Source organism: Candidatus Binataceae bacterium, assembly GCA_035650475.1.
Lineage (GTDB): Bacteria > Desulfobacterota > Binatia > Binatales > Binataceae > JAKAVN01.
Genome location: DASRHP010000012.1, coordinates 629,279 through 855,237, shown reverse-complemented (window position 1 = coordinate 855,237; position 225,959 = coordinate 629,279). Strand labels below are relative to the sequence as shown.

At 67.2% G+C, this 225,959-nt stretch carries 228 protein-coding genes, 4 tRNA genes, 1 other RNA gene and 1 riboswitch (2 of these 234 running past the window's edge); of the genes, 109 read left to right on the top strand and 124 right to left on the bottom strand.

The genetic code is table 11. The features are described 5' to 3' along the window. The 5 genes from coaBC to VFB33_15540 form a co-directional block, all read right to left on the bottom strand. Positions 1-1,193: the 5' portion of a bifunctional phosphopantothenoylcysteine decarboxylase/phosphopantothenate--cysteine ligase CoaBC gene (gene coaBC / locus VFB33_15560; GenBank protein ID HZO83111.1), read on the bottom strand. It extends 40 nt beyond the left edge of the window; the window shows 1,193 of its 1,233 coding nt (coding positions 1-1,193); its start codon is at positions 1,191-1,193; its stop codon lies beyond the left edge, outside the window. Positions 1,194-1,270: 77 nt separating this feature from the next. Continuing rightward, complete coding sequence (locus tag VFB33_15555) at positions 1,271-1,987, bottom strand: class I SAM-dependent methyltransferase (GenBank protein HZO83110.1); 717 nt, start codon at positions 1,985-1,987, stop codon at positions 1,271-1,273. A gap of 40 nt (positions 1,988-2,027) precedes the next feature. Then, positions 2,028-3,131 (bottom strand): inositol-3-phosphate synthase, encoded by a 1,104-nt coding sequence (locus VFB33_15550; GenBank protein HZO83109.1) that lies wholly within the window; start codon positions 3,129-3,131, stop codon positions 2,028-2,030. Positions 3,132-3,347: 216 nt separating this feature from the next. Then, positions 3,348-3,683, bottom strand: a complete 336-nt coding sequence (locus VFB33_15545) for a 4Fe-4S dicluster domain-containing protein (GenBank protein ID HZO83108.1) — start codon at positions 3,681-3,683, stop codon at positions 3,348-3,350. Between the two features lie 108 nt (positions 3,684-3,791). Beyond that, positions 3,792-4,847, bottom strand: coding sequence for an Mrp/NBP35 family ATP-binding protein (locus VFB33_15540; protein ID HZO83107.1), 1,056 nt, complete (start codon positions 4,845-4,847; stop codon positions 3,792-3,794). Between the two features lie 171 nt (positions 4,848-5,018). Between VFB33_15540 and VFB33_15535 the strand changes: the two genes are divergently transcribed. Then, positions 5,019-5,549, top strand: a complete 531-nt coding sequence (locus VFB33_15535; GenBank protein ID HZO83106.1) for a VOC family protein — start codon at positions 5,019-5,021, stop codon at positions 5,547-5,549. 72 nt (positions 5,550-5,621) lie between these two features. On the opposite strand, the gene VFB33_15530 is transcribed toward VFB33_15535, so the two are convergent. The 3 genes from VFB33_15530 to VFB33_15520 form a co-directional block, all read right to left on the bottom strand. Further along, positions 5,622-6,701: a TIGR03617 family F420-dependent LLM class oxidoreductase gene (locus VFB33_15530; GenBank protein ID HZO83105.1), complete on the bottom strand. Its 1,080-nt coding sequence runs from the start codon at positions 6,699-6,701 to the stop codon at positions 5,622-5,624. Positions 6,702-6,721: 20 nt separating this feature from the next. Continuing rightward, positions 6,722-7,969 carry a serine hydroxymethyltransferase gene (gene glyA, locus VFB33_15525; GenBank protein HZO83104.1) on the bottom strand — a complete coding sequence of 416 codons (1,248 nt, stop codon included), beginning with the start codon at positions 7,967-7,969 and terminating at the stop codon, positions 6,722-6,724. A gap of 71 nt (positions 7,970-8,040) precedes the next feature. Beyond that, positions 8,041-9,405: a hypothetical protein gene (locus tag VFB33_15520; GenBank protein HZO83103.1), complete on the bottom strand. Its 1,365-nt coding sequence runs from the start codon at positions 9,403-9,405 to the stop codon at positions 8,041-8,043. 112 nt (positions 9,406-9,517) lie between these two features. On the opposite strand from VFB33_15520, the gene VFB33_15515 reads away from it, so the two are divergent. Further along, positions 9,518-10,282 (top strand): hypothetical protein, encoded by a 765-nt coding sequence (locus tag VFB33_15515; GenBank protein HZO83102.1) that lies wholly within the window; start codon positions 9,518-9,520, stop codon positions 10,280-10,282. Between the two features lie 67 nt (positions 10,283-10,349). Here the strand turns inward: VFB33_15515 and VFB33_15510 are convergent, their stop codons facing one another. After that, on the bottom strand, positions 10,350-10,667 hold the full coding sequence (locus VFB33_15510) for a hypothetical protein (GenBank protein ID HZO83101.1): 318 nt from the start codon (positions 10,665-10,667) through the stop codon (positions 10,350-10,352). A 160-nt stretch (positions 10,668-10,827) separates the two neighbouring features. Between VFB33_15510 and VFB33_15505 the strand changes: the two genes are divergently transcribed. From VFB33_15505 to VFB33_15490, 4 genes are all read left to right on the top strand, one after another. Further along, on the top strand, positions 10,828-11,613 hold the full coding sequence (locus VFB33_15505; GenBank protein HZO83100.1) for an undecaprenyl-diphosphate phosphatase: 786 nt from the start codon (positions 10,828-10,830) through the stop codon (positions 11,611-11,613). A gap of 167 nt (positions 11,614-11,780) precedes the next feature. Continuing rightward, entirely contained in the window at positions 11,781-12,686 is a 906-nt protein-coding gene (locus tag VFB33_15500) for a DMT family transporter (protein HZO83099.1), read from the top strand. Positions 12,687-12,890: 204 nt separating this feature from the next. Beyond that, positions 12,891-13,094 carry a CDGSH iron-sulfur domain-containing protein gene (locus tag VFB33_15495; GenBank protein ID HZO83098.1) on the top strand — a complete coding sequence of 68 codons (204 nt, stop codon included), beginning with the start codon at positions 12,891-12,893 and terminating at the stop codon, positions 13,092-13,094. A gap of 43 nt (positions 13,095-13,137) precedes the next feature. Beyond that, positions 13,138-15,018 carry a glycosyltransferase family 39 protein gene (locus tag VFB33_15490; protein ID HZO83097.1) on the top strand — a complete coding sequence of 627 codons (1,881 nt, stop codon included), beginning with the start codon at positions 13,138-13,140 and terminating at the stop codon, positions 15,016-15,018. Between the two features lie 64 nt (positions 15,019-15,082). On the opposite strand, the gene VFB33_15485 is transcribed toward VFB33_15490, so the two are convergent. Continuing rightward, complete coding sequence (locus VFB33_15485) at positions 15,083-15,880, bottom strand: Sir2 family NAD-dependent protein deacetylase (GenBank protein HZO83096.1); 798 nt, start codon at positions 15,878-15,880, stop codon at positions 15,083-15,085. Positions 15,881-15,918: 38 nt separating this feature from the next. Further along, a complete protein-coding gene (locus VFB33_15480; GenBank protein HZO83095.1) occupies positions 15,919-16,899 on the bottom strand; it encodes a redoxin family protein in 981 nt (326 codons plus the stop codon). 146 nt (positions 16,900-17,045) lie between these two features. Between VFB33_15480 and VFB33_15475 the strand changes: the two genes are divergently transcribed. After that, positions 17,046-17,489 carry a GNAT family N-acetyltransferase gene (locus tag VFB33_15475; GenBank protein ID HZO83094.1) on the top strand — a complete coding sequence of 148 codons (444 nt, stop codon included), beginning with the start codon at positions 17,046-17,048 and terminating at the stop codon, positions 17,487-17,489. A gap of 17 nt (positions 17,490-17,506) precedes the next feature. Here the strand turns inward: VFB33_15475 and pobA are convergent, their stop codons facing one another. The 3 genes from pobA to VFB33_15460 form a co-directional block, all read right to left on the bottom strand. Beyond that, the gene (gene pobA, locus VFB33_15470; GenBank protein ID HZO83093.1) at positions 17,507-18,700 is read right to left on the bottom strand and encodes a 4-hydroxybenzoate 3-monooxygenase; all 1,194 of its coding nucleotides are present in this window, start codon (positions 18,698-18,700) and stop codon (positions 17,507-17,509) included. A gap of 253 nt (positions 18,701-18,953) precedes the next feature. Further along, on the bottom strand, positions 18,954-19,790 hold the full coding sequence (locus VFB33_15465; protein ID HZO83092.1) for an alpha/beta hydrolase: 837 nt from the start codon (positions 19,788-19,790) through the stop codon (positions 18,954-18,956). Then, positions 19,787-20,623, bottom strand: a complete 837-nt coding sequence (locus VFB33_15460; GenBank protein HZO83091.1) for an alpha/beta hydrolase — start codon at positions 20,621-20,623, stop codon at positions 19,787-19,789. Before VFB33_15460 ends, VFB33_15465 begins: the two co-directional genes overlap by 4 nt. Before the next feature lie 126 nt (positions 20,624-20,749). On the opposite strand from VFB33_15460, the gene VFB33_15455 reads away from it, so the two are divergent. After that, positions 20,750-21,307, top strand: coding sequence for a tetratricopeptide repeat protein (locus tag VFB33_15455; protein ID HZO83090.1), 558 nt, complete (start codon positions 20,750-20,752; stop codon positions 21,305-21,307). A gap of 2 nt (positions 21,308-21,309) precedes the next feature. Here VFB33_15455 and VFB33_15450 read toward each other — a convergent pair whose 3' ends face one another. The 7 genes from VFB33_15450 to VFB33_15420 all read right to left on the bottom strand — a co-directional run bounded on the left by VFB33_15450 (position 21,310) and on the right by VFB33_15420 (position 26,750). Further along, a complete protein-coding gene (locus tag VFB33_15450; GenBank protein HZO83089.1) occupies positions 21,310-21,660 on the bottom strand; it encodes a hypothetical protein in 351 nt (116 codons plus the stop codon). A 25-nt stretch (positions 21,661-21,685) separates the two neighbouring features. Beyond that, positions 21,686-22,189, bottom strand: coding sequence for a zf-HC2 domain-containing protein (locus VFB33_15445; protein ID HZO83088.1), 504 nt, complete (start codon positions 22,187-22,189; stop codon positions 21,686-21,688). A 67-nt stretch (positions 22,190-22,256) separates the two neighbouring features. Then, entirely contained in the window at positions 22,257-22,856 is a 600-nt protein-coding gene (locus tag VFB33_15440; GenBank protein HZO83087.1) for an RNA polymerase sigma factor, read from the bottom strand. 121 nt (positions 22,857-22,977) lie between these two features. Continuing rightward, complete coding sequence (locus tag VFB33_15435; GenBank protein HZO83086.1) at positions 22,978-23,625, bottom strand: nucleotidyltransferase family protein; 648 nt, start codon at positions 23,623-23,625, stop codon at positions 22,978-22,980. Positions 23,626-23,643: 18 nt separating this feature from the next. Then, positions 23,644-24,804 carry an XdhC family protein gene (locus tag VFB33_15430; protein ID HZO83085.1) on the bottom strand — a complete coding sequence of 387 codons (1,161 nt, stop codon included), beginning with the start codon at positions 24,802-24,804 and terminating at the stop codon, positions 23,644-23,646. A 390-nt stretch (positions 24,805-25,194) separates the two neighbouring features. Then, positions 25,195-25,638, bottom strand: a complete 444-nt coding sequence (locus VFB33_15425) for a hypothetical protein (GenBank protein ID HZO83084.1) — start codon at positions 25,636-25,638, stop codon at positions 25,195-25,197. 107 nt (positions 25,639-25,745) lie between these two features. Further along, positions 25,746-26,750 (bottom strand): hypothetical protein, encoded by a 1,005-nt coding sequence (locus VFB33_15420; GenBank protein HZO83083.1) that lies wholly within the window; start codon positions 26,748-26,750, stop codon positions 25,746-25,748. A gap of 393 nt (positions 26,751-27,143) precedes the next feature. Between VFB33_15420 and VFB33_15415 the strand changes: the two genes are divergently transcribed. From VFB33_15415 to VFB33_15405, 3 genes are read left to right on the top strand one after another with little or no spacing between them, the layout of a single operon-like run. Next, positions 27,144-27,758, top strand: coding sequence for a DUF1326 domain-containing protein (locus tag VFB33_15415; GenBank protein ID HZO83082.1), 615 nt, complete (start codon positions 27,144-27,146; stop codon positions 27,756-27,758). Between the two features lie 44 nt (positions 27,759-27,802). Continuing rightward, entirely contained in the window at positions 27,803-28,657 is an 855-nt protein-coding gene (locus VFB33_15410; GenBank protein HZO83081.1) for a DUF2182 domain-containing protein, read from the top strand. Positions 28,658-28,674: 17 nt separating this feature from the next. Further along, positions 28,675-29,226 (top strand): DUF488 domain-containing protein, encoded by a 552-nt coding sequence (locus tag VFB33_15405; protein ID HZO83080.1) that lies wholly within the window; start codon positions 28,675-28,677, stop codon positions 29,224-29,226. 87 nt (positions 29,227-29,313) lie between these two features. Here the strand turns inward: VFB33_15405 and VFB33_15400 are convergent, their stop codons facing one another. From VFB33_15400 to VFB33_15370, 7 genes are read right to left on the bottom strand one after another with little or no spacing between them, the layout of a single operon-like run. Next, a complete protein-coding gene (locus VFB33_15400) occupies positions 29,314-30,225 on the bottom strand; it encodes a hypothetical protein (GenBank protein ID HZO83079.1) in 912 nt (303 codons plus the stop codon). A gap of 29 nt (positions 30,226-30,254) precedes the next feature. Then, positions 30,255-30,566, bottom strand: coding sequence for a hypothetical protein (locus tag VFB33_15395; protein ID HZO83078.1), 312 nt, complete (start codon positions 30,564-30,566; stop codon positions 30,255-30,257). 58 nt (positions 30,567-30,624) lie between these two features. Next, a complete protein-coding gene (locus VFB33_15390) occupies positions 30,625-31,101 on the bottom strand; it encodes an HIT family protein (protein HZO83077.1) in 477 nt (158 codons plus the stop codon). Then, positions 31,094-31,582 carry a dCMP deaminase family protein gene (locus VFB33_15385; GenBank protein ID HZO83076.1) on the bottom strand — a complete coding sequence of 163 codons (489 nt, stop codon included), beginning with the start codon at positions 31,580-31,582 and terminating at the stop codon, positions 31,094-31,096. Before VFB33_15385 ends, VFB33_15390 begins: the two co-directional genes overlap by 8 nt. Beyond that, entirely contained in the window at positions 31,582-32,676 is a 1,095-nt protein-coding gene (locus VFB33_15380; protein ID HZO83075.1) for a site-2 protease family protein, read from the bottom strand. Before VFB33_15380 ends, VFB33_15385 begins: the two co-directional genes overlap by 1 nt. Next, positions 32,669-33,532, bottom strand: coding sequence for an SAM-dependent chlorinase/fluorinase (locus tag VFB33_15375; GenBank protein HZO83074.1), 864 nt, complete (start codon positions 33,530-33,532; stop codon positions 32,669-32,671). Before VFB33_15375 ends, VFB33_15380 begins: the two co-directional genes overlap by 8 nt. Positions 33,533-33,534: 2 nt before the next feature. Beyond that, a complete protein-coding gene (locus VFB33_15370) occupies positions 33,535-34,500 on the bottom strand; it encodes a hypothetical protein (protein HZO83073.1) in 966 nt (321 codons plus the stop codon). Between the two features lie 134 nt (positions 34,501-34,634). Between VFB33_15370 and VFB33_15365 the strand changes: the two genes are divergently transcribed. Further along, on the top strand, positions 34,635-35,252 hold the full coding sequence (locus tag VFB33_15365) for a DUF882 domain-containing protein (GenBank protein HZO83072.1): 618 nt from the start codon (positions 34,635-34,637) through the stop codon (positions 35,250-35,252). A 52-nt stretch (positions 35,253-35,304) separates the two neighbouring features. After that, positions 35,305-35,379: transfer RNA gene (locus tag VFB33_15360), tRNA-Gly, on the top strand. Positions 35,380-35,528: 149 nt separating this feature from the next. On the opposite strand, the gene VFB33_15355 is transcribed toward VFB33_15360, so the two are convergent. Then, positions 35,529-35,762 (bottom strand): hypothetical protein, encoded by a 234-nt coding sequence (locus VFB33_15355; protein ID HZO83071.1) that lies wholly within the window; start codon positions 35,760-35,762, stop codon positions 35,529-35,531. A 322-nt stretch (positions 35,763-36,084) separates the two neighbouring features. On the opposite strand from VFB33_15355, the gene VFB33_15350 reads away from it, so the two are divergent. The 3 genes from VFB33_15350 to VFB33_15340 all read left to right on the top strand — a co-directional run bounded on the left by VFB33_15350 (position 36,085) and on the right by VFB33_15340 (position 38,001). Then, positions 36,085-36,876 carry an SDR family NAD(P)-dependent oxidoreductase gene (locus VFB33_15350; protein HZO83070.1) on the top strand — a complete coding sequence of 264 codons (792 nt, stop codon included), beginning with the start codon at positions 36,085-36,087 and terminating at the stop codon, positions 36,874-36,876. Between the two features lie 144 nt (positions 36,877-37,020). Then, positions 37,021-37,941, top strand: coding sequence for an alpha/beta fold hydrolase (locus VFB33_15345; GenBank protein ID HZO83069.1), 921 nt, complete (start codon positions 37,021-37,023; stop codon positions 37,939-37,941). Continuing rightward, positions 37,932-38,001, top strand: a tRNA-Gly gene (locus tag VFB33_15340). The genes VFB33_15345 and VFB33_15340 overlap by 10 nt, the downstream gene beginning before the upstream one ends. 35 nt (positions 38,002-38,036) lie before the next feature. Here VFB33_15340 and VFB33_15335 read toward each other — a convergent pair. Continuing rightward, on the bottom strand, positions 38,037-38,309 hold the full coding sequence (locus tag VFB33_15335) for a hypothetical protein (protein ID HZO83068.1): 273 nt from the start codon (positions 38,307-38,309) through the stop codon (positions 38,037-38,039). 392 nt (positions 38,310-38,701) lie between these two features. Here VFB33_15335 and VFB33_15330 point away from each other — a divergent pair, with 392 nt between their 5' ends. Beyond that, entirely contained in the window at positions 38,702-39,430 is a 729-nt protein-coding gene (locus VFB33_15330; protein HZO83067.1) for a tetratricopeptide repeat protein, read from the top strand. A 28-nt stretch (positions 39,431-39,458) separates the two neighbouring features. Here VFB33_15330 and VFB33_15325 read toward each other — a convergent pair whose 3' ends face one another. From VFB33_15325 to VFB33_15310, 4 genes are all read right to left on the bottom strand, one after another. Then, complete coding sequence (locus VFB33_15325; protein ID HZO83066.1) at positions 39,459-39,908, bottom strand: hypothetical protein; 450 nt, start codon at positions 39,906-39,908, stop codon at positions 39,459-39,461. Between the two features lie 156 nt (positions 39,909-40,064). Further along, positions 40,065-41,375: an LLM class flavin-dependent oxidoreductase gene (locus tag VFB33_15320; protein ID HZO83065.1), complete on the bottom strand. Its 1,311-nt coding sequence runs from the start codon at positions 41,373-41,375 to the stop codon at positions 40,065-40,067. Positions 41,376-41,558: 183 nt separating this feature from the next. Beyond that, positions 41,559-42,857: an LLM class flavin-dependent oxidoreductase gene (locus VFB33_15315; GenBank protein ID HZO83064.1), complete on the bottom strand. Its 1,299-nt coding sequence runs from the start codon at positions 42,855-42,857 to the stop codon at positions 41,559-41,561. Between the two features lie 36 nt (positions 42,858-42,893). Beyond that, positions 42,894-43,688, bottom strand: coding sequence for an alpha/beta hydrolase (locus VFB33_15310; protein HZO83063.1), 795 nt, complete (start codon positions 43,686-43,688; stop codon positions 42,894-42,896). Positions 43,689-43,955: 267 nt separating this feature from the next. Here VFB33_15310 and VFB33_15305 point away from each other — a divergent pair, with 267 nt between their 5' ends. From VFB33_15305 to VFB33_15275, 7 genes are all read left to right on the top strand, one after another. Beyond that, positions 43,956-44,600, top strand: coding sequence for a protein-L-isoaspartate(D-aspartate) O-methyltransferase (locus tag VFB33_15305; protein ID HZO83062.1), 645 nt, complete (start codon positions 43,956-43,958; stop codon positions 44,598-44,600). 70 nt (positions 44,601-44,670) lie between these two features. Beyond that, positions 44,671-45,453, top strand: a complete 783-nt coding sequence (locus VFB33_15300) for a M23 family metallopeptidase (GenBank protein ID HZO83061.1) — start codon at positions 44,671-44,673, stop codon at positions 45,451-45,453. Between the two features lie 393 nt (positions 45,454-45,846). After that, positions 45,847-46,944 (top strand): hypothetical protein, encoded by a 1,098-nt coding sequence (locus VFB33_15295; GenBank protein HZO83060.1) that lies wholly within the window; start codon positions 45,847-45,849, stop codon positions 46,942-46,944. A 368-nt stretch (positions 46,945-47,312) separates the two neighbouring features. Then, positions 47,313-48,065 carry a FecR family protein gene (locus VFB33_15290; protein HZO83059.1) on the top strand — a complete coding sequence of 251 codons (753 nt, stop codon included), beginning with the start codon at positions 47,313-47,315 and terminating at the stop codon, positions 48,063-48,065. A 98-nt stretch (positions 48,066-48,163) separates the two neighbouring features. Continuing rightward, positions 48,164-48,895: a hypothetical protein gene (locus tag VFB33_15285; GenBank protein ID HZO83058.1), complete on the top strand. Its 732-nt coding sequence runs from the start codon at positions 48,164-48,166 to the stop codon at positions 48,893-48,895. 122 nt (positions 48,896-49,017) lie between these two features. Beyond that, positions 49,018-49,539: an adenine phosphoribosyltransferase gene (locus VFB33_15280; protein HZO83057.1), complete on the top strand. Its 522-nt coding sequence runs from the start codon at positions 49,018-49,020 to the stop codon at positions 49,537-49,539. A gap of 104 nt (positions 49,540-49,643) precedes the next feature. After that, positions 49,644-50,549, top strand: a complete 906-nt coding sequence (locus VFB33_15275) for a cation diffusion facilitator family transporter (GenBank protein ID HZO83056.1) — start codon at positions 49,644-49,646, stop codon at positions 50,547-50,549. 28 nt (positions 50,550-50,577) lie between these two features. Here the strand turns inward: VFB33_15275 and VFB33_15270 are convergent, their stop codons facing one another. The 6 genes from VFB33_15270 to alr form a co-directional block, all read right to left on the bottom strand. Further along, entirely contained in the window at positions 50,578-51,252 is a 675-nt protein-coding gene (locus VFB33_15270) for a histidine phosphatase family protein (GenBank protein HZO83055.1), read from the bottom strand. Then, positions 51,245-52,567, bottom strand: a complete 1,323-nt coding sequence (locus VFB33_15265; protein HZO83054.1) for a DUF1015 domain-containing protein — start codon at positions 52,565-52,567, stop codon at positions 51,245-51,247. Before VFB33_15265 ends, VFB33_15270 begins: the two co-directional genes overlap by 8 nt. Before the next feature lie 55 nt (positions 52,568-52,622). Then, a complete protein-coding gene (locus tag VFB33_15260; protein HZO83053.1) occupies positions 52,623-53,258 on the bottom strand; it encodes an L-threonylcarbamoyladenylate synthase in 636 nt (211 codons plus the stop codon). A 43-nt stretch (positions 53,259-53,301) separates the two neighbouring features. Beyond that, positions 53,302-54,618, bottom strand: a complete 1,317-nt coding sequence (purD, locus tag VFB33_15255) for a phosphoribosylamine--glycine ligase (GenBank protein HZO83052.1) — start codon at positions 54,616-54,618, stop codon at positions 53,302-53,304. A gap of 85 nt (positions 54,619-54,703) precedes the next feature. After that, positions 54,704-56,269 carry a bifunctional phosphoribosylaminoimidazolecarboxamide formyltransferase/IMP cyclohydrolase gene (purH, locus tag VFB33_15250; protein ID HZO83051.1) on the bottom strand — a complete coding sequence of 522 codons (1,566 nt, stop codon included), beginning with the start codon at positions 56,267-56,269 and terminating at the stop codon, positions 54,704-54,706. A 1-nt stretch (position 56,270) separates the two neighbouring features. Beyond that, positions 56,271-57,416: an alanine racemase gene (alr, locus tag VFB33_15245; GenBank protein ID HZO83050.1), complete on the bottom strand. Its 1,146-nt coding sequence runs from the start codon at positions 57,414-57,416 to the stop codon at positions 56,271-56,273. Between the two features lie 99 nt (positions 57,417-57,515). Further along, positions 57,516-57,612: riboswitch (TPP riboswitch) on the top strand. A gap of 68 nt (positions 57,613-57,680) precedes the next feature. Between alr and thiS the strand changes: the two genes are divergently transcribed. From thiS to VFB33_15230, 3 genes are read left to right on the top strand one after another with little or no spacing between them, the layout of a single operon-like run. Further along, positions 57,681-57,902, top strand: coding sequence for a sulfur carrier protein ThiS (gene thiS, locus VFB33_15240; protein ID HZO83049.1), 222 nt, complete (start codon positions 57,681-57,683; stop codon positions 57,900-57,902). Positions 57,903-57,951: 49 nt separating this feature from the next. Next, positions 57,952-58,728, top strand: a complete 777-nt coding sequence (locus VFB33_15235) for a thiazole synthase (protein HZO83048.1) — start codon at positions 57,952-57,954, stop codon at positions 58,726-58,728. 21 nt (positions 58,729-58,749) lie between these two features. After that, complete coding sequence (locus VFB33_15230; protein HZO83047.1) at positions 58,750-59,427, top strand: thiamine phosphate synthase; 678 nt, start codon at positions 58,750-58,752, stop codon at positions 59,425-59,427. 23 nt (positions 59,428-59,450) lie between these two features. Here the strand turns inward: VFB33_15230 and VFB33_15225 are convergent, their stop codons facing one another. From VFB33_15225 to pgeF, 4 genes are all read right to left on the bottom strand, one after another. Continuing rightward, entirely contained in the window at positions 59,451-60,092 is a 642-nt protein-coding gene (locus VFB33_15225; protein HZO83046.1) for an isochorismatase family protein, read from the bottom strand. 47 nt (positions 60,093-60,139) lie between these two features. Then, the gene (locus tag VFB33_15220; protein ID HZO83045.1) at positions 60,140-60,568 is read right to left on the bottom strand and encodes an archease; all 429 of its coding nucleotides are present in this window, start codon (positions 60,566-60,568) and stop codon (positions 60,140-60,142) included. A 3-nt stretch (positions 60,569-60,571) separates the two neighbouring features. Continuing rightward, a complete protein-coding gene (locus VFB33_15215) occupies positions 60,572-62,326 on the bottom strand; it encodes an acyl-CoA dehydrogenase family protein (protein ID HZO83044.1) in 1,755 nt (584 codons plus the stop codon). A gap of 130 nt (positions 62,327-62,456) precedes the next feature. After that, positions 62,457-63,257, bottom strand: a complete 801-nt coding sequence (gene pgeF / locus VFB33_15210) for a peptidoglycan editing factor PgeF (GenBank protein HZO83043.1) — start codon at positions 63,255-63,257, stop codon at positions 62,457-62,459. Positions 63,258-63,342: 85 nt separating this feature from the next. On the opposite strand from pgeF, the gene VFB33_15205 reads away from it, so the two are divergent. From VFB33_15205 to VFB33_15190, 4 genes are all read left to right on the top strand, one after another. Continuing rightward, positions 63,343-63,564: a hypothetical protein gene (locus VFB33_15205; protein HZO83042.1), complete on the top strand. Its 222-nt coding sequence runs from the start codon at positions 63,343-63,345 to the stop codon at positions 63,562-63,564. Between the two features lie 64 nt (positions 63,565-63,628). Next, positions 63,629-66,586 carry an excinuclease ABC subunit UvrA gene (uvrA, locus tag VFB33_15200; GenBank protein ID HZO83041.1) on the top strand — a complete coding sequence of 986 codons (2,958 nt, stop codon included), beginning with the start codon at positions 63,629-63,631 and terminating at the stop codon, positions 66,584-66,586. A gap of 365 nt (positions 66,587-66,951) precedes the next feature. Next, positions 66,952-67,524, top strand: a complete 573-nt coding sequence (locus tag VFB33_15195) for a hypothetical protein (protein HZO83040.1) — start codon at positions 66,952-66,954, stop codon at positions 67,522-67,524. Then, positions 67,521-68,432 carry an RluA family pseudouridine synthase gene (locus VFB33_15190; protein ID HZO83039.1) on the top strand — a complete coding sequence of 304 codons (912 nt, stop codon included), beginning with the start codon at positions 67,521-67,523 and terminating at the stop codon, positions 68,430-68,432. The genes VFB33_15195 and VFB33_15190 overlap by 4 nt, the downstream gene beginning before the upstream one ends. Before the next feature lie 7 nt (positions 68,433-68,439). Here VFB33_15190 and VFB33_15185 read toward each other — a convergent pair whose 3' ends face one another. Together VFB33_15185 and VFB33_15180 are read right to left on the bottom strand one after the other, a co-directional pair. Continuing rightward, positions 68,440-68,847, bottom strand: a complete 408-nt coding sequence (locus VFB33_15185; protein ID HZO83038.1) for a nuclear transport factor 2 family protein — start codon at positions 68,845-68,847, stop codon at positions 68,440-68,442. Between the two features lie 52 nt (positions 68,848-68,899). Beyond that, entirely contained in the window at positions 68,900-70,111 is a 1,212-nt protein-coding gene (locus VFB33_15180) for a CoA transferase (GenBank protein HZO83037.1), read from the bottom strand. Positions 70,112-70,252: 141 nt separating this feature from the next. On the opposite strand from VFB33_15180, the gene VFB33_15175 reads away from it, so the two are divergent. The 7 genes from VFB33_15175 (at position 70,253) to VFB33_15145 (ending at position 74,680) form a co-directional block, all read left to right on the top strand. After that, entirely contained in the window at positions 70,253-70,975 is a 723-nt protein-coding gene (locus VFB33_15175; protein HZO83036.1) for a ComF family protein, read from the top strand. A gap of 80 nt (positions 70,976-71,055) precedes the next feature. Then, complete coding sequence (locus tag VFB33_15170) at positions 71,056-71,556, top strand: class I SAM-dependent methyltransferase (protein ID HZO83035.1); 501 nt, start codon at positions 71,056-71,058, stop codon at positions 71,554-71,556. A gap of 3 nt (positions 71,557-71,559) precedes the next feature. Then, positions 71,560-72,597, top strand: coding sequence for a phosphoribosylformylglycinamidine cyclo-ligase (purM, locus tag VFB33_15165; GenBank protein HZO83034.1), 1,038 nt, complete (start codon positions 71,560-71,562; stop codon positions 72,595-72,597). Positions 72,598-72,630: 33 nt separating this feature from the next. Next, positions 72,631-73,329 (top strand): phosphoribosylglycinamide formyltransferase, encoded by a 699-nt coding sequence (gene purN / locus VFB33_15160; protein HZO83033.1) that lies wholly within the window; start codon positions 72,631-72,633, stop codon positions 73,327-73,329. Positions 73,330-73,361: 32 nt separating this feature from the next. Further along, a complete protein-coding gene (locus VFB33_15155; GenBank protein ID HZO83032.1) occupies positions 73,362-74,045 on the top strand; it encodes a TIGR04283 family arsenosugar biosynthesis glycosyltransferase in 684 nt (227 codons plus the stop codon). A gap of 72 nt (positions 74,046-74,117) precedes the next feature. Further along, the gene (grxC, locus tag VFB33_15150; protein HZO83031.1) at positions 74,118-74,381 is read left to right on the top strand and encodes a glutaredoxin 3; all 264 of its coding nucleotides are present in this window, start codon (positions 74,118-74,120) and stop codon (positions 74,379-74,381) included. Next, on the top strand, positions 74,378-74,680 hold the full coding sequence (locus VFB33_15145) for a hypothetical protein (protein ID HZO83030.1): 303 nt from the start codon (positions 74,378-74,380) through the stop codon (positions 74,678-74,680). The genes grxC and VFB33_15145 overlap by 4 nt, the downstream gene beginning before the upstream one ends. Here VFB33_15145 and VFB33_15140 read toward each other — a convergent pair. Together VFB33_15140 and glpK are read right to left on the bottom strand one after the other, a co-directional pair. After that, on the bottom strand, positions 74,677-75,315 hold the full coding sequence (locus VFB33_15140; protein HZO83029.1) for a GNAT family N-acetyltransferase: 639 nt from the start codon (positions 75,313-75,315) through the stop codon (positions 74,677-74,679). The genes VFB33_15145 and VFB33_15140 overlap by 4 nt on opposite strands. 55 nt (positions 75,316-75,370) lie before the next feature. Next, positions 75,371-76,855: a glycerol kinase GlpK gene (gene glpK / locus VFB33_15135; protein ID HZO83028.1), complete on the bottom strand. Its 1,485-nt coding sequence runs from the start codon at positions 76,853-76,855 to the stop codon at positions 75,371-75,373. Positions 76,856-77,005: 150 nt separating this feature from the next. Here glpK and VFB33_15130 point away from each other — a divergent pair, with 150 nt between their 5' ends. The 5 genes from VFB33_15130 to VFB33_15110 all read left to right on the top strand — a co-directional run bounded on the left by VFB33_15130 (position 77,006) and on the right by VFB33_15110 (position 82,590). Further along, a complete protein-coding gene (locus VFB33_15130; protein ID HZO83027.1) occupies positions 77,006-78,376 on the top strand; it encodes a glutamate--cysteine ligase in 1,371 nt (456 codons plus the stop codon). Further along, the gene (gene gspC / locus VFB33_15125) at positions 78,376-79,284 is read left to right on the top strand and encodes a type II secretion system protein GspC (GenBank protein HZO83026.1); all 909 of its coding nucleotides are present in this window, start codon (positions 78,376-78,378) and stop codon (positions 79,282-79,284) included. The genes VFB33_15130 and gspC overlap by 1 nt, the downstream gene beginning before the upstream one ends. A gap of 2 nt (positions 79,285-79,286) precedes the next feature. Then, positions 79,287-80,324, top strand: a complete 1,038-nt coding sequence (locus VFB33_15120; GenBank protein HZO83025.1) for a GNAT family N-acetyltransferase — start codon at positions 79,287-79,289, stop codon at positions 80,322-80,324. A gap of 68 nt (positions 80,325-80,392) precedes the next feature. Next, positions 80,393-81,604, top strand: coding sequence for a D-alanyl-D-alanine carboxypeptidase family protein (locus VFB33_15115; protein ID HZO83024.1), 1,212 nt, complete (start codon positions 80,393-80,395; stop codon positions 81,602-81,604). A gap of 71 nt (positions 81,605-81,675) precedes the next feature. Beyond that, the gene (locus VFB33_15110) at positions 81,676-82,590 is read left to right on the top strand and encodes a DUF2333 family protein (GenBank protein ID HZO83023.1); all 915 of its coding nucleotides are present in this window, start codon (positions 81,676-81,678) and stop codon (positions 82,588-82,590) included. A gap of 25 nt (positions 82,591-82,615) precedes the next feature. On the opposite strand, the gene VFB33_15105 is transcribed toward VFB33_15110, so the two are convergent. From VFB33_15105 to VFB33_15085, 5 genes are all read right to left on the bottom strand, one after another. Then, positions 82,616-83,686, bottom strand: a complete 1,071-nt coding sequence (locus tag VFB33_15105; protein HZO83022.1) for an LLM class flavin-dependent oxidoreductase — start codon at positions 83,684-83,686, stop codon at positions 82,616-82,618. 71 nt (positions 83,687-83,757) lie between these two features. After that, positions 83,758-85,230, bottom strand: a complete 1,473-nt coding sequence (gene hpaB / locus VFB33_15100) for a 4-hydroxyphenylacetate 3-monooxygenase, oxygenase component (GenBank protein ID HZO83021.1) — start codon at positions 85,228-85,230, stop codon at positions 83,758-83,760. Positions 85,231-85,298: 68 nt separating this feature from the next. Continuing rightward, positions 85,299-86,135 (bottom strand): class III extradiol dioxygenase family protein, encoded by an 837-nt coding sequence (locus VFB33_15095; GenBank protein HZO83020.1) that lies wholly within the window; start codon positions 86,133-86,135, stop codon positions 85,299-85,301. Between the two features lie 11 nt (positions 86,136-86,146). Further along, positions 86,147-86,491, bottom strand: coding sequence for a hypothetical protein (locus tag VFB33_15090; protein HZO83019.1), 345 nt, complete (start codon positions 86,489-86,491; stop codon positions 86,147-86,149). Continuing rightward, complete coding sequence (locus tag VFB33_15085; protein ID HZO83018.1) at positions 86,492-87,385, bottom strand: helix-turn-helix domain-containing protein; 894 nt, start codon at positions 87,383-87,385, stop codon at positions 86,492-86,494. It lies immediately after the preceding gene. Positions 87,386-87,626: 241 nt separating this feature from the next. On the opposite strand from VFB33_15085, the gene VFB33_15080 reads away from it, so the two are divergent. Then, the gene (locus tag VFB33_15080; protein ID HZO83017.1) at positions 87,627-88,682 is read left to right on the top strand and encodes a tRNA-dihydrouridine synthase; all 1,056 of its coding nucleotides are present in this window, start codon (positions 87,627-87,629) and stop codon (positions 88,680-88,682) included. 15 nt (positions 88,683-88,697) lie between these two features. Here VFB33_15080 and sppA read toward each other — a convergent pair whose 3' ends face one another. Then, positions 88,698-90,497: a signal peptide peptidase SppA gene (sppA, locus tag VFB33_15075; GenBank protein ID HZO83016.1), complete on the bottom strand. Its 1,800-nt coding sequence runs from the start codon at positions 90,495-90,497 to the stop codon at positions 88,698-88,700. A gap of 53 nt (positions 90,498-90,550) precedes the next feature. Between sppA and VFB33_15070 the strand changes: the two genes are divergently transcribed. After that, a complete protein-coding gene (locus VFB33_15070) occupies positions 90,551-91,888 on the top strand; it encodes a hypothetical protein (protein HZO83015.1) in 1,338 nt (445 codons plus the stop codon). A gap of 17 nt (positions 91,889-91,905) precedes the next feature. Here VFB33_15070 and VFB33_15065 read toward each other — a convergent pair whose 3' ends face one another. After that, positions 91,906-94,074, bottom strand: coding sequence for an acetate--CoA ligase family protein (locus VFB33_15065; protein ID HZO83014.1), 2,169 nt, complete (start codon positions 94,072-94,074; stop codon positions 91,906-91,908). A 100-nt stretch (positions 94,075-94,174) separates the two neighbouring features. On the opposite strand from VFB33_15065, the gene VFB33_15060 reads away from it, so the two are divergent. Next, positions 94,175-95,248, top strand: coding sequence for a D-glycerate dehydrogenase (locus tag VFB33_15060; GenBank protein ID HZO83013.1), 1,074 nt, complete (start codon positions 94,175-94,177; stop codon positions 95,246-95,248). 86 nt (positions 95,249-95,334) lie between these two features. Here VFB33_15060 and VFB33_15055 read toward each other — a convergent pair whose 3' ends face one another. From VFB33_15055 to rpmE, 11 genes are all read right to left on the bottom strand, one after another. After that, positions 95,335-96,309, bottom strand: a complete 975-nt coding sequence (locus VFB33_15055; protein HZO83012.1) for a Tad domain-containing protein — start codon at positions 96,307-96,309, stop codon at positions 95,335-95,337. Between the two features lie 588 nt (positions 96,310-96,897). Continuing rightward, positions 96,898-98,028, bottom strand: coding sequence for a pilus assembly protein TadG-related protein (locus tag VFB33_15050; protein HZO83011.1), 1,131 nt, complete (start codon positions 98,026-98,028; stop codon positions 96,898-96,900). A 251-nt stretch (positions 98,029-98,279) separates the two neighbouring features. Continuing rightward, positions 98,280-98,813: a hypothetical protein gene (locus tag VFB33_15045; protein HZO83010.1), complete on the bottom strand. Its 534-nt coding sequence runs from the start codon at positions 98,811-98,813 to the stop codon at positions 98,280-98,282. A 44-nt stretch (positions 98,814-98,857) separates the two neighbouring features. Beyond that, on the bottom strand, positions 98,858-99,907 hold the full coding sequence (locus VFB33_15040; GenBank protein HZO83009.1) for a pilus assembly protein TadG-related protein: 1,050 nt from the start codon (positions 99,905-99,907) through the stop codon (positions 98,858-98,860). A 242-nt stretch (positions 99,908-100,149) separates the two neighbouring features. Continuing rightward, a complete protein-coding gene (locus VFB33_15035) occupies positions 100,150-100,884 on the bottom strand; it encodes a HisA/HisF-related TIM barrel protein (protein HZO83008.1) in 735 nt (244 codons plus the stop codon). Positions 100,885-100,891: 7 nt separating this feature from the next. Beyond that, entirely contained in the window at positions 100,892-101,566 is a 675-nt protein-coding gene (gene hisB, locus VFB33_15030) for an imidazoleglycerol-phosphate dehydratase HisB (protein HZO83007.1), read from the bottom strand. 71 nt (positions 101,567-101,637) lie between these two features. After that, complete coding sequence (gene hisD / locus VFB33_15025) at positions 101,638-102,963, bottom strand: histidinol dehydrogenase (GenBank protein ID HZO83006.1); 1,326 nt, start codon at positions 102,961-102,963, stop codon at positions 101,638-101,640. Continuing rightward, a complete protein-coding gene (gene murA, locus VFB33_15020) occupies positions 102,960-104,228 on the bottom strand; it encodes a UDP-N-acetylglucosamine 1-carboxyvinyltransferase (protein HZO83005.1) in 1,269 nt (422 codons plus the stop codon). The genes hisD and murA overlap by 4 nt, the downstream gene beginning before the upstream one ends. 54 nt (positions 104,229-104,282) lie before the next feature. Further along, positions 104,283-105,161 carry a peptide chain release factor N(5)-glutamine methyltransferase gene (gene prmC / locus VFB33_15015; protein HZO83004.1) on the bottom strand — a complete coding sequence of 293 codons (879 nt, stop codon included), beginning with the start codon at positions 105,159-105,161 and terminating at the stop codon, positions 104,283-104,285. 40 nt (positions 105,162-105,201) lie between these two features. Further along, positions 105,202-106,263: a peptide chain release factor 1 gene (gene prfA, locus VFB33_15010; GenBank protein HZO83003.1), complete on the bottom strand. Its 1,062-nt coding sequence runs from the start codon at positions 106,261-106,263 to the stop codon at positions 105,202-105,204. A gap of 134 nt (positions 106,264-106,397) precedes the next feature. Continuing rightward, positions 106,398-106,598, bottom strand: coding sequence for a 50S ribosomal protein L31 (gene rpmE / locus VFB33_15005; GenBank protein ID HZO83002.1), 201 nt, complete (start codon positions 106,596-106,598; stop codon positions 106,398-106,400). Between the two features lie 216 nt (positions 106,599-106,814). On the opposite strand from rpmE, the gene VFB33_15000 reads away from it, so the two are divergent. The 4 genes from VFB33_15000 (at position 106,815) to VFB33_14985 (ending at position 111,083) form a co-directional block, all read left to right on the top strand. Beyond that, a complete protein-coding gene (locus VFB33_15000) occupies positions 106,815-107,552 on the top strand; it encodes a hypothetical protein (GenBank protein HZO83001.1) in 738 nt (245 codons plus the stop codon). Between the two features lie 36 nt (positions 107,553-107,588). Further along, on the top strand, positions 107,589-108,773 hold the full coding sequence (locus VFB33_14995; protein ID HZO83000.1) for a dihydrodipicolinate synthase family protein: 1,185 nt from the start codon (positions 107,589-107,591) through the stop codon (positions 108,771-108,773). Then, positions 108,766-110,451, top strand: coding sequence for a PfkB family carbohydrate kinase (locus VFB33_14990; protein HZO82999.1), 1,686 nt, complete (start codon positions 108,766-108,768; stop codon positions 110,449-110,451). The genes VFB33_14995 and VFB33_14990 overlap by 8 nt, the downstream gene beginning before the upstream one ends. Before the next feature lie 152 nt (positions 110,452-110,603). Then, positions 110,604-111,083, top strand: coding sequence for a universal stress protein (locus VFB33_14985; GenBank protein HZO82998.1), 480 nt, complete (start codon positions 110,604-110,606; stop codon positions 111,081-111,083). Positions 111,084-111,118: 35 nt separating this feature from the next. On the opposite strand, the gene VFB33_14980 is transcribed toward VFB33_14985, so the two are convergent. Then, positions 111,119-112,126, bottom strand: a complete 1,008-nt coding sequence (locus tag VFB33_14980; protein ID HZO82997.1) for a hypothetical protein — start codon at positions 112,124-112,126, stop codon at positions 111,119-111,121. Between the two features lie 112 nt (positions 112,127-112,238). Here VFB33_14980 and VFB33_14975 point away from each other — a divergent pair, with 112 nt between their 5' ends. Continuing rightward, positions 112,239-114,938, top strand: a complete 2,700-nt coding sequence (locus VFB33_14975; protein ID HZO82996.1) for a cation-translocating P-type ATPase — start codon at positions 112,239-112,241, stop codon at positions 114,936-114,938. 28 nt (positions 114,939-114,966) lie between these two features. Continuing rightward, entirely contained in the window at positions 114,967-115,791 is an 825-nt protein-coding gene (locus tag VFB33_14970) for a TIGR03619 family F420-dependent LLM class oxidoreductase (GenBank protein ID HZO82995.1), read from the top strand. Positions 115,792-115,887: 96 nt separating this feature from the next. On the opposite strand, the gene VFB33_14965 is transcribed toward VFB33_14970, so the two are convergent. Continuing rightward, on the bottom strand, positions 115,888-117,126 hold the full coding sequence (locus VFB33_14965) for a CoA transferase (protein ID HZO82994.1): 1,239 nt from the start codon (positions 117,124-117,126) through the stop codon (positions 115,888-115,890). Positions 117,127-117,350: 224 nt separating this feature from the next. Between VFB33_14965 and VFB33_14960 the strand changes: the two genes are divergently transcribed. Genes VFB33_14960 through VFB33_14945 form a run of 4 tightly spaced genes read left to right on the top strand, consistent with a single transcriptional unit; the run spans position 117,351 to position 121,418 of the window. After that, on the top strand, positions 117,351-118,685 hold the full coding sequence (locus tag VFB33_14960; protein HZO82993.1) for an FHA domain-containing protein: 1,335 nt from the start codon (positions 117,351-117,353) through the stop codon (positions 118,683-118,685). Continuing rightward, complete coding sequence (locus VFB33_14955) at positions 118,678-119,055, top strand: zinc ribbon domain-containing protein (GenBank protein ID HZO82992.1); 378 nt, start codon at positions 118,678-118,680, stop codon at positions 119,053-119,055. The genes VFB33_14960 and VFB33_14955 overlap by 8 nt, the downstream gene beginning before the upstream one ends. 19 nt (positions 119,056-119,074) lie before the next feature. Continuing rightward, the gene (locus tag VFB33_14950; GenBank protein HZO82991.1) at positions 119,075-120,691 is read left to right on the top strand and encodes a serine/threonine-protein kinase; all 1,617 of its coding nucleotides are present in this window, start codon (positions 119,075-119,077) and stop codon (positions 120,689-120,691) included. 58 nt (positions 120,692-120,749) lie between these two features. After that, entirely contained in the window at positions 120,750-121,418 is a 669-nt protein-coding gene (locus VFB33_14945; protein ID HZO82990.1) for a PHP-associated domain-containing protein, read from the top strand. Between the two features lie 7 nt (positions 121,419-121,425). Here the strand turns inward: VFB33_14945 and VFB33_14940 are convergent, their stop codons facing one another. The 8 genes from VFB33_14940 to VFB33_14905 all read right to left on the bottom strand — a co-directional run bounded on the left by VFB33_14940 (position 121,426) and on the right by VFB33_14905 (position 131,399). Continuing rightward, entirely contained in the window at positions 121,426-123,483 is a 2,058-nt protein-coding gene (locus VFB33_14940; GenBank protein ID HZO82989.1) for a chloride channel protein, read from the bottom strand. Between the two features lie 22 nt (positions 123,484-123,505). Next, positions 123,506-124,375 carry an alpha/beta hydrolase gene (locus VFB33_14935; GenBank protein HZO82988.1) on the bottom strand — a complete coding sequence of 290 codons (870 nt, stop codon included), beginning with the start codon at positions 124,373-124,375 and terminating at the stop codon, positions 123,506-123,508. A 100-nt stretch (positions 124,376-124,475) separates the two neighbouring features. After that, positions 124,476-125,798: an aspartate aminotransferase family protein gene (locus VFB33_14930; GenBank protein HZO82987.1), complete on the bottom strand. Its 1,323-nt coding sequence runs from the start codon at positions 125,796-125,798 to the stop codon at positions 124,476-124,478. 28 nt (positions 125,799-125,826) lie between these two features. Beyond that, positions 125,827-127,032, bottom strand: coding sequence for a CaiB/BaiF CoA-transferase family protein (locus tag VFB33_14925; protein ID HZO82986.1), 1,206 nt, complete (start codon positions 127,030-127,032; stop codon positions 125,827-125,829). Between the two features lie 166 nt (positions 127,033-127,198). Next, the gene (locus VFB33_14920; GenBank protein HZO82985.1) at positions 127,199-128,035 is read right to left on the bottom strand and encodes a helical backbone metal receptor; all 837 of its coding nucleotides are present in this window, start codon (positions 128,033-128,035) and stop codon (positions 127,199-127,201) included. A 5-nt stretch (positions 128,036-128,040) separates the two neighbouring features. Further along, positions 128,041-128,310 carry a hypothetical protein gene (locus VFB33_14915; GenBank protein ID HZO82984.1) on the bottom strand — a complete coding sequence of 90 codons (270 nt, stop codon included), beginning with the start codon at positions 128,308-128,310 and terminating at the stop codon, positions 128,041-128,043. A 74-nt stretch (positions 128,311-128,384) separates the two neighbouring features. Then, the gene (locus VFB33_14910) at positions 128,385-129,644 is read right to left on the bottom strand and encodes an FAD-dependent monooxygenase (GenBank protein ID HZO82983.1); all 1,260 of its coding nucleotides are present in this window, start codon (positions 129,642-129,644) and stop codon (positions 128,385-128,387) included. A 144-nt stretch (positions 129,645-129,788) separates the two neighbouring features. After that, entirely contained in the window at positions 129,789-131,399 is a 1,611-nt protein-coding gene (locus VFB33_14905) for a DegQ family serine endoprotease (protein ID HZO82982.1), read from the bottom strand. Between the two features lie 308 nt (positions 131,400-131,707). Between VFB33_14905 and VFB33_14900 the strand changes: the two genes are divergently transcribed. Beyond that, positions 131,708-132,250, top strand: a complete 543-nt coding sequence (locus tag VFB33_14900; GenBank protein HZO82981.1) for a sterol desaturase family protein — start codon at positions 131,708-131,710, stop codon at positions 132,248-132,250. Between the two features lie 28 nt (positions 132,251-132,278). Here VFB33_14900 and VFB33_14895 read toward each other — a convergent pair whose 3' ends face one another. Both VFB33_14895 and VFB33_14890 read right to left on the bottom strand, forming a co-directional pair. Then, positions 132,279-134,450: an Ig domain-containing protein gene (locus tag VFB33_14895; protein HZO82980.1), complete on the bottom strand. Its 2,172-nt coding sequence runs from the start codon at positions 134,448-134,450 to the stop codon at positions 132,279-132,281. A 362-nt stretch (positions 134,451-134,812) separates the two neighbouring features. Further along, the gene (locus tag VFB33_14890) at positions 134,813-135,961 is read right to left on the bottom strand and encodes an acyl-CoA dehydrogenase family protein (GenBank protein ID HZO82979.1); all 1,149 of its coding nucleotides are present in this window, start codon (positions 135,959-135,961) and stop codon (positions 134,813-134,815) included. A gap of 796 nt (positions 135,962-136,757) precedes the next feature. Between VFB33_14890 and nadA the strand changes: the two genes are divergently transcribed. The 6 genes from nadA (at position 136,758) to VFB33_14860 (ending at position 142,650) form a co-directional block, all read left to right on the top strand. Beyond that, entirely contained in the window at positions 136,758-137,780 is a 1,023-nt protein-coding gene (nadA, locus tag VFB33_14885) for a quinolinate synthase NadA (protein ID HZO82978.1), read from the top strand. Between the two features lie 182 nt (positions 137,781-137,962). Next, the gene (locus VFB33_14880; protein HZO82977.1) at positions 137,963-138,631 is read left to right on the top strand and encodes an NUDIX domain-containing protein; all 669 of its coding nucleotides are present in this window, start codon (positions 137,963-137,965) and stop codon (positions 138,629-138,631) included. Between the two features lie 18 nt (positions 138,632-138,649). After that, positions 138,650-139,072: a CYCXC family (seleno)protein gene (locus VFB33_14875; protein HZO82976.1), complete on the top strand. Its 423-nt coding sequence runs from the start codon at positions 138,650-138,652 to the stop codon at positions 139,070-139,072. Between the two features lie 3 nt (positions 139,073-139,075). After that, positions 139,076-139,687, top strand: coding sequence for a DedA family protein (locus VFB33_14870; protein ID HZO82975.1), 612 nt, complete (start codon positions 139,076-139,078; stop codon positions 139,685-139,687). A 75-nt stretch (positions 139,688-139,762) separates the two neighbouring features. Next, the gene (locus tag VFB33_14865) at positions 139,763-141,223 is read left to right on the top strand and encodes an ATP-binding protein (GenBank protein ID HZO82974.1); all 1,461 of its coding nucleotides are present in this window, start codon (positions 139,763-139,765) and stop codon (positions 141,221-141,223) included. Continuing rightward, a complete protein-coding gene (locus VFB33_14860; protein ID HZO82973.1) occupies positions 141,220-142,650 on the top strand; it encodes a sigma-54 dependent transcriptional regulator in 1,431 nt (476 codons plus the stop codon). Before VFB33_14865 ends, VFB33_14860 begins: the two co-directional genes overlap by 4 nt. 24 nt (positions 142,651-142,674) lie before the next feature. Here VFB33_14860 and VFB33_14855 read toward each other — a convergent pair whose 3' ends face one another. Next, entirely contained in the window at positions 142,675-143,010 is a 336-nt protein-coding gene (locus tag VFB33_14855) for a gamma-glutamylcyclotransferase family protein (GenBank protein ID HZO82972.1), read from the bottom strand. 78 nt (positions 143,011-143,088) lie between these two features. On the opposite strand from VFB33_14855, the gene VFB33_14850 reads away from it, so the two are divergent. The 3 genes from VFB33_14850 to VFB33_14840 are packed head-to-tail and all read left to right on the top strand — an operon-like array spanning position 143,089 to position 145,793. Beyond that, positions 143,089-143,844 (top strand): ABC transporter permease, encoded by a 756-nt coding sequence (locus VFB33_14850; protein HZO82971.1) that lies wholly within the window; start codon positions 143,089-143,091, stop codon positions 143,842-143,844. Then, positions 143,844-144,596: an ABC transporter ATP-binding protein gene (locus VFB33_14845; GenBank protein ID HZO82970.1), complete on the top strand. Its 753-nt coding sequence runs from the start codon at positions 143,844-143,846 to the stop codon at positions 144,594-144,596. The genes VFB33_14850 and VFB33_14845 overlap by 1 nt, the downstream gene beginning before the upstream one ends. Positions 144,597-144,614: 18 nt before the next feature. Then, entirely contained in the window at positions 144,615-145,793 is a 1,179-nt protein-coding gene (locus VFB33_14840) for an MlaD family protein (GenBank protein HZO82969.1), read from the top strand. 49 nt (positions 145,794-145,842) lie between these two features. On the opposite strand, the gene VFB33_14835 is transcribed toward VFB33_14840, so the two are convergent. Next, positions 145,843-146,526: a hypothetical protein gene (locus tag VFB33_14835; protein ID HZO82968.1), complete on the bottom strand. Its 684-nt coding sequence runs from the start codon at positions 146,524-146,526 to the stop codon at positions 145,843-145,845. Positions 146,527-146,832: 306 nt separating this feature from the next. On the opposite strand from VFB33_14835, the gene frdA reads away from it, so the two are divergent. The 5 genes from frdA to VFB33_14810 are packed head-to-tail and all read left to right on the top strand — an operon-like array spanning position 146,833 to position 150,640. Next, positions 146,833-148,605, top strand: a complete 1,773-nt coding sequence (gene frdA / locus VFB33_14830; protein ID HZO82967.1) for a fumarate reductase (quinol) flavoprotein subunit — start codon at positions 146,833-146,835, stop codon at positions 148,603-148,605. Beyond that, positions 148,583-149,323 (top strand): succinate dehydrogenase/fumarate reductase iron-sulfur subunit, encoded by a 741-nt coding sequence (locus tag VFB33_14825; protein ID HZO82966.1) that lies wholly within the window; start codon positions 148,583-148,585, stop codon positions 149,321-149,323. Before frdA ends, VFB33_14825 begins: the two co-directional genes overlap by 23 nt. Positions 149,324-149,327: 4 nt before the next feature. Further along, positions 149,328-149,735 carry a hypothetical protein gene (locus VFB33_14820; protein ID HZO82965.1) on the top strand — a complete coding sequence of 136 codons (408 nt, stop codon included), beginning with the start codon at positions 149,328-149,330 and terminating at the stop codon, positions 149,733-149,735. Then, on the top strand, positions 149,736-150,086 hold the full coding sequence (gene frdD / locus VFB33_14815) for a fumarate reductase subunit FrdD (protein HZO82964.1): 351 nt from the start codon (positions 149,736-149,738) through the stop codon (positions 150,084-150,086). A 38-nt stretch (positions 150,087-150,124) separates the two neighbouring features. After that, positions 150,125-150,640 (top strand): hypothetical protein, encoded by a 516-nt coding sequence (locus tag VFB33_14810; protein ID HZO82963.1) that lies wholly within the window; start codon positions 150,125-150,127, stop codon positions 150,638-150,640. Positions 150,641-150,665: 25 nt separating this feature from the next. On the opposite strand, the gene VFB33_14805 is transcribed toward VFB33_14810, so the two are convergent. Beyond that, the gene (locus VFB33_14805) at positions 150,666-151,508 is read right to left on the bottom strand and encodes an enoyl-CoA hydratase/isomerase family protein (protein HZO82962.1); all 843 of its coding nucleotides are present in this window, start codon (positions 151,506-151,508) and stop codon (positions 150,666-150,668) included. A gap of 109 nt (positions 151,509-151,617) precedes the next feature. On the opposite strand from VFB33_14805, the gene VFB33_14800 reads away from it, so the two are divergent. Continuing rightward, complete coding sequence (locus VFB33_14800) at positions 151,618-151,884, top strand: hypothetical protein (protein ID HZO82961.1); 267 nt, start codon at positions 151,618-151,620, stop codon at positions 151,882-151,884. Between the two features lie 66 nt (positions 151,885-151,950). Here VFB33_14800 and clpA read toward each other — a convergent pair whose 3' ends face one another. Next, on the bottom strand, positions 151,951-154,299 hold the full coding sequence (gene clpA, locus VFB33_14795) for an ATP-dependent Clp protease ATP-binding subunit ClpA (protein ID HZO82960.1): 2,349 nt from the start codon (positions 154,297-154,299) through the stop codon (positions 151,951-151,953). An 88-nt stretch (positions 154,300-154,387) separates the two neighbouring features. Next, a complete protein-coding gene (gene clpS, locus VFB33_14790; GenBank protein ID HZO82959.1) occupies positions 154,388-154,771 on the bottom strand; it encodes an ATP-dependent Clp protease adapter ClpS in 384 nt (127 codons plus the stop codon). A gap of 132 nt (positions 154,772-154,903) precedes the next feature. Between clpS and VFB33_14785 the strand changes: the two genes are divergently transcribed. Next, complete coding sequence (locus VFB33_14785; protein HZO82958.1) at positions 154,904-156,094, top strand: GNAT family N-acetyltransferase; 1,191 nt, start codon at positions 154,904-154,906, stop codon at positions 156,092-156,094. A gap of 12 nt (positions 156,095-156,106) precedes the next feature. On the opposite strand, the gene VFB33_14780 is transcribed toward VFB33_14785, so the two are convergent. Next, a complete protein-coding gene (locus VFB33_14780) occupies positions 156,107-157,315 on the bottom strand; it encodes a DNA recombination protein RmuC (protein ID HZO82957.1) in 1,209 nt (402 codons plus the stop codon). Positions 157,316-157,514: 199 nt separating this feature from the next. Here VFB33_14780 and VFB33_14775 point away from each other — a divergent pair, with 199 nt between their 5' ends. Beyond that, positions 157,515-158,774, top strand: coding sequence for an ArsA-related P-loop ATPase (locus VFB33_14775; GenBank protein ID HZO82956.1), 1,260 nt, complete (start codon positions 157,515-157,517; stop codon positions 158,772-158,774). Here the strand turns inward: VFB33_14775 and rnpB are convergent. The 5 genes from rnpB to VFB33_14750 form a co-directional block, all read right to left on the bottom strand. Then, an RNA gene (gene rnpB, locus VFB33_14770) (RNase P RNA component class A) lies at positions 158,764-159,101 on the bottom strand. The two genes, VFB33_14775 and rnpB, sit on opposite strands and share 11 nt — an antisense overlap. Before the next feature lie 155 nt (positions 159,102-159,256). Next, the gene (locus VFB33_14765; protein HZO82955.1) at positions 159,257-159,961 is read right to left on the bottom strand and encodes a C4-type zinc ribbon domain-containing protein; all 705 of its coding nucleotides are present in this window, start codon (positions 159,959-159,961) and stop codon (positions 159,257-159,259) included. Positions 159,962-160,072: 111 nt separating this feature from the next. Next, positions 160,073-160,148, bottom strand: a tRNA-Ile gene (locus VFB33_14760). Between the two features lie 130 nt (positions 160,149-160,278). Then, entirely contained in the window at positions 160,279-162,036 is a 1,758-nt protein-coding gene (gene dnaG, locus VFB33_14755) for a DNA primase (protein ID HZO82954.1), read from the bottom strand. Then, positions 162,036-162,737, bottom strand: coding sequence for a glycerophosphodiester phosphodiesterase family protein (locus VFB33_14750; protein HZO82953.1), 702 nt, complete (start codon positions 162,735-162,737; stop codon positions 162,036-162,038). The genes dnaG and VFB33_14750 overlap by 1 nt, the downstream gene beginning before the upstream one ends. Before the next feature lie 155 nt (positions 162,738-162,892). Between VFB33_14750 and VFB33_14745 the strand changes: the two genes are divergently transcribed. The 4 genes from VFB33_14745 to VFB33_14730 all read left to right on the top strand — a co-directional run bounded on the left by VFB33_14745 (position 162,893) and on the right by VFB33_14730 (position 165,709). Beyond that, on the top strand, positions 162,893-163,822 hold the full coding sequence (locus VFB33_14745) for a 50S ribosomal protein L11 methyltransferase (protein HZO82952.1): 930 nt from the start codon (positions 162,893-162,895) through the stop codon (positions 163,820-163,822). Further along, positions 163,819-164,559 carry an RsmE family RNA methyltransferase gene (locus VFB33_14740; protein HZO82951.1) on the top strand — a complete coding sequence of 247 codons (741 nt, stop codon included), beginning with the start codon at positions 163,819-163,821 and terminating at the stop codon, positions 164,557-164,559. The genes VFB33_14745 and VFB33_14740 overlap by 4 nt, the downstream gene beginning before the upstream one ends. 3 nt (positions 164,560-164,562) lie before the next feature. Further along, entirely contained in the window at positions 164,563-165,522 is a 960-nt protein-coding gene (gene gshB, locus VFB33_14735) for a glutathione synthase (protein HZO82950.1), read from the top strand. A gap of 111 nt (positions 165,523-165,633) precedes the next feature. Next, positions 165,634-165,709: transfer RNA gene (locus tag VFB33_14730), tRNA-Phe, on the top strand. Positions 165,710-165,809: 100 nt separating this feature from the next. Here VFB33_14730 and VFB33_14725 read toward each other — a convergent pair. Continuing rightward, positions 165,810-166,301 (bottom strand): hypothetical protein, encoded by a 492-nt coding sequence (locus VFB33_14725; protein HZO82949.1) that lies wholly within the window; start codon positions 166,299-166,301, stop codon positions 165,810-165,812. 189 nt (positions 166,302-166,490) lie between these two features. On the opposite strand from VFB33_14725, the gene VFB33_14720 reads away from it, so the two are divergent. From VFB33_14720 to VFB33_14710, 3 genes are all read left to right on the top strand, one after another. Continuing rightward, on the top strand, positions 166,491-167,717 hold the full coding sequence (locus VFB33_14720; protein ID HZO82948.1) for a CoA transferase: 1,227 nt from the start codon (positions 166,491-166,493) through the stop codon (positions 167,715-167,717). A gap of 290 nt (positions 167,718-168,007) precedes the next feature. Beyond that, a complete protein-coding gene (locus VFB33_14715) occupies positions 168,008-168,427 on the top strand; it encodes a hypothetical protein (GenBank protein ID HZO82947.1) in 420 nt (139 codons plus the stop codon). Between the two features lie 20 nt (positions 168,428-168,447). Next, entirely contained in the window at positions 168,448-168,918 is a 471-nt protein-coding gene (locus tag VFB33_14710; GenBank protein ID HZO82946.1) for a hypothetical protein, read from the top strand. Positions 168,919-168,992: 74 nt separating this feature from the next. Here the strand turns inward: VFB33_14710 and ruvB are convergent, their stop codons facing one another. From ruvB to VFB33_14690, 4 genes are read right to left on the bottom strand one after another with little or no spacing between them, the layout of a single operon-like run. Further along, a complete protein-coding gene (ruvB, locus tag VFB33_14705) occupies positions 168,993-170,039 on the bottom strand; it encodes a Holliday junction branch migration DNA helicase RuvB (GenBank protein ID HZO82945.1) in 1,047 nt (348 codons plus the stop codon). After that, positions 170,029-170,661 (bottom strand): Holliday junction branch migration protein RuvA, encoded by a 633-nt coding sequence (gene ruvA, locus VFB33_14700; protein ID HZO82944.1) that lies wholly within the window; start codon positions 170,659-170,661, stop codon positions 170,029-170,031. The genes ruvB and ruvA overlap by 11 nt, the downstream gene beginning before the upstream one ends. Beyond that, positions 170,658-171,200 carry a crossover junction endodeoxyribonuclease RuvC gene (gene ruvC, locus VFB33_14695; protein HZO82943.1) on the bottom strand — a complete coding sequence of 181 codons (543 nt, stop codon included), beginning with the start codon at positions 171,198-171,200 and terminating at the stop codon, positions 170,658-170,660. The genes ruvA and ruvC overlap by 4 nt, the downstream gene beginning before the upstream one ends. A 49-nt stretch (positions 171,201-171,249) precedes the next feature. Beyond that, entirely contained in the window at positions 171,250-172,002 is a 753-nt protein-coding gene (locus tag VFB33_14690; GenBank protein HZO82942.1) for a YebC/PmpR family DNA-binding transcriptional regulator, read from the bottom strand. A 211-nt stretch (positions 172,003-172,213) separates the two neighbouring features. Here VFB33_14690 and VFB33_14685 point away from each other — a divergent pair, with 211 nt between their 5' ends. Next, positions 172,214-172,792: a hypothetical protein gene (locus tag VFB33_14685; protein HZO82941.1), complete on the top strand. Its 579-nt coding sequence runs from the start codon at positions 172,214-172,216 to the stop codon at positions 172,790-172,792. A gap of 105 nt (positions 172,793-172,897) precedes the next feature. Further along, a complete protein-coding gene (locus VFB33_14680; protein ID HZO82940.1) occupies positions 172,898-173,983 on the top strand; it encodes a zinc-binding dehydrogenase in 1,086 nt (361 codons plus the stop codon). Between the two features lie 72 nt (positions 173,984-174,055). On the opposite strand, the gene VFB33_14675 is transcribed toward VFB33_14680, so the two are convergent. Beyond that, positions 174,056-174,766 (bottom strand): hypothetical protein, encoded by a 711-nt coding sequence (locus VFB33_14675; protein ID HZO82939.1) that lies wholly within the window; start codon positions 174,764-174,766, stop codon positions 174,056-174,058. Positions 174,767-174,921: 155 nt separating this feature from the next. After that, entirely contained in the window at positions 174,922-177,984 is a 3,063-nt protein-coding gene (locus tag VFB33_14670; protein HZO82938.1) for a phospholipid carrier-dependent glycosyltransferase, read from the bottom strand. Positions 177,985-178,143: 159 nt separating this feature from the next. Here VFB33_14670 and VFB33_14665 point away from each other — a divergent pair, with 159 nt between their 5' ends. The 3 genes from VFB33_14665 to rpsT are packed head-to-tail and all read left to right on the top strand — an operon-like array spanning position 178,144 to position 179,994. Further along, positions 178,144-178,806 (top strand): alpha/beta fold hydrolase, encoded by a 663-nt coding sequence (locus VFB33_14665; protein HZO82937.1) that lies wholly within the window; start codon positions 178,144-178,146, stop codon positions 178,804-178,806. Positions 178,807-178,830: 24 nt separating this feature from the next. Then, positions 178,831-179,643 carry a nucleoside triphosphate pyrophosphohydrolase gene (mazG, locus tag VFB33_14660; protein HZO82936.1) on the top strand — a complete coding sequence of 271 codons (813 nt, stop codon included), beginning with the start codon at positions 178,831-178,833 and terminating at the stop codon, positions 179,641-179,643. 60 nt (positions 179,644-179,703) lie between these two features. After that, entirely contained in the window at positions 179,704-179,994 is a 291-nt protein-coding gene (gene rpsT / locus VFB33_14655; protein ID HZO82935.1) for a 30S ribosomal protein S20, read from the top strand. Between the two features lie 151 nt (positions 179,995-180,145). On the opposite strand, the gene VFB33_14650 is transcribed toward rpsT, so the two are convergent. The 20 genes from VFB33_14650 to VFB33_14555 form a co-directional block, all read right to left on the bottom strand. Then, positions 180,146-181,222, bottom strand: a complete 1,077-nt coding sequence (locus VFB33_14650; GenBank protein ID HZO82934.1) for a hypothetical protein — start codon at positions 181,220-181,222, stop codon at positions 180,146-180,148. 47 nt (positions 181,223-181,269) lie between these two features. Further along, complete coding sequence (locus VFB33_14645; protein HZO82933.1) at positions 181,270-181,830, bottom strand: LptE family protein; 561 nt, start codon at positions 181,828-181,830, stop codon at positions 181,270-181,272. A gap of 16 nt (positions 181,831-181,846) precedes the next feature. Then, the gene (gene nusB, locus VFB33_14640) at positions 181,847-182,293 is read right to left on the bottom strand and encodes a transcription antitermination factor NusB (GenBank protein ID HZO82932.1); all 447 of its coding nucleotides are present in this window, start codon (positions 182,291-182,293) and stop codon (positions 181,847-181,849) included. Between the two features lie 95 nt (positions 182,294-182,388). Continuing rightward, positions 182,389-183,606 carry a GTP cyclohydrolase II gene (gene ribA / locus VFB33_14635; protein HZO82931.1) on the bottom strand — a complete coding sequence of 406 codons (1,218 nt, stop codon included), beginning with the start codon at positions 183,604-183,606 and terminating at the stop codon, positions 182,389-182,391. A gap of 24 nt (positions 183,607-183,630) precedes the next feature. After that, complete coding sequence (gene ribD, locus VFB33_14630) at positions 183,631-184,779, bottom strand: bifunctional diaminohydroxyphosphoribosylaminopyrimidine deaminase/5-amino-6-(5-phosphoribosylamino)uracil reductase RibD (GenBank protein ID HZO82930.1); 1,149 nt, start codon at positions 184,777-184,779, stop codon at positions 183,631-183,633. Between the two features lie 6 nt (positions 184,780-184,785). After that, complete coding sequence (nrdR, locus tag VFB33_14625) at positions 184,786-185,304, bottom strand: transcriptional regulator NrdR (protein HZO82929.1); 519 nt, start codon at positions 185,302-185,304, stop codon at positions 184,786-184,788. A gap of 264 nt (positions 185,305-185,568) precedes the next feature. Next, positions 185,569-185,808: an acyl carrier protein gene (gene acpP, locus VFB33_14620; GenBank protein HZO82928.1), complete on the bottom strand. Its 240-nt coding sequence runs from the start codon at positions 185,806-185,808 to the stop codon at positions 185,569-185,571. Positions 185,809-186,106: 298 nt separating this feature from the next. Continuing rightward, positions 186,107-187,054 (bottom strand): ACP S-malonyltransferase, encoded by a 948-nt coding sequence (fabD, locus tag VFB33_14615; protein ID HZO82927.1) that lies wholly within the window; start codon positions 187,052-187,054, stop codon positions 186,107-186,109. 34 nt (positions 187,055-187,088) lie between these two features. Beyond that, positions 187,089-188,456, bottom strand: a complete 1,368-nt coding sequence (gene plsX, locus VFB33_14610) for a phosphate acyltransferase PlsX (protein ID HZO82926.1) — start codon at positions 188,454-188,456, stop codon at positions 187,089-187,091. A gap of 18 nt (positions 188,457-188,474) precedes the next feature. Continuing rightward, a complete protein-coding gene (gene rpmF / locus VFB33_14605) occupies positions 188,475-188,654 on the bottom strand; it encodes a 50S ribosomal protein L32 (GenBank protein HZO82925.1) in 180 nt (59 codons plus the stop codon). 40 nt (positions 188,655-188,694) lie between these two features. Continuing rightward, complete coding sequence (locus tag VFB33_14600) at positions 188,695-189,231, bottom strand: DUF177 domain-containing protein (GenBank protein HZO82924.1); 537 nt, start codon at positions 189,229-189,231, stop codon at positions 188,695-188,697. A 78-nt stretch (positions 189,232-189,309) separates the two neighbouring features. Next, a complete protein-coding gene (gene nth, locus VFB33_14595; protein ID HZO82923.1) occupies positions 189,310-190,041 on the bottom strand; it encodes an endonuclease III in 732 nt (243 codons plus the stop codon). Positions 190,042-190,053: 12 nt separating this feature from the next. Beyond that, the gene (locus VFB33_14590) at positions 190,054-191,697 is read right to left on the bottom strand and encodes a glycerol-3-phosphate dehydrogenase/oxidase (protein ID HZO82922.1); all 1,644 of its coding nucleotides are present in this window, start codon (positions 191,695-191,697) and stop codon (positions 190,054-190,056) included. A 120-nt stretch (positions 191,698-191,817) separates the two neighbouring features. Then, complete coding sequence (locus VFB33_14585; protein HZO82921.1) at positions 191,818-192,423, bottom strand: sulfite oxidase-like oxidoreductase; 606 nt, start codon at positions 192,421-192,423, stop codon at positions 191,818-191,820. Positions 192,424-192,469: 46 nt separating this feature from the next. Continuing rightward, a complete protein-coding gene (locus tag VFB33_14580) occupies positions 192,470-193,504 on the bottom strand; it encodes an isocitrate/isopropylmalate dehydrogenase family protein (GenBank protein ID HZO82920.1) in 1,035 nt (344 codons plus the stop codon). Positions 193,505-193,549: 45 nt separating this feature from the next. Beyond that, positions 193,550-194,896 carry a DUF4147 domain-containing protein gene (locus tag VFB33_14575; protein ID HZO82919.1) on the bottom strand — a complete coding sequence of 449 codons (1,347 nt, stop codon included), beginning with the start codon at positions 194,894-194,896 and terminating at the stop codon, positions 193,550-193,552. Positions 194,897-194,900: 4 nt separating this feature from the next. Then, positions 194,901-195,608 (bottom strand): ribose-5-phosphate isomerase RpiA, encoded by a 708-nt coding sequence (gene rpiA, locus VFB33_14570; GenBank protein ID HZO82918.1) that lies wholly within the window; start codon positions 195,606-195,608, stop codon positions 194,901-194,903. 42 nt (positions 195,609-195,650) lie between these two features. Beyond that, positions 195,651-196,292, bottom strand: coding sequence for a GTP cyclohydrolase I FolE (gene folE, locus VFB33_14565; GenBank protein ID HZO82917.1), 642 nt, complete (start codon positions 196,290-196,292; stop codon positions 195,651-195,653). Then, complete coding sequence (locus VFB33_14560; GenBank protein HZO82916.1) at positions 196,267-197,184, bottom strand: methylenetetrahydrofolate reductase; 918 nt, start codon at positions 197,182-197,184, stop codon at positions 196,267-196,269. Before VFB33_14560 ends, folE begins: the two co-directional genes overlap by 26 nt. Before the next feature lie 132 nt (positions 197,185-197,316). Next, positions 197,317-198,351 (bottom strand): homoserine kinase, encoded by a 1,035-nt coding sequence (locus VFB33_14555; GenBank protein ID HZO82915.1) that lies wholly within the window; start codon positions 198,349-198,351, stop codon positions 197,317-197,319. Positions 198,352-198,524: 173 nt separating this feature from the next. Between VFB33_14555 and bcp the strand changes: the two genes are divergently transcribed. Next, positions 198,525-199,043 (top strand): thioredoxin-dependent thiol peroxidase, encoded by a 519-nt coding sequence (bcp, locus tag VFB33_14550; GenBank protein HZO82914.1) that lies wholly within the window; start codon positions 198,525-198,527, stop codon positions 199,041-199,043. 37 nt (positions 199,044-199,080) lie between these two features. Here bcp and VFB33_14545 read toward each other — a convergent pair whose 3' ends face one another. Continuing rightward, a complete protein-coding gene (locus VFB33_14545) occupies positions 199,081-200,034 on the bottom strand; it encodes a prolyl oligopeptidase family serine peptidase (protein HZO82913.1) in 954 nt (317 codons plus the stop codon). A gap of 142 nt (positions 200,035-200,176) precedes the next feature. On the opposite strand from VFB33_14545, the gene hisI reads away from it, so the two are divergent. From hisI to VFB33_14525, 4 genes are all read left to right on the top strand, one after another. After that, positions 200,177-200,605 carry a phosphoribosyl-AMP cyclohydrolase gene (gene hisI / locus VFB33_14540; protein ID HZO82912.1) on the top strand — a complete coding sequence of 143 codons (429 nt, stop codon included), beginning with the start codon at positions 200,177-200,179 and terminating at the stop codon, positions 200,603-200,605. A 68-nt stretch (positions 200,606-200,673) separates the two neighbouring features. Beyond that, complete coding sequence (gene hisG / locus VFB33_14535; GenBank protein ID HZO82911.1) at positions 200,674-201,576, top strand: ATP phosphoribosyltransferase; 903 nt, start codon at positions 200,674-200,676, stop codon at positions 201,574-201,576. A 148-nt stretch (positions 201,577-201,724) separates the two neighbouring features. Next, positions 201,725-202,036 (top strand): hypothetical protein, encoded by a 312-nt coding sequence (locus VFB33_14530; GenBank protein ID HZO82910.1) that lies wholly within the window; start codon positions 201,725-201,727, stop codon positions 202,034-202,036. 135 nt (positions 202,037-202,171) lie between these two features. Next, positions 202,172-203,572: an LLM class flavin-dependent oxidoreductase gene (locus tag VFB33_14525; GenBank protein HZO82909.1), complete on the top strand. Its 1,401-nt coding sequence runs from the start codon at positions 202,172-202,174 to the stop codon at positions 203,570-203,572. A 10-nt stretch (positions 203,573-203,582) separates the two neighbouring features. Here VFB33_14525 and VFB33_14520 read toward each other — a convergent pair whose 3' ends face one another. From VFB33_14520 to VFB33_14505, 4 genes are all read right to left on the bottom strand, one after another. Beyond that, positions 203,583-204,053, bottom strand: coding sequence for a cupin domain-containing protein (locus VFB33_14520; GenBank protein HZO82908.1), 471 nt, complete (start codon positions 204,051-204,053; stop codon positions 203,583-203,585). Positions 204,054-204,109: 56 nt separating this feature from the next. Beyond that, on the bottom strand, positions 204,110-204,523 hold the full coding sequence (locus VFB33_14515) for a PaaI family thioesterase (GenBank protein ID HZO82907.1): 414 nt from the start codon (positions 204,521-204,523) through the stop codon (positions 204,110-204,112). Positions 204,524-204,666: 143 nt separating this feature from the next. Continuing rightward, positions 204,667-205,446 (bottom strand): enoyl-CoA hydratase-related protein, encoded by a 780-nt coding sequence (locus tag VFB33_14510; GenBank protein HZO82906.1) that lies wholly within the window; start codon positions 205,444-205,446, stop codon positions 204,667-204,669. Between the two features lie 68 nt (positions 205,447-205,514). Continuing rightward, positions 205,515-205,757 (bottom strand): hypothetical protein, encoded by a 243-nt coding sequence (locus VFB33_14505; GenBank protein HZO82905.1) that lies wholly within the window; start codon positions 205,755-205,757, stop codon positions 205,515-205,517. A gap of 495 nt (positions 205,758-206,252) precedes the next feature. On the opposite strand from VFB33_14505, the gene VFB33_14500 reads away from it, so the two are divergent. From VFB33_14500 to gspN, 11 genes are all read left to right on the top strand, one after another. Continuing rightward, positions 206,253-206,678, top strand: coding sequence for a hypothetical protein (locus VFB33_14500; protein HZO82904.1), 426 nt, complete (start codon positions 206,253-206,255; stop codon positions 206,676-206,678). A gap of 141 nt (positions 206,679-206,819) precedes the next feature. After that, a complete protein-coding gene (gspE, locus tag VFB33_14495) occupies positions 206,820-208,541 on the top strand; it encodes a type II secretion system ATPase GspE (protein ID HZO82903.1) in 1,722 nt (573 codons plus the stop codon). 30 nt (positions 208,542-208,571) lie between these two features. After that, the gene (gene gspF, locus VFB33_14490) at positions 208,572-209,792 is read left to right on the top strand and encodes a type II secretion system inner membrane protein GspF (protein ID HZO82902.1); all 1,221 of its coding nucleotides are present in this window, start codon (positions 208,572-208,574) and stop codon (positions 209,790-209,792) included. A gap of 23 nt (positions 209,793-209,815) precedes the next feature. Continuing rightward, positions 209,816-210,253, top strand: a complete 438-nt coding sequence (gene gspG, locus VFB33_14485) for a type II secretion system major pseudopilin GspG (GenBank protein HZO82901.1) — start codon at positions 209,816-209,818, stop codon at positions 210,251-210,253. 35 nt (positions 210,254-210,288) lie between these two features. Continuing rightward, entirely contained in the window at positions 210,289-210,885 is a 597-nt protein-coding gene (locus VFB33_14480) for a prepilin-type N-terminal cleavage/methylation domain-containing protein (protein HZO82900.1), read from the top strand. A 27-nt stretch (positions 210,886-210,912) separates the two neighbouring features. After that, positions 210,913-211,566 (top strand): type II secretion system minor pseudopilin GspI, encoded by a 654-nt coding sequence (gene gspI, locus VFB33_14475; GenBank protein HZO82899.1) that lies wholly within the window; start codon positions 210,913-210,915, stop codon positions 211,564-211,566. Continuing rightward, complete coding sequence (locus VFB33_14470) at positions 211,563-212,258, top strand: prepilin-type N-terminal cleavage/methylation domain-containing protein (protein ID HZO82898.1); 696 nt, start codon at positions 211,563-211,565, stop codon at positions 212,256-212,258. The genes gspI and VFB33_14470 overlap by 4 nt, the downstream gene beginning before the upstream one ends. Positions 212,259-212,284: 26 nt before the next feature. Next, positions 212,285-213,205 (top strand): type II secretion system minor pseudopilin GspK, encoded by a 921-nt coding sequence (gene gspK / locus VFB33_14465; protein ID HZO82897.1) that lies wholly within the window; start codon positions 212,285-212,287, stop codon positions 213,203-213,205. Between the two features lie 19 nt (positions 213,206-213,224). Next, positions 213,225-214,676: a type II secretion system protein GspL gene (gspL, locus tag VFB33_14460; GenBank protein ID HZO82896.1), complete on the top strand. Its 1,452-nt coding sequence runs from the start codon at positions 213,225-213,227 to the stop codon at positions 214,674-214,676. A gap of 3 nt (positions 214,677-214,679) precedes the next feature. Continuing rightward, complete coding sequence (gene gspM / locus VFB33_14455; GenBank protein ID HZO82895.1) at positions 214,680-215,342, top strand: type II secretion system protein GspM; 663 nt, start codon at positions 214,680-214,682, stop codon at positions 215,340-215,342. After that, positions 215,335-216,198: a type II secretion system protein GspN gene (gene gspN / locus VFB33_14450; GenBank protein HZO82894.1), complete on the top strand. Its 864-nt coding sequence runs from the start codon at positions 215,335-215,337 to the stop codon at positions 216,196-216,198. Before gspM ends, gspN begins: the two co-directional genes overlap by 8 nt. Positions 216,199-216,234: 36 nt before the next feature. Here the strand turns inward: gspN and VFB33_14445 are convergent, their stop codons facing one another. Then, complete coding sequence (locus VFB33_14445) at positions 216,235-217,005, bottom strand: alpha/beta hydrolase (protein ID HZO82893.1); 771 nt, start codon at positions 217,003-217,005, stop codon at positions 216,235-216,237. A 131-nt stretch (positions 217,006-217,136) separates the two neighbouring features. Here VFB33_14445 and VFB33_14440 point away from each other — a divergent pair, with 131 nt between their 5' ends. From VFB33_14440 to VFB33_14420, 5 genes are all read left to right on the top strand, one after another. Continuing rightward, positions 217,137-218,144, top strand: a complete 1,008-nt coding sequence (locus VFB33_14440) for an LLM class flavin-dependent oxidoreductase (GenBank protein HZO82892.1) — start codon at positions 217,137-217,139, stop codon at positions 218,142-218,144. Positions 218,145-218,206: 62 nt separating this feature from the next. Next, the gene (locus VFB33_14435) at positions 218,207-218,719 is read left to right on the top strand and encodes a hypothetical protein (GenBank protein ID HZO82891.1); all 513 of its coding nucleotides are present in this window, start codon (positions 218,207-218,209) and stop codon (positions 218,717-218,719) included. Positions 218,720-218,743: 24 nt separating this feature from the next. Beyond that, positions 218,744-219,268 carry a universal stress protein gene (locus tag VFB33_14430; GenBank protein ID HZO82890.1) on the top strand — a complete coding sequence of 175 codons (525 nt, stop codon included), beginning with the start codon at positions 218,744-218,746 and terminating at the stop codon, positions 219,266-219,268. A 30-nt stretch (positions 219,269-219,298) separates the two neighbouring features. Further along, on the top strand, positions 219,299-220,168 hold the full coding sequence (locus VFB33_14425) for a multicopper oxidase domain-containing protein (GenBank protein ID HZO82889.1): 870 nt from the start codon (positions 219,299-219,301) through the stop codon (positions 220,166-220,168). A 140-nt stretch (positions 220,169-220,308) separates the two neighbouring features. Next, positions 220,309-221,610, top strand: a complete 1,302-nt coding sequence (locus tag VFB33_14420; protein HZO82888.1) for an LLM class flavin-dependent oxidoreductase — start codon at positions 220,309-220,311, stop codon at positions 221,608-221,610. A 77-nt stretch (positions 221,611-221,687) separates the two neighbouring features. Here VFB33_14420 and VFB33_14415 read toward each other — a convergent pair whose 3' ends face one another. Further along, positions 221,688-222,449 carry an enoyl-CoA hydratase-related protein gene (locus VFB33_14415; GenBank protein ID HZO82887.1) on the bottom strand — a complete coding sequence of 254 codons (762 nt, stop codon included), beginning with the start codon at positions 222,447-222,449 and terminating at the stop codon, positions 221,688-221,690. Positions 222,450-222,490: 41 nt separating this feature from the next. Then, positions 222,491-224,113 (bottom strand): FAD-binding oxidoreductase, encoded by a 1,623-nt coding sequence (locus tag VFB33_14410; GenBank protein HZO82886.1) that lies wholly within the window; start codon positions 224,111-224,113, stop codon positions 222,491-222,493. Positions 224,114-224,270: 157 nt separating this feature from the next. Here VFB33_14410 and VFB33_14405 point away from each other — a divergent pair, with 157 nt between their 5' ends. Then, positions 224,271-225,164, top strand: a complete 894-nt coding sequence (locus tag VFB33_14405; GenBank protein HZO82885.1) for a haloalkane dehalogenase — start codon at positions 224,271-224,273, stop codon at positions 225,162-225,164. A 52-nt stretch (positions 225,165-225,216) separates the two neighbouring features. Then, on the top strand, positions 225,217-225,959 hold the 5' portion of the coding sequence (locus VFB33_14400; protein HZO82884.1) for an enoyl-CoA hydratase-related protein. Its footprint extends 55 nt past the window's final position; the window shows 743 of its 798 coding nt (coding positions 1-743); its start codon is at positions 225,217-225,219; its stop codon lies off the right edge, out of view.

The window sequence follows — 225,959 nt, the reverse complement described above, 5'->3', positions numbered from 1 at the left end:
GCGCGCAGCGCGACGAGGCGGTCGAGGATTACGTCGGCGACCTCGTCCTTGCTGAGCTTGGGATGGCTGACCGGGCGGCCGTCCTCGCCGATCAGCGTCACGATATTGGTGTCGACGGCGAAGCCCGCGTCCTTGAGCGAGACGTCGTTGGCGACGATCAGGTCGAGCTTCTTGCGGCGCAGCTTGTCGAGCGCGTTGCGCTCAAGCTCCTCGGTTTCGGCGGCGAAGCCGATCACGATGCGCGAGCCCTTGCGCGCGGCCAGCCGCGGCATCTCGTCGGCGATCGCCGCCAGCTCGAGCGTCATCCCGCGCGCGTTCTTCTTGATCTTCTGCGCCGCTGGCCGCGCCGGGCGAAAGTCCGCCACCGCCGCCGCCATCACCAGCGCCGAGCACCACGGAAAATTGCGCGAGGTCGCGCTGAGCATCTCCGCCGCGCCGACCGTGTCGATTCGCTCGACGCCGTGCGGCGTCGCCAGCGGCGACGGCCCCGCGATTATCCGCACCTGCGCGCCGCGCCGCCACGCGGCGCGCGCGATCGCGAAGCCCATCTTGCCGGTCGAGCGGTTGGAGATGAAGCGCACGGGATCGATCATCTCCTGCGTCGGCCCCGCGGTCACCAGCAGGCGCTCGGAAGCGAGGTCGTGCGGGGAGAGCATCCGCTCGACCTCCTCGACGATCACCGCGGGCTCGACCAGCCTTCCCCTGCCCTCGTAACCGCAGGCGAGCTCGCCCGAGGCCGGTTCGACCACCGTTACGCCGCGCGCGCGCAGCCGCGCAAGGTTCTCGGCCACCGTCGGATGGGCGTACATGTGGACGTTCATCGCGGGTGCGAAGGCCACGGGCGAGTGCGCGGCGAGCAGCACGGTGGTCAGGATATCGTCCGCGATACCGACCGCGGCCTTGGCGATCACATCCGCGCTGGCGGGCGCGATCACGATCGCGTCGGCGCTGTCGGCGAGCCGGATATGGCCGATCTCGGACTCCTGGGTGAGGTTGAAGGTCTCGGTCGCGACCGGATTGCCGCTCAGGGTCTGGAGGGTGAGCGGGGTGATGAACTCGGCCGCGTTGCGCGACATCATGACGCGCACCCGCGCTCCGCGCCCCACCAGCAACCGCACCAGCTCGGCGGCCTTGTAGGCGGCGATTCCGCCGCATACGCCGAGCACGATCGTCTTGTCCTTCAGCACGCCCATCGTGGCGCAATTCTACGGCGTAAGCGGGATACGGAGAAAGAGCGGCGCGCTGGGCGCGCCGTCGGTGCCGGACGCTCTCAGGCGCGTCGGGCCTCGGGCCGGAAGCCAAAATAGACGGCGAAGCGCCAGTGCTTGAAGGCGCAATCGACCTCCCTGAAGCCGGCCGCACGCATCCAGTCGAGCTGGGCGTCGAGCGGCGCGCATCGGTCGTAGCGCATTCGCTCGACCGCGCGCTCGTACTCGCGCCGGTCAACGCCGGAGGCCAGAACCGCCTTGTCCCACAGCCGGCGGTAGCGCGCCTCGGCCACGGGCGTCGGGCCGAGCACCTGGTCGGCGTTGACGAACAGGCCCCCCGGCTGCAGAGCGTCGAAGACGCGCGCGAACAGCCTGCGCTTGGCGTCGTCGGCCAGATGATGAATCGACAACGCAGAGATGACGATGTCCCACGGGCCGCCGAGACTGCCCTCGGCATAGTCGCGGACCGCGAAGCTCACGTTGTGGGGCGTGGACGCGAATCTCTGGCGCGCCTCGGCCAGCATCGCCTCCGCGGCGTCGACCAGATGGAGTTTCGCGCCGGCCAGCCGCTCCGCCACCATCGCGGAGAACAACCCTGTGCCCGCGCCGAGGTCGAGCAGGGCCGGCGGACTCGCCGCCCCGGCCGCCCATTCGCCGATAATATCCAGGGCACTCGCGTAGAACGCATCGAAGCACGGGACCAGCTTGCGCCGGACCGCGTCGTAACTGGCGGCGCCAGCGTCGAAGAGCCGCGCGATGATGCTGGCGGAGTCGCTCATCTAAAATGTCGCCGGCGGCGGCCGGCGCGACGACCGCCGGCTAGCGCTCGATTTCGCCGCTGATGAACTTCTCGACCCGCTCGCGCGCGATGTCGTCGGGCATCTGGCGCGGCGGATGTTTCATCGTGTAGGCGGCGATCGAGTACAGCGGCCCGCCAACCTTGCGGTCGCGCGCCAGCTTGAGGCAGCGGATGCCGTCAATCACAACACCACCCGAGTTGGGCGAATCCTGCACCGACATCCTGAGCTCGAGCTCGATCGGGATTCCCGCAAAGCCCTCGCCCTCGATGCGCAGGAAGCAGATCTTGTTGTCGCGCTGCCAGGCGACGAAGTCGGAAGGGCCGATATGGACGTCGGTGTCGGGCATTCGCTCGGGCAGCACGCTCTGCACGGCTTCGGTCTTGGACTTGCGCTTGGAGCCCAGGCGCGAGCGGTCGAGCATGTTGAGGAAGTCGGTGTTGCCGCCGGTGTTGAGCTGGTAGGTGTGGCGCACCTTGATCCCGCGGTCGGCGAACAGTTTCATGATCGCGCGATGGAGGATGGTCGAGCCGAGCTGCGATTTGACGTCGTCGCCGATCACCGGGATCTTGCGCTCGGCGAACTCGGCCGCCCACCGGTCGTCGGACACAATGAAGACCGGCATGCAGTTGAGCAGGCTGACCCCGGTGGCCAGGCAGGCGCGCGCGTAGCGCTCGACCGCGCGCTGGCTGCCCACCGGCAGGTAGCACAGCATCACTTCCGCCCCGCTCTCGCGCAGGCGGCGCTCGATATCCACCGGCGGCTGTTTTGCCGGCACAAAGCTCATCTCGGGCGGGTACTGCGCCATGTGTTCGGCGATGCCGTCGTGAATCTCGCCCATCTCGACGCTGACGCCGTACTTGGGCAGATCGCGCCAGATGGTGACGGTGTTGTTGGGCGGCGCGAAGCAGGCGTCCTCGAGCGGGCGGCCGACCTTGCGCGCGTCGATGTCGAAGGCGCAGGCGACCTCGATGTCGCCCGGCTTATAGCCGCCGAGGTCGTAGTGCATCAGGCCCACCGGATTACAGCGGGCCTCTTCCTGGGCGTGCCGGTAGAACTCGATTCCCTGGAGGAGGGAGGATGCGCAGTTGCCTACCCCGACGATTGCTACACGAATCTTCGCCATGTCCCTCTTCTCATCAACTCACCACCACCTCATCGGCTATAAGCCCGGCCCCGGATGCTAGCGTATCAGGGGGCGCCCCAAGCATAAGTGGAAGTGATAACCGCTGTCTTTTATAGCAGCGCGAACGCAAAGTAAATTGCCCGCCCACGCGCTTTCCACAGGCGCCCCGACGCGCTCGAGTCCCGGCGCCCTTGCGGCCGATGGGGCAGCGTCGGCTCAGCCCTTTCCGAAGCGCGACGGAAACGGCTCGACAAACACCAGCTCCGGGTGGAGCCGGCGCGCGCGCTCGATAAGCACTGCTTCTTCCTCGGGGATGTCGGGATCCGGGACACAACAGTCGACCGGACACACCACCGCGCACTGCTCGCGATCGTGAAAGCCGACGCACTCCGTGCACTTGTCGGGCACGATGTAAAAGATGTCCTCGCGCAGGGGCGGATGCTCGACACCGTCGAGCTCCCACGGCTGGCCGCCCTCATAGATTGCGGTGTTGGGACATTCGCGGGCGCAGGCGCCGCAGTTGATGCACTCCTCGGTGATCAGCGTTGACACGTATCAGTCCAGAACGAGCCTCGGGCCGGTCGCTGGCGCGTGAAGCCTCCGGCATTCGCCGGCCAGCCTATCGGCCTGCATTTTCTCCCGCAAGTAGAAGCGCGCGGCCTAGTCCTTGGGCATTGCCGCGAGCACGCGGCGCGCCAGCTCCATGACGGCGAGGCTTGCCGGATGCTCTGGGTGGCTCATGACGATCGGCATCCCCGCATCGCCCGCCGCGCGCACTTCGGGCTGGATCGGAATTTGGGCAAGCACCTCGGTGCCCTCGGCGGCGGCCAGCTTCGCTCCCCCGCCCTCGCCGAACAGCGGGTCGCGCTCTCCGCAATCGGGGCAGACGAAGTAGCTCATGTTTTCGACCACGCCGAGGATCGGACAATGTAGCTGACGCATCATCCGGGCCGCCCGTGTGGCGTCGGCCAGCGCCACGTCCTGCGGCGTGGTGACCAGCACCGCGCCGTCGAGCGCGACGAGCTGCGCGAGCGTGAGCTGGGCGTCGCCGGTGCCCGGCGGCAGATCGACGATCAGAAAATCCTGGGTACCCCACAGCGTGTCCTTGAGAAACTGGCGAATCGCGCCCATCACCATCGGCCCGCGCCAGATGACCGGCGACTTTTCGGTCAGGAAAAACCCGATCGAGATGAGTTTCACCCCGTAGCGCTCGACGGGATAGAAATGCTGCCCGCCCGCCGCGCGCGGACGCTCGTCGCCGACCCCGAACATCATCGGCACCGACGGCCCGTAGATGTCGGCGTCGAGCAGGCCGACCGTCATCCCCAGCCGCCGCAGCGCCAGCGCGAGGTTGGCCGCCACCGTCGATTTGCCGACGCCGCCCTTGCCGCTGAGCACGGCGACCACGTAGCGCGTGCCGTCTAAGCGCACCCGCCCGGTCTTCTCGCCCAGCTCGGCTTCGAGCCGGCGCACGCGCAGCTCGATCCGGCCCACGCCCAGCTGGTGCGTCAGCGCCTGATGGATCGCACTCGCCAGCTCGCGCATCACCTCCTCGCGCTCGCTGGGCTGGCGCACGATCACGGCGAAGCCGCCGCCGCTCTCCAGCGGCTGGATACCCTCGATGATTCCCAGCGAGACGACGTCGGTCGCGTAGCCCGGATAGTTGACCCCGCGCAGCGCGTCGAGCATCGCCTCGATGCTTATTTCTCTAGCCACGCGACGATTATTCCAGAGCGAAGCCGCCGCGCGAAGCCTCCATTTGCGGCCGGCGCACGTCCTCGTTCCTCTCGCCTCCGCTGCGCGCTTGGGGTAGCATTCGCCATCGCTGATAAGCGATATAAGTCTGCCGCCCGCGCCACACGCGCCGGCAGCCAAAGGGAGCGGACCATGAGACACAAAGGCTTTTCGCACATCGGAGTCTCCACGCTCGACCTCGACCGCACGCGGGAGTTTTACGAAGGCGTGCTGGGCTTCAAGGCCGTGCGTTGCGACATCATCAACATTAAGGAAGGCGGCCACATTCGTCACATCTTCTTCGACACCGGCCGCGACCAGCTAATCGCCTTCATGGAGGCGCGCGGGGTGCCGGGGATTCCGGCCGAGTACGACGCGGGAATAAATCGCGGCCTCGGCGTGCCGAGCGCCTTCTATCATTTCGCCTTCGAGGTCGGCACCGAGGCGGCGCTGCGCGAGAAGCGCGCGGAACTCGCGGCCAAGGGCGTGCAGGTGACCGATGTGGTCGATCACGAATGGGCCAAATCGATTTACTTCAAGGACCCTAACGGGATGCAGCTCGAGTACTGCACCTACACCCGCGAGTTCAACGAGGACGACGCCCGGATGCAGCCGCGCTTCGAGATCTCGGTGCGCGACCTCGGCCTGGCAGACGGCCTCGAGATCAAGCCCGTCCGCGCCTAGCTGCTCGACGTGTTCGGCTGGGCGGGCCGCCTGCCCGCCCACCGGAAAGGCTGCCTTCCCTGATTTTGCGTGCTACGGGCGGCGCAGTTCCTGGATCACCTCGCGCACCAGGCCGCGATCGTGCTCGTTGCGGATGGGGATCTCGAAGCTGAGCCGGTTGATTCCCGCAAAGCGCTTCTTCATCACAGAGGCGATATCGCGATAGGTGCCGACGGCGGCGAACGCGTGCACCATTTCCTCGCTCACCAGCGCGGGCATCTCGCGCCAGCGCTGTTGGACGGACAAGCGATGGAGCTGCTCGGCGGTGTCGGCCCATCCGTCGAGCTCGAAGCTTGAGCGGTACGAACGCGTCGAGCCGTAGAACGCGATTGTCTCTTTCATCTTCCGCACCGCGCGCGCGAGCGAATCCTGGTCGGGCGCGGTGCAGAGAAACCCGCCGCCCGAGATCTGGAAATTGTCCCATTCGCCCGCGGGCCGTCCCGATTTCGCAAATCCCTTGCGCAGGTTGGGAAAGGCGATCTCGTCGATATAGCGCCGCGTGACGATTCCATGCAGGCGTACGCCGTCGCACACCTCGCCCGCCACTTGCAGCATCCGCTCCTGCACCGCCGCGATCAGGACCGGGATATGCGGATGCTTGAGCGGGGGCGGCGAGAAGTTGGGGGTCATCAGCGACAGATTGTAATGCTCGCTGCGGAACTCGAACGGCGCACCGGTCTGCCAGGTGTTCCAGCACGCGCGCATCGCGCCGACGTAGTCCTTCATCCGCTGCGCCGGCTTGCTAAACGGCATCCCGAAGCGCCGCGTGATATGCCCTTTGACCTGCGAGCCCAGCCCGAGGACCAGCCGTCCCCCGCTCATCCGCTGGAGGTCCCACGCAATATAGGCGGTTGCCACCGGGCTCTTGGTGAAGGCGAGCGCGATTGCGGTGCCGAGCTCGACCTTCGACGGCTCCTGCGCCGCAACCGCGAGCGCGAGGAACGGGTCGTGCTGGGTTTCGACCGCGACGACGGCATCGTAGCCGAGCGCATCGGCTTCGCGCACCTGCTCGCGCAGCGTGCTCCAGGTCGGTTCAGGCGTGCCCCCGGCGCCCATCTCGGGCGTGTACGGCGCGCCAAGGTTCAACATGCGCTCGATTTTGATCTGGGCCACGGCTCTCCAGTTACGCGCCGTCACCCTACCGCGATGCCGGGGGCGGGAAAGGCGCGGCACATCTCGACCACCTCGCCCTTGATCCGCGCCAGTGCCGCTTCGTCATCGACGTGAGCGACGGCGTCGTCGATCCAGCGCGCGATCTGCTGCATCTCGCCCTCCTTCATCCCGCGCGAGGTCACGGCCGGCGTGCCCAAGCGCACGCCGCTGGGACTGAACGGCTTGCGCGGATCGTAGGGCACCGTGTTGTAGTTGCACACGATGCCCGCGCGGTCGAGCGCTTGGGCCGCCTTCTTGCCGATCACGCTCTTGTTGGTCAGGTCGATCAGGATGAGATGGTTGTCGGTGCCGCCGGAGACCAGATTGAAGCCGCGCGCGAGCAGCTCCTCCGCCATCGCCCGGGCGTTGCGCACGATCTGATGGCCGTACTCCTTGAAGGCCGGGGTGGCCGCCTCCCTGAGCGCGACTCCGATCGCGGCGGTCGTATGGTTGTGCGGGCCGCCCTGCAAGCCGGGGAAGACCGCCTTGTCGATCTTTTCGGCGACCGCGTCGCGGCAGAGGATCATCGCGCCGCGCGGGCCGCGCAGCGTCTTGTGCGTCGTTGTGCTGACGACGTCGGCGTGGGGGACGGCGTCGGGATGCGCGCCGGCCACGATCAGCCCCGCGATATGCGAGATGTCGGCGAGCAGATAGGCGCCGACCTCGCGCGCGATCTCGCCGAAGGTTTTGAAGTCAAACTGGCGCGGGTAGGCCGTGGCGCCGCATACGATCAGCTTCGGGCGCTCCTTCTTCGCCAGGTCGCGCACGGCGTCGTAGTCGATACGCTGGGTCTCGCGATCGACAACATAATGCACCGGACGCCAGAAGGTGCCGGTGGCGCTGACGTTCCATCCGTGGGTCAGATGGCCGCCGTGCGGCAGCGCGAGTCCCATCAACGTGTCGCCCGGCTTGAGCAGCGCGAAGTACACGGCCAGATTGGCGGGCGAGCCCGAGTACGGCTGCACGTTGGCGTGCTCGGCGCCGAACAGGGCGCGGGCGCGCTCGGCGACGATCGTCTCGATCCGGTCGATGTAGCGCTGGCCCTCGTAGTAGCGCTTGCCGGGATAGCCTTCGGAATACTTGTTGGTCAGGATCGAGCCGGTCGCCTCGAGCACCGCGCGCGAGACGTAGTTCTCCGAGGGGATGAGCCGCACCGATTCGAGCTCGTAGCGCTCCTCGGCGCGGATCAATTCGTAAATTTCGGGATCGGTCTGCCGCAGCGCGTCCATCATTGTTTCACCCGTTTACCCATGGGGACCGAAGCGCGCGCCCGCGGCGGCGCGCGCGGGGTTCGTATCCGCTACTGGAGATCCGGCGGCGTGACGTGCGCGATCCACGCGCGATAGTTGCCTTTGTAGCCGACCGCTCGCTGGCGCTCGCGCACCCGGCGCATTACTTCCGCGATCTGCTCCGGGGCAAGCGGCGGCCGCCGGCCGACCGCGCCCGCGATGCGCTTGCCCTGCGCGTGCGCCTCGACCCGCGCGCCCTCAGCGAGCGCCGGCCGTTCGCCGTTGAGTCCAAGGTAGCTCTCGGCAACGTAGGTGGCGACGAACGTGCCGCTCTCCAATGAGTCCTTGATATTGCCCTTGCCGGTTAGCACATTGCCGGCGGCATATACGGCGGTCGCGCCGTCGCTTATCAATCCGATTTTGGCGTCGAGGTAGGCGTACACTTCGCCCTTGCTCGGGATCCCCGGGATAGGCTCGGGGATGCTGCCGATCGAGCTCACGGTCATTACCGCGCGCTCGGGCGACTGGGTGTCGGGCAGCGTACGCACCTGGCCGTCGGCGACCTCGGTGCGGCTCATCTGCACGCCGACCATCCGATCACCCTCGACGATAATCCCGGTCGGCACGCTCAGCGGTTGGAACTCGAAGAGGTACTTGCGCTGCGCCTTCTCGAGGATTTTTGCGCGCGCGCCGCGCAGCGCCTCGGCCCGCTTGGGCGGCGCGTCGGGCGGGATGTCCGACAGCGGCATGTCGAGGACTCGCCGGCGATAAAACAGTTTGCACGGTGCCGCACCGAGGTCCGCGTAGCTGAGCCCGTGCGATTTGAGCACCGGCTCCAGCCCCTCGCGCTCCAGACGCAGCATGTCCTCCTCGATGCCGCGCGCGCGCAGCGCCGCGAGCGTGGTCTCGATTTGCAGCACCTTGACGACGTCGATCGAAGCGAGCCCGCCGCCGACCACGATCGCGCCGGGCGTGATCTCGTAGCGCGGGCCGTTGTAGCCGCGCTCGGGGTAGTGGTTGAACCAGTAGATGAGGCGGTTTTGATAAACTAGGCCGCGATCGATGAAGTGGTCGGCGCCCTCGACCGGGAAGGGACGATCGCGCCACGCGCCGTGCGCGAGCACGACCGCGCTCAGGCCCCACCCGTCGCGCAGCTCCTCGAACGAGAGGTCGCGGCCGAGCCGGGTCAGGGGCACGAACTCGACGTTGGGATGGTCGAGGCGGCGGTTGATCTCCTCGTACTCGTCCTTGCGCTGCTGCACGTGCCATCGCGGCAGCCCGTCCTCGATCTTGCCGTAGGGCCGCGGGTTTTGCTCGATGACGACGACCAGCACTCCACGCTCGGCCATGATGCGCGCGATCTCGGCCCCCGCAGTCGCCGCGCCGACGACCGCCACGACGTGGCGCCGCTCTGCCTGTGTAGTGACTTCAGCCATGGGGCGTGAATCTTAGCTTTGAACCGCGGGGCGATTGAAGAGTTTTGGGGGGCACCGCCGCGCCTTCGAGCGTCGCCATCGAATTTCTAACACACCGATGCGTCGCGCACGAATGGCGCACGCCCCGTCGCTTGCGCGCACGCCCAGCGCATGGTTGTCTGGACGTGGCCTCGTGCCGGTTAGCGTGATGGTGGTGAATCGTTCGGCTGCTGCCAAGTGGGCGCTGTGGGTGATGGTGTGTCTGGTGTCGCTGCTCGCCGGATGCGCCGTCGGATGGTGGGGGTACAGCGAGCACTGGAGCGCGGCCGACGCCGCGCTCGGCGAGGAGCACGAGGTCAACTTCCCCGCCCACGACACCTTCCTGCTGACCCAGGACGCGCTGCGCGGTGACGGTATCCTGTTCGAGGTCGAGCCCAATAATTCGCTTGCCACCCTGTGGCGCAACGCCGACACCAAGGTCGGCTTCATGGAAGGGATGCTCGGCGTCCAGCCGCGCTACCGCTACGAGGTCCAGGTGGTCCCCGAGGGCAGCCATAAAAGCAAAGTCGTGGTCAACGTCCGTACCGAGGGGATTCCAGACAGCGAGCTGGCCGACTACAAGGCGAGCAAACGCTTCGCGCTCTTCGGCGAGATCGATGAGCTGGCACGCAAGTACCCACCGCCCTCGGGAACACCGTCGTCGGGCGGGGTCAATTTCACCCTGCTGCCTAACGAGGACCTCAAGGCCTTGGCCAAGCGCGTCACCGGCAACGAGGATAACTGGCGGCAGATCGCCAAGGACAACGGGCTCAACTCGCCGACTGACGTAACACCGTTTCAGAGCGTTTGGGTAAGTAATAGCTTGCTAAAGAATACGTCAGCGAGCGGCTCGCCCTGATTCCAATGCGGTGCGGACGCGGCGGCGCGAAGGGGTGAGGGGCGAAAGGATGAGCGGCGGGGATGGCTCAATCGCTGGCTACGACCGAATCGCTCTCGTCGTACTCGGGGCAAAGCCCGGTCGGGCTCACGGCGGCCACTACGGTCAGGAATTGCTCGAAGGTCATCTGCAGATTGACGAAGCCGCCTTGGCAGAAAACCCATCCGTAGTAATCGAGGATCTCGTCGGGAATCATCAGCGGCAGCCGCGGCAGGCTCGAGACGATCGGGAAGCGGCGCGGCTCGATGTGCGGAGATTCCATGCCGTCGCTCTGATGGATAGCTCCATCGACAACGATGCTCGACTCGCGTAGAGGGACCACCTTGTTCTTGGCGCCGCGAACCATCGAAGATGGCACTCCTGATTTGCTACCCAGCCCCACGGTGCATATCGTATGCGGCTTTTGAGCTTTTGCCAAGCTTGCCCCACCGCATCAGCGCCACCCGCGGGGGGCCCTTTGGAGCCAAGGCCAGCCGCTGCTTGATGGTCTAAACACGTGAAAAATAATGATTTCTAATGCTCATGCAATAATCCTGGGCGCGATCCAAGGGCTGGCCGAGTTCCTCCCCATCTCCAGCTCCGCCCATCTCGTTCTGTTGCCTTGGCTGATGCGATGGGACGATCCGGGACTGGCCTTCGACGTGGCGCTCCATCTCGGGACGCTGGTCGCGCTGTTAATCTACTACCGGCGGGAGTGGTTCGCGATGGCCGAGTCGATGATTGGCGGCAACCTTGCCGAGCGGCGCCTCCTGATGCTCCTCATCGTCGCCTCGGTCCCGGGGGCGATCATCGGCCTTGCTTTCGAAAAGCAGGCCGAGACGATTTTCCGCTCTCCCGTGCTGATCGCGGTCGCGATGTCCGTGCTTGCGGTGCTCCTTTGGCTGTTCGACAAAGTTATGCCCCAGAAGCGAACGATGGGCGAAATGAGTTTCTGGGACGCGGTCGCGATCGGGCTCAGCCAGGCGCTCGCTATTGTGCCCGGCGTGTCGCGCTCGGGAGCGACGATCACGATGGCGCGGCTGATCCGGATCGAGCGGCAGGACTCGGCCAACTTCTCTTTCCTGATGGCGACGCCGATTATCGCCGGCGCAGGGCTGGTCGAGGCGCGCAAGCTGGTCCGCGAGGGGCTGAACTGGTCGCTCGGCCTGGGCTTCATCTCGGCCGCGATCTTCGGCCTCTTCGCGATCGATTTCCTCGTGCGTTACGTGCGCACGCGCAACTACGTTCCCTTCGCGATCTATCGGCTGATCCTGGCCGCGCTCGTTGTCGCAGTCTTCGTAGGCCGCCGCTGACGTTTCACCGCGTACGCAAGTCGCGGCGTGACCCGAATCGCAGGACCGCCTGAGCCGTGGAAGAGCCCCGCGCGATAGCCGACGACCGGCGCTCGCAAGCGCAACCTTCGACACCCGCTCGACCCGCGGCGCCGCCACCCCCGCGCGCGCGCACCGTGGGACTGACGATGGCGGCGCTGACAACCGTCATCGCTGCCGTGCAGCCGGTCCTGATGCGCTACGGGGCGGTGCGGCTCGATCCCTTGTTGTACGCAGCCGGATGCACGACGGTCGCCGCGATGTGCGTCCTGCCGATGCTCTATCTGCGCGGCGAGCTCGGCGCGTTGGTCGATCGGCGCTACCGGATGCGCCTGCTGGGGCTGTCGACCTCGGGGACGGTCGTTACGACGCTGACGCTGGTCTTCGGGCTCGGCCGAATTGACGCGATTCCTGGCACGCTGCTGCTACAGAGCGAGCCGGTCTATTCGCTGCTGCTCGCGACCCTGTTCGCCGGCGAGCGCCCTTCCGTCCGCCAGATCGCCGCCACTGTTATCGTGCTGTGCGGGATCGGTTCGGTGCTCGGCGCCGGCGGTGCCTACTCGCCCGCGTGGGCCGCGATGCTGGTGGTGGCGACGCCGCTGTTCTGGCAGACCGCGCATGTCCTGTCACTGGCGGTGATGCCGCCGCTGTCGCCCCTGTGTATCACCGGCGCTCGCTACGGTTACGCGGCGGGCGTGCTCTTGTTGATACTGGCTGCGCTCCATCCTGCTGCGGTCGCCGAGCTGCGCGAGCCGACGGTGCTGGCGACGATCGTCGCAACCGGCGCGATCGTTTACTTCCTCGGCTCGCTGACCTGGTACGCCGCGATAAGCCGCTTGTCGCTGACTTGGACTACCGCCCTGGTCATCCCTGGCGTGCCGCTGCTCTCGACCCTGTTCGCGATCGTCTTTCTGGGCGAGCGAGCGACCGAGCGCGAGCTCGCCGGCATCTTCGTCTCGATCGTGGGCATCCTGATGCTCGTGCTGGGCGCCGACGGCGTGCGCCGCCTTGCCGCCGCGGAGAAGGCCGAAGCGCTGCACCATCCGATCGCCTGAGCGGCCCCATTCTCAGTGGGGCGCGTATCCCAAAGACAGGCGTCGCTGCGCGCGCTCGCCGGAGCGCGCCCTTTTCGCTTTCCACGGCACGGCATTCGGCGCGCGGCGCGCCGGCGCGTTTGACTATCAATTTGGGGTGGTCTTAAGTGGCTGCGAACCCCGGCGCGCTCGAGTATCACGCGCCAGCAAACCAAGGAAACCGCCATGGCCAGACTGGTCGAACACGAACGCAACGCTCCCTACGAGATCCCCGAGGGCACCGAGCTGCCGGTATGGATCTGCGGCTGCGGGCTCTCCAAGAACAAGCCCTTCTGCGACGGTTCGCACAAGCGCACCCGCGACGAGGAGGGCTCGGCGCTATACGCCTACGACGACAAGGGGCGGATCAAGATCGAAAAGCAGTACTGAGACGCCGAACCCGTCGCGCGGCCTCGGCCAGCGGGGTCGCGCGATGCTTTCCCGCCCGCTTACCGCTATGCTGGGCGGGATGGACGACGCACGCTCCGGCGCGGCCCGCTCCGACCTCGCCTCCCAGGATGTAGCGACGTCCGCTGAGCCGCCCGCGCGAGCTCCGCATGGCGTCGCATGGCTGGTCGGGATCGCCGAGCCGCCGCTCGCCGTGGTCGTCTTGCTGGCGCTCGGCGCGATCCTCTTCCTCCTCAATCTCGGCGGCTACCCGCTATACACCAAGGGCGAGCCGCGCGAGGCCGTAATCATCTCGAATATGGTGCGCGGCGGCGGCGTGATCCTGCCGCTGCGCGCGGGCGTCGAAATCCCCTCTAAGCCGCCGCTGATGCATTGGATGGGGGCGCTGTTCTCGCTGCTCGCGGGCGGAATCAGCGAATGGACGGTGCGGATGCCCTCGGCGTTGCTGGCGATCGCCGGGATGCTCGCCTGCTTCTTCTACGTCCGCCGGCTCTTTGACAGCCGTGTCGCAATGCTCGCGGCGTTAATCCTCGGCACCACCGTGCAGTATCTCCAGGCCGGCGACGGCGCGCGCGTCGATATGACGCTCGCGTTCTTCATGGAGGTCGCCTTCTTCGAGTTCATCATGCTCGCCGAGGGCCTCACGGAGCGGCGGATGCTGCTCTATGCCGCGCTGGCGCTGGCCGTGCTGGCGAAGGGGCCCGTGGGCGTCGTCCTGCCGGGGCTGGTCGCGCTGGTATGGATGGCGGCGACGGGGCGATGGGAGGTGATCGGGCGGATGCGGCTGGTGCGGGGCGCGGCGCTGGTCGCCATCGTCGCCGGCGGATGGTACGTCGCGGCGACGATGGTGGGCGGGATGGCGTTCGTGCACAAGCAGATCCTGGCCGAGAACCTCTTTCGCTTCCTCCATACCGGCGGCGTCCGCGAGGGCCACGCCCATCCCTTCTATTACATCGAGGGCGCGCTGCTAGCGGGCTTCATGCCCTGGACCCCGCTGTTGCTGGTGCTGCTGGTGCAGGCCACGCGCAGTCCAAGGCCGATCGACCAGCGCCTGACCTACCTTCTGGTGTGGTTCGCGGTGGTCCTGGCTTTCTACAATTTGCCCGCGAGCAAGCGCGGCATCTACCTGCTCCCGCTCTATCCCGCGCTCGCCACGCTGCTCGCCGTGTACCTCGAAGAGGTCGCCCGCGCGCCCGAATTTTCCGCGATTTGGGTCCGCCGGCTGCGCCAGATCGCGGCCGTGTCGTTCATCGTCGCCGGCGGCTGCGCGCTCGCAGGCCTGGCGTTGGTGGCCTTTTCACCGCACGACCTCGGCGCGATCCTCAAGCCGTTCGGCATCACCGACTACGACTTTGTACCTCAGCTCGAGCTCGCTGCCGCCGCACATCCCTTTCTAGCGATGGGCCTTGGCGTGGCGCTGATCATCGTCGGGCTCTACGCCGCGCGCGACGAGGACAGCATCGAGCGGCTGTGCATCGCGATGGTCGGCGCAGTTGCCTGCCTTGCGTCGATTGCCAACCTGTACGTCGAACCGGCGCTGGCCAACGCGCTCACGCTCAAGCCGTTCACGCAAGAGGCGATGCGCATCGTTGGCCATCACAGCGTCGGCTACATGGGCGCGCTCAACTACGACGTCGCGTTTTACAGCGAGCGCAACATGCCGGTGGTTTCGGTCTGGCGCGGCGCGCGTCCGGACTTCCTGATTGCCTGGCGCGAGGACTTCATGCGCCTGCCGGAGTCGATGCGCGCGCAGTTCCGCGCGCTGCTCCTGAGCCACCCCACCGAGCTCGACGGTTCGGGCGGGATGGTGCTGCTGCGATGCGCGCCGGCAGGCCCGGGCGCGCCCGCGCCGCCGCCCGCCACCGCTCCGCCGGGCAAGCGGGAACCTCCGCAATTCAGCGTGTGAAGAGGTGGTGGTCGGCCGGCCACGAGCCTTCGAGTCTTGCTCCGCGCTGAGCAGCGCGGGCCCGCTAGGACAGGCGCGCGCGGCGCAGCGCCGAGATCGCCTTAACCAGGCGCGGCATCACGCTCGCCGCCCCGCCGCGCAGGCTGAGGTCGCAGATCTGGGTCACCTCCGACGCGTAGAGGTTGACCTCGATCATCCGCCCGCCACGCTCCTTGACCTCGATTGCGAAGCCGGCCGCAGGATAGACCGTCGCCGAGGTTCCGCCAAGAATGACGAGGTCGGCGCGCCCCGCATGCTCGGCGCACTCGCGCAGCACGTCGGGCGGGATCGGCTCGCCAAACGACACGGTGTCGCTCTTGAGCAGCCCCTTGCACTTGGGGCATGGCGGCGGCAGCACCTGGAGGCTGACTTCCTCGGCCGGAAAGCGGGCGCCGCACTCCAGGCATCGGATGAGCTTCCAGTTACCGTGGATCTCGGCGAGCGCCTTATGGCCGGCCTGGCGATGGAGGTCGTCAACGTTCTGGGTGATGAGGAAGCGCAGCACGCCCATCTGCTCGAGCTCGGCAAACGCGTAATGGCCGGGGTTGGGTTTGGCGACCCGCAAGGGCGCGAACAGCTCGTCGTCCTGGCGGCGCAGCCTGTCCTCCCATCCCTTCTTCGGATCGGCCAGGAAGATCTGAAAGCCGTTCATCGGCGGCTCGCCGTACTTGGTCCACAGCCCGCCTGGGCCGCGAAACGGCGGAATCCCGCTCTCCACCGACATCCCGGCGCCGGTCAGCGCGATCGGATAGCGCGCCGCCAGCACCATCTCGGCCGCCCGCGCTATCTGCGCCTCGCTCGCCCGTTCGCTCTCCTGCGCCATCGCACTTGCACCTCCCGACATCGCCGCGCGGCGGCCGCCTACTCGGTCGCGCACGAAACGAACGTGAACGCGTAGGCGCCGAGCCCCGGCTCGCGCGCGCGCAGCGTCAACGCTCCCGCGCTCACCGATTCGTTGGCCACGAGGTTGTACATCCGCGGCCGATCGACTGTTATCAGCAGCATGCCGCTGTCCGGGCGCGCGTCCTCGCCGGGGCGCTGGTCGGCATCAAGCTTAAGCTCGACCCTTACCGGCCCCTGCGCCGGCGGCGCCATCACGAGGTTCACGTCCTTGCCGGTGTAGCGCAACGCGAGCGAGGCGCCCGCCGCGCCGGCGCCGGCGCTCTCCGCCCCGACGATCCATCGCCCGCCCAGGTAGGCGATTCCCTCGGCGTGATGGCCGGGGTCGGCGTAGTCGTGCGCACGATCGTGCACGACGCCGCCCGGATTGCCGAACTGGCCGCGCGCGTAGCCGAGGTAGAGTTCAGGTGTGACGCGATAGCAAAGCGCTCCCGGACGGTCGGTGTCCCGCACCGGCGCCATCAGCGGCGGCGCGCTGAACCGTGGATTGAGCTCGGCGAGCGCGCGTTGGATCGCGCGTTCGCTGTCATGGTAGGCGCCCTCGCCGAAATGGTAGTAGCGGATCCGCCCGTGCGCGTCGACCAGGTACTTGGCCGGCCAGCACCGGTTGGAAAATGCGCGCCAGATCGCGTAGCCGTTGTCGAGCACGACCGGGTACTCGATCCCGAAGCGCGCGACCGCCTCGCGCACGTTGCCGTGCTCGCGCGCGAAGGTGAACTCGGGCGCATGCACGCCGACCACAACCAGGCCCGCCTCGCGGTAGCGCCGATCCCATCCGACCACGTACGGCAGGGAGCGGATGCAATTGACGCAGGTGTAATCCCAGAAATCGATCAGTACCACCGCCCGCCCGCGCTGCTCGCCGAGCCTAAGCGGCCCGCCTTGCAGCCATTCGCCGCCGTCAAGCTCGGGTGCGAAGATCGTCTCGTTAATCTGCGGCATCGTTCCTGCGGGTGCGGCTCCTCGGCGGAGCCTAGCACAACGCTGCCGCCGCCGTTCAACGCCGACGCCGTCGACAACCTGACCTTGGGAGTTGCCGGCTTCGACGGTTTGACCCTCGCGGGCGGCGCGCGCTAGTGGGAGGAGCGATGGCCGAGCGAGGCGCGTTGCAGGTGATCGAAGTCGGCGCCGATCGCGCGCGGATGGAGCGGGCGTGGGCGATCCGTCGGCGAGTTTTTATCGAGGAGCAGCACGTCCCCGCCGAAATCGAGCTCGACACCGACGACGCGCGCGCACTCCACGTGCTCGCGCTGGAGAGCGGACGGGCGGTGGGATGCGCCCGGATGGTCGCGCACGCGGGCTACGTCAAAATCGGCCGGATGGCGGTGCTGCGGGAGCGTCGCGGCGCGGGTGTCGGGCGCGCGATGCTGGAGTTCCTGGTCGCTTGCGCGCGCAAGCGCGGCTTTTCCCGTGCAGTGCTCGACGCGCAGCTCCACGCCGAAGGGTTCTACCTAAAGCTCGGCTTCGAGCCGATCGGGGAGGTGTTCGAGGAGGCGGGCATCATGCACCGCCGGATGGAACGCGCGCTGTAGGGCGGCGGCGCGCCCGCCTAATCCATTTCCATCGGCAGGCCGACGTAGTTCTCGGCGAGCGATTGGGAGGCTGCGCGCGAGCCGGTCACGTAGTCGAGCTCGGCGAGCTGCCGGCGCTCGTCGAAAGCGTTCTCCTCGCCGAAGCGATGCAGCATCGCGGTCATCCACCACGAGAAGCGCTGGACCTTCCATACCCGGCGCAGGCAGACCGCCGAGTAGCGCTCGAGCGGCTCGCGCGCACCGGTCCTGTAGAACTCGGCGAGCGCGCGCGCCAGCACGCGCACGTCGGCGACGGCGAGGTTGAGCCCTTTGGCGCCGGTGGGCGGCACGATATGCGCCGCGTCGCCGGCCAGGAACAGCCGCCCGTAGCGCATCGGCTCAGCGACGAAGCTGTGCATCGGCGTGATCCCCTTCTGGACGATCGGTCCGCGCTTGAGCCGAAAGCCGTCTGTCGTCTCGAAGCGGCGCTCGAGCTCGTCCCAGATGCGCTCGTCGGGCCAGTTGCCGATGTCCTCTTCGGGCGCGACCTGGAGATACAGGCGCGTAAGCTGGGGCGAGCGCATGCTGTGCAGGGCGAAGCCGCGCTCGTGGCGCGAGTAGATTAGTTCGTCGGACGACGGCTCTACCTGGGCCAGAATTCCCAGCCATCCGAACGGATAGACCCGCTCGTACTCGGTCAGCACGCCGGCCGGAATTGACGGCCGGCATACGCCGTGGAAGCCGTCGCACCCGGCGACGAAATCGCACTTGAGCTCGTACGGCTCGCCATCCTTGCGAAAGCCGATCGTCGGCTCGGAGCTGGTGAAGCCGTGCGGGCTTACGTCTTCGGCTTCGAAGAAGATCCGGCCGCCCGCCGCCAGCCGCGCGTTGGTCAGATCCTCGACCACCTTGTTCTGGCCATAGATTGTGATCGTCTTGCCGCCGGTGAGACCGTGGAGGTCGATGCGATGGCCGCGATGGGCGAAGCGCAGCTCGAGCCCGCGATGGACCAGGCCCTCGCGCAGCAAGCGCTCGCCGACGCCGCTCTCGACCAGCAGGTCAACCGTGCCCTGTTCGAGCACGCCGGCGCGCACGCGCTCCTGAACATACTCGCGGCTGCGGTCCTCGATTACAACTGACTCGATGCCGTCGCGATTGAGCAGATGCGAGAGCATCAGGCCCGCGGGACCCGCGCCCACGATTCCGACTTGCGTGCGTATGGTTTTGGCCATCGGCGTGCCGGTCCGGGGCGCGCGCTCATCCGCAGGGCGGCGGCCGTGCCCGGTTCCGATCGGAATTTACGCCAGCGCCGGGAACCCGCGCCAGCGTGCTGATGCTTCAACGCCGGTCCCGTCGAGCGGCCCGCCAGCCAAAGACCATGGATTCGCGGAGATTCCTCGCTTCGGCGGCCTGCACTCAAAATGACAAAATGTCGCCCCGCGGTCATCCCGGGCGAAGCGATGGCTTCCCCTGCGTGAACATCACTCACCCCTGCGCTTCGACTTCGGCGACGAACTCGGCGATCGCGCGGGCGATCGCGGCGGGCCGCTCGAGGATCACGTGATGGTGCGTGGCCGGGATCGTCAGCAGGCGCGCGAGCGGATTGGACGCCGCCGCCAGCCGCGCCGCGTCGACATGCATGATCCGGCTGTGCTCGGCGCGGATGAGCAGCAGCGGATCGCGCACGCGCGCGATCGCCGCCCGCACGTCAATCCCGTCGCTGCCGACGAAGCTCTCGCGGTCAAACTTCATCGTCCATCGCCCCTCCGCCGCCTGCCCAAGGCTCTTTTCCGCAATCGCGGCCAGCGTCGCCGGCGCGACGTCGCCCTCGTCGGGCATCAGGCGAAACCGTGCGCGCGCGGTTTCGAAATCGGGATAGGTTACCACCGGCAGCCCCTTGAGCCGGCGCAGGTAATGGTTGCGCCGCTCGGTGGACGTCACCGCGACATCGATCGCAACGATTGCGCGGGCCAGCCCCGGATATTCGGCGCCGAAGGCGAGCGCGCTGAGCCCGCCCATGCTGTGGCCGGCGACGAACGGACGCGGCGGCGCGTACTCGGCGATGAAGCGCGCGAGGTCGTGCGCATAATCGAGCGGCGAGTAGGCCGGCGGACGCACCCATTCGCTGTCGCCGTGGCCGCGCTGGTCGAGCGCGAGCAGCCGTAGATCCGCCTCGCCCATCGCGTCGGCCACCGGCTGCCACCACCATGCGTTGGCGCTGTTGCCGTGCAGCAGGACGAGCGTGCGTAGCGCGCCGGGATTCCATTCCAGGAAGTGCAGGCGCGGTGTCCCGCCGGTAAAGCGGCTGAGCGGCTCACTCATCGCGCGCCGGCCGCGAGGACCTCGGCGAGAAATGGACCCATGGCGGCGGCCAGCCCCTTGGGATTGTCGATCGGCACGTGATGGTTGGAATTCTCGACCATCACGACGCGCCCGCGCGCCATCCGCTCCGCCATCTTCTGCATGAACTCGGGCGTCAGCAGCGGGCTTCCGGCCGGCTTGATCAGCAGCGCCGGGCATCGGATGCGCGCGAGGTCAGCCATCTTCAGTTGGATCGGTTCGCGAACGAGCGTGCGGCGGTCCATCTTGTGCACCCACTTGCCGTCCTCACGCTGGCGGAAGCTGAGGGCGGCGACGTGGCGCAGGGCTTCGGGCGACGCCAGCGTCTCGGCCGGTAACGTGCGGAAGGCGGCGATCGCCGCCTGCAGCGAATCGTATACCGGCGCCGGACGCGCTGCGATCGCGCGCAGCTGCTCGACCGCGTACTCGGGATAAACAGGCGTGGAGTCGATCGCGACCATCGCGCGCAGCCGCTCGCTATGCTCGACCGCGTACACCAGCACGCTGTGCCCGCCCATCGAATGGCCAACCAGCACGGGCGCGCCCAGGCCCCAGTCCGTTATCACGGCATCGAGGTCGTCCGCGTAATGACGCGAGCCGTAGGCCCAATCCGCGGCCCATCGGCTGTCGCCGTGGCCACGCTGGTCAAGCGCGAGCACATGGAAGCGGTCGGTCAGCGCCGGTGCCACGAAGTCCCACCACCGGGCGTGCGCGGAGCCGCCATGCACCAGCAACATCGGCGGCTTTCCCTCGCCGCCATAATCGACGCAGTTGAGCTCGATTCCACCGGTGCCGTTGAATTTGCGATTCTCCATCCGCGCGATCGAACCCTTCTTTGCGCAGTGCCGCGCGCCGCTCGCTTATGGCGTCGGGCCTGCGGCTTTGCAACGCACTATTCCTCATGCCACGATCCAAGGGTGACACGGGGACGGCGTTTTTCGATGCGTACCGGGGCGAGGCTGGGACTGTTGGGAGTGCTCGCGCTGCTCGTGATCGGCGCGCCGCGCGCGACGTACGCCGACGAGGCCAGCGCGGCCAAGGCCCGCTCGCTGGTGGACGCGGCTATCAACATGACCGACAGCCAGCAGGCGGTCAAACTGCTCTGGCAGGCGACCGATATCGATCCCACGCTGGAAGACCCCTACGTTTACCTGGGGCTGTACTACAACTCGCGCTCGCAGTTCGACCAGGTCGTCTCGGTTTACAAGAAGCTCATCAAGTACGAACCCAACTCGATCAGCGCCTATCTCAATATTGGCGAGGCCTACATGTCGTTCACGCCGCCCAAGGCCGCCGACGCCCTGCCCTACTACCGCAAGGCCTACCAGCTCGACCCGACCTCGGCTTTCGCCGCGCTCAGGATCGGCGAGATCCTCGCCCAGCAGGGCAATCGCGGCGAGGCGCTCCAATACCTGAAGAAAGCCGCCGCCGACAGCTCCAAGAGCCCGGCCGCGGCAGCCGAGGCGCGCAAGATTCTGGGCGAAATCGGCGCCCTCTAGGCTCAGGGCCGCGGGCCCGGCGCAGCGCCGTGCCCCGGCAGTCCGAAGCGCTCGGGTGGCGGTTTGAACTCGCGGTCGAATTTCTGTTGCTGCTCGGGGGTGAGCAAGGCGCGGATCTGACTGTAGGCCTGGCGCAGCTGCTCGCGGCGCTCACGCTCGAACTGCTGGCGCAGGCCGAGGATTTTGGACCGCGTATCCTCGATGATCTGCAAAACCTGCTCGCGCTGGGAGAAGGTCAGGTTCAGCTCACGCTGCATCCGCACAATCACCGGCTCGTGCGGGACACGGAGCAGCCGGTAGCGATAGGCGAGGCTGCTGGCGGCAAAGCCAATCACCAACGCGGCGATCGCCACCAGCGCAATCAGCCAGCCTTTGCCCTTATCCGACAAGGTCGTTGGGGATCTCGGGCATCGGCTGCCCTAGGAGCGGGTTGTTGGCGGAGGTGGTCACTTCCTGCGTGGCACCCAGCGCGTCTTCGAGCGACTGCGGCGGCGCTGTCACCGAAACCCAGGCGAGCAGAACCGCCGCCGCCACCGCCGACAGCGCGCTGGCGATCGCACCCCAGCTTTGCACCGCACCGCGCGGCTCCATCTGGTAGACCGCCGCACGGCGAATAATCTCCGCAGCGCGTACGGCGTCGGCGCGCGGCGCGCGCCGCGTGTCCATTGGCCGGTCGCCCGCGTCTGCCGACGCTGTCCCCTGCTCAGGCGCTCCGGCACCGGCGCGCGGATGGAGCATTGGAGCGGTCAGCGCGAAGGCGCGGAATCCCCGGTCGCACTTCGCGCACTCCTTGAGGTGCGCTACCAGGGCGGCGCGCTGTTCGGCGTCGAGCGTGCCGCGCCAGAAGTCAACGAATTGCGGTCGTGCCTCGAAGCAGTTCATCTTGTACGGTCGCTCCCGCGCGAGGGCGTCGCAGGGGATGCTGAAATATAAACAAGCGCTTCACTTTCTATTTTTGCTCCGCCTGCCGCGTCGGTACCAGATGCGCCGCCTGCCGGCGCAGCGCCTGGCGCGCGCGAAAGGCCCGAATCTTCACCTTGGCCTCGCTCCATCCAACGATCTCGGCGATCTCGCTGACGCTCATCTCCTCGCCGTTCTGGAGCGTCAACACCAGTCGGTCCTCGGGCTTGAGCGTGGCCAGCAGCCGCTCGGCGAGCTGCTTTGCCTCGCGCCGCTCCTCGGCCGCCTCGACGATCTCCTCGGGCGTGGCGGTGTTGACGAGCCCGATCCAGCTCATCTCGGGCGCCGTGAAGTCACTCACCAACTCCTCGGGACGGCGCCTGCGCCGGCGCAACTCGTCATAGCACAGGTTGACGACGATCGCGCGCAGCCAGGCACCGAACGGAATCTCGGCGCGATAGCCCTTGAGCCCGGCGTAGGCGTGGATGAAGGCCTCCTGCGCGATGTCGCGTACGAGCTCGGAGTCGGCAAAGAAGCGCTGGCAGAGCCGTTCGACGCGTCCGCGATGGCGCCCGGCAAGCTCGCTGAAGGCCGCGGCCTCGCCGTCGAGCGCGCGGGTTACCAGGTCCTGGTCTGACGGCTCGGCCACGCTACGCGCGAATCGCCTGAAGGCAAGCACGCCACGCATCACATCGATGAAATACGACGGCGCCGCCAGTCGGTTACATCTGCAAATCCGCCGATTTTCGCCGTAAAATCAAAGGGCTGCCCTATCCTCGGACAAGCCCCGCAGGCGGACGGCCCAGCCCCGCCCGTTCCAGTTCCTCGGGCGTATCGAGGTCCATCACGACGCCCGGGTCATCAACCTCGACGTAGGCGACGCGCTGCGGGTCAGCAGCCACCACGACGCGCGCGCCCTGGTCTTCGGGTGCGGCCTCCAACTCGGCAAAGAGCTCGCGCGCGAAGAGCACCGGATGGCCGCGGCGGCCGCAGTAGCGCGCGATCACGATTGGCCTTCGCGATTGCCGATGCTCCTCGATCACGGCTTTGAAGGTCGCCGGGCGGACCATCGGATGGTCCGCCAGGTGGATCAGCGCGCCGGCGGCGTCGCGTCCGATCGCTCGCAGCCCGGCCTTGATCGACGAGAGCTGGCCGCGCTGATACTCGGTATTTTCGGCCACCGCGATTCGCGAGTCGGCCGGAACGGCACGGCGCACGGCGTCGGCATGCGCGCCGACCACGACCACCAGCCGCCCGACCGCTTCGAGCATCGCCTGCGCGATCGTCGCAAGGAAGGTCCGCCCGCCGACTTCGAGCAGCGGCTTGGGATAACCCATCCGGCGCGACTCGCCGGCCGCGAGCAGGATTCCGTCGAAGCGTGGAGCGCCCGAGCGCCCGGCGGTGGATTGATGGGACACGCGATCGCCCGCGGCGCGCTAGGCCGAGCGCCGGCGCAGCCGCCCGAGCTTGGCTCCGAGATTGAACGGATCGCGTGTGCCGGTGCGCCGCTCACGGATTATCTCGGCGATGATAGCGACCGCTATCTCGGCCGGCGTCTCCGCGCCGATATCGACCCCGAGCGGGGCGTGCACCTCGTCGAGCGCGGCGGCGTCCACGCCCTCCTCGCCGATACGCTCGAGCGTCGCGCGCACGCGCCGGCGCGAGCCGATCATCCCGATGAACGCGCCGTTGGCGCGCCTGAGCGCGGTGCGCACAACCTCCTCGTCAAAGGCATGCCCGCGCGTGATCGAAACGAGGTAGCAATGGCGGTCGAGCTTGAGCGACTCGATCGCGGCGCCGAACGGACGCACGATAATCTCGTCGGCGTTGGGAAAGCGCTCGCGGTTGGCGAAGGCGGCGCGGTCGTCGATCACGGTGACGTGAAACCCGAGCATCGAGCCGAGCTGCGCGAGCGGCTGCGCGATATGTCCGGCGCCGGCGATAATCAGGCGTTGTGCACCGCTTATCGGATCAAGAAACAGGCGCGGCGCGCCGCTTGACTCGATTCGCGTTGCCGGATGAAGCAGGCCATCGGCGCCGACTTCGAGCAGCGCCGGCACCGCGTCGGCCGTGCGTTCCCTGAGCTGGTCGCTGGCCGCCATGCCCAGGCCGGCGAAGCCCTCGGCGGAAGGCGCGCGGCGCGATACGTCAACGACCGTGCGGTCGCCCGCTTTCACGCCGGCGCGCTTGCCGGGATCGACGACCGTGAGCAGCGCGGCGGGGCGGTTATGGGCTGCGGCGTCGGCAAGGCGCCGCGCAATCTCCATCTCCGACGGAGGCCGCCACAGATCGATAAAGACGTCCATGATCCCGCCGCAGGTGCCGATCTGCTGCTGGTCGAAGTCGCCAGTCAGATCGACCTCGGTAAGGCGCCCGTCGCCGCCCTCGTCCAGCAACAACCGGGCCTTGCGATAGACCTCCGCCTCGCCGCAACCGCCGCCGATCGTGCCGAACTGACCGTCATCGCGCACGATCATCTTGGCGCCGACCTCGCGTGGCGTTGAGCCGCGCACGTTAACCACGGTGGCCAGCGCGAACGGCTTGTCGCGCTCGAGCGTGCGCTGCGCTTCAGCCCAGATTTCTTCAGCCCCGGCCATGCCTGCTCCTGTCAAAAGGCGACTTAGATCTTTCGAAAGGGAACGTGAGAATCAAACGACGACCTTGGAATTCTTACTCTCCTTCCCCTTCAGGAGAAGGGGAAGGGCTGGGTGTATTCTGGATCGAACGCAGGGGTGGTTTCCACCGCAGCCGGCCTCGCCGACGCCCCGGCCGCGCGGCCGCTACGGCTGGCTTGGCCAAGTCAGGTAGAGGCTCAGGTTGGCGAGCAGTGCGACGTCACCGGCATCCCATCGCGTACGCGGCCACCATCAGCGAATCGCTGTCCACAGCGAATCCGACGGCGAGCATCAGCGGCACCGGCAACTCAAGCGCTGCGAGCACGAAGACCAGCGTCCGATGCTCGCGCCGGCTTCATTCGGCCCGCTCCGTCATGGAGGTAGTTGCGCGGCGAGGTTGAAGAATTCCTGAAGGCTCTGATTGAAGCGGTAGAACTTGTCCTCGCGTAGTTGGTCGGAGGACTCCAGCCACATCTCGTCGCCGATGAGCGCGAGGGAGTTCAGCGTACGGCGCAGCTCCGGGCGCCCCCCGCGTGTGATCTCGTCGAGCATCCGGCGCCAGATCGCGGCGCGCGCGCATACGACGAAGTCGGCGTCGAACTCCGCAATGGCCCCATTGTTGAGCTCGCGCGCGGCGGTCAGCGCGTAGCCCTCGAAGACCAGGCCCACGTTGCGCTCCACGCCGCCGCCTCCCTCATCGGGCAAAACGCGCACCACCAAGCGCGTCTCGACGTAACCGATGCGCCGAAACAATTCGCCCCGGGTCTCCATCAGGCGGCCCAGGGCGAGAAACCACTCGGCGTCGGGAAAGCGCATCACGCGACGAGCTTGGCGAAGTCGGTCGGCAGCAGGCAGCGGGGCCGGCGATCGAGCCCCGCCGAGTCGCAGCGCTGGAGGTACTCGCCGACGATCCGGCGCCACAGCTACCCCTGCATCTCCATCCCCTTGTCGAAATGCTCGAGCCCACCGCCCATCAGCACCGCCATCGGCTCCACCGACTCGGGCTCGCTGAAAATTTCGAGCAGGATGCGCTCGGCGTCGTCGAGCTCGGCGTGGATCTCCGCGGCCAACTCGGGGCGCGCCTTGAGCTGGGCGCGCAGATGCATCGTGCCGTAGCCGACGTGGCGCGATTCGTCCTGCATGCAGCGGCGGAAGATCTCCTGGTCCACGCGGCTCGGCGCAATGAACTCGCCCTGGCGGAAAATCGTCAGCACGAAGCCCTCGCCGAGCAGATGGAGCCGGCCGGTTTGGGCGGAGAAGCTCGGCGCGTCGAAAATCTTTTTCAGCCCGAGCTCGCTGTACGCGCTCGCCTTGCCCAGCCCGCCGCCGTTGGCCAGCGCGCGCTTGCGAAAGACCTCCATGTGGCGCGCCTCGTCCATCGCCTGCGTGGCGAGAAACATCTTGACCTCGAAGAAGTCCTGGTTGATGCGGCTCATCCAGCGCGTCGGGGCGTCGGCGGCGATAAACTCGACCTCGGTGAGGAAGGTGCACAGCTGGCACATCGCGCGTTCGAGGTCGTCGGGCAGCGGCCGCAGTTCGTTCCACGGGATGTCGCGCGCGGAGCTCCACTGGCGCGCGACCGCCTCCTCGTAAAGCTCGGCGACGTTGTCGGCCCAGCACTCGTCCTTGCTGTTGATCGTGAAGCCCAGCGACGGCACGTTGTCCGGCACCACTGCGCCGCGCGGCGCCATCGACAGGTGCGCCCCACCTTGCTCGGGCACCACGCCGTAGCTGCCGACCTCGATGTCCTTCAGACGCAGGCCGAGCGCCGACGGTTGGGCGCGCACGCCCCACTGGCCGGTTTCCTTCATCCAGCCCAGGTCCGGCGTCCCGGTCCCGAACAGCTTCTTGAGATACGGCGACGGCTCGACCTTGATCCGCGCCTCGGTGCCGATTCGCGCTTCGTCCTTGATCGCGACCGCAGGCATGTTCGCCTCCCCGTAATTGTTCCCCGAGCGCCGACGGCTGGGCGCCGCTCCGATTCCCGCAAAATCTACGCCGGGAGTCAACTCGTGGTGGCGCGAAGCGCATGATTTGGGCATCGCGCCTCGTTTAGTCGAACACCCCCGCGCCGAGTCCAGGGGGCTCCCCCACTGAACTCATATCGGGCCATGGCCGCTGACCCGGTGGGGCAAGGTTCCGTGGCCGCCTATGATTTGGTGACGGATTGCCGCGCCGCTCTCAATCCGCGCCCGTTCCCCGCTTGCGAGGCTTTTCGTGTATAGTTCGGACGGCTGCGCGCAACCCCCGTGCGCCGCAGCACCGAACTCAGACCGGCTGCGCACCGCCCGCTGGGGCGCGCCGCCTTGGAGCAACGAGCGATGGCCAACGAGAGCTGGAATATCGAGGGCGAGTATTTCGAGTCCTGCAACTGCGAGCTGCTCTGCCCCTGCCTTTTGACCCGCGCCCAGGCGCGTCCCACCGAGGGCCATTGCGACGTGGTCCTCGCCTTCCACATCGACCGGGGCGCCTACGGCAAGACCAACCTTTCCGGGCTGCGCGCGGTGCAGGCGCTCACCACGCCCGACGTGATGTCCAAGGGCGGGGGCACGATGGCGGTGTACGTCGATAGCCGCGCCAACCCCGAGCAGCGCGCCGCGCTCGAGGCGATCTTCACCGGCCAGGCCGGTGGGCCGCCGGGCCTGATGGCTCCGATGGTCGCGCATCGCCTACCCACCAAAACCGCGCAGATCGAGTTCAGCGCCGAGGGCAATACGCGCAAGCTCGCGATTGCCGGCGTCACCGAAGTGACGGTCGAGGGCGTGGTTGGACGCGACGGCAAGCAGGCGGTGTGGCTCGACAACGTGACCCATCCGTTCTCGGGCCGGCTGGCCGCGGCGCGCGGCACTCACAGCCGCTACAAGGATCACTCGTTGAACTTCGAGAACTCGGGGCGTAACGGCCATTTCTCGCCGATCCGTTGGTCGAATTCGTAGCGCGGCGCGCGCGGCGACCCGCCGCGGCGACCTTCGGTAGTACGATGGCTTCCGCAGTTTCCAAGCCTCAGGGTCGAGCGTTGGCTTCGGCGCTCAAGTTTTCCGACCAGCTTGCGATATGGGGCGGGCTTGCAGCGCTGAGCGCGCTCGCGTGGCTCTATCTCATCTTGATGCCGATGAACATGAGCGCGCGCGCAGGCGCCATGGACGCGATGCCTGCCATGTCAGGTATGGCTGGGATGTCGGGGATGGCGGGAATGGCCGGGATGCAGATGGCGCCCGCGGCCAATCCATGGTCGCCAGCCGCGCTGTGGCTGACTTTTCTGATGTGGTCGGTGATGATGGTCGCGATGATGATGCCGAGCGCATCGCCGATGCTGACCACTTACGCGCGAATCGCCGAGAGCCGCGGCGGGCCGGCGCGTTTGCGCGTCTGGCTGTTCGCGGCCGGCTATATCGCTGTATGGACCGGCTTCAGCGCCGCCGCGGCGTTTGCGCAGGCCGCGATGGACCACGCGGCGATGCTGGGCGGAGCGATGCGCGTCGCACCGCTTGTCGGCGGGCTCATCCTTGGGCTTGCCGGCGCCTACCAGCTCTCGCCGCTCAAGCGCCGATGCCTGCGCCAGTGCCAGTCGCCGATCGGTTTCCTGATGACGCACTGGCGCGACGACAGTGGCGGAGCGTTCCGGATGGGGCTCAGTCACGGCGCGTTCTGCGTCGGATGCTGCTGGATGCTGATGGCGGTGTTGTTCGTCGCCGGCGTGATGAACCTGGTGTGGGTGGCGGCGCTCGCCGCCTTCGTGCTGATCGAGCGCGTCACGCGCTGGGGCGAAGCGATCGCGACCGCCTCGGGCTTCGCGCTTATCGCCTCGGGCCTCGCGCTGGCGGCGCTCAGCTGAGCGCGCGGAACGCGCCATTGGCGGCCGCCGCGCCAGCCCTCTACACCGTCGGCCACTCGACCCATCCAATCGAGCGCTTCCTCGATCTGCTCGGCGAGCACCGGATCGCGCTGCTCGCCGACATCCGATCGTTTCCCAGTTCGCGCCGCTGGCCGCAATTCAACCAGGAGGCGTTGGCCGCCGCGATGGAGCGCGCGGGGGTGGAATATCGATGGCTCAAGCGGCTCGGCGGACGCCGCCATGGCCGGCGCGACGATTCGCCGCATACAGCATGGAGGCTGATTGCGTTCCGCTCCTACGCCGACTACTGCGACAGCGAGGAGTTCGCGGCGGGGATCGCGGAGCTGATCGAAATCGCCGCGCGTTCGCGCACGGCGATCATGTGCTCGGAGGGGCTGTGGTGGCGATGCCATCGGCGAATCGTCTCTGACCAGATGACGGTGCGCGGGTGGCAGGTCGAGCATATCCTGCCCAACGGCCGCCTGGCGCCCCATCGGCTGCCCGAGTTCGCCTCGGTGGTCGGGGGCCGGATCATTTACGACGGCGGCCAGCGGCGCCTGCTCAAATAAGGGTAGGCGCGCCGATGCATTCCTGATGGGCGGCGCGCGCGAGGAATTCCGCGTTCTAAGGTTGAGGCATCTGCCGCGTGAGCCAGTTCACGCCGCCGAGGCCGGGATGCTTGGCATCGCCGCCGCCGCGGCGCATCCCTGCTGCCACGCCCGCTTGAGCGTGGCATAAACTTCGAACGGGTCGGCGCGGCGCGGTAGTACGGAGAGCGCGGTCCTGTCGCGCAGCTTGATCCTGACGTCGAGATAGCGCTCGCCCTTGCCGCGCTGGGCGAGCACCAGCGCCACGGCTGCGATCTCTGGATAACGCCGCGCCTGTTGTCTGAGTCCCTTGACCACCACGATGTCGGCGGCGGCGATCGTCAACCGGCGAATCGACGAGTTCCAGATCGCGAAATGGATCAGCAGAATCACGGCGATCGTGCCAACGCAGAGCGTCTCGATCATTTCGTGGCCACCCAGCCAGTAGGCAAACCACGCGAGCCCGCCCAGCAAAGCCAACGCTGTGCCGCCGGCGACCACCAGACGGACGGGCATACGGTAGATGAATTCCAGCGGCAGCGGCTTGGACGGCCATCGACTGGCGAGCACGTCGGCGACGAACTGAAGCAGCGCGCCCGCCTCCTCGAGGTCGTAGCGGAGGCTCACGCGCGCACGCCCTTGCGCGTCGAGCAGATCGACCCGCTGCATCGCTGGTATCTGCTCGATGCCGGCGACTTCGGACCACGCGATCTCGCCCGGGCTCGCGTAGCGCACGCCACGCTCGTCAATTACGACCGGCGCGCTTCGTCCGCCGCACATAAGCTGCACTTCGCGCACGAACACCCAGACCAGAAACAGGGCGAGAGTCGCGCCAATTGCGTAGCCGAGGCGGGTTCGTATCCACGGTTCGAGCTGGAAGGCGAGCGCGATTGCGCCGATGAACAACAGGCTGGCGCCGGCGTTGGCCAACTGGTCGCGCCGTGAGCGCGGATTGACCCGAAACTGCTGACTCTCCGCCATCGCTCGATGCCCCGCGAAAGCGTGTTACCTCACTGGGTGCCCGCGTTGCGAGTCAGATAGTTGAGGATGGTCTTGCGCTCGTCCGTGGTGAGCGGCGGCACACCAGCCCTACGCATCAGGTCCTGCATCGCGTCGACCTTAACCGCCCACATCGCCGCCGTCATCTCGTGTGGATTGTACGCTCTGTGACATTCGCCGCATCTTTTAACATATAATTTCGCGACTTGACTGTCAGCTTCTGGTAGTTTGCCGCTTTGGCATGCAGTTAGTAAAGAAGCCGCACTTAACAGCAAGCTGAGTATGAGCGCCCGATAATTTGATGTGATTGTTGAGAGTGGCATCGACTCCGCGCCGCCCAGCCCCGCCGCCGCTGCCGGATCCTTCCCGGCTTGCCCCCCGCTACTCGGACGTCCGCGCCGCAGCGAGACAGCGGCGCAGTTCAGCTTCCAGCGCGCGGATCAGCTCTCGGCGGTCGGCGTCGTCAAGCACAACCTTGCGCTCAGACTCCGGCCGTACCCATACCGGCGCCGCGCGCAGCGCGTCGCTCTGGTAGCGCGGAAAGACATGCCAGTGGACGTGCGGTTCGAGATTCCCGAGGCATTCGTAGTTGAGCTTGAGCGGCCGCGTGACCGAGTAAATCGCGTTTCCCACCGCGAGGATCTCGTCGAACAGCGCGCGCGCCTGCGCCGGTTCCATCAGGTGGATCTCATTGACGTGCCGCTTGGCAAGGACCACGCAGTAGCCGCGGTAGAACTGCGCGTCGCCCAGGATTACGAACGACTGCGGCAGCTCGGCGATAAGGTCGGTAAATCCACCCGCGCGGCATCGCTCGATGAGTGCGCAGATACCACACGGACGCGCGCCGCGGTCAGGCATGGCCGTCCTCGGGCCCGGCGTCCTCGGCGACGACCTTGATCAACTTGATCGCGGCGTAGCGCAAAAGCTCGCCCACCGTATGCATCTTGTACTCGCGACCGTAGTAGACGGTGCGGATGCCCGTATTGATGAGGACCTTCAGGCAATGCACGCAGGGCGTGTGGGTGACGTAGATGTCGGCGTCGCGGATGGCCGCGCCATTGCGTGCCGCCTGGGTGATCGCGTTTATCTCCGCGTGAATGGTGCGCCAGCAGTTCTGCTCGATCTCGCCGTCGGGCGTGCGCGACTCGTAAATCTGGCAGCCCAGCTCCGTGCAATGCGGCATCCCTGCCGGCGCGCCGTTGTAGCCGGTGGCGAGAATGCTGCGGTCGCGCACGATCACCGCGCCGACCTTGGCACGCAGGCAGGTCGAGCGTTCGGCGACCTGCCGGGTGATAGTCATGAAGTACTGGTCCCAGCTCGGCCGCTTCGTCTCGCCCATCAGAGTCCTTTCAACCGCACCCCGGCCGGCAGCGCCGGCGGTGCTGGCCGGTAGCTCACGGTGTAGTACTTCTCATTCGACGGCTGCTCGGGCGCGGCGGGCTCGCTGTACCACGCCGGCACCGGGCTGAAGGTCAGGATAAAGAGCGCGACCGTCGCCCACGCCATCGCGCGCCGCCTGGGATCCAGCGGAGTGTCGGCATCCACCGTCGCCGGGTGTCCCAGGCCAAGGATCATCAGGATCACCACCCAGAACAGCCATCCGCCCCAGTAGGTCGAACCCAGCACCAGCGGCACCACCACCATCAGCACGCACACGATGATGAACGTGCGTGAGATCGCGCGATGCCAGCGCCCGAAGAGCGCGTACACCACGTGCCCCCCGTCGAGCTGGCCCACCGGCAGCAGGTTGAGTGTCGTCACCAGAAGTCCGATCCATCCGGCGAACGCGATCGGATGGAGATTGACGTTGACCGAGTTGGGATCGACGCCGAGCACCGCGTACGACAGCCCATAGAACAGCAGCGAGTTGCCGAGCTGGAGCCCGCCCGCCTGCGTGGTCAGCGGCTGAATTTCGGAAAGCCGCAGCCCGATGATCACCGCCGGGATCGCCACCACCACGCCCGCCCACGGCCCGGCCGCACCGATGTCGAACATCACGCGCCGCGTGCGCGCCGGCGAGCGCATCCGGATGAACGCGCCGAAGGTACCGATGAAGAAGTACGACGGGAACGGCGCCGGGATGAAGTACGGCGCGCTTACGTCCACCTTGTGATGGCGCGCGAGCACGTAGTGGCCCATCTCATGCGCGAGCAGAATCGCCATCAGCGGAATCGAAAATGACAGCCCCGCCGCGAGATTGCCGAAGGTCGCAAGCGGATGGGCAAGCGAGACCACGGCGCCGGCCATGTCGGCCCCCGCCATGGTGGTCGTCAACAGGGTCAGCACGAACAGCACCGCGTGGCTTGCGGTCACTGCGCTGCCGGCGCGCGTGCGCACCGGCTCGGCCGTCTCGGGTTCATAGACCGGGGCTGGGGAGACGCGTGGGATCTCGGTCAGGATTCGTGCGTCGTCGCGTGCGATGAGATCATCCATGGGCTTTGGGGCGAACCGGCCGGATGGTCACCACCGCGCCCGGCCCGGCGGCGAAGCGGCGCGCCGCACTGCCGTCGCGCACGGCAATTTCCAGCAGTCCGAAACTTCCGAAAGTTGCGAGCGGGACACCTTTGCGGACGGCGCCGTAGGTCTCGCGTATCTCAAGCGGGCCGCCCGCACCGATCCTAACCGAAAGCCGCATAGCGGAAAAGCGCGCCTTGAAGCGCGCCAGCGCGTCGCGCCCGATATTGCTTATCAGGTTGCCGAAGCCGTCAACGTAGATCACCTCGCCGCGCAGCTCGCGCAGCCCCTCGCGCGGCTCGGCGAGCTCCAGCCGCACCAGCCCCTCGCGCATCGGCGGCCCCAACGCGCCCAGCCTGACCCCGCGCCACAGATGCGCCGCGGCGGGCGCAAAGATGTCGCGTCCGTGGAAGGTCGAGCTGACCTCGGCCAGCCGATAGCGCGGCGCGCGTAATTCCACCACGCGCAGCGGACCGGCCTCCTCGACCGCCAGCGACAGCACGCCGTTGTCGGGTCCAACGAAGCGCGCGCCCGCACGAGTCTCAATCGCGACCGCCGCACGCGCCGTGCCGACGCCGGGATCGACGACGGCAACGAAAATCGTGCGCGGCGCGAAAAAGCGCCAGCTCTCGCGCAGCATCAGCGCGCCGCCCATCACGGACTGCGGATCAACCCCGTGCGTGATGTCGATGACGGGCGCGGCAGGCGCGATCGCGCCGATCACACCCTTCATCACGCCGACGTAATGGTCGCGATAGCCGAAGTCGGTCAGCAGTGCGATCGGCGGCCTGCCACTGGAGGTTCGGCGGCCGGCGCGGCCCGTCGTGCGCGCCACGGTCAGCCCCGCTGTCGTCCGCGCCGCGCGAGCTCCTCGCGCACCGCCGCCGCGAGCAGCGGAAACATGATCTCGTGATGGCCGGTGAGCATGATCCCGCGTCCGCCGCCGCCTTGCGTGGGGCGCTCGACCACGTTGAGCCGCGGCCGATACTGGCGGATGAAGTCCATGTCGGCGGCGCAGAAGCCGCTGACCCGCCGTCCGAGGTTGCGCGCGAGGTTGAGCGCCTTGAGGAAAACCTCGGGCATGATCACCGCCGAGCCGACGTTGAGCACCACGCCGCGGCTGAGCGTGGCGACCACCGCGGCGAGGCGATGGAAATCGGCCATCGTGGCGCGCCCGATCGCGCCGCCGTCGGCCTGCGGATGCATGTGCACGATGTCGGCGCCGAGCGCGACGTGCACGGTCGCCGGCGCGCCCGCGCGCCAGGCGGCGGCGAAGATGCTCGCGTTGCGGTAGCGCAGGCGCGCCCGGACGATCTCGCGTCCGACCACCTCGCCGAGGCCCCTGCCCTCCTCGGCCGCGAGGCGCGCCGCGCGATTGAGAAACTCGCCCGTCTCCGCCGCCATCCCGAAGCTGCCCGCCTCCAGCCCGGCGCCGACGTTCTCCGACGTGCGGCCCGCGTAGGCGAGCTCGAAATCGTGGATGATCGCGGCGCCGTTAGTCGCGAGTGCACTCAGCACCCCGTCGCGCAGCATCGCGCAGATGAGCGGGCTCAATCCGACTTTGAGCGGATGTGCCCCCGACAGCATCAGCACCGTGCGCCCCGCGCGGCGCGCCGCCGCGATCCGCCGCGCCAACTCGCGCAGGTCGGCGGCGGCGAGAACCTCGGGCAGCGAGTCGAGGAAGCCGGCGACCGTCGCGCCGGCACGCGTGGGGCGCGCAAACTGCGCGCGCCCGACGATGCGCGAGAGCGAGGCGAGCGGGCGGGTGTGCGCGCGGGTCGGGTCGATAGGCCGCAGTTTCATCGCGCCGTAAGCGCGGGGGTATTGCGCACCCCGCCGGTGGAAGGTAGTAAACTACCGCATCGCCTCGGCGGGCTCCAACCTCGCGCCACTGCGGCCGGGCGAGATCCGATTTTGTTCGGGGGGATTGGACTCGAATGAGTGAGGTGCCGCACCGCGATCCGCTCGCACCGGGACTCACGCTGAAATCCGCGCTCGAATCTTCGAAGCAGGCCGTCAGCCGGCGGCGCTTCATCCGGACCGCCGCTATCGCGGGCGCGACCGCCGCGCTGGCGCCGGCAAGCGCGCTCGCCGCGCTGAGCGCGCCGCGCACGCCGCGCAGGCTGCGCCTGTTCAACCTGCACACGGGCGAGCGGCTCGACGCGGTGTACTACGAAAGTGGCCGCTACGTCGGCCAGGCGCTCGACGCGATCAACTACATCCTGCGCGACTTTCGCCAGAACGCGATCAAGCCGATCCATCCGGGGCTGCTCGATCTCGTCGTCGCGATCCGGCGCCGTCTCGGCACCGAGGGCGAGATCGCGGTAATCTCCGGCTATCGCACGCCACAGACCAACGCGATGCTGGCGGCGCACAGCCGCGGCGTCGCCCGCCACAGCCTGCACGTGGACGCGATGGCGCTGGACTTCCGGGTGCCCGAGCGTACGCTCGAAGAGGTGCATCGGGCGGCGGTGGCAATGCGCGGCGGTGGCGTTGGTTACTACCCGCGCTCGGATTTCGTCCACGTCGACGTTGGCCGCGTGCGCTACTGGTAGCGGCGCTCGGCGATTTGACACTGACGGACGCCGACCCTAGACTTCAGGGCGGGCGGGCGTAATTCAGCGGTAGAATGCCAGCTTCCCAAGCTGGACGTCGCCGGTTCGACCCCGGTCGCCCGCTCCATTCTCTCCCAAGAGCTTGGTTGATTTTTAGGAAGACGATGCTACCGGCCGGTGCCGGTGTTGGTGCCGGTCTATACTCTATTCGGACAACGCCCCCATCGTCCGGCGCCCCTGCGGCCGAGTTCAATCGGAGAGGAGGCGGAGGTTTCATCAAGAGGCATGCGGGACCGACGGCCGGTACGCGTAGCTCAGCGTCCAACAAGTGATCGCCGCGTACGAAGCCGTCACCGACGCGAGCATGTAGCTGATGAAACCGGTGATCGAGAAGAGCGCCGAAGTGGCCGCGCGGCTCTCGTGGAATTCCGCGGCCATCGGTTCGAAAAAGACGCCGAAACTGTGACTGACTCCGAAGACCACGTAGAAGCCGCGGCGACCATAAGCCACGCTCGTGGTGAATCGAATTTCGCAGGAATCGGATCCGAAATCATCTCACTAGCCTGCGCGCTGTAATACCTCGAACGCACGAATGTGAAAGAACACCACCAGGTTTGCAGAACTCCAGGCGTCGCCGTGAGCGGGGTCAGTTTGTGCGCAATTTCACATTGACTGTCATACGGGTGTTACAGCCGTATGCATGCAGACAACGAATGGAACCGGCGAATCGAGTTGGCGGGTTAGCTCCGCAATTCACATCGGTAATGGGGGCATATTTAAAGCATTAGACGCGGGCATTGGCTTCGAACTCTCCCGCGAGAGGTAAATGATCATGTATTTGCGAGGCAAGACTGCCTTTATTACCGGCGGTAGCCGAGGAATTGGGCGCGCGATTGCGCTCACCTATGCGCGTGAAGGCGCCGACATCGCGATCTGCGCGCGCAACGAAAGCGATTTGGCGGCTGTCGCGGACGAAGTGAAAACGCTCGGCCGACGATGCTGGTTCCAACGGTGCGATGTTGCTGTGAAGAAAGAAGCATTTGTCACTGCCGAGAGTGCACTCAAACAATTGGGCAAAATCGATATCCTCGTGAACAACGCCGGCGGAGGTGCCGTGCCTGACTACCGGACCTTCCTCGAGATGGACGACGAGTGCTGGTTTGACAACATCAACGTTCATCTAAATGCGGTCTGGTATTTCACCAAAGCATTGCTACCACACATGGTGGAACGCCAAAGCGGCCGCGTAATCAATATAGCGTCAGTCGGCGGACTCATGGGTATGCCAAAACTTGGAGCATATGCAGCCGCTAAGCACGGCGTGATTGGCTTTACGCGCACGCTGGCTCTGGAAGTCGGACGATACGGCATTACGTGCAACGCGATTTGCCCCGGCGCGACGCGTTCAGGATGGACAATAAGCCCCGCGGGAATAGGGAAGCTCGCGGAAAAGAGCGGGATGGACATCGAGGCGTTTGCGCAACGCTCTGTCTCGGGCAGCGCGCTTCGAAGACTTATCGAGCCGGAAGAAATCGCCGAAATGGCAGGGTACCTGGCAAGCGAGGGCGCCAGGAGTATCACGGGGCAAGCGATCGCAGTCTGCGGAGGCCTGAGCATGCACTAATGCAGAGGCCGCACCTACAGCGATAAAACATGCAGAAGTGCAGTCGGACGATCCAGGCGAGTTTGCCGAGGCCTGTGCCCGCCGCTGTCAGGTTCCCGTGTCTTCGCGCCTCGTCTGAGTAATAGCGATAGGAGGGCTTCTGTTATGATTCCTGAGGCGCCGGAAAGCCCCTCGGCCTCAGTATCGAGGATTGAGTCTCTGGCGATACGCGAACTCACGCCATGCGGCGCCGGCTCTATGGTCTGGCGAGTCTGGGGAAGCGGCAGGCCGCTCATACTCCTTCATGGGGCCAGCGGCTCATGGACCCACTGGATTCGAAACATCGTGCCGCTCGCTAGAAGTTTCCGCGTGATCGCCCCCGACATGCCCGGATTCGGGGATTCGGATACGCCGCCTGAACCACACACGGCGGACGTGCTCGCTGATTTGCTGGCTTGCGGGCTCAACACCCTCGTGCCACCGCCAATGGAATTCGATATGGCCGGCTTCTCATTTGGTGGGATTATCGCGGGGCTCGTCGCTGCGCGGTTGGAATATCGTGTCCGCACGCTGGTTCTGCTTGGAGCGGGCGGGTTGGGGCTTGGCAGTGCACCGCCTCTACAGCTGCTGCAACCACGGCCGGACATGACGCGCGCCGATCTCGAGCGAGTGCATGGTGAGAACTTGCGCATTTTGATGATCGCTGATCCACGGAAGGTTGACGAGCTTGCTGTTTTCTTGCAGATAGAGAACATCCGCCGGGCGCGTTTTAAATCCGGAACTATTCCAGCCTCGGGTATCTTGCTGCACGCCCTGCCGGCAATTCGAGCGCGCATCGCAGGTATCTCGGGAAGTTACGACGCGATTATGGGTCCGCGGCTGGACGCTTATCGGCGAGTGCTGGCTTCGGCTCAACCCGATCTCGACTTGCGCGTGGTTGCTGGAGCGGGTCATTGGGTAACCTACGAAGCGGCTGAAGAGGTTACCGCCCTTTTGCAGGACATATTAGCGAATCCCCGATTACCGAATATGTCGCTCTGCTCCAGAAGCTGCCCACGGGCCTTACCACGAGTCCGGCGGGCGTAATTCAGCGTTAGAATGCCAGCTTCCCAAGCGTCGCCGGTTCGACCCCGGTCGTCTGCTCCAAAAATTCCGCCTCGGCTCGGCGACGCTCGACGGCGCTACCCACGGAACATTCGCAGCGCGAGCTTGGCGAGCAACACCGCCGCCGACGGCCACATCGTCACTGCCACCAGCGAGGCAATACATATCCACGCCGGAGTGACGCGGCTCGGCGCATCGCGCAGGCCGCCACGTATGGCGCGCAGGCGGGGTGTCCCGAGTGCGGCGCGGGCGCGACGCGGCGTGCCGCGATGGGCGGCAATACGGCCGTGCGCGATCGGCACAACCTTGGCGCTGAGTCCTCGGTTCGTCGCTCCTCGGCTCGTCGCCACCGCCGCCTGCTCCTCCGAGCCTCCGGCTGGAGACTCCCAGACTATAGGCTTAATTGCCGCGCGCCGATAGACGTGAAACACGCCCGCGCGGCTGATTTATTGACCGGGCAGACGACGCCCGGCGAGCGCGAACACGTCGCGCAGGAAGGCAAGCCGGTCGGCCGACCGAAGCTCGGCCAGCCTGTCGGGCGGGCGCGATTTGTTTGCAGATCGAGGGGGCTTTCGCAACTCGCCGGGCGCATCGGCGGAATACTTGCCCCAATTGGGGCGCGCGCGGGTCAATCCGCGCATACCGCTTGCTTCAACTCGTGAGACTTGCGACGATCCTTGTGAATGGCGCGTAAATTGCTCACCTGACCGTCCAGTCCCGTCGGCTGGTCAGGAGAAAAACCGTGAAACGCACCCCGCTTTTAGTTGCTGCGGCGGTGATGGTGGTTGTTGCGGTGGGTATCGGAATCGAAGTTCCGACGGTCGCCTCGGCGGCCGCGATCTCGCAAGAGATTTGCGATCCCAACGCGGACTTTTTTCTGGGCGAAGAGGACTACCCCGAGGCCGCCCGGCTTCATCGCGAGCTGCTCGTCAAGCGTCCCGACGACGCGCTTGTCCACTATCATCTCGGTTACGCCTACGGGATGCTCGGCGATCGTGCTGGAGAGCTGCGCGAGTATCGCGAGGCGCTGGCCCTCGGCCTGACGAACTGGGACCTGTTTCTTAACCTCGGGCTTGCCGAACTCGATCATGGCGATCTGAACGCCGCGCGCGACGCACTCCAGATGGCCGTGCTGGCCGGTCCCGGCCATCCCGAAGCGCACTTCAACCTGGGCCTGGTGTACGAACGGCAGGGGATGTTGGCTAGGGCTCAGCAGCAGATCCTCGCCTCGCTGGTGCTCGATCCCTCGCAGCTCGACGCGCGCAACATGCTCGCGGTGATCGCGGCGCGCCGCGGTGACTACGCCGACGCAGCGGCGCAATGGCGGGCGCTGATTCACGACGCGCCCGACTATCAGCCGGCGCACGCGAACCTCGCGCTGCTCGAGAAGAACTCAGCTCCGATCGCGATCGTTACGCCGCAGGCGCAGCGCAACGTCGCCTTCGTCTTCACGACCCACCCGCCGCGCTGAGCGCGACGAGCGGCCGGCGCGCGGCGCGCTACTGTTGGATCGCGTAGCCGCTCTCGGCGCAGCTCGACGACCCGAGATTGGTAGTGATCAACTCGAGCCGCGGGACTGACGCTGAGCTGTCTATCACAAACGCAAACTTCGGCGAGCCCGACGAGCTGAACTGTATGACGCCGGTCCCGTCGGGATTTACCGTGTAGGTGCCAGAGGCGCTCCCGGTCGAGGTCTTAGGGCCGGCGCCTCCCTTGTTGCTGTTGAAAACCGTAAAGTTGGCGGTCACGTTTCCGCTGCCGTTGAAGTCAAACACTCCGACGATCACAGCGATGTTCGGACACGTTCCAAACTTGTTGAACTGGAAAGCGTATGTTCCGTTGAGGGTCGCGTCGCCGAAGGTCACAGCCGACGCGAGAGCTGGGCGCAAAAGCAAGCCAGCGCAAAGTATTGCCGCCGCCACCATCGAGTTTTTTGCTAATCGTTGCACTTACGCTTTTCTCCTAGCTCTAAGGCCTATTCAGGTGAAGATAAGCGGTTTTTATAGCAAAATCAGCGGAACCAGAGCTAATCCTGCCCACCCTGAAAAAAAGGCGGCGAGGCGCCATGTGCCCCGCCGCCCCGATATCCAGTCGCAATTCGCAGCCTACGCCAATGCCGCCAGCGCTTCGGCGTGCGCCACCGGCTCGGGCTTTCCCGATGCAGGCAGCGGCGTCGAGCCCGGCTTGCGCTCGAAGGGATCCTTCAGGTCCAGCTTCTTTGCGTGCTCGCGCAGCGCTGGGATCACTTCCTGTGCGATGAGGCGCATGCTGGTGCGCCGCGCCTCGGTCGGGATCGGGCCGTCGTTCTGCCAGAAGGCGAAAATGCCCGGCCGCAGCACATCGAGGATGTGCTTGAGTTTGGGAATGACTGTTTTAGGGGTGCCGACGATGAGCTGGTTGGCTTTTTGCGCGCCTTCATAGCCGGCGTAGATCGACTTGCGCAGCGCCTCGACGTCCACCTCGCCCTCGAGCGACTGGAACAGCGCGGGTCCGTTGGGATTGTTGGGATCGCTGAACTGGCGCGCCATCCGCCGCGTCGCTTCCTTGGAGTTGTAGCCCGGCGGAAACATCCATTCGCCGCGCGCGAAATGGGTCAGGCCGCCAGCGTAAAGGTCAGCCTTGCCCAACTCCTGCGCCTTGGCCTCGGTCTCGGCGACGAAGACTTTCTGGAGGTAACCGAAGTTCTCAGTGCCCGCCTGATAGCCCTCCTTTGCCGCGGCCTGCGTGTAGATGTTCCAGCACTCGACGGTCGGTTCGAGGTAGGTCGCCAGCGCCAGGTATGGGTAGCGATGCTTGGCGCACCAGAGCAGGGTCTCGGGGCTGACGAGGCCGGGAATCCAGATCGGCGGATGGGGTTTCTGAACCGGCAGCACCCACGGATTGACGAAGCGGTAGTGGAAGTGCTTGCCCTCCCATCGAAACGGCCCGGGACGCGTCCACGCCGCGATCACGAGATCGTGCGCTTCGTTGAAGTATTCGCGATTGTAGGCCGGGTTGGCATTGTTGGCGAGCTGCTCGCTGCCCGCCCCGCGCACCCATCCGGGCACCAGCCGTCCGCCCGAGACCATGTCGATCATCGCAAGCTCTTCGGCCAGGCGCAGCGGGTTATGCACGATGGGCAGCGGATTGCCGAGGAGCACGATGCGGACCTTCTTGGTGATGCGCGCGAGGATTGAGGCCTCCATGTCCATCACTGCGCCCATGCAGAAGGGGGTGCCGTGATGCTCGTTGAGCATCACGCCGTCGAAGCCCAACTCCTCCGCCATCACTTTGTCGTCGAGGTACTCGTTGAGGAGCTGCGCACCCTTTTGCGGATCGAAATGGCGGTTGGGCACGCCGAAGAAGCTCTGGATCTTGAGCACCTCGTCCTCGGGAACGTAAATGTACGGCCGCTCGGTGAAGTACATTATGTGCATCGCAAAACCTCCCTCCGGGAACCCTGCATCGCACCCGTTTGTAGTCGCGGTTACCGCATCTCCAACCTCGAACCTTCGCTAACACTCAATCCGCCCGCCGCCGGCCCAATGTCAACCCGTACGGGCGGGCGCACGAGGGGTTTGCGGCGGGCCGCAGGGCCCGCCGCAAACGTCGTCATACCCTTATGCGCTCAGCGCCTCCAGCGACCCGATGTAATCGGGCTTGCCAGTCGGGCCCAGCGGCACTGAACCAGGCTTGCGCTCGAACGGATCCTTCAGATCGAGTTCTCTGCCGATCTCGCGCAGCGCCGGGATAACCTCGGTGCCGAGCAGCTTCAGGCACGTCAACCGATCCTTGGCCGGGGCGGGACCGTCGAGCCAGAACGAGAAGATTCCCGGCCGCAGCACCTGCAAGACCTTCTTGAGCTTCGGAATCACGGTCTTGGGCGTGCCGGTTATCATCTGAAGGTTCTGTTTGGAACCCTCGTAGGCCGCGTAGATCGTCTTGCGCAGCTGGTCCAAGTCCTCGGTGTGGTCCTGCGAGACGAACGACAGCCCCGGGGTATTGGGGTTGGCGTATAGGCTCGCCAGACGGCGCGTCGCGGCCTTGGAGTTGTAGCCCGGCGGAAACATCCACTCTGGGCGCGCGAAGTGCGAAAAGCCGCCGCCGTAGAGGAAGTTGCGCCCCATTTCGTCGGCTTTCGCTTCGGTCTCATGGACGAAGATCGGCTGGAGATAGCCGAAATTCTCCGGCCCTGCCTGATAGCCCAGTTCGGCCGCGCGATCGGTGTACATCTTCCACAGTTCGACCGTCGGCTCGAGCATCGTCGCCAGCGCGACGTAGGGATAGCGATGCTCGGCGCACCAGCGCACGGTCTCCGGGCTGATGAGACCGGGGATCCAGATCGGCGGATGCGGCTTCTGGAGCGGCAGCACCCACGGGTTGACGAAGCGGTAATTGAAGTGTTTGCCCTCCCATCGGAAAGGACCCGGACGCGTCCACGCCGCGATCACGAGGTCGTGCGCCTCTTCGAAGTACTCGCGGTTGTAGGCCGGGTTGGCATTGTTGGCGAGCTGCTCGCTGCCCGCCCCACGCACCCATCCGGGCACCAGCCGTCCGCCCGAGATGAGATCGATCATCGCCAGCTCCTCGGCCAGGCGCACCGGATTGTGCACCACCGGCAGCGGGTTGCCCAGCAGCACGATCCTGACTTTCTTGGTGACCTTGGCGAGCACCGCCGCCTCCACGTCCATCACCGCACCCATGCAGAAGGGGGTGCCGTGATGCTCGTTGAGCATCACGCCGTCGAAGGTGCCGAGTTCGTCGGTGTAGATCTTCTCGTCGAGATACTGATTAAGGAGCTGTGCTCCCTTCTGGGGATCGAAAAATCTATTGGGTACGCCGAAGAAGCTGCGCAGCTTGAGCACCTCGTCCTCAGGGACGTGGTGATAGGCCCGTTCGGTAAACCACATTATGTGCATTTCAGTCTTGTCTCCGTGCTTGTCGGTCTCTGAGCCTCAGCTCAGAAAGCCCTCAACGTGTTTGAGAAATTGGGCTGGCTGCTCGACCGTCGGCCAGTGTCCGCACTTGTCAATGGTGACGAGTTTGGAGCCTTTGATCGCGCGCTGATAGGCCTCGCCCGCACTCAGCGGCACCACTGGGTCCTGCTTGCCCCACAGCAGCAGCGTCGGCAGACCCTCGATGCCTTCGAGCAGGTGGGGCAGGCTCGGATTGAACATGTAGGGCTCCCACGCCAGGCGCGCGCTTTCCGCGCGCGCGTCTTCCCACGCCTCGAACTGCTCGGGCGTCTGTTCTCCGCCGAACAACTTGGCGAACTCGGGCGCGGCGTGCGGATCGAACGCGCTGCGAGTCAGGTAGGTGCGCGCGGTAACCGTGAACATGTCCATGATCTCGCCCTGGGGCGGGCGGATGCCGGTCGGGGCGACCAGGATCATCTTGCGGAACTGCCTGGAGTCGCACGCCGCCATTTCAGCCGCCACCCAGCCGCCGAGCGAAAAGCCCATCACGTCAATCGGCGCCAGCCCCTGCTCGCGCAGGTAGCGCTGGTAGAAGCCGGCGAGGTCGCGGATGTTGCTGATCCACTCCGCCATCGCGGTCTTGCCGAAGCCGGGATGCATCGGGATTAGCAGCGTGCGCTCCTTGGCCAGCGCCGCGTTCCACGACATCCATCCCGCCCATCCCAGTTCGCCGTGCAGGATCAGCAGTGGCTTGCCCTTGCCGCCCTTGACGACGACCAGGTCGGTTTCCCCGACACGGACCTTCTCTTCGGTCCATTCCTTGGTGTCTGCCATTGAGCCTTCTCCGAAACGAGTATTCGTGGCGTCCCCGGGGCGCGCAATTGCCCCGCCGGTTCGCCCGGACCGGACAAGCTTTAGTACAGAGCCGCGCTGTTTACCACAGCAAATTTGAGCCGGCGCGCGCTTTTTCGGCGACCCGGCTTGCGAATCGGCGCGCACCGCAAAACCGCGGCCAACCCCGGTCCTCGTCCACGAACCCTTCGGCGGTCCCGAGACTGTGCCTGTAATAGCGCGTCAGCGGGAGTTATAATCAGGCCTGCGATGGACACTCTCGCCCAAGCCCGCGAGCGGATGGTGGTCGAACAGCTCGAGCGGCGTGGAATCCGTGATCCGCGCGTGCTGGCGGCGATGCGCACGGTCGAGCGCGACCGCTTCATCCCCGTCGAATACGCCGCCCAGGCCTACGCCGACGAACCGCTGCCGATAGGCGCTCAGCAAACCATCTCGCAACCCTACATGGTCGCCCTGATGTGCGAAGTGGCGGCGCTCAGCGGCGGCGAGCGCGTGCTCGAAGTCGGCAGCGGCTCGGGCTACGGCGCGGCGGTGCTGGCGCGGCTGGCGGCGGAGGTGTACTCGGTGGAGTGTATTGCGCCACTGCATGAGCAGGCGCGCGCGCGGCTTGCCGCGATGGGTGTAAGCAACGTCCGGCTGCGTTGTGGCGACGGTTCGGAGGGATGGCCCGAGATGGCGCCGTTCGACGTAATCATGGTCACGGCGGCGATGCCCGGAGTGGCGCGCCCGCTGCTCGAGCAGCTGACGCCCGTGGGACGGCTGGTAGCGCCGATCGGCGAAGACGATCTCCAAACCCTGGTGCGCATCAGCCGGCGCAATGGCGTTTGGCAAGAGGAATACTTCGGCGAGTGCCGGTTCGTGAAGATGACCGGCCGGCACGGTTTCAGCACCTGATCGACTCGCCGCGCCGGGCGCGGCTTCAAACCAAGCGGCGGCCGCAGGGCCGGCGGCGGAGTGGCGGAGGTTGGCGGCGGACGCAAACAATCGCCGGATTTTCGAAATCGCGCGCGCGACGATTCTGGCGATGGCGCTTGCCGCGGGCGCCGGATGCTCCGCGGCGACCTCGCGTCAGGCGCCACCGCCCGCATCGGCCTCAACCGCCGGCGCCTCGGCGGTCGAGCACGTCGTGCGCCGCGGCGAGACCGTCTATCACATCGCGCATATTTACGGCGTCAGCGTCGCCAGCCTGATGGCGGCCAACCATCTGCGCGACGCGCGCAACCTGCGCGCCGGCGAGACGCTGACCATTCCGGGCCGTTACAGCTACGCCTCGCTCGGCGCCGCCGACGACTCGCAGAGCGTGCTGTGGAACGTGCCGCGCGCCGCGCGCCAGTTCGCATGGCCGGTATGGTCGGGGACGGTTACTTCAGGCTTTGGGATGCGCCACGGAACAATGCATGACGGCATTGACATCGCGGCGCCGATTGGCACGCCGGTGCACGCGGCAGGCTCGGGCATAGTGATCTACGTCGGCCGCCTGCATGGTTACGGCAACACCGTGATCATCCGCCACACCGACAACTACGTCACGGTATATGCGCACGACGCGGCCAACCTCGTGAGCGAGGGTCAGCACGTCACCCGTGGACAGAAGATCGCGCGCATCGGCACCAGCGGCCGCACCACCGGACCCAACCTGCACTTCGAAGTGCGCTACAACAACCTCGCCTACAATCCGCTGAGTTATCTGCCTCCGCCCGGACCGTCGGCCATCACGACGAGCTTCGCGAGCAACGGGCCGTCCTGATCTGCCGGCGCGCAGTCGTCCACTATCCAGTCGGTCGCCCTGACTATCCGCTTACCGCTTGAAGCCGGCGTACAGGGCGAGCGGTCGTTGCAAGCGCGCAACGTCCGACGTGCGTGCGGGCTACGTGCACGCAACGGACAATAACGGAATCCATTGGCCGTTAGTGCTCCGATAAGCTTCTGACGGTCTTTTTTAGATCGAGGCTCACCACCTAGCTAGCTATGTTGAGCGTAATTCTCAGTTGGACGCATTTTTAACTTTTCTTTACCAATAGCCACCCTTGCTCCGCGCCCCGACCTGCGGCCCCGCAGTGGCATGAAACTGGCGCTAAACGGCCACCGCGGCGCCGCCTTTGGGTCCGCAAAGGAGGCTTGAGAGATGATGGCGCGGAGGATGGCGACTCTATTAGGCTCGGTCGCCCTGGGCCTGTGTTTGATGGGCACCAGCGGCTGCTTCTTTACCAGTATCGGCATGGACCAGCCCGCGGTGCGGGCGCAGAACGACTTCGGTCCGTCTGAGACCTTGCGCGTATGCGGCCTGCTCGACGACGGGATAACTCCTGCCGATGCGCAGGAGACGCTCGAGGATTATTGGAACCAGACCGAGGCGTCCAAGTACAACCTGTCGGTCAAACTGGTTTCCTACTCGAGCATGCCACGCTCGTTGAGTGACTTTTTCGAGTGGCAGATCGGGCGCAAGCTCATCGCCAAGCAGATCCCGCCCGGATGCGACCGCATGATGTACTTCGTGAATCGCAACGTGCTCGACACGCTGTGGTCGGTGCCCGAGGCCTACGGCGCGCCCGAGGTGCTGGGCGAGGTTGATGATTACACGATGACGCGCGGCTACGTAGTCGATCGGATCGCGAGTCTCAACCAGGTGTTGATGGGGCTGTGGCTGTCGCCGTCTAAGGTTGCGCGCCATGAGACTTTCCATTTCCTCGGATGCGGCCACGACCTGGTGATGGACGGCTGCTACAAACATATCGCCGAGGCGAAATGGTTGGAGAACAGGCTGAGCGAGGCCGGCTGTTATCAGAAGTCCGGCGTCGGCGAATTCTTCCCCGCTTTTTCCAAGGAAGGTGACGGCCCGATCTTGCTGACCCGCGCGCAGGCCAACGGCGTTCTCGGCCTCGAGAAGGATGCTTCGTTCCAGAGCTTCGTCAACTGCGCACGTTACGCCGGCTTCCCGGTCGATGATCACGGTGTGATGCAGCAGGCGTGGGCAGAGGATTGGATGGGCAAGGCGATCGAAGAGGCTCATCGCGAGGCTGCGCAGCCGGTGGTGGCGAGCGCCTCGCCGATCGGCACGACCGCGACGAACGGCGGCGTAACCACGGTTTCGTCCGAACAGCCCCCGCCGGCGCCCGCGGCGGCGCAAACGGCGACCGCGCCCGACAAGCAGGCGGTGCCGGGACCAACGGCTTCGCTCTCCACCATCGCGACCAAGGTGGCGGCGCTCGATCCGGCGGCTGTCAAGCCTCCGCTTTAACCACGAGCGACGCCCTCAACACTCGCTCGCCTGACAATTCCGCACGAGCAACGGCGCTCCGGCCACAAAAGTGGCCGGAGCGCGTCTTTCAGCCGCCGCACGGCACGTCGCATGCGCGGTTTGCCCGGCGCTTCGCCTCACGCACGGGCGACTCGGCCTGGAGCCCACTCACTGGGTTAGCAATTTGCCGACTTTGCACTGTTACAATCGCGAATGCAATAAATCAGCGAAAAGAAATGCGTTGCTCAGCATGGACTAATATTGCGTATTATCACCGCCAATCACTCCTCAGATTGCTTGCTTTGGTTAGCCACTGATCGCACCCTAGATGGTATTTCCGCTCGACGCGGGTACGAGGCGGTGTGGGGATGATGAAGAGGCTCTCCGCGGTAACGTTTGCCTTCGCGCTGGCACTCGCTGCGGCTTCCACCGCGCGAGCGCAGAACGCCGGCTCGATCACCAGTGTAAGCGGCAGCGCGACGTTTCAGCGCGGCGCGCGCACCGTGGCGGCGGCGCCGGGTCTTACGGTCGAACGCGGCGATCGCCTGGTCACTGGGGCTGGTGGCCGAATAACGCTCGCCCTCGCCGACGGCAGCCGGCTCGAAGTCGGTTCCTCCACTACCTTGGTTGTTGACCAGTATATTGCCGCGCCTGCGGGGGGCAGGATGCGCGCGTCGTTCGGCCTCCTCGGCGGCGTAGTGCGCTCGCTGGTAAGCGTGGTGGCAGGCACGCCGCCGAACTTCGAAGTTCACACGCCCAACGCGGTCGCCACCGTACGTGGCACGGAATACGACACCGCCTACTCGACGGGCCAACGGCCGGGCTTCGGCGACTGCAGGCAGTTCACCGACGTGAGCGTCTACAAGGGAACGGTCGCGGTCGCGAATGTCGCCGCGCCAGGCGCAGCGATCGACGTTGGCGCGGGCTACCATGCAACGGTCGCTTGCCAGAACGCGCCGATGGGGCCGGGTCCGCTCGGATTGGAGAGTGCCGTGCCCGGATTGCCGTCGCCGATGAGCGCGGTGCCGCCTCCTCCACCACCACCGCCGCCACCTCCGCCGCCGCCGCCACCACCGCCACCGCCACCGCCTCCCCCGCCTCCCCCGCCTCCTCCGGGCTAGCCGCGGCGGCTATGGAGCATCTGTTGCGACGGTCAAGTTTTCAAGGAGACAACAGCTTGATCTTGTCAGGCATAATGAAGCGCCGCCGGGTTCGGCTCGTGGCGGCAATCGCGACTCTATGGATCGCGGGCGCCGCCTCGTTGGCGCGCGCGCAACTCTCTGACCTCTATCCCGGCTTCTTGACGTTGGCGACACCGGGCCGGCTGGACGCGACGCTGTTCGGCGGCGGTTTCGGCAGCGAAAACTACGGGGTGATCCAGGAGGGCTTCCAACTCGAACAGAGCGTGACTCCGTACGTGGGAGTCTTCGGGCGCGCCACCGGCTATCAGCTCTTCGTCGGCGGCGACGCGTCGAGCCCGTTCAATCCCACCGCCGCGCACGCGCCGCGGCTCAACTTCGGCCGGCTTCAGGGCGGAATCGACTTCAAGCTCTATCCGGGAACGTCGCTCTTCCTGTCCGGCGGCCACGACGTCGCCGACAGCGACGGCTCGATAATCGAGGGCGACTTTTCGAGCTGGCTCCTGCCGCACACGACGCATCCGGTGAACTTCGCCTTCAGCTCGGTGCATGATTTCCAGAACGAAGTGACCTCGACCGCGGTCGATATCCAGGTCGCGGTGCTATCGACCGAGCGATGGCTTGCGATGGTCGGAGGAGGCGGCGCATTTTACGCCGGCGGCTTCATCGCGGGGGCGCAGGGTCAGGGCGGGCTCGACCTCGGGCTGTATTACCGGCCGTGGCAGATGGGCGTCGCGCTCCAAAGCGGCTATGGAAGTCCTCACGGCTACGGCCAGCTGAGCCTGTACAAGCAGCTGAGCTTCATCGAGTAGCAGGCGCACCATACAACCAGGCGGCGTGAGGGGGCGGTTGTGCTTTGCCCGCGGCGGGCGCGCCCTGTATCCTTGCGCGGGGCCGGGACGCCGCGCGCGTCCGCGGCAGACAATTGCCGATGATGGATCTGACAGAACTGCGCAGTCTCGTGCGCGACATCCCGGACTTTCCGCAGCCCGGAATCATGTTCCGCGACATCACGCCGCTCATCGGCGACGCGCGCGCTTTCGCCACGCTGGTCGATCGGATGGCGGAGCCATTCCTGGGCAAGGTGGACACCGTGCTCGGCATCGAGTCGCGCGGGTTCATTATCGGCGCGCCGGTCGCCTACAGGCTCGGGGTGGGGCTGACGATCGCGCGCAAGCCGGGCAAGTTGCCCTTTCATACGATCGGCGAGAGCTATCAGCTCGAATACGGCAGCGCGGCGCTCGAGATGCACGCCGACGGGCTCAGACGCGGCGCGCGGGTGTTGATCGTCGATGACCTGCTCGCCACCGGCGGCACCGCCGCCGCGGCGGTCCATCTGGCGCGCAAGCTCGAAGCGCAGCTGGTGGCGTGCGCCTTCGTCATCGAGCTCAACGCGCTCGGCGGGCGCGCGCGACTGGCGCCGGTCCAATGCTTCTCGCTGATCCAGTATGATTGACCCGTTCGCTGCCGCGCGGGCGGCGGAGCCGGCTTGAAGTTGAAGCGGCGGGCTCACCGCGCTCGGCTCGCGCAGCTCGAACCTTCGGGGGACGCGCAGACGGCATGCAACTGGCCGAGATGCATGACGCGGTCGCGGAAGATCGCAGGCGCCTGCTGACCGTGCTCGCCGTGACCGCGCTATACTGCGCGGCCGAGTTCGCCGGCGGCTTCTACGCCAACAGCCTGGCGCTGTTCTCCGACGCGGTTCACGTCCTGACCGATATCGGTGCCCTGTGCGTGGCCCTGGTCACGCTGTGGCTCTCGATGCGGCCGGCGAGCGGCGCCAAGACCTACGGTTACCTGCGCGCGGAAATTCTCGGCGCGCTCGCCAACGGGCTGTTCCTGTGGCTGCTCGTGGTCTTCATCTGGTTCGAAGCGATCGAGCGCCTGCGCAATCCGGAACCGGTGGGCGGGATGACGGTGATCCTGATCGCGCTTGCCGGCCTTGCGGTGAACAGCTTTTCGGCCTGGATGACGCGTGCGCGCGCCGCCGAACCCGGGCGGGCGGGGATGGCGATCAACGCGGTTTTCGTCCACGTCATCTCCGACCTGATCGGCACCTTCGGCGTGCTGGCGGCGGGCGCGCTGGTGCATTTCACCGGATGGCGCGAGGCGGACTCGCTGGTCGGGCTGTTTATCGGCGCGCTGGTGCTGTACAGCTCATGGGGCCTGGTGCGCGAGGGCGTGGATATCCTGATGGAATCGGTGCCGGCGCACATCGATCTCGAAGAGCTGCGCCGCGACCTGCTGGCGGTGCGCGACACCGAAGAGGTCCATGACCTTCACGTATGGTGCCTGGCGAGCCGCCAGTTCGCGCTCTCCGCGCACGCGGTGGTCACCCAGGGCGCCGACCACGACCGCGTGCTCTCCGACATGTCGGCGATGCTCGAGCACAAGTTCAACATCCGCCACATCACGGTGCAGCTCGAACGCAACAGCCGCCGCGCCGTCGAGCCGGAACATTTCTGACGCCCGACCTGTGGGCGCTGTGCGCGCGTTATTCGAGCTCGGCGAGGTGTGCGGTCTCGTCGAGGACCATTGGGCGCCAGCGGCCCGCGCGCAGGTCGTCCGCGCCGTTGCCTTCGTGTTCAAGAATATGGATCGAGCCGAGGTCGATAGACGGCTCAAGCGCGCCTGCCAGGCGCTGCACAACGGCGCGGATGACTCCGCGATGCGCCACCATCAGGGCCGCGGCGCCGGCGCCCTGTCCTGCGCGCCGCGCCGCTTCCCATAGCACAAGCATCCGCGTCGTTCCGCGCCCCACGCGCCCGGCAAAGGCATTGCGGCTCTCGCCGCCGGGATAGACGAAGTCGGCCGCCAGCCGACCGGCATTCCATTGCCGGTACTCGTCAGGGTATCGTTCGGCGATCTCGTCGGCGGTCAGCCCCTCGAACAGGCCGAAGTCAACCTCGACGAACTCGTCGATTACGATCGCCTGCGGGGCCTTGCCCGCGATAAGCCGCGCACCCTCGACCGCGCGCACCAGTGGGCTGGTGAACACAGGCGCGAAGCGGCGCGTGTGAAGGCGCCGCGCGAGCCAGCTGCGCGCCGCGCGCATCTGGCGGCGGCCGAGCTCCGAGAGCGCGACGTTGGTGCGGCCATAGTAGCGGACACTCGAGTTGCCGACGGTCTCGCCGTGGCGCACCAGCACCAGCCGCGCGCGCTCAGCCATCGCCGCCGTCTTCCTGCGCGCCAAGGTCGTCGTCGAGCGGGTTGAGCACGAGGCCGGTCAGCAGCTTGGGATAGAAGTAGGTCGATTTCTCCGGCATCACGGCGCCCGCCAGGCTGACCTCCTCGACGTCGGTGATCGACGGCGGATTCATCAGGAAGGCGCCCGCCGCGCGGCCCTGCACGACCTCGTCGAGCGCAGCACGCGCGTCGGTCGTGTAATCGACCAGCCCGCCGGCCTTGACCTGCTCGGGGGTGATGCCGAACAGCCGCTCCAGAACCAGCGTATGCAGCACACTCACGTCAAGCCGGCGCACGGGGGCGGGCGCCGCGGGCATCGCCTCGGCCATCGCCGCCGGCGATTTGAGCCGCAGCAGGCGCAACGCCAGCCGATCACCGCCGAGCGCGACCGCGAGCGTGCCGCGCCCGCCGGCGGAGCGCGCCGCGCGCATCGCGTCCGCGTCGGCAAAGCGTTCGATCGTAAAGAAGGCGGCCGCCGCTTCGTCGAATCGGGCCAGCGCTGCGGGATCGAGTCGGCGCACGACTCGATGGGTCGGCAGGATCAACAACCCCGGGTCGTCGCACGCGACCAGCGTCATCATCGTGTAGTCATACGGCCGGATCGGCACCGGATCGCCCTCGGCGGCGCGCAGCCGACGGCGATATTCGAGAGCAGTTTCGTAGCGATGGTGGCCGTCGGCGATGAAGATGCGCGGGCTGTCCAGCTCGCGCTGGATCATCGCGATCGCCTCGGCTTCTTCGATCGGGCGCAACTGGTTGCGAATTCCGAGATCGTCGGTGACCTCGAGCAGGGGCTCGCGGCCCAGCATGTCGGCGACCAGGTGCGCGATCTCGGGGTGGGCGCCGGAATAGAGGCCGAAGACCGAGCTCACGTTGGCTCTCAGCGCGGTCAGGAGATCGAGCCGATCCTGCCTCGCCTTGGGGAAGGTGCGCTCGTGCGGCAGGATGCGCCGGGCGCTGAACTCCTCCAGCCGCAGCCGCACGATAAGCCCGTCGCGGCGCATCCTGCGCCCCTCGACCTCGAAAAATTGCGAATACAGGTAAATCGCCGGGCGCGGCGCGCGCCGCAGCACGCCTTCGCGCAGCCACTCCCCCATCGTGCGCGCCGCCGAGGCGTAAGGGTCGGGGTCGCGGTTGAGCTCGAGGCGCACGATGTTGTAGCGGCTGCGCGCGTACAGCGCGTCCTGGCGCGCGCGGTCGATCAGGTCGTAGGGCGGCGCGACCACGTTGCTCAGCACGCCGCATCGCTCGACGTCGTAGAGCAGGCCGCGGAACGGTTCGATCCGGTTCGTCATCATTGCGGTTGAGAAATACGCATTTCCATTTCGATAGCCGGGGGAGCCGAACGCCGAGCTATTTGCGCGAGCCCCGGCCAAGGGCGGCGGTGATTTGTTCCTCGGTTATCGCGCCCGGACGAAACACCCGAATCCCGACAGCGTCGGCCACCACCACGCTGCTGGGCGCGCCGCCGGGAAGCCTTCCTCCGTCAAGATAGATTTTGACTTTCGCGCCGAGCGCGCAGCGCGCCTCATCCAGCTCCACGGCCGGCGGCGCGCCGGCGAGATTCGCGCTGGTCGCGGTCAGTGGGCGTCCGAGGCCGGCGGCCAGCGCGCGCGCTATCGGATGCGGCGAGACACGAACCCCCACTCCGCCCTCGGGGTTGACCAGCGCGGCGTCGATCCCTTCTCGCGCCGGCAGCACCAGCGTGAGCGGCCCGGGCCAGAACGCGTCGGCAAGGATTCGCGCCTGTGGCGGAACCTCGCGTGCGACGCCGAACGCCATCTCGGCGTCGGCGGCGATCAGCGCAACCGGTTTGCCGGGCTCGCGCTCCTTGATCGCGAACAGGCGCTGGAGCGCCGCGGGCGACAACGCGTCAACACCGAGCGCGTAGAAGGTTTCGGTCGGGTAAACCACGGCGGCGCCGGCGCGCAGCGCGGCGAGCGCCCGGCTGAGCGCGGGATCAATCGATGCAGGCCGCCTGTCTTGCACGCTGCGAGGCTCCACAGACTTCAGCTCCGGAAATCGCGGCGGTTCAAGCAATCCGTTCGAGCGCGCGCCGCCCGATATCGCGGCGCATCTGCTTGCCCTCGAACTCGACCATCGCGGCCGCCTCGTAGGCGGCGTCGACGGCCGTCCGCAGCCCGTCGGCCATCACGGTTACCGCCAGCACTCGACCGCCGTCGGTCGTCAGGCGCCCGTCGCGCATCGCGGTGCCCGCGTGGAACACCTTGACCCGCGTCTTCGCCAACGCCCATCGGACCTTCGCCTCCGAGGGCTCGGCACCGTTGATCCGCTCCAGCCCGCTTATCGCGAGGCCCTTGCGGTAGTTGCCCGGATAGCCGCCAGAGGCGAGCACGACACAGACCGCGCTGCGCGGCGAGAGCCGCACGTCGGCGTGGTCGAGCCGGCCTTGGGCGCAGGCGAGCAGGGTTTCGCCGAGGTCGCTCTCGAAGCGCATCATCAGCGGCTCGCACTCGGGGTCGCCGAAGCGGACGTTGAACTCGAGCACATTGAGCCGGTCGCCATCGACCATCAGGCCCACGAACAGCACGCCCCGGAACGGCGCGCCGCGCGCGCGCATTGCACCAAGCGTCGGCCCGACGACCTCCGCCATCACGCGCGCCTCGAGCGCCGCGTCGAAATGCGGCACCGGCGTGTACGCGCCCATCCCGCCCGTGTTGGGGCCGCGGTCGCCGTCGAAGATTGCCTTATGATCCTGCACCAGGCCGAGCGGGATGGCGCGCTCGCCATCGCACAGCGCGAAGTATGACAGCTCCTCGCCGCTTAAGCGCTCCTCGATCACAACGCGTGCGCCGGCCGCGCCGAAGCGCCGGCGTTCCATCGCGTCGTCGATCGCATCGAGTGCCGCTTCGGCGTCGTCGCATACCGTGACGCCCTTGCCCAGCGCCAGCCCGTCCGCCTTCACGACCATCGCGCCGCCGCGCGCCCGCACCCATCGCCGCGCCGCTTCGGCGTCGTCGAATATCGCGAAGTCGGCGGTCGGCACGTTTGCCTCGCGCATCACCGCCTTGGCGAACGCCTTGCTCGCCTCGAGCTGCGCGGCGGCTTTGGAGGGGCCGAAGATCGCCAGTCCCGCGCGTGCGAACTCGTCGGCGATGCCCGCCGCGAGCGGGTCTTCCGGTCCGACGATCGTCAGGTCGATCATCTCGCGCCGTGCAAAATCCACCAGCCCGGCAAGGTCGAGCGGATCGATCGCGACCGGCCGCGCGATCTGGTTGATTCCCGGATTGCCGCCGGTGCAGTAGATCTCGCGCACGCTCTGGCTCTGGTTGAGTCGCCAAACCAGCGCGTGCTCGCGCGCGCCCTTACCGATAACCAGTACTTTCATCCGATGGCGCCCGTGCGGCGCTGCGGCCTTTGCTTCATCTTTGCGCCGCCGCCTGCGGCGTCGATCTCATTGTGGCCTGCCGCGCTCAGTGTCGGAAGTGACGCACGCCGGTGAAAACCATCGCGAGCCCGTGGGCGTCGGCCGCTGCGATGACCTCGGCGTCGCGCACGGCGCCGCCGGGCTGGGCAATCGCTGTGGCACCGGCCTCGGCGGCGAGGGTCGGTCCGTCGGGGAACGGAAACAGCGCTTCGGAGACCAGCACCGAACCTTTAAGCGATACTTTAAGTCGCGCGGCCTTCTCGCGCGCCGCGTACAGCGGGTCGATCCGCGAAGTCGCGCCGCCGCCAACCGCGAGCGTGCGGTCCTCGGTGACGAAGGCGATCGCATTGGACTTGACGTGCTTGCATACCCGGATACCGAAGCGCATTGCGCGCAGCTCGGCGTCGGTCGGCGCGCGGCGGGTGACGACCTTGCCCTCGCGCGGATCTTCCAGGCTCAGGTCCGGCGTCTGCACCAAAAGCCCCCCGAGCACGCGCTTGATGTCGGGCTCGTCGCGGCGGACGGCCTCGGGATGGAAGCGCATCACGCGCCGGTTCTTTTTCTTGCGCAGGAAGTCGAGCACCCCGGGCTCGTAATCGGGGCCGATGAGGACTTCGGTGAAGAGCTCGTCCACCGCGCGCGCAAACGGCGGGTCCCATCGACGGTTGGCAATTACGATTCCGCCAAAGGGCGAGTCGGGATCGGTCGCGAAGGCCTTTTCCCACGCCTCAAGCAACGTCGGTGCGACGCCCACCCCGCACGGTGTGTTGTGCTTGAGGATCGCAACCACCGCGTCGCGGTAGTCGGCGAAGTCGAGCATCAGATTTATCGCCGAGCTGATGTCGAAGACATTGTTGAAGGACAGTTCGCGGCCATGGATCTGCTCGGCGATCTCGAGGAAGCGGCCGTACAGCGCGCCCGTCTGATGCGGGTTTTCGCCATAGCGCAGCCTCTGCTCACGCGGCAGCGAGAGGCTGAAGGTTTCGCCGAGCGCGCGGCGTTCGCCCTCCTCGAGCGCGCCAAGGTAGTTCGAGATCGCGCAGTCATAGGCGGTTACGCGGGCGAACGCCTTGCGCGCCAGGCGCCATCGCGTTTCGCGCCCGAGCCTCCCGCCGCTCGCCCTAAGCTCAGCGGTCAGCGCCGGATAGTCCGCGGGATCGACCACCACCGCCACGTCGTTCCAGTTCTTGGCCGCCGCGCGCACCAGCGTGGGGCCGCCGATGTCGATGTTTTCGATTGCGTCGTCCAGACTTACGCCGGCGCGCTCGACCGTGCGCTCAAACGGATAGAAGTTCACCACCACGAGATCGATCGGCTCGATCCCGTACTCGCGCATCTGGCGCTGATGGGCCGGGTCGGCGCGGCGGGCTAGAATTCCGCCGTGGATCTTCGGATGAAGCGTCTTGACCCGTCCGTCGAGCATTTCGGGCGATCCGGTGAAATCTTCGACGCCCCGCACCTTGACGCCGGCCGCCTCGAGCGCCGCGCGCGTCCCGCCGGTCGACACAATCTCCGCGCCGCACGCCGCCAGCGCATGCGCCAGTTCGTCCAATCCCGCCTTGTCCGAGACGCCCAGCAGCGCCCGGGTGATCTTGACTGCGCCGGTTTCCATCTCAAGCCGTTCGATTATCCCGACTGCAATAGACGCGCGGCACCCGTTTGCCCACCGTGCACAGCATCTCGTAGGAAATCGTTTGCGCCAGCCGCGCGATATCATTGACGCTGATCATAGCCTCGCCCGCGCCGCCCCACAGGATCACCTCGTCGCCGGGCGCGGCGCCCGGAACGTCGGTCAGATCGACCATCGTCAGGTCCATGCACACCGCTCCGACCACCGGCGCACGCCGGCCGCGGATGAGCACCTCGCCGCCGTGTTGAAGGCCGCGCCGGTAGCCGTCAGCGTAACCGACGGCGAGTACGCCTATCACGCTGGGGCGGCGGGTGACATAGGTGTGGCCGTAGCTCACGCCGACGCCGGCGGGAACGCGCTTGAGCTGAATCACGCGTGTCTTGAAGGTCATCACCGGACGCAGTTCGACCTGCTCGCGCACCGCGGGCACCGGTGGCAGGCCGTAAATCGCGAGTCCGGGACGCAGCAGGCTGTAGTGCGCGTCGCGGCGCAGCACCGAGGCGGCAGAATTGGCGACGTGGGCCACCGACGGGGTGATTCCCACCGTCCGCAGTCGCTCCACCGCGGCGTTAAAGACGCCCAGCTGCGCGTCCGTGACCGTGCTCGACGGATCGCCCGCGTTGACCAGCAGCGTGCATATACCTTCGACCTTCAACGAGGGCGCACGGCCGAGCTCGACGATTGCATCGTCGAGCTGGTCGGGCAGGATGCCGAGCCGGGTCGCTCCGCTGTCGATCTTGAGATGAATCGGGAAGCCGATTCGGCCTTGGATTTCGGCGGCCCGCGCCATCGGCGCAATCATCGCGGCGTCAAAGACAAAGGGCGTCGCATCGAGGGCGACGATTTCCTCCGCTTCCGAGGCCAGAAACCCGCCGAGCAGATAGATGCGCTCGCGGACGCCCCCCTCGCGCAGCTCGCGTGCCTCGGACAGGCGCGCGACCCCGAAGTGGCCGCAACCCTCGGCGCGCAGCGCGCGCGTCACCTCGACCGCGCCGTGGCCGTAGGCGTCGGCTTTGACCACCACCATCACTTGGGCGCCGTTGGCCACCGCCTTGATCGCCCGGTAATTCGCGCACAGCGCGCCGAGGTCGATCTCGGCCACCGTCGGCGGCTCCTTCACGATTTCCATGCCGTGCCTGAATCCGTCCCTTCGGGCTACTTATCCGGACGCGATGATGATACCGAGGAGCCCCCTTTTTTGACACTCCCCACTCCAAGTGATATGCACAGAAATGGCTGGGGGTGTGCGCGGACGGCGCACTGAGAGAAAACCCCTCGAACCTGATCCGGGTAATGCCGGCGTAGGGAAGCCGCGCAGCGCTCCTGCCTCGACGGCGGGACGATCGCGGTCCCGCCCAAAGCCGCTTCCCGGCTCGGGGAAGCGGCTTTTTTAATGCCCGAGATCGTATCCTCCTTCACCATCCAGCTAAACGGCGAGGACTACCTGGTGGACGGCGATGCCCGCCTCGCCGCACTGCTCGAGCGGCTGAAGATGCGTCGCGGGCGGATCGCCGTCGAGATCAATCTGGCGATCGTGCCGCGCGCCGAGTACGACGCGGTAACGCTGAAGCCCGGTGACCGGGTCGAAATCGTGAATTTCGTTGGAGGCGGGTGACGCGCCGGTTGGCGTGCGTGCGGCGGAGCGTCGCGCCCGTGATTCGATTATGCAACAGGACTCTTTCGAACTGGCCGGTCGAGTCTTCACTTCCCGGCTGATCGTCGGTACCGGCAAATATCGCGACTTCGCCGAGACGCGCGCGGCCGTCGAGGCCAGCGGCGCCGAGATCGTCACGGTCGCCGTACGCCGGGTCAATATCACCGACCGCAAGAGCGAGAACCTGCTCGACTATATCGACCCCAGACGCTACCAGATCCTGCCCAACACGGCCGGGTGCTACACGGTCGAGGAGGCCGTGCGAACCTGCCGCCTGGCGCGCGAGACCGGCGTCGGCGATATGGTCAAGCTCGAAGTAATCGGCGACCAGAAGACGCTCTTTCCCGACGTCGCGGCCACGATCGAAGCCGCCAGGATCCTGGTCAAGGAGGGTTTCAAGGTCCTGCCGTATATCACCGACGATCCGGTTGCCTGCCTCAAGCTCGCCGAGATCGGATGCGCAGCGGTCATGCCGCTGGCGGCGCCGATCGGCTCCGGGATGGGCATCCGCAATCCCTACAATCTGCGCATCATTATCGAGCAGGCCAAGGTGCCGGTGATCGTCGATGCGGGTGTGGGCACGGCGTCGCACGCGGCGGAGGCCATGGAGCTCGGCTGCGACGGGTTGCTCGTCAACTCGGCGATCGCGGGGGCGAAGGAGCCGATTGCGATGGCGCGCGCGATGAAGCTGGCGGTCGAGGCGGGGCGGATGGCGTATCGCGCCGGGCGCATCGAGTCCAAGCTGTATGCCACGGCGTCCAGCCCGCTGACCGGCATGCTCCGCTAGAACAACGCTTCCGGGTCGAGCTTGAGCCACACGCCGTCCGCAAGCGTCGATTTTCAACTTTACCTGATAACCGACCGCAAGCTGGTCGCACCGCGGCCCCTGGCCGAAGTATGCGAGGCCGTGCTCGCCGCGCTCGCGCGCTCGCCCGAGCGCATGGGCGTCGCGCTTCAACTTCGCGAAAAGGACCTCGACGGTCGCGCGCTGTACGAACTGGCGGTCGTGTTGCGCGCGATCTGCACGCGCCACGGCGCGCGCCTGCTGGTCAATGATCGACTCGACGTTGCCTTGGCTGCCGACGCCGACGGCGTCCATCTGTCGGGCGGCTCGTTCACAGTGGCGGACGCGCGCCGGCTGCTCGGGCCGTCGCGGCTGGTGGGGGTGTCAACGCACAGCGCCGCGGAGGCTGCGGCCGCCGCGGCGACGGGTGCGGACTTCGCCGTGTTCGGCCCAGTATGGCGACCGCTGTCGAAGGCGGCCTACGGCCCGGCACGCGGCGGCAAGGAGCTCGCCGCCGCGTGCCGCGCCGCGGCCGGGATGCCGGTCTTCGCGCTCGGCGGCGTGACCGCCGAGCGCGTGGTCGAGCTGGATGCGCCTGTCGGCGTCGCCGTCATCGGCGCCATCTTGGGCGCCGATGACCCGCCAGCCGCCGCGCGGGCGCTGGCCGCCGCGCTGCGTGCTGCCGGCCTTGCGCCGCGCTAGCCCCTGCCGGCTGGACAAGCGGCTCACGCCGGCGGCCCGAGCCGCGCGGCCAGCTCATCCAACGTCAGCAGCTCGACGCCCGCCGCGCGCCACTGCTCGCGGCATCGCGCACCCTCAGCGCCGATGTCCGCGATCGCGTCGGTCACAGCGTGGATCTTCGGACCCAGTTCGAGCAGGCCGCGAATCGCGTCGTTCACGCACACCTCGGCGTAAACCCCGTACACGACGACGTCAGTGTAATCGCGCAGGATTCGCGCGAGCACCGAGCGGGCGTGGCGATTTCCGGCGAAGACGTCGAAGCGCTGCTTTTCGATTACCAGCTCGCCGCGATGCGCCAGCGCCGCGTCCAGCTCGGCGCCGCTCAACTCGCGATTCTCCAGATAGTATGGATTGCGCGGCGCGGTCGCCGCGATTTTCTGCTGGCCGGACGTGCCGTCCATGCAGTGATCGTCGAACTCCCCGCCGTTGCGCTTGAGCTCGGGGTCGCCGGGGAAGTGACGATCGACCGAAGCGACGATCCGACACCCGCGCTCCCGCGCGATCGCAGTGAGGCGCTCGAGCGCCGGAATTATCCGGTCGGCACCCTTGACGTAAAGCCGGCCGCCGGGCTCGAGAAAGTCGCGCTGCGTGTCGACGTCGTAGAATAGCGTCGTTCTGGGGTTCATGGCGATTTCTCTCCGATGCGAATTAACGTCGCCGAGGGCACGCCCGCTCATACGTCGAAGATCACGCGGGCGCGCCAACCTTCCGTATCGCTCTTCGCCACGCTCAGCTGATGGTAGGTGACCGCTTTGATCTCGCCGAGCAGGGTATGGCGCCGGCGGTCAAAGCGCTCCCCGGTCAGGGTAAGCACCACGCGCTCTCCGTCCTCGGTCGCGGCGGCGTCGCGCCAGATGAAGCCGTCGGACAGAAAAAGATTGAGCGCCCCTGCGAGCAGGTCATGCAGGAGCGCGGCGTCTTCGACGCCGCGCGCTGCAACCTCGCGCCGCTCGACCGGCTCGATTCCCTCTTCTTCGACCATCAGCCGCGCCATCGCAAGCGCTGCGCGCGCGAACAGCTCGGCGCGCGTCGGCGCTTCGACCTCGACGCCGGTATCGCCCGTATGCTCGATCTCGCGCAGCCAGCTCGGTCGGTCCGCCATCTTTCAAGCCATTAATGCCGCGGCGTCGTCGAGCGTAACCTCGCTGTCACCGAGCAGCAGCGCGGTCGCCCGCTCCTCCCACGCCTCGCTTGGCGGCGCGAGCGGATCTTGTGGGCTTAATCGATGCTCGACAACCATCCGTGAGAGCAGCAACCGCCGTCCGTTATTGAGCTTCGCCGCCTCCCACGCCATCAGGACGGCGCTGCCCACATTGTACAACGCGCCTGCCGCCATTCGCGCGAGCTTTTCGTTCTGCCCATTGGATGCTTCGGCGGCAAACGCGACCGCGCGGGCGACCAATTCAGCCAGCCGCGTGCGGTATTGCCGCGGCAAACGCGGCGCGTCGTCCAGGCGCGCACGCAGCGCCTCGCCCAACGTCTCGTGCGCGCGCATGCGGGCCGCCGCCCGCCCAATCGCGTCGAGCGCGTTGATGTTGCTGGTGCCCTCCCACAGCACGCCAATCTGGGCGTCGCGCACCAAGCGCGCGTTGACCCAGTCCTCGATGTAGCCGTTGCCGCCGCGCACCTCCATCGCGCCGGTCGCCACGCGGAGGTTGTCGCGGCAGGCGCGGAACTTGTACAGCGGAGTCAGAATCCGCAAAAGATGCGCGGCGCCCTCCTCGCCCCGATTCGCGCGCCCCATCACGTCCGCCGTCCACGCGTACATCGAGAGCGCTTGTTCGGTCGGGACCATCAGCTTGAGCAACTGGCGGCGCATCAGCGGCATCTCGATGAGCGCGCGGCCGAAGGCCGTGCGCTTGCGCGCGACGCATAGCGCCTCGTTGAGGCACCGCCGCATCATCGCCGCCGCGCGCACGCCGTGCGACAGACGCGAGAGGTTGACCTGGTCGAGCATCTGCTTGAAGCCGTTGCGCAGTTCGCCGACCTGCCATGCGAAGGCGCCCTCCAGCCGGATTTCGCCGCTCGCCATCGAGCGCGTGCCGAGCTTATCCTTCAGACGCACCACGCGGTAGCGGTTGCGCCTGCCGTCGGCGAGCCGGCGCGGCATCGCGAACAGCCCCAACCCGCGCGTGCCGGCGGGCGCCCCCTCGGGCCGCGCGAGGATAAGCGCCAGGTCGGCGTCGGCGTGCGAGCAGAACCACTTCTCGCCGTACAGCCGCCACTCGCCGTTCTCGACGCGCGCGACGCTTTCGAGCGCGCCGACGTCAGAGCCGCCCGACTTCTCGGTCATGAACTGCGTGCCCTTCCACATCGTGGCCGGGTCTTGCGAGAGCAGGCGCGGCAGCAGCTCGCGCTTGAGCTGGTCGCTGCCGTAGCGCGCGATTACGTAATTGCTGGTGTCAGAAACGCTGACCGGGCACATCAGGCCGAACTCGGCCTGCACGAAGAGGTACTGGAAACCGTACTTGGCGATCGGCGGCATCGGCTCCGGCCATCCGAGCACGCCGGCGCGATGGCTCATCGCGTGGAGGCCCAGTTCGACGAACGCGATGCGCTCCATCTCGTGGTACGCCGGATGATACTCTATCCATTCCTCGTCGCGTCCAAAGCGGTCGCGCGGATGAAGCACGGGGGGATGCTTGTCGGCGAGGTCGGCGAGCTCGTCGAGACGGCCGCCCGCGAGCTCTCCGAGCCGATCGTAGTGCGGCTCGAGATGCACCTGCAGCGCGGGTTCCATGTAAACCCCGAGCAGATCGCGAAAGGCGCGATCGGCGCGATAGAAATTTGTTCCGCGGCAGTCGGGAGCGACCAGGTCAGATCCGGTCTTTTGCCGGACGCTGGTGGGCGACGCTTCCATCAACGCTTCTCCAAGATTCGGCGGCGCGGACGTAGCGCCGCGAGACCTTTTCAGTCTAGCGCAATCCGGCGCGCGCTGCCGCAGCCAAGGCGCCTGGCGCCGCACACCCCAATCAACGGAGGCGAAAATTTCAGCCCATGACGCGCGCGATGAAACTCAACTGGAGGCCGGTGGGCGCGCCGCCGGCGGCGCGCCGCGAGAAATAACGTTCGGAGTTGCACCGCGTGCACGGACCGATCTTTTGCACCGCCTCGCGCGCAAGCCCCGCCTCTACGAGCTGGTCGGCGATAATTCCGCGTAGATCGAGATAAACCTTGTCCGTCCGGGTGCCTGCGCGGGTATGGCCGCCGGCGCCGTGGATGCGGCGGACAAACTGCTCGGCCAGCGCCGCATCGACCTCGTAACAGCACGGGCCGATCGAGGGGCCGAGCGCCGCGCGAATCCGCGCCGGCCGCGCCCTCTGGCGCACCATCGCGCGCACGCCCGCCGCCGCAACTCCGGCCAGCGCTCCGCGCCATCCCGCGTGCAGCGCGCCAAGCACGCCGCGCTCGGCGTCGACCAGCAGCACCGGCACACAGTCCGCAGTAAAGATGCATAGCGCCAGGCCGGCAGCGGTCGTGATGAGGCCGTCGCCCGGCGGGCGCGGATCGCCCGTGTGATGCGGATGTACGACGTGTACCGTTTTGCCGTGGACCTGGTTGAGCTGGGCGAACCGCGTCCCGCGCGGCATCAGCATCCGCGCCCGCTGCCAGTTGAGATCGACCAGGCGCGCGTTATCGCCAACCCAGTACGAAAGGTTAAGCGTGGCGTACGGTCCGCGGCTGACTCCTCCCTCCCGCCCAAGGAAGCCGTGCGAAAGCCCGGGGTCGTCCCATGCGCGAAGGACCGAAGGGGCGGGCGGGAGCGCGATACGGCGGCGGAGGACAGCCACTTTTGAGAAGGACGCGGACGTGGTTGTCCGCTGCCGCAAGCTTAACCTATAATTCTTACCTTTGGAATTCGCGGGGACTCGCCGTATGAATGGCTACCAATATCTCCTCGAACGCAACCGCCTGATGTTCAAGCTCGAAGAAGATCTCGCGCGCCTGCAAGACCTGCCCGAGGCCACGCGCAAGGCCGAGACCGCGCGCCTTCAGGCGGCTTTCGACGTCAAGCTTGCCGAGCTCTACGCCAAGGTCGCGGGCGAATTTCCCGGCGAGCGGCGCAAAAGGGCGCGCCCGCTGAGCGATCCGCGCTAGCGTGACGCCGCGGCGGCGGCACCACGGTTCCTCCAACGGCCGTCCCTGCGGGGACAAGGGCGGCGTGGAGCGCTCGATCAGCATCCGCGGGGCGCGCACCCATAACCTCAAGGGCGTCTCGCTCGAACTTCCGCATAACCGGCTGACCGTCGTTACCGGCGTCTCGGGCTCGGGCAAATCGAGCCTGGTCTTCGACACGCTGTACGCCGAGGGCCAGCGGCGCTACGTGCAGAGCCTGTCCACCTACGCGCGGCTGTTCCTGGAACGGATGGACCGGCCGGACGTCGATGCGATTTCGGAGATTCCGCCGGCGCTGGCCTTACGCCAGAAGAACGCGATCAAGAACGCGCGCTCCACCGTCGGCACCGTCACCGAGATCAGCGACTATCTCCGGCTGCTGTTTGCGACCGTCGGCCGCACCATTTGCCCACGCTGCGGCGAGGAGGTCGCGCGCGACACCGTCGAGAGCTCGGCGGCGCGCGTGCTCGCCGAGCCGGGAGCGCATCTCTTCCTCGCCCCATTCGAGCCGGGCTCGCGCTCGATCACCGCCGCCTGCGATTTCCTCGCCCAGAACGGATATCATCGCCTGTTCGCCGACGGCGAGGTGATCGAAACCGCCATGCTGCTCGCGCGCGCATCAGAGGACGGCGCAGCCCGGCCGAACGCGACCGCCAACGGCGCGGCTGCTCCCGCCGGGCCTTTGATGGTTGTAATCGACCGCGTCGCCAACGATGCGGTGGGCGCCGAAGCGCGCGTGCGCGAGGCGCTGGAGAAGGCGTTCTATCTCGGAGGCGGGCGGGCGCGCGCGCTCGGCGTAATGCGCGAGGACGGACGGATACGCGTCACCGGCGGCGTCGAGTTCGATCGCCGCTTCAACTGCTCGCGCTGCGGCACGTTGTTTCCCGAACCAACGCCGGCGCTCTTTTCGGCCAACAGCCCGCTCGGCGCCTGTCCCCAATGCGAGGGCTTCGGCCGCACCGTCGAGCTCGACCTTGAGAAGGTTATCCCCGATCCCGGTCTCTCGCTGCGTCAGGGGCTGATCGCGCCGTGGCGTACGCCGGCCTACCGCGAAATGAAGAACTGGATGCTGAAGTGCGCCCGCCGCGCCCATATCCGCACCGCAGTTGCCTTTCGCGAGATGACCGACGCCGAGCGGACATGGCTGCTCGAGGGCGAGCCACGCGAGGAAGGCGAAGAGCGTGACTGGGAGCGATGGCCGGGCGTGCGCGGCTTCTTCCGCTGGCTCGAAGGGCGGCGTTACAAGACGCATGTCCGAATCCTGCTCGCGCGCTATCGCCGCTTCGTGCCCTGCCCCGCCTGCGACGGCAGCAAGCTCAGGCCCGAGGCGCTCAATGTGCGCGTCGCGCGAATGACGATCGCCGAAGTCGGTCGGCTCGCCGTGCGCGAGCTCGCGCGATGGCTGGAAGCGCTCGCACGTCGGCGCGACGTGCAGGAACGCGCGGGCGCTGTACTGCGCGAGCTGCGCGGGCGCGTCGGCTATCTTGAGGAAGTGGGGCTCGGCTATCTGACCCTCGAACGCCAGGCCCGTACGCTCTCCGGCGGCGAGGCCCAGCGGATCCATCTGGCGGGCGCGCTCGGCAGCCTGCTCACCGGCACGCTATACGCGCTCGACGAGCCGACCGTGGGCCTGCACGCGAGCGACGTGCGCCGCCTGCTCGGCGTGCTGCGCCATCTGCGCGACCTCGGCAACACGGTGACGGTGGTCGAACACGACCCCGCGATGATCGCGGGCGCCGATTTTGTGGTCGAGCTCGGCCCGGGCGGCGGACGCGAGGGCGGCCGCCTGATGCGCGCCGGACCGCCCGCACGGGTGCGCGCGGGCAAGGCGCCGGCCGAGATGCCGGGGCGGGTGATGCTGATGCGGGCGCTGGCGCGCGAGCGTCGTTTCTCGCGCCGCGACCCCGCCCTTCACATCGTCGGCGCGCGCGAGCACAACCTCAAGGACATCGACGTGCGGATTCCGCTGGGCCGGATGGTGTGCGTCACCGGGGTCTCGGGCTCCGGTAAATCGACCCTGGTTGAGGACGTGCTCTACAACAACTACCTGCGCTCGCGCGGCGAGCTGGTGAGCGAGGTCGGCGCGTGCGACCGCATCGAGGGGTTGGAACTGGTCGGCGAGATGGTCCACATGGGGCAGGAGCTGCCGGCGCGCTCGCTGCGCTCGAATCCGGCGACTTACCTGAAGATCTACGACGACATCCGCAAGCTGTTCGCGCAGAGTCCCGACGCGCGCCGCCTTGGTATCCAGCCCGGCCACTTCTCGTTCAACGTCGACGGCGGCCGGTGCGAAAAGTGCCACGGCACCGGCACCGTGACGATCGAGATGCACTTCATGGCCGACCTCGAAGTGCAGTGCGATGCCTGCGACGGCCGCCGCTTCAAAAGCCATATCCTCGCCATCCGCTACCAGGGCAAGAACATCAACGAGGTCCTCACTCTGACCGTTGACGAGGCGCGCATCTTCTTTGCGCGCACTCCCGCAATCACGCGCCGGCTCGAAGCGCTGAGCGCGGTCGGCTTGGGCTATCTGTGCCTTGGCCAGACGACCTCGACGCTCTCGGGCGGCGAGGCGCAGCGGCTCAAGCTGTCGCGCTTCTTGCTGGTCGAGCTCGAGCCTGCGCCGGCGACGCCCGGCGGCAGGGCGGCTGGGCGCGTGTTTTTGCTCGACGAGCCGACCACCGGCCTCAGCTCAGCTGACATTCGCCAGCTTCTGCGCGTGCTCGGCCGGCTGGTCGCCGAGGGCAACACGCTGATCGTGATCGAGCACAATTTGGAATTCATCGCGCACGCGGACTACGTGATCGACCTCGGCCCGGGCGGTGGCGAGGACGGCGGACGTCTGGTGGCGGCGGGTTCGCCGCTCAAGCTGGCGGCGACGGCGCGCTCGCTGACCGGGCGCGAATTGCGCCGCCTGTTCGGATTGCCGGCCAACGTGTCGCGCGCCGCGATGCGCTCGGCAAAGCTACGTGCAAGCGCCGGCCAAGATGCCGCGGGGCCATGACGCGCATTCGCGCGCGATGGGCGCAGGGGTTGTGATGGAGCGGGGCCGAAAGATATTCCGATGGCGTCGCGGCGCAACGCGGCTTGGTCTGAGCGACGTGATCGTCGTACTCATCGTACTCGCGATTCTGCTGTGGGCGTCATGGAAGCAGTTTCCAGCCTACAGGCGGCCGCCCGCGCCAGCGCCGGAGGTAGCTCCTGCGCCACTGCCGGCCCCGGGTCAGGGTTCGGGTATCGCGCCGTCACCGCTTCCGCTTGCGCCGCGATGAGCGAGCGATTTCGCAAGCGGTGAATTCGTCTGCTAGAATTTTTACAGGTCAGCCCCGGCGGGGGTGGGCTCGTCGGGCATCGCGTTGAGCAGGGACTATGGATCTCGAACGCCCGTCCGCCAAGCGACTCAAAGATTTCTTTCTCGCCCTCACCCGCACCAGTTTCGGCCAGCTCGGGCTGGGCGATCAGCAAATCGTCGATTACGTAGCCTCGATGCTTACCGAATTCAGCGCTTCCGAGCGATGGCTGACGATACGGGACGCGCGCGGACGGCGCGTGACCAGCGTGGTCGAGATGCTGGCAGCGCAAATGGGCGCTCCGCACACCCGCCGGCGCATGGTAGGCGAACGCGAATTGCGCAAGTACGTGGGCGACTACACGCTGTTCATGTCCGGCCTGTTCCGCGCCTTCGTCGAGCGCGGCGGTTATCTCGACTATTACCTCGAAGAGGGCAAGCGCTCCTACCAGGCGGTTTCCGAATTCGACGTGCAACTCTACCGGCCAGGCTTTCTGATCTTCGAGGAGCTCAGCCGCGGGTTCGAGAACTACTCGGGCGCGCTCGACTACATGCGCAAATGTTTCTTCGCGCCCGCGCCCAAGCAGGATCCGTTCGCCGGCTTCCGCGAGAAAATTGAAGGCTGGGTGCGGCTGCGCCTGACTCCCAATTGAGCGCCCAGGACGCGCGCGAACGGCTCGATCAGTACTTGGTGCGGCGCGGCTTTGCGCGCTCGCGCCGCGCCGCGCGCCAGATGCTGGCGCAGGGCTTGGTGCGCGTCAACGGCCGGCCGCGCGGCAAGGGCGAGTTGGTCGGCACTTCGGACCGCGTCGAGGTGGCGGCGGCGCCGGTCCTGGCCGCTCTCGCGCCCGACCCTGATGTTGCGCTTGAGATTCTCTTTTGTGACTCCGCCGTGCTGGTCGTCAACAAGTCCGCGCCCCTCCCATGCCATCCACTGCGTCCCGGCGAGCGCGGCACCGTGATGAACGGAGTGGTTGCGCGCTTCCCGCGGGCGGCCGCATCCGGCGACGATTTGCGCGAGGGCGGCCTGGTCCACCGACTGGACAACGGCACGTCGGGCGCGCTGCTGGTGGCGTTGGAGCGGGTAGCGTTCGCTGAGTTGCGCGCCGCCATCCGCGCCGGATGCATCCGCCGCACCTACCATGCGCTGGTTGCGGGAGAATTTAAAGAACCACTTCAAATCGACGCGCCGCTCGCCCACCATCCGCGCAGCGCGCGTCGGATGCTCGCCGTGGGCGCGACGCGCACCGGGGCGCGCCCGGCCGCGACGGCGGTTGAGCCGATCCGTCGAATCGGGCGCTTCAGCCTGGTCGCGGTGACGCCGCGCACCGGGATGCGCCATCAGATTCGTGTCCATCTCTCGCAGGCGGGCTATCCTATCGCCGGGGATGCGCTGTACGGCGGGCCGCCGCTTCGAGCGCTTGCGCCCGGCCGCTTCTGGCTCCATCTGGCGGAAATCGAATTTCGCTCGCCCGGCTCGGGAGCGGCGCGCGTGCGCGCGCCGCTGCCGCGCGATTTGGAGGACGCGCTGCACGAAGCAGGACGCAGCGCGCGGGGCTAGGCGGGGCTTACTTGTCCACCCAGACCTTGCGATGGGCGAACAGCCAGTTGGCGCCGACCTTGCGTAGCTCGTCGCGGTAGCCGCCGACCGCGGCCAGCTCGGTCTTGCCGCCCTTGATATGGAAATAGATCAGGTTGCAGGTGCCATGGGCGTGGTCCCCGTGGACGTCGAAGCTCACGTTAACCATCATGTGGCGCACCTGCGCGCCCGCCCACGATTCTTTGTACGACGAGCAAAAGCGCCGCAGCGCGGCGTGCCCCTCATGTTTGCCGAGCATCGGGCTTTCGAAAATCCCGTCCTCGGTAAAGCAGTTGACCCAGTCGTCGAACTGGCTGTTGTCGATGTAAATCGCATAGCGGGCGTAAAGCTCGCGGATCTGCTCGCGGTCTTCCATGGTGCCGGTGATTGCTGGCATACGACTGTCTCCTCCCCGATGCGCGCCGCCTATCGGCACGCCTCGCGCCGCGTCAGATTACACCCGACTCCTTAAGCCGCGCCACGTCCTCCCAGCTATAGCCCAGCATCTCGGTCAGGATCATTTCGGTGTGTTCGCCCAGCTCGGGCGCGTGGCCGCGCGGCTCGGCCGGCGTCTCGCTGAAGCGCACCGGGAAGCCGACCAGCTTCATCTCGCCCATTGTGGGATGTTGATAGTTGACCACATACTCGTTGGCTTGCACCTGCGGGTCGTCGGGCAGGTCGGAGACGCGATTGACGACGGTGTAGATGAAGTCGCCGCCCGCCTTCAGCCGCCGCATCCACTCGTCGCGAGGCTGGGTCGCGAAGATCCGGTCGAAGATCGCGATCAGTTCCTTGCAATGCTTGCCGCGCACCGCGATGTCTTTGAAGCGCGGGTCGTCGATCAGCTCGGGCGCGCCGAGCGTGTTGCACAGGTCCTTCCAGTAGCGATCGGCCTGGATCATCCCGAGTGTCAGCCACTTGCCGTCCGCGCATCGGTAGTGGTTCCACAGCGGATTGAAGGAATTCTCGCGCGTATTGCGGCGGAACTCGGTCCCCAGGATCGTGCGGCACGAGAGATTGAGCCCCTGGAGCGCGATCATCGAGCCGAGATGCGACGCGTTGACCTCCTGTCCGACGCCGTAGCGCTCGCGTGCGAGTAACGCCGTCAGCACGCCGTAGCACAACATGATCGCGCCCATCTGGTCGGCCACCCCGCCGAACAGGTACACCGGCTCGTCGCTATTGATGCCGGCGATATTCATGATCCCGGAACGCGCCTGCGCCAGGTAATCGAACGATGGCTCGCCGCTGTCGGGCCCTTCGGGCCCGTAGCCGGAGGCGGTCGCATAGATGAGCTTAGGGTTGTGCTCGCGCAGGGTCTTGTAGTCGAGGCCGAGCCGCTGGGCGACGCCCTTGCGGTAGTTTTGCACGAACACGTCGCTCCGTTCGACCAGACGGTAAACGATCTCGCGCGCTTGAGGCTTTTTCAAATCCAGCGTGACGCTCTTCTTGTGACGGTTGTTGGATTCGAAGTAAAAGTTGCGCCCGTTGCGCTCGGTGGTGCTGCCGGAAACCGCGAAAATCGCGCGTCCCGGGTCGCCCTCCAGTGTCTCAAGCTTGATGACTTCAGCGCCCAGGTCGCCGAGCAGCGCGGTAGAATACGGCCCCTGCTGCCAGATCGTCCAGTCGATGACCCTTATTCCGTCAAGCGGCGTCTTCATGGTTTTCCCTATACCATAAGAGCGGCCGAGGCGGATGGCCGCGCAAGGGGGCCAACCTCGAACCGCCGCGCCTTATCCACAGCGCCCGTACGTTCGGTACTTGAGTTAGCCGGCTTAAGCCTTCATCAATGAAGGCGGGCGATGTTGCGCTATCTGCTCAATTTTGTTTATCCGCCGCGATGCGCGATGTGCGGCGTGTCGATGCCGATCGACTCTGCTCGCCGCCTGTGCGCGCGATGCCTGGCCGGTATTGAGCCGCTCGCGGGAGCGCTGTGCGACGTATGCGGCACGCCGCTGGCGCACGATGATGGCAGTCAGCGTTGCCGGCAGTGCCTGGTTTTGCCACCTGCTTTCGACTCTGCACGTGCGATTACCCGCTATCGTGCCGGCGCCGAGGGCTCGAACACCGTCGGTTCGCTCTTGCGCCGCCACAAGTACGGTCTCGACCAGTCGCTGGGACGCGCGCTGGCGGAATGCCTCGACGCCGCGCCGCCGCTCGCAGCCGACGGCTACGATCTCGTCATCCCCGTGCCGCTTCATCGCGCGCGCCTGCGATGGCGCGGCTTCAATCAGGCGGCGCTGCTGGGCTCGGCACTCGCCCGCCGGTTCAAATGCCCCATCGACGTCGCCACGCTAGCCCGCGTACGTCCGACTCCGCCGCAGACGGCGCGTGACCACGCCGAACGCGCCCGCAACGTGCGCAACGCGTTCAAGGTGTGCCGGCCGGCGCGCGTCGCCGGCCGGCGCGTGCTGCTTGTTGACGACGTCATGACCACCGGCGCGACGGTCGGCGAATGCGCGCGCGTGCTCCGCGCCGCCGGCGCCCGGCGTATCGACGTCTTCACCCTGGCCCGCGTCCTGTGAACGAGCCTAATCGCCCGCAGTGGAACGAGCGCTACCGCGCCGGCGCCGCGCCCCAAGCGCCGGAGCCGTGGGTGTCCGAAATGATGGCGCTGCTGCCGCGCGGCGGCCTCGCGCTCGACGCCGCTGCCGGCGCCGGTCGCCATAGCCTGCTGCTGGCGCGCGCGGGCTTCAAAGTGGTTGCGATCGACTACGCGGAGGCGGGCCTGCGCGCGATGCAGGCCGCTGCGCGCGCCGAGCGCCTTGCGGCTTGGCCTGTCGTCGCGGATCTCTGCGACTATCCCCTGCCCTGCGACCGTTTCGATCTTGCGCTCAACGTGAGCTTCCTCGACCGCGGCCTTGCGCCACGCCTCGTGGCGAGCCTCAAACCGGGCGGCATGCTGCTCTTCGATACGTTTCTCATCGATCAGATCGCATTCGGCCATCCGCGCAATCCCGATTTCCTGCTCAAGCATTACGAGTTGCGGGAGATGCTCGACGCGGCAAGGATGGAACTTTTGCGCTACCGCGAGGGAATCACGGTCTATCCCGACGGCAAGCGCGCATGGCGCGCCGGAGCGCTCGCCATTAGGAGGAGCGGGTAGCCGATGGCGCACGGGCTCACTTACAAGGCGGCGGGCATCGATATCGAGCTCAAGCAGCGGCTGGTGCCGATGTTCCGGCGGCTGGCGCGACCGACGCTCGGCGCGCAGGTGCTGGAGGGGATCGGCGGCTTCGGCGCGCTGGTAAGCCTCGACGGCGCACGCGCGATGCGCTCGCCGGTGCTGGTCGCCGGCACCGACGGCGTCGGCACCAAGCTCAAGATCGCCTTTCTCACCGGCCGCCACGACACGGTCGGTATCGACTGCGTCGCGATGTGCGTCAACGACATCGTATGCCACGCCGCGCGGCCGCTCTTCTTCCTGGACTACATCGCGACCGGCAAGCTCAGCTCCGCCGTCGCGCTGGCGCTGGTCAAGGGTGTGGCGCGCGGATGCCGGATGGCCGGGATGAGCCTGGTTGGGGGCGAAACCGCGCAGATGCCGGGCTTCTATCGCCCGGGCGAATACGACATCGCGGGCTTCGCCGTGGGGGTCGCCGAGCGCGCGCGGATCCCGCGCCCCGAGCGGATCGGGGCGGGCGACGTGCTGATAGGCCTGGCCTCCAGCGGACTGCACTCCAACGGCTTCTCGCTCGCGCGCAGGGTGCTGCTCGAGCGCGCGCGGCTCAGACTTAATGGGCGTGTGTCGGAACTCGGATGCACGCTGGGCGAGGAGCTGCTGCGCCCGACCAAGATTTACGCAAAAATCGCGGTGGAACTTTTCGAACGCTTTCCGATTCGCGGGCTTGCCAATATCACCGGCGGCGGCGTGATCGAAAACCTGCCGCGCGTCCTGCCCCGGGGAGCACGAGCCGTGATCCGCCGCGGCAGCTGGCAGGTGCCGCCGATCTTCGACCTCATTGCGCGGCTCGGACGAATCGACACCGCCGAGATGGACCGCACGTTCAACAACGGCCTGGGGATGATCGCCGTCGTGCCGAGCGCGGCCGCCGACGCGGTCGTGGCTCATCTGCGCCGCCGGCGCACGCCCGCTCGCGTCGTGGGCGAAATCAGACGTGGTGAACGCGGCGTGGTGATAGGCTGAGACGCGCGGCATACCGCACGGGAGCATCGCGCGATGAAGCAACGGCCGCCGGTTAGGCTGGGGGTGCTGATTTCCGGCACCGGCACCAATTTGCAGGCTATAATCGACGCCATCGAGCGCAACGAGTTGCGTGCTGAAATCCGCCTCGTCGTCTCGAACCGCCCCGCCGCCCAGGGACTCGAGCGTGCGCGCCGCCACGGTATCCCTGCCCGCGTCATCGAGCATCGCCGCTTTGCCGCGCGCGAAGATTTCGACCGCGCCTTGGCCGCGGCGCTGAACGAGCATGGTGTCGAGCTAGTCGCCTGCGCCGGGTTCATGCGCCTGCTCTCGCCCGTGATGCTCGCCGCCTTTCCCGACCGCATCATGAATATCCATCCCGCGCTGCTGCCCGCCTTCCCCGGAATTGACGCGCAGAAGGCGGCGCTCGAATACGGCGTGCGGATCGCAGGATGCACGGTGTTTTTTGTGCGCGAGGGCGTGGACGACGGCCCGATTATCGTACAGGCGGCGGTGCCGGTGATGCCCGGCGACGACGAGGAGCGCCTGAGCAAGCGCATCCTCGCCCAGGAGCATCGCATCTATCCGCTGGCGATCCGGCTGTATCAGGAAGGCCGGCTCAAAATCGAAGGCCGCCGCGTAATTATCGCGCCGGCGCCGGACGCCGCCGAGTCCGCCGTTGACGAGCATCAGGCCTTGCTCAATCCGCCTCCCACTGCCTCGCGCTCTCACTGAGCGCCTTGCCGTAGCGCGCCGGCGCGGCCGCCGTGAAACAGCTCTCGGTTATCGTGCCGATGCTCAACGAGGAGCGCGCCATCGCGCGCACGCTCGAGGCGCTCGCGGTTGGCGCACCCGGTGCCGAGATAATCGTCGTGGACGGCGGCAGCGCAGACCGCAGCATCGAGGAGGCGCGTCCGCGATGCACAACACTGCTAAGTGCGCCCCGCGGGCGGGCGCGCCAGATGAACGCGGGCGCCGCCGCCGCCCACGGCGATACGCTGGCGTTCGTGCACGCCGACACGCTCGTGCCGCGCAACTTCGCGCGTGACATCGACGCCGCGCTCGCCACTCCAACCGTGGTCGGCGGCCGTTTCGACGTGCGGCTGGAGGATCCGGCGCCGCTAATGCGCCTTATCGGATGGCTTATCAGCGTGCGCTCGCGGCTCAGCCACACCGGCACCGGCGATCAGGCGTTGTTCGTGCGGCGCGAGGTCTTCGCGCGGCTCGGCGGCTATCGCGAAATCGAGCTGTGCGAGGACCTCGACTTCGCGCGCCGGCTCAAGCGCGCAGGCCGCGTCGCCTGCCTGCGTTCATGCGTGGTGACCTCGGCGCGGCGATGGCATCGCGGCGGCGTGCTCCGGACCGTGCTCCAGATGTGGCTCATCCGCGCCGCGTTCCTGATGGGCGTCTCGCCGGCGCGCCTGGCGCGGCTGTATACAGACGCGCGCTGAGACGGTTCCTTTGGGAAGCCGCTCATCTGGACAAGGTGGCCGTGGCGGTCGAAAATAAACCAGAGGTGAGTGGTGGCCAAAGTCGAGGTTTACACGACGGAGTACTGCCCCTACTGCGTACGAGCCAAATCCTTACTGACGCACAAGGGTGTCGCCTTCGAGGAAATCGACGTAACCGATGACCCGGTGCGGCGCGCGAAGATGGTCGAACGGGCGGGCGGCCGGCGTACGGTACCCGAAATCTTCATCAACGGCAAAATTATTGGCGGCTACGACGAACTGCGCGCGCTTGAACAGCGGGGCGAACTGGATGCGCTGCTGAAGGAGCCGGGATGAGCGAGATGAGCGATCTGTTCGACGCCGAGCGCTTTCCCGACAACTTTTACCGCGGGATGATCCTCTCGCTGGATCGGGCGCGTGGGCGCGGCATGGTGCGCGCGCACTCCGGACGCGAACTCCCTTTCGAGTTTCCTTTCGTCGAGGTCGTTGGCGCGCCGCTTGGTGGCCGCATGCCGGGAATCGATCTGCTGAACCCGGGCGACAGCGTCGGCTTCGACGTCGGCTGGACATCCAGGGGATTGCGCGTCACGCGGATCAATCCGGCGCGCCGTTGCGCCGAGGTGAAACGGGATTAAGCCCGCCGCGGCTGGAACATCCGCCAACACCTCACGCCCAGCGGATAGAATTCGCCGATCACTTCGTAGCCGTTGCGCATGTAGTACCCGACGTTGGCTTCCTTCGCGGTCTCCAGATACACGCCCGCGACGTCGGTGCGCGCGGCCGCCAGCTCGCGCAGATAGTCGAGAATCGCGACGCCGCCATGGCGGCCCTGGAAGGCGGGCTCGACTCCAAGGATGTTGAGATAGAGATGCGGCTCGGGCGGATGGTTGCGCGCCAGCGTATCGACGAGCTTGATCGAACGCGCCATCCCGGCCCATCCGACCGCCCGAATCAGCGTCGGCAGTGTCGCGAGGCCATGAAAGACGGTCACGCTCGACGGCGCATGCATCGTGCCTTCGACGACGGCTGCCGCGACCAGCCGCCCACCGTCGAACACGCCAAAGACGGGCTGGCCAGCCGCGCGGTGGATGCGGAGCGCGGTGGCGAACAGGCCGGTCAGGCGTCGGGCGCGTGCTTCGGGTTCCCTGGGCTCGGGCGCGGTGGCCAGCGCCAGGGGATCGGCGACGAATGCGCGGCTGAGCAGCGCTGCGGCGTCCGCATAATGCTCTGGAAACACCAGCAATACGCGCGGCCACGCATTCAGCACCATGGATCGACCCTCCGCCTCCTGGCTCAATTTGACCGACGCGCTGGCGGCCGCGCCCTCACAGCGAACTGCGCACTCGGGCGACCGCGTCGCGCCATCCGCTGAGCAACCCCTTGCGTTCTTGTGCGCGCATCGCCGGACGAAACACTCGCCCCGCGCGCTTGAGCGCCGCCAACTCGCGCGGCGAGCGCCACACTCCCGCTGCCAGTCCGGCCAGCATCGCCGCACCCAACGCCGTCGTCTCCGCCATCGCCGGGCGCCGCACCGGACGCCCGAGCACGTCGGCCTGGAACTGCATCAGGTAGTCGTTGGCGGTCGCCCCTCCGTCAACTCGCAGCTCGCGCACCCGCCGCCCGGTATCGCGTTCCATCGCGACGACGACATCGCGCACCTGGTAGGCAATGGAATCAAGCGCCGCGCGCACCAGGTCGGCCCGGCTGGTGCCCCGCGTGATCCCGACAATCGCGCCGCGCGCGTCTGCGTCCCAGTACGGCGCGCCCAGCCCGACGAAGGCGGGCACCAGATACGGATGAGTGCGTTCGCGACTTGCGCGCGCGAGCCTCTCGCTCTCGGCCGACGCGCCGATGAGCCCTAACTCGTCGCGCAGCCATTGAATCGCCGCACCCGCGATAAACACCGAGCCCTCCAGCGCGTAGGCCGGCTCGCCGGTCGGCCCCAACGCCGCGGTGGTAAGTAGCCGGTTGCGTGAGGCGACCGGCTGGTCGCCCGTATGCATCAGGAGAAATGCGCCGGTTCCGTAGGTCGCCTTGGCCTCGCCCGCGCGCACCGCGCGCTGGCCGTAGAGCGCCGATTGCTGGTCGCCGATAACGGCCCCGATTGGGATCGCGCGCGACGCCAGTGTTCCTGCTGCGGCCTCGGCCAGCGGCCCGCGCGAGCTTACCGGCTGCGGCAGCATCTCGGCCGGCACGCCCAGCATCCTGAGCATCTCCCTGTCCCATGCACGGCTGCGCAGGTTCAACATCAGCGTGCGCGAGGCGTTGGTGAAATCGGTGACGAACCCGCTGCCACGCGAAAGCCGGAAGACCAGCCACGAATCGATCGTGCCGAAGCACAGCTCGCCGCGCGCGGCGCGCCGGCGCAGCTCCGGGCGGGTGTCGAGCAGCCACCTGAGCTTGGTGCCGGAGAAGTACGGATCGATCAGCAACCCGGTGCGGAGGCTCACTTCGGTCTCGCGCGGCTTGAGCGCAGCGCAGATCGCCGCGCTGCGCCGGCATTGCCAGACGATCGCGCGATGGATTGGGCGGCCACTGCCGCGTTCCCATACGACGAACGTCTCGCGCTGGTTGGTGATGCCGGCGGCGGCGATACCGTCGGCGCCGACGCGCGACTCGCCGATTGCCCGCCGGCTCAGGCGTACCACCGAACGGTAGATCTCCTCCGGGTCGTGTTCGACCCATCCCGGGCGCGGGTAGTACTGACGAATCTCACCATAAGCGCGGCCAAGGATGCGCCCGCTCGCGTCGAGGACCATCACCGTCGTCCCTGTGGTCCCCTGGTCGATTGCGAGCACCGCCTGCGCCATTCGCCTTCGCCGCTCCCCGATCTGCCCGTTAAACCGCACCCACGTTAGGCAAGGCGGCGGCGCCCGACAAGGCCCGCGCAGCCTTGCCTACGGGTTCGGACAAAGCCATGATAAGCTCGCGCGCGAAGCGCCGCTTTCGGAGCCGAGCGTATGTCGACGAGCGATCCGATCGAATCCCGCCAGCAGCTTATTGACTACTTCGCCAGCGGGGCCAAGCCGCGCGAGCGATGGCGGGTCGGCACCGAGTACGAGAAGGTCATAGTCTCTGCGCGCGACGGGCGTGCCCTGCCCTTCTCCGGGCCGAACGGGGTCGAGGAAATCCTGCGCAGGCTGGCCGCTCGCTACGGCTACGAGCCGGTCAAGGAAAACGGCCGCATCCTCGCCCTAAGGGGCGAGCGCGCCGCGATCACGATCGAGCCCGGCAGCCAGATCGAGCTCTCGGGCGAACAGTGCGAAACGATTCATTGCGCGTACGCCGAATTCACACGCCATATCGAGCAACTCGTCGAGGTCGGCAACGAGCTTGGCGCGGTGGTGCTGGGACTGGGGATGCAGCCGATCAGCACGGTCGACGAGATCGAGCTATTGCCCAAGGCGCGCTACCAAATCATGTACCCGTACATGGCGCGCAAGGGGCGGCTCGGCCAGCGGATGATGAAGCAGACCGCGGGCGTGCAGGCCAACCTTGACTACAGCGACGAGCCCGACGCGATGCGCAAGCTGCGCGTCAGCATGGGGTTGGTTCCGCTGCTCTATGCGATCTTTGCCAACTCGCCGCTGAGCGACGGCCGGCTCAACGGCTACCAGAGCTACCGCGGGCACATCTGGATGGACACCGACCGCGACCGCTGCGGCACGCTCGAGTTCGTCTTCCGCGACGACACGAGTTTTGAGGACTACGCTGAGTACGCGCTCGATGTTCCGATGTACTTCATCGAGCGCGACCACCACTACCTCGACCTGACCCAGCCGCCCGGCATCACCTTCCGCCAGTTCATGGAGCGCGGATGGCGCGGCGAGCGCGCCACGCTCGACGACTGGGCCAACCATCTGACCACCATCTTCACCGAGGTGCGGCTCAAGAAGTACGTCGAGGTGCGCACCGCGGACAGCCAGCCGCCGGCGCTGATGCTGGCGCTGCCGGCGCTCTGCAAGGGGATCCTGTACGACACCGACTGCATGGCGGGCGCCTGGGATCTGGTCAAGCGCTGGAACTTCGAGGAGCGTCTGCTGCTGACCGACGCGGCGCACAAGTTGGGGCTCCAGGCGCGCGCAGGACGAATCCCGTTGCGCGACCTCGCGCTGGAGCTCCTGATGATCGCGAGCGTGGGGCTCGAGCGCCACAACGCGGTCAACGCGCGCGGCGAGAACGAGAGCGTTTACCTGCTGCGCCTGCTCGACCAGGTGCGTAGCGGGGTGACCCAGGCGAGCCTGACGATAGAACGCTGGAAGGGGCGCTGGAACTACGACGTACAGCGCCTGGTCGAAGGCTGCGCCTACGGGGTCGAGGCGTTCGTCTGATGACGCTGCGGCTGGCGTTCTCCGAGCGCTATCTCACGGCGCTCAACCTGTTGCTGATCGCTGCGCTTGCCTACTTTCTGGCGCTCTCGGTCAACGACGTTATTCGGGGCCGCCTGGGAGGCGGGGCGCCGCTTGAGCTGCCCGCGCTTACCCGCCCCCGGCCGGTGGCCGCACAGGCCCGTCCGCGCGCGTACTACGAGGCGATCGTCCGGCGCGACATTTTTAATCTCGAACCCGCGCCCGAAACGCCGGCGGAAACGGCGACCAACCTTCACATCAAGCTGATCGGAACCTCGCAGCTTACGCTCTCGCGCCCGTTCATCATCGTGCTCGACCAGAACACCCAGAGGCAGTCGCTCTACAGATTGGGCGACGAGATTCCGGAGGCCGGCAAGCTGGTGGGCGTTTATAAGGACCACGCGATCATCCTGCACCAAGGGCGGCGGATAAAGCTCGAGATGCCGGCGGCGCCCGTCCCCGCCGCCAGCGATGCGCGGGCGCTCCCCTATCCATGGGCGGCGCGCTCGTTGGGCCCAGGGCGTCCTTTCTCGCCCCTCTCAGGGCGTGGAGTGCGCCCGCTCGGCCCCGGACGCTTTGCCGTCGACCGCTTGACGTTGAACGACAACCTTCGGAACATGGCGTCGCTGTTCACCCAGATTCGCGCGATCCCCAATATCGGCGCCGACGGCAGCTCCGACGGCTTTCGTCTGTCGGAGATCCAGCCGGGCTCGATTTTCGACCAGGTCGGCCTGCACGACGGCGACATTCTGACCAGCGTCGACGGACAGACCGTGAGCGACCCGGCGCGCGCGATGCAGATGCTCGGCAGCCTGCGCAACCAGTCCACGATCAACCTGACCGTGCTGCGCAACGGCCAGCCGCTCCAGCTTCACTACGACATCCACTGAGCATGGAACTGCGCGCGGCGCGCCGCGGCGAGCGCGACGAAGTCCTCGACCTGCTCGCCCTGTGGTACGGCGACCGCGATTTTTTTGCCCGCTACAATCGCCACGACCCCGGTTTTCGCGACGACCTGTGCCTGGTTGCCTGCGATGCTGGTCGGATCGTTGCCACCGTCCAGATTTTCGACCGCTCGATCAACCTGCGCGGTGCGCCGGTTCCGATGGGCGGGATCGGTTCGGTCTACACCCTTGAGAGCTGGCGCGGACGCGGGTTGGCGTCGGCGCTGATGCGGCTAGCGGTGGCGACGATGGGGCGCGAGGGCTTCGAGCTTTCGCTGCTGTTCGCCGAACGGCTGGACTTCTATGCGCGCTTCGGTTGGCGCGCGGCGACTCGGCAGTTCACCGCGGTCGCCGACGCGCAGGCGATTGTCCCGGATGGTGAGTTCGATCTTGCGCGCTTTGACGAAACGCGCGACCTCCCCGAGGTCGCCGCGCTCCACCGTGCGTACAGCGGCCGTTTCGAAACGACCGTCGTCCGCGATGAACGCGGATGGCGCGGCAACCTGCGCTATGCGGGGAATCCTGGTGAGTATTTCGTTGTCGCGCGCCGGCCGCACGACCGTGCAATCGCCGCCTACGCCCGCGCGATGATGTTTCACGGCTTCCCGATGGTGATGGAGTACGGCTATGGGTCTGATGCGGCCGGTGCGATGGTCGCGCTGTTCGCGCATCTTGGGCACGCGGCCGCTGGTCTCGGCTCATCCCCTGCGCAAGCCGACGGCGCCGCAATCCTGCGCAGCCCCGCCGCGGCGCCAGGTACGGCACTGATCGTCACCCATGGAGCGCATGATCCCGACTTGGAGGGGCGGCTCAGCGCGGCGGGTGCTTTCCTGATGCATCATCCGGACAACTTCTACATGTGGCGGGTGATCGCGCCTGCGCGGCTGGCGGAGCGGTTGAACTGTTCGCCTACCGAGGTCGAGGCGAATTTTTTTTCGCTGCTTGAAGCGCCAAACGCGCTATATTGGACTGCGGATCGCTTTTAGCCGGGGCCCGCGCGGTACAACGCGCGCCGGGTGGTTGAGGAGGTAGTGCCATGAGGATGTCGCCCGCTTTGGCGGCCGTTTCGTTCATGCCCGCGCCGCGCGCCGCGCTCGCGCTGATACTCGCCGTCGTCGCGGGCGCCGCTCTGCTGACGCCCGACACGGCGTTCGCACGCCGTCGCCGTATTCATGCCAACGTACCCGTCGCATCCCGCAGCGCCGCCGGCGACCAGACCTACGCCGAGGCCCTCCTCATCGAGCCCGAGACCGGCACCGTGATGTTCGAGAAGGACACGCATCAGCCGTGGCCGACCGCCTCGCTGGCCAAGATGATGATCGCCTACATCGTGGCGCAAAAACTTGCCGACGGCAGCCTCAAGCTCTCCGACCGGGTCACGACCTCGGCCAAGGCGGCGAAGATGGGCGGCTCCCAGGTCTACCTCAAAGAGGGCGAGACCTTCTCGCTCGATGACATGATGAAGGCGATCATGGTGCACTCGGCCAACGACGCGTCGGTCGCGGTCGCCGAGTACGTCGGTGGTTCGACCGATGGCTTCGTCGCGATGATGAACCGGCAGGCGGAGAAGCTGGGGATGAAGGAAACGCACTACTACTCGGTGCACGGCCTGCCGCCCGGGCCCGGCGAGCAACCCGACACGTCGAGCGCGTGGGACGAGGCGATCCTGGCGGGTGCGCTCGTCCGCTATCCGCAGGTCCTCAAATGGGCGGGGACCGACAGCACGCCCTTTCGCAACGGCAGTTTCGAGCTGCGCAACACCAATCATCTGGTGCGCACGTTCCCCGGATGCGACGGGCTGAAGACGGGCTTTTACTATAAGGCCGGCTTCAACGTAGTCGCCACCGCCCGCCGCGACGGCATGCGGCTTATCGCGGTGGTGCTGGGCTCGCCGCGCAAAGGTGAGAACTTCAAAGCCGCCTCTGAGCTGCTCGCGCGGGGCTTCGCCAACTACGAAATGCGCACGGTCGGCAGGCGCGGCGCGCCGATCACGCAGACGGTCGCCGTCAACGGAGGCACGGTTGCGAGCTTGACGCCGGTGTGGGGCCGGGATTTGAGCGTGCTGCGCAAGCGCGGGGATGACGATCCCGTCAAGGTGCAATTTGAGCTTCCGACCGCGCTCGCGGCGCCGGTGCACGCCGGGGTTCAGATCGGCATGGGGCAGGCGGTCGGCGGCGGCAAGGTGCTGGCGAGCGCGCCGCTGGTTGCGCCGGCGGCGATAGCGCCGCGCCCCTCGCTGTTCGAGCGCGTCCGCCATGTGTTTTGAGCGCCGCACGCGCCGCTGATAGCCGACACGCCGAGCTTGGCCGGCGGCTCGCGATGGCGGAGAATTGACCGATGTCGGTGCGCAAGCTGGGAATCGCCGCGGCGGTCGTGGTCGCGACGTTGATTCTGATCAATCTCGGGCTGCATTTCGGCCAGAAACGCCACGATCATCTCGATTATTCCGTCAGCCAGGCTTTCCCGCCGGGCAAGGCGTTTGTGCCGGGCGAGATCTACGCGGCGACGCTCGCCGCAATAGTGGAGCATGAGCTCAACGATGGCTTCGGATGGCGTCCCAACGATTTTTTCCTGTGGGGGCCGCGCGCGATGGCCGACAACAACGCCAACCGCCAGCTCGGCATCATCATGGCGGTGCGCGAGACGACGCGAGTGTTCCGCGACCATCTGACTAAGGTTTCCTCCAACGAGTACGATCCCAACCTGGTCATCGCCGAGACCGATTTCCGCAACGATGCGACGCGCTGGATCCTGCCCTCGGCCGAGTCAAAGTACCGCGACGGGGTGCGCCACCTGAGGATGTACATCGCTGGGCTGCATGCCAATCCGGAAACCTCGCGCGAGCTCAACCAGCGCAACGTCGAACTGATTCGGCTGATCCAGGTATGGGGCGACCTGCTTGGCGACGCGCACGCCAACCTTTATCGCACGCGCCGCGACGACGGCGGCCGGGTGCGCCCGTGGAATGTTGACGACTATTTCTACCACGCGCAGGGCTACGCGCACGTGATGTACTGCATGATCCCGGCGGTCGAGCGCGAGTACCATCAGTCGCTCACCACCAAGCCGGTGCTCGCGCAGCTCTTCAACGAGGCGCTCGACCCGTTGGGCAAGGCCGCGACGCTCAAGCCGCTGATCGTGCTCGACGGCGCGCCCAACGGGATTTTCGCCAACCACCGGCGCAACCTCGACGCCTACATCTCGGAGGCCCGCCAGAAGTTGTACTCGATCCGCGAGGAGCTCGAGCGCTGAGCGCCGCGTCAGCGGCCCGCCGTCATCAGTAGCGTGCGATTATCTGGTCGGCGAACTCGCGCGCGAACGGAACAGCGCCGCTCGCGGTGGGGATAAAGGCGACCTGGCGGACGCCCTCGGCTTCGAGCGCGTGCAGCCGTTCGCGCAGCTCCTCCGGCGTGCCGCTCATCGTCGCGTGCTGGATCAGCTCGGCCGTCACGAAACGCTCCTCCTCCGGCTGGACGTACAGGCCGTGGCCGTCATGCAATTCGAGGTAATACTGCGGATTATCGGCGAATCGGCGGTCGGCGTATTCCTTATACGCCGCGAACACGGCGCGGATTGGCGCGGGAGCCGCTTCGGGCTGCTGCACACCCTCGTATAGCGCGTGCAGCGCGACCATCGCCCACGGCCCCGCCTCCGCGCGCACCCGCGGCGAGTCGTACGCCTCGCCCGGCCGCATCAGGCACGCCGTACTGAGCAGCACCGTGTACAGCTCCTGCGGTCGCCGCCCCGCCCGCTCGGCACCGGCGCGCGCCCGCGCCCACGTCTCGCGCCATCCCGCGACCGAATTGGTGCGTGAGGTGATGAAGCCGTCGCCCACCTCGCCGGCCAGCTCGATTGCGCGAGGAGCGTTGCCCGCGATGTAAATCGGGACGCGGTCGCGCGAGTTGATCAACTGGAGATCCTGATGAAAGAGCCGAATCATGCGGCGCTCCGCGCCCTCGTGATACTCGACCGCGCCGCCGCCGAGCAGGCCGCGCACCACGCGCACGTGTTCGCGCAGCTCGCTCACCCGGTACGGCGCGAGCCCCATCGCCCGCCGCGCGCTGTTGCCGGTGCCGACCCCGAGCACCACGCGCCCGGGCGCGAGCGAATTCACCGACGCGACCGCGCATGCGGTAACCGGCGCGATCCGCGTGCCGGCGACCGCGACGCCGGTGCCAAGCACGATCCGCTTCGTCGCCAGCGCCGCCGCCGCCAGCACGACGTACGGATCGGCCGCCATCAGCTCCGAATCAGCAGCCCAGCAATGGCTGAAGCCGCAGGCTTCCGCGACGCGGGCTTCCTCGGCGGCGCGCGCCGCACTCGGCATCATCAGCAGGCCGAAATCCATAGGGCGTCCTTTCCCCGCCGCGGCGGTCTCCGCGCAGGCGTCGGAGCGCGCGTCGGGCGTTGCCGCGGCGGTTAAGCTTGGCCGGCGTCGTCGCGCGCGGCGCGCGCGATAAAGTCCCACACGCGCCGCTTGAGCGAATCCTTGAGCGCGTAGTTCTGGCAGCGCGCGATCGCAAGCCGCCACGGGTCGCCCGAGAAAAATCGCTCGTAGAGCGCCTGGCGGCCGCCGAACGACGAGCACGCGACATCCCAGGCAAGACGGAACAGCCGGATGCGCTCCTCGGCGCCGACGCCCACGCCCTGGCAGTACAGCGCGACATCGGAAGCGCGTTCGCCATCCAGTTCCGTCAGCGATGGCATCAGCACCAGGTTGCTGGAACCGAGGATTTGCACGATCTCGACCAGCCGCGGATAGAGCTGCGGGAACAGCAGGCGCACGGTCCAAAGCGGCTCGGCATTGGGCAGCACGGTACCGTTGGGCCCGGGTACGTGATCGGCTTCAGCGGCGCGGATCGCCGCGCGCACCAGCTCGACCGTGTTGATCATCTCGGCGAGCAGGTTCTGCACGTTCTCGGCGCGCTGCGAGTTGACCACCTCGCACATGTTGAGCGCGACGCCGAGCATGAACTCGGCCTTGGCCAGGTTCTTGATCGCGAACTGATGCATGATCTGGTTCATGCATCCGGTCTCGACGAACAGTCCGTTGGCGAGTGCGACGTCGCGCGCGATGAACACGCGCTCCCACGGCACCAGCACGTGATCGAAGATCGCCACGCAGTCCATCTCGTCCATCCGCGCGGAAAGCGGATGGTCGCCCGGGCGACCCCCGCGCTCGGTCAGCGACGGGCGGCAGATGAAGCGCAGTCCCGGCGTCGCCATCGGGATGCAGAAGGCGAACGCGTACGGGCGCGCCTCCTCGGAATTCTGCAAATAGGTGGACGGGAAGACCGCGATTTCGTTGGCGAACGGCGCCAGCGTCGCGACCGACCGCGCGCCGTTGATCACGATCCCATTGTCGGTCTCCTTGACGATCGCCGCCGCCACGCCCGGCGGCTGATGCTGCACCGGCTTTGACTTGTCCACTGTCGGGCTAAGCAGCGTATGGGTCAGGGAGAGGTCGTGCTCGCGCAGATATTCGTAGTAGCGGCGGATGTTGCGCCCGAACTCTTTGCCCGCGCGCGCAAAGTAATCATGCGCGGAGCCGAATCCGGTGAGGTGGATGTTCATGAAGTCGGGCGTGCGCCCCATCATCCCGCCGCACCAGTCCATCCATGTCTTCACCATCGTGCGCCGGCGCACGAGGTCGTCAGCGTTGGCCGGCTCGATGTAACTGAGCCCGATGCGGTCGCCGGTCGCGGGTGAACGATAGGTCAACTGCTCTTGCAGGTCGGCGCGATGCTGGAGGCCGTACAGCTCGGCGAGCGAGCGCGCTGCCGGGCCGAGCCGCGGATGCGCCACGACATCGGCGACCCGCTCGCCTTCAAGCCAGATTTCGCGCTCGTCGCGCAAGGAGTCGAGGAACTGCCTCCCCGTGCGGATTCCCATCGCGCTCCTCCTGCCGCTATTTCCCAGTGCGCTTCGCTCGGTCTGTGACCGTCATCGGGACGTCCCCCTTAGTCGGCTGCGGCGGGACGGAAGCCGGCGATGCCGTAACCCATGAGGCCGAACGGATAGTAGTACTTGAGCTCCATCGTGCTCGCGGACGGCAACGCCGCGCGCATCGCCAGCCACTGCACGACTTCGACCGAATGCTCGCCGCCGAGCCGCGCGAAATCCGCCATCGTGTAGTGCGCAAGGCTATGCGGCGCGCGCTCCAGGAGGTCGAGAAACTCGCGGTCCCAATACGGAAAGACCGCGCCGAAGTTCGCGCCGGTGAGCTGATGCGAGAGTCCCCCGGTGCCGATCACCGCGACACGCAGCGGCTCGGGATATGACGCGACCGCCGCGCCGACCGCCGCGCCGAGTGCCCAGCAGCGCGCGGGCGTAGGCAGCGGTTCGAGCACCACGTTGATCGTCATCGGCACCACCGGCACGCGCCAGCCCTCGTCGATGAGCGGCATCGGCGACAGGAAGCCGTGGTCGAGCTCCATCCGATGCGCGGCGGCGAGGTCGAAGCCGCCGGCGATCAGCCGCGCCGCCAGATGACGCGCCAGGGCGGCGTGGCCCGGCACGGGCGGCAAGCGGCGCGGCCCGAATCCTTCGTCGGCAATCTCGTAGCGCTCGGCGACGCCGATCGCAAAGGCCGGCCATGCGTCGAAGAAGAAATTGTCGACGTGGTCATTGTAGATCACGACCAGTGCGTCGGGGCGGCGATCGGCGAGCCAGTGCGCTGCACGCGCAAACGCCTCGAACAACGGCTTGAAGCCCGCATCGCGCGCCGCGCCGCTGTCGTAGGCGTGCGCAATCGACGGCGCATGCGAGCATCCGAGGCCTGCAACGATCGTCGCCATCGCCGCCTTCCCTAGGAGCCTTCAGGCAGAATGGCGAGCGCGCGATTGCGCCGGCTCTGTTCGGCGAGGAAGCGCTCGAACTCCGCTTGGTTCATCCCCCGCATGGCGGCGCCGACCTCGACGAGGCTCACACCGAGCGTCGCGCCGAGCTTGGTGAGCAGGTAGATGCTGACGCCGGCGTCAACCAGCCCCTGCCAGTCGCGCTCGACCAGAAGCCGCATCCCGCGCTCGCCCACCGCGTAACGCGCGTAGAACCCCGGGGGATCAGTGCGGCACACCTCGCGATTTTCCGGCCGCCGCAGGTCGTAGAGCAGCCGACTAATCGCGTACGCATTGACCTCCCGCGCGTCGTTCATTTACGCCCGCCCCATCGTGACCGGCGCCGTCGCGCCGCCGCCGTTATCCTGTGCGGGCGGCGCCGCTGCCGGACGTTCCTCAGCGCCGGCATGGCCGAGCTCATGCGATAGCTGCGCGGCGGCCTCGCGCAGCGCGGCGGCCAATCCGGAGTTCGGATCGCCCGCGATCGCTGCCGTGGTGCCGACGAACGCGAGCGTCGCCGCCACCGTCTCATGATCGAAGACCGGCACGGCGACGGTGCGGATACCTTCGACCACGTGCGCGCTGATCGCGACCTTGCGCCGACGCACGGTCTCGACCTCGCGCATCAGTTCAGCACGTGCGGCGGGCGGCAACTGATCGAGCAGGCGGCGCACGGCGTTGGCGTCGCGATGCCACGCGAGGAAGATCTGCCCTTGCGCTGAGCCCAGCGGCAGTGCCGAACCGACCGCGATCCGGATTTGCACCAACTTGCCCAGCGGCTCGCGCGAACGCACCACCACCGGCCCGTGGCCGCCCCAGATGCTCATTACGGCGGTCTCGCCCGCCTCTTCGGAGAGCCGGTTCAGGTAGCCCTCGCCCAGATTGACCACGCGCAGCGCACCCACGGCAGTCGCGCCAAGCTGGATAAGCAGGGGGCCGAGGCCGTAGGTGCTGACGCGCACCTGGCGCAGCAGGCCGGCACGCACGAGCGAGTTCAAATAGCGATGGACGGTCGAGCGCTGGAGGTCGAGCGCGCTCGCCACTTGACGCAGATGCAGCTCGGGCATGCCGCCGGTAAAGAGTCCGAAAATCGCCGCCAGCCGCTCGACCACCGCGACAGTCGAGCCGCGTCCGGTGCCGCGCGGGCGAATACGCGCCGCGGCCTGAAGGCTCTGGGCGGAGGCCTTCGTGTCGTTCCTTTTTGCAGACACTTTGCCCACAAAGAACGCTCTGCCGCTCGTATACGGCAGACACCGGCGCAATGTCAAGCGGTGGCACCGGCGAAAGGAAGACGCGCAACAGGAACGCTATTTCACCAGAGCACGAGTTGACAAATCAGATGCGACAGGTACAGGGTTTGCAGACACCCATGGCTATTTGCACAACAGGGAGCCGGCTATCTCAGCGACTGACTGCCGCCCCGCCCGTCGGCTGAGCCCCAGGAGATTGTCGATGATCGATCTGACCACCGACTTGGGCCGCGTCAGGCTCAAGAACCCGCTTATCTGCGCCTCCTCAGAATTTACGATGAGCGCCGAAGGGATCCGTGCCGCGCTCCGGGCAGGAACCTCCGCCGTGATCGCCAAATCGGTCAACGAATCACCGGCCGCTGCCCGCCAGCTCGATATCGCGGAATACGTGCTGTTGGACTCGAAGTGGCGGCCTGCCCCGTGGGACGCCGCGCCCGCCGACGCCTCGCTCTTCTGCCGCTCGGGCCTGGTCCAGATGCCGCTCGAGCAGTGGATCGAAATCGTCGCGCGCGCGGATCAGGAAGCGCGCGCGCACGACGCCTTCGTGGCGGGCAGCATCACGGTCGCCGATGCCGCGCCCGCCGCGCGAATCGCCGCCGCGATGGAGACCGCGGGCTTGCGCTGGATCGAGCTTAATCTCAGCGCCCCGCACGGACGGGAGGCGGCGCGCGCTGCGATACGCCAAGTCACTGCTGCCAAGAGCGTTTACGACTATGTCCGCCAGGTGCGCGCGGCAACCACCGTTGCGCTGACCGTCAAACTTAGCGCGCAAACCGCCGACCCGCTCGCGCTCGCCGAGCAGGCGCTGCGCGCTGGCGCCGACATGCTGGTCCTGATGGGCCGCTTTCAGGGCTTCCTGCCTGACATCGACACCTGCCGCCCGCTGCTCGGCTCGGCGGGCGCGATCGGCGGGCGCTGGGCGCTGCCGCTCACGCTTTATTGGATAAGCAAGTGCTACAAGGCCCTGCCCGCCGGGGTGCCGCTTATCGCAACCAACGGCGTGCGCACGGGCGACGACGTGATCCGCGCGCTGCTGAGCGGGGCCCGCGCGGTGGAGATCGCGAGCGCCGTGCTCGCGCGCGGTCCCCAGGTTTTCGCTGAGATGCTTTCCGCCATCGAGGCCTGGGGTGAGCGCAAAGGACTTGCGCGATTGGCCGAAATCGTCGGCCGTGCCGCCGACGCCTCGGCCAGCTACGGCGCGCTCGCCCCGGTCGCGCGCAAAGGCTATCCCTGGGACCGCTTTACACGGGGCGGCTGACGGCCGCCAAACGCTCTAGAAGAGCGGACAGAACAGCAGCGCGCCGCCGCGCGCGAGCAGCCTCAGCATCGCCGGCGTCCACCGCTGCGGCATCCCGAGCGCCTGCGCCAGCACACCCGTTCCCCACGGAACGCCGGTCGGCGTGGCCATCGTCCGGAGTCCGGCCCAGATCCCGCGCGGCGCGTACAGCGCGATGTCGTGCTCCTCGCCGGGCTTCAGTCCCGCACGCTCGCGCGCGATTTCGATCGCGCGGTCGAGCCCGCCCAGTTCGTCGATGAGCCCGCCGCGCAGCGCGGCGGTGCCGCTCCATACCCGCCCGCGCGCCATCGCCTCGGCGCGCGCCGGATCGAGCCCGCGTCCCTGGGCAACCTTGGCCGTGAAGTTCGCGTAGAGCTCGCCAATCGCCGCGTCGAGCTGGGCCAGCTCGGCCGGACTGAGCGCGCGCGCCATCGACAGCGCGTCGCCGCTCTCGTCGCTCTTGACGAACTCGACCGTCACCCCCAGCGCGGCGAGCGCGCGTCCCAGGTTGAACCGCGCGTACACGACGCCGATCGAACCGGTGACCGTGCCTGCGCCGGCGACGATCCGGTCGGCGCCCATCGCGACGTAATAGCCACCCGAGCCCGCAACGTCGCCCATCGAGACCACTACCGGTTTGCCGCGCTCGCGCGCCTCGCCCAGCGCGCGCCACACCAGGTCCGAGCCAAGCGCGGAGCCGCCGGGCGAATTGACCCGGAATACGATCGCGCGCACGCTTTTGTCACGCACGGCGCGGCGGAACTCGCCGACGACCGCCTCGGCGCTCAGGAAGTCGCCCGCCGCCGGCGCTTCGCCGGCGATCACCGGGCCGACGCCGTGAATCAGCGCCAGCCGCGCTCGGGCGGGGCGGCGCCGGTAGGCCGTGCGGCGCAGGTAGCGGTTGAGTCCGACGAAAACCCGCTCCTTGCGGGTGGGGTCCAACTCGGTGCGCAGGCTTTCAAGATAGTCGGCGCGGTCGATAAGCCCGGCGCCGATCGCGGCGCGGACGCTGAGGAAGCCGGCGCCGGCGAGCTGCGCGGCACACGCGGGATTGAGCGCGCGGGCCGCAGATATCCGGGAGACGAGGAGCTCCTTCCAGTCGGCGACGATCGCGGCCAGGCTCTCGCGCAGCTCGGCGGACATCCGATCGCGCGTCAGCACCTCGGCCGCCCCCTTGTACTCCTTCCATTGCAGGGTCTGGGCCTCGATCTGAAGCTTGTCGAGCGCGCCGCGCAGAAACACGCCGCCCGCCGCCGCCCCGAGCATCGTCAGCACCGCATTGGGATTGGCGATCACCTCGCCCGCCCCGCAGGCAGCAAGGTATTCACGCACGCCGACGCTGTCGCCCTCGAGCAGCGCGATCGTGCGCTTGCCCGCGCGGCCGAGCGCGCGTAGCAGCGTGTGCAGTTCGTCGGCGGTGGCAAGTCCGGCCTCCAAACCCGCGATCCGCACGATCACCGCGCGCAAGCGCGGATCGCGTGCGGCCGCTTCGAGCGCCTGGCGGACCTCGAACAACGACGCCGCGGCACGTCCGCGGAGCTGATCGAACGGTGAGCGCGGCGGCCCTTCGTGCAAGGCGCCCGCAAGCTTGAACACCAGGACCGCGTCGCGCGGGATTCGCGCCGGCCGCCATACGAAGACGTAAAACCCGGCGGCCATCGCCGCCGCCAGCGCGCACAGCGCCACGCCCTCGCTGCGCAGGCCGTGACTGATCGCTAGCGCCCCAAGGGCCGCCAGCACCCCGGCCGTAATTGCGACCCTGATCTCGCGCCGCAGTAAACGAATCGCTATCCTCATCATCCGCTCCCCTGATGTGTGTGCGGGTGCATCCCTAAAGCTAGCGTTTTTCCATGCGCCGATCCTTCCCGCTCCCGTACCTGCTCGCCTGCGCCCTCGCAGGATGCTCGATGCTCGGCCTTGGCGGCAAATCCAAAACCCAGACGCCCGCTTCGACCGCGCCGCAGTACACGGCAACGATGGAGATCACGCCGGGTATCACCGTGCGCGGCCTGGTCAAGACGCCGCCGGGCTTCATGCCGATCGCCGGTGAGCCGCCGCTGTGGCTGCAAGGCGGAAGCGAGATCGGCCTGGTCGGTTCGGTCAACGACCGCACCGAGGTTCTCGGCTTCAGCGGCAAGGGCTACAAGAGCGTCCGTCTCATAGCCGCCGACGGCGGCCCAGGCGCACGCAACGGGCGGATCGTTGGCCTCGCGGTCAGCCCTGACGGTATGACCCTGGCGGTCGCCGAGGGCGAGCCGGGGCGGGTCGAGATCGTACTGCGCTACCTGCTGAGCACTGCGGGCGAAAACTCGGTGGCAGCCTTCGACGGCACCTTCCACGCAGTAACTCTGAAGTGGGTCGCGCGGACCGAACTGGCGGTTGGCTTGGCGGCCGAAGCTCCGGCGCCGCCGCCCATCGCGCCGCCGCAGGCCAACGCGGGCGGTCTTTTCTACATCGACGTCGCCGGCGCCGTGAAAACAAGGCGGGTCGCGGTCAACTGTGCGCTCTCGCCGCTGGCTTTCAGCCCCGACCGGCGCTTCGTCGTCGGCGAGGGCGATTCGAAGGCTGCGCCGATGATCCTCGATACCAAGACCGAGGCCTGCCGCGCGCTCAGCATCGCAAGCCAGGTGCGGGTGCTGGGATGGGCGCCGGGCAGCGCGGCTTTTCTTTACGCCGCGCCGGCGACCAGCCTCACTGGTCCGGGCGTCTTCCGCTACGACCTCGCCACTGGTCGCAGCGAACTTATCGCCGTCGCCTCGGGGGCTGCGGCCTATCTCAACTCGGGCGCGATCGTCGCCCTGGGCAACCGCGAGCTGACGTTCAGGTCGGCGCTGGCCGCGCCCAACCGGGTGGTAACCGCGCAGTTGGCGACCTTCGAGCCCACCGAGCCCGAGGTCCATATCGAGTCGCTTGGCTTGCCGACGACGCCACGGATGCTGATGGCGAGCACGATGGCTTACACGCCGGCGTTCGCGCAGGTGGCGATGCAGATGTACACGGCGTCGCAGCAGGGAGCGGCGCGCGAAATCGTCAGCTACTCGCTGCTCGACCGCAAAGCGTTCGTCCTCGCGCACGGGCCGCTGCGCGGTGCGGCCGTCATCGGATGGTCGCCCAAAGCCAACCGGCTCGCGGTCTTCGACGGCGACGCTGGCTCGGGCGTGCTCGCCGTGATCGCGCCCAACCGCTGACGCCGCAGCGGCCGCGCTCAGGCGTTTGCGCGGCGCTCCCAGTAGTGGGCGGCAGCGCTGAAGGCGGCGGCGGCGCGCTCGAAGCTGTCGAACACCACCAGGCCGCGTGAGCGCGCCAGTTCCTTGGCTCGCACCACGATCGTCGCGACGTGGGCCGGATGGAGGATTACGGCGAAGGCCTTGCGCGAGCGCGCGTTGAACTCTGCCAGCTTGTCGAGCAGCGCGGTCAGTTCGTCTTCATGGGCGGCCCAGCGCGCCGCGCGCAGGCCGGTGCCGATCTCGAGCACGGTCGCGTCAATCACGGGATCGCGATCGAGGATGTCGAGGATGCGGTCGAGGTTGCCCTGATGGTGCCCCATCCCGATCGTGCCGCCGGCGTCGAGCGGATTGCGGTAGCTGCCGCCGATGGTGTTGAAGAATCCTTTAAGCTCGGCATACGACGCTTCCGAAAGCGCCGGCACTTCGAGCCCGACGGCGGCGAAGGTGTCGGTGATTACCACCGACTGACCACCGGTCATTGCGACCAGCCCCATCCTGCGGCCCGCAACGCGCCGCCCGCGTGCGAACAGCTCCATCGCGTCGAGCATCTCGTCGAGGCTTGCGACTGACACCGCCCCGCCCTGCTCGACCAGCGCGCGCCATACCGCCGCCGGCGTCGCCAGCGAGCCGGTATGCGAGAAGGTCGCGCGCGCACCGGCCTCGGTCATCCCACCCTTCCATACCACGACCGGCACGCGCGCGGCCGCGCGGCGCAGGCTCTCGAAGAAGCGCCGTCCGTCACGCACGCCCTCGATGTACATTCCGAGCGCGCGCGTCGCCGGGTCGTCCGCCATCAGATCGATGAAGTCCGCCGCCTCAAGCATCAGCACGTTGCCGATCGAGGCGGCCTTGTTGATACGGATGCCGCGGGTGGGCGCCTGCGAGCAGAAATTTATGCAGTGGGTGCCGCTCTGCGAGATGAAGCAGACGTCGCCCTGGGTGCCGACCTCCTGGTCGGGAAAATTGCACAGTCCGATCGCCGGGTTATATAAGCCCATGCAGTTGGGGCCGACCAGCGCGATGTCCGACTCGGCGGCCGTCGCGCGCAGCTCGCGCTCGAGCTTCACGCCCAGCTCCTCGCCGGTCTCGGAGAAGCCCGAGGTGAAGAAGCCGATGCCGGCGACGCCCGCGGCGACACAGTCCCTGAGGATGCGCGGCGCGACCTGGCGCGGCACGGCGCTGACGGCGTAGTCGACCGGCTCAGGCAGCTCGGCCAAGCTCTTGTAGTTGGCGACGCCCATCGCCTCGATCCCGGGAATTTCGCTAGGGTCGATCTGGATCGAATAAAGCTTGCGTGAGAAGCGCGCCATCGCGCGCAGCCACAGGTAGCCGCCGACCCGCTTGTCGCCGATCACCGCCACCGCGCGCGCGTCGAAGGCGCGGCGCAGGTTTTCGACCCGGCGGGCGTGGCGCGGATCGGCGGGCGCCGCGGGCTTTGCCGCGCCGGCGTCGAGCAGGATGCGCGCGTCGAGCACGCGCAGACCATCGGCATAGGCGGCGACCGGATTGAGGTCCATCTCGCGTACTTCAGCCGCCCGCGCGGCAAACTCGGATACGCTCGCGATCAGCTCCGCGAGCGCGCCCAGATCGACCGGCGCGCCTCCGCGCGCGCCCCTGAGCAGCGCCGCGGCGCGCAGCTCGTCGAGCATCGCGCGCGCGCCGGCCGCGCTGACCGGCGCGAGCCTCAGCGCCGTGTCCTTCAGGACCTCGACGAACACGCCGCCCAGCCCTGCGACAACCAGTGGCCCGTAGCGCTCGTCGCGCGTTACCCCGACGATCAACTCCACTCCCGCCGGCGCCATCGCCTGCACGCTGACCCCGTCGAAGCGCGCGTCGGGACGCGCGGCAGCGAGGTTCTGCCGGATCCGCGCGAACGCCGCCTTCACCTCGTCGGCCGATCGGAGCCCGAGCGCCACACCGGCGACCTCGCTCTTGTGGGCGGCGTCGGGCGACAGCACCTTGAGCACGGCGGGGAAGCCGCAGCGCGCGGCGAGTTCGGCCGCCTCGTCAGCGCTGCGCGCCACTGCGGAGGCGGCAACCGGCACGCCGAGCGCCGCCAGGACTTCCTTGGACTCGACTTCCGAGAGTGCGCTGCGCCCGGCGGCAGCCATCTCTGCGACCAGCCGATCGGCTTTGCTGGTATCCACAGGCATCGCGTATAGCAAAGCCGCCCAACGATTTGAATTGAAGCGCCGCGCCCATGTAGCGTGAAGCGCGCGTCTTTGGCCTATGCAGCGAAACCCGGCGATGCCCAGACGCGGCTCGACGCCGCGCTCGCGAGGCGACACTCCGCGCGTCTTCGTGACCCGGCCGATCGCGGAAGCCGCGCTACGACGGCTGGCGGCGACGGCGCGGGTCGATCTGTGGGACGCCGAGATGCCGCCGCCGCGCGCCGAGCTGCTTGCCCGCGCCCGGCAGGCCGACGCCGTGCTCAGCATGGTCACCGACCGCTTCGACGCCGCCGCGATCGAGGCTCTGCCGCGCCTGCGCGCGATCAGCAACTTCGCCGTGGGCGTGGACAATATTGATCTCACCGCAGCCACTCGCGCCGGCATCCCGGTCGGCCATACCCCCGGCATCCTGACCGAGACCACCGCCGACCTCGCCTTTGCGCTGCTGATGGCGGCGGCGCGGCGGGTCGTCGAGGGTGACCGTTACGTGCGTGCCGGGCGCTGGCGCACATGGGGGCCCAAGGTGATGCTCGGGCGCGACATTCATGGCGCGACGTTGGGGATCATCGGGTTTGGCGCGATCGGACAGGCGATGGCGCGGCGGGCGGCGGGTTTCGGAATGCGCGTGCTGTACGTCCCCCGCCCGCATCATCGGGAGGCTGTGGATGACGGCTTATCGTTGAGCCGGCCGGCCACCTCACGCACGCGACGCCCCCGCGCAGGCGAGAAGCTCCGGCCCAAAGCCGTCCCGCTCGCGCGGCTGCTCGCCGAATCGGATTTTGTTTCGCTCCATGTCCCGCTGACTTCCGCGACACGTCACATGATCGGCGCGCACGAACTGTCTGCGATGAAGCACGGCGCGATCCTCGTCAACACCGCGCGCGGACCGGTCGTCGATCAAGCCGCGCTCGCGCTCGCCCTGCGCAGCGGACGGCTGGCCGCCGCCGCACTCGACGTGACCGACCCGGAACCGATCCGGCGCGACGATCCGCTGCTCAGGATGCCGAACGTGATAATCACTCCGCACATCGGCAGCGCCAGCCATGCCACGCGGCTCAAGATGGCCGAGACCGCGGTCGATAATCTGTTCGACGTCTTCGCCGGACGACTGCCGCGACACTGCGCGAATCCCGGTGTGCGGCCGCGCTGACCGAATTGCGCAAAACGCGCCGACCCGGCGGTGCAGTTGCGCTGGCGCGTTCGCAAGCTGGCACCGCCGGGGAGGACAGACCGGGGCTAGCGGACTAGAATCGGTCTGCCTCGGGCGCCGCGGAATGGTGCACTCGGGTCGGGCGGACTGTCGTGGGCGACCTGATCGATGAAATGGGCCTCGACCGTGGCCCCTTCGACCCCATCGACCCACAGCGCGGCGAACGCCTTGACCCGGGCTTGATGCGTTGTGTTGTCCCATTCGACCATCGGCACGATTACGGCGCGGGGGTCGATTGGGTCGTGGCTCAGATAAGTCGCTTTGGGGAATCTCCGCTGACCGGCGGCGACTCGCACGCGGAGTCCACGGATTGCATCGTCAGCCACGCCGTCGGGCGCCGAAGGTAGCTGGTCGCCGATTCTGAGCGGACCTGGGTAACCGTTGGCGACGCCCGCGCGCGCGTTAGACGCCGCGCCGTCCATGCCCAGAAGGTCCCATCCGTCGGCACGCGAGCCCTGATGGCCCAGCGCAACGACCTGATTCTGTTTAAAGGGCGTGCGGTAGTCGAGCGCGATTGGAAGCAGGTCGCACCGGCCAATCGCGCTGCAGGCGCTTTGAGACGCGCGCGAGGGGTTGCCGCGGCTGCCGTTGCCGTCGCCCACGACACTCGGCGCGTATGGGGCTTCGGCCGTCGCCGACGCCGCTGCACTGCCGGCGTACAAGCCCACAGCGCGCAAAACCCCCCGAACGCCGCCTATGCGGGCCGTAACGGTGATGGTCGAGCCGTCAGGCGCGATCACGGGTGCGCCGGCCAGCTCCGAGTCTCGGATACCGTTGGCTTCGGCGTAAACAATCGCGGTCTGCCGGGCGCGCCCGGGATCCGCTGGCAGATAACCGGCGCCCGCAAGCGCCGCTGAATCGACGCCCCTTTGCAGCCGCGCCCAATGCAGATAGAGCAGGCCGACGTCAGTGGCGAGCGCAACTGTCCCTACCAGCGCGGCCAGCACCAGTGTGAGCACCACTGTCCGCTTCGTCCAGCCGTCGCGCCGTGCCCTCCTCACAGCCCCTCCCCTCCGTTATTTTCCAGTCTCCGACGGGGTAGGTAGGCAAGCACGTAACGTACCGAAGAAAATTGCCGATAAATCAACTGCGACGCCCTTTGACCAAGGCGGCCAACAAGGGCGTAAGGGCTCCGCCCGTTGCGCATGCGCAACGGCGGCTCAGGAGGGGCGCTGCCCGGCGGTGCGTGAGCTCACAAACCACGTGAGTTTGGCACCGCCGGGCGAGACGAGCCGACGGGGGTGGGGGAATCGGCCCGTCCTCAGCGCTGGGACAGGGGAGAGACGAGAGGAGGCTTGGGACGTGGAGAGAGTCATTTACGGCTCATTCAGTCTAATTGGAGCAATAGCAGGTTATGTGCCGGAAACATTTTCGAAGAAAATCAATGACTCTTCTCGGTGATCCGAGCCGTAACATAGGCGCGTACGCAACTCAGCCGTAGCACGCACGCAACCTCGTGTCATTGCGAGCGGTTGCGCAATCTTAGTTAAGTGTTCGCGTGTAAGTGGCCGATCGCCTAGATTCGCCGCAAACAAAAAGGCGCGCGGCAGCCACGCCGCGCGCCTTTCCTCCTGACCCGCCCTCGAAATTCAGGTCGCCGGCCACTCGGAGCCCGGCAGCGTCGGGCATCCGCTGTCCGGGCACAGAATGGCTTTGAACGGGGCCCCGAGCGTAGTTGTCGGCGTTGTCCCGACCGGCGCGCCGCACCAGGCGACCGGCGGGATCACGGTGGCGACGATGGTATTGTTGTTGCCGCTCAGCGCCTGCACGTAGAGCGTCACGAAGTCCACCACGGGCACGTTGCTCTTGCCGCCCTTGGCCTGCGTGTAATCGACCAGCGGCACCACGATGATGTGATGGTCGTTGGCCGAAAACGAGGTCGGGACGCTCACCGGCGTCGCGGTCAGATTCAAGCCGCGATCGGTGAAGCCCTGCGCGGTGGGGCCGACGATGTTGCCGGTTTCGGTCGGCAAGGTATCGCCCGGCCGTATCGTCTGCGTCTCGCCGTAGCCGATGTTCGAGCGGTAAACCGAGGCGCCACTGCCCCCGATAGCAAGCGGGTCCCAGTTGCCAGGAACGCCGGTAATTACACAGCCGTTCAAGACGCAGTTATTCGAAGCCTTGAACTGGAGTTGGGTCCCGAAATTATAGGCCCCGCCACAAGTATGGTCCCCCGCCCCGGGAGTGCCCGATCCATAGCAACCGGCAGAGCCATTGCAGTTGAGCTTGCACGGCAGGCCGAAGGGCGCCGCGCCACACACTCCCGTGGTGGGCAGAATACCCGCCGTCGCGCGTACGGCGACGCCCGCGTCATTGATCCCGATAAGCTTGAAGAAAAAGTACGGCACCGTTCGCCTGACCGTGACGGTCACCGAGCGTTCGTCGGCCGCCGGCGTTATCGTCATCGGGTCAGCGGTGCCCCCGGCGCAGACCTCGGTGTTGCCCGGGCAAGTGCCCTGGGTCTGTACGCTGACGCCGTCCTGACAGGCGTAGAGCTGCGCGCAGGCGGTGACGGCGCTGTTGTCGGTGGTGGTGGGGTCACCCGTGAGTTGCTCGGCGCCGGCGAGCGCGGCGGCGTCGGCCGCCTTCTGCAGTTGGACCCAATTGTAGTAGAGCACGGCCATGTCCATGCCCAAGCCCATGGCGCCGATGAGCACGGGCATGGCAATCGTGATGACGACCGCCATTTGCCCCTTGGTGAGGCGCAATTTTGGTTTCATTTATAACTCCCCTGCCCCAGTTACATTCAGTCAATTTAGCTTATTATAAGCTAATAGATTTTTAGTCGCGAACTCTTGGCCTGTCAAGCTGACATTGAGAGTTATAACCATCTATTTTGTTCAATACATGCTTCATTCATCTCTTATTTTCCGCAAACGGCACCGCTAGAAGAAAAGACCGCAAGCCGTGCAAAAAAAAACGGCGCGAGCCTTCGACTCGCGCCGCCCTAGCACCAATATCCGTCCGACCCCTACTCGGTCGACATAGCCTCGACGCTGTTCAGGGAACTGGGAAACGGAATCCCGAAAAAAGATGGCGGAGTGGACCTGCTCAGGAAGATGATGCTCCGCGTGCCCATCGTCATTGAGATCTTGACTTCAGTTCCGGCTAAGCGCGAAGTGCCGGCCGCGGGACAGGGCCCAGGGGCCGACGGCGGGTTCGGGGGAGCACCGGATGGCGGCACGCACAACATAGAGATCGTGATGCCGTCGGGCGTGGGGCTGCCGCTTCCAGCGCACGACACCCCTCCCGCAGAGATGACCCGGCTCATAAATGCGCCGGCGTTCGTGGTGATAAAGTTCACCAGGTCGGGCGTGCAAACCTTAGCCTCGTTCTTGGGGCCGGTTACCCAGCGCGCTGCCATGAAATTGAGTTGAGCCAAGGCTACCGCGTAGCTGCCGATCAGCGCGAATTGGATCGCGATGAAAAGCACGATCATCGCGACGATGGATGCCAGAGCGAATTCGACCGCTGCTTGGCCGCGCGATGGCTTGGCGAATGCCATAACTTCCAAGCTCTCAGATCAACGACTCTCCTAAATCCGCCCCGTCAGGTCGGCCAAGCACTGCTGGGAAACACGGGACATCCAGAGTCAGGGCATAGAATCGCTTGGTAGAGACCATTGTTCGGAGTCTGGCCTGGCGTCGGGGCAAGCCCGCAACCGGGGACCGGTGGAATTACCGTAGCCGTTAACACCGGGCCATTGCCGCCCTGACGGATGTTGGTCACCCACATCGTAACGAAGCCCAATACAGGTACTGTGGACTGACCGTTCTTTGTCGCTTGAGTGTAATCAACCAATGGCACCAGAATTATCTGCGGGCTAGGTGTAGGTATGCTTTGCCCCTGCTGCGGCGCTGGCAGCAAGCTCTGCCCATCCATTCGAGCATTCATGCCATTAACCACGTCGCCAACCGTTCCACCGGGCTTGGTGCTGAGCCACTGTCCCGGTGTCACGCCAACGTCTGTCGAAGGGTTGGCAATGTTCTGTTCTATGGTTTTGCCGCCGGGTCCACCAATCTGCAGCAATTCCCAGTTGCCAGGCACACCCGTCGAAAGTGTCCAATCGGAGTCGAGCCCGATGGACTGATAAAGGTCGTACGCGCCACCGCAAGTATTGTCACCCTGTCCGGGTGTCGGCCCGTAACTAGTCTGCGCGCATGGAAGCCCGATCGGCATCACCCCACATGAAACGCTACTGGGAACTATACCGGCGAGCGCCCTCGCAGTGACCAAACCCGACTGAACGCCGACCAGCTTCAGAAAATAATAGGGTACCGTACGCGACACAGTCACCGTGACCGACTTTTCATCGGCGGCGGGGGCAACATTGATCGTGTCGGCGCCGGATACTCCATTTAGCTGAGCGTATTGCTGGCCGACATTCTCCACAGCCGTATTGTCGGTGGTCGCTGTGCTGCCGGTCAGGTGTTGCGCAGCTGCTAACGCCGCCGCGTCGGCTGCCTTTTGAATCTGTGCCCAGTTCAGGTAAAGAATCCCGATGTCCGCTCCCAGCCCTACAGCGCCGAGCAGGACGGGAAGCACGAGCGTCAGAACGACCATCATCTGACCACAGGACCAGCGCGAGCGCCTGTTCATGTGACACCCCTTCCGCGCGCCTCTCCCTGAGGGCGTGCGAACCTGAGCGGAGACCAACCACCCCCTGCTCCGCTCTCTTTAGCTAACGTTGCTTTTTTCATTCTGTACATTTGCACGCGGTGAGGCAAGCGCATTTGAGACGCCCTCGATCCCATTGGACCACAATCGCGTAACCTCTCGATTTTGCGTCAGTTTTGGGCTCCTTCACGAAGGCAGCACGCCGCTGACAAGTCAGTTCGCAGCTATTGCGCCGCTGCAATTGCCTGCGCGAGTCCGAACCGCCCCTCGTAAAGCGCGCGCCCGGTGATAACGCCGGCTACGCCATGCGCGAACATCCGGCGCAACTCAACGATATCTTCGAGTCGCGCAACCCCGCCCGAGGCGATGACGGGGATTCCCGCCGCGCGCCCGACCCCCGCATACATCTCGGCATCGACGCCGCGCTCGGTCCCGTCGCGCGCAATGTCGGTCAGGATCACTGCTGCGACACCCGCGCTGCGGAAACGTTCGAGCGCCTCGTTGACGCCGAGCGCGCTCGTCTCGCGCCATCCGCGGATCGCCAACCGCCCATCGCGTACGTCGAGCGAGCCGAGGATGCGCGCCGGGAATTCGCGGCAGGCGTCGTCGAGCAATTGCCGATTGAGGATTGCGGCCGAGCCGATGGAGACGTAGTCGGCGCCGGCGGCAAACGCTTCGCGCACCGACTCGATCGTGCGAAGACCACCGCTGAAGTCGAGCGCGCATCCCGCCACCGTCCGAATCGTGCGCAGCGCGGCGAGGTTGCGTGGCGCGCCGATCGCCGCGCCGTCGAGATCGACGACGTGGATTATCTCCGCTCCCGCTTCGGCGAAGCCGCGCGCAGTCGCCGCCGGGTCGCTGCCGTACACGGTCGCGCGGTCCATCTTGCCCTGCCACAGGCGCACGACGGCGCCGTCCTTGAGGTCGATCGCCGGAATGACGGTGAACTTCTCGAACAAGCGTGAGCTACAACGACAGCGTGCCCTTGGTGGAGAGCGCGCCTGCGACGCGCGGCTCGCGCGCCGTCGCCTGGTCCATCGCGCGTGCCAGCGCCTTGAACAGCGCCTCGATGATGTGGTGCGGGTTGCGCCCGCCGACAAGGTTGAGATGGAGGTTCATCCCGACCTCGTCGCTCAACGCCTTCATGAAGTCGTGTACCAGCTCGGTCTGGAAGCTGCCCACGCGCTCCTGCACGATCGGCACATTGTAGGCGAGGAAGCTGCGCCCGCTGATGTCGACCACCGCCGAGCACAGCGCCTCGTCCAGCGGCACCATCGCTTCGCCGAAGCGGCGGATCCCGGCGCGGTCGCCGAGCGCCTGGCGAAAGGCGCGCCCGAGCACGATTCCGACGTCCTCGACCGTGTGGTGTTCGTCGATATGGAGATCGCCGCGCGCGTGCAGTTCGAGGTCGAAGAAGCCGTGGCGGGCGAAGCTCTCGAGCATATGGTCAAGGAACGGGACGCCGGTGGCAATTGTGCTGCGGCCGGCGCCGTCGAGCTGGAGCGCGGCGCGGATCTCGGTCTCGCGCGTCTTGCGCTCGACGGTCGCCGCGCGCGGCGCGCCGGCCGTCGAGCCGTTGGCGCCCGCCGATGGGCGCCGGCGCCTGGCCGCCGTCTTCTGGTTGTTGGCTTTGGTCTCCATTGTGTACGTCGCGCCACCGCGTCAGTTCGTCCTGGTTGCGAACGAGCTAACCCCCATCAGCCTCCTTGCGTTCAGTGCCGCCGCCCAGCTTGCCGCGTCGGCGCGCGCGGCTCAAGCCGCAGCTCGACCGCACGCGCATGCCCCTCGAAGCCCTCCATCCGCGCCAGCCGCGCGACCGCCGGTCCCAGTTCGCCGAGCGCCCGCCGCGAGGCTTCGATTATACTGGTGCGGGCGAGAAAATCGTACGCGCCCAGCGGCGAGGCGAAGCGCGCGGCGCCGCCGGTGGGCAGCACGTGATTCGGCCCCGCGAGGTAATCGCCTAGCGGCGCCGGGCTGAGCCCGCCGACGAAGACGGCGCCCGCCGCGCGCACCCGCCCAAGCCATCGCGGCGCGTGCCGGAGGTCAAGCTCCAGATGCTCGGGTGCGATGCGGTTGGCTATCTCGAAGGCTTCGGCGAGGCTTGCGACCACGACCAGCGCGCCGCGCCGCGCAAAGACGCGTCTGACCGCCGCCGCCCGCGGAAGATCCACAAGCACGCACTCGAGCGCCGCGGCGACCCGCTCGGCCGTCGCGCGCGAGGGCGTCAGCAGAATCGCCGCCTCGTCGCCCGAGCCATGCTCAGCCTGCGCGGCAAGGTCGGCGGCGACCCATTCGGGCCGTGCGGTGGCGTCGGCGATCACCAACACCTCACTCGGTCCCGCGACCTTGTCGATGTCGACCACGCCGAACACCATCCGCTTGGCCGCCTGCACCCAGGCGTTGCCCGGCCCGACGATCTTGTCCACCGGGCGGATCCTGCGCGTACCGAAGGCCAGCGCGGCGACCGCCTGCGCGCCACCGACCCGGTAGAACTCATCGACGCCCGCAATCGCCGCAGCCGCGAGCACCGCGGCCGATTCGCCCGCGGGCGACGGCGGCGACACCATCACGACCTCGCGCACGCCGGCGACTCGCGCCGCTATCGCGTTCATCAGCACGGTCGAGGGGTAGGCACCCTGCCCTCCAGGCACGTAGATGCCGACGCGCTCGAGCGGCCGCACGATCTGGCCGAGGCGCATCCCCAGCCCGTCATGGTAGCTGAACGAAGCGTCGAGGGTGCGGCGATGAAAGTCGCGGATACGGCGGGCGGCGAGTTCGAGCGCGCGGCGCTCGGCGGGCGCAAGCGCGCGGCGCGCCGCTTCGAGCTCGGCCGGGCGCACGCGCAGGCGCGCGGGCGAAAGCTTCACGCGGTCGAATTTCGCTGTCAGCTCAAGAAGCGCGCGATCGCCGCGGCGACGGACGTCGGCTACGATCCGCGCCACCGCGCGCTCCAGGGCACGCCCGCCGCCGCCCCGCCGCGCGAGCAGCGCGGCAAGGAAGCGGCGGAACTCGGCGCCGCGCGCGCTTAGAATCTTCACGCGGCTTCCTCGGCCGGCACGCGCTCGATCGCCGCGCCCAGCGCGCGCAGCTTCAAGTCGAGCGCCTCGTAGCCGCGGTCGAGATGGTACACGCGGCTGAGCTCGGTGCTATTGTCGGCGGCGAGCCCGGCCAGGATAAGCCCCATGCTGGCGCGCAGGTCGGTCGCCATCACCGGCGCCCCGCCCAGGCGCGTTGGGCCGCGCACCACCGCGGTCGGCCCCTTCATCACGATATCCGCGCCCATCCGCATCAGTTCGAGCGCGTGCATGAAGCGGTTCTCGAAGATGGTTTCGGTGATAACTGAGGTGCCCTCGGCCTGGGTCAGCAGCGCCATCATCTGCGCCTGGAGATCGGTGGGAAAGCCCGGGTAGGGCAGCGTGCGCAGCTCGACCGGGCGCAGCGCGCCGGGGCGCGCCACGCGCAGCCCGCCCTCCACCGGCTCGACCGTCGCGCCGGCCTCGCGAAGCTTGGCGACGACCGCTTCGAGGTCGTCCACCGGAGCGTCGCGGATCACGAGGTCGCCACCGGTAATCGCCGCCGCCGTCATCAGTGAACCGGCCTCGATGCGGTCGCGGATCACCGTGTGTTCGGCGCCGTGCAAGCGCTCGACGCCTTCGATCTCGATGACGTGGGTGCCCGCGCCGCTAATTTGCGCGCCCATCGCGGACAGCATCCGCGCAAGGTCGCGGACTTCGGGCTCGCGCGCGGCGTTTTCGATGAGCGTGCGGCCGCGCGCGCGCACCGCCGCCATCATGATGTTCTCGGTCGCACCGACTGACGGCGTATCAAGCCACACCCGCGCCCCGCGCAGGCTCTCGGCGTGCGCCTCGACGTAGCCGTGGCGCATCTGGATCCGCGCGCCAAGCGTGCGGATGCCGGCGATATGCAGATTGACCGGCCGTGCCCCGATCGCGCATCCGCCCGGCGTCGAGACCCGCGCGCGGCCGACGCGCGCCAGCAGCGGCCCCAGCACCAGAAACGAGGCGCGCATCGTCTTGACCAGTTCGTAGGGCGCCTCGTGCGAGGCGACCGCGTGCGCGCAGACTTCCAGCTCGTGCTCGCCGGTCCATCGCGACTCGACGCCCAGGCGCGCCAGCAGGTCAAGCGCGGTTCTCACGTCGCGCAGACGCGGCACGTTGTGGATCGCGACCGGCTCGTCGGTGAGCAGCGCGGCGATAAGACACGGCAGCGTGGCGTTCTTGCTCCCGGCCAGCGCGACCGTTCCGCGCAACGGCCGCCCGCCGTGGATAATCATCTTGTCCATCTGCGAATCGTCGCTGCGGACCTGCGATCCGCCGCTCCCCCTTACCTGCTTCTGCTACGCAGCGCGGCTTGGCTCGACATTCCCGCCCGCGCGGCGCGCGCGCACCACACGCTCGACGCCGGCCAGGTCGCGCACTATCGCGAAATTGACGCATCCGGCGGTCTCAAAGATCCTCGCCACCGCACGCGCTTGCCCCGCACCGACCTCAACTATCACTTCACCCCGGCAATGAAGCCAGCGTTCAAGGCCGCTTGCGATTCGGCGATAGAAGACAAGCGGGTCTGGGCCGCCGACGAGCGCGGCGCGCGGTTCGAACTCGCGCACCTCCGGCGCCAGCGTATCCGCTTCTGCCTCGGCCACATAGGGTGGGTTGGAGACGATCAGGTCGAATGGTCCGCCATCCCATCCGTGCTCCAGGGCGCCGTAGCAGTCGCCCGCAACGAACCTGATCCGGTCGGCGCATCGATGGCTCCGCGCGTTGCGTTGCGCCACTTCGAGCGATACTTCAGATATATCCGTGGCCACAACCCGCGCTTGTGGCGCGTTGACCGCTATCGCCACCGCGATCGCGCCCGAGCCGGTGCCGAGGTCGAGCACGCTCGCTTCGGCCCGGCCGGAGAGAAAATCCAGCGCGCATTCGACGACCGTCTCGGTCTCCGGACGCGGAATCAGCACCGCCGGATTGACCTCGAAGTCCAGCGAGAAAAATTCGCGATGGCCAACGACGTAGGCGAGCGGTTCGCGCGCCGCCCGCCGCGCAACCATCGCCTCGAACCGCGCGAGTGCGCCGGCGTCGGGTCGCGCCGCGCCGGCAGCGAGCGCCGTGCGCGCCACGCCCGCGGCTTCGGCCATCAAGACTTCGGCGTCAAGCCGGGCAGTCTCGATCCCGGCCCGCGCCAGCCGCGCTGCGGCATCCTGCAATGCGGCCGCCAACGCAGTGCCGGCTTTGGCTTCGGCGATCACGGGCGCCCGGTCAGGCGCTGAGCGCCTGCGCCTGCTCGTGGGTGGTCAGCGCGTCGATTATCGGATCGAGCGCGCCGTCAAGCACCTGGTCGAGCTGATGGAGAGTCAGGTTGATGCGATGGTCGGTGACGCGCGACTGCGGAAAGTTGTAGGTGCGGATGCGCTCTGAGCGATCACCGCTGCCGACCATCGAGCGCCGCGTCTCGGCGATCTTGGCCTCCTGCTCGGCGCGCGCCCGCTCGAGCAGCCGCGCGCGCAGGATCTTGAGCGCGCGCGCCTTGTTCTTGTGCTGCGACTTTTCGTCGCGGCACACGATCACCATTCCGCTCGGGATGTGGGTGATGCGCACGGCAGAGTCGGTGGTGTTGACGCTCTGCCCGCCCGGCCCCGAGGCGCGCATCACGTCGATCCGCAGGTCCTTCTCCTCGTTGATGTTGACCTCGACTTCGTCCGCCTCGGGCAACACCGCGACGGTGACCGCCGAGGTGTGGATGCGTCCGGAGGCCTCAGTGGCGGGCACGCGCTGCACGCGATGGACGCCGCCCTCGAACTTCAGCCGGCTGTAGGCGCCCGGTCCGTTGATCGAGGCCACGACCTCCTTGATCCCGCCCAGCCCGGTCGTGCTCAGGCTCAGCGTCTCGACCTTCCATCGATGGCGCTCGGCGTAGCGCGAATACATCCGGAACAGCTCGCTGGCGAAGAGCGAGGCCTCCTCGCCGCCTGTGCCGGCACGGATCTCCAGCAGCACGTTGCGCTCGTCGTTGGGATCGCGCGGAGCGATCAGAGTGCGGATGCGCTCTTCGAGCTCGGCCTGGCGGCGCTGGAGCGCCGGCAGCTCGGCCTTGGCCAGCTCGCGCAGCTCGGGGTCATCGCCTTCGAGCACCGCGCGATGCTCGGCGACGTCGTCGAGCGTTCGGCGATACTCGCGAATCGCGCCGATCACTTCCTGGAGCGAGGCGCGCTCGCGCGCGAGCTGTGCGTACTCGCGGTTGTTGGCAATGACCGCGGGATCGCTCAGGCGCTGCTCGAGCTCAGCGAAGCGCTCTTCGATTCCTTTGAGTTTGTCGAGCATCAACGTCGGGCCGTGGTCCGAGTAAGGCAAAAATTTAGCGCGGCTGCCACTTCAGAGGCCACCGCGCCTGCAAGACCGATCCCCCGCCCGCCCGGACGCATGGTGATGCGCCACGGGCAGCGGGAGTTGCAATGCTACTTCAGGCCGTACTTGCGCTTGAAGCGTTCGACCCGGCCGGCGGTATCGACCAGCCGCTGCTGGCCGGTATAGAAGGGGTGGCAGCGCGAGCAGACCTCGACGTGGATCTCGTTCGTCGTCGAGCGGGTCTCGAACGTGTTGCCGCAGGCGCAGGTCACGACACTGCGCCGATATTCAGGATGAATCCCGGGTTTCATCGCCCTTCCTTCCGCTGTCTGAATAATACCATCGCCGGCGCACTCACTCAATTGCCCTCGCGCGCGGCGAAAATTCGCCCTCGACAATTGTCGCCCGCGGAGCGGACCGCTACAATCTGGCGCCTGCGGTGATCGGGCCGGTGAGCGCGAGCCTCTTCATTTCGCTCCGCCGTGTCCGGGTTTGTATTCGTGATGACCATGCGAGGCGGTTGGATCATGCGAGCGGGCGCGACGCCTTGCGCAGCGGCCGTGGCGCTCGCGATGGTGATGATGTTCGGCGGCTGTTCGGAGCAAAAGGCGCCGCCCCCGGCGCCTGCGGTGGTCGCGCCGCCGCCTGGGTCGCCGCGCGTCATCACCGATCTTTCGCAGCTCTCCGCCTCCGACGCCACCGTGATGCCGTTGGCGAGTGCGGAAAAGGCGCTGAAGGCGGCGCCCGCGCCGACGCCCTCGATGGGAGCGCATGCGCCGGGCGACCAGACGCCGGAGGCGCTGCGTCGGCTGTTCCTCAACAATCCCGGCGCCTCGCGCTACAGCGACACGCCCCTGCCGCATACGCAGGAGCGACTGCTCAACGCCAAGGCGGCGCAGTATGCGGCCTTCTCGAGCAGGATGTTGTCGCAGCTGATGACCGAGATGGTAAAGCTGGAGAAGCTGCCGCCGGTTGACACGATGGTCCTGCCGGACACCCTCAAGCCGGTGATCCTGTCCGCCGTACTCAACGACAAGGGCCAGCTGCGCGAGCTCGTCTTCGAGCAGCATTCGGGCGTCGCAGGAGTGGACAACCTGGTGATCAAGGCCTGCAAAGCGTCACTATGGGCGGGCGCGGCGCCGCAGGAGGCGCTGGCCGAGGACGGCAATTACCGGTTGCGCATCGAGGCCGAGCTTAGCAACTATAGGGCCGACCGCTACGGCAAGCAGGAGTTCATCACACGCTTGGGGCTGGGAATCCTTTAGCTCCACGCGCGCTCGGCCGTCGGTCGCGAGGGGGAAGTGGCGAACTCCACGGGAGTGAGACTAGTCGGACGGCGCGGCGCCCCGCGCGTCGGCGCAAGGCCCGCGCCTGCGGACTACGTGCCTGCGCCCGGGCTTTCCGTGCCGGTGGTCACGATCTTGGACCCCGCGGGCAACGTGCTCGAAGATGAGCAGCGTGCGGTGGTGCGATGGGCGGTGCAGGAAGGCGCCGGCGCCGACATTATCTTCGCCGCCGGCACCACCGGCGAGTGGGATCGGCTCGACAATCCGCGCCGCCAGCAGATCGCGCGCGTCGTGACCGACGAGTGCCGCCGGATCGCCGCCGCCGGAACCGTGGTCGAGGCGTGGATCGGGATCACCGCCCGCACCCGCGCCGAGACGCTGGAGAACCTCGACTACGCGATGGAGCTCGGCGCCGAGGCGGCGGTGGTCGCGCCGCTATCGATTGGCGACGCGGATGACCCGGTCGCCTTCGTCAACCGCGAGATCGACGCGCTGTTCGAGCGTCGCGGACGCCAAATCCCGATCTTCCTCTACGACAATGCCGAGATCGCGGCGCCCGGGCGGCCGCCGCACATGCATACGCGCGACGTCAAGCAGATGAGCCGGATGGAATATGTGCGCGGAGTGAAGGTAACGGCGGGCAAGGCGGTGCTCGGCAACTACACGCGCGCGGTCTCGCACTTCAACCGCGGCGGCGACTTCGCGATCTACGCGGGTGACCCCTACCTCATCTTTGACCTCTTTGCGCCGCCGCAGGGGATACGCGGATGGGCGCGCCACTACTGGAACCGCTACTGGACGCGCGACTCGCTGCCCTACGGGATCGTGGCGGGGCCTGCCAACGTGATGCCGCGCGAGTGGCAACGGGCGCTGAGAGTCTGCCGCCACGGCGACCTCGCTCTGATGAATCGCTACGCGGGGGTGCTCGGAGAATTCCGCGCCGCCTGCCAGTTCGTCCGTCGCGGGAGTGCCGTGCGCCCCACGCTGGCGTGCCTCAAGACCGCGCTGGTCGAGATGGGAATATGCCGAAGCGCGGCGCTCGCGCCCGGCACTCCAGCGCTCGAGGAAAGCGAGCGGCGCGAGTTCGCACGCCGCTTCAAGGAGCTGCGCCGGCGCGCGGCGGCCACGCTGGAGCCGGGATGGCTAAGCCATCAGGAGCCCGAGCGTTCCGCGCTGCGGAGCGCTCGCGAAAATGCCTGAAGACAAGCTCGACGTCGCGGGTTGCGGCAGCCTGGTCGTGGACCTGTTCTACCGTACCCCGCGAATCATCCGCGCCGAAGAGAAGATCGCGCTCGATGCCCATCGTGGCGACGGCCGACCGGAACGGGCAGAGGTTGGGGGGCTCGCGCTCAACCATCTCGGGTGGGCCGCCGCCCTTGGCTTGGAAACCGGCGTCTTCGGCAAGCTCGGCGCCGACCGCCACGGCGAATTTCTGCGCCGCGGGATGGAACGGCTCGGCATCCGCCAGCATCTGACCGCCGACGGCTCGGCCACGGCGTTCGCCAAGATTTTCGTTGACCCACGCGGCGCCCGCGCGATCTATATGGCGCGCGGCGCAAGCGCGGAGCTCACGCCCGAGGAGATTCGCCGCCGCCACGCCGGCTTCATGCGGCGCGCCCGGATCGTGACCACCGAAATCTCGCAGCTCCCGCTGCGAACGGTGCTCGCGATCCTGCTCTTCGCCCGCGCGCGCTCGATCCCGACCGTGCTCGACGTCGACCTGCCGCCCTCCGACGCTTGCCCGATGCTGGGCACGCACGCCGAGCTCGAGCGGACGCTCAAGCTCGCGACGATCCTCAAGCCTACGCTGGCGGCCGCGCGCGAACTGGTCGGAAACGCGCACGCGGGCGGCGCGCGCGACGCGCTGCGGCTGGCCGCGGCCATGCGCGCGCGCTACCAGGTCCAGGCCGTAGCGATCACCGATGGCGAGCGCGGATGCGCGATCGCGGCGCGCGACGCGTCGCTCAGGCTGCCAGCATTCGCAGTGAAGGCCGTCGATACGACCGGAGCCGGCGACGCCTTCATGGGAGGGATGCTGGCGGGGCTGCGATGGGGCCTCGACTGGCGCGCGATCGGCACGCTCGCCAACGCGGCAGGGGCGGTGTGCGTAGGGCGGTTGGGCGCCTTTCCGCCTGGCTTCGAAGTCCGCGATGAAATCGTCGAGCTGTTCAAGCAGGCACTACCCCGCTGCGAACTGCCCGCGCCGATCAGCGCGCGCCCAGCAGCCCGCGTGCCGCTCGATCCCTCCGACGAGGTCGAGCGCTTCCTTGAGCTGTGCCTGAGTGAACTTGGCACGCTGCGGAGCGAAATCGATCTCGGCCAGATACGCGCTGCGGTCGACCTGATCCGCGGCGCGGAGACGCGCGGCGGCCGTCTCCATCTTACCGGCGTCGGCAAACCCGAGCACGTCGCGCGCTACGCGGCGAGTCTGCTGTGCTCGATTGGCACGCAGGCGACTTTTCTACACGCGACCGAAACTTTGCACGGCAGCCTCGGCCAGGTCGATCCCAAGGACGTCGTTATCGCCATTTCCAACAGCGGCAACACGCGTGAGCTGCGCGAGGCAGCCGTCGCAATCAAGGAACATGGCGCGCAGCTCATCGCGGTCACCGGTAATCCGACCTCCGAGCTGGCGACGCTCGCCGACCTCGTGATCCATGCGCCGGTCAAGCGCGAAGGCGGCGTGCTGGGCCTCGCGCCCCGCATCAGCGTGCTCGCCGAGGTATGCGTACTCGCCGCATTGTCGGTCGCGCTGGAAGCCGCGCGCGGGCTTACGCCCGAGCAGTACAGCCGATGGCACCGCGGGGGCGCGCTCGGTGAGGTCGCCCGCCGGCTGGCCTCCGGACGGCCGGGCAGGCGCAAATTGCGCGCGCTCTGAGGAACCGCATATCGGGAGCCGCAGGCGCCGATTGGCGCGCCGCACTGAACCACGCGGGATTGTGTGGCGCAGTTCAGGGCGACACGCCTACAATGAGCAATGGCGACGGGTTTTGCGGACGCCCGAATCAGCGGCTGCCACAGAGCAAAACGATGAAGCTGCGGCGAATTCTGGTCCCGACCGATTTTTCCGCCGCCTCGCTCAGGGCGCTCGACTACGCGGTCGACTTCGCGCGCTCACCGGACATAGAACTGTTGCTAATCAACGTGGTCGAACCCATCAGAAACACCCGCTTCATTCCGGATGTTTCGGCGTTGCTGGAAAATCGGCGCAGCGAGGCGGCGGAGCAGCTCTCACGGTTGGAAGCGCGGATCAAGCAACGTCATCGCAAGTGCCGCTCTGAGGTCCACTTTGGAATCCCCTATGAGGTAATCCCCAATGTCGCAAAAAAGTCCAAGGCGGACATGATCATTATCGCCACCCACGGGCACACGGGCCTACGTCATCTGTTTCTCGGATCGGTCACCGAACGGGTCGTGCGACTCGCGCAATGTCCGGTTTTGACCATCCGGGCCGCCGGCGCATCCCGCAGCACACGGCGGTCTGCGAATCGAGACCGGCGTGGGGCCTGAGAGCGAACCTTGCCGCTCGCATCAGTCGGAACCGTCTATTTAGCCCACTGCGAGTGCCGATAGGAGAGGCAGACCGCTGCAACGTAGGCCGTTATGATCAACAAACTATCTGGCTCGATCATAAGGAACCGCCGTTCGGCGCGGTACACAATGCTCGCAAGCCCCAAGCCCATCAGGATAATCGCCAGCACACCGGTAAGCGCGTGGTCCGCGCTGAGCGCGCCAAAGATCGGACCCGAGGGATTGGCGAGGTCGAGCGCCACGAAGACGACCATATTGAAGGAGTTCGAGCCGAAGAGGTTGCCCACCGCGAGGTCAAAGGCACCCATCCGTGCCGCGAAAAACGACGTTACGAATTCCGGCAGCGAAGTGCAAAGCCCAAGGAGCCAGGTGCCGACGAAGGTGGTTCCCAGACCGCTGGACTCCGCGATATGCCTGGCCGACCAGGCGAGGGCGGGCGCCGCGACCACGATCGCGCTGGCGGCCCCGACGAACGCGGCGATCGCAGTCCGCAAATCTCGCGCCGCCGCGCCTTTGCGCTCGGCCGCCCTCGCACGCGAGGTTTCCGCCAGCCTAAGGCCGCTGCGGTAAACCGCGCGCGTGCCGCCTAGATAGACCAGCAGGAGCAGCGCCGACGCGGGCGAAATGCCGGCCAACGCCCAGTGCGCACCGATCAATATAAACAGAACGCCGAGTGCGTTGAGCACGATCGCCAGGCACGCGGTCAGTGCATTCTCCAGCGCGGCGCCGCGCAACACGCTGCCTCTTCCCGCGAACTGATCGATCACGGCCAAGATGAGCATGTTGGCGAGGCTGGATCCGAAGAGGTCGCCCACCGCCAGGTTCGGCGTCCCCATGCGAACTGCCGAGAGGTCGGTTGCCAATTCAGGAAGCGAAGTAGCGGCGGCCAGCATAACCGCGCCTGTCCACATCCGCCCGAGTCCCGTTCGCTCCGCGATTGCGTCTGCCGAGCGCGTCAGGAGCGAGCCTGCCCCGACCACCACCGTCGCGCTTGCGGCAAACGCAAGGATGTACGAAAGCATGCTTGTAGAGTGCTTTCAGCTCGGAGTTGTCTCCCGTTTGCTGATTCAAACGGGGTGGGAATGCGAGCTTGCTTTCGGATTGTAGGTTGCGCCCCAGCGCCAATCCAGTTTTATGAACCAATGGCACGCGATGCCGGTCGGGCGCGTCGTCTCTGAGCTTGCGACCGATCCCGCGCGCGGATTGGCGGTGCTGGAAGCTGAGCGGCGCCTCAAGCTGCACGGGCCGAATGAAATCGCCGAGCAGGCCGCGATTTCGCCGCTTGCGATCTTCGCGCGCCAGTTCTCCAGCGTGGTCATCTGGGTTCTGATACTGGCCGCCGCCCTGTCGGGCCTGATGGGTGATCCGATCGACACGCTCGCCATCGCGGCGATCGTGCTGCTCAACGCCGCGATCGGCTTCTTCCAGGAATATCGCGCCGAAACCGCCGCCGCCGAACTGCGGAAAATGACCGCGCCCAAGGCGCGCGTGCTCAGGGACGGCGCGGCAATGACGCTGCCCGCCTCGGCCGTCGTTCCCGGCGACCTCATCTTGCTCGACGCGGGCGACCTGGTCGCGGCGGACGCGCGCGTCATCGAAGCCGCAGGGCTGCAAACGAACGAGGCGCCGCTGACCGGCGAGTCCGTGCCGGTGGCCAAGACGGCGGGCGAGTGCGCGCTGGCAACGCCGCTGGCCGAGCGCGCCAACATGCTTTTCCTCGGCACCTCGATAACACGTGGCACCGGACGCGCGCTGGTTGTGGCGACGGGGATGGCGACCGAGTTCGGGCGAATCGCCGGCTTGCTTCAGACCGCGTCCAGCGGCGAGACTCCGCTCCAGCGCAGGCTCGACCAAGTGGCAAATCGGCTGTTGTGGTTCTGCCTTGCCATCGTGGGGGTCGTGCTGATCCTCGGCTTGCTGCGCTCCGTTGCCGCCTTCGAGATCTTTCTTGGCGCAGTCAGCCTCGCCGTCGCCGCGATCCCCGAGGGATTGCCCGCTATCGTCACCGTGGCCCTGGCCCTGGGAGTGGCGCGGATGGCGCGCCGCAACGCGCTGGTGCGCCGGCTGCCCGCGGTGGAGACTCTCGGATGCGCGCAGGTTATCTGCACCGACAAGACTGGCACGCTCACCGTGGGCGCGATGACCGCTCGCAAGGTCGTCACGCTCGAAGGCATGTTCAGCGTCACTGGCGAGGGCTATTCGACCGAGGGCGCCATCCTGCGCGACGGCGAGCGCGCCGAAGCCGACCCCGTGCTGCGCGATTTACTGCAGGCAGCGGTTGCCTGCAACGACGCGCATCTTGCGATCCTCGGCGGGCGGCCCTCGATCGTCGGCGATCCCACTGAAGGCGCATTACTCGTTCTGGCCGCCAAGGGCGGCGTGGCGACCGCCGCGCTGGACGCCGAGATGCCGCGCCTGGGCGCGATCCCGTTCACCTCGGAACGCAAGCTGATGACCGTGATCCGGCGGTCGGCCGACGGCCCGATGGCTTTTGTCAAGGGTGCACCCGAGGTTGTGGTCGAACGATGCACCCGAGTGCGCGCAGGCGACGGCTGCAGACCGATGAACGCCGAAGATCGCGCGCGGATGTTGGAGGCGAGTGCGCTTTTGAGCGGGGAGGCGCTGCGGGTAATCGGATGCGCGCGGCGCAGGCTCGATTCGCCGCTGGCGTTTGAAAATGGAATCGCCGACGAGCGCGCCGAGCGCGACTTGGAGTTCCTCGGCCTTGTTGGAATGATCGATCCACCGCGGGCCGAGGCTCGCGACGCTGTGCGCAAATGCCAGCTTGCCGGGATCCGGATCGTGATGATCACCGGCGACCATTCGCTGACCGCCTCTGCGATCGCGCGCGAGCTCGGAATCCTGCGCTCCGGCGAACGCGCGCTCAGTGGGGCCGAGCTCGAGCGAATGAGCGACCGCGACCTGGAGCGTAGCGTCGGCGACATCTCGGTCTACGCGCGGGTCACCGCCGAGCACAAGCTACGGATCGTGCGCGCTTGGAAGTCGCGCGGCGCGGTGGTTGCGATGACCGGCGACGGGGTCAACGACGCGCCGGCGCTGAAGGAGTCCGCGATCGGGATCGCGATGGGCATCGCGGGTACCGAGGTCACCAAACAGGCCGCCGATCTCGTGATTACCGACGACAATTTCGCCTCGATCGTGGCCGCAGTCGAGGAAGGCCGCGGCATCTACGACAACATTGCCAAGACCCTGCAATATCTGATGGGCGGCAACGCGGCCGAACTGATTGTAATGCTGGCTGCGGCGCTGCTTGGATGGCCCACGCCGCTGCTGCCCACTCAGTTACTGTGGATTAACCTCGTCAGCGACGGCCTGCCGGCGCTCGCTCTGGCGACCGACCCGATCGACCGCGACGTCCTCGTGCGCCCGCCGCGCCGGCCCGAAAGCGAAATAATCGATCGCCCGTTTCTCGAATGGGTGGCGCTGACCGGATTGCTGTCAGCGGCGGTGACGCTTGCCACGTTCGGCTACGCGCTCCGAGGCGGGATGGGCCTGGCGCACGCGCGTAACCTCGGGTTCTTCGTTCTCGTGCTCGAAGAGTTGGTCCGCTCCTTCGGCGCGCGCAGCGCGACCAAGCCCATATGGGAGGTCGGCCTGCTGTCGAACCTGCGGCTGCTGGCGGTTGTGGCCGGGAGTTTTGCCTTGCAGATTGTTATCTCGACGACCCCGCTGCTGGAGGAGATCTTCCGCACGAGCCGCCTCACTTTCGCCGAGAGCGTCGCCGGAATCGCGCTTGCAACGGTACCGCTCTGCGTGCTTCAGGCGCTCGTCGTTTACCGGCGAAGGCCTTCCGGGCGCGCCGCACAACAATGACCGTCGAAGGACAGAAGGGGGATACGTCATGAAATACGGCATCGCGATTCGCAACATGGGGCCGCAATCGACGCGCGCGACGATTCGCGCGTGCGCACGCGCCGCGGAGCAACTCGGCTTTGACGCCCTCTTTGTCTCCGACCATCTATGCATCCCGCCCGACGACACCGAAGGCTCGGGTGGACGCTACCTCGACGTGCTTGCCACTCTCGCCTTTCTGGCCGGGATGACCGAGCGCATCCGGCTCGGCGTCTCGGTGCTCGTGCTGCCGTACCGTCCGGCCGTGCTCACGGCCAAGCAGGTGGCGACGATCCAGGAACTGTCGGGAGGCCGAATGATTCTGGGCGTGGGCGTCGGATGGATGCAGCGCGAGTTCGAAGCGCTGGGCGTCGATTCGAGAAAGCGCGGCGCGCTGACAACTGAAACGCTGCGCGTGCTCCATCATCTGTTCGCCAACGACGCCGCGCCGTACGACGGCCCGTTCGTGCGCTTCCCCGCCTTCGTGTTCCAGCCGCGGCCAGCCCGCCCACCGATCTGGGTCGGCGGCAACGGCGCAAACGCGCTGGCGCGCGTGATGGAGTTCGGCGACGGATGGCATCCGATGCTGCCGGCGGCGAAGCTCGGTCCCGAAGTCGCCTCGCTGCGCGAGCAGGCCCGCGCATGCGGGCGCGGCGAGCTAGAGATCGTGGTACGCCGCGCGCTTAGGCTTGACGACACTGAGGCGGCGCGCGCCAGGCTGGAGGCCGAGCGCGCGGTCGGCGCGACTTACTTCATTCTCGACCTCGGACGATACACCAACGAGCGCGAGTTCGCGCGCAACGCCGAGACGTTCATGACGCGCGTCACGCGCTGAGCGCGCGCTGCTGCGGTTCCCAATGGCGCGGGCCTTCCGAGCCCGCCCGTCGGCGTGCACGCCGGCGGACCCTTCAGCCGGCCTCGGCCGCCGCGCCTAGATCACCTTGTCACGGCGAAGCTGCTCGATCTCGCCCGGCTTAAGCCCCAATAGTCCGCCGTACACGCGTTCGTTGTCGTGGCCGACGGCGACCGAACCGCGGAAGACTTTGCCCGGCGTGAGCGAGAACTTCGGGATGATACCAATGCCCTTGACCGGACCGACCTGCTCGTCGGTCCACTCGATGTGGATGTCACGCGCCTTGTACTGCTCGTTGGCCGCCATGTCCTTGCTCGACATGATGCGGTTGCAGGCGACGTTGTGCTGGTTCATGTGACGGACGACCTCGTCCACCGTGCGCTCGTTGATCCATCCGCGCAGGATGGCGTCGAACTCAATGCCCTCGATCGATTCGATATCGAGCCGCGCCTTTTGCCATCGCGGATCCGCCGGGTCGAGTCCGATCGCGCGCACCACGCGGTCGTAGACCTCGCCGATCGCGCCCAGCACAACCCATCCGTCCTTCGCTTCGAAGCTGTCCAGTGGCTGAAAGCCCTGCGCCCTGTTGCCGGTGCGCTCGCGCACCAGCCCCTGCTGGAAGTACTCGACCATCGTGCCGCCGAGCGTCGCGTGGATCGCCTCGTACTGCCCGATATCGATCGACTGGCCCTTGCCGAAGCTGCGCGCATAGGTCAGCCCCGCCAGCGACGACCACAACGTGAACAGCGCCGTCAGATAGTCGCCGGTCCACGGCGCCGCGCGCGAGGGCGGGCTGTCGGGAAAGCCGGTCTGGTACATGATGCCGCCGAAGGCCTGGCCGACAATGTCGTAGGAGGTGCGCCCGATGTAGTCGGGATGGCCGTGCTGGCCGTAGCTGCTGACGTGGGTGATCACCAGCTTCGGGTTGATCTTCCAGACCGACGCGTCGTCGAGTCCCCATCGCTGGTACGTACCGGCCTTCGAGCTTTCCATCCAGATGTCGGCGCGCTCGAGCAGCCGCAGGAAAAGCGCGCGCCCGCGCGGCTTCGAAAGATCCAGACTGACGCAGAAGACATTGCGCCGTTCCTGGATCCAGTTGGTGGCGACCTCGCCCTTGCCGTCGCGGGTCTTGAGCCGGATACCGATCGTCCGCCAGCCGACGTCGCCCACTCCGGGGCGTTCGATCTGAATAACCTCGGCGCCCATCGTCGCCGCCAGAGCGGCGCCGAAAGGCTGTGCGATCAGGGTTCCGCTCGAAACTATCTTGACCCCCTGCAACGGTCCGAATGCTTCAGGCACAAGGGTCTTCTCCGCCATCGTAGCCTCCTCGCACTACCGGCTTCTTCCGCTGGGGCATCATGCACCGATCGGATGCACCCGGCAACCCGCACCGGCCGCGGGCAGGTGCTTCGCCCGACATTTGCCGCATCCGGATGCCGGGCTATTATACTTTTGCCCTGCTGGACGACCGTTTCGAGGGGTTCGGGCATGGGCCGGAGAAGTACCGCCCGAGAGTTGGTGGGCCAAGGATCGCAGCCCCAATGAACGACGCCATCGACCGGCGTGAATTGACCTTCAAGGCGATGGCCGGATTGTTCGGCGGCGCACTGGGATGGGTGCCGGTCGAAATCGTCAGCCACGGCCGCACGATCACCCAGACTGCGTCGTTCTGGGTCCAGCTTGGAGGCGTGGTCTCGATGGCGCTGTTCTGGGGCGTGGTCGGGGGCTTCATCGTCGGCGCACAGGGCAAGAGCCTCAGCCTGACGCCGGTGGTAAGGCGCCGCTTCCTGGTCGGGCTCGTCGTCTGCTTCGTCATCGGACTGCCCGCGGTCTATTACTCCAACGTGGTATTCACGGCGATCCTGGCCGCCGGCGGATGGGGCACGAATCATCCCGGGTCCGAGCTGTACCTTCGCGTGGCGAGGATCATCGGATGGGTCCTGATGGGGTTCATCTGTGGCGCCGGTGTGGGATTGGCCACTGGCTCGCTCCGCGATCTCTCGGGCACGCTGCGCAACGTCGTCAAGGGTGCGGTAGGCGGATGGGTCGGCGGCTTCGTCGGCGGCGTCGCTTTCGACATTATCGGCGCCAACGCGAGCGGGCTGTACTCGCGCCTGTTCGGGCTGTGTGCGCTGGGACTGGCGGTCGGATTGCTGATCGGGCTAGTCCAGGAGCTGACCAAGAGCGCGTGGCTGAACGTCGAGGCGGGACGCCTGCGCGGGCGCAGCTTCAATATCGATCGTGCGGTCGCTACGGTCGGCCGCGCGGAGGAAAACCAAGTCGGACTCTTCGGCGACGCCGGTGTGCAGCCGCGCCACGCCGTGATCGAGCGCCAGGGCAACGCCTACGTGATCAAGAACCTTGCCGTCGCCCAGGGCGTATTCGTCAACGGCAAGCGCGTCGAGAGCGCCGAGCTTGGCGACGGCGATCGGATCCGAATCGGCGGCTACGAACTGAGCTTCCATCTCAAACGCACGGCCGCCGACGCGCAAGCAGGGTTCGTCCGCCAACGCTCGGCCGGCGGCGCCGGGCCTGCAGTTTACGTCCCACCGGCAGAGCCCGCTGGTGCGGCGCAGGCTGCGCCGAGCGGCACACACGCCGCCTGCCTGGTGGACGGCAGCGGCCGGCGCTTCCAACTGCGGCCGGGCGCACCGACCACGCTCGGCCGTGCGGTCGACAACGACATCGTGATCGCTGACGCATCGGTCTCGCGCCATCACGCGAGCATCGCGCCGCGCGACGGTGGCTTCGTCCTGCGCGACCTCGGCAGTCAGAATGGCACCTACGTCGGCGGCCAGCGCGTCGCGGGCGAGCGCGCGCTCGCCGACGGCGACGACCTGCGCCTGGGCGACGCCCCCTTCGTGTACCATGGCTGAAAGCGGCGGCGCGCGCCCGCGCTACTGCTCGCAGTGCGGCGCGCCTGTGGTCGTCGCCGACGCGAGCTTCTGCAAGGATTGTGGCGCGCCGCTAGCCGCCTCGGGCCTGCTCGGTGAGTTAAGCTTCAACCCTCCGGCGCTCGTCGCCACCGCGCTGAGCCTGATGCCGGGGCTCGGACACTTCTATGCCGGGCGTACGTGGGGCGCGCTGAAATGGTTTTTCGGGGTGATTCTCGCCTACGCAATCTCGCCCACTCTGGGACTGTTGATCCACATCGTGTGCGCGGTCTCTGCGGCGCGCGCCGGGATGGAAGATGCCGCGCGGCGCGGCACGGCGCGCACGGCGATGGGCCGGACGGGCAGTCGCTAGGGTTGCGCACCGCCGCGCGATGATTGCGCCCAACACCATAGTCGGCGGCCGCTACCGCGTCGTCAAACCGCTCGGCGGCGGCGGCATGAAACTGGTTTACCTCGCCGAAGACCTGCGCCTAGCCGCGCGTCGATGCGCACTGGCCGAGGTCGTCGACAGCTTCACCGATCCCAATGCCCAGCGCCAGGCGATCGCGGCCTTCGAGCGCGAAGCCGACATGCTCGCGCGCCTGAGCAACGAACACATCCCCCGCGTCTTCGACCGCTTCAGCGAGCAAAACCATCACTACCTCGTGATGGAATACATCGACGGCCTGACGCTGGAAGAGGAAATGAAGCGGACGGGCGGTAGGCTGCCAGAAGCGCGCGTGATTGATATCGCGCTGCAGGTTCTCGACACACTGGAGTACCTGCATGGGCTGGAACCGCCGGTCATCTACCGCGACCTCAAGCCGTCCAACGTGATGCTGACGGCGAGCGGCCAGGCCAAGCTCATCGACTTCGGCATCGCCCGCCATTTCAACCCACAGCAGAACGTCACCATGATTGGCACGCAGGGCTACGCCCCGCCCGAGCAATACCGCGGCAAGGTCGAGTTGCGCTCCGATCTCTACGCGCTGGGCGCGACCATCCATCACGCGCTCAGTGGGCGCGATCCGGCCAATGAGGCGCCGTTCAGCTTTCCCCAACTGCGCACGCTATGCCCCAACGTGGATCCGGCGCTCGCCGCTCTTGTCGATGAAGCGCTCGCATATGACGTCGAACGCCGGGTGCCGAGCGCTGCCGAGTTTCGCGCCCGGCTGGAGGTAATCCGCAATGGTCTGGTCGCCCCCTCCGCGGCCGGGGATGCGAGCGCCGGTGCGACCTTGCAGGCCGGCGGGGCGGGCGCGAGCGCGGCGGGCGCTGCGCACGCCTCGGCGCCGGCCGGCTCACGTCGCGCGCAGCTACGATTGCCGCTCGGCGCGGGGCAAGGTGTCCAGGCCGCCGCGTCGCCTTCCGCGCCGACCTTGCTGAGTGCGACCGGCGAAATCGCCTGCTCCAGATGCGGACGCGCGATCCCGTCCGACTCGCGCTTCTGCTCGTTCTGCGGCGCCGATCTCAGCATCCCGCTGAGCGCAGAGGCGGCGCCAGTCAGTCACGAAGCGGACACCGTGGTGCTGTCGCTGCCTACACACCACCGCCCACGGACGACGCCGCCGCCGGGCGCGCGCCTGTATCGTCGTGCGCGCGGTATCCGCCGTCCGGTCCTGATGTTCGTTCTGATCTTCGTCGGCGCGTTCGCCGCGGTGAAGGTCGTCTCATGCCTGAGCATGAACAGCGCAAGTCCGCCGTACGCCAGCCGCGCGCCGCTGCCACCTGCGGTGCCCGCCCCCGCCGCGCCGCCTAGTCCGGACTACGGATCGTCGGCGCCGGGGAGCGACTTTCGCGCCGCGCGGCTTACCGCTTTTCGCCAGGCGCTCGATCTCCGCGGCTACACCAGCGTCAAGTTTAAGCTTAACGGCGACACGATGCTGCTGTGGGGCACGGTGCCCGACGCGTGGGACCACATCCAGGTCGAGATCCTGGCCAACACGATCGTGGGCGTGGTCTCCTTCGACGACCGAATCCAGGTCGCCGACGCCAGCGGTACACCTTAGCGGGCGCGACCCCCGCCGCTTTTCAAGCAGCGCCGAGGCATGTGAGAATCGCTCGGTCATGTTGATCGACCTGCACGTCCATACCTCGCTCTCCTCGGATTCGAGCGTCGCGCCCGAGCAATACCTGGAGACGGCCGCGCGTGGGCCGCGCCGCCTCGACGCCATCTGCTTCACCGAGCATCGCCTGTTCCCCGCCGACCCCGCACTCGACCGCCGCTATGCCGAGCTTTCCGAGCGCTACGGCATCGCCGTTTTCAAGGGCATCGAGGCCGACACCAACCTCGGCCATCTGCTGCTCTTCGGAGTGACGCGGGAGGTCATGCGCCGCTTCGACCTGAGCGCGCGCATGCTCAAAAGCGACGCGCTGATCGAAGTCATGCACGGCGAGGGCGGAATCGCAGTTCCGGCGCATCCGTTTCGCGACTCCGGCTTCGGTGCGCGGCTCGACGAGCTGCTGGCGCGCCACGGGCCCGCGCTCAGCGTGATCGAAGCACTCAATGGCCAGAACTCGCCGCGCGAGAACGACGACTCGCTGACCGCGATGGAGAAGCTCGGGCTGGTGGGCGTCGGCGGCAGCGACGCGCATTTCGTGACCCCTAAGTGGTTTCTGACCTGCGCGACCGAACTCGAGCGTGCGGTCGGCACAGTCGAAGAGCTGTGCGCCGAACTACGCGCCGGTCGCGCCCGCCCCTATCGTTTCGACGGCGCCGGCCTCTCGCCGGGCTGACGACGCGTCACATCCCTTCCAGCGCGCGGACGAAGTTGCGCAAATCGGCCGGACGCCCCGCCGCCATCACCGTGTCGCCCTGGTGCAGCTTGCGGTCGGGTGTGATTGGGACGAAGCCGCTGTCGGGCTCGGCACCGTCCTGCACCGCAAGCACGCTTACGCCGAAACGCGCGCGCGGCGCGAGATCGATCATCGTCCGGCCGTGCGCGGCAAGGGGCACGGTTATCCGCATCAACTGGTAGCCGGTCGCCCAGAAGATGCTGGTGCCGGTGTTGGCCAGCGCCGAGAGCGACACTGTCATCCGATTGAGCACCTGCGCGATCTCCTTGCGCGACACCAGCCCGACCACGCGATGGCCGTGCACGCCGGGAAGATCTTCGACCACCGGCAGCTCGTCGAGATCTTCCGATTCCATCAGACGTGCCGCTTCGTCGAGGTTGGCCTCGGGGGTGACGACCGGGCAGTTGCGTCGGCAGATGTCGAATGCATTGACGAGTCCGGCGACGTCGGCCTGCGCGGCGAGCGTAGCGAGCAGATCGCGGGTCACGATCAGCCCCAGCAGGTTGCGCGCCGCGTCAACCACCGGCAGGGTCGCCTGCGACGTCTCGCCCGCGGCGTGCAGGACTTCGGCGAGCATCGCGCCCGCGTCAACCACAGCCGCCTCTCGCGTCATCACGCTCTCGACCGGGATCTGGGTAAGCACCAGGCGTTCTTTGCCAATCTCCAGCGTCTTGCCTTCGCGCGCCAGGCGGTAGGTGTCGATCGATTCGCGCTCGACAGCGCGGGCGACCACCAGCGCAACCACCACCGCGATCATCGCGGGTAGCGTAACCGCGATGTTCTGCGTCATCTCGAAAAGCAGGAAGAGCGCCGTCAGCGGCGCGTGAGTTACGCCCGCCAAGAACGTGCCGAGGCCGACCAGCGCGTAGGAGCCGCGCGGGCCAGTCAGATGCGGCGCCAGGCTGGCAAACGCGCGCTGGCACGTCGCTCCCGCCATGGTGCCGATGAAGAACGTCGGTCCGAAGACACCGCCCGGCGCGCCGCAGCCGAGCGACACGCTGCTGGTGAAGAACTTGGCAACCGTCAACGCCAGCGTCAAACGGAGCCCGAACTCGCCCGCCATCGCAAGGTTGATCACCGGATAGCCGTCGGAAAGGTTCTGCGGCATCGGAATCGCGACCAGCCCGACGACGAACAGGCCGGCGGCCAGACGCACCCACTGCGGCACCTTGAGCGCGCGGAAGCGGGCCGCGACCGCGTGGAAGAAGCGGATGTAGACGGCGGCCAGCACCCCCAGCACCACGCCCATTGCAGCGTACGACAGCAGCTCCCAGTAGCTGCGCAGCAGGAAGGTCGGAGTCTGAAAGACCGCACCGTTGCCGGTCAGCGCGCGCGAGACGACCACGCCGCTGAGCGTCGCCACCAGCAGCAGGGTCAGATTGCCCATCTCGCTCTCGCCGAGCAGCACGATCTCTTGGGCGAACATCAACCCGCCCATCGGCGCGTTGAACGTGGTCGCAATCCCGGCGCCCGCGCCCGCTGCCACCAGGACCTTGGCACGGTCGGCGGGCAGACGGCGCAGTTGCGCGATCGCCGACCCGATCGCGCCGCCAATCTGCGCGATCGGACCTTCGCGCCCGACCGACGCGCCGCATCCCAGCGACAGCGCCGCACCCAGCGCCTTGAGCACGATCCAGCGGCGCTTGATCCGCGCGCTGCCAAGGTTGACCATCTCGAGGAAATTCGGAAAGCCGTAGCCCAACACGTCGCCAGGGAACATCCGGTCGAGCAGGATCATGCTCACGCCGCCGGTCAGCAGCACAATCGGCACTAGGGCGAGCGTCCAGCGGCCGTGCGCGATTCCCAGCGCTCCCCATTCGAGCGTGAGAAACAGCCACGAAAAGAACCGGATTAGAGCGCGAAAGCCCAGATTGCCGAGCGCGCCGAGCACACCGACGATCCCGGCCAGTACGATGAGCTGCGCGTAACGCGCCTCATCCGAACGCAGCGCCAGCGGCCGCGCCATCCGCGCAGCCACTCCCTGTGCTTCCGCCGCCTCCGCCATCCTGCCGCCGACCGCGTCCGCCCTACAGGCCGAGGAAGCGATGCACGACCGCCAGGAATTCGTCGAGGCGGTCGTGATGGACCCAGTGGCCGGCGTTGCGGATCGTCACCAGCTCGGCGGTGCGGAACGCGTTGAGCCGCCCGTCGCGCTCCCAATCGCCCGCCCACGATTCGTCACCCCGGACCAGCAGCGTCGGACAGCGGATCTGGCTCCAGATCTCGGTCGCGTCTTTGAGATTGAACAGGTATGGCGAGTGCGCGCGGGTGTAATTGTCGAATTTCCACGAATAGGTGCCGTTCTCGTTGCGGCGGACGCCGTGGATGGTCAGATGGCGCGCCTGCTCGGGCGTCAGATGCGGGTTGGCGACGCGCATCCGTTCCAGCGCCTGCTCGATGTTGGAGTACTCGCGCGGTTTGCGCTGGGCGAGCGCACGCATGTCGCCAACCCAGTGCTCCATGCGCTCGTACGCCGGCGTCTCGCGGATCATCGCGGCCGGCGGACCCAGCCCTTCGATCGCGACCACTGCGCGCACCTGGTCGGGGAACACGCCCGCGTGCTGGAGCGCGACGCCCGCGCCGAGCGAATGGCCGATGAGCACGATCGGATCGGTCGCGACCGCGTTGATCAACTGATGAAGGTCGAGCACGTGATCGACCATCGCGTAGCTCCCGCCGATCGCCCAGTCGGAGTCGCCGTGACCGCGCAAGTCGGGCGCGATCACGTGGAAGTAGCGCCGCAGGTCGAGTGCGACCCAGTCCCAGTTGCGGCAATGATCGCGCCCGCCGTGGACCAGGATCGCCATCGGTGCCTCGGTGTTGCCCCAGTCCACGTAATGGAGCTTGAGCCGCTGCGAATAGAAATAATGCGAGGTGGGACCGATAATGTCCGCCATAGCGTCTCCTTTGCGAGGCGCGCGCCCGCCCTATGATCCAAGGTAAAAGCGCGCGCTGCCGCAAGAGCCGGTCTGGCGGTCGGCCGCTCGCTCGCGCCCTCTACTGAAGGGCCGGGTGGACGTCGTCGAGCGTTGCGCGCAGCGTGCTTACGATGAAGTCGATTTCGCCCTGGCCGATGGTCAGCGGCGGGGTGATCATCACCGCGTCGCCGCCCGGACGCGCCATCCCGGTTGACGGATAGACGAACAGTCCGCGCTTGAGCGCCGCCGCGACCACCCGGTTGGTCAGCTTCGCCGCCGCCGGATAGGGCGCGCGCGAGGCCTTGTCGCGCACCATCTCGACGCCCCAGAATAGCCCAGCGCCGCGGATGTCGCCGACCAGCGGATGGCCCGAAAGCTCCTCCTTGAGCTGCGCGCCGAGCCGCGCGCCGACCTCGGCTGAACGCTCGACCAGGTGCTCGCGCTCCATGATCTCCAGCACCTTGTCGGCAACCGCGCAGGCCGTCGGATGAGAGCTGTAGGTGTAGAACATGAAATCCGCGCCCCGCTGCTCGGCCGCCTCGACCAGGCTCTCCTTGACCGCGATCATTCCCATCGGCAGGTAGCCCCCGGTCAGCCCCTTGCCGCCCACCAGGACGTCGGGCCGGATGTCCCAATGGTCAACGGCGAAGCGCCGGCCGGTGCGACCGAAGCCGGTCATCACTTCGTCGGCGATCAACAGCACACCGTGGCGCGCGCAGATCTCGGCGATTCGCGGCCAGTACTCCTTGACTGGCGGCACCGCGCCGCCGCCCGAACCCATCATCGGCTCCGCGATGAACGCCGCGATCGAGTCCGCGCCGTGACGCTCGATTTCTTGCTCCAGCGCGGTGGCGCAGTCGATATCGCATCCGGGATAGTTCTTGCCCCACGCGCATCGGTAGCAGTACGAGGGACCGATCTTCGGCCAGTCGAACAGCACGTGCTCGTAGTCAGCGCGGCGTAGGCTGCCGCCCGCCGACAGCGCCGCCAACGTGTTGCCATGGTAGGAGGACTGGCGTGCGATGATTTTGGTGCGGCTCGGGCGTCCGTGCACCTTGTGGTACATCAGGGCGAACTTCAGCGCCGCCTCGATTGCTTCCGAGCCGCCGGAGGTGAAGAAGAAGCGGTTGAGCCCGGGCGGCGTCCAGCGCGCGAGCCGCTCGACCAGGCGCTGGCGTTCGGGCGTGGACCACAGTGGAACGACGTAGTTGACCCGGCGCACCTCGTCGGCCACGACTTGCGCGACCTCCTCGCGCGCCTGGCCGATATTGACCACCACCGCGCCCGCCGCGGCGTCGAGGATCCGGCGCCCGTCGCGCGTGTACAGCCAGACGCCCTCGGCGCGGTCAATCAACAGCGGCTCGTGCGGCCCGCGAATAAAGGTCAGCGGCAGTTCGGCCATCGGATGCTCCCTGAGGCGGCGCGCACCGTTACTTGATTGCGCCTTCGGCGCGCCAGCGTTCGATATCGCGTTCGCTGTAGCCGAGGTCGATCATGATCTCCTCGGTATGCTGTCCGGGCTTGGGCGCGAGCGAACGAATCGAGCCTGGCGTGTCGGAGAGCTTGACCGAGATGCCTACCTGCTTGATCTTTTCGCCGCCCGGGGCCTCGACCTCGACTACCATGTTGCGCGCGCGGATCTGCGGATCGTGCGCAAGCTCGTCAAGCGTCAGCATCCGGCCCACACAGATGTCCGCCTTGGTCAGGATCTCGAACCACTCGTCGCGCGTCCGCGTACGGAAGATCTCGGCGAAGCGCGTCTTCATCTCCTCGTACTTCTCGCGGTTGTGCTGGTCCTCGAGGTATTCCTCGGTGCCGAGCGCACGGCACAGATTGGCGTAGAACCATGGCTCAACCGAACCGATCGTGATGTATCTGTCGTCCTTGGTGAGGTACAGGTTGTACCACGGCGCCGAGCCGTCGAGCGTGGTCGCGCCGCGCCGCGGAATCCATCCCTTGCCGAAATGGTTGGAGATAGCCTGCGCGATCAGCAGCATCGTGCCGTCGAGCATCGCGATGTCCACGTACTGGCCACGGCCGGTCTGATGGCGCGCGAGCAGCGCGGCGAGCACGCCGATCGCCGCGTGCAGGCCACCGCCGGCGTAGTCGGCGAGCAAATTCTGCGGAATCGTCGGCGGCTGGTCCTTGCGCCCGATCATCGAGAGCGCGCCGGCCTGGGCGATGTAGTTCAGGTCGTGGCCGACGTAGTTGCGATACGGCCCGGTCTGCCCGAAGCCGGTCACCGCGCAGTACACCAGTCGCGGATTGCGCGCAGAGAGCGTTTCGTAGCCAATTCCCAGCCGCTTGGCGACGCCCGGGCGGAATTCCTCGACCACCACGTCGGCGCGCTGCGCCAGGCGTAGATAAACCTCGCGCCCCGGGCCGCTCTTGAGGTTGAGCCCGATCGACCGCTTGTTGCGTCCCAGCGCGTTGTACGGCCCGAGTCCGGTCGGCGGCCGGCGCACCGCCCCGGCGGCGCCCGCCTGCTCGGCACGCCGTCCAGTCGGCGGGCCGGGCTCCTCGACCTTGATAATGTCGGCGCCGAGGTCGCCGAGGATCATCGTGCAATGGGGACCCGGTGCGAGCTTGGTCAGATCGAGAACCTTGATCCCGGTAAGCGGAGCGATTGAAGCCATACGCGTGCGTTTTTCTCCCTGGCAATGCGCGGGGCGCGCGGCCCGCGCGCCTGCGGCCGCGGCCTTCTCCGACGCGCCGTACTTTCTTTAAATCGTTTGCGATCCCGGCGCAAACGTCCCGGCTGCGGGTCGCGCCCGCGGCGCCAGACGCGCGCGGCACGCACGCTCACAACACCGCGGCGCGCAAACGCGCCAGCCGCTCGTTGAGCGCGCGCAGTCCCTCGACCATGTGCACGCCGTACCAGTGCAGGTCGCGCCCGCTGATGATCATTACGCGGCGCCCCAGCGCGGGCGGCAATTCAGCCTTCAGCTCTTCGACGTCGGCGGCGTCGAACTCGTAGGGTTCGTCGGGCAGCAGCACGACGTCGGGCCGGCGCTCGATCGCCTCGGCCAGCGTGGTGCGCGGATAGCGCTCGCCCGCGGCCGCGTAGATATTGTTGAAACCCATCATGCGCAACACGTCATGCGCATAGGTGTCAGCATTGAACGCCATCCACGGCTTCTTCCAAATCGGGCAGAAGACCCGCAACCGAAGCTTGCTCCACACGCCGAGACCCGCCTCGATTCCGCTCACCGTAAGCGCGACCTCGCGCGCAAGTGCCGAAGCCTGCGCCTCGCGGTCGAGCGCGCGGCCGATACGCAGAATCGATTCCACCGCGCCCGGCACCGTACGCGGGTAGGTCGTAAGGACCGCAACGCCCTCCTCGCGCAGGCGCTCTATATCCTCGCGCCGGTTCTCCTCCGCGTTGGCGATCACGAGGTCGGGTTTGAGCGCGACAATCTCGCGCAGGTTGGGGTTCTTAGTGCCGCCAACTTTGGAAACATGGGCGAGGGGCTCGGCCGGCGACACGCAAAAGCGTGTCACCCCCACGAGCATCTGGCCGGCATCGATCGCGAACAGCGTTTCGCTCCAGCTTGGAACCAGCGAGACGACGCGCGCGGGCGGATGCGCGAGCTCAAGCTTGAACCCGAGATCGTCGGCCATCTGTAGCCACGCCGCCACCGCGCTCACCTGTTGTGCTCGCGCAAGACCCGCTCGAGCGCGCGCCGTTCCGACTCGCTCAACGTCTCGCCGGGACTCTGCTGTACGGGCCCGGTCTGGCCGACCGCCGGATGTGCGGAGGCCGGTGATGGCGAACGACGCGTCAGAAGCTGAAAGGCGCGCGGCGCCAGCACCCGGCGGGTGAAGAAGCCCGCGGCCAGCAGCGCCAGCATCGCGAGCAGAAACAGCTTGGGACGCCTGCGCCGCTTGCCCCGCCGCTGCCGCCGCTGTGCCATCGCAATTCCGCGAACCCACCCCGTTGCCCGCGCAGGCGCGCGCGCCGGCGGACGCCTCGGGTTGTGAGCGAATCCTACCGCAGGGGCGCGCCGAATAGAACCGCTCGCGCCCAGCGTCTGAGCGCGCCCGCGACCGACATCTCGTCGAGCCGAGCGGCGCCGTTGTACCAGTCGGCGCCCAACTCCTGCGCGCGGCGCGAAAGCCGCGTAAGCGCGAAGTACAGCCGATGGCGCGGGCCGTAGAAGCGACGCGCGGCGAACGCCAGGCGGCCAAGCTTGCGGCCGAGCGCGCCCGCGCGCACCTCGCGATCATAGTTCGCGATCGCTCCAGCGTCGCCGTCGAGCGCGCGCGCGATAGCTGCCGCCGCCATCTGGCCGTGCTCGAGCGCGCACGAGATACCCTCGCCCATCAGCGGATCGACGCCGGCCGCGTCGCCCGCCAGCATCACGGGGCCGGCGGCGAAGCGCTCGCTCGCGTCGAACCATCGGATTGGAAACGCGCGGAGCGTCGCACCGTCCTCGCAAAGCCGGCGCGCCAACTCGGGAAACGCCGCGGCCAGCGCTTCGGCGAGCGGCGGCTTTGCCGGCGCGCCGTGCGGCGAAGACGCCGCGCCGTGCGCGGGATGCTGGTCGTAGATGCCGACGTTGAGATGCGGCCGGCCATCGATCAGACACGGGAACGACCATGCGTAGCCGTGAATTCCAGCCTCGACGCATCGAAAGCAGAAGCGGTACATCGAGTCGCGGAACTCGCGGGCGTCGTCCGGGTCAGCCGCGACGTCGGCCATCAGGGCGCGCCCCACCGTATCCTTGCGCTCGCCGAATAGCGCGCGCCGCACGCGGCTGCCCGAGCCGTCCGCGCCGATCACGAATCGCGCGCGCAGCGCACCCTGCGACGTCTCGATGTGGGCCGCGCCCGCTCCCGGACTCACATTCCCTGGCAGCCGCACGCCGCGCACGGCGCACTCTTCGATCAGCCTCAGTCCGGCGCGGCGCGCGCTTTCGGCCAGCCACGCGTCGAACTCGTCGCGCCTGACGATCGTACACATCGCGTCTGGACGGCGGACCGAGATATCTCCGGCCGGAGTCCGCGCCACACCTGAGCGGACCTCGAGCGCCGGCACACCGAGCTCCAGTCCGAGCGCGGCCAACGACAGCATCGCGCGCGGGATGAGCCCGCCAGCACAGACTTTGAGCCGCGGATGGCGGCGCTTCTCGAGCGCAACAACGCGTCCGGCCAGTTCCGGCCGGCGGCGCAGCAGATGCAACGCCGCGGACAGCCCCGCCGGCCCGGCGCCCGCAATCAGAACGTCGCAATCAATCGCTATCGGCATCACGCAGGCCATCTCGCGCTGAAGCGCGGATGAGCTGCTGAAGAAGATCGCGAGCGGCGGCGCAAATGACAAGCGACGGGCAGGACCCTTTCGGACCCCGCCCGCCGCGCCGTTACAGGATTGCGCTGCCGATCGGCCGGCGGCTCAAGACGCCGGCTTGATCACCGTGTACATCGTGGAATTGCCGCGCGCGACCAACAGCAGCGTCGACTTCTTGTCCTTCTTGGCTTGCTTGGCTGCGGATAGGAAGTCGTCCACCGAGTTAACCTTCGCATGATTAACCTCGAGCACGACGTCGCCGGGCTGGATACCCGCGTCGGCCGCCGGACTGTCGGGCTGCACGCCGCGCACGACGACCCCCTTGGTGCTGCTGAGGTTGAGCTGGTTGGCAATCTCAGGGGTGATCGCTTGCACCTGGAGGCCCCAGTTCGAGCCCGGCTCCTCCGACTTGGCGCTCGCCAGCTGCTCTTCCTTGAGCTCGCCGACCTTGGCGTGCAAGGTTACGCGCTTGCCGCCGCGAATCACCACTACCGGCACCGTGGTGCCGATCGGCGTCTGCGCCACCAGTTCGGGCAGTTGATGCTCGTCCTGCACCGGATGGCCGTTGAACTCGACGATGATATCGCCACGCTGGATGCCGGCCTTGAGCGCAGGGCCGTCCTTCTCGACGTTGGCGACCAAGGCGCCCTCGGGCTTGGGCAGGTTGAACGACTGCGCAAGATCAGGAGTCACCTCCTGGATCTCAACACCCAGCCATCCGCGGATTACGCGTCCATGCTCCTTGAGCTGCTCCATCACCTGCTTGGCCAAGTTGACGGGAATCGCAAAGCCGATCCCGGCGTTGCTGCCGGTGCTGGAGTAGATCGCGGTGTTGATGCCGATCACCTGGCCCTTGGTGTTGAAGAGCGGGCCGCCAGAGTTCCCAGGATTGATGGAGGCGTCGGTCTGGATGAAGTCGTCGTAGTTGCCGCCCAGCGCGCGTCCCTTGGCACTGATGATTCCGGCAGTAACGGTCGAGGTGAAGCCGAACGGGCTGCCGATCGCGATCACCCAGTCGCCGATCTGCGCCGTGTTGGAATCGCCGAGGATCGCCACCGGCAGCGGCTGCTTGGTGTCGATCTTGATCAGCGCCAAGTCGGTCTTGGGATCCTTGCCCACGACCTTGGCGGTGAACTCGCGCTTGTCGAGCAGGCGCACATGGATCGAATCCGCGCGCCCGACGACGTGGTTGTTGGTCAGGATATAGCCGTCGGGCGAAACGATCACGCCCGAGCCGAGTCCGTGTTGCTTGTACTCGCGCGGGATTTGACCAAAGAAGCGACGGAACTGTTCGAATGGATTCTGCTGGCCGAACGGCCCGAAAGGGCTCGGGCCTGGCCCACCTTCGGGTCCGCCCGGTCCACCGGGTCCTTCGCCCTCACCCGGATCGCCCGGACTGCCAAACGGCATCCCTGCGCTCTTGACCTCCTGGACCACGCTGACGTTGACCACTGAGGGCATCACGCGTTTGACCAGCGGAGCGAAGGAGTGAATCGGAACGCCGGCTTCGTTGGGCTCGGGCTGATTGGGGGGAGCGGGTTCGGGATTGGAACTGGCCTGCGCCAGGTTGCCGGGGGCCTTGTTGGCCGGCGCCGGCTTGGTTTGGGACTGCTCCTGCGAACTGGAGTTCCAGAACGGAAAGGCTCCCGCGCGCGCGAACGCGATTACGATTCCCAAAAGCACGCCGCAGGACACCGCGGCGATCTTCTTAAGCATGCAGTCCTCCTGGTGACGACATGGTTGATGTCCACCGGGCCGTGCGAGCCAATTCTACGGGGATTAAGACGATGGGGGATGGGTTAAATTCAAGCCCCCGCGCAGCGATTCGCCGCCCGGCAGGGCACATCGCGTCCAATATGAACGAACTCCCTCACGGTTCGCAGTCCAGTAAACCAGAAAAGCCGGCTCAAGAAAACGCCCCCTGTGCCGCGCGCATGCCCGTCACCTCGCCGCAGCCGGACGGCCTCGCCGCCAGTTGTGAGAGCGCGTTGCGCGGGCTCCGCGTCCGGCCATAGCATATTGCCGTGGCGGCGCTCAGCGATTTGGGATTGATGGCGGGGGGGTTGTTTGCCTGGACGCTGGTCGAGTACGCGATTCACGGCTGGATGGGCCATCGGTTCGCGACTTTCGTAACTCCGATCCACGCCGTTCACCATCGGGACCCGCATGCGGTCTTCGCGCTCGGCGCATGGTTGCCGGCGTTGGCGCCGTTGCTGATCGGTGTCGCATGCGGCGCGCGCGCCTTCAGCCTCATCTACGGCGGTCTCCTCGCGGGGTTCGCCGGCTATGAGGCGCTGCACTACCGGCTCCATTTCTGCGCGCCCTGCTGCCGCGTCGAGGCGCGACTGCGCACGCGCCATCTGATTCATCACTACCGCGCGCCGACACGATTCTACGGAGTCACCTCGGCGTTGTGGGATCGCGTTTTCGCGACCGGGGCGACCGGCGCCGTCGCGGCGCGGCTGGCGGCCGAAGTCGCAGACATACCACCACTGGCGGGCAGGTCGAATCTGGCAGCACCGTCCGCGATGTCGCGCCGGCTCGCCGCAATTCGGCGCATGTCCTGATCCCGCCTCGTCCGCCGCGCGATTTCCGCTATTGCGTTATCACAATCTGAAAGCTCCGGCTCACCGAATCGCCGGCGCTGTCGGCCACGCGCACGGTGAAGCCGGAAGTTCCCTGCCGCGACGGCGTGCCGCTTATCTGGCCGCTGAAGCTGTTAAGCGAAAGCCCGCGCGGCAATGCACCCGCGCTGACAATCGCCACGTATGGGGGAACGCCACCGCTTACCTGTAGCGACGCGAAGTAGAAGACCCCGACGCGCCCGCTGGGCAAGCTCGTTGCCCCGATCGTCAATCCGGGAGTCGGCGTCGGCGTAGGAATCGGAGTTGGCGTCGGAGTTGGCGTCGGAGTTGGCGATGGGGTCGGCGTGGGGCTCGGCGTAGGAGTCGGGGACGGCGTCGGCATAGGTGTCGGAGTGGGTGTGGGAGTGCGCGTCGGCGTAGCTGTCGGTGTTGGCGTCTTGGTGGGCGTCGGAGTCGGCGTCGGGGTCGGGGTCGGGGTCGGGGTCGGTGTCGGCGTGGGTGATGGAGTGGGAGTTGCAGTGCCTTCAACGGGAGAGAGCGATCCCCACCAGGTGCCCCACTTGTTGTCCGCCGCCGCATACTCCTGAAGCGTCCACAGGTCGAAATCGCCCACGGGATCGACCACGGTCGCACTGAAGTCGCCCCACCGATTGTCGCCGCTGCCGAAGTCCTTGAAGTAGGGAGCCTCGCCGGCCTTGAGTACCGTATCGGAGCGCAAAGTTCCGGCCGGATCCTCGCTCATCCGCCATGCGTAGTCGGCGCTGGGATATTGCGTGGCGGAAAAGCGCGAGTAGCCCACCATCGCGTCACTATCGCGATTGACGCCGACCGACGGATAGGCGAAGAACTTCGCGCCGGTCGGATCGTCAATCCGCCCGACCTGTTGGATCGTGCCAAGACTCCCCGGAGCGGCCGAGATCTGCCACCACTGCACAGCCGCGCGCGTCACCGTGGCCGGCTTGGTGGGCAGAAAGATCGTCTGCGCAGTCCAGATCGAACCGCTGCGGTAAATCGACCAGTCCAGGCGGTCGTCGTCGAGGTCGATGAGATGCGCCGAGCCGAGCTGTGGAGCGAAGTTAAGAGTAGGCTCGACTGCCTGCCAGGTCTGCGCCGCGGTCGGGAAAGCGACCGAGACGGTAAGAAGCTCGGAGCCGACAGCGCCGGTGATCGTGCTGATCCGAAGCCGCCCCGTACCGGAGCTCCACGACTCGGTCAGGTAGAGCGTGTCGAGGCTCTCGTCGTATGTTTCCGCCGGAGTCATCGAGAAGCCGCCGGTGTTATCCGAGAACCTCGTGTACAGCCCGGAGCCGCCGCCGTAGAGGTCGGCCTTGGAGAAGGCGTAGATGTTCGAGTGCTGGAAGAAAGTCCCACTGATTGTGAACAGGTTGGCGGTGACCACGATCCACTTGCGGTTGAAGCCAAGGATCGGAAAGTCGGCCCATAAAAGTCCGGCGGGATCGACCCTGACCTTGTAGAGATTCCACGCGCCGGTGGGATTGCTGGTGCGCGAAACGGCGACCAGGATCGCAGCAACCACGCTCTGCTCGTCGGCCGCCACGATCATAATCCAGCGCTGCCCGGATGGGTCGTATTCCACCCGCGGGTCGAAGACGCTGTTCACCCCCAGGCTGCCCCAGAATGTGATCTGGTTGACCGTGCTGATTGTCACTCCGGCGCGCGTCTGGATCCGGATCTGGTTGTTGAGCGCGACCACCAGATGATTAGGCCCGACCGCGCCGTCGGTGTCGGGCGGAATCACGGTGTCGTTGTCGCCCAGGCCGGGAAAGCTGGCCAGCGCACCGCCGGCGTTCACCCGGGGCGCGGGCGTCGCGCGGCGGCGGCGCGTGCGCGCGGCCGGCGCCGGCATCGCGGGGCGCGGCTCGAACGGATTGGGTTGCGGCGGTATCGGATAGTAGCGCGCGGGACGCGGATAAAGCCCGCGCGCTTCCTGCGCGGCGAGCGCGCTGAAGTTGACAATTATGTGCTCATCGGCGCGGCCGGCGCGGCCCGCGATAATTTGCCTGCGCCGCAGGGGCTCCCGTGTTAGCAGCGGCGGCGCCTCCGCCAGCGCCGCAGCGTGCGAGTATGCCGTCGCAGTTGCGTGGGCCGCACCCGGCGTCCCGGCCGATGCGCTGTCAGCCCACGGACGGGCAACAGCGAGCGCCATCGATCCGGTCAGCAACAGCCCCAATATCCGCGGAGCGCTCCGCAGCCGTGCAAGGATGCAAGCGAACAAATGTTGCCCCAACGCCCTGGCTCTCGCTCCCGCTCCGGCGCATCACGATGCGCGGAACCCCTCGACCGGCCGGCCCCCCGTTGAAGACTCGCGTCCTCCGACAAGCAGCAAACCCCGCAGCCCCTCCAGCAACCATCGCTGAACCACCGAGCCTCCTGGCACGAGTCGAGGGAGTTCCTTGGCGATTTCTCGCAGCAAAAGGCAGGCCGCAAGAGAAGATCGCGCCGCGCACGGATTTCTCATCCGCGCAGCGGCAAAAAAATGGCGGCCGGCGCGCAACAGTGGACGTTGCGCACCGCTGGCAGGTACTAGATGCGATGGCGACCGAGCAGGCCGCGCGCGATAACCAGCGCCTGGATCTCGTTGGTCCCCTCGCCGATCATCATCAGCGGCGCATCGCGATAGTAACGCTCGACCGGAAACTCGACCGTGAAGCCGTAGCCCCCCAACACTCGCATTGCATCGAGCGAAATCTTCGCGCATGCCTCGGAGGCGAACAGCTTGGCCATCCCGGCCTCGACGTCGCAGCGCACGCCTGCGTCCTTCTTCTGCGCTGCGCTCTCGACCATCAGGCGCGCCGCCTCCAGCCGCGTGCCCATATCGGCCAGCATCAACTGCACCGCCTGATGTTCACAGATCGGTTTGCCGAAGGTGGTCCGCTGCTGAGCGTAACGGATCGCGCTCTCGAAGGCCGCTTGGCCGACGCCGACCGCGCGCGCGGCGACGTTAATCCGCCCAACCTCCAGCGCGCTCATCACCTGCTTGAAGCCCTGGCCTTCCTTGCCGCCGATCAGGTTGTCGGCCGGAACGTCGAGCTCCTCGAAGAGCACCTCGCAGGTATCGATTCCCTTGTAGCCGAGCTTCTTCAAGTTGCGGCTGACGTTCGGCCCGCGCTCGCTTTTTTCCACCGCGAACATGCTGATTCCGGCGTAGACGGGCTTGGCCTTGGGATCGGTCTTGGCCGCGACGGCGAGCATCGTGCCGTAGCGGGCGTTGGTGATGAACATTTTGCTGCCGCTGAGCACGTAGCTGTCGCCATGGCGCGCCGCAGTCGTGCGAATCGACTGGACGTCGCTGCCCGCGTGCGGCTCAGTCAACCCCAGGCCGCCACGCTTCTCGCCCGCCGCCATCGCGGGCAAAAACCGCTGCCGCTGCTCGTCGGTGCCGTGGTGCGTGACGATGTAGGCCATGATCAGGTGGCTGTTGATGACGCCCGCCAGACTCATCCATCCACGCGACAGCTCTGCCATCAGCCGCGCATAGCTGACGAAGCTCAGCCCCAGCCCTCCGTACTCCGCCGGTATCGTGGCGCCGAACAGGCCCAGCTCGCGCATCTTCGCGACCAACGCATGCGGATATTCGTCCTTGTGCTCGAGCTCCGAAGCGACCGGGATAACGTCGCGCTCGACGAAGCGGCGCACCGCTTCAATAACGTCCTGATCCAGCGTCTCTGCCATTCTCAAGTTCCTCTTGAAGATCGGTCCGGCGCGCGACGGCGCCCGTGCGCGAAGCTTACCAAAACCGATCGGCGCGCCGCGAGCGCTTAACCCGATAAGGCCCTCCACGCACCAAGCGCGTGGCGGGCCTTACGGATGCGGCGGGAGCGTCAGAAATGTGACGCCGGATTGGCAGTCGTGAGGGCCACCGGATGGACTCCGGCGGCCGCGGCGGCTAGAGCCGGCTGCTGGACGGGCGCTGCGAGCATGTGTGCGCGCAGGACCAAAGTGGCGATAAACCCCGAGAGAAGCGCAAAAAATGTCACCAGCGAGCGCACCTCGACCTGGTCGCGCCGGTTTGCACGCGACGCTTCCGCCCTTCCAGCTCGCTGGTGGCTCCGGCTCATGCGCGCCATGAGCAGCAAGTCACGTACCGCCCGTTGATTTTCGGCCTAATCATGCAACGTTTTGCTATATCGAGCCATGCTCCCAACCCCTCCCTGAGCCGTCCGACGCGCGTTGCAATCTCGCCTCGTCGAGCATGGCGTCACGCAGCCGCGTGCGACGATTGCACCTTCGTACGGTGATGCGGCTGGAACTGGAAGAGCTGGAAGTTAGAGCTGGCGACTTTCACTCTGAGGCCGATCTCACTCGCCCTTGGCGAGGGCGAATAGCTGATCGTGCTCGACCCAAGCGTTCCCGTCTCGCGGATGCTCGGTCCTTGCGAGGCGAAGCCGGCCTTTGCTAGACTAAGCGTCAAATTGACGCAAACTCCGGCCTCCGCTGGAGTCCGCGTCGCTTGCGAGGATTGGCTTCGATGACTTTACAGCCCCAGTCCCTGAGTGCATCCAGCGCCGCCCAAGAACTTCAGCGCAAGCTCGCCCCGCTCGGCCATGACGGCTACGACCTTGCCACCTGCGAGCGTTTCGCCGAGCAAATTGCCGAGATTACCCGGCTCAAAGCCGAACGCGCGGCGGTGGTGCTCGCGCACAACTACCAGCGCCCGGAAATCTTCGAGGTCGCCGACTTTATCGGCGACTCGCTGGAGCTGGCGCGCAAGGCGCGCGAGGTACGCGACGCCGAGGTGATCGTTTTCTGCGGCGTCCATTTCATGGCCGAGACTGCCAAGGTTTTCAACCCCGAACGGATGGTCCTGCTGCCCGACCTGCGTGCTGGATGCTCGCTCGCCGACAGCGTGACCGCCGAGGCGCTGGCCGAGCGCAAGGCCGAGCTGAGCGAGCTTTACCCCGACCTCAAGGTCGTCTCCTACGTCAACTGCACGGCCGACGTTAAGGCGCTCTCCGACGCCTGCTGCACGTCGGCCAACGCGCTCAAGGTGGTCGAGGCGATCGACTCCGAAAACGTGCTCTTCGTGCCCGACCAGAACCTCGCCAATTACGTGCAGAGCCAGACCCGCAAGCGGATCATCTCGTGGGACGGCAACTGCTACGTCCACCATCAGATCACGCCCGACGAGATCGACCGTGTGCGCCGCGGAATCCCCGGGCTTAAGGTGCTGGCCCATCCGGAGTGCCGCCAGGACGTACTGCGGCTGGCCGACGCGGTGCTCTCGACCAGCGCGATGGTGCGCTACGCCGAGGCCAGCGAGGCCGACAAGTTCCTGGTGGTCACCGAGTGCGGGCTCTCCGACCGCCTGCTGATGGAGATTCCCAACAAACACTTCTACAAGGCGTGCAAGCTCTGCCGCTTCATGAAGCTGATAACGCTCGGCGGCGTGGTCGATTCGCTGCAGAACCTGCGCTACGAGATCGCGCTCGCCGATGACGTGCGCGAGGGCGCCAAACGGGCGCTGGAGCGGATGCTCGAACTGGGCGCGTAGGGGGGCAAGAAAGGCTCCGTTTTCACAGGCGCGATCAGTCGGGCAAGCGCAGAGAAAAACATTAGTGTTTGCTCGATTGATCCCGGCCCGCCCCCCCTCCCCCAAAACCGAGGGCTCAGGAGATGGCTACGGCCGAGGCCGCGTCCAGAAGCGTTGTCGCGCGGGGTGAAGCATCGGCACCCGTGCGCAACCATCGCGCGGCACGGCCCAAGGTCGCCGTCGACACGGTGCTGTTCGCGATCGAGAGCGGCAGGCTCAAGACCTACCTCGTTCAGCTGCGTCGCGGCCCGGGGCGCGGACGCTGGGCGTTCGCCGGCGGCCTGGTGCGCACGGGCGAGATGCTCGACGAGGCGGCGCGACGCGAGCTTGCCGCTTCCACCGGCATTGTCGACGCCTACTTCGAGCAGCTTTTCACCTTCGGCGACCCTTCGCGTGACCCGCATGCGCATGTCGTCTCGGTAGCCTACATGGCGTTGATCGGCGATCCGCGGCGCGTGGCCGCACCGCCCGGCGCGAAGTACGTCGCCGGGCGCTGGTTCGAGGTTTCGGCGCTGCCCGCGCTTGCGTATGATCACGCGCAGATGGCGGAATACGCGCTGCGCAGGCTGAAGGCCAGGCTGGAGTACACCAATATCGCCTGCAACCTGCTGCCTGAGACCTTCACTTTTGCCGAACTCGAGACGTTGTACGCGACCATCCTCGAACGCCCGATAGATCGGCGCAACTTTCGCCGCCGGATCCTCTCGATGGGCATCCTGCGCCGCTTGGGCGCGACCCGTCGCGGGCCCCATCGCCCGGCCGCCCTGTACTCTTTCGCCCAACGCAGCCCGCAGGTCGTCGAAATGCTATAGTTGGGGCTGGTACGGACCATGGCCAAAGGCAAAGTCGGAGCGACAGGCAACAGGCGCCCGTGGATATTCGCCGCCGTCGCGGCGCTGGCGATGCTGTTCGTCGGCGTCGGCCTATGGACGATGCGTTCGGCGGCTGACTCGCCCGCGCCGGAGGAGCAGAAGAGCCCGACGCTGGATCCGTCGCTATTTAGCGGCGAGGCGCGGACCGCCTATGAGATCGCGGCCAAGAACCCGGCGCTGCTCGCGCAGCTGCACTGTTATTGCGGCTGCGACAAGGAGCTGGGCCATCAGAGCCTGCTCGACTGCTACCGCGACCAGCACGGCGCGCAGTGTCCAATTTGCACCGGCGAAGCGGTCGAGGCGGCCAAGCTGGCCGACGAGGGGCTGCCGATCGAGCAGATCCGCCGCGTCCTGCGCGACCACTGGGGCCACGGAGACTGACGCTTGACGGGTCTGCTCTCGGCCTACCTGCAGCACTTCACCTACCTCGGCCTGTTCGTCATCCTCGTGCTGTGCGGGATGGGTCTGCCGATCCCTGAGGACGTCGCGCTGCTGGCGGGCGGCTTCCTGGTGCATCGGGGGATAATCCGCTATCCGGTGACGCTGCTGGTCGCGCTGGTGGGCGTGGTAGCCGGCGATCACTCATTATTCTTCCTGGGCCGGCGCTTCGGCACCGGCTTCGTCGCCTACCTGGGCCTGGCACGGCCGCGCTCGCAGCGCCAGATCGAATGGCTCAAGGAGCTGATGCAGCGCCACGGCCATCGCGCGATTCTTTATGCCCGCTTTCTCGCCGGCCTGCGCGCGCTGGTGTATCTGACCGCCGGCTCGCTTGGGGTCAAGCCGCTGCGCTTCTTCATGTACGACGTCGCCGGCGCGCTGATTTCGGTGCCGATCGTGGTCTCGCTCGGCTATGTCTTCGGCAACGAGCTGGAAACGGCGGTGGGATGGATCGGGGGGCTGGAGAAGCTGGTGTGGCTGGTGTTAGCGCTGTCGGCGGCGATCTACGCGATGCGGATGATTACGTTTACTCGCGGACGCGAGAGCAGCCCGACCTGAGAATCGGCCAACCCAATCGCCCGCCGCATCCGCGCGCCCGGGTGGCGCGCCGGCGGGGGCGCGTCAATCACGACGATGGAATTCGCATTTCCAACCATTAACCTCAAAGCCAAGCTGATGGCGCTGATGGTGGTGCTGCTGGGGCTGACGCTCGGCGCCGAGCTGCTGGTCAGCCTCAATACCCAGACCCGCATCGTCGAGGCGACCCAGGACAACGTCAAGGACCTCGCCAGCGCCATCCAGATCAGCGTCCAGGAGCTGACCTCGGTCGGCGCGATCGACCGCGACCGCCTCCAGAACTACGTCAACTCGCTCCACACCAACGGGCTGGTCGTGTCGATCGCATCAAGCAAGGACCTGATCATCAACAGCTCCAACCCCGCGCTGATCGGCGAGGCGATCGATCCCAACGCCGTGCGCACGGTCTCGGTGAACGCCGGCGGCGGTCCGCAGGCGGTGCCGGCCTTCACGATGGGCCCTGAGGGCAAGCAGACCGTCTATCTGATTCCGGTGGAGGTCGAGGACCATCTGCTGGGCTACGTTCAGGTGGTGGCCGACTTTACCGACTTCGCGCGTCCGCTCGCCGAACATCGTATTCACCTGCTGTCGGTCGCGCTGGCAATCTTCGCGATCGGGCTGGTTTTCGCCTACGTGCTGGCCGACCGCTACGTCGAGCCGATCCACACGGTGGCGGCAGCGGCCCAGAATATCGCGGCTCGCGGCCTGGAGCCGGTGCCCGAGGCTCATCGGCGCGACGAGATCGGGCTGTTGACCCGCAGCTTCAACGAGATGGTCGAGCAGCTGCGCCGCGCGCGCGAGCGCGAGGCCGAGCTCAACCGGCTGGAGCGTTTCACCGCGCTGGGCCAGCTCGCGGGCGCCCTCGCCCACGAAATTAAAAATCCGCTCAACTTCATCAGCCTCGCCATCGACCAGCTCCGCGCACGCTACGCGCCGCAGCTGCCCGCCGGGCAGGACGACTTCCGCCGCCAGCTCGGCGTGATGAAGGACGAGGTCCATCGGCTCTCCGAGCTGATCCAAAGCTTCCTCAACTATGGCCGCCCGATCGAGATCCATCCCGCGCCCACCGATATCCGCGCCCTGGTGCGCAACGTGCTCGAGCTGTCCGACTCCAAGCTGCGCAGCCAGGCCATCGAGGCCTCCGAGGAGGGTGACGGCGGGCCGGTGGTGCTCAACGTCGACGCCGAGAAGCTCCACGCCTGTTTCATCAACGTGGTGGCCAACGCGATCCAGGCGATGCCAGAAGGCGGCACGTTGCGGATCGCGTTTCGCGCCGACGGCTCGCGCGAAGTGATCACCTTCAGCGATACCGGCGCCGGCATCGACCCCGAGGTCGCCAGTCACGTCTTCGAGCCGTTCTTCACCACCAAGCGCGAAGGAATCGGCCTGGGGCTGTTTTTCTCGCGGGCGATCGTCGAGCGCCACGGCGGCAGCATCGCGATCGGACCCAATCCCTTCGGCCGCGGCACCGTCGTGACTTTCATCCTTCCGCGCGCTGAACTACACAGGCAGCCATGACGCAGACATCGGTACTGGTAGTCGAGGACAACGACCTCGAACGGCAAATCACCGCGGAGACCCTTCGCGAAGAGGGCTTTCGCGTGGACGAGGCGCCCAACGGCAAGCGAGCGATGGAGCAGCTTGCGCTGGGGCGCTTCGACGTTGTGCTGACCGACCTGATGATGCCCGGGATGTCGGGCGAGGAACTGCTCGCCGCAGTGCGCCAGGCCCATCCGGCGAGCCAGGTCGTCGTGCTCACCGCCCACGGCACTATCGACAGCGCGGTCAAAGCGATGAAGACCGGCGCGTTCTCCTATCTGACCAAGCCGACCGACCGCGAGACGCTGGTGATGACCGTGACCAAGGCGGCCGAGCTGGCCAGCCTGGCGCAGGAAAACATGCTGCTGCGCACGCGGCTGGAGGGCAAGTTCGAGATCGAGGGCATCGTCGGCCAGCATCCGGCGATCCAGGAAGTGATCCGCATCGTGCGCAAGGTCGCACCGTCAAACTCGACCGTCCTCATCCAGGGTGAGAGCGGCACCGGCAAGGAGGTGATCGCGCGCAGCATCCACCGCCTCTCGCCGCGGGCGGCGCGCCCATTCGTCGCCATCAACTGCTCGGCGATCCCGGACAACCTGATCGAGAACGAGCTATTCGGACACGAGCGCGGCGCCTTCACTGGCGCCACCGAGCGCAAGATCGGCCTTATCGAAACCGCCGATAAATCGACCCTGTTCCTCGACGAGATCGCCGACCTCAACATCGGGCTGCAATCCAAGATCCTGCGCGTGCTCCAGGAGCGCGAGCTGCGCCGCGTCGGCGGCAACGAATCGATCCGGGTCGATGTGCGGCTGGTCGCGGCCACCAACCGCAACCTCGCCGAGGAAGTCACCGAGGGGCGCTTCCGCGAGGACCTCTACTACCGGATCAACGTCGTCACCATCACGCTGCCGCCGCTGCGCGAGCGCCGCTCGGACATCCCGCTGCTCGCCGAGCACGCGCTCCATCACAAGTTCGCCCACCTCGCCCAGGGGCGCGTGCGCGAGATCAGCCGCGAGGCGATGGAGGTGCTGCTCGACTATCCGTGGCCGGGTAACGTGCGCCAGCTCGAATCGGCAATCGAGCGCGCGCTGCTGCTATGCGAGGGCGACCGCATCATGCCCAAGGACCTGCCGCACGAGGTTCTGGCGCGCAAGACGCTCGGGCGCGGCGGCGGCAGCGAGCGCGCCCGCAGCGAGCGCTTCGAGATCCCCGGCGAGGGCATCAACTTCGAGCAGTTCGAACGCGATCTTATCCTGCAGGCGATGGAGCGCGCGGAGTGGGTGATCGCCAAGGCGGCCAAGCTGCTCGGGATGAGCTACCGCACGTTGCAATACCGGCTTGACAAGTTCGGGATCAAAAAGCCCGATGGCCCCCGCCCACAAGCCGCCGACGCCAAGGCGTGAACCCGAGCCGGCACCGCCGGCAGTCTACTCCAGTATCGCGGCGCTCGGCAGATACACCCAGCATTCGAGCGCGCCGCCGGGGCCGATTACGCTGACGCGCGCCCGTGTGTAGAGCTGCGGCACCTCCTCGTAGCGGTCGAGCACCTCGAAGTCGCGCGCTTCGAGCCCACTCAGCACGAGCCCTTCGGTCTCGGCGCCGGCGCGCGCGAGCAGGTAAAAGTGGCGTCCGCGGCGGCGCTCGTAGCCCACGATTCGCGCGGGCGTCGCGGCGACCGTGCGCCCGAGCACCTCGGCGCGATGGGCCGCGTCGAGCAGCGAGCCGTAAACAAACAGCGTCGAATCCGCAGTGCCTGCTTTCATCTCATTGGCAGCCGCGCGCGGAGAAACCCGGTTGCCGCGGCAGGATCCATCGCTTAGGCTGTTAGGTCACGCGCCACGATGCGTCAATCCCTTCAGCGGTTCCTTGAACAAGTCGGCGACGTCGGTCTGCTTACGCGCGACTGTGCGCGCCAGGCGCTGCGGCGCCCCTTTGAAGGCCGCCTCCTGATCGAGCAGTTCGACAACGTCGGCGTCCGCTCGCTCAACGTCGTCAACCTTACCGCGATTTTCACCGGGATGGTGCTGGCGTTGCAGATGGGGCAGTTCCTCAGCCGCTTCGGAGCCAAGATTTATATCAGCCGCATCATGGGCCTGTCGCTGTTCCGCGAGATGGGGCCGGTGCTGACCGCGCTGATGATCGGTGCGCGGGTCGGCGCCGGGATCACCGCCGAGCTCGGCAGCATGAAGGTCACCGAACAGATCGACGCGATGCGCGCGCTGGCCACCAGCCCGGTCAAAAAGCTGGTAGTGCCGCGCGTGCTGGCGACGCTGATGATGCTGCCGGTGCTGACGGTGATTTCGGACGCGGTCGGCCTGCTCGGCGGCCTGCTCATCGCGGTCACCCAGCTCGGGCTGACCGCCGACTACTTCGTAAACTCACTGGTGCAGAACACGCGGCTTGGCGATCTGATGAGCGGGCTCGGCAAGGCGCTGTTTTTCGGTTATCTCATCGCCATCATCGCGTGCGCCAAGGGGCTCGGCGCGAGCGGCGGCGCCGACGGCGTCGGCCGCGCGACGACCTCGGCGGTGGTGGCGGCTTCAATCGGCGTGCTGGTCTCCGACTTCTTCCTCACCAAACTGTTCCTGGCGATGTGATGGAGAACAACGGGGCGCCCCAGCCGTTCATCAGCGTGCGCGGGCTGCACAAAAGCTTCAACGGCAAGCCCGTGCTGCGCGGCGTCAACCTCGACGTTTACGAGGGCGAAACACTGGTGGTACTGGGCGGCAGCGGCGAGGGCAAGAGCGTCATCCTGCGCCATCTCAATGGCCTGGTCGCGCCCGACACGGGCGAGGTGCGCGTCGGCGGCCGCCTGCTCGAGGGTCTTGGCGAGGACGAGCTGTACGAGGTGCGCAAGCAGGTGGCGATGGTGTTTCAGCTCGGCGCATTGTTCGACTCGCTCACCGTGTACGGCAACATCAGCTACCCGCTGCGCGAGCATACGAAGCTGAGCGAGACGCAGATGCGCGCGCGGGTCGCCGAGCTGCTTGCGATGGTTGACCTCAAGGGCACCGAGCATCTCTACCCGGCCGAGCTCTCGGGCGGGATGAAGAAGCGGGTGGCGCTGGCGCGCGCAATCGCGCTCGAGCCGCGCGCGGTGCTCTACGACGAGCCGACCACCGGTCTCGACCCGATTGTCACCATGCACATCAACGAGCTCATCCGCGGCCTGCAACGACGGCTCGGTTTTACCTCGGTTGTGGTCACCCACGATCTGAAAAGCGCCTTTGCGGTGGGCGACCGCTTCGCGCTGCTCGATCACGGGCGCATCCGCTTCATTGGCACCGCCGACGAGGTGCGCGCCACCGGCGACGAGCTAATGCGGGAGTTTTTGCGGGCCGCATTCTGAGCACAGGAGGTTTCGACCGTGGCGGCGAGCACACATTCACTGCGTGTGGGCGTTCTGATGCTGGTGGGGGCGGTGATCCTGGCGGCGGCGATTTTCTCGATCGGCGGCGGCGCCCATTGGCTGACCGGCACTGAAGAGCTGCGCGCGCACTTCTCGCGTGTCAACGGGCTGCAGAGCGGCGCGCCGGTCTATCTGTCGGGCGTCAACGTGGGCAACGTGGCGAAGATCCGCTTTCCCAAGGATCCGCGCGCCAACTTCGTGGTCGTCTACATCTCCGTGCGCGACGACGCGATGCCGCGCGTGCGCGCGGATTCGGTGGCCAAAATCGAATCGATGGGATTGTTAGGCGACAAGTTCCTCCTGCTCACCTCGGGCTCGCCCACCGCGCCCTCGGTTCAGCCCGGCGCGCTGCTCCACAGCCAGGACCCGGTCAACTACGCCGCGCTGCTCGAGGCCCGCGGCACCAGCGACCTCGTCGCCAACATCATCGCGATCTCAGAGTCGGTGCGCGAGCTGCTGGATTCAATCAATCGCGGTCACGGCGTCCTCGCCGAGCTGATCAAGGGGCCCGCCAATCCCAACGAGAAGCAGTTTACGCTGGCCTCGCTCCAGCAGACGATGGACAACGCGGCGCGCATCTCCGGCCAGCTCAATCTCACCATCGAGCGCGTCAATCGCGGTCAGGGGATGCTCGGTGCAATGCTGAGCCCGCAGACCGACGGCCGGCGGATCATCAATAACTTCGCCTCCGCCGCCAATTCGCTGCGGATGACCTCGATGCGGCTCGAGCAGACCTCCAGGCAGCTCGACGCGCTGGTCGCCCGGGTGAACAACGCGAACGGTGCGCTGCCGCAGCTGCTCGAGGACGAGCGCTATGCGGGCGAACTGCTTGGCAACCTGCGCCGCTCCTCGGAGGATTTGCGCCAGATTCTCGACAAGGTCAACGATGGCCAGGGCACGCTCGGGCTGTTGGTCAACGACCCGTCGCTGTACAACAAGACGACCAACCTGGTGGGCGCCAGCGGATGGGGCATGTCGCTGCTCAGGGGGCTCTACAGCGTGACCCATCCGTTCAGCAGCACTGCCTCGCCGAGCTACGCCGCGCCGCCGCAGGCGGTCAATTACAGCCCGGTCAGTGGCGGCCCCGCGCCGTCGGGTGGGCTCAATTCGGCGGCGCCCGGCTCCGGCCTTCCCTAGGCTCTGCGCTGCGGCGTTCGCGCCATCGCTGGAAGCTGACCTCGCAGGACTATTTTGCGGCCTCCGGCTTCTTCAGCCCCAGCCGCTCGTAGTATTTCGCCGGCACTTTGGAACGGTCCTTGTAGATGATGAAGTTGCAGTGCTGCTTGCCGATCTCGTGGGCCGGCTCGACCACCACGAACGGCGCGCCGTGGGCCTCGATGTCCTGGCGCTCCATCACCGGCTCATGCGCGCAATACACCGGAAAGTCGTCGCGTCCGTAGGTCAGGAACTGCCTGCCCTTGACGGTGAGCAATGCGTCGGGCCCCTCGTACTTGCCTTCGAGCACCAGCCGTCCGCCGCTGCCGCACGGTCGCATCTGGATGACGATCTTCTCGTCGTCCTCCTCGATATGCAGCGGCTGGAGATGGGCACGCAGGCCGGCGGCAAACATCTTGACCCGCGCGCGCAGGTCGTCGGGCATCTTCTCCAGGTTGGGCAGCCACCACGACTTCACCCCTGCCTCCATCGCTTCCTCCAGCACCTTGTCGCCGAAGCGCCGGCCGATGAAGCTCAACGTGGCGGCGGCCCAGTTGCGATAGAGGTCGTGCATGCTGAGGAACTCGTTGTACATCCGGCGCGCCAGGCGCTTGGCGCCCTCGGGGTCGCCGCGCTCGATGGTTTCGACCAGGCGGTCGACCGTGAGCTTTTCCATCTCAGCAATTTCGTCCTTGCTCAGTATCCGTTCGGCCATCGCGATGCCTCCGTTGATTGCTCGCTTGAACCCGCATCCGGGCTTGCCCGAACCTAGCGCATCAGCCGCGCAATAGCGAAGCGCCAAGCGAAGACGCCGTTTTCTTGGCAGCCGGTATGCCCTGCGCTATACTCGCGCCGTTTTTGGGCGGTGGGGAGGTGCCGGCGAGTGCCATCGACGCGCCGATTGTGGCCGGCGCAAGGCGGGCGAACCGGGGTTCGAATTCCAAGCCGGCTTATGCATCAATACGGTTGAGAAGTAGCCCGGCTTATCATATGGTGGCGCACACCGAGGTCGGAAACTGCCGTGGAAACGTCTTCGCATGATGTGCTGTTGGTCGGTGGCGGTGGCGCTGCCCTGCGCGCCGCAATCGCCGTTGCCGAAACCAATCCCAAGCTCAGCGTCGCGGTCGTCTCGAAGGTCTACCCGATGCGCAGCCACACGGTGTCCGCCGAAGGCGGCGCCGCCGGGGTGGCCGGCGACGACGACACGCTCGACGAGCACGCTTATGACACCATCTCTGGCGGCGACTGGCTGAGCGATCAGGACGCGGTTGAGATCTTCGTCAACGAAGTCCCCAAGGAGCTGCTCCGCCTGGAGCACTGGGGCTGCCCGTGGAGCCGCCAGCCCGACGGCAAGATCGCGGTGCGCCCGTTCGGCGGGATGAAGAAGAAGCGCACGTGGCATGCCGCCGACAAGACCGGCTTCCACATGCTGCACACGCTCTTCCAGACTTCGCTGCGCTATCCGGTCGTGCGCTACGACGAGACCTTCGTCACCAAGCTGTTGGTCGAGGACGGGCGCGCCTGCGGTGTGGTCGCGATCGAACTCAAGAGCGGCAAGGTGCGGCTGATCATGGCCAAGGCGGTGATCATCTGCACTGGCGGATGCGGACGGGTGTTCCCCTACACCACCAACGCCAACATCTGCACCGGCGACGGGATGGCGCTCGCGTACGAGGCCGGCGCGCCGCTCAAAGACATGGAGATGGTTCAGTACCATCCCACCGGCCTACCCTTCACCGGCATTCTGATCACCGAAGCCGCCCGCGCCGAGGGCGGCCTGCTCTACAACAAGGACGGCTACCGCTACCTCCAGGACTACAACCTGGGCAAACCGCAGGCGCAGCCGGTGATGCGCAGTATGGAGCTCGGACCGCGCGACCGGCTTTCGCAGGCCTTCGTCAAGGAGATGGAGAAGGGGCGCACGATCAAGGGGCCTTACGGCGACGTGGTCCATCTCGACCTGCGCCATCTCGGCGAAGAGAAGATCAACGCCAAGCTCCCGATGGTGCGGGAGCTGTGCATGAAGTACGAGAACATCGACCCGGTGCACGAGATGATCCCGGTGCGCCCGGTCCAGCACTACATGATGGGCGGTATCCACACCGACACCAACGGCGCCACGCCGATTAAGGGGCTGTTCGCGGCGGGCGAAGCCGCCTGCGTCAGCCTCAACGGCGCCAACCGCCTGGGCTCCAACTCGCTCGGCGAGCTGCTGGTGTTCGGCGCGCGCGCCGGTAAGCTGGCCGCCCAGTACGCGGCGGAGGCTGCGATGCCGGGGCCCAATCCGGTCCTTGCACTGGGCGCCGACGAGGAGCGGCGGATCGAGCGCGACTACCTGCGCAAGACCGGCGGCAGCGAGAAGATCGCCGCGCTGCGCTCGGAGATGCAGCACGCGATGGAGGCCGGCGCTGGAATTTATCGCCATCGCGACTCGCTGGCACAGGCGACCACCCGGCTCGCCGAGCTCCAGGAGCGCTACAAGGGGATCGCGCTCGACGACCACAGCCTCGCCTTCAACACCCAACTGGTCGCGGCGCTCGAGCTGGGGTTCCTGCTCGACGTAGCCGAAACCATCGTGCAAAGCGGGTTGATGCGCGAGGAGTCGCGCGGCGCCCATCAGCGCACCGACTTCCCCGAGCGCGACGACAAGAAGTTCCTCGCCCATTCGCTGGTCTACAAGGGCAAGTACGGCCGCCCGACGGTCGAATATTTGCCGGTGACGATCACGCGCTGGCCCCCGGGCAAGCGGGTCTACGGAGAGCAGTCGACAGATGGCGGACACGATAGTCATTGAGGTCGCGCGGTACTCGCCAGAGAACGACGCCGCGCCGCATTTCACGCGCTACGAGGTCCCGCTGCGCAAGGACTGGATGGTCCTCGATGCGCTCAACTACATCAAGGACAACCTCGACGGCTCGCTCACCTTCCGCTGGTCGTGCCGGATGGGGATTTGCGGGAGCTGCGGGATGGTGGTCAACGGCTACGAGCGGCTGACCTGCGAGACCCAGCTCATCCAGTTCGTGCCGGGGCCGGTGCGAGTCGAGCCGCTGCGCCATTTTCCAATCGCGCGCGATCTGGTGATCGACATGACCGACTTCCTCGAGAAGCTCTCGAAGATTCGGCCCTGGATCATCCGCAAGGACACCACGCCGCCGGCACGCGAGTATCTCCAGACGCCCGAGCAACTCGGCCAGTTCCAGCAATACAGCCACTGCATCAACTGCATGCTGTGCTACTCGGCCTGCCCCGTGTACGGGATCGATCCGCACTTCATCGGACCCGCCGCGCTCGCGCTGGCCGAGCGCTACAACCTCGACTCGCGCGACCAGGGCGCCGACGAGCGGCTCGACATCCTCTCGCAGCACGACGGGATCTGGGATTGCACGGTTATCGGCGAGTGCTCCGAGGTCTGCCCCAAAGAGGTCGATCCCTCGCTCGCCATCCAGGAGTTCAAGCTCACCGCCACCAAGGAATGGTACAAGTCGTTGCTGATGCCGTGGGGAGGCAAGTGAGGCGATGCCGGTTTATTCGCAATACCAGCCGCGGGAGTACCATCGCGCATTTTCCAACTGGTGGTGGCTCGGGCGCTTCAACTATCTGAAATTCATCCTGCGCGAGTTCTCCAGCCTCTTCGTCGCTTACTTCCTGGTGGTGACGCTGCTCCAAGTCTGCGCGCTGGCCGCGGGCAAGGCGAGCTACGCCGCCTTCGAGGCCTGGATGGAGCAGCCGCTGATGGTGGTGGTCAACTTCATCACCTTCCTCTTCCTGCTCCTGCACACGGTGACCTGGTGCAACCTGGTGCCGCGCGCGGTCTATCCGCGCCATCGCGGCCATCCGGTCTCCAAGGCCGCCGCGGCGCTGCCGAGCTATATCGTGTGGGTCGTCGCCACGGTAGTGGTGGCGTTCTTCATCCTGGGGGCATAAATGGGCAAGCGCGCCAACGAACCGGCGGTCTGGTTCCTGTTCGGCACGGGCGGCTTTGTCGCCGGCTACCTGCTGCCGATCCACATCCTGCTCTTCGGTATCCTGATCCCGCTCGGCGTGGTCGCCGATCCGGGCTACGAGAAGCTGCACCATCTGGTCGAGCATCCGCTCGCGCGCATCTACCTGGTGGTGTTGTGCTTCTTCGGTTTCTTCCATGCCGCCCACCGGATTCGCCTGACCCTGGTCGATTTCCTGCGGATCAAGCACCTTGAAACCGCGCTCGGCGTGGTCCTGTATTTCGCAGCGGCTATCGGTTCGCTCTTCGCACTGCACCTGGCGCTCGCGGTCTGACAGCGCGGCAGCGTCGCCCGCCGGCGCACGCACCGGTCGTGAGCCTCGGTTCAAGCTGGAGATGGCTGCGGCGCGAGTTTGCCGCGGCCCGTCCGGTCTTTCTCTTCTTTCTCGTCGGCTTTCTGCTGGTGCTGCTGATCGTCAAGCTTGCACTGGCGCAGTATTCGATCGAAATAAGCACCTTCGGACGCGCGCTGGTCGGCGCCTTCATCGCGGCCAAGGTCGTTCTGCTCTTTGACGAGACGCCGCTCGGCCGGCTCTTTGCCCACTCGCCGCGGCTCGTCGCGGTGATCTACAAGACGGTGGCCTACGGGCTGGGCGTGCTCATTCTGGGATACATCGAACGCATCATCGACGCATGGCGCGCGCGGGGCTCGCTGGGCGAGGCGGTTCGCTTCGTCACCGAGCAGATGGGCGCACATCGGCTGCTCGCGGTATCGCTCGGGATAAGCCTGGTGTTCGGCGTGTATTTCACGCTCGCCGAGATCAGTGCCTACGTCGGGCGCGAGGAGCTGCTCGATCTGTTCCTCAGGCGCCCGCGGGCGCGCAGGTAGCGAGACTCGCCGGCCGCCGCGCGTGTCAGCGGCCCTGGGCGTCGGGGACGCCGACGCCCGCGAGGAAATCGCTGCGCGCCTTCATCGGGTCGGCCGCGACCGCCGCGTTGTAGGCGTTCATCATAAGACGCGCGTCGTCGCTGCACATCACGTCGCGCATCTCGGCGCGCTCAATATACAAGCCCTCGGCAAGCGGCAGGTCGGCTCCCAGATGGACCGCGCGCTTGATCGCGGCAATCGAGCGCGGCGGCCGCTTCGCCAGCGTCCGCGCCCATCCCGTCGCAAACGCCATCAGCGTGTCCGGCGCAATTACCCGGTTGACCATTCCCATCCGCTCGGCCTCGCGCGGCGCGTACGCCGTCCCGAACAGCATCGCCTCCAGCGCCCTGCCCCGCCCGATAAGCCGCGGCAGTCGCTGGGTACCGCCGCCGCCCGGCAGGATGCCGAGCACAACCTCGGGCAGTCCAATCTGGTAGGGGCCGTCGGCGGCCAGGCGCAGGTCGCAGGCAAGCGCCAGTTCGTAGCCGCCGCCCATGCAGTCGCCGTTGATCGCGGCGATCACCGCCTTGGGCATCAGCATCAACCGATCCAGCATTCGATGAAATCCGGCCTCCATCTCGGGAAAGACGCGCGCGCACTCACCCGGGTCGGCCGCCATCCGCGCCAGCTCGTCCACACTGTAGTGGGTGATGAACTTGCCTTCGATAGCGCCGGTGATCACAATCGCGCGCAGCTCGGCGTCGGCCTCGGCACGGCCGATAAGCTCCAGCAGTTCGCGGGCGGCCGGCGCGACGAAGTAATTCATCGGCTCGTTGCGGTAGCTCCATACCTCGACGCGTTCATGGCGCTCAACGCTGAAATGTTTCATCACGCTCGCGATTCCTCCTGGCCGTCCGCCTAGCCCGCTGCCCGCGTGCTGTCAAGGCGATTGAGCGGCTTAGGCGCGAGGTCTAGGCTCGGAATATCGGGGCGACGCCATGACGACCAAGATCGACATCGACCTCAAGGGCGGCTTCCTGCAAAGCCTCAAGCGCGAGGTGCTCGCCCAGCTCACGTCCGAAGAGCGCGCCGTGATCGAGGTCTCGACCGGCGAGATGGGCAACAAGCCCGACGCGGTCAAGCTCGGCTGGCTCAAGATGCGGACCAAAGAGACCTGGACCAAGCAGCGCTACGCCCGCGCGCTCGACCGCGTGATGAAGCGGCTTAAGGAGCTGGTCGAAGCCGAAGCGGCGAAAAAGCAGTAGGCCGCAGGTTCTCGGCCTCTCGCTCGCTCGCGCCAGATAGGCGCGGGAATGACGGAAACCAGATCGTCAGTCGGCCGGTTCGGCGGGCGCAGACGATTTTACGGCTGCGGACGCAAAGGCGTAAATCAGCTTGTCGCCGGCAAGATCGACCCTGGCCACGCCGCCCTTGCTGAGCGCGCCGAACAGCACCTCGTCGGCGAGCGCGCGCGCGATCTCGGATTCGATAAGCCGCCCCAGCGGGCGCGCGCCGAAGCGCGGGTCGAAGCCGCGCTCGGCGAGCCATTTCCTCGCCGCCGGCGACACTTCGAGCCGCACCTTCTGTGCGGCCAGGCGCTCGGCCAGCTCGCCGACGAACTTGTCCACCACGCGCGCGATGATCTGGGGGCTGAGCCCGGCGAATTCGATGATCGCGGAGAGCCGGTTGCGGAATTCGGGACTGAACATTCGGTCGATGGCGGCGCGCGGATTGCCGACATTGACCCCGGTGCCGAAGCCGATCATCGTGCGCGCCAGCTCCTGCGCGCCGGCGTTGGTCGTCATCACGATGATCACGTTGCGGAAGTCGGCCTTGCGCCCGTTGTTGTCGGTCAGCGTCGCATGGTCCATCACTTGGAGCAGGATGCTGAAGAGGTCCGGATGGGCCTTCTCGATCTCATCGAGCAGGAGCACGCAGTGCGGATTCTTGTTGATCGCGTCGGTCAGCAGCCCGCCCTGGTCGAAGCCGACGTAGCCCGGCGGCGCACCAATCAGCCGCGAGACCGTGTGGCGCTCCATGTACTCGCTCATGTCGAAGCGCAGGAATTCCACCCCCATCACGCGCGCGAGCTGGCGGGCGACTTCGGTCTTGCCGACGCCGGTGGGGCCGGCGAACAGAAACGCGCCGACCGGGCGGTCGGGATGCGACAGGCCCGAGCGCGCCAGCTTGATCGCGCGCGCCACCGCCTCGATCGCGCTATCCTGGCCGAAGACGACCTGCTTGAGCTCGGTTTCAAGGTTCTGCAACCGCGCGCGGTCGGTTGACGACACCGTGCGTTCGGGAATCCGCGCCATCCGCGCCACCGTGCGCTCGGCATCGCGCGCGCCAACCGTCACCGGCTCGGGGCCGCCGGCGCGCAGGCGCGCCGCCACTCCCGCCTCGTCCATCACGTCAATTGCCTTGTCGGGCAGGTATCGATCGTTGATGTAGCGCGCGGAAAGCTCGACCGCGGCGCGGATCGCGGGCGCCGTGTAGCGCACGTTGTGATGCTTTTCGTAGTAGCTCTTGAGGCCGTTCAGGATCTGTATCGCCTCGTCCTGGCTGGGCTCGGCGACGTCGATGCGCTGGAAACGCCGGCCGAGCGCCTTGTCGCGATCGAACGAGCGCTTGTACTCCTGGTAAGTGGTCGAGCCGATACATCGCAGCTCGCCCGAGGCGAGCGCCGGCTTGAGCAAGTTGGAGGCATCCATCGTCGAGCCCGACGCCGAACCAGCGCCGACGATGGTGTGGATCTCGTCGATGAAGAGCACGATCTTGGGATTGCCGCTGGCGGCCTTGATCACCGCCTTGAGCCGCTGCTCGAAATCACCGCGAAAGCGCGTGCCGGCGAGCAGCGCGCCCATATCGAGCGCGTAGATCTCGACGCCCTTAAGCGCCTCGGGCACGCGCCCCTCATGGATCGCCAGCGCCAGCCCCTCGGCAAGCGCGGTCTTGCCTACCCCGGCCTCGCCGACGAACACCGGGTTGTTCTTGCGCCGGCGCAAGAGGATGTGGATGGCGCGCTCGACCTCGTGCTTGCGCCCGATAAGGGGATCGATCTGGCCCTTGGCTGCGCGCTCGGCGAGATTTATCGCGTAGCGTTTGAGCGCGCGTGCCGGCGACAGTTTCGGCGCCCCGCCCTCCTCCTCGTCCTCGCCCTCGGCCTCCTCGCGCTCCTCTTCGGCCTCGCCGTCGTCGGTGCCGCGCACCCTGCGCTCCTCGTCGGCGCCGACCTTGGAGACGCCGTGAGAGATGAAGTTGATCACGTCGAAGCGGGTGACGCCCTCCTCCTCGAGGAAGTTCACCGCCAGGGACTGGTCCTCGTGAAACATCGCGACCAGCACCGCGGGTCCGTTGATCTCCGCGCGTCCGGCCGACTGCGCATGGAGCGCTGCGCGCTGGAGCGCGCGTTGCACGCCGAGCGCGTAGCGCGGCGCGAAATCGCGCCCGCGCGGAAGCTGCTCGAGCTCCTCGTCGAGGTAGCCCTGAAGCTTGCGGCGCAGCGTGTCGAGATTGGCGCCGCAGTGGCGCAGCACGTTGCTGGTCGTGTAGTCGTGGAGCATCGCATAGAGCAGATGCTCCAGGCAGACGTACTCGTGGCGCCGGTTCTGCGCCTCGGTCATCGCCAGTTGCAGCGTGACCTGCAACTCGCGGCTCAGCATCACACCCGAGGCCGGCATCGCCCCTATCCCCGGCCCCCGGGACGCCGCCCCCTGCGCTTCGATAGCGTGCTGTTCATCCTCGATCAGTGTAGCACGCCCGGCCGTCCTACGCCTTCTCCATCACGCACTTCAGCGGGTACTGGCTCTCGCGCGCCAACTCCTCGACCGTGCGCACCTTGGTCTCGGCGATCTCGTACGGATAAACCCCCGCCACACCCATCCCGTTCTGATGCACGTGAAGCATGATGCGGGTCGCTTCGGCGTGCGGCTTGTGAAAAACCTGCTTGAGAATTTCGACCACGAATTCCATCGGCGTGTAGTCGTCGTTGAGCAGGATCACCTTGTACATGGGCGGCCGCTTGGTGCGGGTCTCCGGCCGCGTGCGCCGTTCGACTACGGTGTCGCCGCCCGGGATGCGGCCGCCGCCGCCCGCGCCGTCGTCGTCGCGCCGGCGCGCCCGTTCCGTTATGCGATGCTGTTCGTCGCTCATCGCCAGGTCAGAGGGGCCGAAAGCGCCCTGTTTGATTAATAGCAAATCCCCGCGCGGCGAGGGGAGCCCGCAGGGTAAGCGCTTTGCGCGGATAGCGGGCGAGGCTAAGCTGCCTTGGAGGGGGGACCGGCGATGAGCGAGGAAGCCGCCACGATCGAAGTCGACGTCGTTGAGGGCATCGAGCGCATCGCGCGTGCGGAATGGAACGCGCTCGTCGCCGACGAGGACAGCCCATTCGTCGACTGGGACTGGCTGTTCGCGATGGAGCATTCCGGAAGCGCGGCGCGCGCCAGCGGATGGGCGCCGTGCCACCTGGTGATCCGCGGTGGCAAGGCGCGCCGCATCCTCGCCGCCTGCCCGCTCTATCTCAAGAGCCACAGCATGGGCGAGTTCGTCTTTGATCACGGATGGGCTGACGCCGCAGCACGCGCCGGCATCCGCTACTATCCCAAGCTGCTGGTGGGCGTGCCGTTCACGCCGCATACGGGGCGCCGTTTCCTGACCGCACCCGGCGCCGACCGCGCGCGGCTGGTCGCCGCGCTCGGCCGCGCCCTCATCCAGCTCTGCGCCGACAACCGGCTGTCCTCGGCACATGTCACTTTCTGCCTGCCCGAAGAGGCCGAAGTTCTGCGCACGCTCGGCTTCATGGAGCGGCTGGGCTACCAGTACCACTGGCGCAACGCGGACTTCGCGAGCTTCGACGACTATATCGGCGCGCTCAAGAGCAAGCGGCGTTACGCGGTGCGCCACGAACGCGCGGCGCTCGTCGCCCAGGGCGCGACGATCCGCGTTTTTAGCGGCGACGAGATTCCGGACTCGATCTTCGGGCCGATGTTTGATCTCTACCTCTCGACGATCGACAAGCTCTACTGGGGGCGGCAGTACCTCACGCGCGAGTTCTTCAGCGAGATGCGCGCGCGCTTCAAACGCCACATCTGCCTGGTGTGCGCCTACCGCGGGCGCAAGCTTATCGCCGGCACCTTCAACCTCCAGAAGGCGGGCGTGATGTACGGGCGGTACTGGGGATGCTTCGAGGAGCTCAAGTACCTGCATTTCAATGTCTGTTATTACGCCGCCATCGAGCACTGCATCGCGCGCGGCCTCAAGCGCTTCGAGCCCGGCGCGGGTGGCGAATACAAGTGGCTGCGCGGCTTCGATCCCGCGCTCACCCGCAGCGCGCATTTCGTCGCGCACGAAGGGATGCGCCGCGCGGTTGCGAATTTCCTCGCGCGCGAGCGGCGCGAGGTCGAACTCTGGATCGCCGAAGGACGCGCGCGCAGCCAGCTCAAGGCGCCCCCGCCCTCCGACCTCGAGACGCAGTAGCCTCGGCGCGCGCTACTTCGCCGCGCGCACGCCGTTGGCTTCCTCGGGCGGAGCGGCGGGCTCGCGCGGCGTGACGTCGATTTTCTCGAGATCGCCGAGCTCCTTTTTGCCGACCACGCCCAGCTCGCGCAGGCGCCGCGCCCACGGCAGAACCCGTCCCTCGAACGAACCGACCGCCTCGTTGAACGCGCCGACCGACGATTTCAGCGAGGCGCCGACGCGCCGCAGATGCTCGACCATCGTGGCGAAGCGATCAGCCAGTTCGCGCCCCATCTCGCTGATCCGCTGCGCGTTCTCGGCGAGCTGTTCCTGGCGCCAGCCGTAGGCCACCGCGCGCAGCAGCGAGATCAGCGTGGTCGGTGTAGCCAGGATCACGCGCTGGGCGACACCCTGCTCGATCAGCGCCGGATCCTGCTCGAGCGCCGCGCTGAAGAACGGCTCGCCGGGCAGGAACAGCACGACGAACTCAGGCGCCGGCTGAAACTGGTCCCAGTACGCCTTGGAGGCGAGCTGGTTGAGATGCGCGCGCACCTGCTGCGCATGCCGGCGCAGCCGCTCCTGGCGCGCCTCCTCGGTCGGCGCTTCGAGCGCTTCCAGATAGGCCTGCAAGGGCACCTTGGCGTCCACGATGATGTTCTTGCCGCCGGGCAATTGGACGCGCAGGTCGGGGCGCAAGCGGCCGTCTTCGCCGACGGCCGTCGCCTGCTGGTAAAAGTCGCAACGCTCGACCATCCCGGCCATCTCGACCACCCGCTTGAGCTGGATTTCGCCCCAGCGGCCGCGCACCGTCGGCGCGCGCAGCGCGCGCGCCAGATTGGCGGCCTCGGCGCGCAGCTCCTTCTGCGCCGCGAGCAGCGAATTTACCTGCTCGCCGAGCGCGCCGTAGTCCTGGCGGCGCGCACCTTCGATTTCACGGATCTGCTGGTCCAGCTTGCCCAGCGATTCCTTCACCGGGCTCACCAGCGAGCCCAGTTTCTGATCGGCGAGCGTAAGGAAGCTGCCGTGGCTCGCCTCGAAGGCTTCGGTGGCGACCGCGCGGAAAGTGTCGGAGAGCTGGCGTTCGGTGCTCTCCAGCAGCGCCCGCTGCTCGGCAAAGCTGCGCTCGCGCTCTTCCATCCGCGCGTTGATCTCGCGCACCGCGCCCTCCCATCGGCGCGCGGCGAGGAGCCAGGCGACCACCGCCCCCACCGCCACTCCAAGCAAAGCCACCAGCAATTCCATCTGCGAAGCCCTCCCGTACGGAGGCCGAGCCTCACGCCCGGTAGAGATTGTAGCCCCGGCGCGAAACCCGCGTCCATTTGGCCTTTGCGGCTTCTCCACAACTTTCGCGTCGCGGCGCGCCGGATACAGCGCACCGCCCGTCGCCTTCTGCTATCTTGACGCCGGGCACGCCCGATTCGTCCGCCTGCTACGGTTCCCCGTGAAAGACCTGCTCAAACCCCACTCGATCCTGATCCTTCTTGGCCCCGGCGGGGTGGGCAAAACCACGATGGCCGCCGCGCTCGGCGTCGCGGCCGCCCGCGCGCGGCTCAATACCGCGGTTATCACGGTCGATCCGGCGGCTCGCCTGCGCGACGCGCTCGGCCTGGCGCGCCTGGGCGGCAAACCGACGCGACTCGATCCGCGCCGCCTGCGCGCCGCAGGGCTCGACCCAGCGCTTAAGCTCTCGGCGATGGTGCTCGACGTGAAGGGCGAATGGGACGCGATGGTGGCCGAACATGTCAGCGATCCAGCCGCCCGCCGCCGCATCCTCGACAACCCCTTCTACCAGAGCCTCAGCTCGCAGTTCGCCGGCGCCGACGCCTACGCCGCGCTCGAGGCGCTGCATGATCTTCACGGCGCCGGACGCTTCGACTTCCAGGTCGTCGATACGCCGCCCGCCGCGCACGCCTTCGAGTTCGTGCAGGCGCCGGCGCGGCTGGTGCGCCTACTCGACTCGCAGGCCGCGCGCCTGCTCTTCGCGCCGAGCACGCTTTCAGCCTCGCTCGCGCTGCGCCTTGCCAGTCATGCGACGCGCTTCGTCGCGCGCGAGCTGGAACGCTTCACCGGTCCCAGCATGCTGTTGTCGATCGCCGAGTTCTTCGCCGCCGCGGCGGGCGCGACGGGAGGGATGGCGGCGCGTATGCGCAAGGTCGAGGCGCTGTTGCGCTCGCCCGCGGTGCGCTTTGCGCTGGTAACGACCGCCGAACCGGAGCGGCTGCACCAGGCGCGCCGGCTGGTCGGCGAGATGGAGGCCGAGAGGCTGCACCTGGGCGCGATCGTGATCAACCGCTTCATTGACGAGGCGGTATGGCAAAGCTGCAATGCAAGCCGGGGAACGTCGCGGCTTGGCATTCTGGAGGAAGTTGCGCCGCTGCGGGAAGCGCTCGGCGTCTCGAAGCCGGCGGACGACGGCGCGGAGGCGGTCGCGGCATATCTCGAGGGCTATCGCGAGCGCGCGCGTCGCGGGATGCGCCGCGTGGCGCGCTTCGTCGAGGAGATTGGGCCGCGCGTGCCGGTCGTGATCGCGCCGGAGATCCGGCCGCGCACCTCGAGTCTCATCGCGCTCGGACCGCTTGCGGATTTTCTTCTTGCATCGCCGATCGTCAGGGGGCGCGAAGGCGCGCCGGAGGCGGCGCTCAAGCGCTCGCGCCCGCCGTCAGCGCGGCCCGATGCAGCGGCGGCTCAGATGCCGGAGTGAGCCTGTAAGCCGGGTTCTGTGCCCTTGCGGGCGGCGATCATTCATCTGGGCCGTGCGATTGCTCGCCGGCTCAAGCGACCATACCCGAGGGATTACGAGCGGGCCACTCACCCTCCTATTTGGTCTTGCTCCGGGTGGGGTTTAGCATGCGCGCGCGATCGCTCGCGCGCCGGTGGGCTCTTACCCCGCCATTTCACCCTTACCCTTGCGGGCGGTGTCTTTTCTGTGCCACTTTCCGCGGGTCACCCCGCGCCGCCGTTAGCGGCCACCCTGCCCTGCGGAGCCCGGACTTTCCTCCCCTTGCGGGGCGATCGCCCGGCCCACTCCGGCACCTGGGATTGTAGCATCAGTCTCTGGCCAGACCCTCGCGGCCACCGCTGCGGTGATGGAGTCTTCCGGAACGGCGCCTCAAATCATGCGGCCCAAAGCAACCGCGCGCGAGGTCCTTCGGCTGCGATCGAAGGCCCGTGTCACTCACGAGGCTAACCCTCGTAGTAGAGGATCCTCTGGCAATTGGGGCAGAAGTAGATTTGCAGGTGTTTCTGGATCTCGTTATAAAGCTGCGGCGGCAGGCGCATCCGGCATCCCTGGCAGGTGCACGACCTCGCCACCGCCACCGCCAGGCCGCCGCGCCGGCTGAAGATCATCTCGTAGCGCTGAAGCAGCCCCGGCTCGACCTGCGCCGCCTGCTTGTCGCGCTCGGCGCGCTGGCGCGCGATGGACATCTTGAGCTCCTCGAGCTCGCCAGCGATCTCCTTCTCGGCGGTCTTGAGCTCGACGCGCTTTTTCTCGATCAGCTCGCTGAGCTCCTTGATCCGCGGGCCGCGCGGCTCGGCCGCCTGCATCGCGGCCAGCACCTCGGCTTCCAGCCGCTGGTTGTTCTCGCGCAACGCCTCGACCTCGTGGCCGAGCGCCTGGAGTTCCTTGTCGTTGCGCACCAGGTTGAGCCGCATCCGTTTGTTGCGGATGTGCGCCTCGCCCTCGGCCAGCTCGCGTTCGAGCTGGGCGCGGGCGGCGGATGCCTGTTGATCTTCCTGGGTGAGCCGATCGAGTTCGGCCTGGGAGGTTTCAATTTCGCTGCGGAGCTGGTGGACGCGTCCCGCGACCGAAGACAACGCTTGCTCGAGCTCCTGCAAGTGCCGGTCGATGGTCTGCAGGGCCATCAGCCGGGCTATCTCTTCACGCAATTCCGCCTCCGTGGGATGCGGGCCGATTGGCGCGTCGCGGCGCTCGACAACAGGCGCCGCGCTCTTCGCGCAGCGGACGCAAACCGAATCGTGCCCGTCTGTTAATGGGTATGGGCCCACCAGGATTTGAACCTGGGACCAGCCGGTTATGAGCCGGCAGCTCTGAACCGGACTGAGCTATGGGCCCTTGCGAGCGCATCAGGCTATCACCATCGTACCAACTTTCGCGCGTACATTTAAGGGGAGTTTGAACCAAATCTGCGCCGCAATTTTCATCCGACGTTCGCAATACTGGATGCAGCATGGCGACATTGCGTTCAACCGCCGCCGCGGCGCAGGGCGATCAGCTCCTGCGCCGCGGCCGCCGCCTCCTCGGCGCTCGCCGCGCCCTGCGCCGCCCGCCGCCGCGCTTCCAGCGCGCGCCGGCGGACGCGCCGCGCCAGCGCCTCGGCGTAGTCGTGCGCCAGCATCCGCGCCTGCTCGAAGGTATCGAGCAGCGGGCCGACGGCGAGCGCGCTTAGCCTTGAGCGTAGCGCTTCGTCCAGACGCTGGATGACGCCGGCTTCCAGCGCCGCTGGCGGTTCGTCGCTGGCGCACACTTGGGCGAACGTCGCCGCTAGCGCGGCGTCCTCGAACATTTCGGCGTGCGCGGCGAGCTCGCCACGAAGCTGCGGATGGAGCAACGCGACCGCGAGCAGGGCGACCTCCGCAGCCGCCGCGCCGTCGAAAACACCGGCGCTCTCGACGCTTGCGGGGGCCCTGGCGCGTCCGGGGCGCGCCGCGTCGGATACCCCGCGCCCCGCGCGCCGAGCCTGCGCGCGCAGCAGCTCCTCGCTCACGCCCAGCGCGTCGGCCGCCCTGCGCGCGAGCAGATCAAACTCGAAGGCGTTCTGCACCTGGCGCAAAAGTCCAGCGACCTCCTGCGCCGCACGCGCACGCGCTTCCAGCGAGCCGCGCGCCCGCGCCGCCTGCTCGGCGATATAGTAGTCGACCAGCAGCCCGGCCGAATCGACCAATTCGCCGAACGCCGCCGCACCGCGCTCCTTGACGAACGTGTCTGGATCAAAGCCGGCTGGGAGGAAGATGCCGCGCCCGAGCATCCCCGCCGCGAGAAATATCTCCAGTGCGCGCAGCGACGCCTTGCGTCCCGCCGCGTCGCCGTCGAAGCAGGCAAGAACGTTGCGCGTATGGCGCCCGAGCAGCCGTAGCTGGTCGACCGTGAGCGCCGTGCCGAGGCTCGCGACCGTTTCCTCGAACCCAGCCTGCCATACCGTGATCGCGTCGAGATAGCCTTCGACCACGATCGCGCGGTCAGCCTTGGCGATCGCCGCGCGCGCTTCGTAAAGCCCGTACAGACTGCGCGCCTTGGAGTAGAGCGGCGATTCGGGCGAGTTGATGTACTTGGGCAGGCGCTGGTCGAGCACTCGTCCGCCAAACGCGATCGCGCGTCCCTGCGTGTCGCGGATCGGAAACATCAGCCGCCCACGAAACAGGTCGCGTGCGCCGCCGGCGTCCTGGCGGACCAGGCCGACCGTCGCCGCCGCCTTGAGCAACCCGCGCCGCTCCAGCGCGCCCGCCAGATTGGCCTGGCGGTCGGGGGCGAAGCCGAGCTTGAAGGTCCGCGCGGTCTCGACGCTGAGACCGCGGCGCACCAGGTAGTCGCGCGCCGACGCGCCCTCGGGCGTCTTCCACAACACATGCTCGAAGAAATCGGCGGCGACCTGGTTGGCGCGCAGCGCCGCCTCGCGCTCGCTCCTGCCTGGCCCCGCCTCGCCCCCGCTTGCGGGAAGCGCCACGCCGTAGCGCCGCGCGAGCGATTCGACCGCCTCCGGGAAGCTCAAGCCCTCGGTGCGCATGATGAAGTTGAATACGCTGCCGCCGGCACCGCATCCGAAGCAGTGGAAGAATCCGCGCTCGGCGTTGACCGAGAACGACGGCGTCTTCTCGCTGTGAAAAGGACAGAGGCCGACGAAGTTGCGGCCCGCGCGGCGCAACCGCACCTGCGCTCCGATGACCTCGACGATATCGGCGCGGTTGCGGACCTCTTCGATCTTGGCGTCGGAATAGCGCGCCATCAGGTTCCCAGCACTCGGCGCAAGCGCTCTGGATAGTTCGTCATTATGCCATCCACGCCGGCCGCGATAAGCCGCCGCATCGCGCGCCGCCGGTCCACCGTCCAGGTCAGGACCCGAAGGCCGCGCCGATGCGCCTCGGCGCAGAGCTCCGGCCGCACCAGGTCGAAGCGCGGCGCGACCGCGTACGCGCGCATCGCGGCCGCCGCTTCAATCATCGCAAGCCGGTCGCCGCTCGCAAGTAGTGCGATACGGATCCGCGGCTCTGCCTCGGCAACGAGCCTGAGCTGATTCCACTCGAAGCTGGATACCACCGTGCTGCCGATCGCGTCGTGCCGGCGCACGATCTCGCATACCGCGCGTTCGAGCCCGCTTGCCTTGAGCTCAATATTCATCCCGCATCGACCGCCAAGCGCCACCGCCACCTCGTCGAGCGTCGGGATCCGCTCGCCGCGAAAGCGCGCGCCAAAGCGGGCGCCCGCGTCCAATCGTTTCAGCGCCGCAAGCTCCATCGCCGCAACCTCGCCGCGGCCGCCGGTCGTGCGACGCACCGTGGCGTCGTGGATTACGACCACCTCGCCGTCGCGGCTCATCCGGACGTCGAACTCGCACATGTCGGCGCCGGCCTCGAGTGCGGCCAGGAATGCCCTAAGCGTGTTTTCCGGGTAGTCGCCGCTGGCCCCGCGATGGGCGATGGTCAGCATCGTCCGCCCCGTACCCAGTCGAACCAGACCCTGCCCCTCTGCGCGCGAGTGTACCCGCGCGGCGGCCCCGCGGGCAAATTCGAACACCGGCGGGTTTCCACAGGCGAAAGCCTACTCGTAAAGGCGCGCCACGATCCCTTATTCTTGAGGTTGCGATGAGAACCAGCCGCAAGCAGGCGCCCGCGCGCGGGCGGGCGGAGACGCAAAGCTACGTGCGCGTCGCCTTCACGACACCGGCCGCCATTGCCGACGAGGCGGCGGGCGTGCTGGTCGCGCACGGCGCGCTCGGATGCGCGGTCAGCGGCGACCACCGCGTCGTCGGCCGCCGCACCACGGTCGGGCTGGAAGCGTACTTCGAGCACCTCAGTTCTGCGCGACTACGCACCATCCGCCGCACGATGGCGGCGGCCGGGATGCTTGCCGGAAACGATCGTGCGCCGCGTCTGCGGCGTGTTGCCGACCCCGGATGGGCAACCGCATGGAAGGCGCGCTTTGCACCGCTCAGCGTCGGCCGTCGCCTGCTCATCGTTCCGCCGTGGGAGACGCGAGCCGGCCGCAGCGTGGAAGACGGCTGCCGCCTGCGCGTCGTTATCAATCCGGGCCAGGGATTCGGCACCGGCCATCATCCGACAACCTACGGCGCGCTGCGCGCGCTGGAGGCGCTGTGCGCCGGGCGGCGCTTCAGAAACTCACTCGACGTCGGCACCGGATCCGGCATCCTCGCAATCGCGATGCGGCTGCTGGGCATCGCACGCGTCACAGCCATCGACATCGACGAAGCCGCGCTAGACAATGCGCGCGAGAACGCGGCGCTCAACTCGACGGGGCGGACGATCCGCTTTTCGGCGACGCCGGTAGCGCGCCTGTGCGGACGGTTTGATCTGGTGACGGCTAATATCCTGAGCTCGACGCTGGCCGCGATGGCGGCGGCGCTCAAACGGCTGCTGACGCGCGACGGACTCCTGGTGCTCGGCGGAATTCTCAGCCGCGAGGTGCCGGGGCTGCTCGCCAGCTTCCGCCCCGAGCTTCGGCTCGTCGCCAGGCGGCGCGATCGCGGATGGGCCACGCTGGTGCTCGCGCGATGAAACGGCCCCCGCGCTTCGCGGTCTCGTCCGGGGCGATTGACGGCGCATTCGCCCGCGTTGAGGGTGCCGAGCTTCATCACATGCGCGACGTGATGCGGCTTGAGCCGGGCGCCGAGGTCGCGCTATTCGACGAGCGCGGCGTCGAGTATGCGGGACGGATTCGAGAATTTGAGGCGCGGCAGGCAGTTATCGAGGTCGCCGCGGCGCCGCCGCGCCCCGCCAAGGCGCTGGCGGGCCTGATCCTCGCGGCCGCAATAATCAAGGGTCCGCGCATGGATTTTATGGTCGAGAAGGCGGCCGAACTCGGCGCCGCCGAGCTGTGGCCGATAGTGTGCGCACGCGGCGTCGCGCGCGGGGCGGGTGCCGAGCGGCTTGCGCGATGGCGCCGGCTGGCGACTGCAGCGGCCAAACAGAGCCCGGCGCCGCGCGCGCTCGAGGTTCGCGCCCCGCTCGGGATCGAAGACTTGATCCGGTGCGCCGGCGGGGGCAGGCTCTGTGTGCTCCTGCGCGCTGGCGCGCGCCCGCTCGGCGCGCTGGTGCGCGCGACGCGGCCGCGCTCGCTGCTGCTTTTATGCGGTCCGGAGGGCGACTTCACCGACGGCGAGCTTGCGGCGGCGCGCGCCGCGGGCTTCGTCGAGGCGGGGCTCGGGCCGCGCCGGTTGCGCAGCGAAACGGCGGCGCTGGCCGCGCTCAGTATCGCGGCCGACGCGCTTTGGGAAACTGGCGGAGAAGGCTGACCGGTGGCTTACAAATTCGCCTTTGTGATGGATCCGCTCGAGGGCGTGCTGCCTGACAAGGACACCACGTTCGTCTTCATGCTCGAGGCGCTGACGCGCGGCCACGAGATTTACTTCGTCGCCCTGCGCGACCTCTTCGCCGCCGGCCATCGCGCGTTCGCGCGGGCGCGGCGATGCGAGGTCAGGCGTGCGACGCCGCATTACCGCTTCTGCGACGACGGCGCCGAGTACGCGCTCGAGGAGTTCCACGCGATCTTCATGCGCAAGGACCCGCCGGCCGACGCCGACTACCTCTACGCGACGATGCTGCTGAGCCTCGCCGACAGTCGGCGCACCTTCGTGCTCAACCGTCCCGCGGGCCTGCGCGAGGCCAACGAGAAGCTTTACGCGCTCAACTTTCCCGGCGCGATTCCGCCCACGCTTGTCACCCAGGACCTCGGCCGGCTGAAAAAATTCATGATCGAACAGGGCGGGCGGATGATCGTCAAGCCGCTCGACGGGCACGGCGGCGAGAGTGTGTTTTTGGCCTCGGCCGAGGACCGCAACCTCAACGCCATCCTCGAGGCGGTCACCCGCTTCGGCTCGCGCCTGATCATGGCGCAGCGTTATCTGCCCGAGGTGCGCGACGGCGACAAGCGGCTGATCGCGCTCAACGGCGAGCCGCTGGGATGCACGCTGCGGGTGCCGCGCGACGACGAGAACCGCGGCAATATCCACGTCGGTGGCAACTGCGTCAGGGCCGAGATCACCGCACGCGACCGCGAGATCTGCCGAATGCTGCGGCCGCGATTGGAGCGCGATGGGCTGTACTTCGTCGGGCTCGACATCATCGGCAACTACCTCACCGAGGTCAACGTGACCTCGCCCACCGGAGTGCAGGAGATTGACCGCCTCGACGGCGTCAACCTAGAGGCGCGCGTGATCGACTTCGTCGAGGAGCGCGTAACCGCGCTCGACCGCTAGCCGGCGTTGGATTGCGCGGGCCGGCGGCAGCAATCGCGCTGTTGCAAGGGCGTCGCGGGACGGGTACCAATAAGACCGCCGCCGCCCGCGAGCAGCTCGGGCCGCGCCGGTGGGCAGGTAGCTCAGTCGGTAGAGCAGAAGACTGAAAATCTTCGTGTCGAGTGTTCGATTCACTCCCTGCCCACCAAAAATCATCTAGGTTCGAAACTCTTGTTCGGCCGCACGAGGACACCGGACCGCCTTGGATTCGCTGAAAGGCCAGACCCGTCCGCGACGCCGCCCACGCCCTATCGCACGGCGCTGGAGGTAGCTCCGGACGCGGCGCCCTGCTTGGGATAAACGATCGCGATACCGCCCATGTAGCGCTCGGCGTGGCCTACTTCGCCGACCACCGGATGGTGCTTGGGGCCGTACTGGGGATCCTCGGAACCGGGGCCGATGTTGGGCTGCCCGGCGGCGGCGCCTTTGATCTTCTCGCCCTCCTTCTGCTCACCCTGCGCGGTAATCACGAGCGCGTCGGCGCCGACCTCGCAGGCCTTGCGCTGAAGCAGCGTGCGCAATTCGCTATCTGTGGCTGAGCGATCAGCATAGACCTCGACGATCGCGACCTGATGGAAGTCTCGCTGGGGCGTCGCACCCAGGACCGGCATCGCGCAGTCTGGCGCTTTGGCCGGCAGCATGTAGTCGCCCATCTGGGTAGCGGTCGCGACCGGCGCATGTACCTGCACGCGCGCGCATCCCCATCCAAAGGCGGCCAGCGCCCCCAAGACGAGCGCCAAGGCCGGATGGTGCGATCGCGGCCACCGCTTTGTCGAACCAACCTGAAAATACATCACAACTCTCCAACCGTTTCTAACCGAGCGCCGACACAATTAAAATGCCCGCCCGACGGAAGCCAGACCAGCGGGACGGTCCGGGTTGCACCGGGGCCCTGATAGAAAAGTCAACAACACGACGGAGGAAAAGCGATGGCGAACGGCGGCCTGCGCCACGTGCTCGACGGCTACAAGGTGCTCGACTTTACCCAGGTCCTGGCGGGGCCGACGGTGACCCGGCTGATGGCCGAAATGGGCGCCGAGATAATCAAGGTCGAACTGGCGCCCAATGGCGACTTCTCGCGCGGCTTCCCCTATATCCGCGACGGCCGGAGCGCCTATTACATCCAGCAGAACCGCGGTAAGAAAAGCCTGTGCGTGGACGCAAAAGCGCCCGAAGGCCGCGCGATAATCGAGCGGCTCATCCCCAAGGTTGACGTGGTGGTCGAGAACTTCGCGCCGGGCGTGATCAAGCGCATGGGCTTCGACTATCCGGCGGTGCGAGCGCTCAACGCGCGGATCATCATGTGCTCGGTGTCGGCTTTCGGCCAGACCGGGCCGCTCTCCTCCGAGCCGGGCTACGACTATATCGCGCAGGCCTACGCCGCGGTGACCCACATGATCGGCGATCCCAACGGGCCGCCGGCGATCCCGATGCTCGGGTTGGGTGATGTCTCCACCGGGGCGCATGCGATGGGCGCCATCGTCGCCGCCCTTCTCCATCGCGAGCGCACCGGCGTCGGCCAGTACCTCGACATTTCGATCCTCGACGCTTACTTCCACTGCCAGGAAATGAACGTGCAGATATTCAGCGCGAGCGACGGCGCGATTAACCCCAAACGCTCCGGCGTGCACCATCCGCAGATCTGCCCCACCGGCGTCTTCCGGAGCAAGGACGGCTACCTGATCGTAATGGCCTTCCTCGACCATCAGTGGGCCGCGCTATGCAAGGTGATGGGCCGGCCGGAGCTGGCCGACGATCCACGCTTCAAGACCAACGCACTGCGCCTGGAGCATCGCGAAGAAGTCGTCGGCGTGATCGAGCATTGGCTGGCGAGCACGCCGAGCGACGCCGCCGCGATGGACGCGCTGCATCAGGCGCGCATTCCAGTCGCCCCGGTGCTGTCGATCGATCAGGCCGTCAACCATCCCCACCTGCGGGCGCGCCAGACCGTGCGGCGCCTGAGCGATCCGATCTTCGGCGAGTTTGATGCGCCGGGTTTCCCGCTGCGGTTCTCGGCTTTCCCCGGGTTCCTGCCACTGGAGGCGCCGACGCTGGGCCAGCATAATCGCGAGATTCTCCAGCGCCATCTCGGCTACAGCGCCGAAAAGATCGCCGAACTGGAGCGCGCGGGCGTCCTGCACAGCGGCCCGCGTTGAGCCGGGGATGCGGGCGCCGGCGTCTTTCGCAGCCTGCGCCTTCGCGCTAGTTAAATTGGCGGAGCGTGACCCGTGCAGCTTGATTGGTCAATGTGGGTGAGACTCGGGCTTGTAATCGTGCTGGCGCTCGTCGTGCGTCAGGCAGTGCTGCATTACGGACGCAAGGCGATGGACCGCCGGAGCAACAGCGCGCCGAAGAACAGGCGCCGGCGTCAATGAGCTGATCTGACGGCTTCAACGCCGACCCCGCGGACGAATCCATGCGGCATTTTTCCCCGGTTGCGGCTTTTATGGCGGCCCTGGCGGTTGCGCTCGCGGGCTGCCAGGCCTACCAGCAACAGCAGCAGGTGCTTTCGCAGGAGCAGATCCAGCAGGGCAACACGATGCTCGACCGCCAGCGCATCCTGATGTCCACCGGCGGCATCGACGACCCCTACCAGAAGCTCGGTGAACTCAGTTACACCGAACCGCTCTCGCCCGATGCGATCGACAGCACCCACATCAACCAGAAGCTGCGCGAAATGGCGATCGCCAGATGGGGCCGCCAGGTCGACGCCGTGATTCATATCAGCAGCAAGGTCGGCGCCGACGCGACCACGATGACGGTCAGCGGCGAGGCGGTCCAGGTGACGGGCAACTGCTCGTACTGCCGCCACAACCACGCCTCTCCGACGTTAGCGCCGACCAGCAGGATGCCGGTCCCCGACTGATCCCGCGGAACGTCCCTGGCATGCGAGCCCGATACGTTATCTGTCCGTCGCGCAATCTGATAAGGCGCCGTCGCGCGCTCGAGCTGGGCGCAATCCTGGTCGCCGTCACGCTATGCATCTCCGCATGCCAGACCTACGTGCAGCAGCGCCGAGCCGAGCGCCAGGCGGAGCGCGAGCGCGTAATCCAGGAAGACCACGGGCGTATCCTGATCTACACCGGCGGCATCCAGCGGCCCTACGACAAGCTCGGCGACCTGAGCTACAGCGATCCGCTCAACGGCGAAACGATCGATACTGACTACATCAACGAGAAGCTGCGCCAGATGGCGATCGCGCGCTGGGGCAACAACGTTGACGCGATCATCCACGTCAGCACCAAGGTCGGCGACGGCGATCCGCCGACGATCGCGATCAGCGCCGAGGCAATCAGAATGAAAGATCCCTGTCACGGCTGCCGCCATTCGCTGGCTCCGCCGGTGCCCTCGGCGTAAGCGGCGCGCCTCGGCTGGCCAACGATCGGCGGGCACGGAAGCCGGCCCGCTGGCTCAAAAACAAGCGAACCGGTTCAGAGCAAAGTGCCGCGGCGGGTGCGGCCGAGATGGCCGTAGGCGCGCTGGGTCGCGACGCGCCCGCGCGCGGTACGCGAGATGAAGCCCTCCTGGAGCAAGTAGGGCTCGTATACCTCCTCGATCGTGTCGGGCTCCTCGCCGACCGCGGCCGCCAGGCTCTCGACACCCACCGGCCCGCCGTCGAAGACGTCGATAACCGCGGCCAGGATCGCACGATCCATCCGGTCGAAGCCGCAGGCGTCGATCTCGAGCAGTTCGAGCGCGCCGAGCGCGACCTCGCGCGTCACCGTCGCCGCCTCGTTGACCTGGGCAAAGTCGCGCACGCGCCGCAGGATACGGTTGGCAATTCGCGGCGTGCCGCGCGAGCGGGCGGCGATTTCCTGCGCGCCCTCGGCGTCGATTCGCACGCCGAGCAGGCGCGCCGAGCGCGTCACGATCTCGGTCAGCTCGGCGTGGCTGTAGAACTCAAGATGGAAATGTTGGCCGAAACGGTCGCGCAGCGGCGAGCTCAGCAGGCCGGCGCGCGTGGTCGCGCCGACCAGCGTGAACGGCTTGACCGCCAGCGGCATCGTCCGCGCGCCCATCCCCTTACCGACCACGATATTGAGCTCGAAGTCCTCCATCGCCGGGTACAGCACCTCCTCGACCGGGCGGGCGAGGCGATGGATTTCGTCGATAAAGAGCACGTCGTGCTCCTCGAGCCCGCTGACGATCGCGGCGAGGTCGCCGGCGCGCTCGATCGCCGGGCCCGAGGTCGCGCGCACGTTGACCCCGAGCTCGCGCGCGATGATGTGGGCGAGCGAGGTCTTGCCCAAGCCCGGAGGGCCGGAAAAGAGGACGTGGTCGAGGACCTCTGCGCGCTGGCGCGCCGCCTGGATCGACATCCCGAGGACCTTGCGGATACGCCCCTGACCGACGAACTCGTCGAGCGCGCGCGGGCGCAGCGAGAGGTCGATTGCGCGCTCTTCGTCGCTCGCGCCGGGTGCGGCGAGGCGGGCGGCGTCGGCGGCGTCGGCCCCTGTTTTGTTCGCCTTACCTTTCACCCAGCAATATCGCGAGCGACTCGCGGATAATCGCTTCCAGTGCGCGCGGCGCGTCGCCGGCCGCGCGTGCCGCGGCGTCCACCGCGCGGCGCGCCTCGACGGGCTTGTAGCCGAGATTGACCAGCGCCGAGACGGCGTCGTCGATCTCGCTCGCCCCCGCCGCCCGGCCATCGGCGGCGCCATTAGCCTGCTCGATTCGCTCTGCGGCGGCCGTCCTCAGCTCGCCGATCTTGTCGCGCAGCTCGCGCACCACGCGCTCAGCGACCTTGGCGCCGACCCCCGGCACGGCGTCGAGCCGCTCGACGTCCTCGTGTGCGATCGCACTGACCAGCTCGTCGGGCGAGAGCACCGACAGGATAGCAAGCGCCAGCTTGGGCCCGACGTGCTGCACCAGCATCAGCAGGTCGAAGGCCTGCTTCTCGGCCGCGGTGGAAAAGCCGTAGAGGGTTAGCGACTCCTCGCGCACCACCATCCGCACGTCCAGCGCGACGGGCGCGCCCGGCGCGGGCAGCCGGTAGTAGGTCGACAGCGGGATGAAGACCTCGTAGCCGACACCCGCGGTTTCGACCACCGCTCTGCCCGCCTGGCGCTCCCTAAGCCGGCCGCTCAGGCTCGCGATCATCGCGCGCCTCCCGCAAGCGCCCTGCGCCGGCGGCTACTCGCCTGCGCCGCCGCCGCCATCAGTTGCGCCGGCGCGCGATACAGATGACACAGCGCGATCGCCAGGGCGTCGGCGGCGTCGGCATCCAGCTCAACCCCGTCGCCCAGCGCAAGCGTGCGCCGCACCATGTAGCCGATCTGCGCTTTGTCGGCGTGGCCGTAGCCGGCGACGGTCACCTTGACGTCGTTGGGAGTGTATTCGTAAAGCGCCAGCCCGCGCTCCGCCGCCGCGAGCATCGCGACCGCGCGCGCCTCGCCGAGGCGAAAGGCGCTCTGCACGTTGGCGGCGACGAAACTGCGTTCCAGGCTCATCGCGGCCGGCGCGTACTCGTCGATGAGCCCGAGCAGGCGGTCGTGAATCGATTTGAGCCGCGGGCCGCCGCGCAGCGCCGTCGGCGGGCGAATCGTGCCCGCCGCGATATGCACGGGTTTCGAGGGGACGCCCTCGATCACGCCGAACCCGGTAGCCACGTTGCCCGGGTCCACCCCTATCACCCGCATCACCGCCACCTCCTAGCGCGGGGCGCGTGCGCCCGCGTGCCGCATCAGGTTAGGCCGCCGAGTACTGCGCCATCTCCTCGTCGCTGATATCGAAGTTGGAGGAAACGCTCTGGACCTCGTCGTGGTCCTCGAGCTCCTCCATCAGCTTGAGCACCTGTTCCGCGGTATGGCCCGAGACGCGCACGGTGTTGTCGGGATGGCGCGACACCTCGGCACTCGCGATCGGGATGCCGGCCTTCTCGATCGCGTCGCGCACTGCGGCGAACTTCTCGGGAGCGGTCAGGACCTGGAAGCTGTCGTTGTCGGAGGTGACGTCGTCGGCGCCGGCCTCCAGCGCGACCTCCATCAGGCGGTCCTCGTCGACCACGCCCTTGTCGATGGTGACGACGCCGCGCTTCTTGAACATCCACGCGACGCATCCCGCCTCGCCGAGGTTGCCGCCGTGGCGCGAAAAGATGAAGCGCAGCTCGGCGACCACCCGGTTGCGGTTGTCGGTGAGCACGTCAACGATCACCGCCACGCCGCCTGGGCCGTAGCCTTCATACACGACCTCTTCGAGCTGGCCGCCGCCCAGCTCGCCGGTGCCCTTCTTGATCGCGCGCTCGATATTGTCGTTGGGCATCGATTGCGCGCGCGCCGCCGTCACCGCTGCACGCAGGCGCGGGTTGGAATTGAGGTCGCCGCCGCCGAGGCGGGCTGCGATCGTGATTTCCTTGATGAGCTTGGTGAAGAGCTTGCCGCGCTTGGCGTCGCGCGCGGCCTTCTTATGCTTGATCGAACTCCACTTGGAATGACCTGACATTGATGCGCCCTCGCGGACTCGCCCGCCTACGGGCAGCGGTCCCGCGCCGAGCCTACCACATCGGCGCATCACGGGGGAGCGATTGCCGGGCCGATAGCTCTTCAAGGCTCGCGTGCCGTGCAACCGTTGCACCGCGTACGCTTTGTCCGTTCAATGGAGCGACGGAGCCCCGGCCGCGGGCCAGGCTCGGACTGCGAGGACGTGGGACAGGATGAATCGCGTTCACACTGGCTCGATCACCGCGCCGGCGGCGGGCGCAACGCCGCTGCGGGCCGCACGCCTGGCGCTGAAGGCCGCAACGCTCGCCCTCCTCGCGAGCGCGGGATGCTTCTATCCGCCGACCCAGGCGCCGCCGCCGCCGAACAAAAACAAGGTCGCGCTCGATCAGCCCTACGACCTGGCCTGGGACGCGGTGCATGCCGTGATCCGCAAGAATAAGCTGCACATCAATGCCGAGGATCCCAACCACGGCATAATCGAGACCGAGACCAACCGCTTCACGCTGGACGACGCCGACTGCGGCAATCTCAAAGGCATCGTCGGCAAGTACGCGGCTGAACCCAACGACGCGGCAACGGCGGTCTACAACTTCGAAGTCAAGCCCAACGGGCGCGAGGCGAGCACGGTCGCGGTACAGGCGACGTTCAGCGCTCCGCTCCACATTCCGCTGCATCCGATGACCGACGTGCAATGCGTCTCGCGCGGCAAGTCCGAAGCGCGCCTGCTCCAGGAGATCGTCGCCGAAGCGGCTCAGATGAAGCGGCCGACCTTTGCCGCGCCGACCGATTGACCCCGGCGCGCGCTTGACATTCGCCCATCGGCGGGCGAAACCGATGCCATCAACGGGGCGCGCGCGGACCATTGCCGTTGCGCCCAACGCAGGAGAAGCATCGCGATGAAGGGAAAGGTCGCCTTTATTCCCACCGGCCACAAGATTGAGTTTTTCGAGCACGAGGTTCCGCCGCCCCCGCCGGGCGGACTTATCGCCGAAGTCACTCAGACCAACGTATGCGGCTCCGAAGTCCATATGTGGCGGGGCGAATTTGGCGGCCGCCACGGGATCATGCCCGGGCACGAGATGGCCGGACGGATCATGGCGCTCGGCGATGGAGTGAAGACCGACTGGGCGGGCGTGCCGGTGAAGGCAGGCGATCGGATCGCGCCGGTCTATTACTCGGTGTGCAACCGATGCGCCAACTGCGTGGTCGGCAACCAGGCGGCCTGCGTCAACAAGGTCTTCGGCGTGCGTCATCCGAGCGAACCGCCGCATTTCACCGCGACCTTCGCCACCCATTACATCGTGCGCGCCGCGCAGAATTTCTACCGCGTGCCCGACAACGTCCCCGATCTCATCGCCTCGTCGGCCAACTGCGCGATGTCGCAGGTATACTGGGGACTCGACCGCGGCCGGCTGCGTTACGGCGAGAGCCTGGTGGTGCTCGGCGCGGGCGGGCTGGGACTGCATGCGATGGCGATTGCCAAGGCGCGCGGCGCCTACGTGATCGCAATCGATGGTGTTGACCGCCGCCTCGACGAGGCGGCCCGGTTCGGCGCTGACGCGACGATCGATTTGCGCAAGTACCCGACTTCGGAAGCGCGCCAGAAGCGTATCCGCGAGATCCTCGGCGCCACGCCCGACGTCGTGCTCGAAGTCGCGGGCGTTCCCGAGGCGTTCATCGATGCGCTTGAACTCGCCTCGGTCGGCGGCCGCGTGATCGAAATCGGCAACATCTCGCCGCAGCTCACGGCCCCAATCGCACCGTGGCGGGTGACCTTCAAGTCGCTCGAAGTAATCGGCGTCGTAATGTATCCGCCGCACTATCTCAAGAAGGCGCTCGACTTCCTCTCCGCGCACATCGACCGTTATCCGTACAGGGAGATGTGCGATGCGACCTTCCCGCTGTCCAGGGCGGCCGAGGCGCTGGACAAAAGCGAGCGGCGCGAGGTTACGCGCGCCGGACTGCTGCCGCAGCAGGGATAAAGGCCTCGTGGCCGTGCTCGGGCGTTAATCCTCAGGGATCGGCGGGCGCGCGTCGTCACCGACTTGTACGCGTCAGCGCCCGACCTTGCGCCGGCCGCCGTCGCCCGACCGGCGCCGTCGCTCGGCGCGCGGCGGCGGCGCCGCCGTCGCGCGCTCGTCCGCGCCGTAAAGGTTCCACCCTACTACGGTCAGGATTCCGAGTAGCACGAACGTCGCGATCAGCGTCCAGAAACGGCCGACCGGCGGTGCGGCTTCGGCCTTGCGCACCGCGGCGAGGTCGTAAACCGGCGTCGCCTCGGGCGGCGGCGCGGCAACTCTGACCACGCTCGGCTTGCGGAAGAAGGCACGGCCGCTGTTCAGGCTGCCGAAGTTGCCCAAGCGCAGGGCGACGTCGACGTCGGCGCCATGCGCGCCAACCCTGAGGTAGAAGCCGAGCCGGCGCCAATCGGTGGTGCCGCGCAAGTCAGTGGAATTTATTCCGTCCTCGTCGAGGCTGACGGTTGCGCCAGTTGCGTTGGACGGCACCTCCTCGGTGCGCACCTCGGCGCTGACGTAGTACCATCCGGGGCCAAGGCTGAGCGATTGGATCCAGCGCGCGTCGTTGGGTTGGAAGTTAGTGACTACCAGCTCCGGCTCGCTGCCCGTCGAATGCAGCCAGTCGTAGCCCGTGACCGTAGGCGCTTCCTTCCATCCGCCGGTGCGCCAATGATCAGGCGACTTGCCGGCGCCGCGTGTCAGGTCGGAATTGGCGAGCAGATTGGGCCCGCCGGGCAACGCTTGCACCGCCGCGGTTCCCCTAACCGTCGCCGCGGGACTGGCGTCGGCGCCGCATGCCGTTGGCGGGCAGAGCCAGGCAACGAGCGACGCGACGAGCGCAATCGCGAACAAGGCGGCGGCGCTTGTACGGCTGTTCGGCGCGCTCATGATCCCCGCTAGCGCTATATCCAGTTGCGCAGGCCCGGCCCCTTGAGCCACATCCTTGCGTAATACCCCGCGCGCTCAATCGGGATCCCGGTCCATACTGGGAAATAGTAGATGAACAGGACCGTCGCCATGCCGACGAAGCCCACGGCGACCAGCCGCGGCGCCCAGCGCGGCGGCTCGATGCCCGCGCCCAGCTCGGCCGCGACCAGGTAGCAGGCGAAGACGACCAACAGGGCACCCGTCGCCTGCCCCTGCCAGCCGCCCATCCCGAGGATCACCGCCGGCACCATCGTGAGCACCAGCGCCGCGCATTCCCACATCTCGGCCTCACCCTTCCAGGCGTCAGCGAGAACGACGGCGAGCGCCAGGTAGCCGATGTAGATCGACGGCATGTAGTGATACAGGAACAGCGTGCGACCGACCGGCATCCAGATCACCAGATTTCCGAGGTAGCCGAGGACGAGAAAGACCCGCGCCGGGCTGGGGCGCTCGAGCGCGCGCACCGCCGTGATGGTGATGGCCGTAAGCGCACCCCACCACAGTAGCGGATTGCCGCCGCCCCAGATCGTCGCCACCTTGCCCTGCGGCGGGAAGTTCTGCCAGTAGGCGATCGGCCGCAGCATCAGCGGCCAGCTCCACCATGGCGAAGCGTACGGATGGGTCGCCTGGGCGACGCTCCTCTCGTACCAGACCACGTCCTTGTAGTACTGGAAGAGGTCCGCGATCCCGCGCCACCATCCAAGGGCATAATGGGGAATAAAAACCCCTATGTAGAAAATGGTGCTGAGCGCGCCCACCAGCAGCACCGCGCCGGCAACGCGGCGGTTGCGCTCGGCCGGCGCCGTGGCATGCTCCCGGCGGACGATGAAGTAAATCATGAAGCCCAGGCACAGCAGGAACGCGACGGCCGGAACGTAGAGCTTCGAGCCTACGCACAATCCCAGTGTCACGCCCATCGCGGCCAGCGTCCGCCGCCGATCTACTTCCTCCTGGCCTTGGGCGAAACGGAACAGCAGCAGGTATGACCAGGCGGCGAAGGTGAGATAGACGATGTCGATCACGGCGATGCGCGAATCGACGAGGTACATCCCGTCGCAGGTGATGAACGCGGCGGCCAGTGCTGCCGCCAGCCGCGAGGCAAACATCCGCCGCCCCAGCAGGAAGGTCAGCGCGACGAGCAGTGTGCCAAGAATGGCGTTGCCAATACGCCAGCTCCACGGATGGTCGCCGAAAAGTAGGATACCAGCGGTGATCACCAGCTTGGCGAGCGGCGGATGGGGATCGAGGAACGGCTCGGCGCGGATGTAGTGGCGCGCCTGGGCGACGAAGTGCACCTCGTCGAAGACGATCTCGGGCGGGTAGCCGAGATGCCACAGGCGGGTGGCCGCGGCGACCGCGACCAGCCCCGCGATAATCACTGTGTCAGCCCCTAGCCACGGGATCGACCGCATCGCCGCCGTCGGCTCACGCTCGATGCGAACGGGCGGCGCAGGCGCAGCCTCGCCCATAACGCCCGACGCCGGCGCCGCGCTGGCGCCCGGCATCTGAGCCGTTATCCGCCGCCAGAGCGGTCCACCAGACGAGCCCGCCGCGCTCGAAACGCGCTCGGCGCCGCTGGCTTTTTCGGATGCGACCGCCGCGAATCCGTAGTCGGCGGTGAGCGCGAGCGCGAGGACGTTGATCGCCGCAGCCGCCATCGCAAGAGCGTCGCGCGAGTCTAGAAACACGACCGTCTTCAGCGCGTGCAGCACGTAGGCGAGGTTGAACAAGCAGGTGAGCGTGAGAATTGCGAACACCGCCGCCATCTCGGCGCTCTCGACCGCCAGCGGTGCGGCGAAGACGAGCGCCGCATAGAGGTAGCGCTCGTGCATTCGCGGCGCGAGCATGAAGAAGCCGAACAGCGCGCCGAAGCATCCGTAGAGGAGGCCGTGCGCGCTGCGGTCCCGCCACAGACGCCAGCCCACGAATGCGTACAGCGGCATCAGCAGCGACATTCCCAACGCGAAATACGACACGCCGGCGAGCGTATCGCTATCGGGCTTGCGCAACCCGCCAAGCAGCGCGAGCAGGTTGAACGCGTTGACCGAGGTCTCGTGGTAGTAAGCCGCCGTCGAATGGTAAAGCTCGAAAACCCAGTACCACGGATGGCCGAGCTGGAACGGCACAACGCCGACCACCGCCGTCACCACTGCGGCCGCCGCGGCGCGCCACCATTGCCACTGCGGCGCGCGCAGCACCGTCCACCATCCCAGCACCGGCACGAACATCAGCGCCTGCGGCTTGACCAGCACGCCGACGGTGGCGAGCGCCCACGCCAGCTCGAACTCGTCGTCGAGCGCGAGCGCGGCGCTCAACATCAGTACGCTCGCCATCACCGAGTCGGTCTGGCCCCAAACCACCGTGTCGTACAGGAGAGCGGGGTTGAGAGCGACCAGCAGCAGGGCGACGCGGGCGGCAACGGGGCGCGCGGGACGCGTCCGGCGGACCAGAACGAAAGCCACCGCGGCAAGCGCAAAGTCGGCCATCAGCGCCGGCGCCTGTACGATCATCTTTAGCGCGACGCCCGAGGCGTGGAGCGCCGAGGCGACGAGGCCCATCAGCCACAGCGCGTAGAGATAGCCGGGCGGATAATCGAGGAAGTAGCCGGCGCGGTAGATGCGCGCCGGCCCCCGCGCCACTATCTCGAGCGCCCATGATTCGTAACTCGAGATATCGTTGGAGTAGCCTGCGAACAGCGGAAGCAGCGCGAACTTGACCGCGGCGATCGCCGCCAGCAGCGCCAGCGCGCGGGCGAGTTCGGCACGCTGCGTCTTCAGTAGCGGGGCGGCGTAGAGATAGAACGAGTAGCCGAGCAGCGCGAGCAGCAACAGGCCCGACACAAGACCTGGCAGCTTGCCGCTGGCCGGTTGGGCGGGCGTGGCGAGCTGGATCGGCACCGCCGCGCACACGCCCGCAAGGGCCGCCGTCGCGATCGCCACGAGCGCCGCCGTCGCAACGGCACGCCGCCATCGCCCGGCGCTCTGCGCCGCACGCCACAATTGGCGGGCCCACGCCGCCACCCTATTGATCCGGTACATCTCGTTCCGTGTCCGCGCCCGCATCCGATCCGTGGCGAGCACAGCCAGCTAAGATAGCCCGTGCGCGAACAGTTCTGAACAAATGCGGCGCGGCGGAACTGGCAGCGCTCGACGGCGGCGGTCTATGATGCGCCTGTAGCGCGCCGAGGAGGCTTCGCCATGGACCTGATTCACGCCATCTTCGAGCCGGCGGGTGATGGCCCGCATCCCGCCATCCTGGCGATGCACGGATGGGGCTCGAGCGCGCTCGACCTCCTGGGCCTCGCGCCGTACGTCGCCGACGGGCGCTGTCTGATGCTGTGTCCGCAGGGACCGGTCGAAGTCGCGATCGGCGCGGTCAACGGCTACGGATGGTATCAGTTGCGGATGGGCGCGCCGCCCGATCTCGAAGCGATGGGCGCCGCGGCCGAACGGCTGATTCGCTTCGTTGAGGCGGCGGTCGAACGCTACCCGATCGATCGGCGCAAGCTGGTGGTGATGGGTTTCAGCCAGGGCGGCGTGATGGCCTACAACCTGGCCCTGCGCTACCCTGAGCGGTTTGCCGCGCTCGCCGCGCTTTCGACCTGGTTTCCGCAGGAACTGGCGGAGTATGCGCGCAATCCCGAGGCGCTTGCGCAGATGCCGGCCCTGGTCCAGCACGGGCGCGCCGACGACATGATCGACATCACTCGCGCGCGCCAGTCGGTCGAACGGCTGCGCGCGCTCAAGTTGCCCCTTGCCTACCGCGAGTACGACTGCGGCCACGAGATTACAGTGGACGGCATCCGCGACCTTTCCCGGTTCCTGCTCGACAAAGTCGTGCAGCCGCTGATCACGCTCTAGGGAACAGCGGAAGCAGTTGAGCAGATGGGCGACGCGCCGACTCGCAAGGCCGCCCAAGAATTTCTCGCACTGCTGAAGGTGGTGCGGGAGCTTCGGCGCAAGTGCCCATGGGATCGCGAGCAGACGCTCGCAAGCTCGTCGAGGCATCTGCTCGAAGAGGCCTACGAGACCGTGGGCGCCATCGAGGACGGCAGCGATCGCGAACTGATCGACGAGCTCGGCGATCTACTGGTCCAGGTGCTGTTCGCCGCGAACATCGCGGAAGAGGCCGACCGGCTGAGCATCGCGGCGATGCTGGTACACGCGCGTGACAAGCTCGTGCGGCGCCATCCGCACGTCTATGCCGGTGCTCCGGCGGCCAGCGCGGACGAGGTCATCGCGCGATGGAACCAGCTCAAACGCGACGAGCGCGCCGCCGCGGGCGCGCAGTCGGCGCTCGAGGGCGTCGCGCGCGCGCTGCCGGCGCTGACACGCGCGCAGAAGCTGGGCGCGCGGGCGCGCGAGGCCGGGATGGACTGGCCTGACGCGGCGGCGGTGCTCGACAAGGTCGCCGAGGAGCTCCAAGAGGCGCGCGCGGCGCTTGAGCGCGGCGAGCGCGAGGGCGCGGCGGAGGAGCTGGGCGACGCGCTGCTGGCGCTCGCCAATGCGCCGCGCTTTATCGGGCACGACGCCGAAGCGACCCTGCGCCGGGCCTGCGATAAGTTCGTCGAACGCTTCAAGACGGTCGAACGTATCGCGGCCGAGCGCAAGCTCGCGCTGCCGGCGCTTGCGCCCGATGAAATGGAGCGACTGTGGCAGGAAGCCAAGCGGCGCGCGCGCGGCGGCGCAGCGGATTGACGATCCTCGGCCGCAGGCCGTATTGACCGGGCCGCGCGCCGCTGTTAGCTAGATCGGGTCATGCCACATATTCCCGTTCATCCGTCGGCCGAAAAGCGCCATCGTCAGAGCCTCAAGCGCTACGAGCGCAACCGCGCGATCAAGAGCCGCGTGCACACTGCGGTGAAGCAGGCCGCTAAAGCGATCGAAGCCGCCGACGCGCAGGCCGCCGAGCTCGAGTTGCGCAAGGCAACGAGCGCCCTCTATAAGGCCGCCAGCAAGGGCACCCTGCATCGCAATACCGTCGCACGCAAGGTCGCACGGCTCTCGCGCGCGCTCCATCGCAATCATCACGCCGCCGCCAAGGCCTGAACGGCGGCACAGCAGTTCTTGCCCCTCCATGCCCGCTAGATAGCTAGGGCGCCTGCGGCGCCCCGCTGCCTCAAAAGTGCTCCTGCGCTGGCAGTCCGTGCGCCGGCCGGCGAGAGAAACCGCCCGCACATGCACCGCACGAATATCCTCCTTAAGCAGCCGTGGCCGAAACAAACAGCTCGAGCAGCAACGCGGCGAGTGCCTCGGAGCGCGCCTTGAAACGGCCGTTCTTGAAGCCGGCGTCCAGGTCGGCCGCCTTCCGATAGGCCGCGCTCAGACGGGCGAGGCCGAAGCGGCGCGCGCCCTCGATCGCGCGCTGGGCGAGCGGACTTGCCGGCGAAAACCCGAGCGCCGCGGCGATCTGCGCCGCGCTCTGGCGCTGCGCCGCCATCGTGACCGCCAGCATCATCCGCCGCATCAGCGGAATTATTTCCACCGAGAGCAATTCGAGCGGATCGCGGCCGACTGCGAGCGCGCGTTGGAGAATCGTAAACGCCGCCGACGCGCGCCCGCTGGAGATCGCTTCGGCAAGGTCGAACACTTCGGGTATCCGGGCGGCTGCCGGTTCGACCAGGTCGTCGGCCTTCAGGGTAGCCCCGGGCTCGCAGCGGATCGCCGCCTTGGCCAGCGTGTTGGCGATTGCCGCCAAATCGCCCGCGTGGCGCGAGACGAGGAGGTCGGCAACGCCGGACGCCAGCCGCAGCTGCGCGTCGCGGGCAAACGCTTCGGCGTACTGCGCAAGTTGGTTGTCGAACGGGCGCAGGCAATTGATGTGAAGGCCGTTGCGTTCGACCGCGCGGCGAATCCGCGCGGGCGCTGAGTCGCGATCGTAGAGCACCACCAGCGCGCTCGGCGGCCGCATCGCTTCGAGCGCCTCGGCCAGGGCCGCTTCGCCGCCCGCGACGCCTCCGCGTCCGCCGCCACCGTCGGCAGCCTCATCCTCTTCGCTCTCGCCGCCTCCGCGATGCGAGCGCAGGACGCGGCAGGCGACCATCCGCACAGGCGCGAACAGGTCGGCCTCGCGCAATTCGGCGAGCACTTGCCCGAAGCCGTCGCCGCCGCCGACCTGGAAGCCTCGGTAGCGCATCCCGCGGCCGAGCAGCCGCCGGCGCACGCTGTCGAAAAGGTACTCGCGCAGAAAGGCCTGCGGCCCGCTGATCACGATCGCCGCGGCGAGCGACGCGCGCTCGCCCGCACGCAGCACCGCCAGCGCCGTCTCAACCGCCATCGCCTACCGTTGCCGCAGCGCGAGCACGCTCCCCGGCCGCGTGCGCGCTAGAAGCCCTCGGACATCGAGGCGTAAATCTCCTTCGCCATGTGGGTCATCATCTGTTGGCGCGAAAACCCCTGCTGGGTCTGTGCCACCTGGAGATCGGGAAGTTTGGCGATATCCTGCGAGCGCATGTTCTGCTGGAGAAACTCGGGCGAGGTGGTGATAACCGTGGAAGAAACGGTGGGAAACTGATCGTAGCTGTTGATCACATTGCTCCACAGAACCTGCTTGCTTTTGCGATCGCTCAATTGGGCCTGGACGACCATGAACTGCTGATAGATGCTCGCCTCCAAGGCGCCGTTGAAGCCCACCGGCATCGTGTCCACGCGCAGGATGCTGCCCGAGAGCACGAGGTCGGCCTGCTTGGGATCATCGACCAACTGCAGGCGCTTGTGCTCGGCGACCTCGTCCTTGAGGTAGCGCATGAACTCGTCGTTGACGCCGGTAAAGCGCGAGGTGTTGCTGAAGTGGGCGACGTAGATGGTCTTGGAATCCTTGGGCAATCCGCTGCCCGAGGCGGCGAACTGGTAGCCGCAGCCCGCCAGCCACAACGCACCCAGCATCCATCCTAATGCGCAGCTAATCCGCCTTCCCAACGTCCCGCTCCTCGCCTTTGTGCCTCAGATGCAGACGCTCGGCCAGCTCGTCGAGCACGCCGTTGACGAAACGCCCCGATTCCTGGTCGCCGTAGCGCTTGGCCAGCTCGATCGCCTCGTCCATCGTGACCCGCGCCGGAATATCTCCCATCCACAGCAGCTCGTAGAGCGCGATACGCAGAATGTTGTGATCGACGCGCGACAGCCGTCCGATCGACCAATGCTCCAGGACGTCAGCAAGATGGCGATCGAGCGCTGCATGCTCGCGCTCGACGCCCTCGACCAGTTGCGCGGCGAACTTGCGCGCGCGCTCGTCAGCCTCGAAGCTCTCGAACAGCAGGAGCAAATCCTCGCGCGACGCGCCGCCGCGAATATCGATCTGATAAAGGGCCTTGAGCGCAAGCTCACGCCCCAGATGTCTAAGTCCCATGGCCTTGAAACCGCCGGCCCCTGACCGCTCCGCCTGCGCTCGAGCGTCCGCGAAGCGGCCGCCGAAAGCGCCGGGCGCATCGCGGGATACGCGCTTTACGTGATGACCTTCAGCCTGGAGAAGAGATGGCCGAGCTTCTCCTTCTTGGTGCGCAGATATTCGATATTACCCTGGTGCGGCGTGACTTCGAGCGGTACGCGGCTTACGCGCACGCCGTAGCGCTGGAGGCTTTCGATCTTGTGCGGATTGTTGGTCAACAGGCGCGCCTCGCCGACTCCGAGGTCGCGCAGAATCTGCGCTCCGATACCATAATCGCGCAGGTCCTCCTTGAAGCCGAGCTGCAGATTAGCCTCGACCGTGTCGAGCCCCTGGTCCTGGAGCGCGTAGGCCTTGATCTTGTTGCCCAGCCCGATGCCGCGTCCCTCCTGATGAAGGTAGATGATCACTCCGGCATCGGCGGCCATGATCCGTTCGAGCGACTCGCGCAGCTGCTCACCGCAGTCGCAGCGGCTTGAGCCGAACACGTCGCCGGTCAGGCATTGCGAATGGAGCCGGACCAGCGCCGGGCGCCCGCCGCCGACGTTGCCCTTGACCAGCGCCAGATGCTCGCGGCCGTCAACCGTGCTGCGGAAGACCACCGCCTTGCACTCGCCGCCGTCGAGCGAAAAGTCGAGGTCAGCAACCCGCTGGACCAGCAGCTCGCTGGTCAACCGGTACGACACGAGGTCCTTGATGAACACGATCGGCAGCGAGTGAGTCTCGGCGAATTCGCGCAGCTCGGGCAGCGAGGCCGCTTCTCCGTCCTCGCGCAGGATCGCGCACAGGGCCGCGCACGGACGCATCCCGGCCGCCCGCATCAGATCCACCGCGCCCTCGGCCCGTCCCAGCCGCATCATCACGCCGCCGCTCAGCGCCATCAACGGCAGCACGTGCCCGGGCATCACGATATCCTGCGGCCCGCTCTTGTCCGAGGCCAGCACTGCGATGGTGCGCGCGCGATCGTGGGCGGAAATTCCAGTCGTGACACCCTCGCGCGCCTCGACCAGCACGCCGGCCTGCTCGGCGACGGCCTCGCCTTGCAGCGGGGTGACCAGCGGGATACCCAGCTCGCGCATCCGGCGCTCGGTCAGCGCGACCGAGACCACGCCGCGCGCGTTGCGCGCCATGAAGTTGATGTGATCGGGCGTGACCTTTTCGCCCGCCATCACAAGGTCGCCGCCTGCCTCTTCGCCGTCCTCGAGCACCATCACCATCATCTGGGCGGCGCGGATGCGGCTGAAGATTTCCTCCAGCGGTTTGGACGACACGGTCATCGATTTAACCGAAGCGGGAGTTTATCACCGCCTGCGCGTACTGACCAGCCGCCCGCCACACGCGCGCGCCGGCCTCGGCGCGCCCTCGAATAGCCAGTCGTCGCCGACCCGCCGCGCGGCGAGCGCGCGCAGCCGAATCGCCTCGCGCATCCGCCGCGCGCAGATTCCCTCGATCGCGGGGAGCCCCGCGCCGACCAGCAGCGGCGCGACGAAGAAAGCGATCCGATCGACGATGCCCGCGCGCAGCGCGGCGCCGGCCAGATGCGCGCCGCCCTCGATCAGCAGCTTCGACCATCCGCGGCCCGCCAGCTCGCGCATCAGGGCGCACAAATCGATCTCGCCGCCGCGCGCACGCACGCCCAGAACCTCGACCCGCGCCCCCGCGTAACGCCGCCGCGCGCGGGCTGCATTGGCGCGCGTCGTAACCAGCAGCGTAGGGGCCTCCGAGCGCTGGCGGAAAACCCGCGCGCCCGGGGGACATCGCAGCCGCGCATCAACGATGACCCGCGCCGGGTCACGGCCCCCCGCAATCCGGCATGTCAGCCGCGGGTCGTCGGCGAGCACGGTTCCCGCGCCGACCATCACTGCATCCGCCTCGCGGCGCCACCGATGGACCAGCGCGCGCGAGGCGGCCGAGCTGATCCAGCGCGAGTCGCCCGAGGCGGCCGTGATCCGCCCGTCGAGCGAAAGCGCCAGCTTGAGCGTAACGAAAGGCCGCCCGCGGGTCACCCGCGTGATGAAGCCCTCGTTGAGCCGCCGGCATTCCTCGGCAAGGACATTTGTGGTGACCTCGATTCCCGCCGCGCGCAGGATTGCGATTCCGCGTCCGCGGACCGGCGGGTAGGGATCCGTACATCCGACGACGACCCGCGACACTCCGGCGGCCACTAGCGCCGCCGCGCACGGTGGCGTGCGCCCGCGATGCGCGCAGGGCTCGAATGACACATAGGCCGTAGCTCCACGGGCGCGCGCGCCCGCGCGCCGCAACGCCACCGTCTCGGCATGGGGGCGGCCGCCCGCCGCGGTCGCTCCCTGCCCCACGAGCCGTCCGCCGCGCACGATCACGCATCCCACCGCCGGGTTGGGCGAAGTCAGCCCCACCATCCGGCGCGCCAATGCGAGCGCGCGGCGCATGTAGCGCTCGTCGATTTCGATGGGCCGGGCGCGGCGCACGTCGGTCTAGGAAATCGGTTCTTTCTTGTCATGCGCCGCCGGCGAGGCGGGCGCGGCCCCGGCGGTTTGCTTGCGCAGTCGGATCAGCTCCTCGAGTTCATGCATGAATTCGTCGATGTCCTTGAACGAACGATAGACCGAAGCGAAGCGGACGTAGGCGACCTGGTCAACGTTATGCAGTTCGTTCATCACCGCGCTGCCGATGAACGAGCTGGGGACCTCGCGCCCGCCCTGCTCTGCAACCGCAGCCTCGATGCGGTCGGCAATCTGCTCGATGGTTTCCATCGACACCGGGCGCTTTTCGCACGCCTTCTTGAGTCCGGCAACGATCTTGGCGCGATCGAAAGGCTCGCGACGGCTGTCCTTCTTGACGACCATCGGTGCCGATTCCTCGATCCGCTCGTAAGTCGTGAAGCGGCGCTTGCACGATGAGCAGATGCGCCGGCGCCGAATCGCGACGCCGTCGCCCGAGAGCCGCGAGTCCACCACACGGTTGCCGCGATGGCGGCAAAACGGGCACCTCATGGCTCGATCTTGGTGCCGCCACGCGATCGGCAGTGGTCATGAGCAACCGACTGCCGAACACATCGCAATCCCGGCGGCCGGGCCAAAACGCGCCGCAGCGGCAAGCCCTCCGCCGGGCCTATCCGGCAGCGGACGGCGTGTGTGAGGAAATTTCTGCGTGAGGCTTGCCTGCCGCCGCCGGCGTCGGTCGCGCGCCGCAACGGCGTTGCGGTCCGTGCGCACGGGCAGCGGCACGGCGAAGGCAGGCTTTGCAGGTACTGCGGCTCAGGCTTTGTGAGCCTCGATGTAGTTGACAACGTCCTTGACGGTGCGGATTTTCTCGGCGTCCTCGTCCGAGATCTCCATCCCGTACTCCTCCTCCAACGCCATCACCAGCTCGACGATATCCAGCGAGTCCGCCCCGAGGTCCTCGATAAACGACGCATCCGGAGTCACTTCGTCAGCGGACACACCGAGCTGCTCGCTGATTATCTCGCGAACCTTGGTTTCGACTTCTCCAGCCATCGCTATTTGCTTTCCTCCTGCCGGCCTGCGCCGCGGCGCGCGCCGGAAACTCTGTGTTGTTCAGCGCGGCGCATCCAACCCTGCCGCCCCCGGGCTGCCGATCACCCCTCGAGGTTTCTCCCGGCTGCCGATATTACAGCGCAGCTTAAGGAGTTAACCCCGACTAGGCAAGTTGGGATGCCGTCGGGCCGGGTGGCCGGCGTACGCCGGTTTGGGGCACTTTGCCTGATAGGGGGGCGTCGCGCAACGCTCCCGCCGCCCGGCACCGTTGGCTCTCCACATCTGCCACTTTGGCCCCTCAGGCCACGGGTTCAGCGACAGCCTGACCGGCGGCACGCAGCGAGGTGGGGTCTTCGACCGGCCAGACCTTGAAGCCCTTGTTGATCCGGCGCATCAGGCCTGCCAGCACCCGCCCGGCGCCGAACTCCACCGCGCTAATTGCGCCCGTCGCGGCCAGCCGCCCCATCGATTCCTCCCAGCGCACGGGCGCGGTTATCTGGGCGAGCAACAGCGGCTTGATTTGGGCCGGGTCGCTATTGATCTCCGCGGTGACGTTGGCGATCACGGGAAAACGCGGCGGCCGTACGTCGAGCGCTGCAATTACGGGTTCCATCCCGACGCGCGCCGGCTCCATCAGCGGACAATGGAACGGCGCGCTCACCTTGAGCTCGACCGACATCGCGGCTCCGCGCGCCCGGGCGATTTCGATCGCGCGCCGCACCGCGCCGACATGGCCGGCGATTACGATCTGGCCCGGCGCGTTGAGGTTGGCGGGCACCGCGAGCTCGCCGCCGCCCGTGACCTCCTCGCAAATCGCCTTGACCGCCGCAAGATCGAGCCCGATCAGCGCCGCCATCGAGCCCTCTCCGGGCGGGCATGCCTCCTGCATCAGGCGCCCGCGCTCGCGCACCGCGCGCAACGCCGCTGGGAAATCCAGTGCGCCCGCCGCGACCAGCGCCGTGTATTCGCCCAGGCTGTGGCCTGCGGCAACTTCGGGCGTCACCCCGTACTCGGCCTCGAAAGCGCGCAACGCGGCAATCGAGGTTGCCAAGATTGCCGGTTGGGTGTTGGTGGTGAGCCGCAGCTCCTCTTCCGGCCCTTCGAAGCACAGGCGTGACAGGCGCATGTCGAGCGCCTCGTCAGCCTCGTCGAAGGCGAGACGCGCCGCGGCAAACTCCCGCGTCAGCTCGGCACCCATCCCGACACGCTGCGCGCCCTGTCCGGGAAAGAGAAATGCGACCTTCATAAGCGTCTATCCCCGATGGTTGCGGGTTGGATAGTCAGGACGGATCGGGCTTGCGCGCCTGATCAGCGCCCGGCTCGGCGTGGCCGATCTCGTCGCGGTGTCCGCGGCCGGCTTCATCCGCCGGCCGCACCCCGTTGAGCGATGGCACCGCATTCGAAAGCATCGCCTCTGACGGCCGGGACGCAGCCGCGGGCTCGGAGTGCGCGGCCGTAAAGTCGGGCACCGCAGGCGGCGGAGATGAGGCCGGCGTCTGCGGCGGCAGGTGAGCGCCGCCTGTGCCGGCGGCGGATGGCACTGACTGGCCTTGTCCTTCGCGCAGCTCGCGCGGATGGCGATGCAGGCGCTCGCGCATCCGCGCCATGATCGCGCGGAAGCCCTTACCCGCGGGCTTGGCGGGCGCGCCCCCCGAAACGCGCGCCAGAGTCTCGACTATCTCGGCGTTGACGCGCTCGACCAGTGCCTCGTTGGCGGCGGCGCGGATGGCGTTGCGGATCGCGCGCGGACTCGACGAGCCGTGGGCGATAATCGCCACCCCGTTCAGCCCGAGCAGCGGCGCGCCGCCGTACTCGGCCGGGTCGAGCCGCTCGCGGATCGCGCCCAGGCGCTTGCGAATGAGCAGATAGGCGATTCGGCCGAGCCCCACGCTGAACACGTCGCGCAGGTTGCCGAGCAGAAAGGCCGCAAACCCTTCCATCGTCTTGAGCGCAACGTTGCCGGTGAAGCCGTCGGTGACGACGACGTCGGCCTTGGCGCGGTTGATGTCGCGCCCTTCGACGTAGCCGATGTAGTTCACCGAGTCCCCCATCGCACGCAGCGTCGCTGCCGCCGCGCGCGTCAGGTCGGTGCCCTTGGAGTCCTCTTCGCCGTTGGCTAGGACGCCGACGCGGGGGTTGCCGATCGAGCGCACGCGATGGGCGTAGATGCTGCCCATCACGGCGAACTGCACCAGGTTGAGCGACTTGACCTCGGTGTTGGCGCCGGCATCGATAAGCAGGGCAAGGCCGTCGCTTGCGGGTACCAGCGAAGCGATCGCCGGACGATCGACGCCGGGCAGCGTGCCGAGCACCATGATCGCGGCCGCCATCACGGCGCCCGAATTGCCCGCGCTGACGAAGGCGCGCGCGTTGCCGCGCTTGACCAGCTCCAATCCGATATGGATCGACGATTGCGGCTTGCCAAGCGCCGACTCCATCGGGCTCTCGTCCATCCCGACGTGCTCTGGTGCATGCTCGATACTGATCGCGAGGCCAGCAGTGGCATGCTCGGCGAGCTCGCGCGCCAGCAGCTCGCGGTTGCCGACCAGGACGACCTCGACACCGAAGTCGCGCGCAGCAAGGACCGCCCCTTCGACGGTCGCCTTGGGGGCGAGGTCGCCCCCCATCGCGTCCAGCGCGATTTTCACGCGCCCTCGGGGCGCCGCCTACTCGGCGGCTTCGGTTAGCTGGCGTCCGCGATAGGCGCCGCAGTGATGGCAGACGCGATGCGGCAGGGTGGGCTCGCCGCACTGCGAGCAGGATATGGGGTTGGCGGCGCGCAGCGCGTCATGGGCCCGGCGCTTGTTGCGCTTGGACTTCGAGGTGCGACGCTTGGGTGCTTGCATGGTAGTTGCCCTTTTGGGTTTGAAATTGGTGTGTGCGGCGTCAGGAGCGCTCGACCTTGAGCGCACGCAGCACGGCCAGGCGCGGATCGAGCGCTTCACTCTCGCATCCGCACCTGTAAAGGTTTAGGTTGGTCCCGCAGCGCGGGCACAGCCCCTGGCAATCTTCGCGGCAGAGCGCGCGGCTGGGCAGCGCGAGGATAAGCTGCTCGGTGATCAGCGGGGCGAGGTCGATTTCCTCCCCCTGGTAGAGCGAAAACTCCAGGTCCTCGCTGCGCAACCGGCCGTCGCCGTCGTCGCCGCCGGCGCGCGGCGCGAGCACGAAGCGGAAGGGACGGGCGCTGGGCGCGCTGAATTCTTCGGCGCAGCGCGCGCACGCGGCGACCATTGAGGCGCTCAGCTCACCTTCGAAGAACAGCTCCATCCCGGCGCGATAGTACGACAGCGTGACCGCGATCGGCCCGCCCACGCGATATTCATGCACCGGCCCCTCACCGAGCCGGCGGTTCACCTCGTCTTCGGGCTCGGCAAAAGAGATACGCCTGGCCTCGGCGGTTATTTCGTCGACCCGCAGTCTCACGTCGCTCTGCGCTCTTGAGTGTGACGCAATTATTACACGGGGCAGTGCCCGGTTAAATACACCTGTTGTTCGCTGCCGCTACGGCGCCGATGAGCGGGCGCTCGGAGCCCGCATCGCGCTGCGTACGGCCCTGGCTTTCCCTTTCCCCGTCGCCCGACCGTCTGCCACGCCGATTTGCGGGCAGTCGGCCGCCAGCTCACACGCCGCGCACCGGGGCGCCCGCGCGCCGCATACGGCGCGTCCATGGAGGATTAGACGCATCGAAAAGGCCGTCCATTCGGACGCCGGTAACAGAGCGCAGAGGTCGCGCTCGACTTTGTCCGGGTCGCCATGCCGGGTAAGTCCGAGCCTGCGCGCCAGCCTGCGCACATGCGTATCGACGACCATCCCGGGCTCGCCGAAGACGTGTCCGCGCACGACGTTGGCGGTCTTGCGGCCGACGCCAGGTAGCGTGAGCAGGTCCTCCATCCGCGACGGGACCTGACCTCCGAAGCGCTCGAGGATCGCTCGCGCGGTTGCCTGTAGCGCGCGTGCCTTCTGGCGGAAGAAGCCGGTTTTCACGATGAGCTCCTCAACCCGCGCGGCTGGTGCCGCGGCCATTGCGGCCACGTCCGGCAGTTCAGCGAACAGCCGGGGCGTGACCCGGTTGACGCGCTCGTCGGTACACTGGGCGGATAGAATCGTCGCCACGAGGCATTGCCAAGGCGTCGTGAAGTCGAGGCTGATGCGGGCCTCGGGATAAAGGCGGGCGAGCGCCGCGGCGATTCGTGCGGTGCGCTCGATCAGGGCCCGCTGTGACTCCCGCGCCATCGCAGCCGCTCGCTACGCCAGTCCGCGGCGATCCTGGCCCGGGTTGAGCACCGCCGCCTTAGGTCCCGGTACGCCCGCCGTATCACAGGCCGCCGCCTCGGTCTCCTGCCGCGCCCGATCCCATCCCAGCTCTGAGGCCATCAGGCGCGCCGTGGCGACCGCCGCCGCGCGCACGCATCGGGGATTGCGCCACGAAAGCGCAGTGCGCCGCACTATGAAGTCGGCAACCGAGGTCGCCATCTCGTAGCGCATAGCATAGACGGCTTCAGCCGCGGCGACCGCGCATCCGTCAGCGAGCGGCGCGGCCAGCTCCGGTGATTCGAACGCAATCCGCGCGACTATCGCGGCGCGGCTGCCGTAGCGTGCAACAATCGCCGCGCGCAAATCAGCGGGCAATGCGCCCAGCGCCCGGGTGGCGACCGCGCGGTCATCCCGGCCGTCAACCGACTCTTCATCCCGCAACGGGCGCGCGCCGGGCAGCGGCGTATCGCGCGTCGGCGAGCTTGGGCCGCCACGTCCGAGCACGCTCGCCACGCGGTTGACGACGCGCTCGGCGATCTCGCGATGGGTCGTGAGCTTGCCGCCACCGACGGAGATCAGCCCCGAGGCGCTCTCGACGATCACTTCCTCGCGCGAGACCGCCGACGGTGCTCGTCCGTCGCCCGCAGCGCCCAGCGCGCGCAATCCGGCGAAACCGGCGGCGACGTCTGCCGCGGCCAAATCCGTCTCGAGGCTTAGCTGCAGCACGTAAATCAGGTATGCGACGTCTGTTTCGTCCGTCGCGACGTGTTCGCGATCGCCGGCGAAGTCGGTGTCCGTGGTGCCGACCAGCACCGACAGCCCGTAGGGGATGACGAACACGATCCGGCCGGCGCCGTCGCTTAGCACCAGCGCCTGGCCCACGGGCAGGCGGGTGCGGTCGAATATCAGATGGACGCCCTTGGTCAGCCGAATAACCGGCGGGGCGGCAGGCGCGTCGAGCCGGCGCACGTCGTCGAGCCAGGGGCCGGCCGCGTTGATAAACACGCGCGCGCGCAACTCGAAGCTCGCACCGCCGAGCCGATCGCGCACGCCGGCTGCGCCAATCCGCGAACCGATGTGTGAGAACCCCTCAAGCGCGACATAGTTGGCGAGCGCCGCGCCGTGCCAGGCCGCGTCCAGCGCGTTCTCCAACGTAATCCGCGCGTCGTCGCCTTCGGCGTCGTAGTACGAGGCGCCCCCGACGAGCCCCTGTGAACGCAGGATCGGTTCCGCCGCAACCGTCGCCGCGCGGCTCAGGCTGCGATGGCGCTCGGCGCGCGGCGTGCGCGCGAAAAGATCGTAGAGCCAGAGCCCGGCGCCGAGAGCCAGGCGGCCGGGACCGCGCTCGCGATAGAGCGGGAAAAGGAACCGCAACGGTCTGACGAGATGCGGCGCGGTCAGACGGCGCAAACGTTCGCGCTCGGCGAGCGCCCTGCGGACGAGCCCCAGATGGCCCTGCGGGAGATAGCGCAGGCCGCCGTGGATCAGCTTGGAAGAACGTGAGGAGGTTGCGCCAGCGAAGTCGCCGCGCTCGATCAGCGCGACGCTCAGCCCCCGCATCGCCGCGTCGCGCGCGATCGCGGCGCCGTTGATCCCGCCGCCGATAACCGCGAGGTCGAAGCTCTCGCGGCCCATACGCACGATCTGCTCGTTGCGACTTAGCCGGCCGTCCGCGGGTCGTCTCCTCTAAACGGCAATCTGCCGGCGCCGCCGGGCACAATCGACTCGCGCGCCGCCGACGCTCATTGCGCCGCCTTACTCCTCGCCGTCCTCCTGGAAAGAGTAGCGCTCTTCCCTCCACGGATCGCCGTGATTGTGGTAGCCGCGCACTTCCCAGAAGCCACGCCGATCGCGCGGGGAGAACTCGATCCCGCGCACCCATTTGGCGCTCTTCCATCCGTAGAGCCTGGGCACCACCAGGCGCAGGGGCCATCCGTGGTCGGGCTCCAGGTCGCGCCCGTCGAGCCGCCAGGCCAGCATCACGTCGTCACCGCCAAACTCCGCGAGCGTCAAATTGGTGGTATAGCCGCCGTCGCAATGAACGATCACGAAGCGCGCCTCGGGTTTGGGCCCGACGCGCGCAAGCAGCTCGCGCACCTTCACGCCTTCCCATATGTTGTCCAGGCGCGACCAGGTAGTGACACAGTGGAAATCCGAAACCTGCCGGCTCATCGGCAACGCGCGCAGCTCGTCGAAACTCAGCCGCAACGGCTCCTCGACTGCGCCGAAGACGCGGAAGTCCCACTTCCGGCGGTCGAAGCGAGGGGTCGGTCCATAGCTCAGGACGGGAAATTTGTCCACCAGGGACTGACCCGGCGGAACGCGCTTTTCCAACTCGTCGGCTGCGAGCACCTTACCCATAGCGAAGATTCATAGCGGAGGCGGATCGCGCGGGAAAGAGCGCGCGCTACTTGAGCGCGCGAATCACCGCCGCCGCCACCTCCTCCGTATCGGCCTTCCCGCCAAGATCGCGCGTAAGCACGCGCCCTGCGCGCAGGACCGCGCCGACCGCGGCGCGAATCCGCTCGCCAGCGCGGCGATGGCCCAGGTAGTCAAGCAGCATCGCGCCGGTCAAGATCGCCGCTACGGGATTGGCGATGCCCTTGCCCGCGATATCGGGCGCGGTGCCGTGGACGGTCTCGAAAATCGCACCGTGCTCGCCGTAGTTCGCGCCGGGCACGACGCCCAGCCCGCCGACTAGTCCCGCACACAGGTCCGAGACGATGTCGCCGTAGAGGTTTTCCAGCAGGAGCACGTCGAAGCTGCGCGGGTCGGTCACCAGGCGCATGCAGGCGGCATCGACGATTTGCTCCTGATAGGCGATGTCGGGATAGTCGCGGGCGACGCGCTGGGCACACTTGAGGAACAGGCCGTCGGAGAGTTTCATGATGTTGGCCTTGTGGATCGCCGTCACCATCCGGCGTCGGTTGCGCCGCGCGTACTCGAAGGCGAAGCGCGCGATCCGGCTCGACGCGCGCGCGGTGATCACCTTGATGCTCTCGACCACGCCGGGCGCGACCTGGTGTTCGATGCCGGCGTAAAGGTCCTCGGTGTTCTCGCGAATCACGATCAGATCGACGCCGCGAAACGGCGTCGGCACGCCGGCCTGGCCCTTGACCGGGCGCAGGTTGGCGTAGAGGTCGAAGGCCTTGCGCAAATAGACGTTGATCGAACGGTAGCCCTCGCCCACGCGCGTTTCGAGCGGCCCCTTGAGCGCGACGCCGGTGCGCTTGAGCGAGGCGAGCAGCGACTCGGGCACCGGCGAGCCCCAGCGGCGCAGCGCGGCCGCGCCGGCAAGTTGATGGTCCCACTCGAGCTTCACGCCGGCGGCCTCGATCACCTTGACCGCCGCGCCGATAACCTCCGGCCCAATCCCGTCGCCGGGAATCAGCGTTACGCGCCGGCGCGGCTGCGCGCCGTTGCGTTCTGTCGCCTTAGCCATCCTTCCTCACCCTTGCTCCCGTAGAACCGCCCATGTGCTGGCCGCTCAATAGTTGACCAGTCCGATGAAGATGTCGGCGACGTTGGTGCCGGTCGGGCCGGTGAGCAGCAGATCGCCGAGCGCCGCAAACAGCGGGTAAGCGTCGTTGCGTGCGAGCGCTGCCGCCGGATCGAGGCCTGCCTCGCGTGCGCGCGCCACGGTGGTCGGCGAAACGAACGCGCCGGCGGCGTCAGTCGGGCCGTCGATTCCATCGGTGCCCGCGCATAGCGCCATGATCGCGCGCCCGGGCGCGAGCCGTTCCAGCTCCAGCGCCAGCGCGAGCGCCGCCTGCTGCGCCCGCCCTCCCCTGCCCGCGCCGCGCACCGTCACGACCGGCTCGCCGCCGGCGACTACGCAGGTGCGCGGGCGGGCAAGCGCCGTCAGGTGGGCGCCGAACGCGCGGCCGAGATCGTCGGCCCCGCCCAAAAGCTCGCGCCATCGATCGATCGCGTAGCCCGCCGCCGACGCAGCCTGCTCGACAGCCGCGAGCGCGGTGTGATTGTCGCCGATTATGAAGTTGTCAACCCGCGCGAGCAGCGGGTCGCCGCTCTTGAGCGTCTCGGCAAGCTCGCCGGCAGCGCCGCGCTCGAGCCGCTCGCGCACCGCCTCGGGCGCGCGGCCCCACAGGCCGCGGCGTTTAAGCACGCCGATCGCATCGCTAAACGTTGATGGATCGGCGGCGGTGGGACCCGAGCCGATCGTGGCGAGGTCGTTATGCGCGACGTCGGAAAGGACGAGCCCGAGCACGCGCACTCCGCCGGTCGCGCGCAGCAGCCCGCCGCCTTTTATTGCCGAGAGATGGCGGCGCACGATGTTGAGCTCGCGAATCGAGGCGCTCGAGCGGAGCAGCGCCGTGTTGATCGCGATCTTGTCCGCAAGCGTAAGCGGCGGCGCCGGCATCGCCATCAGCGACGACGCTCCGCCGCTGAGCGCCACTATCAGCAGGTCGTTCGCGCTCCCGCGCCGGGCAAGCTTCACCGCCGCCCGGGCGGCGCGCTGCGAGGAATCGTCGGGCACCGGATGCGCCGCGGCCAGCAATTGAACGCCCGCGGGCGGCGCGAAGTTGGCCGAGGTGGAATCCCCGGGAACGATCGCGAGCGCGTCCTCAAGCTTCGGGCCAAGGCGCGCGGCGATCTCGGCCGCCATCCCCACCGCCGCCTTGCCGACGGCGAGCAGGAAGATTCGCGAGGCCTGTGCCACGATTTGGGGCACTTGCCCGGCACCGGGCAGTGCGCCGTCGAGCGCGCGACCGACAAGACGGCCGGGCGCAGCGGCGGAAACCGCCGCCGCGTAGATGCGCGTGAGGTCGCGGCGGGCAAGCGAGCGGGCGTTGCGATAGGCGCCGGCAGCCATCGGGTCAGCGCCGGCGCGTCAGGGCCTTGATCCAGCCGTCCGGATAGGCGACCAGCACCACGCTGGCGATCCCGATGAACAGCCCGGTCCCGACCACGCCGGGAATCGCGAGCAACTCGCGCTCCAAGCGCGCGGCGCGGTTGATCCGCCCGGCGTCGCAATCGACAACGACGTTGCCGTTGTCGCTGAGAAACTCGCGCCCGTCAGCGCCGATCCGTACCGACGCCTTGAGCCCCATCTCGCGCATCCGGCGCATCGCGTAGTGCAGCGCGAACGGCACGACCTCGACCGGCAGCCGCCGGCGCTCGCCGAGATGCTCAACGAGCTTCTCCGCACCGACCAGGATCACCACCTTGCGCGAGGCGCAGGCGACGATTTTCTCGCGCACCAGCGCGCCGCCCCATCCCTTGACCAGGTTGAGCCGCGGATCGACTTCGTCGGCGCCGTCAACGTCGAGGTCGATCTTGCCGGTGCCGTCGAGCGCGACGATGTCGATGCCGAGTGAACGCGCCAGTTCGGCGCTCGCCCGCGAGGTTGGCACGCCATGCACTTTCGGACCGCGCTCGCCAAGCGCGCGGATAAAGGCCGAGGCCGCGCGCCCGGTGCCCAGGCCGATCGTCTGCCCCGCTCTTACGTAGCGCAGCGCATGGATGCCGAGCGCGTCGAGCACCTCGGGCGGGACGGGCTCAGTTCGGGAAGGCGACGGCCTCATTCATCAATTCGCGAGCTGCGCGGCGGACGCCGGCGCGCGGCGCTATTGCTTGCCGTTGCGCAGGAGATTCATGAACTCCTGGCGCGTTTCAAAATGGGTACGGAATACCCCCAGCATCGCCGAGGTGGTGACGTAGGAGTTCTGCTTCTCGACCCCGCGCATCCGCATGCACAGGTGCTCGGCTTCGAGCACCACGCCGACGCCCAGCGGCTCGAGCTCTTCCATCAAGGTCTGCGCGATCTGGGTGGTCAGCCGCTCCTGCACTTGGAGCCGGCGGGCGTAGATCTCGACCAGGCGCGCGAGCTTGGAAAGCCCGATGATCCGGCGGTTGGGCAGATAGGCGACGTGCGCTTTGCCGAAGAAGGGCAGCAGGTGATGCTCGCATAAGGAGTAGAAGTCGAGGTCCTTGCACAGGATGATCTCCTGGTAGTCATCCTCGGTGAAGAGCGCACCGTTGATCGCGACCTTGGGGTCTTCGCGGTAGCCGCGGGTGAGAAAGTCCAGCGCCTGCAGCACGCGGGCCGGCGTACGCTTGAGTCCCTCGCGGTCGGGGTCTTCGCCGATGCGGCGCAGGACGGTGCGCACCGCGTCCTCGACCTCGGCGCCCTCGGGGCGCGGCAGTTCGGCCGCCTGCCGGCGCGGTAAATGGGCGGGCAGTTCAAGCCTTGCTTTCCTGGCGCGCACCGGCCTCCTCCTGCCAGCGGCTGAACGCGAGCGCCAGCTCGATCGCCAGCGACGGTCCGCCGCCGCTCATTATGTTAAAACCTGCGGCCTCACCAGCCAACGAGCGCATCAGCTCCATGCTGGCGTCGATCGACGTCCGCCGCGCCTCCTCCTCGCTCAACCCCGCATAGCGGTCGAAGTGCGCATGCGCCGTGCTGAGGTCAGCAATGCGGTCCTTCAGGTAGGCCGCCATCGACTCGCGCTTGACCGGCAGCACGCCGAGAAGCACGCGCAGTCCCAGCCGCCGCGCGCGCCCAAGGAAGCGCCGCGCGACTTCGGCGTCGAAAACCGGCTGCGTGATCACGAACTCGGCGCCGGCCGCCGCCTTGCGTTCGAGCAACTCGAACTCGCGCTCGAGGTTCCTGCGATTGGGATTGGCGACCGCGCCGAGCGAGAAGGTCGGCAGGGTCTTGAGCAGGCGGCGCCCCTCGCCGGTGTCGCCGCGGCGCAGGTCGCCCATCGCGCCGAGCAGGCCGAACGGATCTAGATCGTGGACCGCGCGCGCGCCGCTGGGATCGTCGGCAAGCTTGTCGCCGGCCAGCGCAACCACGCCGTCTATCCCGAGTGCGCCGGCGCCGAGCAGATCGGCTTTCAGCGCGTAACGATTACGGTCGCGGCAGGAGAAATTGATCACCACCGCGATTCCGAGGCGCGCCTTGACCATCCCGCCGAAGACCAGCGGCGACATCTTGACCCGCCCCAGCGCGTTGTCCGCGAGGTTTATCGCATCGACGTGCCCGCGCAGCGCGGCGAGTTTGGACAACAGTGACTCGTAGGCGATCCCGCGCGGCGGCGCGACCTCCAGCCACAGCGCCGGCCTGCGCGCGTCCAGACGCTCGAGCAGGGCCGTCACGCCTCCCTCCGGCCACGGACGGTCGCGCACTCGATCGCAGCGGCGGCGGCGATAGTGGCAAAGACGCCGAAGGCGGCGCGGCGTGAGCGCGGGTTCATCGGTCGCTTCGTATGACGGAGCGCGCGGGCGGCCTCAAGCTTTCAGCCGCTCGTTGGCCTTGACCTTCTGGTACTTGCGATAATCGTACCCGGTCGCCATCGCCATCAACAGCGCCTCCATCCCGCCCTCGCGCTCGCGGCGCAGGACGCGCAGGCGTTCGAAGAACTCGCGGAAGTCCTTGTTGACCCGGCGGTTGCCGTCAATCGGATGGAGAAAGAAGTCGTGCAGGCGCGTGACGGTGAAGCGCAGCGAGGAGTAGCGCAATTCGTTGGGGAAGGCGTCCCACTCGGCCAGCGAGAGCGTGCGCACCGACTCGTAGCCCTGCATCACGTAGCGAAAGCGGTCGAGCGAATACTGACCGTCGACGAAGCACAGGGCGTTGACCGCGGTCGCGATGTCGAAGATGAACTTGCCGCGGCAGGCGGCCTCGAAATCGAGCACCGCGGTCAGTTTTTCGCCGCGAAACAGAACGTTGTCGGCGAACAGGTCGCCGTGAATGACGCCCTTGGGCAGCTTGCCTTCGAGGTAACGGGTCAGGTAATCGACCTCGTCCTCCAGGGTGCGCATGATCTTGCGGAAGTAGGCGGGCAGCCGGCCGCGCACCCCGAGATAGAGATCGGCGATGCGCTCGAAGGAGAAGCGGTTGTCGATGCCCTTCTTGTAGCCCTTGCCGATGACATGCAGCTCGCCGAGGGTTCGCCCGATAGTTTCGAGCTGGCTCGGGCGCAAGCGTTCTACCGCAACGATCCGGCCCTCGTGGTAGCGATAGAGCGAGGCGCACTTGCCCTCGTACTCGCGCCACAGACGCCCCATCCGGTCCTGCAGCGGATGCGGGCAGGGAAAGTTGTGCTTGCGCAGGAACGTGAGCAGGTCCAGTTCGCGTTTTACCTCGCCCTCGGTCTTGACCTCGTCAATCCGCAGCAGGAAACGCCCCTTGGCGGTCTCGACCAGGTAGTTGCTATTGACTGAGCCCTGGGTGATCCCGCCGACACTGAGGATGCGGCCGAGGTTATAATCGTCGCCGAGCTGCTCGAGGAACGATTTGGAAAGCTCGGTATATACAGCCATGTAGCTGACAACGGGTTTGTTGGATGATGCCCGCCGCAAGTCTAGAGACTGCCTGCCATCGCGTCAACTGCGATCTCGCGAAAGCCATTGTGCCGCAACATGTTTGCGCGCCGCACTTTACATGGTGCCTGCGGCGGTGATGGAATGCCGGCGGCAAATTGAGGAATCCGAGCATGGTCAAGGCGAAAAGCGTAGCCCCCCGCACCAGGGCTAACCCACCCGCCTGCGGACTCGAAGGGCGCAAGGCGCCGTCCTTCCAGCTGCCCGACGCCGACGGTACGCCCGTCGCGCTGGGCGATCTGCTCAAGCGCGGCAGCCTGGTGCTCTACTTCTATCCCAAGGACATGACGCCCGGATGCACCGCCGAGGCCTGCGCTTTCCGCGACGAGGCGGCGCGGCTCAAGGCGCTGGGCGCGCAGGTTGTCGGCGTCAGCGCCGACTCGCCCGATTCGCATCGCAAGTTCGCCGCCAAGCACAAACTCAACTTCCCGCTGCTCAGCGACAGCGGCAACCGGGTCACCCGGCTCTACGGCGTTTACAAGAAGAAGTCGCTCTACGGGCGCGAATTCATGGGCATCGAGCGCACGACCTTCGTGATCGGCCGCGACGGCATCGTGCGCAAGGTCTTTCCCAAGGTCAAGGTCGCCGGCCATGTCGACGAGCTTGTCCAAGCGCTGAAGGCGCTCGACTGAGCGCCCCTCGCTTCAAGGTAGCGCGAGTCGCCGGCGCTCAGGACGCCGAGCGCGAGCGCGGCTCGGCCGCGATAAGGTTTTCGCGCAGGAATTCCTTGAGCGGGCCGTCGACTTTACCGCCGAGGTCGTGTCCGTCATCGAACAGGCGGGTTTCGACCTTGACCCCTCGCTCCTTGAGTTTGCTCGCCAGGCGCTTGGCCTGGTCCACCGGCATCTTCCTGTCCTTCTCGCCGTGCAGAATGAGCACGCTGCAATCGAGCTTGGGCGGCAGATGCGCGATGACGCTGCGTTCGGCGAGCACGCGGCGGCTCGGCCAGACCTGGCGCAGGATCGCAAGCTTCTCGGGCAGCGGCGCCTCGGGCCAGAGCTTCAGCGTGTCGTAAAAGCCCGACTGGAGAATCACCGCGCGCAGCCGCGAGTCGCTGTCCATCAGCAGCCCTGCGGCGACTGCGCCGTCGGCCAGACCCCACACCGCGATACGGTCCGGATCGACGTCGGGGCGCTGGGCGAGCAGGTCAACCGCGCGGCGCGCAGCCTCGACCGCCTGCGGACCGACGAAGCGGCTCGGTCCCGAAGATTTGCCGTAGCCCGGGATGCTGATGCAGGCCTCGAGCAGCCCCATCTCGACGAAGCCGGCGCTCTTGCGAATACAGCGGCGCGCATTGCCCTCGCCAGCATTGAGCACGAGCAGCGCCGGCATCCGGCCCGGGTCGCCCGCGCTCGCGATGTAACCCTCGATATTGTAATGGTCGCTACCGACCGCGATTTGAAAGTTGAACGGTTGCGGCGCGGCCGCGCCCGCTGGCGGCGCGGCGCGCCGGCAGGCGGCAAGCGGCGCGAGGAGCAGGGCAAGGACCAGCGCTACCCTCAGCGCTCGGCGCGATTTATTTTGCGCAACGCCGCCCGCGCGCGCACAGCGTGGGATGCCGTCAGCTAGCGGCACGTCGGTCGTTTTACCACTGGCCGTCACGGGCGAGCTTACTCTATACATTCGCCGCCCGCTTTTGAAAGCACCCGTCGACCGCCAGGACCGGCGCACACGTAGCGGCGGCGGCATTGAAACGCCGGGCCGTTTAACCGATACTTTGATGCTCACTACGAGGAGCGCGCCGGACTCGCGCCGGCCTATGCGGATGGACACCCAGGCAGCAGCAGCGCTGATCGACTTCGACAAGGCCGGCGGCGTGGTCCCGGCCATCGCCCAAGACTATCGGAACGGGCGCGTCCTGATGGTCGCCTACATGAATCGCGAGGCCTTCGAGGAAACCCTGCGCACCGGCCACGCGTGCTACTTCTCGCGCTCGCGCAACCGCCTGTGGCGCAAGGGCGAGGAATCCGGCAACTACCAGGTCGTGCATGAAATCCGCACCGATTGCGACGCCGACACAGTGCTGCTCGCGGTTGAACAGCACGGCGATGGCGCCGCCTGCCACGAGGGCTACGAGTCGTGCTTCTCGCGCAAGCTCGACGGCGAGACGTGGCGCATCGTCGATACCCGCAAAGTCGATCCGGCCAAGTACGGCCCCGGCTACGGCCATCACCCCGCCAAGCCCGCGGATTGAGCGAAGCGCGCAGGCCGCCGCCTGCGCCGCGCCACGGTTCCTAACAGATTCAATTAAGATGAAGGCCCATGTCCACTGACGACAACGTACTCAGATTCGGCCTGCCCAAGGGCAGCCTCGAAGCATCAACGCTGGAGCTGATGCGCAAATCAGGATGGCGCGTATCGGTCGGCGCGCGCTCCTACATGCCGAGCGTCGACGACCCGACGCTGACCTGCCGGCTGCTCCGCCCGCAGGAGATGCCGCGCTATATCGCCGACGGCTCGCTCGACGCCGGTATCACCGGCAGCGATTGGATCGTCGAAAACGGTGTGGAACTGGTCGAGGTCGCGAGCTTTGTCTATTCCAAGGTTTCGCTGACGCCGACGCGTTGGGTGCTGGCGGTGCCTGACAATTCGCCCGTGCGCCGGTTGGAAGATCTCGAAGGCAAGCACGTAGCGACCGAGATGGTGGCGTTCACGCGGCGGGTCTTTGCTCAGCGCAAAATTGATGTAGAAGTTGAATTTTCGTGGGGCGCCACCGAAGCCAAGGCCGCCGAGGGGCTGGTGGACGCGGTGGTCGAAGTCACCGAGACCGGCTCCTCGCTGCGCGCCAATGGCCTGCGCATCGTCGAGGAGCTGCTGACTTCGACGCCGGTGTTGGTGGCCAATCCAGCGTCATGGGAAGTCGATTGGAAGCAGGCCAAGATTCGCCAGATCGGGATGCTTCTGCGCGGCGCGCTTGACGCCGAAAACCGGGTCGGGATCAAGATGAACGTCGCGCGGGAAAACCTCGAGAAGGTGATCGCGCTGTTGCCGTCGATCACGGCGCCCACCATCTCGCAGCTCTATCCCTCGCCCAATCTCAAGGGCAAGGAGTGGCTGGCGGTCGAGACGGTTATCGCGGAGCACACCGTGCGCGAGCTGTTTCCCAAACTGCTAGAAGCGGGCGCGGTTGGGATTATCGAATATCCGCTCAACAAGATCATTTGAGTCCAGCCCCGGAAAGCTCGCAGTGAAAAACTTCGCGCCGCCGGCCACCTCCGCTCTTGCCGTTGCCCTTTTCGTCATGCTGACCGCGTCGTGCCGACATCCGGATTCAGCTCGCCTGGAGGCGCCGCGCGCCGCCGCAGACGTGGCGATGGGCAGGCGATGGCATCTGGCCGAAGAAACTATTGGCGCTGACAGCGCTGAGTCCTACAAGGCGGGCGCGGTAGCGCTGCGCACGCTCGACCCCTTCGGCACGATGCAGGTCAACGAGCTCTTCTACCACGGCAAGCTGGTGATGGTGCCGGCGGGCACGTTGGTGGTTGCGGCCGGACCTCCGCCCGCCACTGCGGCGAGCGCAATCCAAGTTCGCGTCCTGGAGGGCCCGCAGTCGGGCAAGACGCTGTGGCTGTATCCCGAATCGGCCGAGCGGATGGGCTTCGCCCCGACGCAGACCAAGCGCTAGACCGCGCAGGTCCCGGCTTCGTGGTTCTCTGACGGCGCCGCCTAGCACGCGCTTGCATCGCCGCGGGATCGTCTCTTAAATCGGCGCCAATGACAGCCGACGCGCGCCCGGCAGTCGTCGGGGAGGAGGACTGCGGTGATCCATTTCAACGCCTTCACCCAATGCTCGATCTGCCCGCAATCCAAGGGCCAGTGGAAGCATCCGGCCGACCGTTCCTCGACCGGTTACCGCGACCTCGACTACTACGTCGAGATCGCGCGCACGCTTGAGCGCGGATGCTTCGACGCGCTGTTCTTTGCGGATATCCACGGCACCTACGACACCTACCGCGGCACCCGCGAGGCCGCCGTGCGCCACGCAGTACAATTTCCGTGCAACGATCCGACCGTGCTGATCCCAGCGCTCGCGATGGCCACCCGCAATCTCGGCTTCGCGGCCACTTACAGCACGACCTACCATCCGCCCTATCAGGCCGCAAAACTCTTCTCCACACTCGACCATTTGACCCACGGGCGCGTCGGATGGAACGTCGTGACGTCTTACCTGCCCGACGCCGAGCGCAACGGGCTGGGTAAGGTGCTCCCGCATGACGAACGCTACGACCGCGCCGACGAGTACATGGAGGTCGTTTACAAGCTGTGGGAGGCGAGCTGGGAGGAGGACGCGGTGGTGCGCGACGTCGCCCGCGACGTCCATACCGATCCTTCCAAAGTCCACGAGATCCGCCATCGCGGAAAATACTTTGAGGTGCTGGGGCCGCATCTGTGCGAGCCTTCGCCCCAACGCACACCCCTCATCTACCAAGCGGGGTTGTCAGGGCGCGGGATGCAGTTCGCGGCGACGCACGCCGAGGCGGTCTTCGTGGTCTTTCCCAATACCACCGTATGCCGCGCGTACTGCGACCGGATCCGCGAGCTCGCCGCCGCACGCGGCCGCGACCCGCGCCATCTCAAGATCCTGCTCGCAATCTCGCCTGTCGCCGCCACGACCGACGCCGAAGCGCGCCTGCGCCATCAACAGATGCTCGAGTACGCCAGCCCCGAGGGCGCCTTCGCGCTGTTTGGCGGATGGACCGGGATCGACCTGTCGAAGTACGGGCCGGACGACAAGCTGGGCGAGGTCAAGTCCGAGGGGATGCAGTTTCTTGCGCAGTATTTCTCCTCGGTGGATCCGACGCGCGAGTGGACGATGCGCCAGATTGCCGAGTTCCTTTCGATCGCCAGCGTGATGCCGGTGCCCATCGGCGACTACCGGCGGATCGCCGACGAACTCGAGCGCTGGGTCGTCGAAGGCGGCGTCGACGGCTTCAACTACTTCTCCATCGACACGCCGATCGACTACACGGTCTTCGTGGACCTGGTGGTGCCGGAACTCCAGCGCCGCGGCCTGATGCGCAAGGAATACGAAGCGAGCACGCTGCGCGAGCACTACTTCGGCAAAGGCAATCGCCGGCTCGCCGACGATCATCCGGGCGCCGCGTATAGTTGCTACCGCCGCCGCGAATCGGCCCCTGCCGCCGCGCGCCGCTCCGCCTGACCGACGCGCCTTAAGTCGGCGGCAGGACCAGCTCCTGGCCCTTCTCGACGATGAGCAGGGCAAGAATTTTTGCCGGGCGCTTTTTGCTCGGATTGCGCGCCACGCGATGGACGTGCATCGGGAGCTCGTACCACGACTGCCCCGCCTTGTAGGTCACCGGCTTGCCCGGGTCGACTTCGCTAATCACCGTGCCTTCGAGCACGTAAGCCGCCACCGAACCGGGATGGCGATGCGGGCTGGAGCTGGCGCCGGGCGCGAACTCGACCGTCACCACACTGAGCTGCTTGCCGGGGACGTCGGGCAGATCGTGCTGGAGCACCGGCCGCACGGTCACGCCCTCGTCCGAAGCGCCGGGGCCGGAAATTTTCTTGCCCGCGCTCTCCGAGTCCTCGGCCTGCGCCAGCGCTGCGATCAGTTCGATTCCGATAGCGGCGACTGGCCCAGCGGCCAGCGCCTTCATCATCTCGCGCCGGTTGATCATCGGGGGGGAGTTGCTCCTTTCGGATGAAGTCCACGGAAATTCCGCGCGCCGCGCGCTCAACCGCGTGCACGCGCTTCGAGCACCATCTGGGTCTGCGTTACGATCGCGAGCAGACGGCCGTCGGCGCCGGTGACTCGAGTCTGCCAGACCATCGTGCGGCGCCCACGATGCAACGGCGTGCATTCGCCGCTGACCATGGTGCCGACCGGCGCCGGCGCAAGGAAGTTGGTCTTTGACTCGATCGTCGTCGTGTTCTGGCCTTCGCTCAGGTTGAGGAAAGTTGCGCAGGCACCGAGCGTGTCGGCAAACGCCATCACGGCGCCGCCGTGCAGCACCGCGGGCACCGTGCACATGTCGTCGCGCACCAGCATCGTCGCGGCCACCCGCTCCGACGCCGCGTGGGTGAACTTGATTCCCAGCAACTCACCGAACGGCAGCCTGTTCTTGTCGAGAATCGCCAGACCGTCCATTGCCGCCTCCGTCTTTTGAAAGCCTGCATAGCACGCGATCCAAGGCCCGGCCCATTCCCTCCGAGGTAATGCGAGCGCCGGCATCAGGCCGTTGCCGATTCCCACGAACTCCGCAGCTTGGCCGATCTCGTCGGACGGCCTGCCTACTCGCCCGTCCATTGCGGTTTGCGCTTTTGCGCAAACGCAAGCGGCCCCTCAATCACGTCCTTCGACTTCCACAGCGCCGCAGTAGCTGGGAAATGATGCTTCGAGGCCTCCTCCAGCGACATCCCCAGCCCGCCCATCGCGGCCTCCTTGCTCGCCCGGATCGACACCGGCGAGCACTCCATGATTTCGCTCGCCCAGCGTTCTGCGGTCGCCATCAGATCCTTCAGCGGCACGACCTCGTTGACCAGGCCCCATCGGTGGGCCTCGGCGGCGGTGGTGTGCCTGCCGGTCAGGATCATGCCCATCGCGATCTTGAGCGGAATATGGCGCGGCAGGCGGTGTACGCCGCCGGCGCCCGCCATCAGTCCCACGCGCGGCTCGGGCAAGCCGAAGCGCGCGTGCTCGGCGGCGATGATCAGGTCGCAGGCCAGCGCGATCTCGCATCCGCCACCCAGGGCGAAGCCGTTGACCGCGGCGATAATCGGCTTGGTAATGTCGAAACGGGCCGTGATGCCGGCGAAGCCGCCTTTGCTCATCGGCGGGCGCTCGCCGCGATGCTCGGCGGTCCACTTGAGGTCGTTGCCAGCGGAGAATGCGCGTTCGCCCGCGCCGGTGAGAATGGCAACCCACATTTCGCGGTCGGCCATGAAGTCGTCCCACACCTGGTCCATCTCCAGATGGCAGGGCGGATGCAGCGCATTCATTACCTCAGGACGGTTGAAGGTGACGTAGGCCAGGTGGCCGCGCTTTTCGTACTTGATGAACTTGAATTCCATCGCTCGCCTCTCTTTCCTGCGTGGCGCAATCGGCGCGCCGACGCCGATCGTTCCGACCTCGATCATGCTTATGTCTGATTGTCCTCGCCGAGCAATTCGAAGAAGGCGTCGATGCTCTGCATGAGCTGGCGGCGGATTTGCGCGCGCGTGCCTTCGATCAAATGCATCGTGACTCGGCCGGCGGTGCCGTCGTTAAGCCGCACTCGGGCGTCCTCGACCCCGGCGACCTCGCTCTGGCCGAACACGCGCATTCCGTAGACCAGCGCGGCGCGCTGCGCGGCTCCTTTGACCAGCCTCAGCTTGCGCGGCATCAAATCCTCCTCGTCGCCGGCTCTTCCGGCGCAGCCCTTATAGCACGAATGCGCGCCGCCCCGCGCACGGACAGCGCGATCCGATGCGCGTTGCCCCGGCGCGCGTGATCGCTTCACTGCGCAGGTTGGTACTCGCGCAATCGCTGCTCGATGGCTGCAACCCGCCCGCATGGTCGAGCATCTCGATGCGTAAGCGGGCGCCGAAACGCAATACGAGGTGCGCGGTTTGCCCTCCTCGAGCGTCTCGATTGTGCGCAATCCCAGTGGTCGAGCGCCGCCTGCATGGTGCGCGCAATCGACTGTGGAGCAACGACGCGCGCCAGGTCGCGTAAAACGCCGACTAGCCTGCCGTCAGGTCCATGCTGGAGCTGCCCAAGCTTCATCAGCCCTCGCGCTTGCGCTCGGAAGATCGTGCAGCGCGGGGCGGCGCGCAAGCGCAGTCCGAATGCGCGGGTACGTTGACATCGCCCGCGGTTGATGACGAAATCGAGCGCGATGAACAAGCGGCTGTTGGTTGTCACCGCCCTGGCGCTGACGCTGGCCGGCGCCGGATGTGGCGTCGCCTATCAGGCCAGCACCGAGCTGCGCGCAAGCCGCATGCAGCGCGACCTCAAGGCCGGCGAGAGCAAGCGCGACGTGCGCAATGCGTGGGGTGAACCCGACCTGCGCCAGGACCTGAGCAACGGCGCCGAGGTTTGGAGCTATGCCAAACGCGCCAACTCCAACGACATTGCGGCCTCCCTCCTGTACACCAACGTCAAGGAAGGCGACAAGGGGGACTTCCTCGATCTGACCTTCGTTGACGGCAAGCTCGCCTCATGGAAGGAAGCGGTCCACACGATGCCTGCCAAGACCGGCGGGCCGGGTTTCAGCTTCGGCGTGGGCCCCTCGGCGACCACCGGCTCGGTCGCTCATTACTAGCGCGCCGTAGCGAGCATAGGCATGTTGCAACTTCACCGGGCCATCGTGTCTAATTGATGCTGGAATGTTTGCGAGTGGAGATCGGCGCGCGCGCGGTTTAGCTGCTCGCAAGCGCCTGCGACGGCGGTTTCCGGCAATCTGATGGCGACTGCGCACAAGAGCTTCGAGTCAATTCTGCTCGACCGCTCGTGGGTCTCCGAGCAGGATCTCGAACGGGCCCGCCAGCGCAAGAAACCCGGACAGGGCCTTGCCGACGTGCTGATCGATATGGGAGCGCTGGAACCCCAGCGGCTGGCACGCGCTCTTGCGCAGGAATACTGGCTGCCCTTCCAGGCCCATATCGACGAGCACGCCATCGATCCGACGCTGCTTGGCAAGGTTCCGATTAACTACGCGAAAAAGAATCGAATCCTGCCGCTGAGCTCCAACGGCGACGGCATCATCGTCGCGATTGCCGACCCGGCCAAATACGAGCCGCTCGACGACCTCCGGATGCTGTTCGGCGTCCCGCTCCATCCGGTGGTCGTGCCGCCGGCCGTGCTCGACGAAGCGATCAACCGCGCCTATGACCAGGCGACCACCACCACAGCGCAGGACCTGATGATCGACCTCGAGGAGGAGCGGCTCGACGTCGTCGCGAGCGAGTTGGCCCAGGAGCCGCGCGACCTGCTGGAATCCGACGACGCCGCGCCGATCATCAAGCTGGTCAACGGGCTGCTCTCCCAGGCGGTCAAGGATCGGGCGAGCGACATCCATATTGAGCCATTCGAGCGCGAGCTGGTGGTGCGCTTTCGGGTTGACGGAATGATGTACGACGTCATCTCGCCACCCAAGCGCTTTCAACCCGCCATCACCTCGCGCGTCAAGGTGATGTCGGGGCTCAACATCGCTGAGAAGCGCCTGCCACAGGACGGCCGCATCAGGCTGCGCATCGCCGGCCGCGACATCGACATTCGCGTCTCGTCGATCCCGACCGCCTTCGGCGAGCGCATCGTGCTGCGTCTGCTCGACCGCGCGCAGGCGCTGGTCGACCTCAGTCTCGACCATCTGGGATTCTCCGGCGATAACCTGGGGCGCCTCGACCGTCTAATCCGCCAGAGCCACGGTATCCTGCTCGCGACCGGCCCGACCGGCTCGGGCAAGACGACGACGCTGTATGCCTGTCTGGCACGGATCAATTCGCCCGAGAAGAACATCATCACGATCGAAGATCCCATCGAATACCAGCTCCACGGGATCGGCCAGATGCAGGTCAATCCGAAGATCGAGCTGACGTTCGCCAACGGCCTGCGTTCGATCCTGCGCCAGGACCCCGACGTGATCATGGTCGGTGAGATCCGCGACAGCGAGACGGCCGAAATTGCGATTCACGCCGCGCTCACCGGTCACCTGGTGTTCTCCACGCTGCACACCAATGATTCTTTCGGCGCGGTGACTCGCCTGGTCGACATGGGGATTGAGCCCTTCCTGGTCTCCTCGTCGATCCTGGCGGTCCTGGCCCAGCGGCTGGTTCGCCTGCTCTGCCAGAATTGCCGCGAGCCGTACACGGCCGGTGCCGCGGAGCTCGCCCGCATCGGACTTGAAGGAGTGCCCCTCGACGGACCGATCTACCGGCCGGCGGCGGCCGGCTGCCGCGCGTGCCGCGGCACCGGCTATCGCGGGCGCACCGCGATTCACGAGCTGATGGTGATGGACGACGAGGTGCGCACGCTGGTGATGCAGAAGGCGGACGCGGCAACCATCCGGCGCCACTGCACGTCGCGGGGGATGAAACTCTTGCGCCGCAACGGCGCCGAGCGGGTTCTCCAGGGACAGACCACGATCGAAGAGCTGCTGCGGGTCACCCAGGAAGACATCCTGTAGGGCGCGCGCGGCGGCACGGACACACGCGCGATGCCTGTCTTCGCCTATCGCGGATTGGCTGCCAACGGCCGCTCGGTAGCGGGCGTCGTCGATGCCGACAGCGTGCGCAGCGCGCGCGGCAAGCTGCGCGAGCGCGGCATCTTCCCCACCGAGCTCGCCGAAGAGGCGGCCGCACCGCGGCGGCGGCTGGCCGATTACTTTGTCTCTTTCGGGCGGCGGATCCCGCCCGCCGAGCTCTCCCTGCTCACCCGCCAGCTCTCCTCGCTGCTCGGGGCGGGCGTCCAGCTGGTTGACGCGCTGAGCGCGCTTGCCGACCAGTCAACCCGGCCCGGGACCAAACGCCTGCTCTCACAGGTGCGCGAACGTGTGCGGGAGGGCAGCTCGCTGGGCGACGCGCTGGCGGCGCATCCCGACACCTTCTCAGACCTTTACGTCGGGATGGTGCGCGCGGGCGAGACCGCGGGCGCGCTGGAGACCGTGCTCAATCGCATCGCCGACTTCAGCGAAAGCCAGGCCGAGTTCGTAGCCAAGGTGCGCCATGCTCTGACCTACCCGGTCATCATGATTTGCGTGGGCTCGGCCATCATGTTCTTCCTTATGAGCTACGTCGTGCCGCAAGTCGCGACGATCTTCCAGCAAAGCAACGCGGCGCTGCCGCTGCCGACCCGAATTCTGATCGCGCTGTCGAACTTCCTCTCCAACTACTGGGTGGCGCTAGTCGCGCTTATCGCGGGCGCGATCGCCGCGATTAGCTGGGGACTGTCAACCGCGCGCGGGCGGCGGATCTACGACACCTGGCTGCTGCGCCTGCCCTACCTCGGCCCCACCGTGACTCGCGTCATCTGCGCGCGCTTCGCCCGCACGCTGGCCACGATGCTCCAGAGCGGCATCCAGCTCCTGCCCGCGCTCGCCTCGGTCAAGCACGTGGTGACCAATGGGTTGCTCGCCGACGCAATCGAGGAGAGCCGCACCTCGATCCGTGAGGGCCACGGGATGAGCCATCCGCTATCCGCAAGCGGACTCTTCCCGCCGCTGCTGATCGAGATGATCAAGGTTGGCGAGCGCTCGGGCGAGGTCGAGCAGATGCTCGAGCGGGTGGCCGACACCTACGAGCGCGAGGTCGAGCGCTCGCTCAGCCAGCTGACCTCGCTGCTCGAACCGCTGATGACGCTGGCGATGGCGGGGATTATCCTCTTCATGATGCTCGCGATCCTGCTCCCCATATTCCAATTGAATCAGTTGATGAGATAGCGACACAGGGAAGACCAAGCGTGATGGACACACAAGTGCGCCGGCGCCGGCTCAAAGAGGGCTTCACCCTCATCGAGATAATGGTCGTGATCCTGATCCTGGGCCTGCTGGCGACCATCGTCGTGCAGAGCCTGCGCGGCGCCACCGACAAGGCCAAGCGCACCAAGGCGCAGGCCGATCTTGCCGAACTCAAGACCGCGCTCGACCGCTACTACCTCGACAATGGCTACTACCCGACCAGCGATCAGGGCCTCCAGGCCCTGGTCCAGGCGCCAACCGGCGGACGCATCCCGGCCAACTACGAGGAAGGCGGCTACATCGAAAAGCTTCCGGTCGATCCCTGGGGCAACGCCTACTTCTACCAGAGCGACGGCAACAGCTACGTGCTCAAGTCCTTCGGCGCCGATGGCAAACCCGGCGGCACCGGAAAGGACGCCGACATCGACGGCAGCTCGTCGTGAGCCCGCCTAGCGGCCAACTCGCACGGCGAAGTGGCGTGGCGCACGATCCGCGAGCGCCGCATACCCTGCGTGCGGGCGCACCGCGGCTTGCAAACGCATGTGCCCGGGCGGCTCGCGGGTTCACTCTGCTCGAAATCGCCGTCGTAATCTTCATCATGGGGCTCATCATGAGCCTGGCGATACCGTACTTCGGCGGCCTACACAGCGCCGAGCTTAAGAGCGAGGCGCGCAAGCTCGCCGGTCGCGCCAGTTATCTCTATGACGAAGCGTCGGCGCAGGAAGTGATCTACCGAATGACCTTCGACATCGACCATAACGTCTACTTCGTGACGCGCCTGGATCCGTACGCACCGCATCCCAAGTTCACGCCGTTCGCCGGCCTGTGGGACGGCCAGGTGGTGATGCCGCCGGGGGTGCGGCTGCGCGACGTCTCGGTCGAAGGCATCGGCGGCGCACGCGCCGGCGCGATAAGCTGCCAGTTCTATCCCGACGGCTACGCCGACGCGACCGTCATCCACATGGTGACCGATGCCGGCAAGGTCCTCACCCTGAGCATCAACCCGCTGACCGGCGGCGTTGCGATCGTCAGCGGCGACGTGGCGCCGACCGCGGCGCTCGCGATGGCGCAGTGAGGCCGCGCCAATACGAAGCACCAAAGCGTGCCTGCCTTGGACTCCAGAGCAACACCGACATCGGCACTCCTTTTCACTTCGGGGCAGGGCTCTGGAGTCAGGCCGTTCGCCGAGCGCAGGCTCCCCGCCCCGGAAGAGGTTCGTCGTGCACGCGGCGTCCCCTCCGGCTTCACGCTGCTCGAGGTGCTGATCGCAATAGCGGTGCTGGGGATCGCACTGTTGGCGTTGCTCTCGCTAGATCACGAAGACCTCCAGAGCGTGATCCGCGCGCAGGAGATCTCGCGGGCCGCGATGCTCGCGCAGACGTTGATGACGCAGGCCGAGCTGCAACGCATTCCGCCACCCGGTACCACCAGCGGCAACTTCGAGCAGCTCTATCCTGGGCGATATCGCAATTTCCGTTGGACACGCAGGGTGGAGCCGTCGCCAACCTTCCCTGACCTGCGCAAGGTCGAGATTCGTGTCTTGTACGGCCCTCGGTTCAGCCGCAGCTTTGACCTAGTCGAGTTCCTCCACGACCCGCGTCCGCGCGTGCTGACGCCGCGCGGCCAAGCCCCGCAGAACCCGGCCCTCCAGGGCGCCGAGCCGCAAGCGCCCCTCGGGGGATTCGGAGCGCCCGGGCCGCTCGGCGGTCCGGGTGGCGTGCAAGGCGGCCCGCTCGGAATGCAGGGGATGCAATGACGCGCCCGCGCCCCCTTCACAAGCCGGTTGCTGCCGCGCGTGGATTTGCCCGCGGCTTCACGCTCATCGAAATGATGCTCGCGGTGGCGATCCTCGGAATCGTCATGGTGATGCTGGCGGGATCGTTCCACGCAGTGGTCGCGGGCAAGACCCACGCCGAGGACCGGCTGCTCGGCGGCCGCGCCGCGCGCGCCCTGCTCCGGCAGATCACGAACGAGTTACACGGCGCTATCCAGACACCGCTGGTCTTAAGCCGCGTCCTGCTGGTGGGCCAGGCCTCGATGCGCAACGGCGTCCCGCTCGACAGCCTGTCGATCTCAACCATCAACGTCGGCCACCGTCGTGCCGTTAGCGGCTTTGGGGCCGAGGAGGCCATCGTCTATTCGGGCGTGCCCAATCCGCGGCACCCGGGATGGTTCATGCTGATGCGCCAGGAGCAAAGCGCGCTGCTCGGGGCGACCGCCGGCATCAAGCTGGCACCGCCGGTGGTGCTCGCGGCCAATGTACTTGCGTTCCATCTGCGCTACTTCAACGGAAATATCTGGCTGGAAAGCTGGGACTCCCACAGCATGCCGCCAGGCCAACAGCTGCCCCAGGCGGTATCGATAGACGTCGTGCTGGCTGGTCTCGGCCGCGCGCCGATTGAACTTGCGACCCAGGTGACGCTGCCGATGGCGATTGCGCAATGGTGAAGGCGTTCAGACGAAGCGAGCATGGCGTGGCATTGCTGGTCACGCTGATGGCGCTCGCGCTGATGACGCTGCTGGTGATGGACTTCACCACGGCGGCCGCGCTGGGCTACCGCTCGGCGGCCGGCCAGGCCAACCAACTGCGCGCCGAGTACCTGGCCCGCTCAGCAATCAGCGTCGGGCTTTCACTGCTCGCCACCGACTCGCAGCAAGACGCGCTGGCGCGCACTCCGCACGACGGTCTCGACGAGGCGTGGTCGCAGCCCTTCCCGCCGGTGCCGCTGGGCGGTGGCAGCGCCCAGGTGTCGATCGTGGACGAGGCGCGCAAGATCAACATCAACCTGCTGGTCAACCAGCGCACCGGCCAACTCAATCCCGTTTACGTCGGGATCGTCGAACGCCTGCTGGCCAACGTCGGCGTTTCACCCCAACTCGTCCCGGCCATTATTGACTGGCTCGACCCCGATAGTGTCGAATCACCGGGAGGCGCTGAGGCGACGTATTACCTGACTCTCACTCCGCCATATGAACCGCGTAACGGTCCGATGCCCACCATCGGCGACCTCAGGATGATCCGGGGGGTGGATGACGCCACGTTCTTCGTCTTGCAGCGGTATCTGACCGCTGCGCCCGAGCCGCGGGTGAACATCAACACCGCGCCGCCCGAAGTCATCGCGGCACTGCTCCCGCAATTGTCGGCCAATCCGTCGCTGGTCAAGCAGATCGTCCAAGCGCGCATGGTGCAGCCATTTCTCGTGATCACCGACGTCGGCAATCTGGCCGGGATGGGCGAGCTCGGTGTGCCGCTGATGCGACTGATCACAACCCGCAGCTTCTACTTCACGGTCAGGGGGATGGGGACCTACGCTGGCGCCCGCGCACGTATCGTCGCCACCTTTCGGCGCAACGCCAACGGCACCGCGATGCTGGCGAACTGGCACGAGGGCTGACGCGGAGCGGGGGGCGGCGATGGCGCAGCGAATCCTGGCGATCGAGACGGCGGGTGATTGGGCGCGTGGCGCGCTCGCCGAGCGGAGCTGGAACACCTTCCAGATCCTCGACGTTGGCGAGGAGCGCCGCGCCGAGGGCGAGCCCGACCTGGCGCCGGCGCTTAGGCGCCTGCTCGCCGGCGCCGGCAAGCCCGACCTGGTGCTCTCCGCGCTGCCGGGCGAACTCGTGATCAAACGGATGCTGGCGCTCCCGTTTAGCGACCAGCGCAAGCTCGCCCAAGTCGTACCTTTCGCGCTCGAAGAACACCTACCCATCGGCGTTGACGACGCGGTGGTCGCTTTCGCGCGCCTCGGACACGAGGGCGAGCAGACGCTGGTGATGGCTGCGATGGTGCGCAAGGAGGACCTCCATCGCCATCTTGAGATGCTCGCGCGCGCCGGGCTCGATCCCAAAACCGTGACCCTGGGCGCGCTCGCCCTCGCCTCCCTGCTGGCAAGAGTGCGCAACGGGCGCGCGGGCAGCCATCTGCTGGTCGATCTCGGTCACGGCTCGACCTCGATGGTGCTGCTTGACGCGGGCGGGACGCCGCGGGCGATCCGCACGGTCGCCGCCGAGTTTGGCGCGGGTAACGGCACGCCGGCTCCCGGTGCGTCGGCGATCCTCGGCGCGATGCGCCAGACGTTGCTGGCCCACAGCACCGACCACGAACAGCCGGAACTGGTGCTGACCGGACCGGGCGCCGCAACGCCCGAGGTGCGTCAACAGGTCGCCGAAACGCTGGCGGTTCCGGTCCATACGCTGGACGAGTTCGACTGCGCGGCGCTGCTGGGCCGGATGGCGGGGAAATCAACCCGCTACGCGGGATGCCTCGCGATGCTGCTGGGCGAGGCGCCGGGCGCCGGAGTCGAACTGCTCAACTTTCGCCAGGGGGAATTCGCGTTTCGCGGACGTACCGGCGATCTCGGCCCCCTCCGCACAACCTTCATCCTCGCCGCCGCGGTACTCGCCGCCTTCCTGCTCCACTTCGGTATCGGAATTTCGGCCAATCTCCGCCAGCTCAGCCGGATCAATCGACAGATCGCGACCATCGCTGCGCCGGCGCTCGGTTCGCACACGGCAGGCGCCGACGTCAAGGCTGAACTTACGCAGCGGCTGGCCGCGATGCGCAAAGAGCTGCACGTGATGGGCGGCGGGGGAGCCGCCGTTTCGCCGCTCGAGACGCTGCTCAAGGTCTCGCGTGCTCTGCCGCCTCATCTGGGAGCTCAGGTCACCAACTTCACGATCGAAGAGGGCGCGATCAAACTCGACGGCAGCGCGGATTCCTTCGCAACCGTGGATCGCGTCAAGCGCGCGCTGGACTTGAGCGGCTTTTTCCGCGACATCCAGGTCACCCGCGCCACGGCCGGCTCCGATCCGAGCAAGGTCGAGTTCCGCCTGACCGCGAACGTGCGCGAGGGAGCGCCGGAGTAGCCGATGTTCGACGCGATACGCAAGCGGCTCGAACGTGTAGGCGGCGCGCTGGCCGCGCCGTTAGCGTCCGGATGGAACGCGCTGCGCGCGCACGGAAGAGAGGCGTTCGCCCCGCTCGCGGCGGCAGTTCGCGCCAGGTACCAGAAGCTCGAACCGCGCGAGCGTCTTCTGGTGCGCGTCCTCGGCGTGGTGTTCGCCTTCTTCCTTGTCTACAACTTCGTTTACGCGCCGATCGCGGCTGCGGTTGGCGGGTTGGGCAGCCGCATCCAGCAGCGCCAGCATGATGCGGTGGACGTCGCGCACATGGTGCGCACCTACTGGCAACTCCAGGCCGACCTCGCCACGATGCGCAAGCGGACGGTGCCGGCGGGCGGGGATTTTTCGCTCTTTTCGGTAATCGAGCAGGCGCTGACAAGTGCGCCCGGTAAGGACAAGATCGGGTCGATCACGCCGGCCGACAAGCAGATCCCCGGCGGCCTGACCCAGCATACGGTCGAGGTCCGGCTCAATGCACTCAGTCTCGGGCAGATCGTGGACACGCTCTATGGCCTGCAAAGCCTGAACGTCCCGGTGACCGTCTCCAGCCTGCATATCGCGCGCCGCACCCAGGATCCGCATACGTTCGACGTCGACATGACCTGCGTCGCGCTGGGCCGCAATGCGTGAGCAGCTCACCGTGCGGCTTGTCGCCTTCGCGCGTGCCCACCTGCGTGCCCTCGCCTATTCCGGCTTCGGCGTCGCCGTGTTTGTGGGTTCGCTCGCCGCAACCTTTCCGTACGCGGCCACGCTGTCGGCGCTGCTCCAACCTTTCAGTCTCAGCCTGAGCTCGGCGGGCCAGGGATTCAGCCCGCCAATCGGCGCCGCGCTCAGCGACGTGCGGCTCGTTTCAACCGAGCCGTCGGCGCCGTTCGAGCTTGAAAGCTCAAGCGTGACTCTTGCGCCAGCCTTCGGCGCGCTGTTGCTGGGCGAGCCCGGAGTACGCGTGCGCGCACACATGTACGGCGGGGCATTGCATGCGACGGTCTATCGCAAGGGCGCCGGAATCGGCCTCAGTTTCAGCCTGAGCGACGTCGGCCTGGCGCGGATAGCCGTCCTGCACAGCCTCGGCGCCAACGTGTTGGGCCGGCTCTCTGGCGACGGCTGGGCGCAGCTTGCGGGCAACGACCCGAAGGGGGCACGTGCGCAGATCGACTTTCACGCCGCCGATCTGACGATCCGCGTGGCGCGCGGCTTCGCACCCATTCGTTTGGGCGCTGTCAAAGGCTCGCTGCGGCTGGCGCGCGGCGCGCTCGAGGTGACCCGGCTCGACGGCCGCGGCCCCGACGGCATCGTTTCCGGGCGCGGCACCGTCCGTCTCGGACCCGACGCCGCGCAGACCGACGTCGACCTGCGCGTCACGATCGAGCCTTCGCCCGCGGGGCGCACACGGCTGGGCGTGCTGTTCGGCCTCCTGCCCCATCCGCCCGGGCCACACCAGCCCTACGTACTGACCGGCCCGCTGCTGCGCCCGTCAATCAGTTGACGAAAGGGCGGCGACGGCGGAACCGGCGCATGTGCGTCATTTCGGCAGCGCGGCGATAAATCTCTCGACCGCCTGCTGGAAACGAACGTCGGCGGGCACCGAGACGTGATCTCCGCCCTCGATGAGCTCGATGCGCGCGTCGGGAAACCATCCGGCGAGCGGACGCGGGTCGCCGGCGATCGCGTCGCGATCGCCCGTCGCTACCATCACCGGGATCCTCAGGCGCGCGAGCGCGGCGAAATCGACCGAGGCCTCGGCGTCGGTCGTCTCCTCGGCGCTGATGTAGGCGGCGAGCGCGCGCAGATCCTTGCCGTTGCGCTCGGCGCCGCGCCGAAAGCGGCGCGCCATCACGTCCTCGATCATCGCGGGGTCCTCCTCGAGCAGGGCGGCGGCGATGCGATTGCGCTGACCGGGGACCCTGATTTGCCCGCCCACGCCGAAACCGCCGAGCACGGCGGCGCTCAGGCACCCCTGATGGCGCATCAGCATCTCCAACGCGATCCGGCTGCCCATCGAGTAGCCCACGATCCGTGTACGCTCGATCCCCAGATGGCCGAGCAGGCGCACGATGTCGCCGCTTACGATTCCCAGGCCGTACAACGCCGGATCGTGCGGTTTGTCGCTCTCGCCGTGGCCGCGCACGTCGAGCGCGAGCACGCGCGCGCGCCGCGCCAGCCGCTCGACCATCCCGGTGCGCGTCCAGTTCTCCAGCGCGCTCAGGCCGAAGCCGTGGACCATCACCACCGGTGCGCCGCGTCCCTCGTCCAGGTAGTGAATTCGGATTCCGTCGGAATCGAAGAATGGCATCGCGAGCCGGGTCCGTCTCGGCTCAAATCCTAATCGGCGCGGCGGCGGCTGAGCAACCGCGCGGCTTGCGCACCTGCGCGCGATAGCGGCACAATCGCGCTGACTCTGATCTCCTTGCAACCGGGTACACGATGCCGTCGCAAGCCAACAAGCTCGGACTCCATCTCTCGATCGTCTCCTCCGCCTTCAACTCGATCGGCGATCTCTCGCGCGAGGCCGAGGAGAGCGGTTACTCCTCAGTATGGGTCGCCGAAGTTGCCGGCCCCAATGCCTTCGTCAGTCTCGCGCCATGCGCACTGGCGACCAAGCGCGTGGACCTTGCCACCGGCGTGGTGCCGATCCAGATCCGCACACCGGGGGTGCTCGCGATGGAGGCGCTCGCGCTGAACGAGCTCTCGGGCGGGCGCGCGGTCGCCGGGCTCGGCGTCTCCAGCCCGGTGATCGTCGAGCGCTGGCACGGCGCGTCCTATCGGCTGCCGGTGACCGCGATGCGCGAGTGCGTGCATATCATGCGCGAGCTGTTCAAAAACGGCCGCTGCAAGTTCGAAGGCAAGGTGTACAGGTGCGACTTCCGCCACAGCCTGCGCACCACGGCCGCGCACCCGCCGCGGATTTATCTCGCCGCGCTCAACCCCCCGATGCTGCGGCTGGCGGGCGAAGTCGCCGACGGCGTGCTGCTCAACTACTCGCCGCCGGAGGTGATGGCCGAGAAGATCGCCGAGGTGCGCGCGGGCGCGACCAAGGCCGGCCGCAATCCCGACGAGGTTGATATAGCGATCTATCTGCGGATGTGCATCACTGACGAGCCCGACGCCGCGCTCGACGCGTTCAAGCGCGAGCTTGCCGGTTACGCCTTCGTCGATGCATACAACCAGATGTTCGAACATCAGGGGCTCGGCGCGCAGTTCGCCGAAGTGCGCCGGCTGTGGCGTGAAGGCAAGCGTGACGAAGCCCACAAGGCCTTCAGCGATGACGATATGCGCCGTATCGGGGCGTTCGGCCCGCCGGAGGCGGGCCGCAAGTTCGTCGCCAGCTTCCGCGCCGTCGGCATAACCCATCCGGTGGTTTTTCCGATCGGGCCGGGACGCACGGCCGAGCGCGATTTCCGCAACACGATGCGCGCGATGGTGGGTGCGTAAGCGCGCCCCGCGCCCTGCGGGCCGCGTGGCGCAGTGGAGGTGCGGCATGGAGGAGATGCGGGATGAAACAGACCTTCGCTCTGCTCGCTGCGGCGGTCCTCGCGCTTGGCGCTGCTGCGGCTGCGGCACAAACGCCGCCAAGCCAGGGCGCGTCCGCTGCCGCGGCGCCCGCCGCCGTCGCGCATCGCGGGCAGTTGACCGGCCAGCCCGAGGCGCTCTTCTCCCGGCTCGAGGCGGATCTGAGCGGCGGCAAATTCGGCCCCTTCACTATTATCAGCGTCGACGTCCCGACCCGCACGATCGTGGCGCGGCGGAGCAATATCGATTCGGCTAGCTGGGCGCGATGGGCGTTTTGCCGGATGGGGCCGCTGGACCTTCTCGATGTCCTGCGCGACGGCTCGGTCACGCTCACCGTCAGGCTCGAACCGACCACCAAATGGATAACCTGGGCGGTGGTGAAAGCCGACTTCAACGGAACATACGCCATCGGCGCCGAGGTCAAACAGACCCAATGCATCTCGACCGGCGTGCTCGAAGAGGACATCCTCCATCGCCTCGGCGCTGACGTCTCGTAGCCTGAGAGCGCAAGCGGGCATACCATGCGATACCCCTACAAGACTATCCTCTGCCCGATCGATTTCGACGAGAACTCGCTCGCCGCGCTCGCTCACGCGCGCCGCCTCGCCGCCGACATGGGCGCGACGATCCACCTGCTGCACGCGCTGCCGATCCTGCCGATGCTGACGGACAGGGGCAGTCTGCCGCTGGCCGCCGACGAGGCGTCGGCGGAAGCCGAAGCGACGCGCCGGCTCAAGGACGTCGCCCGTCGCCGCCTTGGCCGAACGCCCTATGCGATCCACACCCGCGTCGCGTTCGTCTCTGACGTCCCACGCAGTATCCTCGCCGTCGCGCGCGATCTCGATGCCGACCTGATCGTGATGGCTACGCATGGGCGCAGCGGGCTTAGGCACGTCTTCGTCGGTAGCGTGGCAGAGGCGGTCATGCGCAACGCGGCCTGCCCGGTGCTCACGATTCGCCCGATTGCCGGACCGTTGACCGCGCGTCCCGCCGCTGCGTCCAGGCGGCCAGCCGCTGCGTCCAGGCGGCGCGCCCCTTCCTCCTGAACCTTGGACCCCATCGGAAATTCGTCGCGCATGCGAAAGGCGCTGGGGCCCGCGATTGCGGCCGCGCTGGCCATTGCGAGCGCAGCTCCGGCCGCCGGCGCGCACAAGAACTTCACGCTGACGGTCGAGAACAAGCGCATCACCATCGGCACCGGGCTCACCTATGACGCCTGGACCTACGACGGTACGGTGCCGGGGCCGGTACTGCGCGCACGCCAGGGCGACGATGTAACGGTCGCGCTCTCCAATCCGAGCTCGATGGCGCACGGGCTCGACGTCCACGCCGCCGAGCTCGCCCCCAAACTCCATTTCGACGCGCCTCCGAACCAACGCAATCTGAGCTACACGTTCCGCGCCGCGAGCCCCGGCGTCTTTCTCTACCAGTGCAGCGCTATCCCTGCGCTCTCGCACGTCGCCAACGGGATGTACGGAATGATGATCGTCGATCCGCGCAACGGATGGCCCAATGGCAAGGCGCACGAGGTGATGCTCGTACAGGGCGAGTTCTACGGCACACCCGACGACAAGGGGCAGGTCGTCGGCGACAGCCGCAAGCAGATGGAAGAGCGGCCGGACTTCGTGGTCTTCGACGGGATGGTTGATCGCTTCGTCCAGCATCCGATTCCGATCAAGGTCGGCGAATTGGTGCGCGTCTTTTTCGTCAACGCCGGCCCCAACCTGAGCTCGACCTTCCACGTGGCCGGCGCGATCTTCAGCACCGTCTATCGCGGCGGCAATCCCGCCGACCCGCTTCATGGGCTCGCGAGCTTCGAGGTTGGGCCCGGCGACGGAGCGGTGTTCGAGTTCCGCGTCCACGAGCCGGGCGACTATACGTTCATCGATCACGCGCTGGCCCGCCCGCTCAAGGGCGCGCAGGGAATCTTTCGCGCCACGCGCTGACACGCTTGACGACGTCTGCCGCGCAGTACGTTCGCCCCTTGCCGCTGCACGGCGGTGCGTGCTAACGACGGTCGATAAGAGTCCACGGCGAGGAGGGCCGCACGTCGGCTGCCCGCCGATGCGCAACAAGGAAGGCGCCGATGGTTAAAGTAATACTTCAGCTCTATCCAGTGATTCCCGCCGCGAGCGAAGAGGAGCGCGCGGCCCTGCGCCCCATCGGCCGCCATCGCGAGCGCTACCAAGAAACCCTGCTCGGCTGGCACGACATCATCCGCGCCGCCGACGACCTCGGCGTATGGGGCGTCGCCACCATCGAGCATCACTTCTGGTCCGAGGGTTACGAGGTCGGCCCCAACCCGGGCGTGCTCAACGCCTACTGGGCGGCGATCACCAAGCGCGTACGCGTGGGCCAGCTCGGCTACGTGATGAGCACGCAGAACCCTATCCGGGTCGCCGAGGAGACCGCGATCCTCGACCATCTGTCGCAAGGCCGCTTCTTCGTGGGCTTCGCTCGCGGCTATCAGTCGCGATGGACCAACGTCGTCGGGCAACATCTCGGCACCCGCGCCACGACCTCGCCGTCGGCGGCCAAGGTCGATCCGGCGGCGCTGTTCGGCAAGAACCCGCAGAAACAGCATTTCGACGACGACGAAGTCAACCGCCGCATCTTCGAGGAAGAAGTCGATATCGTCGTCAAGGCATGGACCCAGGAGAGCATCGAGTACAAGGGCCATGCCTGGCAGATTCCGTACCCCTACGCCGACGGCGTCAACGACTGGCCGCTGGCCAAGATGGGCGTCACGGCGCGGCTGGGCGCCCCCGGCGAGGTTGACGCCGACGGCAACGTGCGGCGGGTCAGTGTGGTGCCCTCGCCCTACACGCGGCCGCATCCGCCGGTCTTCGTCGCCACCAGCGGCTCGCCCGAGAGCGCCGAGTACGCGGCGCGCCGCGGCTTTATCCCGCTGTACTTCACCTCGCTCAACACCGCGCTGACGCTGGGCAGCGCTTACGTCAAGGCGGCCCACGCGGCGGGACGCCCGACCTCACTGGGCCAGAACCAGGCGCTGGTGCGGATGCCGCATCTCGGCGACACGATGGAAGCGGCGGAGCAGTCGATCATCAAGTACGACTCCGACATCTTCCGTAACTTTTACGCGGCGATGGGCCGCCACAAGGTCGCACGCGAGGACGTCCCCAAGGCGGTCACCAAGTACGGGCTGTGGGTCGCTGGCACCGTCGATCACGTGCGCAAAACGCTGGTCGAGGAATACAAGCAGTTCCCCGCCGAGTATCTGACGCTCATTTATCACTACGCGCAGATGCCCAAGGAGGAGGTGCTGCGCCAGCTAAACCTGTTCATGAAGGAAATCAAGCCGGCGCTCGACGAGCTCACCGACTATCCGGCGGAGAGCGCCGCAGCGGCCGCCGGCGGCGCCAAGTAGCCGCTGCGTTCCCCGGCGGGAAACGGGACGCGGCCTAGCTCTCACGCTCATCGCGTTCACAGGCTGAAGCCTGTGCCTCACCGGCACTGCCATTGCGGCGGACGCTTCTCGGCGAAGGCGCGCGCGCCCTCGCGCGCGTCGTCGGTGGTCTGCAGCCATTTGTAGCCCTCGCGCTCGAGCCTGAGCGCGTCACCCAGCGGCAGGTCCAGCCCGCGCATCACGACCTGCTTGATCCGCTGCACCGCGAGCGGCGCGCTCTTGCAGATCTCAGCCGCGATTTCCTCGCACTTCGCCATCAGTTGCCCCATCGGCACGACGTGATCGACGAGTCCCAGCCGCAGCGCCTCCTGCGCGTCGATGCGGTTGCCGGTGTAGAGCATCTCGAGCGCGCGGCCGAGCGGGATCAGCCGCGGCAGCCGCTGAGTCCCGCCCCCTCCGGGCAGCCATCCAAGGCGCACCTCACCCAGACCGAACTGCGCGTGCTCGGCGGCCACCCGGATGTCGCAGCACAGCGCCTGCTCGAGCCCGCCGCCGTTGGCGTGGCCGTTGATCGCCGCGATGACCGGCTTGGTCAGCTCGAACATCACCTGGTAGGGCGAGTCGAGCAGGTCCTCGTTCGGCCGCTCGACATAGTTGGCCTTCACGTCGCTGCCGGCGCAGAAGGCACGCTCGCCGGCGCCAGTCATGATCGCGACGCGCAGCGCCGGATCCTCGCGAAACTCGCGCCAGATCCGCGACAACATCCCGTAGCTCTCAAAATCGCAGGCGTTGAGCACCTCGGGCCGGTTGATCGTGACATAGGCGACCGGCCCCTTCTTGTCGAACAACACCTTGGCCATCGTCGGATCCTCCCTGCGGCGGGTTCGCGCGCGGGCCGCTCTCAGCGCGCGGATTCGGGATCGATCAGCACGCCGGGGTTGAGAATCGCGTGCGGGTCGAGGGCGCGCTTGGCCGCTCTGAGCGCGCGCGCGAAGCCTTCGGGCCGCTGGCGGTCGTACCATGGGCGATGGTCGCGGCCGACCGCATGATGGTGCGTGATCGTGCCGCCGAGGTTGACGATGACCTCGGAGACTGCGGCCTTGATCTCGTCCCATTGTTCGAGCTCCGAGCCGCGCCGTCCGGGCGCAAGCACGGTGTAGTAGGGCGCGGGACCGTCGGGATAGGCGTGGGTAAAGCGGCAGGTCAGCGTTCCCTTGCCGCAGATGCGGCGGATCGCGTCGTTGCCGGTCTCCATCAGGCGCGCGTGGTAGTTCTCGAAGCGGTCCCAGGTGATCGCGGTTTCGAAGGTATCGCTCACCATTCCCATCGCGACCATCGAGTCGCGCAGATACGGCGCCTTGAGAAACGCCTCGCGCCACGCGCCGGCTGCCCCCGCATGCGTCGCCGCGGCGTCGGTGCTGGTCCTGCCCGCGCCCTCGGGCACCCGCCCGCCGAGGTCGGCACAGATCTCCAGCGCGCGCGCCATCCAAGGCTCTAACCCATGGTCGGCCGACTCGAAGGCCAGCACCAGCACCGCCGCCTCGCCCTGGTTGGCGCCGGCGTTGGCCGCCTCGCCCGGATCGAGCAGGCGGCAGTTGGCAGGATACAGTCCGGCCTGCGTTATCGCGCGCACCGCCTTGGCTCCCGAGACGAAATCGGGAAACGACACCGATGCGCCTGCGCGAAACTTCGGCCGGTCCTGCAGGCGCATCCAAGCCTCGGTGATTATCCCGAGGATTCCCTCCGACCCGATGAACATTCGGTCGGGGCTGGGCCCGGCGCCCGAGCCGGGCAAGCGGCGCGACTCGAGCGCGCCAGTCGGAGTGATCACGCGCACCGATTCCACGAAGTCGTCGATATGGGTGTAGAGCGTCGCGAAGTGGCCGCCCGAGCGCGTCGCGATCCATCCGCCAAGCGAGGAGAACTCGAACGACTGGGGAAAATGGCGCAGCGTGTAGCCGTGCGGGCGCAGCCGGTCTTCGAGCGCGGGGCCGTACACGCCGGCCTGGATCCGCGCGGCGCGCGAGAGGCGATCGACTTCGAGCACGCGATCCAGCCGCCCAAGGTCGATCGACACCGCGCCGCGCCAGTCGCCGCCCGACGGCGGCTCGACGCCGCCGACGACACTTGAGCCGCCGCCATACGGGGTTGCCGCGATACGCTCGCGGTCGCACCACTCGAGGACGCGGACGACTTCCTGCTCGTCGTGCGGGAAGGCCACGACGTCGAAGGGATTGGGATAGTGCCGGCGGAAGGCGCGCACGACGTCGCGATAGCCGCGCCCGTAGCTGTGGCTAGCACGGTCGTAGGTGCTGGTCGAACAGATCGCAGCGAGCGCATCGGGCGGCTTGATGCGCGGCGCGCGCAGGTGGAGTTCGGCCTCGCGCGGCGGGGGAGTGATCTCGAGCGGCCCCAGGCCGAAACGCTGCGAGATCCGCTCGGCTATCTGCCGCTGCTGCTCCGGGGTCGGTTGCTGATCCTCGTAACCCCATCCCCAAAACTTGCGCCTGCGCTGCTCAGCCATGTGAAAGCGTTTCCTCCGCGGTTCGTGACGGCCCAATTGTGTGATCGCGCGCCCGCGCAGGGCAAACCGAATCGGCGCGCCCGCTTGCGCGGCGCGGCGCGCGGTCGTATCTCTCGAAGACGCCGACTGTTCACCGGCCGAGTCGTGAGCGACCGCGATGATCGAACAGGGGATACAGGGGATTTCCGCCTCCGACCCGCATCCGCGCAAGCGGCTCAATGCCGCCGGCGTCGAGATGGTCTACGTCGATAGCGGCGCAGGCGATCCGATCGTCTTCCTGCACGGCAATCCGACTTCGTCGTATCTCTGGCGCAATATTGTTCCGCATTTGGCGCCGATCGCACGATGCCTTGCGCCCGACCTTGCCGGAATGGGGGCTTCGGGCAAAGCGCCGGACGGCTTGTACCGGCTGGCCGACCATGTCCGTTACCTCGACGCCTGGTTCGCGGCCCTCGACCTCGCAGAGCAACGGGTGACGCTGGTGGTGCACGACTGGGGCTCCGCGCTCGGCTTTCACTGGGCGCGGCGCCACCCCGGCGCGGTCAAGGGGCTCGCCTACATGGAGACTATCGTGCGCCCGCTTGCCTGGAGCGAATGGCCCGAACCCGCGCGCCCGCTCTTCCAGGCCCTGCGCTCGCCCGCCGGCGAACAATTGATCCTCGAGCGCAACCTCTTCGTCGAGCGCATCCTGCCCGCCAGCGTGATCCGCAAGCTGAGCGAGGCCGAGATGGAAAATTATCGACGCCCGTTTCGCGAGCCGGGCGAGGCGCGCCGCCCTACCCTGACCTGGCCGCGCCAGATCCCGCTCGACGGCGAACCTGCCGACGTCGTCGCGCTGGTCGAACAGTACGCAGCGTGGCTCGGTCAAAGCGCCGTGCCCAAACTGTTCATCAATGCCGATCCCGGCTCCATCCTGGTCGGCGCGCAGCGTGAGTTCTGCCGGTGCTGGCCGAACCAGCGCGAGGTTACTGTGAAGGGGGTCCACTTCATCCAGGAGGACTCGCCGCATGAGATCGGCCGCGCGCTCGCCGAGTGGTACCGCACCCTGTAGATAATGACGCGCGCGCCGCGCGCATCAATCGCCCCTAACCGAGGAGGAAGCCATGCCCGACAGCGAATACTCGACGCTGCTGTTCGACGTGCGCGACAACGTCGCCCACGTCACGCTCAACCGCCCCGACGCGGCCAACGCGCTCAACTCCGAAATGGCGCATGACCTGATGGACGTCGCATTGCGCTGCGAGGAGGACCCAAGCGTGCGCGCGATGCTGCTCGACGCGACGGGCAAGATCTTCTGCGCCGGCGGCGACTTGAAGAGCTTTGCCGCGCAGCCCAGAGAGATGCTCCCGACCTACCTAAAGAAGGTTACCTTCTATCTGCACAAGGCGATCTCGCGGCTGGCTCGGATGAAGGCGCCGCTGGTGATGGCGATCCAGGGCGCGGCGGGCGGCGCCGGGATGAGCCTGGCGTGCGCGGGTGATATCGTGATCGCGGCGGAGTCGGCCCGCTTCACGATGGCGTACACGCGGGCCGGGCTTACGCCCGACGGCTCCTCGACCTACTATCTGCCGCGGATCGTCGGGCTGCGGCGAGCGATGGAGCTAATCCTGCTCAACCCGGTACTCTCGGCGCGCCAGGCGTGCGATCTCGGAATCGTGACACGTGTGGTGCCGGACGCCGAGCTCGCGGCGACCGCCCAGGGAGTGGCGCGCGAGCTGGCCAAGGGCCCCACCCGCGCCTACCTCGGGGTCAAGCGGCTCCTGACCGAGAGCGCCGTTCATACCCTCGAAGATCAGATGGAACTGGAGACGGAATGGATCGCCGAGATGGGGCGCAGTGCCGACGG

Excerpts from the sequence above, each read along its gene's own strand:
- VFB33_15555 (HZO83110.1), bottom strand. The coding sequence starts at position 1,987 with ATGAGCGACTCCGCCAGCATCATCGCGCGGCTCTTCGACGCTGGCGCC.
- VFB33_15550 (HZO83109.1), bottom strand. The coding sequence starts at position 3,131 with ATGGCGAAGATTCGTGTAGCAATCGTCGGGGTAGGCAACTGCGCATCC.
- VFB33_15535 (HZO83106.1), top strand. The coding sequence starts at position 5,019 with ATGAGACACAAAGGCTTTTCGCACATCGGAGTCTCCACGCTCGACCTC.
- glyA (HZO83104.1), bottom strand. The coding sequence starts at position 7,969 with ATGGACGCGCTGCGGCAGACCGATCCCGAAATTTACGAATTGATCCGC.
- VFB33_15520 (HZO83103.1), bottom strand. The coding sequence starts at position 9,405 with ATGGCTGAAGTCACTACACAGGCAGAGCGGCGCCACGTCGTGGCGGTC.
- VFB33_15515 (HZO83102.1), top strand. The coding sequence starts at position 9,518 with ATGGCGCACGCCCCGTCGCTTGCGCGCACGCCCAGCGCATGGTTGTCT.
- VFB33_15510 (HZO83101.1), bottom strand. The coding sequence starts at position 10,667 with ATGGTTCGCGGCGCCAAGAACAAGGTGGTCCCTCTACGCGAGTCGAGC.
- VFB33_15505 (HZO83100.1), top strand. The coding sequence starts at position 10,828 with ATGATTTCTAATGCTCATGCAATAATCCTGGGCGCGATCCAAGGGCTG.
- VFB33_15500 (HZO83099.1), top strand. The coding sequence starts at position 11,781 with ATGGCGGCGCTGACAACCGTCATCGCTGCCGTGCAGCCGGTCCTGATG.
- VFB33_15495 (HZO83098.1), top strand. The coding sequence starts at position 12,891 with ATGGCCAGACTGGTCGAACACGAACGCAACGCTCCCTACGAGATCCCC.
- VFB33_15490 (HZO83097.1), top strand. The coding sequence starts at position 13,138 with ATGCTTTCCCGCCCGCTTACCGCTATGCTGGGCGGGATGGACGACGCA.
- VFB33_15485 (HZO83096.1), bottom strand. The coding sequence starts at position 15,880 with ATGGCGCAGGAGAGCGAACGGGCGAGCGAGGCGCAGATAGCGCGGGCG.
- VFB33_15480 (HZO83095.1), bottom strand. The coding sequence starts at position 16,899 with ATGCCGCAGATTAACGAGACGATCTTCGCACCCGAGCTTGACGGCGGC.
- VFB33_15475 (HZO83094.1), top strand. The coding sequence starts at position 17,046 with ATGGCCGAGCGAGGCGCGTTGCAGGTGATCGAAGTCGGCGCCGATCGC.
- pobA (HZO83093.1), bottom strand. The coding sequence starts at position 18,700 with ATGGCCAAAACCATACGCACGCAAGTCGGAATCGTGGGCGCGGGTCCC.
- VFB33_15465 (HZO83092.1), bottom strand. The coding sequence starts at position 19,790 with ATGAGTGAGCCGCTCAGCCGCTTTACCGGCGGGACACCGCGCCTGCAC.
- VFB33_15460 (HZO83091.1), bottom strand. The coding sequence starts at position 20,623 with ATGGAGAATCGCAAATTCAACGGCACCGGTGGAATCGAGCTCAACTGC.
- VFB33_15455 (HZO83090.1), top strand. The coding sequence starts at position 20,750 with ATGCGTACCGGGGCGAGGCTGGGACTGTTGGGAGTGCTCGCGCTGCTC.
- VFB33_15445 (HZO83088.1), bottom strand. The coding sequence starts at position 22,189 with ATGAACTGCTTCGAGGCACGACCGCAATTCGTTGACTTCTGGCGCGGC.
- VFB33_15430 (HZO83085.1), bottom strand. The coding sequence starts at position 24,804 with ATGGCCGGGGCTGAAGAAATCTGGGCTGAAGCGCAGCGCACGCTCGAG.
- VFB33_15425 (HZO83084.1), bottom strand. The coding sequence starts at position 25,638 with ATGCGCTTTCCCGACGCCGAGTGGTTTCTCGCCCTGGGCCGCCTGATG.
- VFB33_15420 (HZO83083.1), bottom strand. The coding sequence starts at position 26,750 with ATGCCTGCGGTCGCGATCAAGGACGAAGCGCGAATCGGCACCGAGGCG.
- VFB33_15415 (HZO83082.1), top strand. The coding sequence starts at position 27,144 with ATGGCCAACGAGAGCTGGAATATCGAGGGCGAGTATTTCGAGTCCTGC.
- VFB33_15410 (HZO83081.1), top strand. The coding sequence starts at position 27,803 with ATGGCTTCCGCAGTTTCCAAGCCTCAGGGTCGAGCGTTGGCTTCGGCG.
- VFB33_15400 (HZO83079.1), bottom strand. The coding sequence starts at position 30,225 with ATGGCGGAGAGTCAGCAGTTTCGGGTCAATCCGCGCTCACGGCGCGAC.
- VFB33_15395 (HZO83078.1), bottom strand. The coding sequence starts at position 30,566 with ATGCCACTCTCAACAATCACATCAAATTATCGGGCGCTCATACTCAGC.
- VFB33_15390 (HZO83077.1), bottom strand. The coding sequence starts at position 31,101 with ATGCCTGACCGCGGCGCGCGTCCGTGTGGTATCTGCGCACTCATCGAG.
- VFB33_15385 (HZO83076.1), bottom strand. The coding sequence starts at position 31,582 with ATGGGCGAGACGAAGCGGCCGAGCTGGGACCAGTACTTCATGACTATC.
- VFB33_15380 (HZO83075.1), bottom strand. The coding sequence starts at position 32,676 with ATGGATGATCTCATCGCACGCGACGACGCACGAATCCTGACCGAGATC.
- VFB33_15370 (HZO83073.1), bottom strand. The coding sequence starts at position 34,500 with ATGAAACTGCGGCCTATCGACCCGACCCGCGCGCACACCCGCCCGCTC.
- VFB33_15365 (HZO83072.1), top strand. The coding sequence starts at position 34,635 with ATGAGTGAGGTGCCGCACCGCGATCCGCTCGCACCGGGACTCACGCTG.
- VFB33_15350 (HZO83070.1), top strand. The coding sequence starts at position 36,085 with ATGTATTTGCGAGGCAAGACTGCCTTTATTACCGGCGGTAGCCGAGGA.
- VFB33_15345 (HZO83069.1), top strand. The coding sequence starts at position 37,021 with ATGATTCCTGAGGCGCCGGAAAGCCCCTCGGCCTCAGTATCGAGGATT.
- VFB33_15320 (HZO83065.1), bottom strand. The coding sequence starts at position 41,375 with ATGCACATAATGTACTTCACCGAGCGGCCGTACATTTACGTTCCCGAG.
- VFB33_15315 (HZO83064.1), bottom strand. The coding sequence starts at position 42,857 with ATGCACATAATGTGGTTTACCGAACGGGCCTATCACCACGTCCCTGAG.
- VFB33_15310 (HZO83063.1), bottom strand. The coding sequence starts at position 43,688 with ATGGCAGACACCAAGGAATGGACCGAAGAGAAGGTCCGTGTCGGGGAA.
- VFB33_15305 (HZO83062.1), top strand. The coding sequence starts at position 43,956 with ATGGACACTCTCGCCCAAGCCCGCGAGCGGATGGTGGTCGAACAGCTC.
- VFB33_15295 (HZO83060.1), top strand. The coding sequence starts at position 45,847 with ATGGCGACTCTATTAGGCTCGGTCGCCCTGGGCCTGTGTTTGATGGGC.
- VFB33_15290 (HZO83059.1), top strand. The coding sequence starts at position 47,313 with ATGATGAAGAGGCTCTCCGCGGTAACGTTTGCCTTCGCGCTGGCACTC.
- VFB33_15280 (HZO83057.1), top strand. The coding sequence starts at position 49,018 with ATGGATCTGACAGAACTGCGCAGTCTCGTGCGCGACATCCCGGACTTT.
- VFB33_15275 (HZO83056.1), top strand. The coding sequence starts at position 49,644 with ATGCAACTGGCCGAGATGCATGACGCGGTCGCGGAAGATCGCAGGCGC.
- VFB33_15270 (HZO83055.1), bottom strand. The coding sequence starts at position 51,252 with ATGGCTGAGCGCGCGCGGCTGGTGCTGGTGCGCCACGGCGAGACCGTC.
- VFB33_15265 (HZO83054.1), bottom strand. The coding sequence starts at position 52,567 with ATGATGACGAACCGGATCGAACCGTTCCGCGGCCTGCTCTACGACGTC.
- purD (HZO83052.1), bottom strand. The coding sequence starts at position 54,618 with ATGAAAGTACTGGTTATCGGTAAGGGCGCGCGCGAGCACGCGCTGGTT.
- purH (HZO83051.1), bottom strand. The coding sequence starts at position 56,269 with ATGGAAACCGGCGCAGTCAAGATCACCCGGGCGCTGCTGGGCGTCTCG.
- alr (HZO83050.1), bottom strand. The coding sequence starts at position 57,416 with ATGGAAATCGTGAAGGAGCCGCCGACGGTGGCCGAGATCGACCTCGGC.
- thiS (HZO83049.1), top strand. The coding sequence starts at position 57,681 with ATGCCCGAGATCGTATCCTCCTTCACCATCCAGCTAAACGGCGAGGAC.
- VFB33_15235 (HZO83048.1), top strand. The coding sequence starts at position 57,952 with ATGCAACAGGACTCTTTCGAACTGGCCGGTCGAGTCTTCACTTCCCGG.
- VFB33_15225 (HZO83046.1), bottom strand. The coding sequence starts at position 60,092 with ATGAACCCCAGAACGACGCTATTCTACGACGTCGACACGCAGCGCGAC.
- VFB33_15220 (HZO83045.1), bottom strand. The coding sequence starts at position 60,568 with ATGGCGGACCGACCGAGCTGGCTGCGCGAGATCGAGCATACGGGCGAT.
- VFB33_15215 (HZO83044.1), bottom strand. The coding sequence starts at position 62,326 with ATGGAAGCGTCGCCCACCAGCGTCCGGCAAAAGACCGGATCTGACCTG.
- VFB33_15205 (HZO83042.1), top strand. The coding sequence starts at position 63,343 with ATGAATGGCTACCAATATCTCCTCGAACGCAACCGCCTGATGTTCAAG.
- VFB33_15195 (HZO83040.1), top strand. The coding sequence starts at position 66,952 with ATGGATCTCGAACGCCCGTCCGCCAAGCGACTCAAAGATTTCTTTCTC.
- VFB33_15185 (HZO83038.1), bottom strand. The coding sequence starts at position 68,847 with ATGCCAGCAATCACCGGCACCATGGAAGACCGCGAGCAGATCCGCGAG.
- VFB33_15180 (HZO83037.1), bottom strand. The coding sequence starts at position 70,111 with ATGAAGACGCCGCTTGACGGAATAAGGGTCATCGACTGGACGATCTGG.
- VFB33_15175 (HZO83036.1), top strand. The coding sequence starts at position 70,253 with ATGTTGCGCTATCTGCTCAATTTTGTTTATCCGCCGCGATGCGCGATG.
- VFB33_15170 (HZO83035.1), top strand. The coding sequence starts at position 71,056 with ATGATGGCGCTGCTGCCGCGCGGCGGCCTCGCGCTCGACGCCGCTGCC.
- purM (HZO83034.1), top strand. The coding sequence starts at position 71,560 with ATGGCGCACGGGCTCACTTACAAGGCGGCGGGCATCGATATCGAGCTC.
- purN (HZO83033.1), top strand. The coding sequence starts at position 72,631 with ATGAAGCAACGGCCGCCGGTTAGGCTGGGGGTGCTGATTTCCGGCACC.
- VFB33_15145 (HZO83030.1), top strand. The coding sequence starts at position 74,378 with ATGAGCGAGATGAGCGATCTGTTCGACGCCGAGCGCTTTCCCGACAAC.
- VFB33_15140 (HZO83029.1), bottom strand. The coding sequence starts at position 75,315 with ATGGTGCTGAATGCGTGGCCGCGCGTATTGCTGGTGTTTCCAGAGCAT.
- glpK (HZO83028.1), bottom strand. The coding sequence starts at position 76,855 with ATGGCGCAGGCGGTGCTCGCAATCGACCAGGGGACCACAGGGACGACG.
- VFB33_15130 (HZO83027.1), top strand. The coding sequence starts at position 77,006 with ATGTCGACGAGCGATCCGATCGAATCCCGCCAGCAGCTTATTGACTAC.
- gspC (HZO83026.1), top strand. The coding sequence starts at position 78,376 with ATGACGCTGCGGCTGGCGTTCTCCGAGCGCTATCTCACGGCGCTCAAC.
- VFB33_15120 (HZO83025.1), top strand. The coding sequence starts at position 79,287 with ATGGAACTGCGCGCGGCGCGCCGCGGCGAGCGCGACGAAGTCCTCGAC.
- VFB33_15110 (HZO83023.1), top strand. The coding sequence starts at position 81,676 with ATGTCGGTGCGCAAGCTGGGAATCGCCGCGGCGGTCGTGGTCGCGACG.
- VFB33_15105 (HZO83022.1), bottom strand. The coding sequence starts at position 83,686 with ATGGATTTCGGCCTGCTGATGATGCCGAGTGCGGCGCGCGCCGCCGAG.
- hpaB (HZO83021.1), bottom strand. The coding sequence starts at position 85,230 with ATGGGAATCCGCACGGGGAGGCAGTTCCTCGACTCCTTGCGCGACGAG.
- VFB33_15095 (HZO83020.1), bottom strand. The coding sequence starts at position 86,135 with ATGGCGACGATCGTTGCAGGCCTCGGATGCTCGCATGCGCCGTCGATT.
- VFB33_15090 (HZO83019.1), bottom strand. The coding sequence starts at position 86,491 with ATGAACGACGCGCGGGAGGTCAATGCGTACGCGATTAGTCGGCTGCTC.
- VFB33_15080 (HZO83017.1), top strand. The coding sequence starts at position 87,627 with ATGATCGATCTGACCACCGACTTGGGCCGCGTCAGGCTCAAGAACCCG.
- sppA (HZO83016.1), bottom strand. The coding sequence starts at position 90,497 with ATGAGGATAGCGATTCGTTTACTGCGGCGCGAGATCAGGGTCGCAATT.
- VFB33_15070 (HZO83015.1), top strand. The coding sequence starts at position 90,551 with ATGCGCCGATCCTTCCCGCTCCCGTACCTGCTCGCCTGCGCCCTCGCA.
- VFB33_15060 (HZO83013.1), top strand. The coding sequence starts at position 94,175 with ATGCCCAGACGCGGCTCGACGCCGCGCTCGCGAGGCGACACTCCGCGC.
- VFB33_15050 (HZO83011.1), bottom strand. The coding sequence starts at position 98,028 with ATGAAACCAAAATTGCGCCTCACCAAGGGGCAAATGGCGGTCGTCATC.
- VFB33_15045 (HZO83010.1), bottom strand. The coding sequence starts at position 98,813 with ATGGCATTCGCCAAGCCATCGCGCGGCCAAGCAGCGGTCGAATTCGCT.
- VFB33_15040 (HZO83009.1), bottom strand. The coding sequence starts at position 99,907 with ATGAACAGGCGCTCGCGCTGGTCCTGTGGTCAGATGATGGTCGTTCTG.
- hisB (HZO83007.1), bottom strand. The coding sequence starts at position 101,566 with ATGGAGACCAAAGCCAACAACCAGAAGACGGCGGCCAGGCGCCGGCGC.
- murA (HZO83005.1), bottom strand. The coding sequence starts at position 104,228 with ATGGACAAGATGATTATCCACGGCGGGCGGCCGTTGCGCGGAACGGTC.
- prfA (HZO83003.1), bottom strand. The coding sequence starts at position 106,263 with ATGCTCGACAAACTCAAAGGAATCGAAGAGCGCTTCGCTGAGCTCGAG.
- rpmE (HZO83002.1), bottom strand. The coding sequence starts at position 106,598 with ATGAAACCCGGGATTCATCCTGAATATCGGCGCAGTGTCGTGACCTGC.
- VFB33_15000 (HZO83001.1), top strand. The coding sequence starts at position 106,815 with ATGCGAGCGGGCGCGACGCCTTGCGCAGCGGCCGTGGCGCTCGCGATG.
- VFB33_14990 (HZO82999.1), top strand. The coding sequence starts at position 108,766 with ATGCCTGAAGACAAGCTCGACGTCGCGGGTTGCGGCAGCCTGGTCGTG.
- VFB33_14985 (HZO82998.1), top strand. The coding sequence starts at position 110,604 with ATGAAGCTGCGGCGAATTCTGGTCCCGACCGATTTTTCCGCCGCCTCG.
- VFB33_14980 (HZO82997.1), bottom strand. The coding sequence starts at position 112,126 with ATGCTTTCGTACATCCTTGCGTTTGCCGCAAGCGCGACGGTGGTGGTC.
- VFB33_14975 (HZO82996.1), top strand. The coding sequence starts at position 112,239 with ATGAACCAATGGCACGCGATGCCGGTCGGGCGCGTCGTCTCTGAGCTT.
- VFB33_14970 (HZO82995.1), top strand. The coding sequence starts at position 114,967 with ATGAAATACGGCATCGCGATTCGCAACATGGGGCCGCAATCGACGCGC.
- VFB33_14965 (HZO82994.1), bottom strand. The coding sequence starts at position 117,126 with ATGGCGGAGAAGACCCTTGTGCCTGAAGCATTCGGACCGTTGCAGGGG.
- VFB33_14960 (HZO82993.1), top strand. The coding sequence starts at position 117,351 with ATGAACGACGCCATCGACCGGCGTGAATTGACCTTCAAGGCGATGGCC.
- VFB33_14955 (HZO82992.1), top strand. The coding sequence starts at position 118,678 with ATGGCTGAAAGCGGCGGCGCGCGCCCGCGCTACTGCTCGCAGTGCGGC.
- VFB33_14950 (HZO82991.1), top strand. The coding sequence starts at position 119,075 with ATGATTGCGCCCAACACCATAGTCGGCGGCCGCTACCGCGTCGTCAAA.
- VFB33_14945 (HZO82990.1), top strand. The coding sequence starts at position 120,750 with ATGTTGATCGACCTGCACGTCCATACCTCGCTCTCCTCGGATTCGAGC.
- VFB33_14940 (HZO82989.1), bottom strand. The coding sequence starts at position 123,483 with ATGGCGGAGGCGGCGGAAGCACAGGGAGTGGCTGCGCGGATGGCGCGG.
- VFB33_14935 (HZO82988.1), bottom strand. The coding sequence starts at position 124,375 with ATGGCGGACATTATCGGTCCCACCTCGCATTATTTCTATTCGCAGCGG.
- VFB33_14930 (HZO82987.1), bottom strand. The coding sequence starts at position 125,798 with ATGGCCGAACTGCCGCTGACCTTTATTCGCGGGCCGCACGAGCCGCTG.
- VFB33_14925 (HZO82986.1), bottom strand. The coding sequence starts at position 127,032 with ATGGCTTCAATCGCTCCGCTTACCGGGATCAAGGTTCTCGATCTGACC.
- VFB33_14915 (HZO82984.1), bottom strand. The coding sequence starts at position 128,310 with ATGGCACAGCGGCGGCAGCGGCGGGGCAAGCGGCGCAGGCGTCCCAAG.
- VFB33_14910 (HZO82983.1), bottom strand. The coding sequence starts at position 129,644 with ATGCCGATAGCGATTGATTGCGACGTTCTGATTGCGGGCGCCGGGCCG.
- VFB33_14905 (HZO82982.1), bottom strand. The coding sequence starts at position 131,399 with ATGCTTAAGAAGATCGCCGCGGTGTCCTGCGGCGTGCTTTTGGGAATC.
- VFB33_14890 (HZO82979.1), bottom strand. The coding sequence starts at position 135,961 with ATGGCAGAGACGCTGGATCAGGACGTTATTGAAGCGGTGCGCCGCTTC.
- nadA (HZO82978.1), top strand. The coding sequence starts at position 136,758 with ATGACTTTACAGCCCCAGTCCCTGAGTGCATCCAGCGCCGCCCAAGAA.
- VFB33_14875 (HZO82976.1), top strand. The coding sequence starts at position 138,650 with ATGGCCAAAGGCAAAGTCGGAGCGACAGGCAACAGGCGCCCGTGGATA.
- VFB33_14865 (HZO82974.1), top strand. The coding sequence starts at position 139,763 with ATGGAATTCGCATTTCCAACCATTAACCTCAAAGCCAAGCTGATGGCG.
- VFB33_14860 (HZO82973.1), top strand. The coding sequence starts at position 141,220 with ATGACGCAGACATCGGTACTGGTAGTCGAGGACAACGACCTCGAACGG.
- VFB33_14855 (HZO82972.1), bottom strand. The coding sequence starts at position 143,010 with ATGAAAGCAGGCACTGCGGATTCGACGCTGTTTGTTTACGGCTCGCTG.
- VFB33_14850 (HZO82971.1), top strand. The coding sequence starts at position 143,089 with ATGCGTCAATCCCTTCAGCGGTTCCTTGAACAAGTCGGCGACGTCGGT.
- VFB33_14845 (HZO82970.1), top strand. The coding sequence starts at position 143,844 with ATGGAGAACAACGGGGCGCCCCAGCCGTTCATCAGCGTGCGCGGGCTG.
- VFB33_14835 (HZO82968.1), bottom strand. The coding sequence starts at position 146,526 with ATGGCCGAACGGATACTGAGCAAGGACGAAATTGCTGAGATGGAAAAG.
- VFB33_14825 (HZO82966.1), top strand. The coding sequence starts at position 148,583 with ATGGCGGACACGATAGTCATTGAGGTCGCGCGGTACTCGCCAGAGAAC.
- VFB33_14820 (HZO82965.1), top strand. The coding sequence starts at position 149,328 with ATGCCGGTTTATTCGCAATACCAGCCGCGGGAGTACCATCGCGCATTT.
- frdD (HZO82964.1), top strand. The coding sequence starts at position 149,736 with ATGGGCAAGCGCGCCAACGAACCGGCGGTCTGGTTCCTGTTCGGCACG.
- VFB33_14805 (HZO82962.1), bottom strand. The coding sequence starts at position 151,508 with ATGAAACATTTCAGCGTTGAGCGCCATGAACGCGTCGAGGTATGGAGC.
- VFB33_14800 (HZO82961.1), top strand. The coding sequence starts at position 151,618 with ATGACGACCAAGATCGACATCGACCTCAAGGGCGGCTTCCTGCAAAGC.
- clpA (HZO82960.1), bottom strand. The coding sequence starts at position 154,299 with ATGCCGGCCTCGGGTGTGATGCTGAGCCGCGAGTTGCAGGTCACGCTG.
- clpS (HZO82959.1), bottom strand. The coding sequence starts at position 154,771 with ATGAGCGACGAACAGCATCGCATAACGGAACGGGCGCGCCGGCGCGAC.
- VFB33_14785 (HZO82958.1), top strand. The coding sequence starts at position 154,904 with ATGAGCGAGGAAGCCGCCACGATCGAAGTCGACGTCGTTGAGGGCATC.
- VFB33_14780 (HZO82957.1), bottom strand. The coding sequence starts at position 157,315 with ATGGAATTGCTGGTGGCTTTGCTTGGAGTGGCGGTGGGGGCGGTGGTC.
- dnaG (HZO82954.1), bottom strand. The coding sequence starts at position 162,036 with ATGGCGCGCTATTCCGACGCCAAGATCGAAGAGGTCCGCAACCGCGCC.
- VFB33_14750 (HZO82953.1), bottom strand. The coding sequence starts at position 162,737 with ATGCTGACCATCGCCCATCGCGGGGCCAGCGGCGACTACCCGGAAAAC.
- VFB33_14745 (HZO82952.1), top strand. The coding sequence starts at position 162,893 with ATGAGAACCAGCCGCAAGCAGGCGCCCGCGCGCGGGCGGGCGGAGACG.
- VFB33_14740 (HZO82951.1), top strand. The coding sequence starts at position 163,819 with ATGAAACGGCCCCCGCGCTTCGCGGTCTCGTCCGGGGCGATTGACGGC.
- VFB33_14720 (HZO82948.1), top strand. The coding sequence starts at position 166,491 with ATGGCGAACGGCGGCCTGCGCCACGTGCTCGACGGCTACAAGGTGCTC.
- VFB33_14715 (HZO82947.1), top strand. The coding sequence starts at position 168,008 with ATGGCGGCCCTGGCGGTTGCGCTCGCGGGCTGCCAGGCCTACCAGCAA.
- VFB33_14710 (HZO82946.1), top strand. The coding sequence starts at position 168,448 with ATGCGAGCCCGATACGTTATCTGTCCGTCGCGCAATCTGATAAGGCGC.
- ruvA (HZO82944.1), bottom strand. The coding sequence starts at position 170,661 with ATGATCGCGAGCCTGAGCGGCCGGCTTAGGGAGCGCCAGGCGGGCAGA.
- ruvC (HZO82943.1), bottom strand. The coding sequence starts at position 171,200 with ATGCGGGTGATAGGGGTGGACCCGGGCAACGTGGCTACCGGGTTCGGC.
- VFB33_14690 (HZO82942.1), bottom strand. The coding sequence starts at position 172,002 with ATGTCAGGTCATTCCAAGTGGAGTTCGATCAAGCATAAGAAGGCCGCG.
- VFB33_14685 (HZO82941.1), top strand. The coding sequence starts at position 172,214 with ATGAATCGCGTTCACACTGGCTCGATCACCGCGCCGGCGGCGGGCGCA.
- VFB33_14680 (HZO82940.1), top strand. The coding sequence starts at position 172,898 with ATGAAGGGAAAGGTCGCCTTTATTCCCACCGGCCACAAGATTGAGTTT.
- VFB33_14670 (HZO82938.1), bottom strand. The coding sequence starts at position 177,984 with ATGTACCGGATCAATAGGGTGGCGGCGTGGGCCCGCCAATTGTGGCGT.
- VFB33_14665 (HZO82937.1), top strand. The coding sequence starts at position 178,144 with ATGGACCTGATTCACGCCATCTTCGAGCCGGCGGGTGATGGCCCGCAT.
- mazG (HZO82936.1), top strand. The coding sequence starts at position 178,831 with ATGGGCGACGCGCCGACTCGCAAGGCCGCCCAAGAATTTCTCGCACTG.
- rpsT (HZO82935.1), top strand. The coding sequence starts at position 179,704 with ATGCCACATATTCCCGTTCATCCGTCGGCCGAAAAGCGCCATCGTCAG.
- VFB33_14650 (HZO82934.1), bottom strand. The coding sequence starts at position 181,222 with ATGGCGGTTGAGACGGCGCTGGCGGTGCTGCGTGCGGGCGAGCGCGCG.
- VFB33_14645 (HZO82933.1), bottom strand. The coding sequence starts at position 181,830 with ATGCTGGGTGCGTTGTGGCTGGCGGGCTGCGGCTACCAGTTCGCCGCC.
- nusB (HZO82932.1), bottom strand. The coding sequence starts at position 182,293 with ATGGGACTTAGACATCTGGGGCGTGAGCTTGCGCTCAAGGCCCTTTAT.
- ribA (HZO82931.1), bottom strand. The coding sequence starts at position 183,606 with ATGACCGTGTCGTCCAAACCGCTGGAGGAAATCTTCAGCCGCATCCGC.
- nrdR (HZO82929.1), bottom strand. The coding sequence starts at position 185,304 with ATGAGGTGCCCGTTTTGCCGCCATCGCGGCAACCGTGTGGTGGACTCG.
- acpP (HZO82928.1), bottom strand. The coding sequence starts at position 185,808 with ATGGCTGGAGAAGTCGAAACCAAGGTTCGCGAGATAATCAGCGAGCAG.
- fabD (HZO82927.1), bottom strand. The coding sequence starts at position 187,054 with ATGAAGGTCGCATTTCTCTTTCCCGGACAGGGCGCGCAGCGTGTCGGG.
- rpmF (HZO82925.1), bottom strand. The coding sequence starts at position 188,654 with ATGCAAGCACCCAAGCGTCGCACCTCGAAGTCCAAGCGCAACAAGCGC.
- nth (HZO82923.1), bottom strand. The coding sequence starts at position 190,041 with ATGGCGCGGGAGTCACAGCGGGCCCTGATCGAGCGCACCGCACGAATC.
- VFB33_14590 (HZO82922.1), bottom strand. The coding sequence starts at position 191,697 with ATGGGCCGCGAGAGCTTCGACCTCGCGGTTATCGGCGGCGGGATCAAC.
- VFB33_14585 (HZO82921.1), bottom strand. The coding sequence starts at position 192,423 with ATGGGTAAGGTGCTCGCAGCCGACGAGTTGGAAAAGCGCGTTCCGCCG.
- VFB33_14580 (HZO82920.1), bottom strand. The coding sequence starts at position 193,504 with ATGGCTAAGGCGACAGAACGCAACGGCGCGCAGCCGCGCCGGCGCGTA.
- VFB33_14575 (HZO82919.1), bottom strand. The coding sequence starts at position 194,896 with ATGGCTGCCGGCGCCTATCGCAACGCCCGCTCGCTTGCCCGCCGCGAC.
- rpiA (HZO82918.1), bottom strand. The coding sequence starts at position 195,608 with ATGAGGCCGTCGCCTTCCCGAACTGAGCCCGTCCCGCCCGAGGTGCTC.
- VFB33_14555 (HZO82915.1), bottom strand. The coding sequence starts at position 198,351 with ATGGCTGTATATACCGAGCTTTCCAAATCGTTCCTCGAGCAGCTCGGC.
- bcp (HZO82914.1), top strand. The coding sequence starts at position 198,525 with ATGGTCAAGGCGAAAAGCGTAGCCCCCCGCACCAGGGCTAACCCACCC.
- VFB33_14545 (HZO82913.1), bottom strand. The coding sequence starts at position 200,034 with ATGTATAGAGTAAGCTCGCCCGTGACGGCCAGTGGTAAAACGACCGAC.
- hisI (HZO82912.1), top strand. The coding sequence starts at position 200,177 with ATGGACACCCAGGCAGCAGCAGCGCTGATCGACTTCGACAAGGCCGGC.
- hisG (HZO82911.1), top strand. The coding sequence starts at position 200,674 with ATGTCCACTGACGACAACGTACTCAGATTCGGCCTGCCCAAGGGCAGC.
- VFB33_14530 (HZO82910.1), top strand. The coding sequence starts at position 201,725 with ATGGGCAGGCGATGGCATCTGGCCGAAGAAACTATTGGCGCTGACAGC.
- VFB33_14520 (HZO82908.1), bottom strand. The coding sequence starts at position 204,053 with ATGATCAACCGGCGCGAGATGATGAAGGCGCTGGCCGCTGGGCCAGTC.
- VFB33_14515 (HZO82907.1), bottom strand. The coding sequence starts at position 204,523 with ATGGACGGTCTGGCGATTCTCGACAAGAACAGGCTGCCGTTCGGTGAG.
- VFB33_14510 (HZO82906.1), bottom strand. The coding sequence starts at position 205,446 with ATGGAATTCAAGTTCATCAAGTACGAAAAGCGCGGCCACCTGGCCTAC.
- VFB33_14505 (HZO82905.1), bottom strand. The coding sequence starts at position 205,757 with ATGCCGCGCAAGCTGAGGCTGGTCAAAGGAGCCGCGCAGCGCGCCGCG.
- VFB33_14500 (HZO82904.1), top strand. The coding sequence starts at position 206,253 with ATGAACAAGCGGCTGTTGGTTGTCACCGCCCTGGCGCTGACGCTGGCC.
- gspE (HZO82903.1), top strand. The coding sequence starts at position 206,820 with ATGGCGACTGCGCACAAGAGCTTCGAGTCAATTCTGCTCGACCGCTCG.
- gspF (HZO82902.1), top strand. The coding sequence starts at position 208,572 with ATGCCTGTCTTCGCCTATCGCGGATTGGCTGCCAACGGCCGCTCGGTA.
- gspG (HZO82901.1), top strand. The coding sequence starts at position 209,816 with ATGGACACACAAGTGCGCCGGCGCCGGCTCAAAGAGGGCTTCACCCTC.
- VFB33_14470 (HZO82898.1), top strand. The coding sequence starts at position 211,563 with ATGACGCGCCCGCGCCCCCTTCACAAGCCGGTTGCTGCCGCGCGTGGA.
- gspL (HZO82896.1), top strand. The coding sequence starts at position 213,225 with ATGGCGCAGCGAATCCTGGCGATCGAGACGGCGGGTGATTGGGCGCGT.
- gspM (HZO82895.1), top strand. The coding sequence starts at position 214,680 with ATGTTCGACGCGATACGCAAGCGGCTCGAACGTGTAGGCGGCGCGCTG.
- gspN (HZO82894.1), top strand. The coding sequence starts at position 215,335 with ATGCGTGAGCAGCTCACCGTGCGGCTTGTCGCCTTCGCGCGTGCCCAC.
- VFB33_14445 (HZO82893.1), bottom strand. The coding sequence starts at position 217,005 with ATGCCATTCTTCGATTCCGACGGAATCCGAATTCACTACCTGGACGAG.
- VFB33_14440 (HZO82892.1), top strand. The coding sequence starts at position 217,137 with ATGCCGTCGCAAGCCAACAAGCTCGGACTCCATCTCTCGATCGTCTCC.
- VFB33_14435 (HZO82891.1), top strand. The coding sequence starts at position 218,207 with ATGAAACAGACCTTCGCTCTGCTCGCTGCGGCGGTCCTCGCGCTTGGC.
- VFB33_14430 (HZO82890.1), top strand. The coding sequence starts at position 218,744 with ATGCGATACCCCTACAAGACTATCCTCTGCCCGATCGATTTCGACGAG.
- VFB33_14425 (HZO82889.1), top strand. The coding sequence starts at position 219,299 with ATGCGAAAGGCGCTGGGGCCCGCGATTGCGGCCGCGCTGGCCATTGCG.
- VFB33_14420 (HZO82888.1), top strand. The coding sequence starts at position 220,309 with ATGGTTAAAGTAATACTTCAGCTCTATCCAGTGATTCCCGCCGCGAGC.
- VFB33_14415 (HZO82887.1), bottom strand. The coding sequence starts at position 222,449 with ATGGCCAAGGTGTTGTTCGACAAGAAGGGGCCGGTCGCCTATGTCACG.
- VFB33_14410 (HZO82886.1), bottom strand. The coding sequence starts at position 224,113 with ATGGCTGAGCAGCGCAGGCGCAAGTTTTGGGGATGGGGTTACGAGGAT.
- VFB33_14405 (HZO82885.1), top strand. The coding sequence starts at position 224,271 with ATGATCGAACAGGGGATACAGGGGATTTCCGCCTCCGACCCGCATCCG.